The sequence below is a fragment of the Acidovorax sp. 35-64-16 genome, assembly GCF_002281195.1.
Lineage (GTDB): Bacteria > Pseudomonadota > Gammaproteobacteria > Burkholderiales > Burkholderiaceae_C > Acidovorax > Acidovorax defluvii.
The window spans coordinates 1-176,311 of sequence record NZ_NCFM01000005.1 but is presented as its reverse complement, the minus strand read 5'-3'; the positions used below and the strand labels follow the sequence as shown (position 1 = coordinate 176,311).

Annotated in this window: 165 protein-coding genes, 7 tRNA genes and 1 pseudogene; 66 read left to right on the top strand and 107 right to left on the bottom strand. The window is 62.4% G+C overall.

Annotated features, from left to right (window positions below; genetic code table 11):
* Positions 1–156: 156 nt before the first annotated feature.
* The 4 genes from B7Y64_RS06355 to tviB form a co-directional block, all read right to left on the bottom strand.
* Positions 157–690, bottom strand: a complete 534-nt coding sequence (locus B7Y64_RS06355; protein WP_291324604.1) for a Fic family protein — start codon at positions 688–690, stop codon at positions 157–159.
* Positions 687–2,180, bottom strand: coding sequence for a helix-turn-helix domain-containing protein (locus B7Y64_RS06350; protein WP_291328548.1), 1,494 nt, complete (start codon positions 2,178–2,180; stop codon positions 687–689). Before B7Y64_RS06350 ends, B7Y64_RS06355 begins: the two co-directional genes overlap by 4 nt.
* 109 nt (positions 2,181–2,289) lie before the next feature.
* A complete protein-coding gene (locus tag B7Y64_RS06345; RefSeq protein ID WP_291324602.1) occupies positions 2,290–3,333 on the bottom strand; it encodes an NAD-dependent epimerase/dehydratase family protein in 1,044 nt (347 codons plus the stop codon).
* 219 nt (positions 3,334–3,552) lie between these two features.
* Complete coding sequence (gene tviB, locus B7Y64_RS06340) at positions 3,553–4,830, bottom strand: Vi polysaccharide biosynthesis UDP-N-acetylglucosamine C-6 dehydrogenase TviB (RefSeq protein ID WP_291324601.1); 1,278 nt, start codon at positions 4,828–4,830, stop codon at positions 3,553–3,555.
* A gap of 475 nt (positions 4,831–5,305) precedes the next feature.
* Here tviB and B7Y64_RS06335 point away from each other — a divergent pair, with 475 nt between their 5' ends.
* The 5 genes from B7Y64_RS06335 (at position 5,306) to B7Y64_RS06315 (ending at position 11,979) form a co-directional block, all read left to right on the top strand.
* Complete coding sequence (locus tag B7Y64_RS06335) at positions 5,306–5,992, top strand: polysaccharide biosynthesis/export family protein (protein ID WP_291324600.1); 687 nt, start codon at positions 5,306–5,308, stop codon at positions 5,990–5,992.
* Positions 5,993–6,079: 87 nt separating this feature from the next.
* Complete coding sequence (locus B7Y64_RS06330) at positions 6,080–8,353, top strand: polysaccharide biosynthesis tyrosine autokinase (RefSeq protein ID WP_291328546.1); 2,274 nt, start codon at positions 6,080–6,082, stop codon at positions 8,351–8,353.
* A 113-nt stretch (positions 8,354–8,466) separates the two neighbouring features.
* On the top strand, positions 8,467–9,972 hold the full coding sequence (locus tag B7Y64_RS06325) for a DnaJ domain-containing protein (protein WP_291324598.1): 1,506 nt from the start codon (positions 8,467–8,469) through the stop codon (positions 9,970–9,972).
* Positions 9,969–11,177: a hypothetical protein gene (locus B7Y64_RS06320; protein ID WP_291324597.1), complete on the top strand. Its 1,209-nt coding sequence runs from the start codon at positions 9,969–9,971 to the stop codon at positions 11,175–11,177. Before B7Y64_RS06325 ends, B7Y64_RS06320 begins: the two co-directional genes overlap by 4 nt.
* A complete protein-coding gene (locus B7Y64_RS06315; RefSeq protein WP_291324596.1) occupies positions 11,170–11,979 on the top strand; it encodes a CpsB/CapC family capsule biosynthesis tyrosine phosphatase in 810 nt (269 codons plus the stop codon). Before B7Y64_RS06320 ends, B7Y64_RS06315 begins: the two co-directional genes overlap by 8 nt.
* A 166-nt stretch (positions 11,980–12,145) precedes the next feature.
* Here B7Y64_RS06315 and B7Y64_RS06310 read toward each other — a convergent pair whose 3' ends face one another.
* From B7Y64_RS06310 to B7Y64_RS06295, 4 genes are all read right to left on the bottom strand, one after another.
* Positions 12,146–13,438: a diguanylate cyclase gene (locus tag B7Y64_RS06310; protein ID WP_291324595.1), complete on the bottom strand. Its 1,293-nt coding sequence runs from the start codon at positions 13,436–13,438 to the stop codon at positions 12,146–12,148.
* Positions 13,439–13,629: 191 nt separating this feature from the next.
* A tRNA-Ser gene (locus B7Y64_RS06305) sits at positions 13,630–13,719 on the bottom strand.
* Positions 13,720–13,753: 34 nt separating this feature from the next.
* On the bottom strand, positions 13,754–15,070 hold the full coding sequence (gene serS / locus B7Y64_RS06300) for a serine--tRNA ligase (protein WP_291324594.1): 1,317 nt from the start codon (positions 15,068–15,070) through the stop codon (positions 13,754–13,756).
* Positions 15,071–15,201: 131 nt separating this feature from the next.
* A complete protein-coding gene (locus tag B7Y64_RS06295; protein ID WP_291328544.1) occupies positions 15,202–16,143 on the bottom strand; it encodes a threonine/serine dehydratase in 942 nt (313 codons plus the stop codon).
* A 212-nt stretch (positions 16,144–16,355) separates the two neighbouring features.
* Between B7Y64_RS06295 and B7Y64_RS06290 the strand changes: the two genes are divergently transcribed.
* Complete coding sequence (locus B7Y64_RS06290) at positions 16,356–17,051, top strand: CBS domain-containing protein (protein WP_024814273.1); 696 nt, start codon at positions 16,356–16,358, stop codon at positions 17,049–17,051.
* A gap of 95 nt (positions 17,052–17,146) precedes the next feature.
* On the opposite strand, the gene ispH is transcribed toward B7Y64_RS06290, so the two are convergent.
* Complete coding sequence (ispH, locus tag B7Y64_RS06285; RefSeq protein ID WP_024814272.1) at positions 17,147–18,142, bottom strand: 4-hydroxy-3-methylbut-2-enyl diphosphate reductase; 996 nt, start codon at positions 18,140–18,142, stop codon at positions 17,147–17,149.
* Positions 18,143–18,145: 3 nt separating this feature from the next.
* A complete protein-coding gene (locus B7Y64_RS06280) occupies positions 18,146–18,610 on the bottom strand; it encodes an FKBP-type peptidyl-prolyl cis-trans isomerase (protein ID WP_291328540.1) in 465 nt (154 codons plus the stop codon).
* An 89-nt stretch (positions 18,611–18,699) separates the two neighbouring features.
* On the opposite strand from B7Y64_RS06280, the gene radC reads away from it, so the two are divergent.
* Both radC and B7Y64_RS06270 read left to right on the top strand, forming a co-directional pair.
* The gene (gene radC / locus B7Y64_RS06275; RefSeq protein ID WP_114656395.1) at positions 18,700–19,410 is read left to right on the top strand and encodes a DNA repair protein RadC; all 711 of its coding nucleotides are present in this window, start codon (positions 18,700–18,702) and stop codon (positions 19,408–19,410) included.
* A gap of 248 nt (positions 19,411–19,658) precedes the next feature.
* Entirely contained in the window at positions 19,659–20,417 is a 759-nt protein-coding gene (locus B7Y64_RS06270) for a Smr/MutS family protein (protein ID WP_291328553.1), read from the top strand.
* Between the two features lie 54 nt (positions 20,418–20,471).
* Here the strand turns inward: B7Y64_RS06270 and B7Y64_RS06265 are convergent, their stop codons facing one another.
* The 4 genes from B7Y64_RS06265 to B7Y64_RS06250 all read right to left on the bottom strand — a co-directional run bounded on the left by B7Y64_RS06265 (position 20,472) and on the right by B7Y64_RS06250 (position 28,041).
* Positions 20,472–23,495, bottom strand: a complete 3,024-nt coding sequence (locus B7Y64_RS06265; RefSeq protein ID WP_291328536.1) for a DEAD/DEAH box helicase family protein — start codon at positions 23,493–23,495, stop codon at positions 20,472–20,474.
* Positions 23,492–23,893 (bottom strand): HI0074 family nucleotidyltransferase substrate-binding subunit, encoded by a 402-nt coding sequence (locus tag B7Y64_RS06260; RefSeq protein WP_291325447.1) that lies wholly within the window; start codon positions 23,891–23,893, stop codon positions 23,492–23,494. Before B7Y64_RS06260 ends, B7Y64_RS06265 begins: the two co-directional genes overlap by 4 nt.
* A 4-nt stretch (positions 23,894–23,897) precedes the next feature.
* The gene (locus tag B7Y64_RS06255) at positions 23,898–25,847 is read right to left on the bottom strand and encodes a DNA methyltransferase (RefSeq protein WP_291325446.1); all 1,950 of its coding nucleotides are present in this window, start codon (positions 25,845–25,847) and stop codon (positions 23,898–23,900) included.
* A gap of 136 nt (positions 25,848–25,983) precedes the next feature.
* Positions 25,984–28,041 carry a bifunctional 2',3'-cyclic-nucleotide 2'-phosphodiesterase/3'-nucleotidase gene (locus B7Y64_RS06250; protein ID WP_291328534.1) on the bottom strand — a complete coding sequence of 686 codons (2,058 nt, stop codon included), beginning with the start codon at positions 28,039–28,041 and terminating at the stop codon, positions 25,984–25,986.
* Positions 28,042–28,270: 229 nt separating this feature from the next.
* On the opposite strand from B7Y64_RS06250, the gene B7Y64_RS06245 reads away from it, so the two are divergent.
* The 4 genes from B7Y64_RS06245 (at position 28,271) to B7Y64_RS06230 (ending at position 32,660) form a co-directional block, all read left to right on the top strand.
* Positions 28,271–28,960, top strand: a complete 690-nt coding sequence (locus B7Y64_RS06245; RefSeq protein WP_291325411.1) for a DUF3334 family protein — start codon at positions 28,271–28,273, stop codon at positions 28,958–28,960.
* A gap of 102 nt (positions 28,961–29,062) precedes the next feature.
* A tRNA-Ser gene (locus tag B7Y64_RS06240) sits at positions 29,063–29,150 on the top strand.
* A gap of 280 nt (positions 29,151–29,430) precedes the next feature.
* On the top strand, positions 29,431–31,788 hold the full coding sequence (locus B7Y64_RS06235) for an EAL domain-containing protein (RefSeq protein ID WP_291325413.1): 2,358 nt from the start codon (positions 29,431–29,433) through the stop codon (positions 31,786–31,788).
* Positions 31,785–32,660, top strand: coding sequence for a phosphate/phosphite/phosphonate ABC transporter substrate-binding protein (locus B7Y64_RS06230; RefSeq protein ID WP_291328532.1), 876 nt, complete (start codon positions 31,785–31,787; stop codon positions 32,658–32,660). The genes B7Y64_RS06235 and B7Y64_RS06230 overlap by 4 nt, the downstream gene beginning before the upstream one ends.
* A 27-nt stretch (positions 32,661–32,687) precedes the next feature.
* Here the strand turns inward: B7Y64_RS06230 and arsB are convergent, their stop codons facing one another.
* From arsB to B7Y64_RS06200, 6 genes are all read right to left on the bottom strand, one after another.
* The gene (arsB, locus tag B7Y64_RS06225) at positions 32,688–33,713 is read right to left on the bottom strand and encodes an ACR3 family arsenite efflux transporter (protein ID WP_291328530.1); all 1,026 of its coding nucleotides are present in this window, start codon (positions 33,711–33,713) and stop codon (positions 32,688–32,690) included.
* Positions 33,714–33,783: 70 nt separating this feature from the next.
* A complete protein-coding gene (locus B7Y64_RS06220; protein ID WP_024814265.1) occupies positions 33,784–34,284 on the bottom strand; it encodes an arsenate reductase ArsC in 501 nt (166 codons plus the stop codon).
* A gap of 59 nt (positions 34,285–34,343) precedes the next feature.
* Entirely contained in the window at positions 34,344–35,588 is a 1,245-nt protein-coding gene (gene arsJ, locus B7Y64_RS06215; protein WP_291328550.1) for an organoarsenical effux MFS transporter ArsJ, read from the bottom strand.
* 1 nt (position 35,589) lies between these two features.
* On the bottom strand, positions 35,590–36,633 hold the full coding sequence (locus B7Y64_RS06210; protein ID WP_291326976.1) for an ArsJ-associated glyceraldehyde-3-phosphate dehydrogenase: 1,044 nt from the start codon (positions 36,631–36,633) through the stop codon (positions 35,590–35,592).
* Positions 36,634–36,767: 134 nt separating this feature from the next.
* Positions 36,768–37,253 carry an ArsI/CadI family heavy metal resistance metalloenzyme gene (locus B7Y64_RS06205; RefSeq protein ID WP_291326974.1) on the bottom strand — a complete coding sequence of 162 codons (486 nt, stop codon included), beginning with the start codon at positions 37,251–37,253 and terminating at the stop codon, positions 36,768–36,770.
* Positions 37,254–37,269: 16 nt separating this feature from the next.
* The gene (locus tag B7Y64_RS06200; protein ID WP_024814261.1) at positions 37,270–37,593 is read right to left on the bottom strand and encodes a metalloregulator ArsR/SmtB family transcription factor; all 324 of its coding nucleotides are present in this window, start codon (positions 37,591–37,593) and stop codon (positions 37,270–37,272) included.
* Between the two features lie 92 nt (positions 37,594–37,685).
* Between B7Y64_RS06200 and arsA the strand changes: the two genes are divergently transcribed.
* Positions 37,686–39,446: an arsenical pump-driving ATPase gene (gene arsA, locus B7Y64_RS06195; RefSeq protein ID WP_291326972.1), complete on the top strand. Its 1,761-nt coding sequence runs from the start codon at positions 37,686–37,688 to the stop codon at positions 39,444–39,446.
* A 56-nt stretch (positions 39,447–39,502) separates the two neighbouring features.
* Here arsA and B7Y64_RS06190 read toward each other — a convergent pair whose 3' ends face one another.
* Positions 39,503–39,985, bottom strand: a complete 483-nt coding sequence (locus B7Y64_RS06190; protein WP_291326970.1) for a hypothetical protein — start codon at positions 39,983–39,985, stop codon at positions 39,503–39,505.
* A 227-nt stretch (positions 39,986–40,212) separates the two neighbouring features.
* On the opposite strand from B7Y64_RS06190, the gene B7Y64_RS06185 reads away from it, so the two are divergent.
* On the top strand, positions 40,213–40,596 hold the full coding sequence (locus B7Y64_RS06185; protein WP_201740950.1) for an I78 family peptidase inhibitor: 384 nt from the start codon (positions 40,213–40,215) through the stop codon (positions 40,594–40,596).
* Between the two features lie 154 nt (positions 40,597–40,750).
* Here the strand turns inward: B7Y64_RS06185 and hemW are convergent, their stop codons facing one another.
* The 5 genes from hemW to B7Y64_RS06160 all read right to left on the bottom strand — a co-directional run bounded on the left by hemW (position 40,751) and on the right by B7Y64_RS06160 (position 45,579).
* The gene (gene hemW / locus B7Y64_RS06180) at positions 40,751–42,013 is read right to left on the bottom strand and encodes a radical SAM family heme chaperone HemW (RefSeq protein WP_291326968.1); all 1,263 of its coding nucleotides are present in this window, start codon (positions 42,011–42,013) and stop codon (positions 40,751–40,753) included.
* 7 nt (positions 42,014–42,020) lie between these two features.
* Complete coding sequence (gene rdgB, locus B7Y64_RS06175) at positions 42,021–42,620, bottom strand: RdgB/HAM1 family non-canonical purine NTP pyrophosphatase (RefSeq protein WP_114655164.1); 600 nt, start codon at positions 42,618–42,620, stop codon at positions 42,021–42,023.
* 45 nt (positions 42,621–42,665) lie between these two features.
* Complete coding sequence (rph, locus tag B7Y64_RS06170; RefSeq protein WP_291328528.1) at positions 42,666–43,394, bottom strand: ribonuclease PH; 729 nt, start codon at positions 43,392–43,394, stop codon at positions 42,666–42,668.
* 183 nt (positions 43,395–43,577) lie between these two features.
* Positions 43,578–44,480: a PP2C family serine/threonine-protein phosphatase gene (locus B7Y64_RS06165; protein ID WP_291326966.1), complete on the bottom strand. Its 903-nt coding sequence runs from the start codon at positions 44,478–44,480 to the stop codon at positions 43,578–43,580.
* 82 nt (positions 44,481–44,562) lie between these two features.
* The gene (locus B7Y64_RS06160) at positions 44,563–45,579 is read right to left on the bottom strand and encodes a serine/threonine-protein kinase (RefSeq protein ID WP_024814253.1); all 1,017 of its coding nucleotides are present in this window, start codon (positions 45,577–45,579) and stop codon (positions 44,563–44,565) included.
* A 76-nt stretch (positions 45,580–45,655) separates the two neighbouring features.
* Here B7Y64_RS06160 and B7Y64_RS06155 point away from each other — a divergent pair, with 76 nt between their 5' ends.
* The 4 genes from B7Y64_RS06155 to B7Y64_RS06140 all read left to right on the top strand — a co-directional run bounded on the left by B7Y64_RS06155 (position 45,656) and on the right by B7Y64_RS06140 (position 49,825).
* On the top strand, positions 45,656–46,573 hold the full coding sequence (locus B7Y64_RS06155) for a YicC/YloC family endoribonuclease (protein ID WP_202899879.1): 918 nt from the start codon (positions 45,656–45,658) through the stop codon (positions 46,571–46,573).
* A 36-nt stretch (positions 46,574–46,609) separates the two neighbouring features.
* Positions 46,610–47,230 (top strand): guanylate kinase, encoded by a 621-nt coding sequence (gmk, locus tag B7Y64_RS06150; RefSeq protein WP_024814251.1) that lies wholly within the window; start codon positions 46,610–46,612, stop codon positions 47,228–47,230.
* 16 nt (positions 47,231–47,246) lie between these two features.
* The gene (gene rpoZ, locus B7Y64_RS06145; RefSeq protein WP_005794722.1) at positions 47,247–47,450 is read left to right on the top strand and encodes a DNA-directed RNA polymerase subunit omega; all 204 of its coding nucleotides are present in this window, start codon (positions 47,247–47,249) and stop codon (positions 47,448–47,450) included.
* Positions 47,451–47,545: 95 nt separating this feature from the next.
* Positions 47,546–49,825 (top strand): bifunctional (p)ppGpp synthetase/guanosine-3',5'-bis(diphosphate) 3'-pyrophosphohydrolase, encoded by a 2,280-nt coding sequence (locus B7Y64_RS06140; protein ID WP_291326575.1) that lies wholly within the window; start codon positions 47,546–47,548, stop codon positions 49,823–49,825.
* A gap of 32 nt (positions 49,826–49,857) precedes the next feature.
* Here B7Y64_RS06140 and greB read toward each other — a convergent pair whose 3' ends face one another.
* The 4 genes from greB to hrcA form a co-directional block, all read right to left on the bottom strand.
* Complete coding sequence (greB, locus tag B7Y64_RS06135) at positions 49,858–50,427, bottom strand: transcription elongation factor GreB (protein ID WP_291326577.1); 570 nt, start codon at positions 50,425–50,427, stop codon at positions 49,858–49,860.
* A gap of 79 nt (positions 50,428–50,506) precedes the next feature.
* Positions 50,507–50,583, bottom strand: a tRNA-Arg gene (locus B7Y64_RS06130).
* A gap of 202 nt (positions 50,584–50,785) precedes the next feature.
* Positions 50,786–50,862, bottom strand: a tRNA-Ile gene (locus tag B7Y64_RS06125).
* Positions 50,863–50,910: 48 nt separating this feature from the next.
* Positions 50,911–51,915 (bottom strand): heat-inducible transcriptional repressor HrcA, encoded by a 1,005-nt coding sequence (gene hrcA / locus B7Y64_RS06120; protein WP_024814248.1) that lies wholly within the window; start codon positions 51,913–51,915, stop codon positions 50,911–50,913.
* A gap of 28 nt (positions 51,916–51,943) precedes the next feature.
* On the opposite strand from hrcA, the gene B7Y64_RS06115 reads away from it, so the two are divergent.
* From B7Y64_RS06115 to rapZ, 3 genes are read left to right on the top strand one after another with little or no spacing between them, the layout of a single operon-like run.
* Positions 51,944–52,840 carry an NAD kinase gene (locus B7Y64_RS06115; RefSeq protein WP_024814247.1) on the top strand — a complete coding sequence of 299 codons (897 nt, stop codon included), beginning with the start codon at positions 51,944–51,946 and terminating at the stop codon, positions 52,838–52,840.
* Between the two features lie 2 nt (positions 52,841–52,842).
* On the top strand, positions 52,843–54,507 hold the full coding sequence (gene recN, locus B7Y64_RS06110; RefSeq protein ID WP_291324142.1) for a DNA repair protein RecN: 1,665 nt from the start codon (positions 52,843–52,845) through the stop codon (positions 54,505–54,507).
* Positions 54,508–54,512: 5 nt separating this feature from the next.
* The gene (gene rapZ, locus B7Y64_RS06105; RefSeq protein WP_024814245.1) at positions 54,513–55,376 is read left to right on the top strand and encodes an RNase adapter RapZ; all 864 of its coding nucleotides are present in this window, start codon (positions 54,513–54,515) and stop codon (positions 55,374–55,376) included.
* A 29-nt stretch (positions 55,377–55,405) separates the two neighbouring features.
* Here rapZ and mutY read toward each other — a convergent pair whose 3' ends face one another.
* The 3 genes from mutY to mutM all read right to left on the bottom strand — a co-directional run bounded on the left by mutY (position 55,406) and on the right by mutM (position 59,337).
* Positions 55,406–56,458, bottom strand: a complete 1,053-nt coding sequence (gene mutY, locus B7Y64_RS06100; RefSeq protein WP_291324141.1) for an A/G-specific adenine glycosylase — start codon at positions 56,456–56,458, stop codon at positions 55,406–55,408.
* Complete coding sequence (locus B7Y64_RS06095; protein ID WP_024814243.1) at positions 56,455–58,416, bottom strand: dynamin family protein; 1,962 nt, start codon at positions 58,414–58,416, stop codon at positions 56,455–56,457. Before B7Y64_RS06095 ends, mutY begins: the two co-directional genes overlap by 4 nt.
* 105 nt (positions 58,417–58,521) lie before the next feature.
* Positions 58,522–59,337, bottom strand: coding sequence for a bifunctional DNA-formamidopyrimidine glycosylase/DNA-(apurinic or apyrimidinic site) lyase (mutM, locus tag B7Y64_RS06090; protein ID WP_024814242.1), 816 nt, complete (start codon positions 59,335–59,337; stop codon positions 58,522–58,524).
* Between the two features lie 29 nt (positions 59,338–59,366).
* Between mutM and B7Y64_RS06085 the strand changes: the two genes are divergently transcribed.
* The 7 genes from B7Y64_RS06085 (at position 59,367) to pth (ending at position 65,201) form a co-directional block, all read left to right on the top strand.
* Complete coding sequence (locus B7Y64_RS06085) at positions 59,367–61,151, top strand: tetratricopeptide repeat protein (RefSeq protein ID WP_291324140.1); 1,785 nt, start codon at positions 59,367–59,369, stop codon at positions 61,149–61,151.
* The gene (locus B7Y64_RS06080) at positions 61,151–61,687 is read left to right on the top strand and encodes a lipoprotein insertase outer membrane protein LolB (RefSeq protein ID WP_291324139.1); all 537 of its coding nucleotides are present in this window, start codon (positions 61,151–61,153) and stop codon (positions 61,685–61,687) included. Before B7Y64_RS06085 ends, B7Y64_RS06080 begins: the two co-directional genes overlap by 1 nt.
* A gap of 9 nt (positions 61,688–61,696) precedes the next feature.
* A complete protein-coding gene (gene ispE / locus B7Y64_RS06075; RefSeq protein ID WP_024814239.1) occupies positions 61,697–62,560 on the top strand; it encodes a 4-(cytidine 5'-diphospho)-2-C-methyl-D-erythritol kinase in 864 nt (287 codons plus the stop codon).
* A gap of 23 nt (positions 62,561–62,583) precedes the next feature.
* Positions 62,584–62,660: transfer RNA gene (locus B7Y64_RS06070), tRNA-Gln, on the top strand.
* A 47-nt stretch (positions 62,661–62,707) separates the two neighbouring features.
* Positions 62,708–63,682, top strand: coding sequence for a ribose-phosphate pyrophosphokinase (locus B7Y64_RS06065; RefSeq protein WP_291324138.1), 975 nt, complete (start codon positions 62,708–62,710; stop codon positions 63,680–63,682).
* A gap of 172 nt (positions 63,683–63,854) precedes the next feature.
* Positions 63,855–64,493, top strand: a complete 639-nt coding sequence (locus tag B7Y64_RS06060) for a 50S ribosomal protein L25/general stress protein Ctc (RefSeq protein WP_024814237.1) — start codon at positions 63,855–63,857, stop codon at positions 64,491–64,493.
* Positions 64,494–64,592: 99 nt separating this feature from the next.
* Positions 64,593–65,201, top strand: coding sequence for an aminoacyl-tRNA hydrolase (gene pth, locus B7Y64_RS06055; RefSeq protein ID WP_291324137.1), 609 nt, complete (start codon positions 64,593–64,595; stop codon positions 65,199–65,201).
* A 59-nt stretch (positions 65,202–65,260) separates the two neighbouring features.
* Here pth and B7Y64_RS06050 read toward each other — a convergent pair whose 3' ends face one another.
* Positions 65,261–65,518, bottom strand: a complete 258-nt coding sequence (locus tag B7Y64_RS06050; RefSeq protein ID WP_024814235.1) for a YfhL family 4Fe-4S dicluster ferredoxin — start codon at positions 65,516–65,518, stop codon at positions 65,261–65,263.
* 222 nt (positions 65,519–65,740) lie between these two features.
* Here B7Y64_RS06050 and B7Y64_RS06045 point away from each other — a divergent pair, with 222 nt between their 5' ends.
* The 7 genes from B7Y64_RS06045 (at position 65,741) to B7Y64_RS06015 (ending at position 73,402) form a co-directional block, all read left to right on the top strand.
* Positions 65,741–66,703 (top strand): ABC transporter permease, encoded by a 963-nt coding sequence (locus tag B7Y64_RS06045; protein ID WP_291328525.1) that lies wholly within the window; start codon positions 65,741–65,743, stop codon positions 66,701–66,703.
* 145 nt (positions 66,704–66,848) lie between these two features.
* A complete protein-coding gene (locus tag B7Y64_RS06040; protein WP_291328523.1) occupies positions 66,849–67,721 on the top strand; it encodes an ABC transporter permease in 873 nt (290 codons plus the stop codon).
* 17 nt (positions 67,722–67,738) lie between these two features.
* Positions 67,739–68,776, top strand: a complete 1,038-nt coding sequence (locus B7Y64_RS06035; protein WP_291328521.1) for an ABC transporter ATP-binding protein — start codon at positions 67,739–67,741, stop codon at positions 68,774–68,776.
* Positions 68,773–69,714 (top strand): ATP-binding cassette domain-containing protein, encoded by a 942-nt coding sequence (locus B7Y64_RS06030; protein WP_291328519.1) that lies wholly within the window; start codon positions 68,773–68,775, stop codon positions 69,712–69,714. Before B7Y64_RS06035 ends, B7Y64_RS06030 begins: the two co-directional genes overlap by 4 nt.
* A 76-nt stretch (positions 69,715–69,790) precedes the next feature.
* Complete coding sequence (locus B7Y64_RS06025) at positions 69,791–71,281, top strand: ABC transporter substrate-binding protein (RefSeq protein WP_291328517.1); 1,491 nt, start codon at positions 69,791–69,793, stop codon at positions 71,279–71,281.
* A gap of 77 nt (positions 71,282–71,358) precedes the next feature.
* Complete coding sequence (locus tag B7Y64_RS06020) at positions 71,359–72,768, top strand: amidase (protein WP_291328515.1); 1,410 nt, start codon at positions 71,359–71,361, stop codon at positions 72,766–72,768.
* Between the two features lie 7 nt (positions 72,769–72,775).
* Complete coding sequence (locus B7Y64_RS06015; protein ID WP_291328513.1) at positions 72,776–73,402, top strand: hypothetical protein; 627 nt, start codon at positions 72,776–72,778, stop codon at positions 73,400–73,402.
* On the opposite strand, the pseudogene B7Y64_RS06010 reads toward B7Y64_RS06015, so the two are convergent.
* The 22 genes and pseudogenes from B7Y64_RS06010 to serA form a co-directional block, all read right to left on the bottom strand.
* Positions 73,389–74,130 (bottom strand): annotated as a pseudogene (locus B7Y64_RS06010) (histidine phosphatase family protein). The gene B7Y64_RS06015 and the pseudogene B7Y64_RS06010 sit on opposite strands and share 14 nt — an antisense overlap.
* A 144-nt stretch (positions 74,131–74,274) precedes the next feature.
* Entirely contained in the window at positions 74,275–74,925 is a 651-nt protein-coding gene (locus B7Y64_RS06005) for a LysE family translocator (protein ID WP_291324169.1), read from the bottom strand.
* Between the two features lie 108 nt (positions 74,926–75,033).
* On the bottom strand, positions 75,034–75,270 hold the full coding sequence (locus B7Y64_RS06000) for a hypothetical protein (RefSeq protein ID WP_024814225.1): 237 nt from the start codon (positions 75,268–75,270) through the stop codon (positions 75,034–75,036).
* 148 nt (positions 75,271–75,418) lie between these two features.
* Positions 75,419–76,261, bottom strand: a complete 843-nt coding sequence (locus tag B7Y64_RS05995) for a DUF429 domain-containing protein (RefSeq protein ID WP_291324170.1) — start codon at positions 76,259–76,261, stop codon at positions 75,419–75,421.
* A gap of 214 nt (positions 76,262–76,475) precedes the next feature.
* A complete protein-coding gene (locus B7Y64_RS05990) occupies positions 76,476–76,898 on the bottom strand; it encodes a BLUF domain-containing protein (protein ID WP_024814223.1) in 423 nt (140 codons plus the stop codon).
* Positions 76,899–76,900: 2 nt separating this feature from the next.
* Positions 76,901–77,626 (bottom strand): GTP cyclohydrolase I, encoded by a 726-nt coding sequence (gene folE, locus B7Y64_RS05985; RefSeq protein ID WP_024814222.1) that lies wholly within the window; start codon positions 77,624–77,626, stop codon positions 76,901–76,903.
* A gap of 115 nt (positions 77,627–77,741) precedes the next feature.
* Positions 77,742–78,959, bottom strand: coding sequence for a cardiolipin synthase ClsB (gene clsB / locus B7Y64_RS05980; RefSeq protein WP_024814221.1), 1,218 nt, complete (start codon positions 78,957–78,959; stop codon positions 77,742–77,744).
* A 7-nt stretch (positions 78,960–78,966) separates the two neighbouring features.
* Positions 78,967–79,716 carry an endonuclease/exonuclease/phosphatase family protein gene (locus B7Y64_RS05975; RefSeq protein WP_024814220.1) on the bottom strand — a complete coding sequence of 250 codons (750 nt, stop codon included), beginning with the start codon at positions 79,714–79,716 and terminating at the stop codon, positions 78,967–78,969.
* Positions 79,713–80,210 carry a dihydroneopterin triphosphate diphosphatase gene (gene nudB, locus B7Y64_RS05970; RefSeq protein WP_291324172.1) on the bottom strand — a complete coding sequence of 166 codons (498 nt, stop codon included), beginning with the start codon at positions 80,208–80,210 and terminating at the stop codon, positions 79,713–79,715. The genes B7Y64_RS05975 and nudB overlap by 4 nt, the downstream gene beginning before the upstream one ends.
* Before the next feature lie 3 nt (positions 80,211–80,213).
* Positions 80,214–81,146, bottom strand: a complete 933-nt coding sequence (locus tag B7Y64_RS05965) for a restriction endonuclease (RefSeq protein WP_291324173.1) — start codon at positions 81,144–81,146, stop codon at positions 80,214–80,216.
* A gap of 65 nt (positions 81,147–81,211) precedes the next feature.
* Positions 81,212–83,026 (bottom strand): aspartate--tRNA ligase, encoded by a 1,815-nt coding sequence (aspS, locus tag B7Y64_RS05960; RefSeq protein ID WP_024814217.1) that lies wholly within the window; start codon positions 83,024–83,026, stop codon positions 81,212–81,214.
* A gap of 40 nt (positions 83,027–83,066) precedes the next feature.
* A complete protein-coding gene (locus B7Y64_RS05955; RefSeq protein ID WP_024814216.1) occupies positions 83,067–83,693 on the bottom strand; it encodes a DUF502 domain-containing protein in 627 nt (208 codons plus the stop codon).
* A gap of 9 nt (positions 83,694–83,702) precedes the next feature.
* The gene (locus B7Y64_RS05950; RefSeq protein ID WP_024814215.1) at positions 83,703–84,050 is read right to left on the bottom strand and encodes an FmdB family zinc ribbon protein; all 348 of its coding nucleotides are present in this window, start codon (positions 84,048–84,050) and stop codon (positions 83,703–83,705) included.
* 70 nt (positions 84,051–84,120) lie between these two features.
* Positions 84,121–85,566 (bottom strand): sodium:solute symporter family protein, encoded by a 1,446-nt coding sequence (locus B7Y64_RS05945; RefSeq protein ID WP_291324174.1) that lies wholly within the window; start codon positions 85,564–85,566, stop codon positions 84,121–84,123.
* Positions 85,567–85,624: 58 nt separating this feature from the next.
* Entirely contained in the window at positions 85,625–87,190 is a 1,566-nt protein-coding gene (gene ubiB / locus B7Y64_RS05940) for a ubiquinone biosynthesis regulatory protein kinase UbiB (RefSeq protein WP_024814213.1), read from the bottom strand.
* Positions 87,187–87,792, bottom strand: coding sequence for a hypothetical protein (locus B7Y64_RS05935; protein ID WP_114655188.1), 606 nt, complete (start codon positions 87,790–87,792; stop codon positions 87,187–87,189). Before B7Y64_RS05935 ends, ubiB begins: the two co-directional genes overlap by 4 nt.
* Positions 87,793–87,831: 39 nt before the next feature.
* Positions 87,832–88,827, bottom strand: coding sequence for a Tim44 domain-containing protein (locus B7Y64_RS05930; RefSeq protein ID WP_291328510.1), 996 nt, complete (start codon positions 88,825–88,827; stop codon positions 87,832–87,834).
* 39 nt (positions 88,828–88,866) lie between these two features.
* Positions 88,867–89,598, bottom strand: coding sequence for a bifunctional demethylmenaquinone methyltransferase/2-methoxy-6-polyprenyl-1,4-benzoquinol methylase UbiE (gene ubiE / locus B7Y64_RS05925; protein WP_114655189.1), 732 nt, complete (start codon positions 89,596–89,598; stop codon positions 88,867–88,869).
* A 213-nt stretch (positions 89,599–89,811) separates the two neighbouring features.
* On the bottom strand, positions 89,812–90,234 hold the full coding sequence (locus B7Y64_RS05920) for a DUF971 domain-containing protein (RefSeq protein WP_114655190.1): 423 nt from the start codon (positions 90,232–90,234) through the stop codon (positions 89,812–89,814).
* A gap of 100 nt (positions 90,235–90,334) precedes the next feature.
* Entirely contained in the window at positions 90,335–90,766 is a 432-nt protein-coding gene (locus B7Y64_RS05915) for an HIT family protein (RefSeq protein WP_024814208.1), read from the bottom strand.
* A complete protein-coding gene (locus B7Y64_RS05910; protein ID WP_291328508.1) occupies positions 90,763–94,680 on the bottom strand; it encodes an FAD/FMN-binding oxidoreductase in 3,918 nt (1,305 codons plus the stop codon). Before B7Y64_RS05910 ends, B7Y64_RS05915 begins: the two co-directional genes overlap by 4 nt.
* Positions 94,681–94,870: 190 nt before the next feature.
* Complete coding sequence (gene serA, locus B7Y64_RS05905) at positions 94,871–96,100, bottom strand: phosphoglycerate dehydrogenase (protein ID WP_291324522.1); 1,230 nt, start codon at positions 96,098–96,100, stop codon at positions 94,871–94,873.
* A gap of 316 nt (positions 96,101–96,416) precedes the next feature.
* Here serA and ugpB point away from each other — a divergent pair, with 316 nt between their 5' ends.
* From ugpB to ugpQ, 5 genes are all read left to right on the top strand, one after another.
* Entirely contained in the window at positions 96,417–97,730 is a 1,314-nt protein-coding gene (gene ugpB, locus B7Y64_RS05900; RefSeq protein ID WP_291324523.1) for a sn-glycerol-3-phosphate ABC transporter substrate-binding protein UgpB, read from the top strand.
* Positions 97,731–97,947: 217 nt separating this feature from the next.
* Complete coding sequence (gene ugpA / locus B7Y64_RS05895; protein ID WP_291324524.1) at positions 97,948–98,829, top strand: sn-glycerol-3-phosphate ABC transporter permease UgpA; 882 nt, start codon at positions 97,948–97,950, stop codon at positions 98,827–98,829.
* A 54-nt stretch (positions 98,830–98,883) separates the two neighbouring features.
* Positions 98,884–99,735, top strand: coding sequence for a sn-glycerol-3-phosphate ABC transporter permease UgpE (gene ugpE, locus B7Y64_RS05890; protein ID WP_024814203.1), 852 nt, complete (start codon positions 98,884–98,886; stop codon positions 99,733–99,735).
* Between the two features lie 45 nt (positions 99,736–99,780).
* Entirely contained in the window at positions 99,781–100,785 is a 1,005-nt protein-coding gene (ugpC, locus tag B7Y64_RS05885; protein ID WP_291324525.1) for a sn-glycerol-3-phosphate ABC transporter ATP-binding protein UgpC, read from the top strand.
* A 22-nt stretch (positions 100,786–100,807) separates the two neighbouring features.
* Positions 100,808–101,551 (top strand): glycerophosphodiester phosphodiesterase, encoded by a 744-nt coding sequence (gene ugpQ / locus B7Y64_RS05880; RefSeq protein ID WP_291324526.1) that lies wholly within the window; start codon positions 100,808–100,810, stop codon positions 101,549–101,551.
* Between the two features lie 50 nt (positions 101,552–101,601).
* Here the strand turns inward: ugpQ and B7Y64_RS05875 are convergent, their stop codons facing one another.
* Complete coding sequence (locus tag B7Y64_RS05875) at positions 101,602–101,880, bottom strand: hypothetical protein (protein WP_291324527.1); 279 nt, start codon at positions 101,878–101,880, stop codon at positions 101,602–101,604.
* A 71-nt stretch (positions 101,881–101,951) separates the two neighbouring features.
* Between B7Y64_RS05875 and hemA the strand changes: the two genes are divergently transcribed.
* From hemA to B7Y64_RS05845, 6 genes are all read left to right on the top strand, one after another.
* Positions 101,952–103,259: a glutamyl-tRNA reductase gene (gene hemA / locus B7Y64_RS05870; RefSeq protein ID WP_024814199.1), complete on the top strand. Its 1,308-nt coding sequence runs from the start codon at positions 101,952–101,954 to the stop codon at positions 103,257–103,259.
* Positions 103,260–103,364: 105 nt separating this feature from the next.
* Entirely contained in the window at positions 103,365–103,685 is a 321-nt protein-coding gene (locus tag B7Y64_RS05865; RefSeq protein ID WP_111864576.1) for a hypothetical protein, read from the top strand.
* A gap of 260 nt (positions 103,686–103,945) precedes the next feature.
* On the top strand, positions 103,946–105,046 hold the full coding sequence (prfA, locus tag B7Y64_RS05860) for a peptide chain release factor 1 (RefSeq protein ID WP_291324528.1): 1,101 nt from the start codon (positions 103,946–103,948) through the stop codon (positions 105,044–105,046).
* 61 nt (positions 105,047–105,107) lie between these two features.
* Positions 105,108–105,962 carry a peptide chain release factor N(5)-glutamine methyltransferase gene (gene prmC / locus B7Y64_RS05855; protein ID WP_291324529.1) on the top strand — a complete coding sequence of 285 codons (855 nt, stop codon included), beginning with the start codon at positions 105,108–105,110 and terminating at the stop codon, positions 105,960–105,962.
* A 50-nt stretch (positions 105,963–106,012) separates the two neighbouring features.
* Positions 106,013–106,336: a Grx4 family monothiol glutaredoxin gene (gene grxD / locus B7Y64_RS05850; protein WP_024814195.1), complete on the top strand. Its 324-nt coding sequence runs from the start codon at positions 106,013–106,015 to the stop codon at positions 106,334–106,336.
* A gap of 244 nt (positions 106,337–106,580) precedes the next feature.
* Complete coding sequence (locus B7Y64_RS05845; protein ID WP_024814194.1) at positions 106,581–107,921, top strand: hemolysin family protein; 1,341 nt, start codon at positions 106,581–106,583, stop codon at positions 107,919–107,921.
* A 40-nt stretch (positions 107,922–107,961) separates the two neighbouring features.
* On the opposite strand, the gene B7Y64_RS05840 is transcribed toward B7Y64_RS05845, so the two are convergent.
* Together B7Y64_RS05840 and B7Y64_RS05835 are read right to left on the bottom strand one after the other, a co-directional pair.
* Positions 107,962–108,648 carry a lytic transglycosylase domain-containing protein gene (locus B7Y64_RS05840; RefSeq protein WP_201741016.1) on the bottom strand — a complete coding sequence of 229 codons (687 nt, stop codon included), beginning with the start codon at positions 108,646–108,648 and terminating at the stop codon, positions 107,962–107,964.
* A complete protein-coding gene (locus B7Y64_RS05835) occupies positions 108,645–110,387 on the bottom strand; it encodes a proline--tRNA ligase (protein WP_291324530.1) in 1,743 nt (580 codons plus the stop codon). Before B7Y64_RS05835 ends, B7Y64_RS05840 begins: the two co-directional genes overlap by 4 nt.
* Before the next feature lie 92 nt (positions 110,388–110,479).
* On the opposite strand from B7Y64_RS05835, the gene B7Y64_RS05830 reads away from it, so the two are divergent.
* Positions 110,480–111,160 carry an RNA pyrophosphohydrolase gene (locus tag B7Y64_RS05830; protein WP_291324533.1) on the top strand — a complete coding sequence of 227 codons (681 nt, stop codon included), beginning with the start codon at positions 110,480–110,482 and terminating at the stop codon, positions 111,158–111,160.
* Between the two features lie 113 nt (positions 111,161–111,273).
* Here B7Y64_RS05830 and proB read toward each other — a convergent pair whose 3' ends face one another.
* The 4 genes from proB to rplU form a co-directional block, all read right to left on the bottom strand.
* Positions 111,274–112,413 carry a glutamate 5-kinase gene (proB, locus tag B7Y64_RS05825; RefSeq protein WP_291324531.1) on the bottom strand — a complete coding sequence of 380 codons (1,140 nt, stop codon included), beginning with the start codon at positions 112,411–112,413 and terminating at the stop codon, positions 111,274–111,276.
* Between the two features lie 93 nt (positions 112,414–112,506).
* A complete protein-coding gene (gene cgtA, locus B7Y64_RS05820) occupies positions 112,507–113,577 on the bottom strand; it encodes an Obg family GTPase CgtA (protein ID WP_291324532.1) in 1,071 nt (356 codons plus the stop codon).
* 167 nt (positions 113,578–113,744) lie between these two features.
* Complete coding sequence (rpmA, locus tag B7Y64_RS05815) at positions 113,745–114,002, bottom strand: 50S ribosomal protein L27 (RefSeq protein ID WP_087743920.1); 258 nt, start codon at positions 114,000–114,002, stop codon at positions 113,745–113,747.
* Positions 114,003–114,017: 15 nt separating this feature from the next.
* The gene (rplU, locus tag B7Y64_RS05810) at positions 114,018–114,329 is read right to left on the bottom strand and encodes a 50S ribosomal protein L21 (RefSeq protein WP_024814187.1); all 312 of its coding nucleotides are present in this window, start codon (positions 114,327–114,329) and stop codon (positions 114,018–114,020) included.
* Positions 114,330–114,560: 231 nt separating this feature from the next.
* Between rplU and B7Y64_RS05805 the strand changes: the two genes are divergently transcribed.
* The 8 genes from B7Y64_RS05805 to B7Y64_RS05770 all read left to right on the top strand — a co-directional run bounded on the left by B7Y64_RS05805 (position 114,561) and on the right by B7Y64_RS05770 (position 121,274).
* Positions 114,561–115,490 carry a polyprenyl synthetase family protein gene (locus tag B7Y64_RS05805; protein ID WP_024814186.1) on the top strand — a complete coding sequence of 310 codons (930 nt, stop codon included), beginning with the start codon at positions 114,561–114,563 and terminating at the stop codon, positions 115,488–115,490.
* 45 nt (positions 115,491–115,535) lie between these two features.
* A tRNA-Pro gene (locus B7Y64_RS05800) sits at positions 115,536–115,612 on the top strand.
* 126 nt (positions 115,613–115,738) lie between these two features.
* Positions 115,739–117,475, top strand: coding sequence for a type IV-A pilus assembly ATPase PilB (pilB, locus tag B7Y64_RS05795; RefSeq protein ID WP_114656514.1), 1,737 nt, complete (start codon positions 115,739–115,741; stop codon positions 117,473–117,475).
* A 20-nt stretch (positions 117,476–117,495) separates the two neighbouring features.
* Positions 117,496–118,716 carry a type II secretion system F family protein gene (locus B7Y64_RS05790; RefSeq protein ID WP_114656515.1) on the top strand — a complete coding sequence of 407 codons (1,221 nt, stop codon included), beginning with the start codon at positions 117,496–117,498 and terminating at the stop codon, positions 118,714–118,716.
* Positions 118,716–119,591 (top strand): A24 family peptidase, encoded by an 876-nt coding sequence (locus B7Y64_RS05785; protein WP_291324933.1) that lies wholly within the window; start codon positions 118,716–118,718, stop codon positions 119,589–119,591. Before B7Y64_RS05790 ends, B7Y64_RS05785 begins: the two co-directional genes overlap by 1 nt.
* 2 nt (positions 119,592–119,593) lie before the next feature.
* Entirely contained in the window at positions 119,594–120,202 is a 609-nt protein-coding gene (gene coaE, locus B7Y64_RS05780; RefSeq protein WP_291324934.1) for a dephospho-CoA kinase, read from the top strand.
* 84 nt (positions 120,203–120,286) lie between these two features.
* The gene (gene zapD, locus B7Y64_RS05775; protein ID WP_024814181.1) at positions 120,287–121,042 is read left to right on the top strand and encodes a cell division protein ZapD; all 756 of its coding nucleotides are present in this window, start codon (positions 120,287–120,289) and stop codon (positions 121,040–121,042) included.
* Between the two features lie 13 nt (positions 121,043–121,055).
* Positions 121,056–121,274, top strand: coding sequence for a DNA gyrase inhibitor YacG (locus B7Y64_RS05770; protein ID WP_024814180.1), 219 nt, complete (start codon positions 121,056–121,058; stop codon positions 121,272–121,274).
* 98 nt (positions 121,275–121,372) lie between these two features.
* Here B7Y64_RS05770 and B7Y64_RS05765 read toward each other — a convergent pair whose 3' ends face one another.
* From B7Y64_RS05765 to secA, 4 genes are all read right to left on the bottom strand, one after another.
* Entirely contained in the window at positions 121,373–121,825 is a 453-nt protein-coding gene (locus B7Y64_RS05765; protein WP_024814179.1) for an NUDIX domain-containing protein, read from the bottom strand.
* On the bottom strand, positions 121,818–122,690 hold the full coding sequence (locus B7Y64_RS05760) for an ATP-binding protein (RefSeq protein WP_024814178.1): 873 nt from the start codon (positions 122,688–122,690) through the stop codon (positions 121,818–121,820). The genes B7Y64_RS05765 and B7Y64_RS05760 overlap by 8 nt, the downstream gene beginning before the upstream one ends.
* Positions 122,691–122,746: 56 nt before the next feature.
* Positions 122,747–123,976: a bifunctional glutamate N-acetyltransferase/amino-acid acetyltransferase ArgJ gene (gene argJ, locus B7Y64_RS05755; RefSeq protein ID WP_291324935.1), complete on the bottom strand. Its 1,230-nt coding sequence runs from the start codon at positions 123,974–123,976 to the stop codon at positions 122,747–122,749.
* A 95-nt stretch (positions 123,977–124,071) separates the two neighbouring features.
* A complete protein-coding gene (gene secA / locus B7Y64_RS05750) occupies positions 124,072–126,825 on the bottom strand; it encodes a preprotein translocase subunit SecA (RefSeq protein WP_291324936.1) in 2,754 nt (917 codons plus the stop codon).
* A gap of 445 nt (positions 126,826–127,270) precedes the next feature.
* Here secA and B7Y64_RS05745 point away from each other — a divergent pair, with 445 nt between their 5' ends.
* A complete protein-coding gene (locus B7Y64_RS05745; protein ID WP_024814175.1) occupies positions 127,271–127,570 on the top strand; it encodes a hypothetical protein in 300 nt (99 codons plus the stop codon).
* A gap of 46 nt (positions 127,571–127,616) precedes the next feature.
* On the opposite strand, the gene B7Y64_RS05740 is transcribed toward B7Y64_RS05745, so the two are convergent.
* From B7Y64_RS05740 to petA, 6 genes are all read right to left on the bottom strand, one after another.
* A tRNA-Thr gene (locus B7Y64_RS05740) sits at positions 127,617–127,692 on the bottom strand.
* Positions 127,693–127,743: 51 nt separating this feature from the next.
* Positions 127,744–128,268, bottom strand: coding sequence for a ClpXP protease specificity-enhancing factor (locus tag B7Y64_RS05735; RefSeq protein ID WP_291328506.1), 525 nt, complete (start codon positions 128,266–128,268; stop codon positions 127,744–127,746).
* Between the two features lie 46 nt (positions 128,269–128,314).
* Positions 128,315–128,926, bottom strand: a complete 612-nt coding sequence (locus B7Y64_RS05730) for a glutathione S-transferase N-terminal domain-containing protein (protein ID WP_007854512.1) — start codon at positions 128,924–128,926, stop codon at positions 128,315–128,317.
* A gap of 100 nt (positions 128,927–129,026) precedes the next feature.
* Entirely contained in the window at positions 129,027–129,788 is a 762-nt protein-coding gene (locus tag B7Y64_RS05725; RefSeq protein ID WP_111864599.1) for a cytochrome c1, read from the bottom strand.
* An 18-nt stretch (positions 129,789–129,806) separates the two neighbouring features.
* Positions 129,807–131,222: a cytochrome bc complex cytochrome b subunit gene (locus tag B7Y64_RS05720; protein ID WP_024814172.1), complete on the bottom strand. Its 1,416-nt coding sequence runs from the start codon at positions 131,220–131,222 to the stop codon at positions 129,807–129,809.
* An 11-nt stretch (positions 131,223–131,233) separates the two neighbouring features.
* Positions 131,234–131,830, bottom strand: a complete 597-nt coding sequence (gene petA, locus B7Y64_RS05715) for a ubiquinol-cytochrome c reductase iron-sulfur subunit (RefSeq protein WP_024814171.1) — start codon at positions 131,828–131,830, stop codon at positions 131,234–131,236.
* 144 nt (positions 131,831–131,974) lie between these two features.
* Here petA and mscL point away from each other — a divergent pair, with 144 nt between their 5' ends.
* Entirely contained in the window at positions 131,975–132,403 is a 429-nt protein-coding gene (gene mscL, locus B7Y64_RS05710; RefSeq protein ID WP_024814170.1) for a large conductance mechanosensitive channel protein MscL, read from the top strand.
* Positions 132,404–132,477: 74 nt separating this feature from the next.
* Here mscL and pdxA read toward each other — a convergent pair whose 3' ends face one another.
* Both pdxA and B7Y64_RS05700 read right to left on the bottom strand, forming a co-directional pair.
* Positions 132,478–133,506 (bottom strand): 4-hydroxythreonine-4-phosphate dehydrogenase PdxA, encoded by a 1,029-nt coding sequence (gene pdxA, locus B7Y64_RS05705; RefSeq protein ID WP_291324939.1) that lies wholly within the window; start codon positions 133,504–133,506, stop codon positions 132,478–132,480.
* A 105-nt stretch (positions 133,507–133,611) separates the two neighbouring features.
* Positions 133,612–134,361 carry a Nif3-like dinuclear metal center hexameric protein gene (locus tag B7Y64_RS05700; protein ID WP_291324940.1) on the bottom strand — a complete coding sequence of 250 codons (750 nt, stop codon included), beginning with the start codon at positions 134,359–134,361 and terminating at the stop codon, positions 133,612–133,614.
* Between the two features lie 124 nt (positions 134,362–134,485).
* On the opposite strand from B7Y64_RS05700, the gene B7Y64_RS05695 reads away from it, so the two are divergent.
* Complete coding sequence (locus B7Y64_RS05695; RefSeq protein WP_024814167.1) at positions 134,486–135,631, top strand: trypsin-like peptidase domain-containing protein; 1,146 nt, start codon at positions 134,486–134,488, stop codon at positions 135,629–135,631.
* Positions 135,632–135,935: 304 nt separating this feature from the next.
* On the opposite strand, the gene tatC is transcribed toward B7Y64_RS05695, so the two are convergent.
* The 10 genes from tatC to galE all read right to left on the bottom strand — a co-directional run bounded on the left by tatC (position 135,936) and on the right by galE (position 142,321).
* Positions 135,936–136,733 carry a twin-arginine translocase subunit TatC gene (gene tatC, locus B7Y64_RS05690; RefSeq protein ID WP_024814166.1) on the bottom strand — a complete coding sequence of 266 codons (798 nt, stop codon included), beginning with the start codon at positions 136,731–136,733 and terminating at the stop codon, positions 135,936–135,938.
* 53 nt (positions 136,734–136,786) lie between these two features.
* Positions 136,787–137,248: a Sec-independent protein translocase protein TatB gene (gene tatB, locus B7Y64_RS05685; RefSeq protein WP_291324941.1), complete on the bottom strand. Its 462-nt coding sequence runs from the start codon at positions 137,246–137,248 to the stop codon at positions 136,787–136,789.
* Positions 137,249–137,268: 20 nt separating this feature from the next.
* Positions 137,269–137,511 carry a Sec-independent protein translocase subunit TatA gene (tatA, locus tag B7Y64_RS05680; RefSeq protein ID WP_291324942.1) on the bottom strand — a complete coding sequence of 81 codons (243 nt, stop codon included), beginning with the start codon at positions 137,509–137,511 and terminating at the stop codon, positions 137,269–137,271.
* 89 nt (positions 137,512–137,600) lie between these two features.
* The gene (locus B7Y64_RS05675) at positions 137,601–137,957 is read right to left on the bottom strand and encodes a histidine triad nucleotide-binding protein (protein ID WP_291324943.1); all 357 of its coding nucleotides are present in this window, start codon (positions 137,955–137,957) and stop codon (positions 137,601–137,603) included.
* Positions 137,958–138,002: 45 nt separating this feature from the next.
* Positions 138,003–139,034 carry a patatin-like phospholipase family protein gene (locus B7Y64_RS05670; protein WP_291324944.1) on the bottom strand — a complete coding sequence of 344 codons (1,032 nt, stop codon included), beginning with the start codon at positions 139,032–139,034 and terminating at the stop codon, positions 138,003–138,005.
* The gene (locus tag B7Y64_RS05665; RefSeq protein WP_024814161.1) at positions 139,027–139,413 is read right to left on the bottom strand and encodes a membrane protein; all 387 of its coding nucleotides are present in this window, start codon (positions 139,411–139,413) and stop codon (positions 139,027–139,029) included. Before B7Y64_RS05665 ends, B7Y64_RS05670 begins: the two co-directional genes overlap by 8 nt.
* Positions 139,410–139,808, bottom strand: coding sequence for a phosphoribosyl-ATP diphosphatase (locus B7Y64_RS05660; RefSeq protein ID WP_114654701.1), 399 nt, complete (start codon positions 139,806–139,808; stop codon positions 139,410–139,412). Before B7Y64_RS05660 ends, B7Y64_RS05665 begins: the two co-directional genes overlap by 4 nt.
* Positions 139,809–139,812: 4 nt before the next feature.
* The gene (hisI, locus tag B7Y64_RS05655) at positions 139,813–140,202 is read right to left on the bottom strand and encodes a phosphoribosyl-AMP cyclohydrolase (protein ID WP_291324946.1); all 390 of its coding nucleotides are present in this window, start codon (positions 140,200–140,202) and stop codon (positions 139,813–139,815) included.
* 122 nt (positions 140,203–140,324) lie between these two features.
* Positions 140,325–141,125, bottom strand: a complete 801-nt coding sequence (hisF, locus tag B7Y64_RS05650) for an imidazole glycerol phosphate synthase subunit HisF (RefSeq protein ID WP_291328504.1) — start codon at positions 141,123–141,125, stop codon at positions 140,325–140,327.
* A gap of 185 nt (positions 141,126–141,310) precedes the next feature.
* The gene (galE, locus tag B7Y64_RS05645; protein WP_291324056.1) at positions 141,311–142,321 is read right to left on the bottom strand and encodes a UDP-glucose 4-epimerase GalE; all 1,011 of its coding nucleotides are present in this window, start codon (positions 142,319–142,321) and stop codon (positions 141,311–141,313) included.
* A 268-nt stretch (positions 142,322–142,589) separates the two neighbouring features.
* On the opposite strand from galE, the gene B7Y64_RS05640 reads away from it, so the two are divergent.
* Genes B7Y64_RS05640 through B7Y64_RS05605 form a run of 8 tightly spaced genes read left to right on the top strand, consistent with a single transcriptional unit; the run spans position 142,590 to position 156,443 of the window.
* On the top strand, positions 142,590–145,430 hold the full coding sequence (locus B7Y64_RS05640; RefSeq protein WP_291324055.1) for a bifunctional glycoside hydrolase 114/ polysaccharide deacetylase family protein: 2,841 nt from the start codon (positions 142,590–142,592) through the stop codon (positions 145,428–145,430).
* On the top strand, positions 145,390–149,340 hold the full coding sequence (locus B7Y64_RS05635) for a tetratricopeptide repeat protein (RefSeq protein WP_291324054.1): 3,951 nt from the start codon (positions 145,390–145,392) through the stop codon (positions 149,338–149,340). Before B7Y64_RS05640 ends, B7Y64_RS05635 begins: the two co-directional genes overlap by 41 nt.
* Before the next feature lie 27 nt (positions 149,341–149,367).
* On the top strand, positions 149,368–149,919 hold the full coding sequence (locus B7Y64_RS05630; protein WP_114654705.1) for a penicillin-binding protein activator LpoB: 552 nt from the start codon (positions 149,368–149,370) through the stop codon (positions 149,917–149,919).
* Between the two features lie 17 nt (positions 149,920–149,936).
* On the top strand, positions 149,937–151,313 hold the full coding sequence (locus tag B7Y64_RS05625; protein ID WP_291324053.1) for a PelD GGDEF domain-containing protein: 1,377 nt from the start codon (positions 149,937–149,939) through the stop codon (positions 151,311–151,313).
* Entirely contained in the window at positions 151,306–152,322 is a 1,017-nt protein-coding gene (locus tag B7Y64_RS05620) for a hypothetical protein (protein WP_291324052.1), read from the top strand. The genes B7Y64_RS05625 and B7Y64_RS05620 overlap by 8 nt, the downstream gene beginning before the upstream one ends.
* Positions 152,319–153,866 (top strand): GT4 family glycosyltransferase PelF, encoded by a 1,548-nt coding sequence (gene pelF / locus B7Y64_RS05615; RefSeq protein ID WP_114654708.1) that lies wholly within the window; start codon positions 152,319–152,321, stop codon positions 153,864–153,866. The genes B7Y64_RS05620 and pelF overlap by 4 nt, the downstream gene beginning before the upstream one ends.
* The gene (gene pelG, locus B7Y64_RS05610; protein ID WP_291324051.1) at positions 153,866–155,239 is read left to right on the top strand and encodes an exopolysaccharide Pel transporter PelG; all 1,374 of its coding nucleotides are present in this window, start codon (positions 153,866–153,868) and stop codon (positions 155,237–155,239) included. Before pelF ends, pelG begins: the two co-directional genes overlap by 1 nt.
* Positions 155,240–155,273: 34 nt before the next feature.
* On the top strand, positions 155,274–156,443 hold the full coding sequence (locus B7Y64_RS05605) for a spherulation-specific family 4 protein (RefSeq protein WP_236636997.1): 1,170 nt from the start codon (positions 155,274–155,276) through the stop codon (positions 156,441–156,443).
* Between the two features lie 9 nt (positions 156,444–156,452).
* On the opposite strand, the gene B7Y64_RS05600 is transcribed toward B7Y64_RS05605, so the two are convergent.
* The 22 genes from B7Y64_RS05600 to B7Y64_RS05495 form a co-directional block, all read right to left on the bottom strand.
* Positions 156,453–157,316: a D-hexose-6-phosphate mutarotase gene (locus B7Y64_RS05600; protein ID WP_114654711.1), complete on the bottom strand. Its 864-nt coding sequence runs from the start codon at positions 157,314–157,316 to the stop codon at positions 156,453–156,455.
* The gene (gene hisA, locus B7Y64_RS05595; protein ID WP_094098614.1) at positions 157,306–158,052 is read right to left on the bottom strand and encodes a 1-(5-phosphoribosyl)-5-[(5-phosphoribosylamino)methylideneamino]imidazole-4-carboxamide isomerase; all 747 of its coding nucleotides are present in this window, start codon (positions 158,050–158,052) and stop codon (positions 157,306–157,308) included. Before hisA ends, B7Y64_RS05600 begins: the two co-directional genes overlap by 11 nt.
* 61 nt (positions 158,053–158,113) lie before the next feature.
* On the bottom strand, positions 158,114–158,803 hold the full coding sequence (gene hisH, locus B7Y64_RS05590) for an imidazole glycerol phosphate synthase subunit HisH (protein ID WP_024814150.1): 690 nt from the start codon (positions 158,801–158,803) through the stop codon (positions 158,114–158,116).
* 52 nt (positions 158,804–158,855) lie between these two features.
* On the bottom strand, positions 158,856–159,491 hold the full coding sequence (gene hisB, locus B7Y64_RS05585) for an imidazoleglycerol-phosphate dehydratase HisB (protein WP_291328501.1): 636 nt from the start codon (positions 159,489–159,491) through the stop codon (positions 158,856–158,858).
* The gene (gene hisC / locus B7Y64_RS05580) at positions 159,488–160,615 is read right to left on the bottom strand and encodes a histidinol-phosphate transaminase (protein ID WP_291324049.1); all 1,128 of its coding nucleotides are present in this window, start codon (positions 160,613–160,615) and stop codon (positions 159,488–159,490) included. Before hisC ends, hisB begins: the two co-directional genes overlap by 4 nt.
* Positions 160,616–160,702: 87 nt before the next feature.
* Positions 160,703–162,073, bottom strand: coding sequence for a histidinol dehydrogenase (gene hisD, locus B7Y64_RS05575; RefSeq protein WP_291324048.1), 1,371 nt, complete (start codon positions 162,071–162,073; stop codon positions 160,703–160,705).
* A gap of 20 nt (positions 162,074–162,093) precedes the next feature.
* Positions 162,094–162,747: an ATP phosphoribosyltransferase gene (gene hisG / locus B7Y64_RS05570; protein WP_291324047.1), complete on the bottom strand. Its 654-nt coding sequence runs from the start codon at positions 162,745–162,747 to the stop codon at positions 162,094–162,096.
* A 191-nt stretch (positions 162,748–162,938) separates the two neighbouring features.
* Positions 162,939–164,210, bottom strand: a complete 1,272-nt coding sequence (gene murA, locus B7Y64_RS05565) for a UDP-N-acetylglucosamine 1-carboxyvinyltransferase (protein ID WP_291328500.1) — start codon at positions 164,208–164,210, stop codon at positions 162,939–162,941.
* 90 nt (positions 164,211–164,300) lie between these two features.
* Entirely contained in the window at positions 164,301–164,543 is a 243-nt protein-coding gene (locus B7Y64_RS05560) for a BolA family protein (protein WP_024814144.1), read from the bottom strand.
* Position 164,544: 1 nt separating this feature from the next.
* The gene (locus B7Y64_RS05555; protein WP_087743864.1) at positions 164,545–165,300 is read right to left on the bottom strand and encodes an ABC transporter permease; all 756 of its coding nucleotides are present in this window, start codon (positions 165,298–165,300) and stop codon (positions 164,545–164,547) included.
* Complete coding sequence (locus tag B7Y64_RS05550) at positions 165,297–166,235, bottom strand: ABC transporter ATP-binding protein (protein ID WP_291326007.1); 939 nt, start codon at positions 166,233–166,235, stop codon at positions 165,297–165,299. The genes B7Y64_RS05555 and B7Y64_RS05550 overlap by 4 nt, the downstream gene beginning before the upstream one ends.
* A 93-nt stretch (positions 166,236–166,328) precedes the next feature.
* Entirely contained in the window at positions 166,329–166,601 is a 273-nt protein-coding gene (locus tag B7Y64_RS05545) for an STAS domain-containing protein (protein ID WP_024814141.1), read from the bottom strand.
* Positions 166,602–166,617: 16 nt separating this feature from the next.
* On the bottom strand, positions 166,618–167,256 hold the full coding sequence (locus B7Y64_RS05540; protein ID WP_024814140.1) for a phospholipid-binding protein MlaC: 639 nt from the start codon (positions 167,254–167,256) through the stop codon (positions 166,618–166,620).
* A gap of 125 nt (positions 167,257–167,381) precedes the next feature.
* Positions 167,382–168,185 carry a VacJ family lipoprotein gene (locus tag B7Y64_RS05535; RefSeq protein WP_291326005.1) on the bottom strand — a complete coding sequence of 268 codons (804 nt, stop codon included), beginning with the start codon at positions 168,183–168,185 and terminating at the stop codon, positions 167,382–167,384.
* Positions 168,182–168,670, bottom strand: coding sequence for an outer membrane lipid asymmetry maintenance protein MlaD (mlaD, locus tag B7Y64_RS05530; RefSeq protein ID WP_291326003.1), 489 nt, complete (start codon positions 168,668–168,670; stop codon positions 168,182–168,184). Before mlaD ends, B7Y64_RS05535 begins: the two co-directional genes overlap by 4 nt.
* Before the next feature lie 33 nt (positions 168,671–168,703).
* Positions 168,704–169,486, bottom strand: a complete 783-nt coding sequence (gene mlaE, locus B7Y64_RS05525; protein WP_291326001.1) for a lipid asymmetry maintenance ABC transporter permease subunit MlaE — start codon at positions 169,484–169,486, stop codon at positions 168,704–168,706.
* A complete protein-coding gene (locus B7Y64_RS05520) occupies positions 169,483–170,316 on the bottom strand; it encodes an ABC transporter ATP-binding protein (protein WP_291325999.1) in 834 nt (277 codons plus the stop codon). Before B7Y64_RS05520 ends, mlaE begins: the two co-directional genes overlap by 4 nt.
* Positions 170,317–170,640: 324 nt before the next feature.
* Complete coding sequence (locus tag B7Y64_RS05515) at positions 170,641–171,432, bottom strand: amino acid ABC transporter ATP-binding protein (RefSeq protein ID WP_291325997.1); 792 nt, start codon at positions 171,430–171,432, stop codon at positions 170,641–170,643.
* Positions 171,413–172,066: an amino acid ABC transporter permease gene (locus tag B7Y64_RS05510; protein WP_291325995.1), complete on the bottom strand. Its 654-nt coding sequence runs from the start codon at positions 172,064–172,066 to the stop codon at positions 171,413–171,415. Before B7Y64_RS05510 ends, B7Y64_RS05515 begins: the two co-directional genes overlap by 20 nt.
* A gap of 186 nt (positions 172,067–172,252) precedes the next feature.
* Positions 172,253–173,047, bottom strand: a complete 795-nt coding sequence (locus B7Y64_RS05505; RefSeq protein ID WP_024814133.1) for an amino acid ABC transporter substrate-binding protein — start codon at positions 173,045–173,047, stop codon at positions 172,253–172,255.
* A gap of 275 nt (positions 173,048–173,322) precedes the next feature.
* A complete protein-coding gene (locus B7Y64_RS05500; protein ID WP_291325993.1) occupies positions 173,323–174,801 on the bottom strand; it encodes a glutamate synthase subunit beta in 1,479 nt (492 codons plus the stop codon).
* A gap of 48 nt (positions 174,802–174,849) precedes the next feature.
* The coding region (locus tag B7Y64_RS05495; protein WP_291328498.1) for a glutamate synthase-related protein at positions 174,850–176,311 on the bottom strand (1,462 nt) is incomplete at its 5' end.

Genomic DNA, 176,311 nt, shown 5'->3' with positions numbered 1-176,311 from the left:
ACCGCGGACGCGGCTGGCCAGTGCAGTCATGGGTTTGGTTGTGTTTTTGCTATCTTTTAAATAGCTGATTGCGCTTGTATTTCAAGGGCTAAAGGCACACTTGGCATGTAATTTAACCTGGGTGACCAAAAGGGGCTTTAGGTGGCGGGCGCATGGTCACGCGGTGGGTTTGGTTGCAGTAGCTAGCATTTGCATGCCAACCTGAGTCAGGCGGTATTGCTGCAGGCGGCTGTGAGGTTTTTCTGGAAGGGTCATTTCTATGTGCCCACGGTTCAACAGGGCGCGCACCTGTGCGTTCAGTTGCCCCGTTACATTGCGAAGACCCAGTGCCTCTGCGATGTGGGATTTGCTCAAGGGGCCGCCGTTTTGCAGCGCGGTGAGCACACGGATATCCAATGACTCTGCCTTTGACTCTGTCTTTTCTACGTTGCCCGGATGTGGCGGGGGGCGTTGCACCACGGTTTTGAATTGGTTGGCGGCGGGGTTGTCTTGCAGCACGATGTTTTCCCAGGCTTGGGCGGCGCGTGGAATACCTGTTCCCAAGCCCTGATAAGGCAGGATGTGAAATGCGTACCCGGCCAACAGGGGGTTGCGCAGGCGCGATACGCCGTAGCGCAGTTGGGTGATGTCGCTGTGGTGGCGCGTGTATTCGCCATTGGCGATGCGGGTTTGCAGGGCCTGGGGTGTCATGGGGTTGGCCCCTTCTTTGCATCTTGCGCACTGCGCCCGGGTTGCAGCATGGCTTGCATTTGTCGCCCTGCCTCGGTCAGGCGGTATTTTTGCAAGCGGCTGCGTGGTGTGTCTGGCAGGGTCATTTCGATAGCGCCCAAGGTTATCGCGGCCTGCTGGTAGCGCTGGCGAAAATGCTTTTCGTCCCTGAGGCCGAGTTGTTGCATCAGTTCTTGCCGGGTCATCTCGCCTTGCAGCAGTGCGAGCATCCGTAGGACTTCGGGGGTGACTTCGGGGGTGACTTCGGGGGTGACTTCGGGGGTGACTGACTTGGCGATTTGCACAGCGGTCTGCCGACTTTCTTCGGTTCGTTTGAACATCATCCGAAATCCGCCCTGAAAATTCTCCAGCTCTGGCGGTGACAGGCCTGCGTTTTCGCAGGCGGCCAGGATGCGCTGGATGCCGCCGCCGTAGCGCTCGATCAGCCCCAGGTCAAAAAAGACTTGGGCAATCAATTTGTTGCGCGGGTGCGAGGCATGCACGGGGTTGAGCAAATCGGCCACGCTCACGCCAAACGGTAGCGTGCCGGGGCTCCAGATTTGCAGGCTGTTTTCAAATATCTTGATCTGTATGTCGGCTGTGTTGCCGTAGTCGCGGTGGCAGATGGCGTTGATCAGCGCCTCGCGCAGGGCCACGAGGGGGTAGTCCCATATTTCTTGCCGGGCGGGTGCGCCGGTAATTTCAAAGCGCACATGCAGGTTTTTCTGCATGAAGGCCATGGCCTCTTCCACCTGGTCAATCAGGGTGCCCGCGATGATGCGGTGGTCCATGATGTGCACTAACTGTTGCAGGCGGCCGGCATGCACCACGGCCTGCGTCAGCGGTGATTGCGGGGTGTTGCCAAACAGCAGGATGGCGGCGCGGGTGATGGCGGTGTCGGACTGCACCAGCTCCAGCTTTTGCAGCACCTGCCAAGGGTCGTCATGCTCGGCAAAATTGCGCCGCCCTTGTTGTGTGGCGTTGCGCATGTAGCGGCGCACGGCATCCAGATCTAGGTCAGCGCGGGTTTTGCGGGGTTCGATCAGTGCGTCCATGCTCTGGCCGGTGCTGGCGAAGTGCATGGCGGCTATTTCTGCGGTTTGCATCACCCGCGTGGTGCTGCCTGCGCGGCGGTAGCTGCGGCCCCGGGTGGCCACGGGTTTGAGCGGCACCTCGCTGATTTGCAGTGCCACCACCTCACCAGCGCCCAAGGTCACACGGTAGGCAGCGGGCACCACAGCGGGTTCTGTGGCCGTGGCGATGCGGTTGACGTAGTCGCGCAAGGCTTCTTTGCCCCAACGTTCGCCGGTGATGTGGGCGTCGTCGCGCACGCCCATCAGGATGGTGCCGCCATGCGTGTTGGCAAAAGCCACGGCGGTTTCAATCACGTCGGCGCCAAAGCGCTCCTTGAACTCCAGGGTTTCGCTTTCTCCGGCGCGCAGCAGGGCGCTGATGGCGTCGGCGGTCAGCATTGCGCCAGCCATTTCCCAACAGGCACACAGGGCACGACGTTGACATCCCGCTTGAACTGGTGGCGCGTGTCTTCGCCGTTGGCGATGCGGGTTTGCAGGGCCTGGGGTGTCATGGCTGCGCGATGTACCAGGGCATGGCCTGGGCGACGCCGGCGCGCAGGTCCCACAGGGGCGCGTAGCCCAGCAGGCGCTGGGCCTTGCCGATGTCGGCCTGGCTGTGGCGCACATCGCCGGCACGGAAATCCCGGTATACGGGGGCTTTGGCGTAGTGCACGCCCTGGGTGGCCAGGGCGGCCTGCAGTTCGGCAAACAGGCTGTTGAGGGTGGTGCGACCGGAAACGGCCACGTTGTAGACCTGGTTCACGGCGTCGGGGTTTTGCGCGGTGGCGGCGAGCAGGTTGGCCTGCACGGTGTTTTCAATAAAGCAGAAGTCGCGGCTGGTTTCGCCGTCGCCGTTGATGAATACGTCGTCGCCCCGGATCATGGCGGCCGTCCATTGGGGGATAACGGCGGCGTAGGCCCCATCGGGGTCTTGCCGGGGGCCAAACACGTTGAAGTAGCGCAGACCAATGGTATTGAAGCCATAGCAGCGGGCGAACACGTCGGCATACAGCTCGTTCACATATTTGGTGACGGCATAGGGGCTGAGGGGTTTGCCAATGGTGTCTTCGACCTTGGGCAGGCCGGGGTGGTCGCCATAGGTGCTGCTGCTGGCAGCGTAGGTAAAGCTTTGCACGCCCTGCCCTGCGTTGGCGTCGCGCGCGGCCACGAGCATGTTGACAAAACCGGTGATGTTGGCGGCGTTGGTGGTGATGGGGTCTGCCAAGCTGCGCGGCACGCTGCCCAGGGCGGCCTGGTGCAGGACGTAATCAATCCCGTCACAGGCGCGCTGGCAATCGGCCAACTCGCGAATGTCGCCCCGAATAAAGTTGAAGTTGGCCCACTGTGCGGGGGCGACAAGGGTTTGCACTTCATCAAGGTTGCGTTGGTGGCCGGTGGCAAAGTTGTCTAACCCGACCACGCGCTGGTCGAGTTTGAGCAAGGTTTCCAGCAGGTTGCTGCCAATGAAGCCGGCCACGCCGGTCACAAGCCAGGTGCGGGGGGTGGCGCGCAAGTGGGTTTGCAGGGTTTGGTAGGCGGTGGGTTCTTGCATCTTTATTAATTTTGATAGCTTCTAACGATTATTGGGTAAGCGCTAGAGGCCTTTTTTACTAATTTTTTATCTGCCCAAAACGGGTGTGGCGGCCTACCTGCAAGCGCAGCACCCAACATTCCGGCAATGGGGGTCAGAGCACGAGTTTCGCTGCACGAAATCGTGATCTGACCCCCAGTGCCTGCGCCGGTCGTGGGCGCTTGCCTGAGCTGTGCGGTTTTACAGCCGACCATCGGCCGCGCCCAGCGGCAGGATGCCTTTGACATCGAACAGCACGGCGCCGCTTTGGCCCAGGGCCTTGATGCCGGCCTCGCCCAACTCCACAAACTGGTGGTGCCCCACAGCCAGCACGATGGCGGCGTATTGGCCGGGCGCAGGCATATCGGACAGGCACTGGAGGCCGTATTCGTGCTGGGCCTCGGCCACGCTGATCCAGGGGTCGTACACATCGACCTGCGTGTTGTAGCTCTGCAGGGTGCGCACGATGTCCACCACTTTGGTGTTGCGCACGTCGGGGCAGTTTTCTTTGAAGGTGAGGCCCAGCACCAGCACGCGGCTGCCCAAAACGGGCAAGCCCTTGCGCAGCATGAGCTTGACGGTTTGGTCGGCCACATGGCTGGCCATGCCGTCGTTGATGCGGCGGCCGGCCAAAATCACCTCGGGGTGGTAGCCCACTTCTTGCGCTTTGTGGGTGAGGTAGTACGGGTCCACGCCAATACAGTGGCCGCCCACCAGGCCGGGGCGAAAGGGCAAAAAGTTCCACTTGGTGCCGGCGGCCTGCAGCACTTCGAGGGTGTCGATGCCGAGCTTGTGAAAGATCAGGCTCAGTTCGTTCATCAGTGCAATGTTCACGTCGCGCTGGGTGTTTTCAATGACCTTGGCGGCTTCGGCCACGCGAATGCTGCTGGCCTGGTAGGTGCCAGCGGTGATGATTTGGGCATAGAGCTGGTCAATGGCCTGGGCCGCCTGCGGGGTGCTGCCGCTGGTCACTTTTTTAATGCTGGGCAGACGGTGCTGTTTGTCACCGGGGTTGATGCGCTCGGGGCTGTAGCCGCAAAAAAAGTCGTGGTTGAACTTGAGGCCACTCAAGCGTTCGAGCACGGGCACGCACACTTCTTCGGTGGCGCCGGGGTACACAGTGGATTCGTAGATGACCACGTCCCCGACTTTGAGGGCCTTGCCCACGGTTTCGCTGGCTTTGATGAGCGGGGTCAAATCGGGGCGGTTGGCCTCGTCCACAGGTGTGGGCACGGTGACGATGAACACCTGGCATGCCTGCAGGTCGTCTGCCAGGCTGCTAAAGCGCAGGTGGGCGGCGGTTGCCAGCTCTTGGGGGCTGCATTCGAGGGTGTGATCTTTGCCGGTTTGCAGCTCGGCAATGCGGGCGGTGTTGACGTCAAAACCCAGCACCGGGCGTTGTTTGCCAAATTCGACCGCCAGCGGCAAGCCCACGTATCCAAGGCCAATGATGGCGATGGTTTTGTCGTTGAGGTTCATGCGTTTCAGAGATTCAAATTTTCGAAAGTTCACCCTGGGGTGTAAGGTGCCGAGCGTAAATATGCTCAGGTATCAACGTGCGATTTTTGCCATTCAAAGCATTAAATACCGCTCAAAATTCAAAAAATCGCAACTTTAAGGTGTCAATCGGCAGGCATCATACTGGCAGCACGTTGCAGGGCCATGCCACCCGTTGCCAACGGGTACGCCCGAGTCAAGGGGGGCGGTGACAGCGTTTGAGTCAGCGGGTGCAAGGTTTCAGCGCGGGCGGGCGTTTTTGGTGCATCGGTGATAATGCCCAGCCTTGCAGCAGCCCTTGGCTGCAATTGCCCAGTTGACAGGAACCTGAATGCGAACACACTTTTCTCACGCCATCTCAAAGCCTGGGCGATGGGCCGCTGCCCTGCTGTGCCTAGCCCTGAGTGGCGCGGCAGCTTGGGCGCAGGCCAGCACCCCCCCCACCAACTCCACCACCATGGCACCCGCCCAGGCCCTGCCCATCAAGCCGCTGGCGGCCGAGCAAATAGCCCCGATAGGCGCCACCCCCGGCATGGCAGATGCACAACCCTCTTCGATTGCGCCAGACTACAAGATCACCCCCAACGACCTGCTGGAGGTAGAGGTTTTTGGCGTAACCGAGCTCAAGCGCACGGTGCGGGTTAACTCTACGGGGCATGTTTCGTTGCCGTTGATTGGCATGGTGCAAGTGGCCGGGCTTACCCCGGCAGACGCCGAGGCACTGCTTGCGGTGCAATACGGCAGCAAGTATCTGCAAGACCCGCAAATTTCTATCTTCATCAAAGAGTTCACCACCCAGCGCATTACGCTGGATGGTGCGCTGGTCAAGCCTGGCATTTACCCGCTGACGGGTCAGATTACGCTGCTGCGGGCGCTGGCGTTGGCAGGCGGGGGCTCGCAATTGGCCGACATGGAGCAGGTGATGCTGTTTCGCATCACCCCGCAGGGCCAGAGCCTGCTTGAGAAACACGATGTGCTGAAAATTCGCAAGGGCGAAGCGCCCGACCCGCTGCTGCAAGGCGACGACGTGGTGGTGGTAAACCGCAATGGGGCGCGCGCAACGTTGCGCGATTCGCTGTTTCGCGACATTCTGGACACGCTCAACCCCTTCTCCAGCACCTATCGCAACGCCGTTACGAACTAAAGCCGGCCTTTGCTGAGCTGCTGCCTCCCGATACGAAATTTTTGCCCCTAAATGTCACAAGACCATCAGCCTACAAACCCAGAGCGCTTGCCCGCACACCACAACGGCCAACCCGCCCAGCAGGCCTTGGCCATGCGCGGCAACTATGGCTTGGGCATGCCCAACGAGGGCCGTGGCGCCGAGCCCGAAGCCGAAGACGACACCATTGACCTGCGCGACATTTGGCGCCTGATCGTCAAGCACAAGTGGCTGCTGGTGTCGATGGCCACGGTGGGCTTGCTGGCGGCGCTGCTGCTGAGCTTTATTCGCACACCCCTTTACCTGGCCTCGGCCACGGTGCAGGTGGACAAGCGTGCCGCACGCGTGGTGCAGTTTGGCCAAGAAGCCGACGCCAATGCCGACCTGGATGACCGCACCGGCATGGGCACGCAGCTAGAGCTGCTTCAAAGCCGGGTATTGGCCGAGCGGGTAATTGACGAGCTGCGGCTTGACCGCCAAGGCCTGCCGCAGGACCTGCCCGCCACCACCGCACCGGGAGCCGAAGAAGAGGCCGACCCCACCGAGGGGGAGCCCGCCAATACCGGCTGGATGGCGGCGGCCGGCAACATGCTGGGCAAAATCAAACAAAGCTGGGACAAGGTGCGCCAGCCGGCCACCGACAGTGCTGAGCGCCTTAACCGTGAACAGGTGATTGCCGCATTCGACAAGACGGTAACCATGGAATTGGTGCGCAATTCGCGCATGATCAAGGTGAATGCAGAAAACGCCAACCCACAATTGGCGGCACGCATTGCCAACTCGGTCACACAGACCTTTATTGCGCTCAACCTTGAGCGGCGGCTGGAGTCTTCGTCTTACGCCAAAACGTTTTTGGAAACCCAGTTGGGCCTGACCAAGGCGCGACTCGAAGAGTCTGAGCGCAAGCTCAACCAGTTTGCACGCGACCGCAACATTTTGACGCTGGATGAGAAAACCAACGTGGTGAACCAGACGTTTACCGATTTCTCGACGGCGCTGGCCAAGGTGGAGCAGGAGCGTTTCAAGGCCGAGTCGGAATACGAGACGATGCGCAAGACGCCCGACACGGCCCGCCAGGTGCTGGATAGCAAGACGATTCAGGACTACAAGTCTCAGCGCAGCAAGCTGGATGCCGAATACGAGCAAAGCGCCAAGATCTACAAAGACGACTTTCCCAAGATGCAGCAGTTGCGCGCCCAAATCAATGATCTGGACGGCAAGATCAAGACCGAGGTGAGCAGCATATTGGCATCGGTGAGCAACAATTTTGAGATGACCAAACGGCAGGAGGCCCTGCTGCGCTCGCGCCTGGATGAAACACGCCGCCAGATTGTGCAGGGGCAAGACCAGAGCGTTGATTACAACCTGCTCAAGCGCGAGGTGGACACCAACCGCGAGCTTTACAACGGCCTGCTGCAGCAGGTCAAGCAAGTGGGCGTGGCTGGCGGGGTGGAAAGCAACAATATCCAGGTGGTGGACAAGGCCGAGGTGCCGCTGTTCCCCCACAAGCCCAAGATTGCACTGAACACGGCCATTGGCCTGCTGGCAGGGCTGGTGTTGGGCCTGGGGCTGGTGTTTTTGATGGAGTCGATGGACGACTCGATCAAGTTTGCCGACGAGGTGGAAAAGATTCTCATGGTTCCGCTGCTGGGTGTGATTCCAAAAATCAAGCAAAAGGGCGACCAAGCCGCGAGCATGGCCTTGCAGGCGCAGCACGACCCGCGCGGCCATTTTGCCGAGGCCTACCGCTCGGTGCGCACGGCGCTGCAGTTCTCCACCTCTGAAGGGGCGCCACGGCGCCTGGTGGTGACCAGCACGGCCAAGAACGAGGGCAAATCCACCACGGCAATGGCACTGGCCATCAATTTTGCGCAGCTGGGCCTCAAAACGGTGCTGATCGACGCTGACATGCGCAACCCCACCATCCACAAATACCTGGACTTGGGCAACACCAACGGTCTGTCGAACTTTTTGTCGGGCCACAGCACGGCAGGGACTTTGCCCCAGGTCACGGAAGTCCCCAACCTGCACGTCATTACAGCGGGGCCCATTCCGCCCAGCCCGGTGGACTTGCTTACCGGCCCCAAGTTGGGCGAGCTGATGGACTTGCTGCAGGCCGATGGCGTGCAGTTCATCATTCTGGACGGCCCGCCCGTGCTAGGACTGGCGGATGCGGTGGTGCTGGGTAACCAGGTGCCTTCGGTGCTGTATGTGGCGCAAGCCAGCCTGACGCGCAAAAGCCATATCAAGGATGCCTTCAGACGCCTGCGCATGGCGGGCATTGTTCCGCGGGGTGTGGTGCTCACCAAGACCACCGCGCAAAACACCGCGTATTACACCTAAGACAATTACTATGGCTATGGTGCAGACCAGGCGCCCGGCGGCGACAAGGGCACTAAAACCGAGCCCGTGCTGCGCAGGGCCTGATTTTCACGCCGCCAAGCCACTGCAGCACCATGGAACATCTGGCCAAATTACTGCTGGACTTTGATAGCGCGCCTGGCAAATACCTTGTGCGCCTGCGCGAGCCGCGGGCGCTTTTTGACGAGTTCGACGTGATTGCCCAATGGGCGCTAGACCGCTTGCCCGAGTCTTTGCAGGACAGGGCCACCGATCTGAAGGCGGCGGCGGTGCTGTTTATTCAGCGTGCCTGTTTTGCGCCGGACAACACTTACTACCAGGTACTGGGTTTGCGGCACCAGGCTTACCCGTCGGATGAGTTGCGTGCACGCTACCGCACCATGATTCGACTGGCGCACCCCGACATGGGCGTGAAGGGCTTGCCTGCCAACGCGGCCAGCCTGGTCAACCGTGCCAACGCAGTGCTTTCTGATGCCGCACAGCGCCGTCTTTACGATGAACAGTTGGCGCGCCAGGCGGCCACCAAAGTAGCACCGTCCACACCCTTGCGGCCCAAGGCCCATTTAGTGGAGCGCCACCACGGCATGTCCGAGCGGTTTCGGATGTTCAAGGCCCAGCACCCCAATGTGCTGCAGCGGGGCTTGATGACGGCCGGCTTGGCAGCCCTGGTGGTGAGCGTGCTGATATGGGCAGCCCAAGATTCGAACGACAGCCGCATGCTGATAGTGGCGGCAGGGCGCCCCTCTGTAGCACCCGCGCCCTCTCAGGCAGAACGAGCGACAACCGCGCATCAGTCCACCGAGCTGGTCACGCGCGAGGCCATCAAGCTGGGGACCATAGCCACTCCGATCCAGCCGACCCAGCCTGCCGCCTGGGGACCTGCGCCAGTGCAGAGCGCCCTGGACACCGATGCGAGTTCAGGCCCTGCGATTCCCCAGACACGGGTTCATAACGCGGCACAGTCTGTTTCGTCTGTGCGTGAAGCCATGGGCGCGCCGCCCTTGGATGTTGCAAACACCACACCACCCGTCGTGCAGCCGGTGCGGGTGGATGCCCCATTGGCTGCACCCGCCCCGGCCCACAAGGCTGCTGCGGCCCCTGCGCCCGCGCCAGCTGCCGTTTCACCAGTGCCACCACCCGTGCCAACCAGCGTGATTGCCGCCGCTGCACCTGTGCCGACGGCTGCTGTTGTACCGCAGGTAGCGGCACCTCCGGCGGCGGCCCAGCAGCCCGCCCCTCCCGCATGGAACGTGGATGCGCCAGGCGCAATGATGTACCTGACCGAATTGGTGTCCAAGCTCGAAAACCCCTCAGAGGCCCGGCGCGTCAATGCGTACCTCAAGAGCATGAAGGTAAAGGGCTCATTGCTGGCACCCGCCTTGAGAACCCTCAGCGACCGGCCTGATTTGCAGGTTCGCCCGTCGCAGTGGATAGAAAGTACGAAGCCCGGAGTGCTGAGTGTTCAGGGCACGGTATTGGCACAGCCCCGGGCACCCGAAACAGCCGATGCCCGCACGCTGCGTTTTCGGGTGGTGGCGGAGTTTCATGGCACTGCGGAAGGCACCATGCTTGCGGTGTTGGATTTCAAGGAAGGCGATTGACTTTGCCCCTCCGGTTCAAACTCCCTTTTGGACTGTGGCTTGGGCTGTGGCTGTGCATGGCCGCCCTGGTGTGCTGGCAGGCCTGGCCTCAACAGATCGAGCGCGGCTGCTGGCTTGATGAGTGGCCTTTTGAAGCCGGCTGCGAGGCTTGGCCGGCCAACTCCGAAAGAGCCGAAGCACCCGAGGTGTTCCAGCGACAGTTGCAGGCCAATGTGGGTGATGCGCACGCGTATGCCCGGCTAACGCATGCTTGGTGGCTTCAAGAGGATGCACGGGCACAGTCGCTTTTGACGCAGGCCCGCAAGTTGGCCCCCTACGATCCACGTCTGCTTGCGGTTTTGGCCACCTTCAGCCTGGAGCAGAACGACTGGCCTGTTGCGGCGCAGACCCTGGTGCAGATGGTGGAGCGAGGCAACGCAGAGGCTCGAAAACCGCTGATGGCACTGATGCTGGATCCGGCAACGCAAGATGCGGTGCTGGCGCAGCTGAATGCAGATTCACGCTGGCTGGATGTAATGCTGGCCTCGATAGACCCCAAGGCCCCCCCTGCGATGCTGCAGCGGTTTGTGAGCGAAGGACATGCGCTGGGCATTGTGCGCACAGGCACGGTGCTCAACATGGTGGACAAGCTCAAGCGCAGTGGCGACTGGATGGATGCCTATACCCTGTGGGTGGCATTGCGGCAAAAAGTGGACAGCGACTTGAACAACCCCGGTTTCGATCAACGCTCGCTGCGGCGAGGTTTTGACTGGGAGTGGCCCCAGCAGCCGGCCTCCAGGCGGGGAATGCGGGTGAATCAGGTGCCCGCGTCGCCACGGGCGGGATCCATGCTGGAGGTAGAACTGACCGCGCGTGCGGCCCTGCCCCAAGCCATAGTGAGCCAGACCCTGGTGCTGTTGGGCGAGCGCTATCGATTCAAAGGCAAATACATGAGCGACCGCATGCGCACAAAGCAAGGGTTGGCCTGGGCGCTGCGCTGCGGCAACGGCGGCGAGCGTTGGGCACAGACCCCGGACTTGGTGGAAACACAGCGCCAATGGCAGAATTTTGAAATTGAGTTTAGAGTTCCTCAAGAATGCTACGGCGTTGTTCGTTTGCAACTGGAAACCGCAGCACCGTGGGAGGCCCGGGCCGGCATCTCTGGCCAGGTGTATTTTGATGATTTTGAACTGAAGCCCCTGAGCACTGCCACCGCGAATGATTGACCTGCACACCCACATCCTCCCCGGAATCGACGACGGCGCGAAAACGCTGGAGATTGCGCTTGAAATGGCACGCATCGCGGTCGAGGACGGCACCAGGGTAATGGCGTGCACGCCACACATCTACCCGGGCCTGTACATGAACGACAGTGCCGGCATTCACGCAGAGCGGGACAAGTTGCAGAAAGCCCTGGATGTTTTTCAAATTCCGCTGCAGCTTGTGGTGGGCGCCGATGCCCATTTGGTGCCTGAGCTGCTGGAGGGGCTGCAGTCGGGCCGGGTGCCGACACTCAATGGTTCGCGCTATTTTTTGCTGGAACCGTCGCACCATGTGGCCCCGCCGCAATTCGAGAATTCGGTTTTTCAGATTATGGCTGCAGGATTTGTACCTGTGATCACCCACCCTGAGCGGCTTGTCTGGATCGAGCACCACTACTCCACCTTTATCGACCTGGCGCAACGGGGCGCATGGCTGCAGCTCACGGCTGGCTCTGTTGTCGGCAAGTTTGGCAAGCGGGCCCGCTACTGGAGTGAGCGTCTTCTGAGTGACGGCATGGTCCACATGATTGCCAGCGACGCCCACACCACGGCCAAGAGAAGCCCCCAGATCTCGGACGCCCTTCCTGCCCTGGAATCGGCAGTGGGCAAGGAAGAAACGCAGCGCCTGGTGAACGGCAGACCGCAGGCCATTCTGGACGACGTGGACCCAGCGCAGGTCCACCCGGTGCCCGCAATGCTGGGCCCCACCGACCAGCGCACCAGCTTCAAGCTGCCATGGCACAAGCGGCTTTTGGGAATGCGCTGATTGCCGGTGCATTTTTCTACAGCATTGCCGCTGCGGAACGATTTTTGGCGGCGCCGCGCACCTTGCAGGAACAGTGAAATTCCAGACCACTCCCGCGTGAACTTTTATTCGCACAAGGGAGGATAAGAATGATGCGTGGTTTTGAAGCTTGCAGGGAGTGTGCCGCTTAACCGGCCTGGCTGGAAATGCTCTCCGGGCTATCGCCTTGAGGTTGCGAAATCGAAAGCCGGTTGCGCCCTCCATGCTTGGCTTCGTACAGGGTTTCGTCGGCGCGGGCGATGAGTTGCTCCATCGTTTCGTCGGGCTTGAGCGTAGCCAGGCCCAGCGACAGCGTGACCTTGCCAACATCTGCGTCGTGATGGGCTTCAACGCGGTGCCGAATGCGTTCGGCCAACAACACGCCTGGCGCCTGCTCGCAATGTTCGAGCAGCACCAGAAACTCTTCACCACCCCAGCGAATGACGCAATCTCGGCTGCGAACCGCCGAACGCAGGATGTGCGCTACATCGCGAAGCACGCGATCACCCGCCAGGTGGCCGAAGCGGTCGTTGACCTGCTTGAAGTGGTCAATGTCACAGACAAGCAGCGTGAGTGACCGGCCGTGCTTGTGTGCCGCGAGGATGGCCTTGCCAAGGGTCTGCTCACCATAGCGACGGTTGTGAAGGCCGGTGAGCTTGTCGTGACTTGCCTCGTGAAGAAGGCTCTGCTCTTTCTCCACGCGTTCGGAGATGTCCTTGCTGACGCTCACATAGTGGGTTACGCGCCCCTTGTCGTCGCACACTGGGGAAATGCTCTGCTCAGAGTGGTAAAGCGAGCCGTCGCGCCGCCGATTGATGAAGGTGGCCCGGAAGTCTTTTCCGGCATCAAGGGATGCTCTCAGGGCACGGTAGAAAGCCTCATCGTGCGCTCCGGACTGAAACATGGCCGGCGTTCTCCCCCGCACTTCATCGACGGTGTACCCAGTGACTTTCGCAAAGGCCGTGTTGACGAAGGTGATCCGTGCACGCGCATCGGTCAGCACCACAGGGTCGCTGGTGGCGTCGAGCGCACGCGCAAGCAGCAGGTTCTCTTGTGCAGCGCGCACGATATCGGAAATATCTTGCTGCACGGACACAAAATGCGTGAGCACACCTTCGTCGTCGCGCACCGGGGAGATATTCCAGTGCACCACGTAGCTCGCGCCATCCTTGCGGTAGTTGATCGTCGTGCCCTCGAAGTACCGAGCCTCCTTGAGGCAGGCGCGCAGGTCATCAATCACGGCCGGGTCGGTGTCAGGGCCTTGGAGAATCTGGAGCGTGCACCCGCGCAACTCGTCCAGCGCATAGCCTGTCATCGCACAAAAGGCTGGATTGGCGAACTGCACACGGTAACCCGCCAAACGATCGGCGTCGGTGATGACGATGGCATTCCAGGACTGCATGAAGGCAGCCTTGAACAAACTCAGCTCAGATGTGGTCATGCTTTGCAGTGGTTTGGGTACCAACTTGGGACTGTAGCCTCAGTGCCCGCGAGTCCACTGGCCAGGCCCCGAACATGGCGGTTTCACATGGTAACCACGCCAGTGTCGGACGCGGTGCGACCTGCCTGTACCGACGCCAAAAGCAAAAAAGGTTTGCTGCTAAATTAATAGCAACAAACCCTTGTGCATACTGGCGGAGAGGGTGGGATTCGAACCCACGGTAGTGTTGCCACTACGCCTGATTTCGAGTCAGGTACATTCGACCACTCTGCCACCTCTCCTGTGTGTCGAAGCCTGCGATTCTAGCAGGATTTTTCAGGGGGCCAATACGGCAACCCCGCCCATGTAGGGCCGCAGCGCTTCCGGAATCGTCACGCTGCCATCGGCCTGCTGGTAGTTTTCCAGCACGGCCACCAGCGTGCGGCCCACGGCCAGGCCCGAGCCGTTGAGGGTATGCACCAGTTCGTTCTTGCCCTGGGCGTTCTTGAAGCGCGCCTGCAGGCGGCGGGCCTGGAAGGCCTCGCAGTTGCTCACCGAGCTGATCTCGCGGTAGGTGTTCTGCGCGGGCAGCCACACTTCCAGGTCATAGGTCTTGGCGGCGCCAAAGCCCATGTCGCCGGTGCACAGGCTCATCACGCGGTAGGGCAGGCACAGCTTTTGGAGCACGGCTTCGGCGTGGCCGGTCATTTGCTCCAGCGCTTCGTAGCTCTTGTCTGGGTGCACGATCTGCACCATCTCGACCTTGTCGAACTGGTGCTGGCGGATCATGCCGCGCGTGTCGCGGCCATAGCTGCCCGCCTCGGAGCGAAAGCACGGCGTGTGGGCCGTGAGCTTGATGGGCAGCTCGGACTCGGCCACCACCACGTCGCGCACAAAGTTGGTCAGTGGCACTTCGCTGGTGGGGATGAGATACAGCGCGGCATTGTCGGGCACGGGCTCACCGTCCTGGCCACCCTTCTTGGCCGCGAACAGGTCGCCTTCAAACTTGGGCAGCTGGCCGGTGCCCTTGAGCGAATCGGCATTCACGGCGTAGGGTACATAGCACTCGGTGTAGCCGTGCTCCTGGGTCTGCACGTCCAGCATGAACTGGCTCAGGGCACGGTGCAGGCGGGCGATCTGGCCCTTCATCACGGTAAAACGCGAGCCCGAAAGCTTGACGCCCATGTCGAAGTCCAGGCCCAGCGGCGTGCCCACGTCCACATGGTCTTTCACCTCGAACGCAAAGGTGGCGGGGGCGCCCCAGCGGCGGACTTCCACGTTGCCCGCCTCGTCACTGCCCACGGGTACGGATTCGTGCGGCAGGTTGGGCACGGCAGCCAGCATGGCCTGCAACTCAGCCTGGATCTGCTCCAGCCGCGCGGCGGATTGTTCCAGCTCGACCTTGGACGCTGCCACCTGGGCCTTGGCGGCTTCGGCGCCGTCTTTGTCACCCTTGCCCATGAGCATGCCGATCTGCTTGGACAGCTGGTTGCGCTGGGCTTGCAGCTCTTCGGTGCGGGTCTGCAGCGTCTTGCGCTCGGATTCCAGCCCCTGAAACGCTTCCACGTTCAGGAAGGCCTGGGGTTTTTTGCGGGTTTCCAGGCGCGCGATGGCGGTGTCGAGGTCTTTGCGGAGAAGAAGAATGTCAAGCATTGCTGGATTTTAGTTCCCCCCTGAGTCGCTTCGCGCCTTCCCCCGAGGGGGACGCACCCGGTGGCCCGGCAAAGCCGGTTCCACGGGTGCACTGGCATGGACCGCGCCCGTTGCATGAGCTGCTTTCTGGCTCAGGTGAGGCTGGCTGGATCAAAATTGGCGCCACAGAGGATGAGGGCCACCGTTTCCTGCGGCTGGGGCTTGTAGGCGCCGGTTTGCAGCGCCGCCAGGCCCAGGGCGGCGGCGGGTTCCACGGCCAGTTTCAGCTCTTGCCATAGCCACAACTGGGCGGCGCGGATGGCGTCGTCGGACAGCAGCAGCGCATCGTGCACATGGCGCTGGCTCACCTCCCAGCCAATGGCGCCAATGCGGCGGGCGCCCAGCGAATCGGCGGCCAGGCCGCCCACCTCCACGTCCACCGGCTGGCCTGCGGCGCGCGCCGCGTGCAGGGTGGGCGCGCGTTCGGGCTCCAGCGCGACCACATGGGCGCGGCTCTCCACCCAGGCGGCCACACCGCCGATAAGGCCCCCGCCGCCCACGCTGACCAGCAACGTGTCGGGCAGGCGACCTCCCTGTTCTTCCAGCTCCAGCGCCAGGGTGCCCGCACCGGCCACCACCTCGGGCTGGTCATAGGCGTGGGCCTGCAGGGCGCCGGTGGCCTGCTGGCGGGCCACGCAGGCTTCAAACGCTTCGGAATAGGCTGCACCGGTCACCACCACCTCGGCGCCCAGGGCCCGCAGGCGGGCGCGTTTGGCTTCGGGCGAGACTTCGGGCACAAACACCTCGCAGCGCACGCCCAGCGCCCGGGCTGCAGCTGCCACCGCAATACCAGCGTTGCCCCCCGAGGCGATGATCACGCCGCTCTCGGGCACCGGGTTGGCCAGCAGGCGATAGAGCATGCCGCGCGCCTTGAAGCTGCCGGCCACCTGCAGGTGCTCCAGCTTGAGCCAGACTTCGCCGCAGTCCACACCCAGGGATCGGCCAGACACCCGCATCAGCGGCGTGGTGCGCAAAAAATCGGGCTGGGTGGCCAGCTGGCGGCGGGCGGCGGCGATGGCGGCGCGGTTGATCATGCAAGGGCTCCGGGCGAGTAAAGCGAAACAGTTTAGAGGGCCGTGCCGGGTGGCCCTGGGTAGCGTTGGCTTGCATTGGCTTGCATTGGCTAGCGTTGGGTAGCGCCGTGCAGTGCAAGCCCACACCCGGATACAGGTGGCGCTGTACTTTCTGGCTGGCCGTGCCGATAACATGGGTCATACGGGCGGCATGCTGCCCGCAGGAGGCAACCATGTTCTTTGTGTTCGGCCCGTCGGGCCAGATGTACCGGGGCGGGCCCGAAAACCTGGCGCACATCGCAGCAGTGCGGCGTGTGGCGCGCCCGCAGGCGCTGCGCACGCGTGGCCCGGATGTGGACGGCACACTCGCCCCCGGCCCCGCACCCACGCCAGAGCCAGCAGCCGCCCCTGTCAACCTGCGCATGCAGGACGCGGTCAGCGCCTATTCGCAGGCCGAGCAAGGCCCCCAGCTGGCACGCCAGCCCTTGACCGAGGTGCGCGATGTGATGACCACAACCGCCCTCAGCGTGGCCCCCGATATGCGCGTAAACGATGCGTGGCAGATCCTTGCCGAGCGCCAGGTGGGGCAGGCTCCGGTGGTCGATGCGCTGGGCCGCGTGATCGGATTGCTGCTGCGGGCCGACATGGCACCGCTGGACCTGCTGCCCGAGCCCGGCGCCGTGAAAAAGGCCATTGAGCTGGCGCGCCGCCCGGTGTCCGAAGTGATGGTGAGCCCCGTGCCCACCGTGGCCGCGGATACCGAACTGCGCCGCGTGGCCGCCGTGCTGCTCGACACGGGGCTGCCAGGCCTGCCGGTGACCGACGAAGCCGGCGTGCTGGCTGGCTTCATCGCGCGCACCGACATTTTGCGGGCCGTGGCGGCCGATCCGCCGCTGGATTTGTGGAGCGGCCCCGCGGTGTCACTGTAGTGTGTGCCGCGCAAAAATTTAAGTGAAATAAGCCTCTAGCGCACGCCCATCAAGCGCTGATAGCTATTATTTCAATAGCATTCACAACCTGCCGCTCAATGCCCCGCTGGCCCCGTCTCGGGCAGTCGCTCGGTGATTTCAAGACCCGTGCTGGGGTCGATCTTGAGCCCTTTGGGCAGGGGGAACTTGATGGTTTCCTCGATGCCCTGCATCTTGCGTACCGACACCGCGCCCAGCGCCTTGATGCGGTCGATCACCTGCTGCACCAGAATTTCGGGCGCCGATGCACCCGCCGTGAGGCCCACGCGGGAGATGCCGTCAAACCATTCGTGGCGCAGCTCGTCCACGCTGTCCACCATGTAGGCGGTGGTGCCCAGGCGGGCCGCCAGCTCGCGCAGGCGGTTGCTGTTGGAGCTGGTGGGGCTGCCCACCACAATGACCAGGTCCACTTGCGGGCTGAGCAGTTTGACGGCGTCCTGCCGGTTTTGCGTGGCGTAGCAAATGTCCTGCTGCTTGGGCTCGCGCACCAAAGGGAAGCGCGCCCGCACGGCGGCAGAGATCTGGGCGGCGTCGTCCACGCTCAGGGTGGTCTGCGTCACCACCGCCAGCTTTTCGGTCTGCGCGGGCTGCACGCGGGCCACGTCGGCCACGTCTTCCACGAGGTGGATGCCGTGGTCGAGCTGGCCCATGGTGCCTTCCACCTCGGGGTGGCCCTTGTGGCCGATCATGATGAATTCGTAGCCCTCTTTGGCAAGCTTGGCCACTTCGACATGCACCTTGGTCACCAGCGGGCAGGTGGCGTCGAAGATGTTGAACCCACGCGCCTGCGCCTCTTGCTGCACGGCGCGGCTGACACCGTGGGCACTGAACACCAGCGTGGCGCCGGGCGGCACATCCGAAAGCTCTTCAATGAAGATTGCGCCCTTGGCCTTGAGGTCGTTGACCACATAGGTGTTGTGCACGATTTCATGGCGCACGTAGATCGGGCGGCCAAACTTTTGCAGCGCGCGCTCGACGATCTCGATGGCGCGGTCCACACCTGCGCAAAAACCGCGCGGCTCGGCCAGCAGGATTTCCTGGGGTTTTTGCATGGCTCAGAGCACGCCGATGATCTGCACTTCAAACGTCACCGGCTGGCCCGCCAGCGGATGGCTGAAGTCAAACAGCACGGCGCCATCGTCGCGCACCTGCATCACGGCGCCCGCGTAGCTGCCCTGCCCGTCGGGCGTGGGGAACTGCACCACGTCGCCCACGTTGTATTTTTCGTCCGGATCGCCCAGCTCGTTGAGCAGCTTGCGCGCCACCCACTGCTGCATGTCGGCATTGCGCTCGCCAAAGGCTTCGCCGGCGGCCAGCTCGAACGTGGCGTGCGTGCCCTCGGGCAGGCCCAGCAGGTGCTGCTCCATGGCAGGCGAAAGCTCGCCCGTGCCCAGCGACAAGGTGGCCGGTTTGTCCTCAAAAGTGTTGATCACATCCCCCGCCGGACCGGCCAGGCGGTAGTGCAGCGTGAGGAAAGAACCCGACTGGACGGAGGGAAGGGAAGCAGCGGTAGAGGTCATGAAAGTCCCGATAAACTGGGTCATATTGTAGACAACCGGGCAAAGCCCTACGCCCGTCGGCCCCTGACTGGCGTCAAACAACCAGCGCCATGCCCCTCAAAGACCTGCCCACCGATGCCCAGCCCCGCGAAAAACTGCTGGCACGCGGCCCTGCGGCACTGGCCGATGCCGAGCTGCTGGCCATCCTGCTGCGCACCGGCATCGTGGGCAAGGGCGTGCTGCAGATGGCGCAAGAGCTGCTCGACCCGCCCGCGGTGGACGCCACAGGTCAGCTCGGTGGTGGCTTTGGCGGCATAGCCGGTCTGCTGCACACCAGCGCTGCCGACCTCGAACGCATCAAGGGCCTGGGTCCGGCCAAGCGTGCCGAGCTGGTGGCTGTGCTCGAACTCGCCCGCCGCGCCCTGGCCCAGCAACTGCGCGAGCGCGAGGTGTTCGACTCGCCCGAAGCCGTCAGGCACTACCTGCAGTTGCACCTGGCTGCCAAGGGGCACGAGGTTTTTGCCGTGCTGTTTCTCGACAGCCAGAACCGCCTGCTGGCCATGGAAGAACTCTTTCGGGGCACCCTCACGCAGACCAGCGTGTACCCGCGCGAGGTGGTGCTGCGCGCCCTGCACCACCAGGCCGCGGCCGTGGTGCTGGCGCACAACCACCCCAGCGGCAGCGTGCAGCCCAGCCGGGCCGATGAGGCCCTGACACAAACCCTGAAAACCACCCTGGCGCTGGTGGACGTGCGCGTGCTCGACCATTTCATCGTCGCGCCGGGCCAAGCCCTGTCGATGGCCGAGAAAGGGCTGGTGTGATGCCAACCCGGTCTGTGGTCACCGGCCCCGCGCCGCCAGACAGCCCGGGCGCGCTGGCCATGGCGCTGGCACGCGCTGCGGCAAAGGCAAAGCCCTCCGTTCCCGCAGCCCCATTGGTGGCTGAACCTGCCCCCGCGCAGCCAACAGCAACCGCGCCCCGCTCGGGCGAAGCGGGCGCCACACCTGCGGCTAGGGCCGTGCGCCGTGCCACCGCTGCTGCCGCAGCGGCACGCCAGGCCGCCAGACAAATGGCCCAAAAGGCCCGCCCATCCACCCCGGCGCCCGCTGCCGACGCCCCCCCGCACAACGCGCCAGCCAAAACCCGCCGCACTGCCCCGGCGCCGCGCCGCGCCAGCCTGCGCATTCACGACCTGCATGACCTGGCCAGCGTGGCCCGCCTCTTGCGCGAGGAGCACGAACGCGCCGAAGCACAGGCCAAGGCCCACCGCGAGGCCGCTGCCCGGCTGGAGGCCGAGCGCCATCTGTTCAGCCGCAGCGTGGGGCCGGTGACCTCGCTGCGCAATCCCAACCTGGCGCGCCTGCGGCATCGCCTGCCCCCACCGCTGCCCGTGCAACACTGGCTGGACGAAGAGCGCGTGCTGCTCGAATCCATCAGCGACGATTTCGATGTGAGCACCCTGCTCGACACCGACGACCAGCTCAGCTTTCGCCGCCCCGGCATTGGCGTGGAAGTGACGCGCCGCCTGCGCTCTGGCCACTGGAGCATCCAGCGCCAGCTCGACCTGCACGGCCTGCGCGTGGACGAGGCGCGCGAGGCCCTGGGCCAATTCATCCGCCACGCGCACAAGACGGGGCTGCGCTGCGTGCGCGTGGTGCACGGCAAGGGTCTGGGATCACCGGGCAAAAGCCCCGTGCTCAAAAGCCGGGTGCAGCGCTGGCTGGTACAAAAAAACGAGGTGCTGGCCTTTGTGCAGGCACGGCCCATGGATGGCGGCGCGGGGGCACTGGTGGTGCTGCTCAAGCCCGTGAATCAAAGAAATACATAGCAAAATAGCCGCTAGCCCTTATGCGATAAGCGCAAGCAGCTATTATTTTCGAATTTATTTCGCAAAATAATGGCTATCCATGGTGGCACGCCAAGCCTGGTCAAAGACCAGATCGCACTGCACCGCGCACTGGCCGCCCTCTTCCAGCGCCAGCTCCCCCACACTCTGAAAACGCTCGTCGCTAAAGGCCTGTGTCAAACGCTCCAGCAGCGCCTGCTTGTAGAGCGTGTCGGCATTGCCTTCGAGATGCATGCCTTTGGTTTCCAGCAGCACCACACGCGCCTGGTTGCCCTGCGGGTGGTAGCCAAACACAAAGTCGGGATACACCTTGTGCCGCCGCCAGCCCTGCAGGCCGTACTGCGTGCGCGCCACGTTGCGGTGCCACCAGCGCAGCGCAGGCTGCTCGTCGAGGTAACCGGCAAACAGCGCTTCAAATTCATTGATATCGGGCGTGTGCAGCGCGGGTGCCAGCAGGCTTTTCTCCATGTCGGCGTCGTCGCTGGCGCGGCGCAGCTTTTTGGGCTTACCCACCACATCCAGCACCATCTCGTGGGGTAGTTCGTAGTCCTGCCGATCCGCACGCAGGCAAAACTCGATGCGCCCCTGCTGCACCAGATGGTCAAAAACCTCCTGCGCCAGGCGGTCGCGCTCGCGCTCCAGGTCCTTGCGCAGTTGCTCCACCAGCGATGCACTGCTGGCCCCCACCGCACGCGCGTGCCACTGCATCTGCAGGCGCGAGAGCACCGCATCCACCCAGCCCCATACCAGCCACGGGTTGGGGGCAATGTCCAGCAGCGCACGCACCATGCCTGCAGGGTCCAGCGGCGCCGCGCCCTCTTCCAGCGCCTGGCGAGCGGGAGCAAAACCATCGTCCAGCACCCGCAAATCCACCACCACCCGGCCGCCACCCGCCCCCTCGGGCGTGGCGCCGGGTTTCCAGTCGCGCGCCAGCGCCTGCACGTTGACCCGCTCCCAGGGCAACAGGGCCAGCACATCGCTGTCGTATTCCAGCGGTCGGCGTGCACCGCCGGGTTCGGCCCAGGTCACGGTGGGAATGAAGATGCGCAGCTTCTCCAGCCCCGCGCGGCGCTGCAACGCCACCGGCTGAGGCGCGGCGGGGTCGTTGGCTCCCTCGCCGCGAACGCTGATCGCCAGGTCGCCCATGCCCTCGGTCTCCAGCGACTGCTTGATGGCCTTGACCACCTCGCCCGTGCCTGCGTTGTGGCAAAACACATAGCAGGCGTCCAGCAGCCCGTGCCCCGTCTTGCACACCTGTGGCAGGCGCAGGATGCGACCCACCAATTGCGTCATGGCGCGCTTGCCCTTGCTGGCGGCCAGGGCGCACAGCACGTAGGCAAAGGGGCAGTCCCAGCCTTCTTGCAGCGCCTGCTTGGTGATGATCACGCGCACCTGGCTGGTGGGCGAGAGCAGTTCCTCGTCGCCAATTTCGTCTTTCTCGCTGGTTTTTTCGCGGATGTTGGCATCCGAAAAACCCAGTTGCGCCAGAAACGCGCGCGCATCCTGCGCATGGATATAGCCCGCATCCACCTGGTCTTTGCCGGTGCGCTCCACCTGCACCAGCATGATGGGCCGGATGTAGCGCCCCGTCTCGCCCTCCAGCAGGCGCGCTTCACGCTCCAGCGCATCGAGCTGGCGTGCGCTTTCTGCCAGGCAGCTTTGCCAGTCTGCCCAGCGGCGCACATCCACATGAATCGGCAGCTTGATCATCTGCGCCGCGTCCAGGTCGGTGCCGCGCACATCCACCAGCATATTCGAACCACTGGACCCCGCCAGCTTGGGGTCGGGCACGCGCGGTGTGGCCGACAGCTCCAGCATGAAGCAGGGGTTGAAGCCGTCGATGGTCTGAAGCGCCGTTTCGGTGTAGCCGTGGTGGCCCTCGTCGATGATCACCATGGGCCGCACCAGGCGCATCACATTGCCCAGCGAGCTTTTGACGATGCTGCCCTTTTGCGCGCGCACCTCTTGCGCGCTGTCCCAGGGGCTGCCGTAGGCATCGAGGTTGGGCACCGCCTGCAGCAGTTGCCAGTGCGCCTCGATATCGTCCTCGCGCGGCACAAAGCCCAGCACGTTGCCCCGGTCGCGAAAGAAACGCAGCGTTTCCTTGCTCTGCCGAGATGCCGAGGCCAACATGAGCAGCATCACGCACAAATGGCTTTCCACGTCCAGGCGCGTGAGCGGGTCGTCTTTTTCCAGAATCTTGACCTTGCCCGCGCCCGCCACGCTGAGCATCTGATGGTAGGGATGGTCGCGGTTTTTCAGCGTTTTGAGCGTCTGGCGGTATATGGCCTCGTTGGGAACCACCCACAGCACCAGCCCTTTGTCGCGCTGCAAAAAGCCGTTGAACACCTTGCCCACGCTGGCGGCGGCCAGCAGCGTCTTGCCACCGCCCGTGGGCACCTTCAGGCAAATGTTGGGGATGGCGCGGCCCGCGCCGTCCCAGCGGCTCGAATGCGGCAAGGCAGCAAAGGCAGGCGGCAGCGCGCCCGCCTTGTGCAGCGCATCCCAGGCGTGGCGCGGGTAGTCGGCCGCAGCGCGCAGCGAATCCTGCATGCTCTCCATGGCCTTGAACTGCGTCGTAGCGGCCACGAGGTCATCGGACTCCTGTTTGCGCGCGCGCAACTCGGAGACAAAGGCATCGAGCTTTTGCAGCGACTCGTCCTGAAACTTCTTCAGGTCGGTGGCGCCCAGCGTGCGCGGCAGCGACACCGCGCCGCGCCGGGGCTCCCAGAGCAGCTTGCGGTCGCGCTCGATCTGCGCCACAAACTCTGGCGTGCTCACACCCTGCCAGTGCACCACGTCCAGCGGGTACACGATGGGCAAGTCTTTCATGCGCTCCTTTATGCGCAAGAAGTCCTTGGCACTCCAGCCAGGCGCATCCAGAGCCAGGTCGAGGTCGGAGCGGGCACGCCAGTCGTCGCGCGCGCGCGAGCCAAATACCCACACCCGCTGCAAGCCCTCGGTGGCATCAAAAAAACCCCGCAGGGCTTGCAGCGCAGCGGGCTCCAAGCCAAAGGCGCCCTCGCCGGGCGCAGGGGCCGACGTGACCGCGCTGCTCATGCCGAGCGCTCCCGCAGCGTGGCCAGCAGCGCCTCGAACAGGCGCACTGCATCCTGGCGCACAAACGCAGCCACCTGCATGGCCAATGCCTCGTCGTAGGTGTGCGATGTCTTGTTGCGAAAGCGGCGCATGTCCCCCCAGCCCTTTTCATCCGCAATCAGGCGGCGCGCAAAGGCTTCAGGAATCACGGCAGCGGCCTCTTCGTCCACGTCGTTGCCGCGTGCGCGCAGCCAGCGGTAGGCCGCCTTCCAGGCTGCCTCGAAGGTGAATTCGAACCGCTGGATCAGCGCATCGCGCACGATGGCGGTCTCGGCCGGCTCGGCCAGCACCTCGTGCAGCCGCGCCAGCGCCTTGTCGAAATGCTGCAGCGCCAGCAAAAAACGCTCTTGTTGTGCCATGGCCTCACCCCTGACGGAACAATGCAAACGGCAGCGCCGCAAACTCGATGCCCTGCGCGCGCAATTGCGCATTGCTCAAATACTTGGCAGGCGCAAACACCAGGTGGCGCTTGGGCGCGCCCTGCCCCTCCTGCCCCTCCTGCCGCGCATGTCCCCACTCGGCCATAGCCTGCGCGCGCGGCAGGGTCAGCGCCGCGTCGGCCGACTTCAAAAACGCCAGGTCGGGCCGGTACACCAGCCACACATGCGCGTCCTGCGCCTCGCTCAGGTAAAACGCGGGCGCATCGGGCGGTGGCGCCTGCAGCGTGCCGCCCGTGGCCGTGTGCAGAAGCCACGCGCCCAGCGCCTCGAAGCTGGGCAGGTCTTGCCCCGAGAGCAGCTTCTCAATGCTCAGCGGCTCGCCCAGCGTGCAGTAGGTGAACTCGCCGCCCAGGCCGTCGGCCATTTGCGAGATGCGCTTTTCGCCCTCCACGCGCAGCACGCCGTCTTTCAGCTCGACGTTGATCTTGTCAAAGCGCTTTTTGCGCGCGGGTGCGCTGGCGGGGGGCGGCGCGGCGGCCTCGCCCAACACCATTTGGGCGGCATCGTCCGCGCCAAAACCTTCGGCGGCCTTGATGGCCTCGACCTTGGCCAGCCACTGATCGGCCTTCTTGAACTGGGTGAAGTTGATTTTTTCTTCCAGCAAGGTCTCGTGCTGCGTGCCCTGCCAGGCGTAGCCGCGAATGGCACGGCGCACCCGCTCGGCGGTCAGGCGGTCGGCGTAGTCTTCACCTTCAATCAGGATGAAGCGGCGGTTGCCGTTGTCACGCGCATTGGCCTTGAGCACGGCATGGGCCGTGGTGCCGCTGCCGGCAAAGCTGTCCAGGACGATGGAATCTGGCGTGCTGGACAGCTCCAGAATGCGTTCAATCAAGGCCACGGGCTTGGGCGTGATGGTGCTTTCCTGGTCTTTGAGCAGGCCCATTTCAATCAGCGTTTTCTTGGCGTCCTGCGTGTGGCCGACTTCGTCGTAGAACCAGAGGGTTTGGGGGGTGCGGCCCTGTTTGACATCCTGTTGAAACCGCTTGAGGCGTGGCATGTTGTTACCGTCTTCACCCCACCAAATGCAGTTGTCTACGTCGAGTTGCAAGAACTTTTCTTTTGAGATGCCCCAATACCGCCCAGGTGGCGGCCCGTCGAACACGCGACCCGACGGCGCTGTCACGGGATACGTTCCTTCGCTGTAGTAGTTGCGTGCAGATAAGTCGCCAGAAGTCCATGGGCCACGCGGGTGGTTGTCCGGATTGCTATAGCGGGCATCCATCTCCGCCGTGCGCTCTAGCAAGTTCGGCCGCCACACGCGCTTGTCCTTGGCGTACACCAGCACATAGTCGTGGTCTTCGCTGAAAAACTGCGCCGTGTTCTTGGGTGAGAAGTTCTTCTGCCAAATACAGGTCGCCACAAAGTTATCCGCCCCAAAAATCTCATCCAGCACCATCCGCGCCCGGTGCACCTCGTTGTCGTCCAGCGTGATCCAGATGCTGCCCGTCTCGCTCATCAGCTCGCGCAGCAGCACCAGGCGCGGCCACATCATGCACAGCCATTTGTCGTGGCGCAGCATGTCGTCACCGTCCACGGGGTTGGTGCTGAGCCACTCCTTCATGATGGGCGAGTTCACGCCGTCGCTGTAGCACCAGCCCTCGTTGCCGGTGTTGTAGGGCGGGTCGATGAACACCAAATCCACGCGGCCCGCGTAGCGCGGCAACAGGGCCTTCAAGGCGTGCAGGTTGTCGCCGTGGATGACCAGGTTGCTGTTCAGGTCACCCGGGCCGATGCCTTTGGCAGTGTCCACCACCAACGGCCGGTAGGGCACGGTGAGGTGGTGGTTGTAGACGTACTCTTTGCCTTTGAAGACGATTTCGGGCATGGCGGGATGGGTGGCGATCAGGGTAAGGCTGCCATTATCGGCGGGCATCTGGATTGCAATAAAAAACAGCTGCCAGCACTTTCTGAATAAGCGCTGGCAGCTATTATAATTATAGCAATTGATAACTACCCATGGGAGGATGTCCCTTTCGCCACATCCTCCCGCTTTCAAGCTTGGCGCTGGGCTATTTGGACAGGTCAATGCCGTACTTGGAGGTGCCCTTGCCCAAGCCATCATCGGCCGCCAGCAGCGATACGTTGGTCAGGCCTGCCGCCTGCGCCACGCTGAGCGCATTGGCACCCGAGCTGAACACCACCGGGCCGGCCGTTGTCGCCTTGGCAAAGCGCCAGCTCTTGGCCGCGCCGTTGTTGGCGCGGGTCACGGTGGGGTTCTTGCGGATGTAGTCGATCACCACGTCGCGGTTGGCATCGGGCGAGGCCCAGATGGTGCCCGAGCCGTCGAGCTTGTCGATGAAGCTTTTGCCGCTGGTGGCGCGGTAGTTGTTGGTGGCGATCACGAACTCCTGCGCCACGTCGATGGGCTTGCCCAGGTAGGTCAGGTTCTTGATGCGGCTGCCCACCGGCTGGGTCACGTCAATCTCGTACTGCAGGTCGGGCGTGGTGAACATGTCGAAGTTGTAGCCCGGGAAGGTGCTGATGAGCGACTGCTCGGTGGTCTTGGCCGGGTCGATCTGGTTGAAGCGCTTGGCAGCGGCTTCTAGCCAGTTCTTGATGTCTGCGCCGTTCACCTTCACCGCATACACCGTGTTGGGGTACAGGTACAGATCCGCCGCGTTGTTGATGGCCAGCGGGCCCACGGCCACGTCGGTGTAGTCAGCCCCGCCCTGAAAACCGCTCTTGAACGGCGCACTGACCGACAGCACCGGCAGCGCCGCATATTGCGGCAGGCTGGCCTTGATGTAGGCGGCCACATAGGCCTGCTGCGCCTGGTTGACGATCTGGATGGCGCCGGGGTCGCCCACGTCAGCAAACAGCGTGCTCATGCGGAAGTCGGTGCTGCCAATGGGTGTCTTCACATATTGGATAGCGGCCTGGTGCTGCGTTTCGATCAGCTGCGCCACGGCGGCATCGGGCTCCACGTAAACGGTGGCGCCGGCAGCGTTTTTGCTTTGGGTGTTGCGCAGCTCGCTCTTGCTGGCGGTTTTGTTGACCACCCATTTGCTGCCATCCCATTGCAAGGCGAGCTGGATCACGCCCAGCGACTTGCCCCACGAACTGGCCATGACGGCGGGAACGCCATTGATGGTGCCAGCCTTGTTGTCCACGCCGGCCTGCCGGTATGAGGGCGTGGCCGCCGTGTCGGGGAACACGCTGTGCTGGTGCCCCATCACCATGGCGTCAATGCCCGCCACTTTGGACAGGTGCAGGCCCGGGTTCTCCATGGTGGGCGAGTAGGCGGCACTGTCGAGCCCGCCGTGCAGCAGTGCCACCACGACGTCGGCGCCCTTGGCGCGCAGCTCGGGCACATATTTGGTGGCGGCCTCTACGGCGCCTTCGGTGTAAACCTTGCCTTCGAGGTAGCGCTTGTCCCAGTTCATGATGCCGGGGGTGGTGAAACCGATCACGCCCACCTTGATGGGCAGCTTCACTTCCTTGCCGTCGGCGCCCTTGGCGGTCAAGGTGCGCTCCAGAATGGTGTAGGGCTGCACCAGCGGCTTTTTGGTCTTGCTGCTGTACACGTTGGCCAGCGCCATGGGATAGCCAGCGCCCGCGCATTTCTTGGTGGCATCAACCCCTTCCACATCCAGCCCGCCGCCCAGTACCTGGTTCAAAAAGGGCAGGCCGTAGTTGAACTCGTGGTTGCCCAGCGTGCCGGCGTCAAAGCCCAGCGCGCCCATGGCCTTGTACATCGACAGCTGCTGCGTGCAGGGGATGGGACTGATGGTGGCCTCGTAGTCGGCCAGCGCGGTGCCCTGGATGGTGTCACCGTTGTCCACCAGCAACGTGTTGGCGAATTCTTTGCGCGCGGCGCGCACCAGCGTGGCGGTGCGCTCGAAACCGTAGGATTTGTCTTCGGCGAGCTTGAAGTAATCGTAGCTGCGCACGTTGAAATGCAGGTCGGTCGTCTCCAGCACGGCCAGCGTGGCTGTGGCGCCCGCATTGGCGGAGCCATCGTCGTCACTGCCGCCACAGGCTGCAAGGCTGACCGCCAGGGCCAGCACGCCAAAGCGGGCCACGCTGCGTGAAATACGGGTCAGTTGGCAAAAAGAGGGTTCCAGCATGAACAGGCCCAAAGGTTGAAGAAGGGGCTGAGTGTGTGGAGGGCGTTTGACAGGCATGTGACGCCCACCAGCCCGCCCGGTGCGGGCCGCCACCACCCGCCAAGGCACCCGCCCACCCGGCCCCGGGTGATACTGCGCATGCAACCCGGCAAATCTCTGGCGCCCCAACCCATTCGTCGCCTATGCTGTGCACACAAGCCACCTTCCTCAGCCCCATCCATTTCGCACCATGAGCACCCCAGAAAAATCCGTCGTCTACGGGACCGAAGACCTGCTGATCAGCCTGTGCAATTCAGTCACCCGCGTTCTGAACGTGGCCACACACGGCCATATTCACTATTCAGGCATGGTGCAGCGCATCAGCAAAACCTGCCTCAAACCCGACATTGGCTGCTTTGTGCTGTTTGATGGCGGCTTCTCGGGGCTGGTAATCATCAACTTTTCGGCCCCTGCCGCCATGGAGCTTTACCAGAGCTACCTGCTGAACATGGGCATGTCGAAAGACGACCTGGTCACGTCGTACACCTCGGACGAAGTGAGCAACGTGATGGGCGAACTCATGAACCAGGTCGTGGGCGACTTCACCGGCAAGGTGCGGCGCGAGCTGCAGACCCACATCACGCAAAACCAGCCCAAGATGCTGGTGCTGAACAAGCAGGTGATGCTGAGCGTGGACGCCAACCTGGACAAGCCTGAGGCCCGCCGCGTCACCTTCTACACCGGCAACAACAACATCTTCTATCTGGAGCTGGCCATCGACCGCACCGAATTCATCAAGCTGTATGACTTCGAGCCGCAGGAAACCCCCGATCCCGACGCGCTGATGGCGCAAACCCGCGCCGACGCAGACGCCGAAGTGCCCCTGCCCCCCGTGCCCGCCAGCGACACCGACGAACTGCTCAGGTCACTGGGCATGTGAAGCCGCGTAGCTTTGGCACGCGCATAGCGGCCATGTTGAAAGCCAACCGCGTGCAGCACGCGGCGGCGCTGGCGGGCGGCTAGAATATGCGGCTTCCAACCCGGAGACTTGGGTGAGTGGTTTAAACCAGCAGTCTTGAAAACTGCCGACGGGCAACCGTCCGTGAGTTCGAATCTCACAGTCTCCGCCAGATCTTGGGTATTCATGCGATCTCATGGCCCTCCGCCAGCCTGCGCATGGAAACCGCCAAAGCCCACACAGTTCGAGACCAACGTCACAAAGCAGAGCCCCAGCGATGGGGCTTTGTTGTTTCTCTCGGTTGGGGCATGGCATCCGGATGCCAGACCAGCCCACTTTGCGGCCATCGAACGCATGTGCGCAAAACGATGAATGACAAGCTACAACATTGACACGCTTACGTCACAGATTTGTCGCACGATCGGTAGCTCTCTTCTCAGATCTCCCATCCTTTGATCACCTACAACCCACGATCAATCACGGCAATACTGCCAGCCAGACCCAGTGGTAATTTTCGGCGACTGCAGTGGATCAGCATTGCGGCCTTGGTGATCGTGCTGGCCTTGATCTGGCTATTGACTTGGCAGCGTTTGCAAGCTGAAGAGGCCTTGCTGGAGAAAAACGCCGAGCTTCAGCAGCGTAGTCTGGCGGCCATCATTGCTGAAAATCTGGCCCAGGTGGTGGATCGCGGTCGATTGATGGCGGTTACCGCAAACTATGGCGCAGACGGCGATAACTCACGCGCATCCGCTCGATTGACGTCGATGCTGGCGTCAGATCGAACTTTTCTCAGGCTTGCTTTATATGACAGCGCGCTGAGTCGATTGAGTTCGTCGTCCCCGTTTGTGGACAGCCCTGAAATCAAGGCATTTCTTCAGTTGGCCGATAGCCCTACAGACGCCCTTCTTGCGACAGACTCCGATGTCCAGGTAGGTCCACTGCTCAAAGAAAATGCATGGCAAGTCCCATTGTTGATTTCCTCGCACCATGGCTATACCCCTCGTTCGGGCTACCTGCTTGCCATGCTGGATCTTGGTTATTTTCTGCAGCTTTATCGCAATATCGACATTGGGGCCACGGGATCCATCTATATCCTGGGGCTGGATGGCACTGAAATCGCGGAGGCGCGCCCCGAAGGGCTGTCCCTGAGCCAGGAGCCCCGCCACCTGCCTCAGTTTGCCCCGCTCCAATCCCCAAAAGGCCTGTGGCAGGGCACCATCCCCGGTTCAGAGGGGAGGCAATTGGCCAGTTTTCAGCGCGTGCAGAAGGCACCATTCATCGTGGTGGTCAGTCGCGGCATGCAGGAAATTCGTGCAAGCCATGGCGGCAACAGCCTGCGCACCTGGGGAACCCTTGGCTCGCTCAGCATCATCCTGATGGGCGCCATGTGGGGGTTGGTGCGCAGCACCCGCCACCAGCAGACGCTCCTGGAAGCGTTGCGCACATCCGATGAAGAAAAGCATGGACTGATCCTGCGCCTGGAGAGCGAAAAGGCTCGGGCGATGACGCTGGCGTCACTCGACCATTTGACGGGCTTGCACAACCGCCGGATGTTCAATGAGCTCGCCGCAAGCCATCTGGAAGGGGCGCAGCGCAGCCGCAAGCACTACATGCTGATGTACCTGGATCTCGACCGATTCAAGCTCATCAATGACTCGCTGGGGCACCATGTCGGCGACAAACTGCTGCATGCCGTCAGTGAGCGCCTCCGGTCCAGCGTGCGCAGTGCCGATGTTGTGGGTCGCATGGGTGGAGATGAGTTTGCGGTGCTAGTCACAGGCGTTAAGCACGCGCAAGACATGGACGTCCTTGCGTCAAAACTGGTGGCGCAGCTCAGCCTCCCCTATCCGGATATCGATGGCCACGAGATTCAGGTCAGCCCCAGTGTCGGCATAGCATGCTTTCCGCGGGATGGCCACGACGTTACGACGCTGTGCCGGCATGCGGATGCCGCAATGTACGAGTCCAAACGCATGGGGCGCGGGCGATTTACCTATTACGACGCCAGCCTCAATCCTTCACATGACCGGGTTCTGCAGCTAGAGCGTCAACTCCCCAAAGCCATTGAAAACAACGAACTGGTGCTCCACTTCCAGCCCAAGGTGGATTTGGTGAATTATCAAATCTCAGGCATGGAAGCGCTGGTGCGATGGCAGCATCCCGAACATGGGCTGGTGTATCCCAACGACTTCATCGCAATGGCTGAAAAATCCGGTCTGATCGTTCAGCTGGGAGACTGGGTCATGCAGGCATGCTGTGCTCAGCAAGCCCGGTGGAAAGCCCAAGGCATACCGCTGGTGCCATTAGCGTTCAACGTTTCACCCATGCAATTGCGTGACGGCAGCCTGGCGGCAAAGATTACGCAGTTGCTGCAGGACCATGGCTTGAGCCCCTGCGATCTGGAGATAGAGATTACCGAAAGCTGCCTGGTGGAACCAATAAACCAGGCTGTCAAGGTTCTGGAGGATCTTCGGCAACTGGGCATCCGGATCGGTCTGGATGACTTTGGCAGCGGGTTTTCGAGCCTGAGCCAGATACGGGACCTGCCCATCAGCACCATCAAGATTGATCGGTCGTTCATTGACGGCATTCGCAGCAACACAGACGTGGGCGTGATCGTCACATCGATCATTACGCTCGCGCACGGATTGCAGATGCGGGTTGTCGCTGAAGGCGTCGAATTGATGGATCAATTGGTGCAGCTCAAGATGGCGGGATGCGACGAGGTGCAGGGCTACTTCCTGAGCAGGCCGGTGCCCAGCGCCGAGGCCGAGAAACTTCTGCTCCAAACCACCATTATTCCGACATGAATGCATTGCTCATTGCCATGGTGTGTTTGGTTGGGCTTCTTGTGCCCTCACTCGTGGCTGCGTCAGATGCCGCTTGTGATGATCCGCGCGTTCTGCGCTTTGCCTTGATACCCAAAACCAATGCACAAAAGCAGCAGCAAGAATTCAGGCCACTGCAGGTCGAGCTGGAAAAAGCACTGCAGCGTCGCGTAGACATCACAACAGCGCCCTCCTACGGCGCAGTCATCGAGGGGTTGCTGAACGACAGTATCGATCTTGCCGAGCTGGGCCCGGCGTCCTACGCAATGCTGCTGGATCGCAAGGCCTCTGTGAGCCCGTTTGCTGCACTGTCCAGCACGGGACCAACCGGTGCCAACGTGCTCGGAACTTACCGGTCCATCCTGATTGTGCGGTCTGGCCGGGGGTTGGCTGGAGTCAGCGACCTGCGCAACAAATCGCTCAGCCTGACAGACCCTGCCAGCACCTCTGGCAATCTGGTTCCAAGACGTTTCATCCAACAGCAGATGGGCCAGAGTATCGGGAGCTACTTTGGTCGCATCACATTTGCTGGATCACATGACCGATCCATTGAAGCGGTCCGCAAGGGCATGGTGGCTGCGGGGTTTGTCTCCAGAACACGCTACGACGAGGCCCTGACGGCCGGGCGCGTTGGCCCCGACGATCTGGCCGTGCTCTGGCAATCAGAGCCACTGCCGCCAGACCCTTTCGTCTTGCGCAATCGTCTTTGCAAAACCGTGGTGGAGAAGATTCACCGCGTCTTTTTCAACACCGAACCTTTGCGCGCCATGCTGCGGGCCAGAGGCGCCGAACGATTCATACCGGTTACCAACGCAGACTACCAGGTGATCCGGGAGATGTTTTCGGAGCGATGAGCCGCCATGAAGCCATCCGCCATGTGTTCATGCGCGAGAGGAGTGACCACTCGGCCGCCAGGCATTGACGATCGCCACCAGTGACAGCATCACAGGTACCTCGACCAGTACACCGACCACCGTGGCGAGGGCGGCGCCAGAGTTGAGACCAAAGAGCGAAATGGCTACGGCCACTGCCAGTTCAAAGAAGTTGGATGTGCCGATAAGGCAGGCAGGGCCAGCCACATCGTGGGGCAGCTTGAGCAGCTTTGCGCCCCACCAGGCGATGAAGAAAATGCCGTAGGTTTGTAAAACCAGCGGGATGGCAATCAGGCCGATCACAGCCGGTTTCTCGACAATGGTGCCCGCCTGAAAACCGAACAACAGCACCACCGTTGCAATGAGGCCCACGATGGACCAGGGCTTGAGCCGCGCCACCAACGCGCCCACCGCCAAAGGTGACTGCCTGGCCAGCAAATGGCGCGTGGCCATTCCAGCCGCCAGGGGCAGCACCACATACAACACGGTGGACAGAACCAGGGTCTCCCAGGGCACGGTGACGTTGGTCACGCCGAGCAAAAATGCGGCAATGGGAGCGAAGGCCACCACCATCACCAGATCGTTCACCGAGACCTGCACCAGCGTGTAGTTCGCGTCGCCTTTGACGAGCTGGCTCCACACAAACACCATGGCGGTGCAAGGCGCGACGCCCAGCAAAATCATTCCGGCGATGTATTCACTGGCCGATTGAGGGTCTACCCAGGGCGCGAAAAGGTATTGAAAGAACAAGACACCCAACGCGGCCATGGTGAACGGCTTGATGAGCCAATTGACCGCCAGGGTCAGCAGCAGCCCTTGCGGCTTCTTGCCCACGTCCTTGATGGCGGCCCAGTCGATCTGGATCATCATCGGATAAATCATCACCCAGATGAACACTGCAACCACCAGGTTGACCTGCGCGATCTCCAGGCCTGCGACGGCCTGGAAGAATCCTGGAAGAACCAGCCCCAGTCCCACGCCTGCAGCAATGCCCAGCGCAACCCAGATCGTCAAATACCGTTCAAACAGTCCCATGGTGGACTACCTCTTTCAAAGGAAAAGGCCTGGACCGTTGAAAGTCCAGGCCCGTCAAAATGTGGATGTCTCAGTCTGTGGTTTGTCCAATGTGGACAAGCTCTTTTTGCAGCGACAGTTTGTCGAGCTTGTCGATGGGCAGGCTCAGGAAGAGCGAGATGCGGCGACTCATGAGGATAAACGCGTCTTTGAACGCTTTGTTCACTGCGTCTTCATCGCCTTGCACCGCCGCCGGGTCTTCGACGCCCCAGTGCGCCGACATCGGCTGGCCTGGCCAGATGGGGCACACCTCACCGGCGGCCTTGTCGCAAACCGTCAGCACGTAATCCATGACCGGCGCATTGGGGGCCGCAAACTCGTCCCAGTTTTTGCTGCGCAAGCCCTCCGTCGAAAACCGGTTTCTTTGCAATAGATCCAGCGCATGCGGGTTGACCTGGCCAGCCGGGTGGCTGCCAGCGCTGAATGCACGGAATTTCCCCTCACCCTTCTGGTTCAGGATGGCCTCGGCGAGGATGCTGCGCGCGGAGTTATGCGTGCAGATGAAGAGTACGTTGTAGACGCGGTTTGACATGTGAATAGCCACTTTCAGCAGCAACAGTGGAGGGGTAGAGGGAATGAGGTGGGCAGCTTTCAAGCCGTAGCCGGTGTTTTATGCGCGGTGGTCACCGGCAAAGCCAGCGTGACCAGCCAGCAAATGGCCAGCATCACGGCAGACCCGATGAGGGCGTAAAGAAGCCCGCCCCACTGGTACAGCAGGCCAGACATCAGCGTGCCCATGAAACGCCCGAGGGCGTTGGCAGCGTAGTAAAAGCCCACGTCCTCGGCGGCCTTTTCAGAGCCCGCGTAGGCCAGGATGAGGTACGAGTGAACCGACGAGTTGACGGCGAATGCAAAGCCAAACACACCCAGGCCGCCCACTACCACCCACTCCAGATAGGGCGCCTGCATGGCCACCGCTAAGGCAATGGCCACAGGAACCACCGCCAAAATAGCCGACCACAGCCGTGCGGCGGGCACTTCGGTGCTCAGGCCGTCCTGGCTGCGTTTGACCAGTTGCGGCGCCATGGCCTGCACCAGACCATAGCCAATGGTCCAGGCTGCCAGAAAGCCGCCCACCATGGTGAACGTCCAGCCCTGCGAATACAGAAACACCGGCACACCCACCACAAACCACACATCGCGCGCACCAAACAGCACCACGCGGGCGGCGGCCAGCGCATTGATGCCGGCGTTTTTGGCGAACAGCTCCTTGGCCGATTTGGAGGCCTTGCTCTTGCCCATCATCCGGGGCAGTGATGTGATCACGCCCACCAGCACCATCGCCAGCAGCGCGGCCATGGCCCACAGTGCCTGCTGAAAGCCCAGTGCCTCCAGCAACAAACCGCCCAGAAAGAAACCCACGCCCTTCATGGCGTTCTTGCTGCCCGTAAACCAGGCGACCCACTTGAACAGCTGGCCAGCACCCTGCTCTTGGGCCTGCGCCGAGGTGACCTTGATGGCCGATTTGCTGGCGGTTTTGGTCAAATCTTTGGCTACGCCGCAAATGCCCTGCGCCAGCACCACCCAGGCCACCGACATGGCTACCGACCACTCGGGGTTGAGTTGCGCCAGCAAGCTAAAACCGATGATTTGCGTCACCAGCCCCACCGTCAGCATGCGCGTGATGCCATAGCGCGTGGCCAGCCAGCCGCCAATCAGGTTGGCCAGCACGCCAGCCGCTTCATAGAGCAAAAACAGAAAAGCCAGTGCAAACGGCGAATACCCCAGGCGGTAAAAATGCAGCAGCACCAGCATGCGCAGTGCGCCATCGGTGAGGGTGAAGCCCCAATAGGCTGCAGTGACGATGGCGTAGTTGCGGGTGGCGTGGCTTTGCATTTCAGACACCCACATCGCGCATGTGGCAGGCCAGATCGACCATGCGGCAGGCATAGCCCATTTCATTGTCGTACCAGGCGTACACCTTCAAGAGCGTGCCGTCGGTGACCATGGTGGACAACGCATCGACGATGGAGCTGCGCGTATCGCGGGCGTAGTCGGCGCTCACCAGGGGCAGCGTTTCGTAACCCAGAATGCCCGACAGGTAAGACGATGCAGCGTGCTGGAACAGCGCATTCACCTCCTCGGCCGTTGTCTCACGCTGCAGTTCAAACACGCAATCGGTGAGTGACGCATTGAGCACCGGGGCGCGCACCGCGTGGCCGTTGAGCTTGCCCTTGAGCTCTGGGTAAATCAGCGCAATGGCGGTGGCGCTGCCGGTGGACGTGGGTGCCAGGCTTTCCATGGCACTGCGGGCACGGCGCAGGTCTTTGTGTGGCGCGTCCACCACCACGTTGGTGTTGGTCGGGTTGTGGATGGTGGTGATTTGTCCGTGACGGATGCCCAGCTGCTCGTGCACCACTTTCACCACCGGTGCCAGGCAGTTGGTGGTGCACGACGCCGCCGTGACGATGCGGTTTTTGGCAGGATCGTAAAGCTGGTGGTTCACGCCGACCACGATGTTGAGCACGTCGCCCACCTTCACCGGCGCGGCCACAATGACGCGCTTGGCGCCGCGGTCCAGGTGGCCCTGAATGGTTTCGGGCGTCAAGAATTTGCCTGTGCACTCCAGCACCACGTCTACGCCCAGATCGCCCCAGGGGATGTCTGCCGCCGTGGGGTGCGCGCTGAACGAGAGCCGCTGGGCGCCGATGGTGATGGCGTTGTCGCCCTCGGCGCCAATTCGCTCGCGCCACTTGCCCTGCACCGTGTCAAACGCCAGCAGGTGGGCGGTGGCTGCAGCGCCGCCTTTGATTTCGTTCAGGTGCACCACTTCCAGGCGGTTGCCGCCGCGCGGGTCGTCCAGCGGGCGCTCGGCGGCGCCCATGGCCGCGCGCAGCGCCAGACGGCCAATGCGGCCCATTCCGTTGATACCGACTTTCATGACACGCTTTCTTTCATTAATTCTATATTCATTGAAATATTGCATTATTCAATGACAGATGGATGACAAATCGTTGGAGTGACTGCGCAACTGCGCAAGCCAATCCCCCACCGGCAACCTCGTTCAGAGACGCTTCAGCACTGGCCCGGAGCGCAGCACGCCGCTGCGGCCTTGTCGCGGCCCAGCGCGGACGCGCGTGCGGCGGCGGGCGCACAGCATGCACCGGCTTCGGGGGTTTTGCCCGCCTCGTTAAACACCGGGATATTGCCCAGCGTGTGGAAATGCTCCCAGGCAATGCCTTGGGGATCGGTGATCCAGTGCTTTTCGCTGCGGGCATAGCAGCAGCTGGTGGCACCTTCATCCAGCAGCGCCATGTCGGCCGATTCGGCGCGGGATTTCAGTTGCGCCAGCTCGGCGGCGTCGTCCACCTGAAAACCCAGGTGATCCAGCCCCGGCTTGTCGCCCCGGGTAGAGATCGCAAAGTTCACGCGCGGGTCGTCCAGCATCCACTTGGCGTAGTCCGCTTCAACGCGTGCTGGCTCGGCGGCAAACAGCCGCGAATAAAACGCAATGCTCTGGGCAAGATCATCGACATGGATGTGGACGTGGAATCGCTTCATGGTGGTCTCCTTGTATTCAGCAATCGCACGACGTTGCCTGGGGCGCCAGGCAGTCAGCGCCCTGGCAACAGTTTTCGGTCAGAAAGCCCAGCAACTCGTTCATGGTGGTGATGGATGCACGGTAAATCAGGTTGCGGCCCTGGCGCTCCTGGCTCACCAGATTTGAATGGGTGAGTTCTTTGAGATGAAACGACAGGGTGTTGGGTGCCACATCCAGCAGCTCTGCCAGTGCACCGGGCGTAAGCCCCTCGGTACCGGCCACGACCAGCGCACGAAACACCCTCAGGCGCACCTCCTGGGCCAGGGCGGCGAGCGAACGGACAGCGTCAATTTCAGTCATGCAGCAACTATACAATGATTGTTGAATTATTGTAAAGTATCGCCATTGGCGCCTTGCACCTTCACCGCCTGCGCGCACTTTTCAGGAATCCCATGCCCACACCCATCGCCCTTCTCGACCAGCCCACCAAGTACCTTTTCTTTACGGGCAAGGGCGGCGTGGGTAAAACCTCGGTTTCCACTGCCGTGTCGATCGGGCTGGCAGACGCGGGCAAAAAGGTGTTGTTGGTCAGCACGGATGCCGCCTCCAACCTCGATGAAATGCTGGGCATCGAGTTGAGCAACCAGCCGGTGGCGGTGCCCGGCGTGCCCGGCCTGCAGGTGCTCAACATCGACCCCGATGCCGCGGCCGTGGATTACCGTGCGCGCGTGGTGTGGCAGATGGGCCCGCAGGCCAGCGACCAGGACATTGCCACGGTGCGCGAGCAGTTGTCTGGCGCGTGCACAACCGAAATCGCCACGTTTGACGAATTTTCCAGCCTCCTGTCGCAAGGCGGTGCCGCCTATGACCACGTCGTGTTCGACACGGCCCCCACCGGGCACACGCTCAGGCTGCTGAGCCTGCCCAAGGCCTGGAGCGGTTTTCTGGAAGGCAACGACCGGGGTGCATCCTGCCTGGGGCCGCACTCGGGCCTGAAAATGCAAGAGCAGCTTTTCAACGCAGCCCTGGCCGCACTCAACGACGCCACACAAACCACCGTGGTGCTGGTAGCCCGGCCCGATAAAGGCGCGCTGGATGAGGCGGCCCGCACCTCGGATGAGCTGCGCGCGCTGGGCCTGACGAACCAGCGGCTGGTGGTGAATGCCGTGTTCCATCGCACCCATGCAGACGACCCGATTGCCACGGCCATCGAGGCACTGGGGCGCAAAGCGCTCGACGAGATGCCCGCTGCGTTGCGCTGCCTGGTGGCCGACCACATTCCACTGCGGGCAGTGGACTCGGTGGGTTTGCCTGCACTGCGCGGACTGCTGGCCTCAAAACCCACAGCGGCAACGGGCGCAGCCACCCCCGCAGCGCCCGCCATGGACCACCACAAGCTGTCCGAGCTGGTGGCCGAGCTGGCGCAGGGTGAGCGCGGCCTGATCATGGTCATGGGCAAAGGCGGGGTGGGCAAAACCACCATTGCCGCCGCCATTGCACTGGGGCTGGTTCACCAGGGAAAGTCCGTGCACCTGACGACGACCGACCCTGCTGCGCACCTGGCCGTCACACTGAACGGAGAGGTGCCAGGGCTTAGCGTAGGCCGCATCGACCCGCAGGCCGAAACGCAGAAATACGTGGACAAGATTGTGGCCGCCCGCTCGGCCACCCTGACCGAGGACGAGAAAGCGCTGCTCATCGAAGACCTGCGCTCGCCCTGCACCGAAGAAGTGGCGGTGTTCCACGCCTTCTCGCATGTGGTGTCGCAGGCCCGAAGCGCGTTTGTGGTGATGGACACCGCGCCCACGGGCCACTCTTTGCTGCTGATGGATGCCACCGGCGCCTACCACCGCCAGATGGTGCGCGAATTCGAGGGCAAAGCCGCCGGGCGCATCGTGACGCCGCTGATGCGGCTGCAAGATGCGGACTACACCAAGATCATCCTGGTAACGCTGCCGGAAGCCACCCCGGTGTCGCAGGCTGTTGCGCTACAGGACGACTTGCGCCGGGCCCAGATTGAGCCCTATGCCTGGGTCGTCAACAAATCACTGCTGGCAACCGGCACGGCGGACCCCTTGCTGCAAGCGCGCCTCCATAGCGAGCGCCAGCAGATGGAACGGGTGGCCGCGCACACGCGCCACGACGTGCTGGTGGTGCCATGGACGGCGGAGCCCCCCATTGGCGTCAGCGCGCTCGAAAAGCTGCTGGGCTGATGCGGCGGCACCAACCCTGAGCATCCTCCACGTTCTGCGCCGCGGCCTACCCCGCTTTATTTCGCCGGATCGTTGCCACCCACCAGCAGCGCACCCACCGCAAGCCCCGCGGCAAACGACCCATAGACCGCCGCAAGAGACCGATGCGACAGACGGTGTTCGAAGCCGGGCGTGAGCCGCTCCGGGGTTAGTTGAAAATCTACGAAACAGGCTGCCGCACTGGTGGCCATGCTGCCAGCCAGCACGGCGCCCGGGTTGCGGGCTGCCGGTCGCCCATGCAGCGCCCCGGCAAACAGCGCCCCCCAAAATACGGACGCCCCATGGTGGGTGAGGTAGCCCAGCACCGTGTGTTTGATATCGGTCTGCCGGAAATACAGGGCTTCTTCGCGCCAATACCAGTGGCTCACGGCATTGATGGGCGCCGCCGAGCTTCCGGTTTCCCGCCGGCCGCACACCATGAGTGCAGCGGCCGAAAAAAGGCTCGCCACGGTCCCCGCCGTCAAAGCCCGCGTGATGGTGGATCGGAGTGCCGGTGTCATGGCCACAGTTTCACTGAATCCGCCGACGGGTCTGTAGGACGCAAGCGAAGGAACCCGCCCCTGTTGCAAAGCCGCTTTGCGGCACCTCCGCTCCCGCTGTGTTCCACCAGTGGAACGGACAATCCAGCCAGCACCCGTTACCTGTGGTGACAGCCACGGCACCCTGCGCACGCTAAGGTAGCCCCTCCAACGGCGTGCCACGCCACCGATTTCTCCAGGAGACAACAATGCAGATGCCCCGAGCCCTCACCCTGTCCACCAGCCTGACCGCTGGCCTGTGCGCCGCTTTGCTGGCGGGCTGCGCGGGCATGCAAAGTGGCGCGGGTACAGCGGGAGCAGGTGGGATGGGCGGGACTGCGGGAGCCACGGGCGCGGCGCCTGCATCGGTGGGCCCCGGGCCGCGCGGCGGCGTGTGCAATGCGGCGCCCGCGCAGGGGGTGATTGGCAAGCAGGGCACCCCGTCGGTGATTGAAAAGGCCCGGGTGGCCTCGGGTGCGGCCATGGCCCGCCTACTGCATCCCCGCCAGGTGGTGACGCTGGAGTTCAACGCCGAGCGCCTGAACCTGGTGGTGGACGGCAAAGGGCGGATTACGGCGGTGCGCTGCGGCTGAACAGGCGCCGCGGCCACCTGCACGATGGCGGCTGTCTTCACCTTTTTGCTCATATTTTAATAGCTGTTTGCGCTTTACCAATAAGCGCTAGAGCCATATTTGACGCATATTCTTTGACCAGCAGTGACGGCATTGCACCCTGGTCTTGCGCCGGTCAGTCGGCCAAAAAGAGCGCCTGCAGATCGTTCAAGAAATCAAACCCGCGCTCGGTGGGGCGCACACGGGCCATGTCGCGGGTGATCAGGCCCTTGCGCTCGGCCTCGTCCAGCGCCTTGGCAATGGCGGTGACGGGCAGCCCGGTGCGCTCTACAAAATCCTGCAAGGCAAAACCCTCGCGCAGGCGCAGCGCATTGAGCATGTACTCAAACGGCAAGTCGGCCCGGCGCACGTCCTCGTCCTGCGCCAGGGCACGGCCTGCCAGCGCGTTGTCCATGTACAGGCGCGGATCGCGAAAACGCGTCTGGCGCACCACGCGGTGGGCAAAGCTGAGCTTGCTGTGCGCGCCCGCGCCCAGCCCCAGGTAGTCGCCAAATTGCCAGTAGTTGGTGTTGTGAAAACACGCATGGCCTGGCCGGGCGTAGGCCGATATCTCATAGCGCGCCAGCCCCGCCTGGCCCGTCATCTCGGTGATGCGGTCGAGCATGGCGTAGGCATCATCGTCCGGCGGAATGGCGGGCGGAAACTTGGCGAAATAGGTGTTGGGCTCGATGGTCAGGTGGTAGATCGAGATGTGCGGCGGCGCCAGCGCCAGCGCGGTGGCCATGTCCTGCTCCAGCTCTGGCAGCGTCTGGCCAGGCAGCGCATACATGATGTCCAGGTTGAAGGTGTCGAAGGCACTGGCCGCCTCCTGAACGGCGGCCAGCGCCTGCGCGCGGTCGTGCACTCGGCCCAGGGCCTTCAGGTGCCGGTCGTTAAAACTTTGCACGCCCACCGACAGGCGCGTGACGCCGGCCGCGCGAAAGGCGTGAAACCGGTCTTTTTCAAAGGTGCCGGGGTTGGCCTCAAGGGTGATTTCGCAATCGGCCGCCAGCGGCAGGCGCGCGCGGATGTTGCCGATCAAGCGGTCGATGGACTGCGGCGAAAACAGGCTGGGCGTGCCGCCGCCGATGAAGATGCTGTGCACGCTGCGGCCCCACACCAGGGGCAGCGCCGCCTCCAGATCAGCCATCAGGGCATCAAGGTAGCGGGCCTCGGGCAACGCAGTACCCGCATTGCCCGCCCCGTCCACTTCGCGCCACTCGTGCGAGTTGAAATCGCAATACGGGCATTTCTTCAGGCACCAGGGCAGGTGCACATACAGGGCCAGCGGCGGCAGGCTGGTGAGCTGCAGCAACCCCGGGCGCATGTAGTGCTGGATGTCGCGCACCTGCGCGGGCGCGGCCTCAGCAGCGGGAACGATGGGGATGGAAACTGCCATGGTGAATTCAGAACCAGCGCTCGCGCATCAGCGCCAGCATCTGCTGCGCCGCACGGCCCCGGTGGCTGTGGGCATTTTTGACCTCGGTGGGCAGCTCGGCAAAGGTCTGGCCGAATTCGGGGATGTACATCACGGGGTCGAACCCGAAGCCGTTGCTGCCGCGCGGCGCACGCGTGATCTCGCCCACCACGCGGCCCACGGCGATCAGGGGCTCGGGGTCTTGCGGGCTGCGCACGGCGACCAGGGTGCTGACCATGGCGGCACGGCGGTTGTCCTGGCCCTGCATCTGCTCCAGCAGGGCACGCACGTTGGTGTCGTCGCCTTTTTCGTAGCCAAACTGCGTGGCGTAGTAGGCGGTGTCCACCCCGGGCAGACCACCAAAGGCATCCACGCACAGGCCTGCGTCGTCGGCCAGCGCAGGCAGGCCGGTGTGCGCGCTGGCAAAGCGCGCCTTGGCCAGGGCGTTTTCAACAAAGGTACGGTGCGGCTCTTCGGCCTCGCCCACGCCCAGGTCGGCCTGGCGCACCAGCTCGATGCCCAGGGGCACCAGCATGGCCTGCAGCTCGGCAAGTTTGCCGCGGTTGTTGGATGCGAGAACCAGTTTCATAGTCAAAATGGCTTGTAGCGCTTATGGATAAAGCGCAAGCAGCTATTATTTTAAGAGCGATTGTTGTTGCAGACCCACCAGCTCGGCGATGCCCTTGTCGGCCAGCGCCAGCAGCTGGTCCATCTCGGCGCGGGTGAAGGCCACGCCCTCGGCCGTGCCCTGCACTTCCACAAAATGGCCAGCGCCCGTCATCACCACATTCATGTCGGTGTCGCAGCCCACGTCTTCCACATATTCCAGATCCAGCAGCGGCGTGCCCTGCACGATGCCCACCGAAATGGCGGCCACGGGCCCCAGGATGGGTGTCGCCGTGATTTTGCCGTCGGCCAGCAGCTGGTTGACCGCGTCCTGCGCCGCCACCCACGCGCCGGTGATGGCAGCAGTGCGCGTGCCCCCATCGGCCTGGATCACATCGCAGTCGAGCTGGATGGTGCGCTCACCCAGCAGCTTCAGATCAAACACCGCCCGCAGCGAGCGGCCGATCAGGCGCTGGATCTCCTGCGTGCGGCCGCTTTGCTTGCCCTTGGCCGCCTCGCGGTCGCTGCGCTTGTGCGTAGCGCGGGGCAGCATGCCGTATTCGGCCGTGACCCAGCCTTCGCCGGTGCCGCGCTGGTGCGGCGGCACTTTTTCTTCCACTGAAGCCGTACACAGCACCTTGGTGTTGCCAAACTCGATCAGCACCGAGCCCTCGGCATGCATGGTGTAGTGGCGGGTGATGCGCACGGGGCGCAGTTGGTCAGCGGCGCGGCCGCCGGTGCGAGTAAAGGTGGTCATGTAAATCAGAAGTTAGAAGGCAGTGGACCCTGGGGGCTGCGGCTGGTTCCAAAAGCCTGGAAGGGGGCGGCACAGCGATCTCGCTGAGTAATCGCGGCTGCAATTTTCATCGCGCCGCCCAACTCGGCAGCCGCAAGCAAGGCCAGGGGCGGTAACGCCGCGCAATGCCATGCGGTCAGCCTCTCAAGCCTTGCGTGCAGCCGAACGCCGGATGGCTTCGTTGATCTCGGCAATCGAGCGCTCGATGGCGGCGTCATCCAGGTCATCGACCAGTCCATCCAGGGGCCCGGCCTGAATGGTCGAGGCGAAGACATCGTCACTGATGCTGTCGGTCGAAACACCTTGCGTGGAATCGAAGGTATCGGGGGTTTCCCACTCGAGCGCCACCACGGTCACGTTGTCGCTGCTCTCGCCTGCCTTGCGCAGGGCGGCCTCGACCAAGTCGGGCACCGCGTTCGACACGGTCTGCTGGCTCAGCTGGGTGGCAATGTCTTCGTCACTGAGCGTGCCCCACAGGCCGTCCGAGCACAGCAAAATGCGGTCGCCCTGCTCCAGGTGCACGGGCCCGGTACTATCGTAAATGGGCTTGGTGGGCGAACCCAGGCAGGTGAACAGCACATTGCGGTTGATGCGGTCCAGGCCCGGCGGCGGCGCATTGCGCAGCTCCAGATAGGAATGGTCGCGCGTGCGGGTCAGCAGCTCGCCACCGCGCACCATGTACAGGCGCGAGTCACCGCAGTGAATCCACGAAGCCGCGCCCGCTTGCACCACGGCTGCCACCAGCGTGGTGCGCGGTGTGTCGAGCATGCCTTTTTCGGTGGCATAGCGCAGGATCTGGTGGTGCGCCGCCAGCAGGGCGGACGACAGGAACTCCTGCACGTTCTCCAGCTGCGGCTTGGCCTGGCGCTGGAACAGCGCCGAGATGGTTTGCAGCGCAATCTGCGCGGCCACTTCGCCCTCAGGGTGCCCGCCCATGCCGTCCGCCAGCACAAACAGGCCCGATTCGCGCGTGTAGCAGTAGCCCATGCGGTCTTCGTTCTTCTCGCGCCCGCCGCGGCGGCTGATCTGGAATATCGAAAACTTCATAGTGACTCGCGCAAACAAGGATGCGCAAAGGCATCGTAAATGACCATGCAGCTTGCCCGAACCCGCTTTGCGTGGGTCGTGCTCATTTGGGCTTGGCTCCGATGCCGGTGGCATCACCCACCTTTTGCACATTCTTCTTGGTGTCGGACACCAGGGTGTCGAGCTGCAGCCGCATCTTTTCGGCCACCGAAAGCTTGGTGTAGCGGCGCTCGCCCTCGCGGCTGAGCTCTTTTTGCAGCGCAAAAACAGACTGCGGTCGCGAGAGCGGATCGAGCGCCATGCACCACTCCACCACCTCGATGAGGTTGTCCGAATACACGCCGCGCAACTTGGTCAGCGCCAGCGACAGGCGATCTTTCTCGATGCGCTGGGGCGCCTCGTTGGGCGGAAAGCCCTGCATGCAGGCGTAAATGCAGGCGCCAACGGCATAAATATCGGTCCACGGGCCCATGGACGAGTCGCGCCGGTACATCTCGGGTGCAGCAAAGCCGGGGGTGTACATGGGACGAATGAAGTTGCCCTCTTTGGACAGCACTTCGCGCGCCGCGCCAAAGTCGATCATCACGGCCTTGTTGTCGTCGGTGATGAAAATGTTGGCAGGCTTGATATCAAGGTGCAGCATCTTGTGCTGGTGCACGATACGCAGGCCGCGCAACACCTCGTCAAACAGTGAACGGATGGTGGATTCGCGAAACACCTTTTGCGTCTTCAGATCGCGCGCGGTAATGATGAAATCCTGCAGGGTGGCGCCCTCCAGGTAGTTCATCACCATGTAGACGGTTTCGTTCTCGCGGAAGAAATTGAGCACGCTCACCACCGAGGCGTGCGAGATCTGCGCCAGCGAACGGCCTTCTTCAAAAAAGCTTTTAAGGCCCAGGCGGTACAGCGAGAGCTTTTCGGGGGGCACCTTGGGCAGCAGCTCCCCAGGCGCCCGCGTGGCCAGGGAAGAAGGCAGGTATTCCTTGATAGCGATCTGCTGGCCTTCGGCGTCGAGCGCCAGATAGACCACACCAAAGCCGCCGGAAGACAATCGGCGTACCACACGGTAGCCTCCAATGACGGTATCGGGCGGCAATGGCGCCGGCTTGATTTTTGACATATTTTGCGAAGATGACCCGGGTATAGAGCGGAACCCGGATAATCACCGGATCGCAAGCAACCATCAAAAAAGTCCAATGCCAGTTTACAGCATGACCGGATACGCCAGCGCACAGCATGGCGCCTCTGCCACTGGCGCTGAAACCGACGCCCGCGCCCCCCAGGCCCGCCGGCTGGGGCTCGAAATCCGCTCGGTGAACAGCCGTTTTCTGGACCTGTCGTTCCGTCTTCCCGACGAACTGCGCGCCCTGGAACCCGTGTTGCGCGGCATGCTGACCGCGCAGCTCAAGCGCGGCAAGGTGGAAGTGCGTGCCGCGCTCGAAAACGACGATGGCAACAGCCTCCAGGACCCGGCACCCCGCCTGCTGCAACGCATCAACTCATTGCAGGACGCCGTGAAGGCCTGGCTCCCCCAAGCCGCCCCCCTCACCGTTGCGGACGCGCTGCGCCTGTGCGCCAACGCCAGCAGCGGCCCCGAGGACTGGAGCGAAGCCGTGCCGCCCCTGGCGGAGCAGGCACTCGCACAATTGCTGGCGGCACGCGCCCGAGAAGGCGAGCGCCTGGCGGCCATGCTGCACGACCGGCTCGGTCAGTTGCGCACCCTGGCGCAACAGGCTGGCCCCATGGTGCCCCTGCTGGTCGAACAGCAACGCCAGCGCTTCATGGAGCGCTGGAAAGAGGCCATGGCCCTGACCGACGGCTCCACCCTTCCAGAAGCCGCACGCGACCGCGCACTCACCGAGGCAACAGCCTTTGCCATCCGCATCGACGTGGCCGAAGAAATCACCCGCCTGAACTCGCATCTGGACGAGATCGAGCGCTTGCTCCAAAAAGGTGGCGAAGTGGGCAAACGCCTGGATTTCCTCATCCAGGAGTTGCACCGCGAGGCCAACACCCTGGGCTCCAAATCGGCGGCCCTGGACCTCACGCGCATCAGCGTCGACATGAAAGTGTTGATCGAGCAGATGCGCGAGCAAGTGCAAAATATCGAATAACGCTCTTTTTTTGATAGCACCCAGCGGATATCACCCATGGATTACCCAGGAAATCTCTTTGTAGTGGCAGCCCCCAGCGGCGCCGGCAAATCCAGTCTGGTCAAGGCCCTTCTCGAACTCGACTCCCACGTTCACCCGTCCATCTCGCACACCACACGCCCTCCCCGCGGGCAGGAAAAACATGGCCGCGAGTATTTTTTCGCATCCGAGCCTGAGTTCGACGCCATGGTGCAAGGCAACGCTTTCGTGGAATGGGCCATGGTGCATGGCAACCGCTACGGTACCTCCAAAAAAGCCATCGAAGAGCGCATCGCACAGGGTTCGGACGTGATCCTGGAAATCGACTTCCAGGGCGCACTCCAGATCAAGAAGGCCTTTGCCAACGCCATCCTCGTGTTCATCCTGCCGCCCAGCTGGGAAGAGCTGCGCTCACGCCTGGAGCGCCGGGGCGAAGACTCGGCAGATGTCATCGAAGTGCGCCTCAAGAACGCAGCCATTGAGATGGCCCAAGTGAGCAAATTCGACTTCGTTATAATCAATGAGTTGTTTGAGCGCGCGCTTTTCGACCTGAAAGCCGTAGTTCACGCCCAGCGACTCAAGTACGCCGCCCAGCGCCGCGCCCGTGCTGACACCTTCCAGTCGCTCAATATCACCTGATTCCCGGAGAATACCGATGGCACGCATCACCGTAGAAGACTGTCTGGAAAAGATTCCTAATCGTTTCCAGCTCGTGCTGGCCGCCACATACCGCGCCCGCATGCTGAGCCAGGGTCACGCCCCGCGCATCGAAAGCCGCAACAAGCCCGCCGTAACGGCGCTGCGCGAAATCGCCGAAGGCAAAGTTGGCCTGGAAATGCTGAAGAAGGTTCCCGGTTGATCTTTTCGACTGGCAACTTGAACAAAAGGCACCGCACAGCGGTGCTTTTTTTTGCGCCTCGGGTATCTCATGCGCCACCGCGCTACATTTAAGGGATGAACGCGGTGCTCAATTCATATTCTGCAACGCAGATTCGGCCCGGCGAAGCCCCCGCTTCGGGCACGGTCAGTGCGTCAGCGGCCGCTGCCAATGCAGCGGCGGCCAGCTTTGCCTCACTGACAGACAATCTTGACTACCTCGACCCAGCCAGCATCGAGCTGGTGCGGCAAGCCTATCGCTTTGCCGACGAGGCGCACCTGGGTCAGCTGCGCAACAGCGGTGAGCCCTATATCACCCACCCCATTGCGGTGGCGGCACTTTGCGCCACCTGGAAGCTCGACGCCCAGGCATTGATGGCGGCGCTGCTGCACGATGCCATGGAAGATTGCGGCGTAACCAAGGCCGACCTGATCGATCGTTTCGGTGCCCCGGTCGCCGAACTCGTGGATGGACTCACCAAGCTCGACAAGCTTCAGTTCAATACACGCGAGGAAAACCAGGCCGAGTCCTTCCGCAAGATGCTGCTGGCGATGGCGCGCGATGTTCGCGTGATTTTGATCAAGCTGGCAGATCGCACACACAATATGCGCACGCTGGCAGACATGCCGCGCAGCAAATGGGGTCGAATTTCTTCTGAGACGCTGGAGATTTATGCACCGATTGCCCACCGGCTGGGCTTGAATCAGACGTATCGCGAATTGCAGGATCTTTCGTTCCGGTATTTGCATCCGTGGCGTTATCAAACCCTGTCGAAGGCCATCAACAAGTCGCGCAACCGGCGGCGGGATCTGGTGCAAAAGGTGCAAGCGGAAGTGGATGCTGCGTTCTCCCGCATTGGCATGCCGGTTCGTCTTGCCGGACGTGAAAAGACCCTATACGCCATCTACCAGAAGATGGACCTCAAGCACCTGAGCTTTGCCCAGGTCACTGATATGTATGGCTTTCGGGTGATTGTTCCCAGCATCACCGACTGCTACACCGCTTTGGGCATCCTGCACCAGATGTTCAAGCCAGTGCCCGGAAAGTTCAAAGACCACATTGCCATTCCTAAGCTCAATGGGTATCAGTCGCTGCACACCACGCTGGTAGGTCCCTCGGGCGTGAACATCGAGTTCCAGATGCGCACCGATGAAATGCACGTTATCGCCGAGGCAGGCGTTGCGGCCCACTGGCTCTACAAGGCTCAGGACAGCGAAGGCAACGCGGCCGAGAGGCTGGGGACCAAATGGCTGCAGTCGCTGCTGGACATCCAGAACGAAACCCGTGATGCCGCTGAATTCTGGGACCACGTCAAGGTCGACCTGTTCCCTGATGCGGTGTATGTCTTCACGCCCAAGAGCCAGATCATGGCCTTGCCGCGCGGCGCCACCGTGGTGGATTTTGCTTATGCCATCCATAGCAATGTGGGTGACCGCACCACGGCAGGCAAGATCAACAATGAACTGGTACCACTGCGCACCGAACTGAAAAATGGCGACGTGGTGGAGATCATCACCGCCCCTATCTCCACGCCCAATCCGGCATGGCTGGGGTTTGTGCGCACGGGCCGTGCACGGTCCAAGATTCGGCACTACCTCAAGACTCTGGCACAAACCGAATCGGAAGGTCTGGGCGAAAAGTTGCTGACGCAAGCCCTGCGTGCAGAAGGGCTGGTCAGCCTCCCGCCCATGGATACGGAAACCCAGCCCATGTGGGACAAACTGCTTCGCTTCACGGGGAACCGTACGCGCAGCGAATTGATGACAGATCTGGGGCTGGGCAAGCGCATAGCTAGCATAGTCGCTAAGCGACTCATGGTTCTGATGTCCGAGCACGGCCACCGGCCCGATGCGCTGCTGATGACCCGAGAGCGCTACACATCCCACGAAAAACTGTCCCAAGGCGCTGTGACTCTGGATGGAAGCGAAAACGCTTCGGTCCAGTACGCACACTGCTGCCGCCCCGTCCCCGGCGACAGCATCGTGGGTTACCTGGGCCGTGGAGAAGGTTTGGTGGTCCACAATGCGCATTGCAGCGTCGCCAAGCGGCTGCAACACAAGGACAGCGAGCGCTTCATCGCGGTGGACTGGTCGGATGAACCCTCTCGCATGTTCGAGACCGGGGTGGTTGTTACCGTGACCAACGGCAAAGGGGTACTGGCACGCGTGGCGTCAGAACTGGCCAACTCGGAAGCCGATATAACCCATGTGGACATGGACGACGAGGTAGCACTTGACACCACGGACCTGCGCTTCGTGGTGGCAGTGCGGGATCAGGCCCATCTCGAATCAGCATTGCGCGGATTGCGACGCACACAGGCTGTGATCAGAGCGTCTCGAATCATTCCCCAAGCCTGAACTGTGGGCCCGGCAAGGTGAAGGTGACCGGTTCAGACCCCGCTTTGCCAAGGCTTATCAGGATACTGAACATCCATCACCTCCAGCCGATGTATACCTCCAGGGGCAGCCAGTGAAATTTCGTCACCCACCCTGGATTTCAGGAGTGCACGCGCAACCGGTGACATCCAGCTCACTTGGCCGTGGCCGCTTTCAGCCTCATCTATCCCCAGTATGGTGATTGTCCGCTCCACGCTGTCGTCTTCCAGGTAAGTAACGGTTGCACCAAAAAATACCTGATCGCTTCCATGGTGGATGGCTGGCTCGACGATCTCTGCAATCTCTAGTCGCTTGGTCAGAAATCTGATGCGCCGGTCAATTTCGCGCAACCTTTTTTTGCCGTAGAGGTAGTCCCCATTCTCGGAGCGATCCCCATTGCTGGCCGCCCAATGGACGATCTCCACGATCTTCGGACGCTCCGTGTCAATCAACTCCAACAGCTCCGAGCGCAACCGAGCATAACCTTGGGGGGTGATGTAGTTCTTCCCACCAACTGGGAGCGGCTGCGACACAAGATCGTCGTCGGTATCGGCGTCGGTTTCCTTGGTAAAAGCTTTGTTCATGGCGAAGTGTTACCCGCAAAACGAAAAGCAATCCACAAATGAAAAAGCCTGCAACTTTTCAGTTGCAGGCTTTAAACATTGGTGCGGCTGGCAGGAATCGAACCCACGACCCCTTGGTTCGTAGCCAAGTACTCTATCCAGCTGAGCTACAGCCGCTAAGCTTTGAATTATAGCACGAAAATCAGAGCGATCCAAAATTCTCACTATTTTTTGATTGATGCTTGCATCGTCTGCGTTAGCACCCATCCATTCAAATCACGGGTGCAATTGTAATGCACCCGTAACGGCCCCTGATCCAAATTCATCAATTTCTAACGAAAGAAAATTCAAAGCAAATGATGATCGTGCCAACGATCACTGGTAGGGCGTGTTGGACTTGAACCAACGACCAAAGGATTATGAGTCCTCTGCTCTAACCAACTGAGCTAACGCCCCTTGCGCCTACGATGAATCAAACGGGGCACCGCAAGTATTGTAGGGCGTTTACTTGCGGTAACTCAGCGCGTTGGACACCAACTTGGAGGTGATGTCCACGATCTGGATCATCTTGTCGTAGGGCATGCGGGTGGGGCCGATCACCCCCAATGTCCCAACCACTCGGCCATCTACCTCGTACGGTGCGCTGACGATCGAAAGTTCTTCGAACGGCACCACTTGGCTTTCGCCGCCGATGTAAATACGAACTCCCTCGGCCTGGCTGGATATGTCCAGAAGACGCAGTATCTGGGTCTTCTGTTCAAACAGATCAAAGGCTCTGCGAAGGTTGCCCATATCGCTGGAGAAGTCGCTCACGGCCAACAGGTTTCTCTCGCCAGAAATGACAACCTCATCCTGGGATTCAGAAAGCGCCTCCGAGCTGACATTGACTGCAGCCTGCATCAGTGAAGCGACTTCCCCGCGCAGCATGTCGACCTCCGACTTGAGCTTTTCGCGCACCTGCTCTATGGCCAAGCCGGCATAGTGGGCATTCAGAAAATTGGCGGCCTCGATCAGCTGCGACTGGGAGTAGTCCACGTCAGTGAAGATGACGCGGTTTTGCACGTCTCCTTCGGGCGAAACGATGATCACCAGGAATCGGCGCTCTGAAAGCCGAAGGAATTCGATGTGGCGAAACACGGAGGTGCGCCGCGGCGCCATCACGACACCCACAAACTGAGAGAGGTTAGACAAAAGATGTGCCGCATTGGCAATCACTTTTTGCGGCTGCTCTGGTACCAGTTGCGGTGTTGTCAGGGGATCCCGCTGCACCGTCAGCATGGTGTCTACAAACAGGCGGTAGCCACGCGCCGTGGGGATCCTTCCAGCGGAGGTATGTGGGCTGGCAATCAGCCCCAACTCCTCGAGGTCCGCCATGACGTTTCGTATCGTCGCAGGAGATAGTTCCAGACCGGACGCACGCGAAAGGGTGCGCGAACCCACAGGTTGCCCATCGGCGATGTAGCGCTCGACCAGCGCTTTAAGCAACAACTTGGCACGGTCATCGAGCATGGGGGGATTTTAGTGATGTAATTTCGCGATGACGTCCAATTTCCGCCATGTTGCGCTTATCGGCAAGTATCAGGCAACTGCTGCAGGCGCCATGACCGACAGTTCTCGCCGCGCCCTCGAAGAAATAGCGCAGTTTCTTGTCCGCCAGGGGTGCCAGGTGGTGCTTGAACAAGAAACAGCAATCAACACCAACCTGACCGCCTATCCCTCAATGGACGTAGACACCATTGGCACTCATTGCGACCTGGGCTTGGTAGTTGGAGGAGACGGCACCATGCTGGGCATCGGACGTCGGTTGGCGCGCTATGGCACCCCACTGATCGGGATCAACCAAGGGCGCCTGGGTTTCATTACTGACATCCCCTTCGACAGCTACCAGGCGGCGCTCACTCCCATGCTTTGCGGAGAGTATGAAGAGGACTTGCGCCCCTTGATGCGAGCCCGCGTGGTTCGTGAGCAGACCACGGTTTTCGAGGCCCTGGCCATGAACGATGTCGTGGTGAATCGCGGAGCCACATCCGGCATGGTGGAGCTGCGCGTGGAAGTGGGGGGGCGATTCGTGGCCAACCAGAGGGCTGACGGGCTCATCATCGCCTCACCCACCGGGTCTACGGCCTACGCCCTTTCTGCCGGCGGCCCCATGCTCCATCCTTCTATCCCGGGGTGGGTGCTGGTTCCTATTGCACCCCATACCCTGTCAAACCGTCCGATCGTTTTGTCCGATGCCACCGAGGTGGCCGTCGAGATCGTGAGCGGCAGGGATGTGAGCGCGAATTTCGATATGCAGTCGCTGGCATCACTGCTGCATGGCGATCGAATACTCGTTCAGCGCTCCGAGCATAGCGTTCGGTTTTTGCACCCGCTCGGCTGGAACTACTTTGCCACCCTGCGCAAAAAGCTGCGCTGGAACGAGGGGGGCTCCTGACCATGGCGCTCAAGCGGATCACACTGCGAGACTTCGTGATCGTTCAAGAGCTGACGCTCGATCTGCAAACTGGCTTCACCGTGCTGACAGGGGAGACGGGAGCCGGCAAATCGATTCTGGTCGATGCACTGCAGCTGGCTCTGGGCTCCCGCGCGGATGCTGGATACGTGCGCGAAGGAGCTTCCCACGCAGATGTATGCGCAGAATTCGACTACCCCTGCCAACTGCAACCATGGTTTGACGATGCAGGAATTGAAGCCGACGAAACCCTGCTTCTTCGCCGAACCCTCGACACCCAAGGGAAAAGCCGTGGGTGGATCAATGGAACCCCTGCCACCGCGACACAACTGCGTTTCCTCGGAGATCAGCTATTGGATATTCATGGTCAGCATGCCTGGCAAAGTCTGACCCGCCCCGACTCCGTGCGGGGGTTGCTCGACGCCTATGCAGGTATCTCGGTTCAAGAACTTGCCGCGTTGTGGACTAAATGGCGTGCCGACCAGAAGATTCTGGAGGAAGCACGTGCGGCACAGTCATCACTCCAGCAGGAGCGCGAGAGGCTTCAGTGGCAAATTGCGGAAGTCAGCAAGCTAGCACCCGCAGAGGATGAATGGGCACACCTTGAGGCACAGCACAAGCGCCTTTCGCACGCCCAAACGTTGCTGGAGGTCGCCCAAGGCGCGCTTGCAACCCTCGAGGAAGAGGCATCCGGCGCTCAGTCCAGTCTGGCGCGAGCGACCTCGCTTTTGCAGAGCCAGGAACTGCTTGAGCCCGCATTCAGTGAAATGGCCGATATCCTCTCGTCCAGCCTGGCGCAGACCAACGACGTCATTCGCTCGTTGCAAGCCTATCTACGACACACCGACCTGGACCCCGACCGCCTCGCAGATCTCGATTTGCGACTTTCACAGTGGATGACTCTGGCGAGGCGTTACAAACGGCAACCAACTGAACTGCCCGCCTTGCTGCAAGCGTGGAAAAGAGAGCTGCAACAACTGGACGCCGCAGCCGACCTCGTCGGCCTGGAAACCGCGCAAGCGAGCAGTGCCAAAGCCTACCAAACGGTTGCACGAGCCATTTCTCTCAGGCGGACAAGGACAGCGCCCAAACTGTCAGCGGCCATCACACAGGCCATGCAGGGACTGGGCATGACAGGGGGAGTGTTTGAGGTGTCAGTGACAAAAACCGCTGAGCCTGCTCTTCATGGATTGGACGAGATTGCGTTTCTCGTGGCAGGTCACCCCGGCATGACCCCCCGCCCCATCGGCAAGGTCGCCTCTGGTGGAGAATTGTCACGAATTTCCCTGGCCATTTCCGTGACTACCAGCCAACTCGGCACGGCGCCCACCTTGGTTTTTGACGAAGTAGATTCGGGCGTCGGCGGGGCCGTGGCAGAAACAGTGGGTCGATTGATGCGGCAACTCGGGCGCGACCGCCAAGTGCTGGCAGTCACCCATTTGCCGCAGGTGGCTGCTTACGCCGATCACCACCTCATGGTGTCCAAGCGCCGAAATACAAAGGGAACCACCAGCACAGTGACGCCCGTTCTGGGCGACCTCCGGGTTACAGAGGTGGCCCGCATGCTGGGCGGCGAACGCCCAACTGGCACCAGCCTTGCCCATGCCAGCGAAATGCTGAGCTTGGCCAACACCCCGCAGAAAGGCTGACATCCATGCCCCTGGAAATTGTGCTGATCACCGGGATGTCTGGTTCCGGAAAATCCGTGGCACTGCACGCCATGGAAGATGCAGGCTATTACTGCGTAGACAACCTCCCCCCCGAACTGCTCCCGGCCTTTGTTGCACTCGAACACAAACACCACGGAAACCGCGTGGCAATCGCCATGGATGTGCGCAGCGCCACGTCACTGCCGCAAGTGCCGCAGGAACTGGAACGCCTGCGCAACCAGGGCGTGATCATTCAGTCCATTTTTCTGGATGCCACTACGGAAACATTGGTCCGACGTTTTTCCGAAACACGTCGACGCCACCCCTTGTCGCATGACGACATTACAGACGGACGGTGGGCACTCACGCAGGTGATTGAGCTGGAGCGCGAGTTACTGGCCGACCTGCGTGAGCAAGCGCATGTCATAGACACCAGCACGATAAGGGCGTCCCAGCTTCAAAGCTATGTCAAGGACCTGATGCCAGCAGCGCCGGGGCAGCTCACGCTGGTTTTCCAGTCGTTCGCCTTCAAGCGCGGAATTCCAGTGGACGCCGACTATGTGTTTGACGTCCGAATGCTGCCCAACCCGCATTACGAGCCGGCTCTGCGCGACCTGACGGGCCTGGACGCTCCCGTTGCCGACTTTCTACGCCAGCAGCCAGAAGTGGCACTGATGGGCCAGCACATTGAGCAGTTTCTCTCCCATTGGCTGGATATGCTGGACCGAAACCACCGAAGTTATGTGACGGTTGCCATCGGGTGCACAGGCGGGCAGCACCGATCGGTTTATCTTGTAGAGCAAATGGCCCAAGTATTCAGCGCCCGCTGGACCGTGCTACGACGCCACCGAGAGATGGATGGCCGCTAGATGCCCGCATCAAGATGGCTTTGCAATAGCTATAGCCCTGCCAACAACTTGCGAACGGGCGCAGGAAGACCCAGCGCCGCGATCTGTTCAGCAGTAAACCAGCCTCCCCCATCATCCGGCTTTAACTCAACAGCTTGCCCAACGACCACGGGGTGCAAATGAAGATCCCGGTGGGTCAGCACATGCAGGAAAGGGGTGCACTCCTCCATGGACTGCACACAAGCAGGTCCTAGCTCATGCAGTAACGCCAACAAATCCGGGCGCGACGAAAAAACCGGTACGCAATACAGCCCGGCCCAGATCCCAGCCGCAGGACGTCGAGACAACCAAAACCGCCCCACGGAATCTTTCAGCACCAAGAGCCACCACGATTCCGCACGGCGTTTGAGTTTGCGAGTTCTGACGGGATAGTGCTCAGGGGCTCCCTCGCGGTGCGCAACGCACAAGGTCTGCAAAGGGCATTGGGAGCAGGCTGGATTGCGCGGCGTGCACAAGCTTGCCCCCAGATCCATCAGCCCCTGGGTGTAGCGCGGCATGGCAAAGTCGATGTCTACCGAGGGCAACAAAGCTTGCGCGTGCGTCCACAACATCCGCTCGTTGCGGGCCACTGCCAAGTCCGCATCAAACCCCAGAACCCGTGTCAGCACCCTGCGCACGTTGGCGTCCAGAATGGGCGTGCGTTCTGCAAAACAGAACGCTGCAATCGCTCCAGCTGTCGAGCGCCCGATACCGGGCAGGGTAGCCAATGTCTGCGCTGTGCGGGGAAAACTTCCGCCATGGTCGCTCACGACGGCTTGGGCACAGCGATGAAGGTTGCGTGCACGGCTGTAGTAGCCAAGCCCGCTCCATAACGCCATCACGTCATCTGAAGGCGCATGGGCCAAAGCGATCACATCGGGAAACCGCTCTAGAAATCGCGCGTAATAACCCAGCACCGTGCTGACCTGTGTCTGTTGCAGCATGATTTCAGACAACCAGACCCGATACGGATCCCGCGTCTGCTGCCAAGGCAGGTGATGGCGGCCATGGATTTCTTGCCAGCGAACCACGCGCGTGGCGACATCCACTTCCGAAAGAATCATGCAGGCGTAAGCCCGGTTTTTTCTGCAGCTTCCGCCAGAACAGGCAATGCTATCAACTGGGCAGTCAGTTCCGCCAATCGTCGTTCCAGTTGAACAAGCTCTTCTTCACCCGCCTCGATCTCGGAGATTCGCTCCACCAAGCCAGTGGCAGCATGTTGAATGCGGTCGACGGCTTCAATCCGCCGGGCAAAACTGCGGCGGCGTTCCCGCAACTGAGCATCCAGTTGCGCCGTTGCAGACTTGCTCCACAGCTCCAGGTCATTCGCCGCCGACTCGTACACAGTGCGCAAGCGCATGGCCAGCGCACGAACCAGCCGCTCGGCGAACTCCGGTTGCACCAGCTTCAGGGCATTGCCGACACCCAGGTACTGCAGATGGCTTTGTTCAATTTGTGACAGCTCTTGGGCGAAGTGTTCAAGTTGCGGCGGGGGCGGCACCTGAAGGGAGAAACCAAACTCCGAATTCAGCTGACGAAAGGTGCCACCCAGCATCGCCTGGATTTCAATACCAGAGGCCTGCGCCTTGTCCAGTGTGCCCCTTAGCTTGTCGAAGGTCTTAGCATAGGTTTTGCGCACGCCCAGCTTCAAGCCCCTTTGCTGGAGCATCTGCGCCAACTCGGTCAACTCCATCTTGAGCGACTTCGCACCCAGCTGATGAAAAACGTCTCGCAGCAACTTGAGATGCACCGCGCGAACCGCCTGAATCTTGGCAGTGCTCAAATCGAACTCACGCTGCTCCTGTTCCACGCGGTGCCGCATTGACTCGATCACCGAAGCGTTTTTGCCGCGAAGACTCCGCAACTCCGCCATCTGGTCGTCAAGATCTCTTCGTCGAATATTGATGACACGCGAAGTTTCTGCACGCAGACTCCCCACCCCCGTTGCCACGGCAGCCCGCAAGATAGCCTGGCGACGGCCCATGATTCCCTTGGCCAGCGCCTCTTCCAACACGGGCAGGCCACTGGATTCGAGCAACAGGTCATCACAGGTGATTTTTGCAACCAGGCCCTTTTGCGCAGATACAGGCACCACCTGCTGCAGCGGCACACCCAGCATGTCCGCGGAGGTCATGCATTGCCGATTCATCTGCGCGAGTATTTCGTCCGGAGAATTGAGGGTGTCCCACAGGGTGTCGATCTTGTTGAGCACAACCAGACGGGCATCAAGGCTGTCCACAGAGGTTGCCAGGTGTTCTCGCCAAATGGACAAATCCGAACGGGTAACTCCCGTGTCCGCACTCAGAATGAAAACCACCGCATGCGCCTGCGGAATGAGATTGACCGTCAACTCGGGCTCGGCGCCCACAGCATTCAATCCAGGGGTGTCCAGAATCACCAAGCCCTGCTTGAGCAAGGGATGGGGAATATTAATGATGGCGTGGCGCCACATGGGTACTTCGACCAAGCCCTCGGAATCAGGAACCGGATTTTCGTCCGCCAACTCATCGTGCCAGAACCCCAGCGCCCGGGCGTTGTCCAGCGTGACCTTCCGAACCTCCGCAACCTTCTCAAGTGCTTTGGCGATTTGATCGGCGTTGTTGACATCCAGGGGGATTTCGATCCAGCGCTCGGGCTTCACGCGCCATTCAGCAAGACCTTGCAGTTGCAACCGGGTTTCGATCGGAAGCAGCCGAAGACTGGGCGCCAGCGAGGCGTCGTAGCCCAACTCCGTTGGGCACATCGTTGTGCGGCCAGCACTGGCAGGCATGATGCGACGGCCATAGTCAGCAAAGAAAATGGCATTGATCAGTTCTGACTTCCCCCGCGAAAACTCCGCGACGAAAGCCACCATCACCTTGTCACTGCGGACCTGGGCTTCGAGGCGATTCAGCCGCTCCTGAACTGCAGCGTCCATGAGTTCGTGGTCAGACATCCACTCGGACAGACGGTGAATCTGGTGGGCGAACTCACGCCGCCACACGCCGTGCTGGTCGAACTGCTCGTTGAATGATGGTCCCACTTTGCTCCCGGAATGCGATGAACGGTCTACATGTAGACATGCTCAAAATATAGCATTGACCGCCCCTTGGGAGCGATATCCATGCCGATGGCCATCCGCGCCACGTCATGCGCGTTGGCATCGGGGACAAAAATAGCTGCTGCGTTGACCCTGACGAACCAATTTGATGGCCGTGCCGCAGTGATGGCACGGGGCACCGACACGCCCGTAGACATTGGCCTCATGCTGGAAATGCCCATCCTTTCCGTCGGCGCTGGAAAAGTCCTTCAATGTGCTGCCGCCCAATTCCACTGCACGCTCAAGCACCGTCGTGATCGCTGAATAAAGTCTGCGCACTCTCAAGGGACCGATGCGATGCGCAGCAACGGTGGGTCGAATGCCTGCAAGAAACAGCACCTCACAAGCGTAGATATTGCCTACCCCCACGACCAGACGCCCCGCCAGCAGCACCTGCTTGATGGGCGCGCGACTCGCCTTGAGCCCCGCTTCGAAGGCAGGATAGGTAAAGTCCTCGGACAGCGGCTCTACTCCCAGCCCGCCCAGCAGCTTTTGCGCCACGGCATCCTGCTCGCTTGCCGCATAGACCACGGCGCCGAAACGCCTGGGATCATGCAGACGCAATGTTCCTTCTGACGTGAGGATGTCGAAATGATCATGCCCACCCGGTGGGGGCAGATCACGACTGAAACGCAGGCTGCCCGACATTCCAAGATGCAGCAACAGAAGGCCCGAGTCCAGATCGAGCAGCAAATACTTGCCCCGGCGGCGCAGCGCGACCACCTTTTTGCCAACCAGCGATTGTGGGTCACACCCCAAAGGCCACCGCAATGGTTTGCCCACACATACCGACTCGATCCTGGCCCCAGCAATAGCCTGCGCAAAGCTGCGACGGGTGACTTCCACTTCGGGCAACTCAGGCATGCAATAGCCTTTGAAACAGGTTTGGGAGCATGGATTATTATGGCCCGATGGTGCAATCTCATCGCTTTCGAACAGCCCTTCTCACTGCCGCTCTGGCGGCAACAGCAACTACGGGATGGACACAGTCCGGCGATGAGAAACGCCCCGACACCTCAGAAGCCACAACGCTACCAACGCCCAGCGCGCAGTTGGATGCAGAACTTTTCTATGAGATATTTTTGGGCGAGCTGACCACACAGTCAGGAGACCCAGGCGCAGGCTATGCACTGATGTTGGAAGCGGCGCGGCGCAGTGGAGAAAGCGCGTTGTACCGACGTGCCGCAGACATTGCCTTGCAGGCCCGATCAGGTGACTACGCCCTGGCAGCAGCACGTGCGTGGAAAGAGGCGCAACCCCAATCGCGGGAAGCCAACCGCTACACATTGCAGATACTGATTGCACTCAATCGAATAGGCGAGACCGCGGACCTGCTGCGCCAGGAGTTGACTCAGATGCCGACTGCAGCCAAAGCTGCGGCCCTGTCGGCCCTTCCTCAGGTGTATGGCCGTGCCAGCAACAAGCAATTGGCCGCCAATGTGGTAGAGCAAGCGCTAATCGATGAACTGCGCCATCCCGCCACAGGCCCCGCTGCGTGGACCGCATTGGGGCGCATGCGCCTGGCGGCTGGGGATAAGGCTGGAGCGCTTGAGGCGGCTCGTCGGGCCTTGGCACTGGACGGCTCGAGCGAAGTGGCCTTGCCATTGGCCCTTGAACTGATGCAGGAGGACGTTACGGAAGCGGAATCGCTGGTGACAACCCGCCTTGCCAATCAGCCCGATCCCGAATTGCGCACGGCATATGCCCGCGTCCTGCTGAGCCAGCAGCGTTACCCCGCTGCGCGCCAGCAGCTGGAGATCGTGACACGCGACAAGCCGGATCTGAGGGAAGCGTGGCTTGCTCTTGCGACACTGCAATTCCAGGATAACCGCCTGCCCGATGCTGAAAAATCACTGCAGCGCTACATCGAACTGACAAATGCGATCACGGCAGATCCCGACATACAGCAGCGCGGTCTGACTCAGGCCTATCTTCTTTATGCGCAGCTTGCTGAAAAGAAAAAAGACTATGCAGCAGCCGAATCCTGGCTCGGACGCATAGACAAGTCGGAAGAATTGCTCAGCGCACAGCGGCGTCGTGCTTCCATACTCGCCCAACAGGGAAAGATATCGCAAGCACGTGCCCTGCTTCGCGGTCTGCCCGGCAATACCTCAGAGCAGATCCGCTTGAAACTGCAGGCTGAGGTGCAGTTGTTGCAGGAGATGCGTTTATACAAAGACGCCCTGGCCGTTCAGACCGAACTGGTGGACCTGGACCCGCAAGACAACGAACTGATTTACGACCAGGCCATGCTGGCCGAAAAGTCGGGTGATCTGGGCATGATGGAGCAGCTGCTGCGGCAGCTGATAGCACGGCAGCCCGACTACCACCACGCCTACAACGCCTTGGGATACTCGCTGGCTGAACGTGGCCTGCGCCTGGAGGAGGCCAAAGGGTTGATCGCCAAGGCGCTGGAATATGCTCCTGGCGACCCCTTCATTACGGACAGCCTTGGTTGGGTCGAATTCCGCCTCGGCAACAACGCGCAGGCATTGCAACTCCTATCAGCCGCCTTCGAGAAGCGGCCCGACGCGGAAATTGCCGCACACCTCGGTGAAGTCCTCTGGAGCACCGGAGACCGCACACGCGCCTTGAGCATCTGGCGCGAGGGGCTGCGCCTGAATCCAGACAACGAAACGCTCAAAGGCACACTGAAAAGGCTGGGGGCCAGGCCCTGATGTTGCGCGCCATTTTTCCGGGCCAGCAACCCCAAGGCCCCTCCCGGACGCTGCCCTACGGGGTAGCTTGCCTGCTGGCGTTTTTTGTTCTGTTGCTGGCCGGCTGTGCGCAGCCTCAACTGCGGCCTGCACATTCACACGACACGCTATGGGCAGGTCGCCTTGCGTTGCAGGTGGAAGATCAGGCGTCACAGTCCTTTTCAGCGTCGTTCGAACTCTCAGGGTCGGCACAACAAGGCCAATTCGTCTTGCTCAATCCTCTGGGCAACACCATCGCACGAATCCAGTGGAATGCCGGCCACGCAGAGATTACTACGGGCCAGGACACCCGGAAGTCTGAGTCACTGGAGGCCTTGCTGCAGGATGTCCTGGGAACCGGTATTCCCGTCGCAGCACTGTTCAGCTGGCTAGAAGGCACCCAGGTTGAAACCGTTGGCTGGCATGTCGATTTATCGGCCATTGCATCTGGGCGACTGGTCGCACAGCGCCATACACCTGCGCCGCAAGCCACCCTGCGAATTGTTCTGACCCGCTGACACCGTTTCATGCAAAACCTGTACGACGTGCCGGCACCGGCCAAGCTCAATCTTTTCTTGCACATCACTGGCCGCCGACCCGATGGCTACCACCTGATGCAGTCTGTCTTCATGCTGATCGACTGGTGCGATTCGCTGCATTTCGAACTGCGCCACGATGGCCGCATCACCCGCGAAGACCTGGGACCCACACTGCCCGCTCTCGACCTCACGCTGCGCGCGGCGCAGGCCCTGCAAAAGGCCACCGGCTGCGGACTGGGAGCTCACATTGGCGTGCTGAAAAAGATTCCTGCCCAGGCAGGCATGGGTGGCGGCTCGTCCGACGCGGCCACAACGCTGCTGGCGCTCAATCGCCTCTGGAAGCTGAACCTGCCCCGCCCCGCGCTGGAAGCCATCGGGCTGACACTGGGCGCCGACGTGCCGTTTTTTTTGCGCGGCCACAACGCCTGGGTGGAGGGAATTGGTGAGATAATCACGCCGCTTGAGAATGCACATCAGCTACCGCGAGCGAGCTTTGCAGTAGTGAAACCCGAGGCGGGTCTGGATACGAAATCAATATTTTCTGCTCCAGATCTGAAACGTGATTCAGATCGTGCTACAATCTTAGGCTTTGCTGCAGCACACTACAATTTCGGTTGTAATGACTTGCAACCAGTCGCCCAGGCCTTGTGCCCCGAAGTGACGCAGGCCCTTCAGTGGCTTGAATCGCACGGTTTGCAGGGTCGAATGACCGGTTCGGGTAGTGCAGTGTTTGCGCAAATTTCGCATGCCGTTGATCTTCAAAACGCCCCTGGCGATTGGCAGGTCAAAACATGTGAGAATCTGATGATTCATCCTCTGGCAGGATGGGCAGCAGACAAGAATTTCGGTTGATTGTTTTTGCAATCAACCCGTGTAGGGGAGTCGCCAAGCTGGTTAAGGCACCGGATTTTGATTCCGGCATGCAAAGGTTCGAATCCTTTCTCCCCTGCCAAATTTCTTTTCGCGTACGGGCTTTTTTTTCAGACTGCTGGGACGCTCATGCAAGCCAACCAACCCGACTTCATGGTTTTCACCGGCAATGCCAACCCTGGCATGGCAGCTGAAATTGCCCAACACCTCGGCACCACCTTGGGTGCTGCCGATGTGGGCCGCTTCTCCGACGGGGAAGTCACCGTCGAAATCAAACAAAACGTGCGAGCCCGTGACGTTTTCGTGGTGCAGTCTACCTGCGCACCCACCAACGAAAACCTCATGGAACTGCTGATCATGGTGGACGCGCTCAAGCGTGCTTCAGCCGAACGCATCAGCGCCGTGATTCCCTATTTTGGCTACGCCCGCCAGGATCGCCGCCCCCGCTCCAGCCGGGTACCGATCTCCGCCAAGGTGGTGGCGAACATGTTGCAAGCGGTGGGCGTGGCCCGTGTGCTGACCATGGATCTGCATGCCGATCAGATCCAGGGCTTCTTCGACATCCCGGTGGACAACATCTACGCTTCGCCGGTGCTATTGCGCGATCTGCGCCAGAAGAACTACGACGACCTGATCGTCGTCTCGCCCGATGTGGGTGGTGTGGTTCGTGCCCGGGCTCTGGCCAAGCAGCTTGGCTGCGATCTGGCCATCATCGACAAGCGCCGGCCCAAGGCCAACGTCTCCGAAGTGATGCATGTGATCGGCGAAATCGACGGCCGCAACTGCGTGATCATGGATGACATGATCGACACCGCCGGCACGCTGGTGAAGGCAGCCGAAGTGCTCAAGGAGCGCGGTGCCAAGAAGGTGTACGCCTACTGCACCCACCCCATTTTTTCCGGCCCCGCCATTGAACGCATCGCCCAGGGCTCGGCCCTCGATGAAGTGGTGGTGACCAACACCATCCCCTTGAGCGACAACGCCAAGGGTTGCGCAAAAATCCGCCAGCTCTCCGTGGCTCCGCTGATCGCCGAAACGATCCAGCGCATTGCCAAGGGAGAGTCGGTGATGAGTTTGTTCTCGGACCAAGAGAATCTTTTCTGAGCGCCGGTCGCGCCTGTGAGGCGTGGCTTTGCTGAGTCAGATGCTTGCAGGCCTCCTTCGGGAGGCTTGCCTGTTCGGGAGCATTGTTGTGGGCTTGCCGCCATCTGGGCGCAACAAGCCTTTTTTTAACAGGGAATGACTGGTCGCGGTCGTCCCTTTTCAGGAGCTAATTATGAACATCGTCGCTTTTGAGCGCGCCAAGCAGGGTACGGGTGCGAGCCGCCGTCTGCGCAATTCGGGCAAGACGCCTGGCATCGTGTATGGCGGTTCTGCCGAACCCCAGCTTATCGAGGTCGACCACAACGCACTGTGGCACGCCCTGAAGAAGGAAGCTTTCCACTCCAGCGTGCTGGACATGGAAGTGGCCGGCACAACCGCCAAGGTTCTGCTGCGCGACGTGCAATACCACCCCTATAAGCAACTGGTGCTGCACATTGACTTCCAGCGCGTGGACGAAAAGACCAAGCTGCACATGAAGGTGCCACTGCACTTCAGCGGCGCGGATGAGTCCGACGCTGTCAAGGTGGACAAGTGCCTGGTGAACCCCGTCGTGAACGAACTCGACGTGACCTGCATGCCTTCCGACCTGCCTGAGTTCATTGCCGTGGACCTGAGCACGCTGAAGAAGGGTGTTTCCCTGCACCTCAAGGACATCAAACTGCCCAAGGGTGTGAGCGCTGTGATCCGTGGCGGTCAGAACAACAACCCCGTGTTGGTTTCCGTGACTAACCCCGTGGTGGAAGTGGTGGCGCCTGTCGCCGATGCAGCTCCTGCCGCCGATGCCAAGGGCAAGGGCAAGGGCAAGAAATAAGACCGGCGCACCGGTCTTCGCGGCCTGCTCCGGCAGAGCTGCATCCAACGGCCCACCTGTGTGGGCCGTTTTCATTGGTAGCTACCGATAATTGCGCACATGATCAAACTGTTTGTGGGCCTGGGCAACCCAGGGCCCGACTACGAGGCCACCCGCCACAACGCGGGCTTCTGGTGGATAGACGCGCTGGCGCGCGAACTCAAGGCCACGCTGGTGCCCGAGCGCAGCTACCACGGGCTGGTGGCCCGCACCAGCGTACATGGCCAGAGTGTGTGGCTGCTGCAGCCCCAGACCTTCATGAACCTGTCGGGAAAATCGGTGGCGTCACTGGCGCGGTTCTTCAAGATCCAGCCCGAGGAAATCCTGGTGGCGCACGATGAACTGGACATCGCCCCCGGCCAGGTGAAACTCAAGCGCGGGGGCAGCCATGCCGGGCACAACGGCCTGCGGGATATCCATGCCCAGCTCGGTTCGCCCGATTACTGGCGCCTGCGCATTGGCATCGGGCATCCGGGCGTCAAGGCCGAAGTGGCCAACTGGGTGCTGAAAAAACCTTCACCCGACCAGCGCACCCTGATCGAGGACAGCATCCAGCATTCACTCAAGGCGCATCCGGCCTTGCTGGCGGGGGACATGGAGAAAGCCACGTTGCTGATCCACACCACCAAGCCACCGCGTCCCAAGCCACCAAGACCTGAAGACAACTAGAAGCTATTGTTTTTATAGCTATTAGCGCTTGATGGATAAGCTCTAGAGGCAAAAAACACTTATATTTTGGTGACAGCCTGCAGCCGGTGAAACTTCTGCCACAGCGTTTCCCGGCTCTCCACATGCTGGGGGTCTACCGGGATGCAGGCCACCGGGCACAGCTGCACGCACTGGGGCTCGTCAAAATGGCCCACGCATTCGGTGCATTTGTCGGGGTCGATCTCGTAGATTTCCTGTCCCAGGGTGATGGCCTGGTTCGGGCACTCGGGCTCACACACATCGCAGTTGATGCACTCGTCGGTGATTCTCAGTGCCATGCGGTCCTCCCTGTGGATGGCGGGAGCGCCAGGCGCGAATGCAGCGGGTTCAGGGAGACGGTCTTCATGCCGCGTATTATCCCGCGCCCCTGCTCTGCCCTGCTTCGACACCAGGCACAACACACCACCGCCGCCATGGATGCTTTGTCGGTATGCTGCTCGGGCACCTTACCTTTTTCAATCGACTAAAGCACCCACCCACGCTCCGCCAGCATCCGATCCATGGGTTTCTTTCTTCTCAAGCGATTTTTCACCCTTGTTGCCACGCTGCTTGGTGCATCGGTGGTCGTGTTTGTGGTGCTGGACATTCTGCCGGGCAACGCCGCCCAGGTGCTGATGGGGCCAGACGCCTCACCCGACGCCGTGGCCGAGCTTGCCGCCCAACTGGGGCTGGACCAGCCCGCGGGACAGCGCTATTGGCAATGGATGCGTGGCCTGCTGGTGGGCGACCTGGGCGACAGCTACACCTATGGCAGCCCGGTGCTGGAACTGGTGCTGGAACGCCTGGCGCTCACGGTGCCGCTGGCGCTGATGGCCATGGTGCTCAGCACGGTGCTGGCCCTCGCGGCGGGCCTTTTTGCCGCTGCGCGCCACAACCGGTGGGGCGACCTGGGCGTGATGGGCCTGGCCCAGCTGGGCATTGCCATTCCCAACTTCTGGTTCGCCATCCTGCTGATCTTGCTGTTTTCGGTCAAGCTGCAGTGGTTTTCGGCCGGGGGCTTCCCGGGCTGGACCGAAGACAGCGGCGGCGGCCCGCTGCAAGCGCTGAAAGCACTGCTGCTGCCCGCGCTGGCGCTGGCGGTGGTGCAGGCGGCCATTCTGGCGCGCATCACGCGCTCGGCCGTGCTGGATGTGCTGCGCGAAGATTTTGTGCGCACCGCGCGCGCCAAGGGCCTGTCGCGGCGGGCTGCGCTGTGGGGCCATGTGCTGCGCAACGCCATGATCCCGGTCGTCACGGTGATGGGCCTGCAGTTTGCCAACCTGCTGGCGGGCACCATCGTGGTGGAAAACGTGTTTTATCTGCCGGGCCTGGGCCGGCTGATCTTCCAGTCGATTGCCAACCGCGACCTGGTCGTGGTGCGCAACTGCGTGATGTTGCTGGCGGCCATGGTGGTGGTCGTCAACTTCTTCGTGGACCTGCTGTACGCGGTGATCGACCCCCGCGTGAAGGCCAGCGATATATGAGGTGCCCCCCCCCTGAGTCGCTTCGCACCATCCCCCCAGGGGGACACCACCCGTGGCCTGGCAGAGCCAGTTCCACGGTGGCGCTGGCTTTGGGGCGCGCCGGTTTCAAGCGCCGGGGGCTTCACAAAAAGCGGTCAACAAACCCATGAGCGCAACGACTTCCTCATCCGTTCGGTCGTCACGCCCCCACTGGCTGCGCCGTGCCCTGGGGCACCGCAGCTTTGTTGCGGGCGCCCTGCTGGTGGCGTTGCTGCTGGCCGCAGCGGCGCTGTCGCTGGTCTGGACGCCCTGGTCGCCCTACGAAATGGACCTGCCCGCCAAGCTGCAGCCGCCCAGCGCCCAGCACTGGCTGGGCACCGACGCCTTTGGCCGCGACGTGGCGTCGCTGCTGCTGGTGGGCGCACGCAACTCGCTGCTGGTGGGCGTGATTGCGGTGGGCATTGGCATGGGCCTGGGCGTGGCGCTGGGGCTGCTGGCCGCCGCGCGGCGCGGATGGGTGGAAGAAACCATCATGCGGCTGGCCGACTTCACGTTTGCCTTTCCAGCCATTTTGTCGGCCATCATGATGACGGCGGTGTTTGGCGCGGGCATCGTCAATTCGATCATCGCCATTGGCATCTTCAATATTCCCACCTTTGCGCGGGTGACGCGCGCCTCGGCCAATGCCGTGTGGTCGCGCGATTTCATTCTGGCGGCGCGTGCGTGCGGCAAGGGCAGCGTGCGCATCACGCTCGAGCATGTGCTGCCCAACATCGCCTCGGTGCTGATCGTGCAGGCCACGGTGCAGTTTGCCATTGCCATCCTGGCCGAGGCGGCGCTGTCGTATTTGGGCCTGGGCACACAACCGCCGCAGCCCTCGTGGGGCCGCATGCTCAGCGACGCCCAGACCCTCATGTTCCAGGCCCCGCTGCTGGCCGTGTGGCCCGGCATGGCGATTGCACTGGCCGTGCTGGGCCTGAACCTGCTGGGCGATGGCCTGCGCGATCTGCTCGACCCGCGCTTGGCCCGCAAGCGCTGACCTGCCTCGCCGCTCCGATGAACACCCAATCCCCACCCACCCCCCTGCTGCAAGTCACCGACCTGCGCGTGCACCTGCACACGCACCAGGGTGCTGTCGACGCGGTGCGTGGCATCGATTTCACGCTTCACCGCGGCGAAACGCTGGGCCTGGTGGGCGAATCGGGCTGTGGCAAATCACTCACCGCCCTGGCGCTCATGGGCCTGCTGCCCGACGCCGCGCAGGCCAGTGGCAGCATTCTTCTGGATGGGCAGGAGCTGGTGGGGCTGGACGACCGCGCGCTGTGCCGCCTGCGCGGCAACCGCATCGGCATGGTGTTCCAGGAGCCCATGACGGCACTGAACCCCGTGCACCGCATTGGGGACCAGGTGGCCGAGCCCCTGCGGCTGCACCGCGGCCTGGGCCGTGCAGCGGCTCGCCGCGAGGCTCTGGCCCTGCTGGAGCGCGTGGGTATTGCCGATGCCGCGCGGCGCCTGGATGCCTATCCGCACCAGTTCTCGGGCGGGCAGCGCCAGCGCATCACCATCGCCATGGCGCTGGCCTGCGGGCCCGACCTGCTGATTGCCGACGAGCCCACCACGGCGCTGGATGTGACCGTGCAGCAGCAGATTCTGGACCTCATCAGCGACCTGGTGGCCGAGCGCGGCATGGCGCTCATCCTGATTTCGCACGACCTGGGCGTGATCTCGCAAAACGCCGACCGCATGCTGGTGATGTATGGCGGCTCCGTGGTGGAAAGCGGCCCCACAGAGGCTGTCTTCGCGACCATGGCCCACCCCTACACGCGCGGCCTTTTTGCGGCGCGCCCGCAACTGGTGCCGCACCGCCGCGGCGAGCGCCCGCGCCTGGCAACCATTGCGGGCACCGTGCCCGAGCTGGCCCATCTGCCCGCCGGTTGCCCCTTTGCGGGGCGCTGCGGCTTCACCATGGACGCCTGCCACACCACCCCGCCGCCACCGGTGCCATTGGGTGCTTTGGGCGCTTTGGGTGCGGGGCATATGGCGCGCTGCATCCGGCTCGATGCCATGCCCGCCGCACCGGAGGTTGGCGCATGAATACCGCAACCATTCCTGATTTGATAGCTGGTAACGCTTACCCCATAAGCGCTACATGCAAATTTGACTCAAAAACACCTGCCGATGCGCACCCCCCCCTGCTGCAGGTGACGCAACTGGTGCGCCACTACCCGCTGCCGCGCACGCGCCTTTTTCAGCCGCCGCAGCAGGTGCAGGCGCTGCAGGGCGTGGATTTCACCGTGGCGGCGGGCCGCAGCCTGGGCATCGTGGGTGAATCGGGCTCGGGCAAATCCACGCTGGCCCGGCTGGTGATGGCGCTCGACACGCCCACCAGCGGCGCGGTGCACCTGCTGGGCCGCGACCTGCACCGCTTGCCCGCCGCCGAGCTGCGCCACGCGCGGCGCGACTTTCAGATGGTGTTCCAGGACCCCTATGGCTCGCTGGACCCACACCACACCGTGCAGCGCATCGTCACCGAACCCCTGCAGGCCCAGCGTGCTACCAGCCGCGCCGAGCAGCGCGAGCAGGCCGCGCAGGTGCTGGCGCAGGTGGGCCTGCGCAGCACCGACCTGGACAAATACCCGCACGAGTTTTCGGGCGGCCAGCGCCAGCGCATTGCGATTGCGCGCGCACTCATCACCCGCCCCCGCCTCATCGTGGCCGACGAGCCCGTGAGCGCGCTTGATGTGTCGGTGCAGGCGCAGGTGCTCAACCTGATGCTGGATTTGCAGCAGGAATTCGGCATCACCTACCTGCTCATCAGCCACGACCTGGCCGTGGTGAACCACCTGTGCGACGAGGTGGTGGTGCTGTACCAGGGGCGCATTGTGGAGCGCGGCACGCCGCAGGAGCTGTTTCACAACGCGCAGCACCCCTACACGCGCGCCCTGCTCAACGCCGTGCCGCGCATCGAGCCCGGGCGTGCCCGTGCCCGCCGTGCGCCGCTGGCCGGCGGCGCCGCGCGCACGATGGTGTAAAAAGCCCTCAGCCCCGTCGGCCACGCATCTGCCGGCCCGCGCCCCTTCCACAGGTTTCCGTCTGGAGAACTCAAACATGCTGAACCGCCGCTCAATCCTTGCCACTGGCGCCATCGCCGCGGTGCCCCTTGCCGCGCCCTGGGGCGCGCTGGCCAAAACCAGCAAGGACACCGTGGTGCTGGCCATGACGCTGGAACCGCCGGGGCTGGACCCGACCGCCGGTGCCGCCTCGGCCATTGCCGAGATCGTTCACTACAACATCTTCGAGACGCTCACCAAGATCAATGCCGACGGCAGTGTGTCGCCGCTGCTGGCCGAGAGCTGGGAGGTGTCGCCCGACCTCAAGACCTACACCCTGCGCCTGCGCCGGGGGGTGAAGTTCAGCAACGGCGTGCCCTTCACGGCCGATGCGGTCAAATTCTCGTTCGACCGCGCGGGCAGCGACAAGAGCACCAACAAGGACAAGCGCACCTTTGCCAGCCTCACCACCCAGGTGGTGGATGACCACACCGTGGTGCTGATCCACAAGGACATCGACCCGGATTTCCTGTTTGTGCTGGGCCAGGCCACGGCCATCATCGTCGAGCCCAAAAGTGCCGCCACCAATGCCACGCGGCCCGTGGGCACCGGCCCCTACGTTCTCGGCGCATGGAACAAGGGTGCGTCCATCACGCTGAACGCCTGGCCGGGCTTTCGCGCGCCCGCCAGCATCAAGATGCGTCGGGCCACGTTCCGCTTCATCTCCGACCCTGCCGCGCAGGTGGCGGCGCTGCTGGCCGGTGATGTGGACGCGTTTGCCCGCGTCACGCCACGCAGCGTGGCCCAGTTCAAGGCCAACCCGCGCTTTCAGGTGGTGGTGAGCGGATCCCGAGCCAAGACCATTCTGGCCATCAACAACGACCGCAAGCCCCTGAACGACCTGCGTGTGCGCCGAGCCATCGCCGCCGCCATCGACCGCAAGGCCATCATCGAAGGCGCCGGCGACGGCTTTGGCGTGCCCATTGGCAGCCACTATGTGCCGGGCGCATTCGGCTACGTGGACACCACGGGCATCAACCCGTTCGACATCGACAAGGCCAAAAAACTGCTGACCGAAGCGGGTGTCAAGACCCCGCTCACGCTCACCCTCACGCTGCCCCCGCCGCCCTACGCGCGCCAGGGCGGCGAGGTGATTGCAGCGCAGCTGGCCAAGATCGGCATCGTGGCCAAGATCCAGAATGTGGAATGGGCCCAGTGGCTCAGCGGCACCTATGGCAACAAGAACTACGACCTCACCCTGATCTCCCACGTCGAGCCCTTTGACCTGGGCAACTTTGCCAAGCCCGACTATTACTGGGGCTACAACTCGCCCCAGTTCAGCACGCTGTTTGAAAAAATCAAGAACGCCCCGCGCCCCGCCGACCGCGCCCGCCTGCTGGGCGATGCGCAGCGCCTGCTGGCCGAAGAGGCCGTGCATGGTTTTCTCTACCAGCCGCAATGGGTGACCGTGGCCAACAAAAACCTCAAGGGGCTGTGGAAAGACATGCCTATCTTTGTGAACGATCTGTCGGCCCTTTCCTGGTCCTGAAAACCGCAGCAGCGGCGCCCCGGGCCCTGACAGCCCGGCGCGCGGCCTGGCCCGTCCATCCCTGAAAAAACCGCACCATGAGCGCCCTGCACGACCTGCCCGCCCACGCCCTGCTCTCGGCCTACCGCCAGCGCACCTTGTCCCCGGTCGAGGTGGTCACCGACGTGCTGGCCCATATGGAGCGCTGGGAGCCCCATATCCGGGCCACCTACCTGCTGCGCCCCCAAGCCGCCCTGGCGCAGGCAGCGGCGTCGGAGGCCCGCTGGTTGCGTGGCGAGCCGCTGGGGGCGCTCGATGGCGTGCCCGCCACCATCAAGGAGAACATCGCCACGCGCGGCGACCCCATGCCGCTGGGCACTGCGGCCACCGCGCTGGTGCCCACCGCCGCCGACGCCCCGCCTGCGGCACGCCTGCGCGAAGCGGGCGCGGTCATCGTGGCCAAGACCACCATGCCCGACTACGGCATGCTGTCATCGGGCCTGTCGAGCTTTCACGCGCTGGCGCGCAACCCCTGGGACCTGTCCAAAGGCCCCGGTGGCTCCAGCGCCGGTGCTGGCGCTGCGGCCGCCGCCGGCTACGGCCCGCTGCACATCGGCACCGACATCGGCGGCTCGCTGCGCCTGCCGGCCAGCTGGTGCGGCATCTTCAGCCTCAAACCCAGCCTGGGCCGCATCCCCATCGACCCACCCTACACCGGCCGTGCCGCCGGCCCCATGACACGCACCGTGGCAGACGCCGCATTGATGATGCAGGTGCTGAGCCAGGGCGACGCACGCGACAGCATGGCCTTGCCCGCGCAGGACATTGCCTGGGGCCAGTTTGACCAGGGGGTGGGGCACCTGCGCGGCCTGCGCATAGGCCTGCTGCTGGATGCCGGCTGCGGCCTGCCGGTACAGCCCGAGGTGCGCGCCGCCGTCGAGCAGGCCGCCCGCTGGCTGGAACAGGCCGGCGCCCACATCGTGCCCATGCAGCCTTTCATGACGCAGGCCATGCTCGACGGCATGGACCATTTCTGGCGCATGCGCTCGCACATCGACCTGCAGGCCCTGCCAGCCGGGCAGCGCGACAAGGTGCTGCCCTACATCCGTGCCTGGGCCGACAGCGCTGCGGGCCTGAGCGGCACCGAGGTGTTCCATGCCAGCCAGCAGTTCCACCTGACCCGCGTGGCCACCGTGCGCGCCTGCAGCGCGTTCGACTACGTGATCTCGCCCGTGGCACCCATGGCGGCGTTTGCGGCCGAGCTGCCCTCGCCCACCAACGACCCGCTGCGGCCGCTGGAACACATCGGCTTCACCGTGCCCTACAACATGTCAGAGCAACCCGCCGCTTCGGTGAACTGCGGCTACACCAGCGGCCTGCATCCCTTGCCCATTGGCCTGCAGATCGCCGGGCCGCGCTTTGACGACCTGGGCGTGCTGCAGGTGGCCCGCGCATTCGAGCAAATTCGCCCCCCACAGAAAGCCTGGCCTCAGCCGCCAAGGATATAAACAGGCCATGGACATTCTCACCCTCGCCCTCCTGATCGCCATCGGCAGCTACATCGTCAACCACCAGCAGCAGCGTAAACGCATTGCCCTCCTGGCCAGCCACCTAGGCCACTACCAGATCGAAAAACTCATGGAGGCCCTCACCGAGGGCTATCTGCGGGCGCTGGGCGAAAGCACGCCCGAGCGGCGGGACCAGATCTGGAGCCTGCTGACCACCACCGAATCACAGCTGAGCGAGCAGTTCAACCGTTTCGCCGCCGAGTTCGCCCAGGTGAACGAAGCCGATGCCCGCGTCAGCCGCTTTGCCATGGCGATACCCTTTGCCAGCCAGCTGTTTCCCGGCACCACCTTCGACATGCGCAAGGCCCTGGCCATCCACGCCCGGGGCATCGAAAACATGGCCCGCAACGCGGCCCAGCTGGCCCCGCGCGACAAGGCCTTCACGATGTCGGCCGAGCTGTTCCTGATGCAGCACACCTGCCACTGGTTCTGCAAATCGAAAACCATCGCCACGGCGCGCATGCTGGCGCGGCACAAGACGCCGCACGAGCAGCTGGTCGATTCGGTGTCGCCGCAAACCCGCAGCGCTTATCTGGCGTTGGTCAAGGGCGGCAAGGACGTCAAGGGCGCGTAACCCCCTTTGCGCTCTGAGCGCCCGTATCGCCCATAACGCCTGTAACGCCCTCGACAGCCAGCAGCCGGGTCTGGTCATACACCGGCTGCGCTGGCAGATCAGCCAGATGCTGCGTGTCGGCCCAGTGCACGATGTCGATGGCATCGCCCTGCAGGCGCACGCGGTTGAGGCCCGCGTTGGGGATGTCGCTCTGGCGCGGGCCGCCCAGCCCCAGGCCGCGCGCCGTGCGCCGTGCGCCACACCATGTCGAGCACCCCGCCGTGCGTGACCACGACGATGGTTTGCCCCGCGTGCTGCTGGGCCAGGCCGCGCAGTGCCTCCATGACCCGCGCGTGAAACTGCCGTGCCGTCTCGCCGCCGGGCATGCCACCATCGGCATCAAAGCGCAGCCACTGCGCCCATGCTTGCGCGTGCCGGGCCTTGATGTCGTCCACGCGCATGCCATCGACCACACCAAAATGCTGCTCGCGCAGGCGCGGGTCGGTCAGGGCATCGAGCGACAGTTGCGGCAGCAACGCGGCCAGCGCGGGCTGCGCCGTCTGCCGCGTGCGGATGAGGTCGCTGCACACCAGGTGATCGACCGCCAGGCGCTCCGCCACCAGCCGCTGCGCCAGGCGGCGGGCCTGCTCGTGCCCGGTGGCGTTGAGGGGCACATCCACCTGGCCCTGGAAGCGCAGCTCGCGGTTCCAGTCGGTTTCGCCATGGCGGATGAGGATGAGTTCGGTCATGCGCCCATTATCAAATGCCGGCACAAAAATACAAGTGTTTTCATGCTCTAGCGCTTATACAGCAAGCGCAACTAGCTATTATTTTAATAGTGGCTTGTTTGCCTTGCCGGCCCTCTGGGTGGGTGGGCAGCGGGCACCCCAAGTTCAGCGCTCGGCCGTGGCCAGCCGCACCGCAAGCCCCAGAAACACCAGGCCCGCCACCCGGTTGAGCACCGTCTGCGCGCGTGCCGAGCGTTGCAGCAGCGCCCCAAAGCCCCCCGAAAAGCAGGCGATGGCACCAAACACCAGCAGCGTGGCCAGCATGAACACCACCCCCAGCACCATGAGTTGCAGCGCCACGCTTCCGCGCGCCGGGTCGGCGAACTGCGGCAAAAAAGCCAGGAAGAACACCAGCACCTTGGGGTTGGTGAGGTTCATGACCATGCCGCGCCCCACCATGCGCCCCAGGCTGGGGCCGCCTTGTTTGCCTTGGCTTCCTGGGGCAGAGGCGGGCTCCTGGGCCGTGGCGGCGGGCGCGCGCAGGGCCTGCCATGCCAGGTAAGCCAGATAGGCCGCGCCGCAATATTTCAGCACGGTGAACGCCATGGCCGATGCGGCAAACACGGCCGCCAGCCCCAGGGCCACCGCCGCCGTGTGCACCACCAGGCCCGCGCACAGGCCCAGCACCACCGCCATGCCGGCACGCCAGCCGCGCTGGGCAGATTGCAGCAGCACAAACAGGTTGTCGGGGCCGGGCGTGAGCCCCAGCAGGACCGATACGCCAAAGAACGTGAGCAGGGTTTCGAAAGCAGGCATGGCTTGGAAAATTTGCGAGGACGGGACCGTCCATTGTGCCAACGTCAACGACAGCGCCGTCCGCACAGGCGGGCGGGCAAGTGACCCCAGACCGCCGACGCGACCGCTTCAGCGCATGGGCACCACGATCACGCGGCGGCGCGGCTGGCAGCCGGGGCCTTCAAATGCATCGCTGTCACGCGTCCAGCCCACGCCGGGCGAGGTCTGCGCACAGATGCGTTGGCCATCCACCTGGCTGCGCCAGTAATACCAGGGCGCGGGCGCTGCCAGAGCTGCGGCGCAGAGCAGCCCTGCCGCCACGGCGATCCACACAGGGGGACGCGAGATTCGGTGAATGGTGGGCATCAAGGCGTGAACAAGACGTGGGGCGTGGGTGAATGATGCCATGGTAGGACAGCACGATGGGGCGCATGTCCGGGGCGCATGTCCGGGGGGCACAACTGGGGACACATCACCGGGGCGCATGTCCCGGGGCATCGATCCGGATCGTGTCTCAGGCCGTGACAATCCAGCCTTCCAGACCATCCAATCCGGGCGGCAGCCCATACAGCGCATCGCCCTCCTCGTGGCGCCGCTGCGCCCAGGCGGCCTGCAGCAGGCACAGCACGGCGTCCAGCCGGTCGCCGCTGGCGTCGTCCACCAGGGCATCGCGCTGGGCGTGGCTGAGCTTGAGGCGCAAGCCCAGGCGGCTCTGGCCCATCTCCAGCGCGTGCACCAGGTCTTTGCGGGCAATCAGGCGGTCGGGCGTTTGCTTGGCGCGGTCGTCGCTTTTGTAGCTGCGCCGCTGCAGCACCTCGCGCGCGAGCAGGCCGGGGTAGGCCTCCAGCGCCACGCGCTGCAGGTCGCCGGGGTGCAGGCCGGGCAGGTGCACCCCGGCGTCCAGCAGCAGCGGCACGCCAGCGTGCAGCATGTAGGCCACGGGCGGGTTGACCCATTTCATGGAGGGGCTGGAGCCCGCTGGGCCATCGGTGGCCCGGTGGGCAAACTTGCCGCCCACGGGCCGCGCGGCGCAAAAGGCGGCAAACGCATCGCGAATCTGCTCCCGCGAGAGCGCGCGGTAGTGCTGCATGCACGCATGCCACTGCAGCGGCCAGCCCAGCGCCTGCACCAGCTCGCGCGGCAGGCCAAAGGGCAAATCGAACCCACCCACCCAGGCACGCGGCGCAGCCAGCCAGCGCGCCAGACCATCCAGCGTGTCAAAGGTTTCCAGGCCCAGCAACTGCACCCGCGCCGCCACGCGCTGGCCCTGCGCCAGCACAATGGGTTTGCGCCGGCTGGGGCTGCTGGAGAAGTCGCAGCCCAGCAGCAATGAGGGTATGGCCGAATCGGTCGTCATGGGCTGTTGTCACAAATCAGCGAAGCTGGAAAGCAAAAAGCCGCAGCGCCGACAACGTCGGCCTGCGACCCAGAAAAAACTCACCCAAACAGAAAGGTGGGGCGATTTGCGTAGCGAGCGGCCTCAGCTTGCGTCGAGGAACGCAGCCGCACTCCCGTGCGGCGAGTACCACAGGCGCAAGATCAGGCCGCGCAGTAGCAAAGCGCTCCGCCTTTCAGGCGCGGCCGATGATGGAGGCGGTCGCCATGAGTTCTTCGAGCAGCGCAAATGACACCTTGCCCGACACCGCATACGGATCGAGCTCAGGCTTTTCGGAGTATTTGAGCAGGATGGAGTGGTTGATCTTGGACAGGTTGACCTGCCCCATGGTCCAGCCGCCAAAGCGCCGCTCGGCAATCTCTTCGTAGTGCAGCAGCTCGACGCTCTTGTGGCGCGGGTCGCGCTGGATGTGGCCATACAGCTCGTTGACTGCGGAGCGGCCGCCCTCGATGGCCTGCAGGAAAACCCCGCCGCCGTAGCAAAGAATGCCCGTGATGCCGCTGCCCGGGTTGTGCTGGCGCGACTGGGTGAGGATGGCTTCGATGGCGGCGGGCGATGTGTCCACCGCGCGGCTGGCGTAAAGCAGGCGTACCAACATGGTCAGTTCCTTCCTGGAATGAGCGAGAGGAATTCGCGGCGCAGCGCACTGTCTTTCAGGAACACGCCGCGCATCACGGAGTTGATCATCTTGCTGTCCATCTCGCGCACGCCGCGCCAGGACATGCAAAAGTGGCTGGCCTCCATGACCACGGCCAGGCCGTCGGGCTGGGTCTTTTCCATGATGAGGTCGGCCAGTTGCACCACGGCTTCTTCCTGGATCTGGGGGCGGCCCATGATCCAGTCGACCAAGCGGGCGTACTTGGACAAACCGATCACGTTGGTGTGCTCGTTGGGCATGATGCCGATCCAGATCTTCCCGATGACGGGGCAAAAATGGTGGCTGCAGGCGCTGCGCACCGTGAGCGGCCCCACGATCATGAGCTCATTGAGGTGCTCGGCATTGGGAAACTCGGTGATCGGTGGCTGCTCGACATAACGGCCCTTGAACACCTCGTTGAGGTACATCTTGGCCACGCGGCGCGCGGTGGCCTGGGTGTTGTGGTCGCCCTCGGTGTGGATGACGAGGCTGTCGAGCACGCCCTGCATCTTCACCTCGACCTCGTCAAGCAGCTTTTCCAGCTCGCCCGGCTGGATGAACTCGGCAATGTTGTCGTTGGCGTTGAAACGTTTGCGCGCCGCAGTGATGCGCTCGCGGATTTTCACGGAAACAGGCGTGCCTTCATCCGGCGGAAAGTGCGTCATATCGGCGTCTGGTTGACTGGACATGGCTGCATCCTACCAGTGAATGCCCGCCCCATCATTTCAAGGGTTTTAGGGCGCTAGCGCTTATGCAGCAAGCGTCAGCAGCTATATATTCAATAGCAAACGACCCAATCCGTGCTCAGTATCGGTTGCCGGTGACCCACAAGGCCAGGCGCATCAGGCCAAAGGCCACGCGATCGAGCACGCGCTGGCGCAGCGGGCGGCCAGCGTAACGGGCAGGGTCCATGCGCCGCCCGGCGTGCTGCATGGCGTGCACCAGGCGCTGGCGCAGGTCGATGGCAAAGGCGGCATCCTGGACCACCACATTGGCCTCGCGCGCCAGCAGCAGGCTTAAAGGGTCGAGGTTGGACGAACCTACGGTGGCCCAGGGCTTGTCGCCATGGGCATCGATCACCGCCACCTTGGCGTGCAAAAAACTGGGTTCGTATTCGTGGATCTCCACACCGGCGGCCAGCAGTGCGCCATATACCGGCCGCGCCGCGTGGTACTGCATGAAGTATTCATAGCGCCCCTGCAGCAACAGCTGCACGCGCACGCCGCGCTTGGCCGCCAGAATCAGCGCGCGGCGCAGCTTGCCGCCGGGCATGAAATACGCGTTGGCAATGATGATGTCGTGGCGCGCTGCGCCAATGGCGCGCCGGTAGGCCTTTTCGATGCGGCTGCGGTTGCGCACGTTGTCGCGCAGCACCAGCGCAGCCCGCATGCCGCGCGCCTCCGGGTCCTGCTGGCTGGCGTGGCGGGTGGCGCTGGCGGCGCGCAGGTCGCGCACGGCTTGCGGCAAGCGGTTCAGGCGCACATCGCGCACCGCCTGCATGCGCCACCACAGGAGTTCCATGGTCCGGCTCGCCTGCGCCGCCAGGGAGCCGGTCGCCTGCACGGCAAAATCGAAGCGCGGTGCATCCAGATCGCCGTAGTTGGGGTCGTAAAGATCGTCCAGCACATTGATGCCGCCACAAAACACCACCAGCCCATCGACCACGCACAGCTTGCGGTGCAGGCGGCGCCAGCGGTGGGGCAGCAGCAGCCCCAGCGGCCCCAGCGGTGAATACACCCGTACCTGCACCCCAGCCGACTTCATGCGCTGCTGCCACGCCTTTGGCAACGGCCCGGTGCCCACGCCATCCACCACCAAATGCGTGCGCACACCGCGCTGCGCCGCGCGAATCAGCGCCTCGGCCACCTGCGCCCCCGCGCCGGTGAAGTCAAAGATGTAGGTCTCGAACTGGATGTCGGACAGCGCCGCATCCATCGCCTCGATCAAGGCGGGAAACAGCTCCTGCGCGCCCTGCAACAGGTGCACCCGGTGGTCTTTGGCGAAATCGGCCACCCGAGTCATCGGCGGGTCAAAGTTTGAACTCGGCAATCAGCGGCAGGTGGTCGGACATGCGCCACCAGATCCGCCCCCGCGGCACATGCAGCCCCAGCGGCTCGAGCCCGCGCACGTAGACATGGTCCAGCTGCACCAGCGGCAGTCGCGCGGGGTAGGTGAAGGCGCGCGGCGCATCAAACTCATACAGACCAAAGCCCGACAGCATGCGTTTGATCTGTGCCCCCCAGTCGTTGAAATCACCGGCCACCACCACCGGCGAGCCCGGGGGCACCTCGCGCTCGATGAACTGCTGCAGGCGATCGACCTGCCGCACCCGGCTGCCGGGAATCAGCCCCAGGTGCACCACGATCACATGCACACGGCGGCCATGCGCATCCACTTCCACATGCAGCAGGCCGCGCTGCTCGAACCGGTGGTCAGAAATATCCTCATGCTGGTGCCCGATCACCGGCCAGCGCGACAGCAGCGCATTGCCATGCTCGCCATGTTTGGTGAAGGCGTTGGTGCGGTACACCGCCTCGTAGCCCTCGGGCGCCAGGTACTCGGCCTGCGGCACATCGGGCCAGCGCTGAAAATACGCGGCCTCGCGGCGGTGCAGCTTGCGTACCTCCTGCAGGCAGACGATGTCGGCATCGAGCTGCTCTACGGCCAGCCCCAGGTTGTGGATCTCCAGCCGGCGCGCCGGGCCAAGGCCCTGAACACCCTTGTGGATGTTGTAGGTGGCAATGCGCAGAATGTCGGATGCGGTGTGGGATGGGGTCATGAGTAGGCAAATTGTGGCAGCAACAGGATGGCCTCGGCGTTCGATGGTGAGAAGCAGCGATCGGCCGCCTCGCGCCACGGCCACCAGGCCCAGGCGGTGTGCTCGCGCGGGCTCAGCACCACCGGCACGGCGGCGGGCACCTGCAGGCTGAACACACGCTCGGTATTGCGCCGCACCCCGGGTGCGTAGCGGTGCAGCCACTCTGGGTAAATGTCGTACACATTTTCCAGGCCCCAGTCACGCAGCGTGCAGCCCGGCGCATCTGCGCACAGGCCGGTTTCCTCAAGCGCCTCACGCGCGGCGGTTTCGCGCCAGTCTTCCTGCAGGCTGTCCTTGCTGCCGGTCACCGATTGCCAGAACGCCTGGCCATCGGGGGCATCGATGGCGCGGCGGATCAGCAGCACATCGAGTGCGGGCGTGTGGATCACCACCAGCACGGATTCTGGAATCTTGAACGCACGGGGAGTCGTCGCCCCGTCCTGCTCCAGCGCCATGGATCACTCTTCGCTGAAAAAATCGGAGTCGATGCGTTTGAGTTCGTAGGACTTCCACGTCGACACTCCCACGCCGTGCTCGATCATGAGCTGAGCCAACAACTCGCCATCAATCAAGATCACCCGGACATGCAATGGCTTTACGTAGTCGCGAGCATCTGCGCTGAATCTTGAAGTCGTGATGAACACACCGCGGTTGGCTTGTCGTCCGGCTAGCGCCCCCACAAACTGCTGAATCTCTGGCCGCCCCACTGTCTGATCGGCCCACCGCTTGGCCTGCACATACACAATATCCAAACCCAACTTGTCCTGATTGATAAACCCGTCTACACCGCCATCACCGCCACGCTGCAATGCCAGCCCCATGCCTCCTGTTCCTCCATATCCCATGGCAAGCAGCAGTTGAACGACAAGTCGTTCGAAGAACTGCCAAGAGTTGGTTTTAACAACTTCCAGAATTTCCGCCGCCAGTACCGAGTTGACCTCCTTGCGCAAGCGCTCGAACTGATCCTCCGGTGGTTCCTGCGTTACGGAAGCGTCATCCGCGTCACTCCCCTGCGGCAGTGCAATGTCCGGCGAATTCAATTGTTGCCGCTTCCAGGCACGGTAGCACTCACGGGCAGCCAAAAAATAGCCCAGTTCCCCCAGCGAGAGCGCTTGCACACCCGAAGAAGTAATCTGCCAGATGCCCTTTGTCTTGAGCAGGTATCCCGCCTTTACCGCATCCACCGAAAAGAAATGCACATAGGATCGCCAGCGGGCCAAACCATTGCTTTCAATGACCTCCTGCGCCCAGTCGTCCAACGTCAATTTCTGCGGAATGGCATCGAAAATTTCAGCCGCTTTCATCTGGCCGCCACCATCTCGCAAAATGGTCATCGCAGCAAAAATCACTTTGCTCGCCAGCACGTTGGACTTCGACAGAGGCTTATTCACAAACGTCTCTCCAATAAAAAAGGGCGCCCAGGGGCGCCCTTGATTCTGCCCGAAGGGCTGTGCGGTCAGCCCGCTTTCACGGCATCCAGATTGCGCAGACGGATGTGCAATTCGCGCAGCTGTTTTTCATCCACAACGGAAGGCGCCTGGGTTAGCAGGCACTGGGCGCGCTGGGTCTTGGGGAAGGCGATCACGTCGCGGATGGACTCGGCGCCCGTCATCAGCGTAACGATGCGGTCCAGGCCGAAGGCCAGGCCACCGTGAGGGGGCGCACCGTATTGCAGGGCGTCGAGCAGGAAGCCGAACTTCTGCTGCGCTTCTTCGGGCGTGATCTTGAGGGCATCGAACACTTTTTGCTGCACGTCGGCGCGGTGAATACGCACCGAGCCACCGCCCATCTCCCAGCCGTTCAACACCATGTCGTAGCCCTTGGAGATGCACTTCTCGGGCGCGGTGACCATGTAGTCCTCGTGGCCGTCCTTGGGTGCGGTGAAGGGGTGGTGCACGGCGACCCAGCGGTCGTTCTCTTCGTCGTGCTCGAACATCGGGAAGTCGACCACCCACAGCGGGGCCCAGCGGTCTTCAAACAGGCCGTTCTTCTTGCCGAATTCGCTGTGGCCGATCTTCAGGCGCAGTGCACCGATGGCGTCGTTGACGATCTTTTCCTTGTCGGCGCCGAAGAAGATCAGGTCGCCGTCTTGTGCGCCAGTGCGCTTCAATACTTCTGCCAGGGCCACGTCGTGGATGTTTTTCACGATGGGCGATTGCAGGCCATCGCGGCCCTTGGCCAGCTCGTTGACGCGGATGTAGGCCAGGCCCTTGGCGCCGTAGATCTTGACGAACTCGGTGTAGGCATCGATCTCGCCGCGGCTGATGCCGCCGCCTTCCACAGAGCCACCAGGCACGCGCAGGGCCACCACGCGGCCGCCCTTCATGTTGGCGGCGCCCGAAAACACCTTGAAATCCACGTCCTTCATGACGTCGGTAAGTTCGGTGAATTCGAGCTTGACGCGCAGGTCGGGCTTGTCAGAGCCGAAGCGGTGGGCAGCGTCCTGGTATGTCATGACCGGGAATTCGCCCAGGTCCACGTTCAGCGTGTTCTGGAACACCGTCTTGATCATGCCCTGGAACATGTCGCGGATTTCCTGCTCGTCCATGAACGAGGTTTCGATATCGATCTGCGTGAACTCGGGCTGGCGGTCGGCACGCAGGTCTTCGTCGCGGAAGCACTTGGTGATCTGGTAATAGCGGTCAAAGCCCGCCACCATCAAGAGCTGCTTGAACAGCTGAGGCGATTGCGGCAGCGCAAAAAAGTGGCCGTCGTGCACGCGGCTGGGCACGAGGTAGTCGCGCGCGCCTTCGGGCGTGCTCTTGGTGAGCATGGGGGTTTCGATGTCGATGAAACCGTTGGCATCGAGGAACTTGCGCACTTCCATGGACACGCGGTAACGCAGCATCAGGTTGTTTTGCATGTAGGGGCGGCGCAAATCCAGCACGCGGTGCGTGAGGCGCGTGGTCTCGGAGAGGTTTTCCTCATCGATCTGGAACGGAGGCGTGACCGACGGGTTGAGCACGTTCAGCTCATGGCACAGCACCTCGATCTTGCCGCTGCTCAGGCTGTCATTGGTGGTGCCTGCGGGGCGTGCGCGCACCAGGCCCTTGACCTGCACGCAGAACTCGTTGCGCACGTCTTCGGCCGTCTTGAACATCTCGGCCCGGTCCGGGTCGCAGACCACCTGCACCGAGCCTTCGCGGTCGCGCAGGTCGATGAAGATCACGCCGCCATGGTCGCGGCGGCGATTCACCCAGCCCGACAGGGTGACGGTTTGGCCCAGAAGGGCTTCGGTCACAAGACCGCAATAGTGGGAACGCATGGCCATGGCAAAACTTCCGGCGCCGCTGTGGCGCATTAAAGGGGATTCACTTGGGGGAGACAGGGGCAAGGGCGGGGTCGGAAGGAGCGACCACACCCATCGAAATAATGTATTTGAGCGCTGCATCCACGCTCATGTCGAGCTCGACACAGTCGCTCTTGCGCACCATCACAAAATACCCACCCGTGGGATTGGGGGTGGTGGGCACATACACGCTGACAAATTCATCGCGCAGATACGCTGCCACCTCACCGTTGGGCGTGCCCGTGATGAAGGCGACGGTCCAGACCCCTTCACGGGGCCATTGCACCAGCACGGCGGTGCGAAAGGCATTGCCGCTTTCGGAAAACAGCGTATCCGAGACCTGCTTGACGCTTGAATAGATGGAGCGCACCACCGGGATGCGGCTGACCAGCCGGTCGCCCCACTGCACCAGCTTGCGCCCGGCAAAATTGCTGGCCGTTGCGCCCACCACCAGCAGGATCAGCAGGGTCAGCAGCACGCCAAAGCCGGGGATATGGAATCCGAGCACCTTGTCGGGGTGCCAGGCCAGCGGCAGGATCTGCAGGGTCTGGTCGAGCGTACCCACGATCCAGTTGAGCACCGCAATGGTGATCACCCCCGGAACAATCACCAGCAGGCCGGTGAACAACCATTTGCGCAAAGCAGACATGGGGGGTGCTCAGTCTGAAGACGATGCACTGGCACCAGCAGCGGCCGGTGCGGCACTGGGCGCCGCCTTGGGGGCAACACTGGCAGCATCTGCAGCGGGCGCAGAAGCCTGGGTGCCGGCTGCACCCTGGCCGTCGCTCTTGGCTTCAGTGGCGGGGGCGGAACTGGCAGCGTTGCCGCCACGAAAATCCGTCACATACCAGCCAGAGCCCTTGAGCTGAAACCCTGCGGCAGTCACCTGCTTGGTGAAGGCTTCGGCGCCGCACGCGGGGCACACCGAGAGCTGAGGATCGGAGATTTTTTGCAGCACATCCTTGGCATGGCCGCAGGAGCCGCATTTGTAGGCATAAATAGGCATGACGAGAGTGTTGGGGGAAAGTGCAAAACCTTAAATTATAGGCGGCCGCCCCGTCTTCAACACCCTGGGCTCATTCCACTCCCAACATGCGATGGTGCCCTGCATGGCTGTTGCCAATCGCCTGGGGGCCGAGCGAGCCCGCCAGCATGCCCACCAGCGCCGCCAGCAAACCGGCCAGTTGCGCCGGAAACACCTCGCCCGCTGGCGTTGCCAGAAACAGGAGCCAGGTCAGCAAACCCAGCACGATGGCAAAAATCGCGCCCTGGGTGGTGGCTCGCTTCCAGTACAGGCCAAACACCAGCGGCACGAAGGCACCGACCAATGGCACCTGGTACGCGCCAGACACCAGCTCATAGATGGAGGTGCCTTCCATGCGGATCGCGTAGGCCAGCACCAGGCCGCTGAACACCAGCGTGGTGATGCGCATGGTGCGCAGTTGCTGCTGGTCCGAGGCGTGCGGGCGGAACTGGCGCCAGATGTTCTCTGTGAATGTCACACTGGGGGCCAGCAGCGTGGCCGACGCTGTGGACTTGAGCGCCGACAGCAGTGCGCCAAAAAAGAGCACCTGCATGACAAAAGGCATTTTTTCCAGCACCAGCGTGGGCAGTACCTTTTGCGGATCGTCCTTGAGCAGCTCTGCCGTTTCGGCCGGCATGATGATGAGCGCGCTGGCCACCAGAAACATCGGCACAAAGGCAAACAGGATGTAGAAGATGCCGCCAATCACCGGGCCCCGCGTGGCGGCCTGGATGTTGTTGGCCGACATCACCCGCTGAAAAACGTCCTGCTGGGGAATCGAGCCAAACATCATCGTGATGGCGGCGGCAATGAAGAACGCGATATCGTGGAAACTGGGCTCTGGCAAAAAGCGGAACAACTCACGGCTGGAGGCCAGCTCGATGACCTTGTCCGCACCGCCGGCCATGTTGCCCGCGAACACGGCGATCAGCGTGAGCCCCACCACGAGAATGATCATCTGGATAAAGTCCGTGACAGCCACCGACCACATTACGCCAAACAGCGTGTATGCCAGGATCGACACCACCCCGATCGTCATGCCGATGGGGATGCTGATGGCCCCGCCAGACAGCAGGTTGAACACCAGCCCCAAGGCAGTGACCTGGGCCGAAACCCAGCCCAGGTAGCTCAGCATGATGATCAGCGAGCACACGACCTCGACCACGCGGCCATAGCGCTCGCGGTAGTAGTCGCTGATGGTCAGCAGCGTCATGCGGTAGAGCTTGCCCGCAAAGAACAGGCCCACCAGAATCAGGCAGAAACCCGCACCGAAAGGGTCTTCCACCACATTGCCCAGCCCGCCCTCAATGAACTTGGCGGGAATCCCCAGCACCGTCTCCGAACCAAACCAGGTGGCAAACGTAGTGGTGACGATCATGTACAGCGGCAAATGGCGCCCGGCAATCGCAAAATCGGCGGAATTCTTTACCCGCTTGGCGGCAACCAGGCCAATGGCGATGGTGATCAACAGATAGACGATAACCAGGGTCAACAGCACGGCATGCTCCTCGATGTCGCGAACAGTGGGAAAAAAAAGAACCTTGAACGAGCCAGCGTCAGAAGAGCCTGACCCTGACCATCAGCTGCATCACCAGCAGACCCAGCACAAAGCCCAGGCCGCCGTAAATGATGCTTTGCAGCAACCGATTGGTGCGCTTTTGCGCCTCCAGCAGGTCGCGCATGGCGCTTTGCGACTCGGCCGGCCGCCGGCTCAGAAAGTCATACAGCAGGCGCGGCAGCTCGGGCACGAGCTTGGCATAGTGCGGCGCCTCGGCCCGCAGCTCGCGCCACAGGCGTTGCGGGCCCATCTGCTCAAGCATCCATTTTTCAAGAAAAGGCTTGGCAGTGCTCCAGAGGTCGAGCTCCGGGTCGAGCTGGCGACCCAGCCCTTCGATGTTGAGCAGGGTTTTTTGCAGCAGCACCAATTGCGGCTGAATCTCGACCTGGAAACGACGTGATGTCTGGAACAGGCGCATCAGCACCATGCCCAGCGAGATTTCTTTGAGCGGACGGTCGAAATAAGGCTCGCACACGGCGCGGATCGCCGATTCGAGGTCGTTGACGCGGGTCTCCGGCGGCACCCAGCCACTTTCGATGTGCAGCTCGGCGACACGCTTGTAGTCGCGGCGGAAAAAGGCCACGAAGTTCTGCGCCAGATACTCTTTGTCCACTTCAGTGAGCGTGCCAACAATGCCGAAGTCCAGCGAAATGTAGCGCCCGAACGTGGCCGGCTCCAGGCTCACCTGGATGTTGCCCGGGTGCATGTCGGCATGAAAGAAGCCGTCGCGGAACACCTGGGTGAAGAAGATGGTGACGCCATCGCGCGCCAATTTGGGGATGTCCACCCCGGCTTCGCGCAAGCGCTCGACCTGGCTGATGGGCACACCGTTCATGCGCTGCATCACCATGACCTCGGGGTGGCAGAAATCCCAGTAGATTTCCGGAATCAGCACCAGGTCCAACCCCTGCATGTTGCGGCGCAGTTGCGCGGCGTTGGCAGCTTCGCGCACCAGGTCCAGCTCGTCATGCAGGTAGTTGTCGAATTCGGCCACCACCTCGCGGGGCTTGAGGCGCTTGCCATCGGCCGAGAGGCTCTCCACCCAGCCCGCCATCAGGCGCATGAGGCTCAGGTCTTTTTCAATGACTGGCAGCATGCCCGGGCGCAGCACCTTGACGGCGACCTCGCGCTCCACGCCCCCCCGGTCGCGCAAGGTGGCGAAGTGCACTTGCGCAATCGACGCACTGGCCACCGGCACGCGGTCAAAGGCAACAAACACCTCGTCCACCGGGCGGCGATACGCCCGCTCGATGGTGGCAATGGCGATGGCCGAATCGAAGGGCGGCACACGGTCTTGCAGGCGCGCGAGCTCGTCGGCCATGTCGGCCGGCAGCAGGTCGCGCCGGGTCGAGAGCACCTGGCCAAACTTGACGAAGATGGGGCCGAGCCGCTCCAGCGCCTCGCGCAGGCGCTGGCCGCGCGGTGCCTCCAGATTGCGCCCTATCGAAAGGACGCGCGCCAGCAGGCGCAGCCAGGGCTTCTGGAAACTGTCGAGCACCAGGCCATCGAGCCCATACCGGAACACCACCCAGACGATGGTGGCGCCCCGCAAAAAACGCTTCATGGAGCAGTCCGGTCAGCGTTGCCGGGCGGTGCCGCGGGCGCAGCGGGTGCCGCACCCGGGGCCGGGGCGACTGCGGCAGACGCCATGCGCGTGCCCACGAACTGGCGCAACGCCTGCGCCGCCTTGCGAGCCACTTTGCCCAGCGTGTGTGCGGGCGCGTCACCAATCAGGCGGGCAACGTCTTCTTCGAGATCCCAGCGGACATGGTCCACCAGCCAGTTGATTTCGGCCGCCAGTTGCACATCGCCCTCGATGCGGATGGCCGGCTTGTCGCCCCGCAGCGCAACGCTGGCCAGCGCCAGAGGAGAGGCTTCCGTGACGTGCAACTGCAGATCGGGCGCCGCGCCCTCAGGCGCCAGGTTGAACAGGCCCGCCGGCGTCACCAGCAAGGCCATGGAATAGGAGCGCCACTGCACGCGCGCCACGCGGCCACGCTGGCGCATCAGGCGGTCCATGGCTTCCTTTTCCTGCATCAACACATGGTTGAGAAAAAGGACCATGCGCTGCTGCACCTCGTGCACCAGCCACTGCGGCGGCTGCGGGCCGGCAGCCAAGCGGTCAATGAGACCATCCAGAAATGAAAAAGGGGACTGTGTTGCCATAGTCCCCGATTATTCCCTGAACCGGGAAGCCTTGCCGTATTACTGCAGTGCTTGCACACCCGCTACCAGCCAGCCGCTGTTGCCCGTCTTGGCCTTGGTCATGTTCCAGACCTCACGGAAGGGGCTGGGGCCTGCGGACAATTCTTCGCGGATCATGCCCGAGAACTCCACGCTGGCCATGTAACCGTCGTCCAGTTCTTCGATGCCCAGCAGCTGCGCCTCGATCATGACCACGTCGGTCTGGTTGGGCTGATCGCCCCGGTGCGTTTCGCGCTCGGTCAGTTGCGTGCGAATTTCATCGAGCATGCTGTCGGTCATCATCGAGCGCAGCGTGGCGATGTCGGAACGGTCCCATGCGGACTGCAGCGTAAAGAAATTGCGCTTGGCTGCCGTGAGAAAGCCCTCGGCGTCAAACCCTTCGGGAATGCCCCAGTTTTGCGAACCCGAGAGGCCCGAGCCAATCAGCGAGCCCGTGCCCTGCAGCTGCCGCGACGCATCAAACGCCATGCCATTGCGCTCCCAGGGGCGGGCCGACGCATCGTTGCCCACCTTGTCGGGGCTGTACTGGCGCGGCACCTGGGCGGAAGCTGGCGAAGCACCCCCGGCGCCCTGGAACGCGAAGGGTGAATTTTGGGCAGCAGCACCACCATTGCGTGCGCGCATCACCATCTTGAAGATGGCAAACGCGGCCACCGCCAGCAGCGCGATCATGAGGATATTGGCGAAGCCTGCACCCAAGCCCAGCGAACTGGCAAGCCAGGCAAGACCCAGACCGGCGGCCAGGCCACCCAGCATGGCGCCCCAGGGCTTTTTGGCCGCTGCGGCAGGCGCAGCTGCTGCAGGCTTGGCAGCGGCGGCGTTGGTTGCCGTCTGCGCCGGGGCGCCCGGCGTTGCAGGCGGCGTTGCCGCGTCGCGCTGGGTGACGTTGCTGGACTGCTTGCCCACCGACTTGCCACCACCCATGCGCCGGGCATCCGCATCAGGATGCGCAAACGCAAGCATCGCCACCAACACCACAGACCACAGTTTCATCATGATTTCTCCGTCTCCGTTAATCCACTCAAAGCAAACTGCTTAGCACTTGATTCCAACATGCAAGGCCACAATGCCACCCGTCATGTTGTGATAGTCCACATGCCCAAAGCCATTTTTCTGCATGAGGCTTTTGAGCTCTTCCTGTCCCGGGTGCATCCGGATGGACTCGGCCAGATACCGGTAGCTGGCGTCGTCACCCGCCACCAGCTTGCCCAGCTGGGGCAGTACCTTGAACGAATACCAGTCGTACACCTTTTCCAGTGGCTTGGCCACCTTCGAAAATTCCAGCACCAGCAACTTGCCACCGGGCTTGAGCACACGGCACATTTCGGCAATCGCCTGGTCCTTGTGGGTCATGTTGCGCAGGCCGAAGGCCACGCTGACCACATCAAAGTGCGCCTCGGGGAACGGCAGTTTCTCTGCATCGCAAACCAGCGTGGGCAACACCACACCTGCATCGATAAGCCGGTCGCGGCCCACGCGCAGCATGGCTTCGTTGATGTCGGTGTGCACCACGCGGCCCGATGCCCCCACTTTTTTGGAGAACGCCAGCGCCAGATCGCCCGTGCCGCCCGCAATGTCGAGCACCTGGCTACCCTCGCTGAGGTTGGCCACCATCACGGTATAGGCCTTCCAGGCGCGGTGCAGGCCTGCCGACATGAGGTCGTTCATCACGTCGTACTTGGAGGCGACGGAGTCGAACACGCCGCGCACGCGGCGTGCTTTTTCCTGCTCGTCAACCGACTGAAAACCGAAATGCGTGGTGCTCATAAAAATCATGCTAGGCGTGTCAGCGCCTGAGGTACAGCGACAACCCCGCACTCAATTGGGGCATCTGTCGCGATTAAAACAACGCCAGTAAAACAAATTGGCAATCAGCGCCCGTAGCTATTGCGCAGACAGCTATTATTTTAATAGCACAATGAATCACAGGGGTATCAAACGGATGGCGCGCACCGCCTGAGACATTCCCCGCCTGCAGCCTCAGTGGCTGCCGCAGCCATGGCCGCCTGCGGCGCCCTTGGGCGCCATGGGCGTATCGCGGTCAGTGCCGGCAGCGGCCAGGCGCGCGGTGTACTGCGCCCACAGCGCATCCTGCTGCTGGCCCAGTTCGTAAAGGTAATCCCAGGTGAAGATGCCACTTTCGTGGCCGTCCGAGAACAGCGGCTTGACGGCGTAGTTGCCCACGGGCTCCAGGCCGACCAGCACCACATCGCGCTTGCCCGTCTGCAACACCTCCTGGCCGGGGCCATGGCCCTGCACTTCGGCTGACGGCGAATACACACGCATCAACTCAAACGGAATTCGGAACGTGGCGCCGTCAGAGAACCCCACTTCAAGCACCCGTGATGCCTCATGCACCGTCAGTGCCTGCGGCGTGGGCGCGCCCGCTTTCAAACCTGCCATGGATTCACCTGTGAGAAAACTGTTGGTTAAGACCTCGGCCATTGTCCCACCCGCAGGCGGGCACTTGCTGATCAGGGATACCGGATGGATTAGCGGACCCTCAGGCCAGCTGGCCCAGCTTGGACTGCAGCGCTGCCTCCAGCACGGGCAACCGGGCCGACACGCCCGCTTGCTGCGCTGCAGGGCTGTGTCGCAGGGCAGACGCCCACACGGGCGCCGGGAAATGGCTGTCCCAGTCAAAGCGCGCAATCACATGCCAGTGCAGGTGCGGCACCATGTTGCCCAGCGCTGCAATGTTGACCTTGGTGGGCTGCAGATACTGGCGCAGGGCCTGTTCAACCTGTGCCACCACATCCATGCAATGCGCTCGCTCCGGGGCGTTCAGGTCGGAAAACTCGGCCACATGGGCGTTCCAGACCACGCGGTAAAAGGCGGGAAAACCCGCCTCGTCGGCACGGATGACGCGCAACCGCGCACCGCGCCAGATGAGCGCCCCGCCATCTTCACGGCACAGCGGGCAATCGTGTGTCATACGAGCACACGCTCGATGCCACCATTGTTGGCACGCTGCACATACTCGGGCAGCCAGTTCTCGCCCAGGATCTGTTTGGCCATCTCGATCACGATGTAGTCGGCTTCGAGCAGGCCGGTCTGCAGGTCGTCGCCGTAGCGGGTGATGCCCTGCAGGCAGCTCGGGCAGCTCGTGAGGATCTTGATGTTGTCCTGCGCGCCTACGGCACCGCTGGCGCGCAGCTGGGCCTCGCCCTTGCGAATTTCCTCTTCCTTGCGAAAGCGCACCTGGGTGGAGATGTCGGGCCGGGTGACGCCCAGCGTGCCCGATTCGCCGCAGCAGCGCTCGCTCTTGAGCACCTTGTCGCCCACCAGGGCGCGCACGGTCTTCATCGAGTCGCCCTGCTTCATGGGGTTGTGGCAGGGCTCGTGGTACAGGTAGCCGCCCTGGCCTGCGGGCAGCGTGATGCCTTTTTCGAGCAGGTATTCGTGAATATCGATGATGCGGCTGCCCGGGAAGATCTTGTCAAACTCGTAGCCCTGCAGCTGGTCGTAGCAGGTGCCGCAGCTCACCACCACGGTCTTGATGTCGAGGTAGTTGAGCGTGTTGGCAACACGGTGAAAGAGCACCCGGTTGTCGGTGATCATCTTCTCGGCCTTGTCGAACTGGCCGCTGCCGCGCTGCGGGTAGCCACAGCACAGGTAGCCCGGCGGCAGCACGGTTTGCACGCCCGCATACCACAGCATGGCCTGCGTGGCCAGGCCCACCTGGCTGAACAGCCGCTCCGAGCCGCAGCCCGGGAAGTAGAACACCGCCTCGGTATCAAACGTGGTGGCCTGGGGGTTGCGGATGATCGGGACGTAATCCTTGTCCTCAATGTCGAGCAGCGCGCGCGCGGTGCGCTTGGGCAGGCCACCGGGCAGCTTCTTGTTGATGAAGTGGATCACCTGCTCCTTGATGGGTGCGGTGCCCACCGTGGCGGGTGGCCGGGTGGTCTGCTTGCGGCTGACCTTGCGCAAGATCTGAACCGCCATGCGCTGGGCCTTGAAGCCCACGCCCACCATGGCCGAACGCAGCAGCTTGATGGTGTCGGGGTTGGTGGCGTTGAGCATGGCCATGGCCAGTGCGTTGCCGGGGCGGAAGCTCTTCTTGCCCATCTTGCGCAGCAGGTTGCGCATGTTCATGGTCACGTCGCCAAAGTCGATCTTCACCGGGCAGGGGCTCTCGCAGCGGTGGCACACGGTGCAGTGGTCGGCCACGTCTTCAAACTCTTGCCAATGCTTGATGCTCACGCCCCGGCGCGTCTGCTCCTCGTAGAGGAAAGCCTCGACCAGCAGCGAGGTCGCCAGGATCTTGTTGCGCGGGCTGTACAGCAAATTGGCGCGCGGCACATGCGTGGAGCACACGGGTTTGCACTTGCCGCAGCGCAGGCAGTCCTTCACCGAATCGGCAATGGCACCGATGTCGCTCTGCTGCATGATGAGCGACTCGTGTCCCATCAGGCCAAAGCTGGGGGTGTAGGCGTTGGTCAGATCGGCGTGCAACGGCATTTTTGAAGCCAAATTGGCCTCTAGCCCTTTCCCATCAAGCGCAATAAGCTCCTGATTTCGTAGCAATTTACCCTTGTTGAAGCGGCCTTCCGGGTCTACCTTCTGCTTGTATTGCGCAAACGGGCGCAGTTCTTCGTCGGTCAGAAACTCCAGCTTGGTGATGCCGATCCCATGCTCGCCCGAGATCACGCCATCGAGGCTGCGCGCCAGCACCATGATGCGTTCAACCGCCTGGTGCGCGGTCTGCAGCATTTCGTAGTCGTCGCTATTGACCGGCAGGTTGGTGTGCACGTTGCCGTCGCCCGCGTGCATGTGCAGCGCCACCCACACGCGGCCCTTGAGCACGCGCTGGTGGATGGCGGTGGCCTCGTCCAGGATGGGCTTGAACGCAGCGCCCGCAAAAATGCCTTGCAATGGGGCCCGCAGCTGGGTCTTCCAGCTGGCGCGCAGGGTGTGGTCCTGCAGTTGCGGGAACAGGGTGGCCACGTCCTGCAGCCAGCCCGACCACAACGCACGCACCTCGGCCACCAGCGCACCAGCCTGGGCCACGCGGTCTTCCAGCAGTTCGGCCGATGGAATCTCGTTGGCGTCGTCGTGCTTGCCCAGGGGCAGGTTGCCACGCTCAAGAAAATCGGTGAGCGCGTCGCACAGCTTGATCTTGTTGCGCAGACTCAATTCGATGTTGATGCGCTCGATGCCGTCGGTGTACTCGGCCATGCGCGGCAGCGGAATCACCACGTCTTCGTTGATCTTGAAGGCGTTGGTGTGGCGGCTGATGGCCGCCGTGCGCTTGCGATCCAGCCAGAACTTCTTGCGCGCCTCGGGGCTGATGGCGATGAAGCCTTCGCCGCTGCGCGAGTTGGCAATGCGCACCACCTCGCTGGTCACGCGCGCCACGTCGTCGGCGTTGTCGCCCGCAATGTCGCCAAACAGCACCATCTTCGGCAAACCACCACCGTGCTTTTTGCTCTTGGTGGCGTAACCGACGGCCTTGAGATAGCGGTCATCCAGATGTTCCAGACCGGCCAGCAGAACGCCGCTGCGCTTTTGCTCGGCGAACATGAAGTCCTTGATTTCCACGATGGAAGGCACCGCATTCTTGGCATTGCCAAAGAACTCCAGGCACACGGTGCGCGTGTGCTCGGGCATGCGGTGCACCACCCAGCGCGCGCTGGTGATGAGGCCATCGCAGCCCTCTTTCTGGATACCCGGCAGGCCCGACAGGAACTTGTCCGTCACGTCCTTGCCCAGGCCTTCCTTGCGGAAGGTCTTGCCCGGAATGTCCAGGCGCTCGGTGCGGATGGGCGTTTTGCCATCGGCCTCGAAATACTGCAGCTCGAAGGTGGCCATCTCGGCATCATGGATCTTGCCCATGTTGTGGTCCAGGCGCGTCACCTCCAGCCACTGCGCCTCGGGCGTCACCATGCGCCAGCTGGCCAGGTTGTCCAGCGCCGTGCCCCACAGCACGGCTTTCTTGCCGCCCGCGTTCATGGCGATGTTGCCCCCAATGCACGAGGCCTCGGCACTGGTCGGGTCCACGGCAAACACATAGCCTGCGCGCTCGGCGGCATCCGCCACGCGCTGGGTGACCACACCGGCTTCGGTCCACACGGTGCCGACTTCGCTGTCCATGCCCGGCAGACGGAGCATCTCCACCTCGGTCATGGCTTCGAGCTTTTCGGTGTTGATGACCACGCTCTTCCAGGTCAGCGGAATGGCGCCGCCGGTGTAACCCGTGCCGCCCCCACGCGGAATGATGGTCAGGCCCAGCTCGATGCAGCCCTTGACCAGGCCAGCCATCTCGGACTCGGTGTCGGGCGTCAGCACCACAAAGGGGTATTCGACGCGCCAGTCGGTCGCATCGGTCACATGGCTCACGCGCGAAAGGCCGTCAAACTTGATGTTGTCCTTGGCCGTAAGGCGCCCCAGCGTGCGCTGGATCTGGCGGCGCAGCGTGGCGGCTTGCTCGAACGTGGCATCGAATTCGGCCACGGCGCGGCGCGCGGCCTGTGCCAGTTCGCCCACCAGGCGGTCGCGCTCGGCATCGTCGGCCGGGGTGCGGCGCTTGTCGATTTCGCCCAGGCGGTGCTGCAGGGCATCGACCAGCAACTTGCGACGCGCCGGGTTGTCCAGCAGGTCGTCTTGCAGGTAGGGGTTGCGCTGCACCACCCAGATGTCACCCAGCACCTCGTACAGCATGCGGGCAGAGCGGCCGGTGCGGCGCTCATTGCGCAGCTGGTCGAGCACCTCCCAGGCGGACGCGCCCAGCAGGCGAATCACGATCTCCCGGTCGGAGAACGAGGTGTAGTTATAGGGAATTTCGCGCAGACGAACAGGCTCGGCAGCCTGCGTCTGCAGGGCGGCCAACGCAATCGGAACATTCATGGGATCAACCTGGGTGGACGCGGCGCGCCCTTGTGCCTTGGGGTCGGAATTTTATGCCACCGCCTCCGGCTGCGCCGCCCGGCCCTGAGCGCCGGGGCGGCCCCCAAGGCGATGAATGTGGGTTCTAAAACAAAATCAGCCCGCAGCGCTTTACCAGCAAGCGCCACCAGCTATATTTACAGGAGCAAGCTCAGAACAGCACGCGGCTGCGCAGCGTTGCGGGCACATGGGCCAGTTTGTCAAGCGCCAGGTCCGACGACGCGGCGTCGATGTCGATCACCACATAGCCAATCTTCTCGTTGGTCTGCAGGTACTGGGCCGAGATATTGATCTGGTTGTCCGACAAGATGCGGTTGATCTCGGACAGCACACCCGGCACATTGCGGTGAATGTGCAGCAGGCGATGCTTGCCGGGGTGCGCGGGCAACGCCACCTCGGGGAAGTTGACCGACGACGTGCTGGTGCCGTTGTCGCTGTACTTCACCAGCTTTTCCGCCACTTCCAGCCCGATATTGGCCTGCGCCTCCATGGTGGAGCCGCCAATGTGCGGGGTCAGAATCACGTTGTCCAGTCCCCGCAGGGGCGACTGAAACTCGTCCTTGTTGGTGCGAGGCTCCACCGGAAACACGTCGATGGCGGCGCCCAGCAGCTTCTTGGCCTTGAGGGCGTCGGCCAGCGACTCAATCTCCACCACGGTGCCCCGCGCTGCATTGATCAGAATGCCGCCGGGCTTCATGGCCGCAATTTCGGCCGCACCGATCATCCCCGCGGTGGATGGCAACTCGGGCACATGCAGGCTCACGATATCGCTCTGCCCCAGCAACGTGTGCAGATCGGGCACCTGCCGGGCATTGCCCAGGGGCAGTTTGCTGACCACGTCATAAAACGCCACATGCATGCCCAGCGCCTCGGCCAGCACCGACAGCTGCGTGCCGATGGAGCCGTAGCCCACGATGCCCAGGGTCTTGCCCCGGATCTCATAGGCGTTGTCGGCCGACTTGAGCCAGCCACCGCGGTGCGCCACGGCGTTCTTCTCGGGGATGCCGCGCAGCAGCAAGATGGCCTCGGCCAGCACCAGCTCGGCTACCGACCGGGTGTTGGAGTACGGCGCGTTGAACACGGCAATGCCGCGCTCGCGTGCCGCATTCAGGTCCACCTGGTTGGTACCGATGCAAAAGCAACCCACCGCCACCAGCTTGTGGGCGTGGGCAAACACCTCTTCGGTCAGCTGCGTGCGCGAGCGGATGCCCACGAAATGGGCGTCTGCAATCTTGCGCTTGAGCTCGTCATCGGGCAGCGCCCCTGCAACGGTCTCGATCTGCGAATACCCGGCTGCGCGGATGACATCCAGCGCTGAGGGGTGAATACCCTCCAGCAACAGGAACTTGATCTTGCTTTTATCCAGAGAGGTGGTGGCCATGGCAAACGAAAGGTTGGAAAAAGACCGGGCTTGCAAATGCACACGGCATGGCGAGCCCTCAAGGGGGCAAGCATGATGCATTGCAACAAAAATCGCCACCCGCCCCGCAATGGCCTTGACGCTGTCCATGAATTGACACCATTTGTTTCATGAATGTCACAATTCGGCCGCCGTCGCAATGGCCTTTGCAACAACCATCGCAAAGCGGGTTTCCCCGATTGCTGGCGTATCAGCCCTGTGGGACAACGTCACATCATCGACACAAACGCCACCTAGCACCGCGCCTTTGTGTCTTCGTCATTCTGGAGGAGTATTCATGCAATTCAAGCAGCTGGCCCTGACCGCCGCCCTAGCCACCACCGTGTGCGTATCTGCACAAGCCCAAACCGAAATCCAGTGGTGGCATTCGATGACGGCCGTGAACAACGAGTGGGTCAATGACTTGGCCAAACAGTTCAACGAGAGCCAGAAGGAATACAAGGTGGTGCCCACCTACAAGGGCTCGTATGACGAAAACATGACAGCCGCCATTGCGGCCTTCCGCTCGGGCAATGCGCCGCACATCTTGCAGGTGTTTGAAGTGGGCACCGCCACCATGATGGCCAGCAAGGGTGCTACCGTGCCCGTTGGCAAGTTGATGGGCGATGCCGGTCTGGCCTTCGACCCCAAGGCCTACATCCCCGCCGTGGCCGGCTACTACACGGCCCCCAACGGCCAGATGCTGAGCTTCCCGTTCAACAGTTCGACCACTATCTTCTATTACAACAAGGACGCCTTCAAGAAGGCGGGCCTGAACGCCGACAAGGCTCCCGCCACCTGGCCTGAAGTGTTTGCCGCCGCCAAGAAGCTGAAAGCAAGCGGCCACAGCTGCCCCATGACGCTGGCCTGGATGGGCTGGACGCAGCTCGAAAGCTTCTCCACCTGGCACAACGTCGAGTTCGCCACCAAGCAAAACGGCCTGGCTGGAATGGATGCGCGCCTGAAGATGAATTCTCCGCTGCATGTGCGCCACATCGACAACCTCGCCAAGGCCGCGGCTGCGGGCGAGTTTGTCTACAAGGGCCGCGGCTCCACCGCCCAGGCCTCTTTCACCGCCGGTGAGTGCGCCATGATCCAGACGTCCTCGGGTTTCTATGGCGACGTGGCCAAGAACGCCAAGTTCGCCTACGGCCTGGCCCCCCTGCCCTACTACGCCGACGTGAAGGGCGCGCCACAAAACACCGTGATCGGTGGCGCCTCGCTGTGGGTTATGGCGGGCAAGAAGCCCGCCGAATACAAGGGCGTGGCCACGTTCTTCGACTTCCTGTCGCAGACCAAGGTGCAAGCAGCCAGCCACCAGCGCACGGGCTACCTGCCCATCACCCTGGCGGCCTATGACCTGACCGACAAGTCGGGCTTCTACCAGAAGAACCCCGGCACCGATGTGGCCGTGCAGCAGATGGTGCGCAAGGTGACCAACAACTCGCGCGGCATCCGCCTGGGCAACTATGTGCAGATCCGCACCATCGAGGACGAAGAACTCGAACAGGTGTGGTCGGGCAAGCAATCGGCCCAGACCGCACTGGACTCGATCGTGAAGCGCGGCGACGAATTGCTGGCCCGCTTTGAGCGCGCCAACAAGGGCAAGTAGGCCACTGGCAGCCCCGCATGGCGCGGGGCGCGGTGGCGGCCTGGTCCCGCAGCCTGGTCCCGCAGTGCCGGGGACGCAAGGTACAGGGCAAAATAGCGCCACCCGATGCGGCCCCGGCCCCATTTTTATTTGTTTCTGAGGCCGCGCTTGTGCGCAAGCCCAGCCCCATCCGCCGCGCCCCGCAAGGGCCCCGGCGGATGTTTTATTGTGAAATCCCATGGAAAAACGCGTACTTTTCCGCTCCCGATGGCTCCCCTGGGTGCTGCTCATGCCCCAGCTCGTCATCATTGGCGTCTTCTTCTTCTGGCCCGCCAGCCAGGCGGTGCTGCAGTCGCTGCAGGTGCAGGACGCTTTTGGCATGTCAACCGAATGGGTGGGGCTGGAAAACTTCCGCAACCTGCTGGACGACCCGACCTACCTGAACTCGTTCCAGCGCACCGCTTTCTTTTCCGTGCTGGTGGCTGCAGTGGGCATTGTGGTGTCGCTGGTTCTGGCAATTTTTGCCGACCGCATCGTGCTCGGCGCCATGGTTTACAAAACCCTGCTGATCGTTCCCTACGCGGTTGCGCCGGTGATCGCCGGGGTGTTGTGGATCTTCATGTTTTCGCCTTCGATCGGCGTGGTGTCGTACTTTCTGGGCAAGCTGGGCTACAACTGGAACCACCTGATGAGCGAAAACCAGGCCATGGGCCTGATCGTTGCGGCCTCGGTGTGGAAGCAGATTTCCTACAACTTCCTGTTCTTTCTGGCTGGCCTGCAATCCATCCCCAAATCGCTCATTGAAGCCGCATCCATTGACGGCGCCGGCCCCTGGCGCAGGTTCTGGAACATCCAGCTGCCTTTGCTGTCGCCCACCACGTTCTTCCTGCTGGTGATCAACATTGTTTATGCGTTCTTCGACACCTTCGGGATCATCGATGCGATGACCAGCGGCGGCCCCGGCCAGTCCACCACCATCCTGGTCTACAAGGTGTTCCTGGACGGCTTCAAGGCGCTCGATCTGGGCGGATCGGCGGCGCAGTCCGTCGTTCTGATGATCATCGTGGTGGCCTTGACCGTGGTGCAGTTCCGCTATGTCGAAAAGAAGGTGCAGTACTGATGCCTGCCGCTCTGATCACTTCACCCTGCTCTTTTGACGCTCTGGAGGCCTTCCATGGTTGACCGCAGTCCCTGGCTTACCGTGCTGTCGCACGCCGTGATGATTCTCGGCGTGATGGTGGTGGCCTTCCCCCTTTACCTGGCCTTGGTGGCCTCTACGCACACGGCCGCAGATATCGTGCAGGCCCCCATGCCACTGCTGCCCGGCGGTGAAATGTGGGCCAATTACAAAGCCGCGTTGTTTGGCTCGGGCAAGCTTGGCTCCAACACCAATGTGGTCCACATGATGTGGGTGAGCTTCGTGACCGCCATCATCATCACCGTGGGCAAGATCGCCATCTCGCTGCTGTCGGCCTTTGCCATCGTGTATTTCCGCTTTCCGTTCAAGATGCTGTGCTTCTGGGCCATCTTCCTGACGTTGATGCTGCCCGTGGAAGTGCGCATCCTGCCCACCTACAAGGTCGTGGCCGATCTGGGCCTGCTCAACACCTACGGCGGGCTGACCCTGCCGCTCATCGCATCGGCCACCGCCACGTTCCTGTTTCGGCAGTTCTTTCTGACGGTGCCGGACGAGCTGGTGGAAGCCGCCCGCATGGACGGTGCCGGCCCCATGCGCTTTTTCAAGGATGTGCTGGTGCCCCTGTCCAAGACCTCGATCGCCGCGTTGTTCGTGATCCAGTTCATCTATGGCTGGAACCAGTATTTGTGGCCGCTGCTGATGACCACCACCGAAGACATGTACCCCGTGGTAATCGGCATCAAGCGCATGGTCGGCGGTGGCGGCGAAGCCTCCATCGACTGGAACATCGCCATGGCCACGGCCATCCTGGCCATGCTGCCACCAGCTGCCGTGGTGATCCTGATGCAAAAGTGGTTCGTGAAGGGCCTGGTGGACACCGAAAAGTAAGACCCGCCCCACACCGCTTTTTGAAATACTGAACCCCATCCGTTTATGGCATCCATCTCTCTCAAAAACGTCGTCAAACGTTATGGCCACGGCAAAACTGCCGTGCCCGTGCTCCATGGCATCAATGCAGAAATCAGCGACCGCGAATTCATCGTGATCGTGGGCCCCTCGGGCTGCGGCAAGTCCACGCTGCTGCGCATGGTCGCCGGCCTGGAAGAAATCTCGGGCGGTGACATTGCCATTGGCGGGCGCGTGGTCAACAACCTGGAACCCGCCGAGCGCGACATCGCCATGGTGTTCCAGAACTACGCGCTGTACCCGCACATGACCGTGTTCGACAACATGGCCTACGGTCTCAAGATCAAGAAGGTGCCCATCGCCGAGATCAAGGTGCGCGTGGACAAGGCCGCCAAGATCCTGGAACTGGGCCACCTGCTCGAGCGCAAGCCGCGCGAGCTCTCGGGCGGCCAGCGCCAGCGCGTGGCCATGGGCCGGGCCATCGTGCGCCAGCCGCAGGTGTTTTTGTTTGACGAGCCGCTGTCAAACCTCGACGCCAAGCTGCGCGCGCAAACCCGCATCGAAATCCAGAAACTGCACCGTGAGCTGGGCATCACTAGCCTGTTCGTCACGCACGACCAGGTCGAAGCCATGACGCTGGCGCAGCGCATGATCGTCATGAACGCTGGCGTGATGGAGCAGTTCGGCACGCCCGAAGAGGTCTATCACACCCCAGCATCGATTTTTGTCGCCAGCTTCATCGGCTCGCCCCCCATGAACCTGCTGCGCCATGCGCCCAACAGCAAGCCCGGCACCATTTTGGGCATTCGCCCCGAACACCTGGACATCACCTCGGCAGGCTGGGAGGTGCGCGTGGACACGGTCGAGCTGCTGGGCGCCGAGCGCCTGGTGTACGCCACCATGGGGGGTGACAGCCTGATCGTGCGCATTGAAGAAGGGAGCGCCGCGCCCAAGCCGGGCGACACCATCCATGTCACGCCCCGTGAAAACCGCCTGCACTGGTTTCATGCCGAGACCGGCAAACGCCTCTGACCCGGCCAGACGGATACCCCGCATGACCACCCCCTGGCCTTATCCCCGCTGGATCGCCCACCGCGGCGCCGGCAAACTGGCGCCCGAAAACACCATGTCGGCCTTCCGCCTGGGGGCCCAGCACGGTTACCGCATGTTCGAATGCGACGCCAAGCTCAGCGCCGATGGCGTGCTGTTTCTGCTGCACGATGCCACGCTGCAGCGCACCACCAATGGCCAAGGCACGGGCAGTGATCTGCCTTGGTCTGCGCTGTCGCAACTCGATGCCGGAAGCTGGCATTCCCGCGCCTGCGCTGGCGAGAGCCTGCCCACACTGGAGGCGCTGGCGCGCTGGTGCCTGGCCAACCATTACTGCCTGAATGTGGAAATCAAACCCACCCCTGGCGCCGAAGCCGCCACCGGCCGCGCCGTGGGCGAGTTGCTGGCACGCATCTGGCCCGCCACGGCCGTGCCGCCCTTGCTGACCTCGTTCAAGCCAGACGCACTGGCAGCGGCCCAGGCCGCTGCTCCGCAGCTGCCACGCGGCCTGCTGGTCGATGCCCTGCAAGACGGCTGCCTGGCCCTGGCGCAGCAATTAGGCTGCCAGGCGCTGGTGTGCAACCACGCGCTGTGGAATGTCGCCCTGGTACAACAGGTTCACGCACTCGGTATGCGCGCCCTGAGCTACACGGTCAACGACGAATGGGCTGCCCAACGCCTGATCGACCTGGGAACCGACGGCATCATCACCGACCGCGTCGATCTGTTCAGCCCGGCCGATCAGTGAATCGTCAGGTGCCGCGCCGCAGCGGCCCGGCACCCGCACCGAATCGACGCTCAGCCCCGCCAGCCCCGCACCAGCACCCACTGGCAGGTGGCGCAGCCCAACACCAGCGCCGCATAAGTCAGCATCTTGCCGTCGCGGCCCAGCACGACCAATCCAGCCACCAGCACGGCGCAGCCAACCACAAAATTAATAGCTGCTTGCGCACGCCAGGAAAGCGCCAACGCCCCTTTTGATCGAATCAAGCGCCCGCCCAGCGCCAGCAAAACGGCCAGCGCCGCAGCGGGCGCCATGAAATTCACGGCGTGATAAAAAGCGTCCAGCGGACCCATAAACGTGACCCAGATCAAGGCTTAGGCAAACACGGTACCCGATGCCGAGAACAATTTTATAATCGGCGTCTATGGCAGTCTGGGCCCTCGGCATCAACCACACCACCGCGCCGCTCGATCTGCGCGGTAAATTCGCGTTTGCGCTTGACCAGATCACGCCCACTCTGCAGGGGTTGCGCCAGTCGCTGGGCCAAAGCAGCCGCCACAACGGCGTCGAAACCGCCATCATTTCCACCTGCAATCGCACCGAAATCTATTGCGCTGGCGAGCAGGCCGCCATGGACCACACGCTCGGGTGGCTGGCGCAAAGCGGTGGCGTAAGCCCCGCGCTGCTGCGCTCGCACTCCTACACGCTGGAAGACAGCCTGGTGGCGCGCCACGCTTTTCGCGTGGCCAGCGGGCTTGACTCGATGGTGCTGGGCGAGGCCCAGATTCTTGGGCAGATGAAAAACGCCGTGCGTGCCGCCGAAACGGCGGGCGCCCTGGGCACCACGCTCAACCAGCTGTTCCAGCGCAGCTTTGCCGTGGCCAAAGAGGTGCGCACCAGCACCGAAATCGGCGCGCACAGCATCAGCATGGCCGCCGCCGCTGTGCGCCTGGCGGGCCAGTTGTTTGAAGACCTCTCCGAGATCCGCGTGCTGTTTGTCGGCGCGGGCGAAATGATCGAACTGGCGGCCACGCATTTCGCCGCCAGGAACCCCCAGTCCATTGCCATCGCCAACCGCACGCTGGAGCGCGGCGAGAAGCTGGCCACCCGTTTTGGTGGCGAGGTGATGCGCCTGTCGGACCTGCCCGAGCGCCTGCACGAGTTCGACGCCATCATCAGCTGCACCGCCAGCACCCTGCCCATCATCGGCCTGGGTGCCGTGGAGCGTGCCCTCAAAAAACGCCGCCACCGCCCCATGTTCATGGTGGACCTGGCCGTTCCGCGCGACATCGAGCCCGAGGTCAAGGCCCTGGGCGACGTGTACCTGTACACCGTGGACGACCTGGCCAGCGTGGTGCAGACCGCCCAGGCCAACCGCCAGGCGGCCGTGGCGCAGGCCGAAGCCATCATCGATGCCGGGGTGCAGAGCTTCATGCACTGGATGGAGCTGCGCAGCCCCGCAGGTGCCGCAGGCGGCGTGGTGCCCCTGATCCAGCAGATCAACGCCCAGGCCGACGAGTGGCGCGCCCTGGAGATCGCGCGCGCCAAAAAGCTGCTGGCCAAAGGCGAAGATGTCGATGCCGTGCTGGAGGCCCTTTCGCGTGGTCTTGCCCAGAAGATGCTGCACGGCACCATGGCCGAGTTGCGGGCAGGCGACGCCGACCTGCGCGCCCAGACTGCGCAGACCGTCTCGCGCCTGTTCCTGCGCTCGCAAAGCAAGACCGGCCTGTAGCGCCGCTCATACTGCCTTGGCCTGCCCGTCCATGGGGGGTTCGGGGCAACACTGGCTCGGCAGCGCCTGCTGCCCGTTGTTTCCCTTTGCTTGAAAGTCCGGCCCATGGCCCACGCACACAAAATCGTCCTTCCCTTCCTCCTGGGTTTCGCCCTGGCGGCCTGCCCACTGGCACAGGCCGGCTCCACATTGGCGGTGGAGATGGGCTGCTACAGCTGCCACAGCAACGCCTACCACCCCAACGCGCCCAGCTTTGCGCAGCTGGCCAGCCACACCGCCAAGCACCGCGGCGAAGCCGGCGCCGAAGACCACCTGATCACCGAGTTGCGCAAGCCGCGCCTGGTGGGCCGCATTGGCGCCCACGAACACCTGAGCGAAGAAAGCGCCCGGGGCCTGGCGCGCTGGATCCTGGACGGAGCCCACTGAGCCTTCGCCCCCGGTTGTCACGGCCCATTGCCTGATTGGCAACCTGTCTTCGATGGGCAGCCGTTCGCACGGGGTCTGACCGGCCTTGGGCATGCCGAAGGACTGAAGGGCTGTACCCGCTGAGCGCCAAGGCTTCGACGATCCAGAACAGATGGTGCGAAGTATCTGTGACCCGTGAATATTTAGGCGAAATAGACCATTTTCCCATACCAGATAAGCGCGACCAGCTACGTTTTTAGTAGCGACAATAACGATTAAAAATGAAACCTTTTCTCCGAAGCCAGCTGGAACGCTATGCGCAGCGTCTGGGCGAACTGGATTTTTTGCTCTCGCGCGAAGACATCATGGCCGACATGGCGCAATACCGCGTGCTGTCGCGCGAACATGCGGAGGTCACCCAGGTCGCCGGCCGCTATGCCCGTTTTGTGCAGTGCGAAGCCGACCTGGCCGGAGCGCGCGAGATGCTTGCCGACCCTGAGATGGCGGAAATGGCGCAGGAAGAAATCACCGCTGCCTCCGCCGAACTGCTGCAGCTAGAAGACGAATTGCAGCGCCTGCTGCTGCCCAAAGACCCCGACGACGCACGCAACGCGTTTGTCGAAATCCGGGCGGGCACGGGTGGTGATGAATCGGCGCTGTTTGCGGGCGACCTCACGCGCATGTACATGCGCTACGCCGACCGCGTGGGCTGGAAGGTCGAGGTCATCAGCGAAAACGCGGCCGAGCTGGGGGGTTACAAGGAAATCGTGCTGCGCATCGAAGGTGACCACGTTTACGGCGCACTGAAGTTCGAATCGGGCGGCCACCGCGTGCAGCGCGTGCCCGCCACCGAAACCCAGGGCCGCATCCACACCAGCGCCTGCACCGTGGCCGTGATGCCCGAACCCGACGAGACCGAGGCCATCAAGCTCAACCCGGCCGATCTGCGCATCGACACCTTTCGCGCCAGCGGCGCGGGCGGCCAGCACATCAACAAGACCGACTCGGCCGTGCGCGTGGTGCACTTGCCCACCGGCATCGTGGCCGAGTGCCAGGACGGCCGCAGCCAGCACAGCAACAAGGCCAAGGCCCTGCAGGTGCTGCAGGCGCGCATCCAGGAGAAAGAGCGCAGCGAGCGCGCCGCCAAAGAGGCCGCGCTGCGCAAGGGCCTGATCGGCAGCGGCGACCGCAGCGACCGCATCCGCACCTACAACTTCCCGCAGGGGCGGCTGACCGACCACCGCATCAACCTCACGCTGTACAAGCTGCTGGCCGTGATGGAAGGCGACCTGACCGAGGTGCTGCAAGCACTGGCGCATGCACGCGAAGCCGAGCAGCTCGAAGAGCTGGAGATGGGCGCCTCCATCCAAGGCGGACAATGATTTTTAATGAAATCGGGCTGTAGCCCTTTTTGCATAAGCGCAAGCAGCTATCAAAAATAGAGTGAACACATCAACCCCCACCCTGGCGCAGGTTCTGACGCAGGCCCGCACCCTGGGCCTGGAACGCATCGATGCACAGATGCTGCTACTGCACGCCATGGGCCGCCCCGACGCAGGCCGCGCCTGGCTGCTGGCGCATGACACCGATGCGCTGGAGCCCGCAGTGCACGAAGCATTCATGGCCCTGTGCCAACGCCGCGCAGCCGGAGAGCCCGTGGCCTACCTGACCGGGCGCAAAGAGTTTTATGGCCTGCCGCTGGTCATTGACGCCCGCGTGCTCGACCCGCGCCCCGACACCGAGACGCTGGTGGACTGGGCCCTGGAAGTGATCGCACACCTGACCGACCCGCTGCACCCGCCACGCATCGTGGACCTGGGCACCGGCAGCGGCGCGATTGCGCTGGCCTTGCAGCACCAGCGCCCCACAGCCCAGGTGCTGGCCGTGGATGCCAGCTCCGATGCCCTGGCCGTGGCGCAAGCCAATGCACAGCGCCTGGCGTTGCCCGTGCGGTTTGCACGGGGCCACTGGCTGGACGGTGTCGAAGGCCGGTTTGACGCCATCGTCTCCAACCCGCCCTACATTCCGGCGGCCGACCCGCACCTGGCCGCGCTGACCCACGAACCCCTGCAGGCCCTGGCCAGCGGTGCCGACGGACTCGACGACATCCGCACCATTGTGACCCAAGCCCCCGCGCATCTGGTGCCGGGCGGCTGGTTGCTGCTGGAACATGGCCACGACCAGGCCGACGCCGTCAGCACGCTGCTGCGAGAACAGGGCTTTGCGCAGGTGCAAAGCCGCAAAGACCTCGCCGGCATCGCGCGTTGCACCGGCGGGCAGTGGCCGACAGTGAAATAATCCCCCCATTGCGGGCCTTTTGCCCGTCAGCCCCCTACAAGGAGAACCCCATGAGCGACACCCAACAACGCATCGACGCCCTCGTGAAATCCAGCGACATCCTGCTGTTCATGAAAGGCAATGCCAGCTTTCCGATGTGCGGCTTTTCGGGCCGTGCCATCCAGATCCTCAAGGCCTGCGGCGTGGACACCAAAGCCCTGACCACAGTCAACGTGCTGGAAGACGAGGAAATCCGCCAGGGCATCAAGGAATACAGCAACTGGCCCACCATTCCGCAGCTGTATGTGAAAGGTGAGTTCATTGGCGGTTCGGACATCATGATGGAGATGTACGAATCGGGCGAGCTCAAGCAGCTGCTCGGCAGCGAGGGCTGAGCCACGCCGCAGGGCACACGTCCGCACCTCTAGTGTTGCAAGGCCGCCTGTGGGCGGCTTTGCCCGTTTTGACGTCGATTGGTCAGCGCTCGGGATCATCCTTTCCGTGCATTGGCGCTCACCCTGGCGGGCGCAATTGCGCAGCTCTGGGTGCTGCAAGCCGTACTGCAGTGCACGCGTGCGTCGCTACACTCACAAGGCCCGGCGAGTCTGCCGCCAGGCCCCGCCCGGCTTCTCCATCACCATGACCCTGACCCAAAGCCTGCTCATCATTGGCCTGCTCATCGCAGCCAGTGCATTCTTTTCGGTGGCCGAAATTTCGCTGGCTGCCGCACGCCGCCTGCGCCTGCGCCAGATGGCGGACGAGGGTGATGCACGCGCCGACCGGGTGCTGCGCCTGCAGGAGCAGCCAGGGGACTACTTCACCGTGGTGCAGGTCGGACAAAACGCAGTGGCCATTTTGGGGGGCATCGTTGGCGAAGGCGCGCTGAGCCCGCATTTCACGGCGCTGTCAGGGCTGTGGCTACCGGACGCCAGCGCCCAGACCGTCGGCTTTCTGGCGTCTTTCGTAGTCATCACGTCGCTGTTCATCCTGTTTTCCGACCTGTTCCCCAAGCGCCTGGGCATGGCCGAGCCAGAGAACATGGTGGTGCGGCTGGCCCAGCCCATGGTGTTCCTGATGACCGTGATGCGTCCGCTTGTGTGGTTTTACAGCAAGGGGGCGGACGCCCTGTTCCGCCTGCTGGGCATGTCGTCCCTGCGGGACGACCGCATCACCTCTGACGACATCCTGGCCATGATGGAAGCCGGTGCGCGGGCGGGCGTGCTGGCCGCGCGCGAGCAGCAGGTCATCACCAATGTGTTTGAGCTCGATACGCGCATGGTGTCTAGTGCCATGTCACCACGCGATCGCATTGCCTTTTTTCTGCGCGACGAGCCGGACGCCGTGATTCGCCTGCGCATCGCGGCCGAGCCCTTCTCGACCTACCCTGTGTGTGAAGGCGATATCGACCATGTGGTGGGCTATGTGGACGCCAAAGACCTGTTTCAGCGTGTGCTGAACAACCAGCCCATTTCGCTGGCCGACGACAGCCTGGTGCGCAAGGTGCTGATCGTGCCCGACCGCCTCACCTTGTCCGAGGTGCTGGAACAGTTCCGCCAGGTGCACGAGGATTTCGCCGTCATCGTGAACGAATACAGCCTGGTGGTGGGCGTGGTGACGCTGAACGACGTGATGAGCACCGTCATGGGCGATCTGGTGGGATCGGCCGACGAAGAGCAGATCGTGCGGCGCGACGAGAACTCGTGGCTCATCGATGGCGTCACCCCGGTGGAAGACGTGTTGCATGCGCTGGGCCTGGACGAACTGCCGCACAGCGACGACTACGAAACCCTGGCCGGCTTCCTGATGGTGATGCTGCGCCGCGTTCCCCGACGCACCGACAGTGTGAGCTGGGGCGGCTACAAGTTCGAGGTGGTGGACGTGGACAGCTTTCGCGTTGATCAGGTGATGGTGTCGCGCCTGAAACCAGTACCCCTGGAAAACAGCGGCCCTGTAGACCCTGCCGCAACGGCCGCACCCTGATCCACCTTGTGCCCGCGCCCGCCCCCGTCACCCTGATGAATCAGGCCGCTGCGGGTTTCTCGTTGAAATGCCAGTTGCGCTGGGCACCAAACACGGCATCGGGATAGGGCGAGCGGCCCCGGCTGCCGTTGTAGCGGCCCAGCGCCAGGAACAGGTCGCCGCGCTCGCGGTCGATGTAGTGGCGCAGGATCACACAGCCAAAACGCAGGTTGGTCTGCATGTGAAACAGTTTGCCCGGGTCGCCATCACCAATCACGCGCGTCCAGAAGGGCATGACCTGCATGTAGCCACGGGCCCCCACGCTGGACACGGCGAACTTTCGAAAGGCGCTCTCGACCTGGATGAGCCCCATGACCAGCGACACATCGAGCCCCGCGCGCTTGGACTCGTACCACACCGTCTGCAGGAAGTCGCGGCGCACTTCCCATTCAGGCTTGCGACGGCGCAAACGGTCGCTCATGGTGCCCAGCCAGCGCAAATAGTGCAGACGCGCTTCGGTGCTGAAGAACTGCGGCTCGGGCGGGCCAAAGTTGCCCACCGCCGATGTCAGCGCCGTACGCACCGAATCCATCAACGGCTCTTCCAACTGACTGCCTGCGTGGGCCTGCGCAGGCGCCCCCAGCCATGCGGCAGGTGCCGCAAGCGACACCAGGCACGCACGCCGGGACACACCGGTCAGCCCGGCCATGGCCGAGGCGCTTGCAGACAGATCGCGCTCCCTTGTCATACGGCCATGCGCCCCTTCACATGGGCCAGGATATCGGCCACGGCCACTTTGGAGGCTTCGGCATCGCGGCGGTGCTGGTACTCGACCACGCCTTCCTTGAGGCTCTTGTCGCCAACGGTCACGCGGTGTGGCACGCCAATCAGCTCCCAGTCGGCAAACATCGCGCCGGGGCGCTCGCCGCGGTCGTCCAGGATCACGTCGATGCCAGCGGCTAGCAAATCGGCATACAGCGACTCGGCCGTGGTCTTGACCGCTTCGCTGCGTTCCATGCCCACGGGGCAGATGACCACGGTGAAGGGTGCAATCGCATCGGGCCAGATGATGCCGCGCTCGTCATGGTTCTGCTCGATCGCTGCAGCAGGCAGGCGGGTAATGCCGATGCCGTAGCAACCCATCTCCAGCAGCTGGGGTTTGCCGTTTGCGTCCAGAAAGGTGGCGTTCATCGCGCGGCTGTACTTGGTGCCGAGATAGAAGACATGGCCCACTTCGATGCCGCGCTCAATGGCAAGTTCCCCCTGGCCATCCGGCGAGGGGTCGCCCGCCACCACATTGCGCAGATCGGCCACGGCGTCTGGCTCGGGCAGGTCACGGCCCCAGTTCACTCCGGTGGTGTGGAAATCCGCTTCATTGGCGCCGCAGATCCAGTCGGCCATCAGCGTGACTTCACGATCTGCCACGATTTTGAGCGGCTTCTTCAAGCCGATGGGCCCCAGATAACCGGGCTTGCAGCCAAAGTGCTCGTCAATCTCGCCCAGGGTTGCGAAGCGGAAGCCCTCCAGCCCCGGCACCTTGGCCACCTTGATCTCGTTCATGTCGTGGTCACCACGCAGCAGCAGCAACCAGACCTGGGTTTTGACAATCTCGCCCGCCGCGGTGGTCTCGTCGGTGGCCAGCACCAGCGATTTGACGGTGGTCTTGAGCGGCACGCCCAGCAACTCCGCCACGTCGGCGCAGGTGCTCTTGCCGGGCGTTGCGACCTTGGCCATCCCCTGTGTCGCCGCGCCACGCGCTCCCGAAGGGGCCAGCGCCTCGGCCTTTTCCATGTTGGCGGCATAGTCGCTCTGGGGGCAGTAAACGATGGCGTCTTCACCCGTGGCGGCAATCACCTGGAATTCCTCGCTCAGGTCTCCACCAATGGCGCCGCTGTCGGCCGCCACGGCACGGTAGGTGAGGCCGAAACGGTCAAAGATGCGCCGGTAGGCTTGGGCCATGACCTGGTAGCTGGCCTTGGCCGAGACCTGGTCGCGGTCGAAGCTATAGGCGTCCTTCATGGTGAACTCGCGCCCACGCATCAGGCCAAAGCGGGGCCGGCGCTCATCACGGAACTTGGTCTGGATCTGGTAGAAGTTCTTGGGCAACTGCTTATAGCTGCGTAGCTCCTGGCGTGCGATGTCAGTGATCACTTCTTCGCTGGTCGGCTGCACCACGAAATCACGGCCATGGCGATCCTGGATGCGCAGCAACTCAGGGCCCATCTTCTCAAACCGCCCCGTTTCTTGCCACAGCTCTGCCGGCTGAACCACGGGCATGACCAGCTCCACCGCACCGGCACGGTTCATTTCCTCGCGCACGATGGCCTCGACCTTGCGGATCACCCGAACGCCCATGGGCATGTAGCTGTAGATGCCAGCGCCCAGCTTCTTGATCAGCCCCGCCCGCATCATGAGTTTGTGGCTGACCACTTCGGCATCGGCCGGAGCTTCCTTGAGGGTGGAGATAAAGAATTGGGAGGCTTTCATCGGAATCGATTTCAGGCAGAACAGACCAGCCCACTTGCCGCGCACTAGGCGCCGTGCATAATGGACACAGTTTAAAAATTTGGGGTTTGATTATGCTTGACCGGGACGGCTTTCGGCCGAACGTCGGCATCATCCTGCTCAACCAGAAGAACCAGGTGTTCTGGGGCAAACGCATTCGCACCCACAGCTGGCAGTTTCCGCAAGGTGGCATTGACCGGGGCGAAACCCCCGAGCAAGCCATGTTTCGTGAGCTGCATGAGGAGGTGGGACTGCATCCCAACCATGTGCGCTTGGTCGCCCGTACGCGGGACTGGTTGCGCTATGAGGTGCCTGACCGGTACATCCGCCGCGATGCGCGCGGTCATTACAAAGGCCAGAAACAAATCTGGTATCTGCTTCAACTGGTGGGCCACGATTGGGATCTGAACCTTCGGGCCACCGACCATCCCGAGTTCGATGCCTGGAGATGGCACGACTATTGGGTGCCGCTGGATGTGGTGGTCGAGTTCAAACGCGGCGTCTATGAGATGGCCTTGACCGAACTCGCCCGGTACCTTCCGCGTCATGAGCAACGCAATCGCTACCTGCGTAGCGGTATGAGAGCGCGCGACATGGATCCACAAGGCGGCCCAATGCACCGGGCGGGATCTCTGTTGTTGAACCCCGGAATGGAACTGCCGCCCGGCGCAAGTTTTGACCCGGATCCGCAAAACAGTGTGCCGGCAGAGCTGGAAGCCTTGCCTTGCCCCGGCATCGCGCCACGCTCGATTTAAATCTTTTGTGCGCAGGGCAAGCCCGCCTGCGGTGCCCGTGCGACACCTGGCTTGCGAATGCGGCCTTCCCTCTGAACGGCCTATCCAGGTTACCTAGGCACCGACAAGGCGCGTCAAGCCGCTGTAAGCACCAGGTTGTCGCGGTGCACCATCTCCGACTCGGCGACATAACCGAGCAGCTTTTCAAACTCAGAAGACGGTTTGCGGCACAAGAGCCGCGCTTCCGCGCTGGCGTAGTTGGCCAGTCCGCGAGCGATCTCCCGGCCCGACGGATCGCGCACCGCAATCACTTCGCCACGCGAAAAATCGCCCTCCACTGCCGTCATTCCGATGGGCAGCAGGCTTTTGCCCTCATCGCGCAGCTTGGCGGCTGCACCGGCGTCCACCACCACAGCGCCCCGCATTTGCAGATGGTCAGCCATCCACTGTTTGCGGGCCTGTGTTTTGGCCGTCTGGGCCACCAGCAGCGTACCGAGCGCTTCGCCCTGCACCAGCCGCACCAAGACATTCTCTTCACGACCCCAGGCAATGACGGTGGAAGCCCCCGACCCCGCCGCCCGCTTGGCAGCCAGAATCTTGGTGATCATTCCACCCTTGCCAATGCTGGAGCCCGCCCCGCCGGCCATGGCTTCCAGAGCCAGATCGCCCGCCTGGGCTTCATGCACAAACTGGGCCGATGGGTCTTTGCGCGGATCTGCCGTGTAGAGCCCCTTTTGGTCCGTGAGGATGACCAGCGCATCCGCCTCGACCAGGTTGGCCACCAGCGCACCGAGGGTATCGTTGTCACCGAATTTGATTTCGTCCGTGACCACGGTATCGTTTTCATTGATCACGGGAACCACGCCAAGGCGCAGCAGCGTCAGCAAGGTCGAGCGCGCATTGAGGTAGCGCTCACGATCAGCCAGATCGGCGTGGGTGAGCAGCACCTGTGCGCTGCCCATGCCCTGCTCGCGCAGCTTGGTCTCGTACATCTGCGCCAGTCCCATCTGCCCCACCGCCGCGGCGGCCTGCAGTTCGTGGATTTCGTGGGGGCGCGCAGTCCAGCCCAGGCGCTTCATGCCTTCCGCAATCGCACCGCTGGACACCATCACCACTTCGCGTGGAACACCGCCCTCGCCGCGCACCAGCGCAGCCAGCTGGCGACTCCATTCGCCGATGGCGGTTTCATCGAGGCCGCGCCCCTCGTTGGTCACTAGACTGGAGCCCACTTTCACCACAATGCGACGGGCATCGCGCAATACGCTGGAAACCATTTTTTAAGTCATTTTGACCGCTAGCGCTTATGGATAAAGCGCTAACAGCTATTATTTATATAGCAAAATAAGCAACCTCAACAGCCAACGGTATCAAACGGCGGCATCTCCAGCAAACCGTGGATCCACTTCCACCGGCTCGTTTTCGATCCGTTGTTCGGACTGCACATGGCGGAAGATCGCATGGATCAGCGGCTCACAACCCTCGCGCGTCAGCGCAGAGATTTCGAACACCGGCCCTTTCCATTTGAAGCGCTTGACAAAATCCTTCACGCGCGCCTCCCGCTCCTCCTTTGGCACCATGTCCAGCTTGTTCAGCACCAGCCAGCGTGGCTTGCTGTAGAGCTTCTGGTCGTATTTTTTCAGCTCGTTCACGATGGCCTTGGCCTGGGCCACCGGGTCCACCGCATCATCGAAAGGCGCCAGATCCACAATGTGCAGCAGCAGCCGGGTGCGTTGCAGGTGGCGCAAGAATTGGTGGCCCAGTCCGGCCCCCTCCGAGGCACCCTCAATCAGACCAGGAATATCGGCCACCACAAAGCTCTGCTCAGGCCCCACGCGCACCACCCCGAGATTAGGGTGCAGCGTGGTGAAGGGATAGTCGGCAATCTTGGGGCGCGCGTTAGAAACCGCGGTGATGAAAGTGGATTTGCCCGCGTTGGGCATACCCAGCAGCCCGACATCGGCGAGCACCTTCAATTCCAGCTTGAGGTTTTTCTTCTCACCTGGCCAGCCCGGGGTCTTTTGACGCGGAGCGCGGTTGATTGCGCTTTTGAAGCGCATGTTGCCAAAACCGCCGTCCCCGCCCTTGGCAATGGTGATCACCTCCCCGGGCGTCAGCAACTCGTACAGCACCTCGCCCGTTTCGGCGTCGGTAATGATGGTGCCCACCGGCATCTTCAGGGTGATGTCGGTGCCAGCGGCACCAAACATGTCGGAGCCCATGCCATGTTCGCCCCGCTTCGCTTCATGGCGGCGCGAATAGCGAAAATCCACCAGCGTATTGAGATTCGGGTCGGCGATGGCAAACACATGCCCACCGCGCCCACCGTCACCGCCATTGGGGCCGCCGAATTCCTTGTATTTTTCGTGCCGGAATGACACGCAGCCATTGCCACCATCACCTGCGGCAATGTCAATAAAGGCTTCATCGACGAACTTCATGGGATATCCAGTTTACAAAAGAGCGCAACCCAGGCGGACAAACCCTCCTGAAAGCACAAAGCCCCGTCCATGCGGGGCACGCGGGCCAGCACCTTAGCACCAGCGCACGCCTTAAACAACAAAGCCCCGACAGGGCGGGGCTTCGATTGCTGCCAGAGGAACCAACCTCAGGCGGGAGTCACGTTGACCGTGGACTTGGACAACGCACCCTTGGTGCCAAACGACACGTGGCCGTCCACCAAGGCGAACAAGGTGTGATCCTTGCCGACGCCGACATTGCTGCCGGGGTGGAAACGCGTGCCGCGCTGGCGCACGATGATCGAACCAGCACTGATCAGTTCACCACCGAACGCCTTGACACCCAGCATCTTCGGCTTGGAGTCGCGCCCGTTTCGCGTAGAGCCGCCGCCTTTTTTCTGTGCCATGACATCAGCTCCTTCTTAAGCAGCGATCACGCCGATTTGCAGTTCGGTGAACTGCTGACGGTGACCTTGACGTTTCTGATAGTGCTTGCGACGGCGCATCTTGAAGATGTGCACTTTGTCGTGCTTGCCGTGCGCCACAACGGTGGCTTTCACGGTTGCGCCGGACACCAGGGGAGTACCCACCTTCAGTTCAGCGCCGTTGCCGACAGCCAGAACCTGGTCGATCACAATTTCCTGGCCTACGTCCGCAGCAATCTGTTCTACTTTAATTTTTTCGCCGGAAGCAACGCGATACTGCTTGCCGCCGGTTTTTATGACCGCGTACATGTTGACCTCTTGATATGAGTTCTGCAGACGAATTTCCACAGAGCCAAAAATTATAACACCCTGGGAAATTTCAGCCAACCCCCGGCGTGCACTTGTGCCTCCAGCACATCAGCCACCGCCAGCGTGCACGCGGGCCTTCCTATAATCCGCAGCACTTTCTGCGTGCACCCTATCTTGACATCCCCCCTCATCTCCGCCGCCACATCGCCGCTGACGATCATCACCGACGACATGCGCGAAGTGGACCAGGTCATTGCCCAACGCCTGACGTCCAGCGTGCCCTTGGTGGCACAAATATCCCAGTACATCATCGCGGCCGGCGGCAAGCGTCTGCGCCCGGCCTTGCTGCTGCTGGTGTGCGGCGCCCTGGGCTATCGAGAGCACCATCGATTCAGCCTGGCGGCAGTCGTTGAGCTGATTCACACCGCCACCTTGCTGCACGACGACGTTGTAGATGCGTCCACCCTTCGCAGGGGACGCGCCACGGCCAACCAGACTTTCGGCAATCCCGCGAGTGTTCTGGTGGGGGACTTTCTGCACACGCGCTCATTTCAAATGATGGTGGAAGCAGGAAGCATGCGCATCATGGAGGTGCTGTCCGAGGCCACCAATGTCATTGCTGAAGGCGAAGTATTGCAGCTGATGAACATGCACGACGCATCCCTCGATGAGGAGGGGTACCTGCAAGTTATTCGTTCGAAGACGGCCAAGCTCTTTGAAGCCAGCGCGCGGCTGGGCGCCATTCTTGCCAACAGCCCTCCAGAAATCGAAGAGGCTTGCGCCACCTATGGTCAAGCGCTCGGCACAGCGTTTCAGATCATTGACGACGTGCTGGACTATGACGGAAATGCCTCGGAAATGGGGAAAAACCTGGGCGACGACCTGCGCGAAGGCAAATCAACCCTCCCCCTCATTGTGGCCATGCAAAGAGGCAGCGCCGAGCAGGCAGCCATTGTGAGACACGCCATCGAGGAGGGATCCACAGACCGCCTGGACGATGTGGTGACCATCGTGAGAATGACCGGAGCGCTCGAAGCAGCGCGCATTGCAGCCTTCTCGGAAGCCCGCCGAGCAATGGCCGCCGCAGAGCAATTGCCACCGGGCGCCCACTCAACGAGCTTGCTACAATTGGCAGCACAACTGCTGGAACGCCGCGCCTGAAATCCGCCAAATGCAGCCGGATCTGTGATCAGCGGCCCCAGTACACGGGGTGTAGCTTAGCCTGGTAGAGCGCTACGTTCGGGACGTAGAGGCCGGAGGTTCGAATCCTCTCACCCCGACCACTTTTCGAATAAATCAAGCACCCACCAGGGCAGTGTGGCGATACTGCCAATATGGTAGCGCTGTGTAGCGCGTGAGTGTTCGGGGGTGATAGGATGGTTTTTTTAACCACTACTTGCCCGGGTTACATGGCCGCTGTCGATACTGCCCAGAAAGAAACCTCCTCGGTAGCCCTGCCAGGATTGGGTCGCGCGCTGATGTCCGCGGGAAAGTTGACACAAAAATCCGCCGAAGATATTTACAAAAAGTCACAAGCGGGGCGTACCAGTTTTATCGCCGAGTTGACCGGCTCCGGCGCTGTGTCCGCTTCCGATTTGGCACACACGGTGTCGGCCGTTTTTGGCGCCCCCTTGCTCGATCTGGATGCAATCGACCCCCTGCGACTTCCCAAAGATCTGCTGGACGCGAAGATTTGCAGTGCCTACCGGGTGGTGGTTCTCAGCAAACGAAACAACCGGCTCATCGTGGCCACGGCAGACCCAACGGATCAAGAGGCTGCCGAGAAGATCAAATTCACTACCCAAATGGGAGTGGACTGGATTATTGCGGAATACGACAAACTCAGCCGCCTGGTAGAAAGTAGCACCAAGTCCACCAGCGAATCCATGGATACGCTGATCAGCGGGGGAGGTGATTTTGAGTTCGATGACGTCGCTGTTGAAGAAGCCACAGAGAGCGCAGACACCGGAACCGAGGTAGAAGACGCTCCCATCGTCAAGTTCCTGCACAAAATGCTGCTGGATGCCTTCAATATGCGGGCATCTGATTTGCATTTCGAACCTTATGAGCACCAGTATCGGGTGCGGTTTCGTATCGATGGTGAACTGCGTGAAATTGCATCGCCGCCCATCGCCATCAAAGACAAGCTGGCATCCCGCATCAAGGTGATCTCGCGACTCGACATTTCCGAGAAACGGGTACCTCAAGACGGGCGAATGAAACTGAAGGTGGGGCCAGACCGGGTTATTGATTTTCGCGTCAGCACATTACCTACCCTGTTCGGCGAAAAGATCGTGATCCGTATCCTGGATCCCAGTAGCGCAAAACTCGGCATTGACGCCCTAGGTTATGAGGCCGTGGAGAAGGAGCGCCTCTTGGCAGCGATCGGGCGCCCGTATGGAATGGTCCTAGTTACCGGCCCCACCGGGTCGGGTAAAACGGTTTCGCTTTACACCTGCTTGAATCTACTCAACAAGCCTGGCGTCAATATCGCCACGGCGGAAGACCCCTCTGAAATTAACCTGCCGGGGGTCAACCAGGTCAACGTCAACGAAAAGGCGGGGCTTACCTTTGCAGTAGCCCTCAAGTCGTTTCTGCGCCAGGACCCGGACATCATCATGGTGGGTGAAATTCGGGATCTGGAGACTGCCGATATTTCCATCAAGGCAGCACAGACGGGGCACTTGGTTCTATCCACTTTGCATACCAATGATGCTCCCACCACGTTGACTCGCATGCGCAACATGGGCATCGCCCCCTTCAACATTGCATCGAGCGTGATCTTGATCACGGCGCAGCGCCTGGCCCGCCGACTTTGCCCCATTTGCAAGACACCCGCTGATATTCCTCATGAAGCTTTGGTGGACGCCGGCTTCCCTGAGGATGAGATCGATGGTTCGTGGGTGACCTACCGCCCGGTGGGCTGCTCTGCCTGCAACAACGGGTACAAAGGTCGACTGGGGATTTATCAGGTCATGCCGATCACAGAAGAGATTCAGCGCATCATCCTGCGCGACGGTAGCGCGCTCGAAATTGCGGAGCAGGCAAAGCTGGAGGGCGTACGCTCTCTGCGCGATGCAGGGCTTCATAAAGCGAAATTAGGTCTTACTTCTCTCGAAGAAGTGCTGGCAGTGACCAACGAATAAGTCAAAAACGAGGGAGCACCATGGCGACAGCAGCATCCAAACGCGATATCAAGGACTTCGTCTTTGAGTGGGAAGGCAAAGACCGCAACGGAAAGATTGTCCGGGGTGAGACTCGTGCCGTTGGCGAAAATCAGGTGCAGGCCATGCTGCGGCGCCAAGGGGTTTTCCCCACCAAAATCAAAAAACGCCGCATGCGCTCGGGCAAAAAGATCAAGCCCAAAGATATTGCTTTGTTCACCCGCCAGCTGGCCACCATGATGAAGGCCGGGGTGCCACTGCTGCAGGCATTCGATATTGTGGGACGCGGCAACACAAATGCCAGCGTGACCAAATTGCTCAATGATGTGCGGTCGGATGTTGAAACCGGCACATCCTTGAACGGCGCGTTTCGCAAGTACCCCATGTATTTTGACAGCCTGTATTGCAACCTGGTTGAGGCGGGCGAGGCAGCCGGTATTCTGGAAGCGCTTCTCGACCGTCTTGCCCTTTACATGGAAAAGACTGAGGCCATCAAGTCCAAAATCAAATCGGCGCTCATGTATCCGATTTCGGTGGTGATCGTGGCTTTTGTGGTGGTTACCGTGATCATGATTTTTGTGATTCCGGCCTTCAAGGAAGTATTCACATCGTTCGGTGCAGATTTGCCCGCACCAACGCTGTTCGTCATGGCCATCAGCGAAATATTCGTGAAGTGGTGGTGGTTGATTTTTGGTGTGCTGGGCGGCGGCTTCTATTTCTTCATGCAGGCCTGGCAGCGCAATGAAAAGGTCCAGATGTTCATGGACCGTCTGATGCTGCGCATGCCCATTTTCGGGGCGCTGGTTGAAAAATCCTGCGTTGCCCGCTGGACCCGCACGCTCTCGACCATGTTTGCGGCCGGCGTTCCGCTGGTGGAGGCCTTGGACTCGGTGGGCGGCGCCGCAGGAAATTCGGTGTATTCCATGGCCACCGACAAGATTCAGCAAGAGGTTTCTACCGGCACCAGCCTGACTGCCGCCATGGGCAATGCAAACATTTTTCCTTCCATGGTGCTGCAGATGTGCGCCATTGGGGAGGAGTCCGGTTCCATTGATCACATGCTGGGCAAGGCTGCCGATTTTTATGAAGCAGAGGTGGATGACATGGTGGCCGGGCTGTCTAGCCTGATGGAACCCATCATCATCGTATTTTTGGGCACCCTCATCGGCGGCATCGTGGTGTCGATGTATCTGCCCATCTTCAAGCTCGGTCAGGTCGTTTGATGGGCGTGGATCTCTGGGCAGAGCCCGCCATTGCGGGTGTTCTGGGCCTGCTGCTCGGCAGCTTTCTGAATGTCGTCATCCACCGATTGCCCAAAATGATGGAGCACCAGTGGGCACAGGAGCATGCGGCGTTCGCTGCTGGCACCGATACACCACCGGCGCCAGCGCCAGGCGCTGAAGCAGCCTTCAATTTGTGGACACCCCGCTCACGCTGCCCGTCGTGCGGACATGTGGTGCAGTGGTATGAAAACATACCGGTGCTGAGCTATCTGTTTTTGCGCGGCCGCTGCTCGGCGTGCCATGTTCGCATCAGTGCACGCTATCCACTGGTGGAGATTCTCACTGCGGCGTTTTTTGCGTTCTGCGCCTATCGGTGGGGTTTGACGCCTACGGGCTTGGCCTGGTGCGGCTTTTCGGCAGCGATGGTGGCCCTGGCGTTTATCGACTGGGACACCACCTTGCTGCCCGACGACATTACGTTACCACTGCTCTGGGCGGGGCTGCTGGCGTCGGCGGGGCACTGGATTGACGTTCCCCTGTTGGCCTCTGTGACGGGTGCCGCAGCGGGGTACCTGTCCCTGTGGCTGGTTTACTGGGCCTTCAAGCTGGTGACTGGCAAGGAGGGCATGGGTTACGGTGACTTCAAGCTGTTTGCCGCCCTCGGCGCCTGGTTCGGATGGCAGGCGCTGGTTCCGATCATCTTGATGTCTTCTGTCATTGGCGCACTGGTAGGAATTGGTCTGAAGGTCTTCAACAACCTGCGCGAAGGCGGCTATGTTCCGTTCGGGCCGTTCCTCGTGGGCGCTGGCCTCACGGCCATGGTGTTCGGGCCCAATGCCATTTTGCAAACGGTGCTGAATCTGTTCGGTCTGTAATGATGCAACGGCCAATGCATGTGGGCCTGACCGGGGGCATTGGCAGCGGCAAGAGCACGCTGGGGCAGATGCTGCAGTCCTGTGGCGCAGCGCTGATCGATGCAGACGCGATTGCCCGCAGTGTCACCTTTGCTGGGGGCGCTGCCATAGCCGACATTCGGGCTGCCTTCGGACAGGACGCCATTGATGCCACGGGCGCCATGGACCGCGCCCGCATGCGCACCCTGGCTTTTACCAACCCCCTTGCGCGCGCGCAACTTGAAGCCATCGTTCACCCCTGGGTGACACGCTTGGGCGATCAGCAAGCACGAGATGCCGCAACCGCAGGGCATCGCGCCATCGTCTTCGATATTCCCCTGCTGGTGGAGTCGGGGCGCTGGGTGCGCAAGCTCGATGCCGTGGTGGTGGTGGATTGCAGCACCGAAACACAAATCCACCGCGTCATGGCGCGCAACGGCCTTCAGCGTGCAGCCGTACAAGCCATCCTGGACACACAGGCATCCCGCCCAGCCCGGCGCGCCGCCGCCGACGCCGTGGTTGTGAACGATGGCATCGCGTTGAACACCCTGCATGGCCATGCAGTGCAGCTTGCCCGCCTGTTCGGGCTATGATGCACCCGAGTTTTTTGCACCACCTTTCCCTGCCGTGCGCCACCGGCGTCAGAACATCCACTGAGCCCCCAGGAACCCGCCAGCGTGATCCTTTACGAATACCCCTTTAACGAACGCCTCAGAACCTATCTGCGGCTAGAGCAGTTGTTTCGCCGGCTGGGCGAGCTGATTCCGCGCCAGCATCCGCTGGACCACCACTTTGCCCTGGTCACCATTTTTGAGATCATGGACGTGGCCGCGCGTGCCGACCTCAAATCCGATGTTCTCAAGGACATCGAAAAACACAAGCACCAGCTCGACAGCTACCGGGGCAATCCCTCCATTTCAGAGGCAGCACTGGATGCCGTGGTGGCACAGCTGGACCACTGCTTCACCGCACTCAACCAGCAGACGGGAAAGTCGGGCCATGCCCTTACCGAGAACGACTGGCTGATGAGCATTCGCAGCCGGATGGGCATTCCCGGAGGCACCTGCGGCTTTGATCTGCCAGCCTACTACGCCTGGCAGCACAAGGACGTTTCAGTGCGCCAACACGCTCTGGAGCAATGGGCATCTACCCTCGCGCCCCTGGCAGAGTCGATTTACGTGCTGCTCAAGCTGTTGCGCGACACGGGAGTGCCCCAGAAGGTGGCAGCCGAGCGCGGCCAGTTTCAGCAAAACCTGCCCCAGGGCCGCACATTCCAGTTGCTGCGCCTGCGCATTGACCCGGCACTCGATCTGATTCCCGAGATCAGCGGCAATCGCCTGATTGTGTCGGTGCGCCTGATGCGGCAGGAACCCGATGGACGCCTGAATTCGTCCACCGATGATGCCGCGTTCGAGCTCACGCTCTGCGCCTGAAGGAGGCCAGCAGATGGCAACCACAATCCCACCGGGCGAAGCCGTGCGCCGTGTCACCTGCCCGCAGTGCGGCGGCGACAGCATCTACAGCGTCCAGAATCCTTATCGGCCTTTTTGCAGCGAGCGCTGCAAGCAGATGGACCTTGGCGCATGGGCCAGCGAAGAATTCCGCATGCCCGCGGAAGCACCGCCCGATGATGCCCAGCACGGTGATCCGCGCCATCAGCATTGATGGCCTCCGGCAACGGCCATCCGCGTGAATAAAGATGAAATACAGCTCTAGCGCTTATGAGATAAGCGCTAATAGCTATTATTTTAATAGCATTTGAGTTATTCCAGCAAACCCTGCTGGCCGCGCTCCTCGGCCAGCCACTGCAACACTGGATAGGCACCAGGCAATACAGGGTCCACCGTCAGCGGCATCTGCTGCCAGGCCATGGTCTGGCCTTCGCGCATCTCGAACTCTCCCGACCACTCCCACACCTTGCACCAGTGCAGGCGCACCAGGGCGTGCGGGTAGTCGTGCTCGGTCACTTTCCAGACGCTGGCGGGGCCAATGGTCACGCCCAGTTCTTCGATCAACTCGCGGCGCAGGGCCTGCTCTACCGTTTCGCCCGCTTCCAGCTTGCCGCCCGGAAACTCCCAATAACCGGCATAAGGTTTGCCAGGCGGGCGGGTGGACAAGAGCATGGCTCCATCGGCGCGCAGCAAAATACCCACCGCCACCTCGGTGTGCTTGCGATCAACGGCGCCAGCAGGGGTGGGAGTCACCGCCTCAGTCACTGTGCCGCCCCGCGTAGTCGCGCGCAAACTGGTAGGCCACACGACCGCTGCGCGAGCCACGCTCCAGTGCCCACACCAGGGCTTCTGGGCGGGCTGCAGAAATGGCAGCCGCCGAGACACCGAGCGATGAGAGCCACTGGGCCACAATGGTCAGGTACTCGTCTTGGCTGAACGGATAAAAGCTGACCCACAGCCCAAAACGTTCTGACAAGGAAATTTTTTCCTCGACCGCTTCTCCGGGATGCACTTCACCATCATCGGTGTGCGTATACGTCTGGTTTTCCGCCATGTACTCGGGCACCAGATGGCGCCGGTTGCTGGTGGCGTAGATCAGCACATTGGGCGTGGCCGCGGCCACCGAACCGTCGAGAATGGACTTGAGGGCCTTGTAGCCGGGCTCGCCGTCTTCAAAGCTCAGGTCATCGCAGAAAACGATGAATTTCTCGGGCCGGGTGGACACCACGTCGACAATGTCGGGCAGATCCGTCAGGTCGGCCTTGTCCACCTCGATCAGGCGCAGTCCCTGCGCCGCATGGGCATTCAGGCAAGCCTTGATGAGCGAAGACTTGCCCGTGCCGCGCGCACCGGTCAGCAGCACGTTGTTGGCGGGCTTGCCTTGCACAAACTGCTGGGTATTGCGCTCGATCTTCTCCTTTTGCCCATCGATCTCCTTGAGGTCGGCCAGCTGCATGGCGGCCACATGGCGCACCGGCTCCAGCGTGCCATGCCCGCTGCTGCGCTTGCGGTAACGCCAGGCTATGGAAGCCGACCAATCGGGCGCGCCCAAGGGCTGGGGCAGCACGGATTCGATGCGCGCAATGAGTTGCTCGGCGCGCTCGATCAGGTGTTCAAATTTTTCGTTCATTTTGGCCTGTAGCGCTTATTGGTAAAGCGCTAGCAGCTATCATTTTTAGATCGAATTTACGAACGGTAGTCCGCATTGATGGTGACGTATTCATGGCTGAAATCACAGGTCCACACCGTGTCCACAGCGTCGCCCCGGCCCAGCAGCACACGCACGGTGATTTCGCTTTGCTTCATGACACGCTGGCCGTCTTCCTCGCGGTAGGCGGGGTTGCGCCCGCCCTTCACGGCCACATGCACGTCGTCCAGGTAGAGGTCGATCCCTGTCTGGTCGAGGTCGGCGATACCCGCATAGCCCACCGCCGCCAGGATGCGGCCCAGGTTGGGGTCGCTGGCATAAAACGCCGTCTTGACCAGGGGCGAGTGGGCGATGGCATAGGCGACCTGGCGGCATTCGTCGCCGGTCTTGCCGCCCTCCACCCGCACCGTGATGAACTTGGTGGCGCCTTCGCCGTCGCGCACGATGGCCTGGGCCAGCTTTTGCGCCACGCCCAGCATGGCGGCCTTGAGAGCCTGGCCTTCGGCGCTGGCAAGCGCCGTGATGGAGGCGTGCGCCGCCTTGTTGGTGGCGACCACCACGAACGAGTCGTTGGTGGAGGTATCGCCGTCGATGGTGACACGGTTGAACGAGCCATCGGCCAGCTCGCGCGCCAGTTGCTGCATCACCGAGGGATGCACGCAGGCGTCCGTGGCCATGAAGCCCAGCATGGTGGCCATGTTGGGACGGATCATGCCGGCACCCTTGCTGATGCCGGTGATGGACACCGTGGCCCCGCCAATCTGCACCTGGGCCGAGAAGGCCTTGGGCAGCGTATCGGTGGTCATGATGCCTTCTGCCGCACGCGCCCAGTGGCCCGGCTGAGCGTCGGCAATGGCAGCGGGCAACCCGGCTTCAATGCGGTCATGGGGCAGCGGCTCCATGATCACACCGGTCGAAAAGGGCAGGATCTGCTCGGGCGCCACGTTGAGCTGGCGCGCCAGCGCAATGCAGGTGGCGCGCGCACGCACCAAACCGTCGGCACCCGTGCCTGCGTTGGCGTTGCCCGTGTTGATGACCATGGCGCGGATGGCCTGGCCACTGGCCAGATGTTCGCGGCTGATCTGCACCGGCGCAGCGCAAAAGCGGTTTTGCGTGAACACACCTGCCACGCTGGCACCTTCGTCGAGCAGAAACACGGTGAGGTCCTTGCGGTTGGCCTTGCGGACACCGGCCTCGGCAATACCGATACGAACGCCGGCGATCGCATGCAGATCGGCGGCAACGGGGGCGAGAAGATTGACGGGCATGGGGGTCTTTCTAAAAACTGCGGCCGATTATCCGGAAAACCGAGGCGTGCAAATGAAAACACGGGCCGGGGCCCGTGTCGTTTGGTGCTATTGCATCAGGCCAGTTTGCCGTGGCACTGCTTGTACTTTTTGCCGCTTCCGCAGGGGCATGGGTCGTTGCGCCCCACGCGCACGCCCTCAGGAATGGCATGGCCCACTGTCTGCGCGTCCACCGTGGTCTCCACTTCACCCGTTTCTGTGGGCGCCGTGTAAGTCACGTTGGCGATGCTCTCGGCGCGCTGCTCCATGTCCTGCGCGGCCTGGTCCAGCTGCGCCGGCGACTGCACCTGCACGGTCATGAGAATCTTCGTGACTTCGTTCTTGACCTGGTCGAGGAGCTGGCGGAACAACTCGAACGCTTCGCGCTTGTACTCTTGCTTGGGCTGCTTTTGGGCATAGCCGCGCAGGTGGATGCCCTGGCGCAGATAGTCCAGCGAGCTCAGGTGGTCGCGCCAGTTGGAGTCAAAGCTCTGCAAAAGCACCACACGTTCGAACTGCGTGAAGTTGTCACGTCCCACCTGCTCGATCTTGGAATCAAACGCAGCATGGGCCGCCTTCAATACTCTGTCCAGAATTTCGTCGTCGGTGATGCTGTGCGCGCCCTCCACTTCCTGCTGCAGCGCAATCGGCACCTGCCATTCGTCGGCCAGCACTTTTTCGAGGGCAGGCAGATTCCATTGCTCCTCGACCGATTCTGCGGGAACGTACAGGCGCACCAGATCGGTGATGCAGTCCTCGCGCATGGCTGCAATCACATCAGACAGCTCGGCGGCATCCAGGATGTCGTTGCGCTGCTGGTAGATGACCTTGCGCTGGTCATTGGCCACATCGTCGTATTCCAGCAATTGCTTGCGGATGTCGAAATTGCGGGCCTCCACCTTGCGCTGGGCCGACTCGATGCTGCGGGTGACGATGCCCGCTTCGATGGCCTCGCCGTCGGGCATCTTCAGGCGGTCCATGATGGCCTTGACGCGATCACCCGCAAAAATGCGCATCAGTGAATCATCGAGGCTCAGGTAAAAGCGCGAGGAGCCCGGGTCGCCCTGGCGACCCGAACGTCCACGCAACTGGTTGTCGATGCGACGCGACTCATGGCGCTCGGTGGCAATGATGCGCAGCCCACCCAACTCCTTGATCTTTTCATGGTCACGCGCCCATTCGGCGCGCACTTCGGCGATGCGGGCCTGCTTGGTGGCCTCGTCCAGAGACTCGTCTGTCTCCACGGCTGCCACCAGCTTTTCAATATTGCCACCCAGCACAATGTCGGTGCCACGACCGGCCATATTGGTGGCAATGGTGATCATGCCAGCGCGACCGGCCTGCGCCACGATGTCCGCCTCGCGGGCGTGCTGCTTGGCATTGAGCACCTGGTGCGGCAAGCCTTCCTTGTTCAGGAGCTGGTCGATGATTTCCGAATTTTCAATCGACGTGGTTCCCACCAGCACGGGTTGCCCGCGCTCGTAGCACTCACGGATGTCCTTGATCGCCGCTTCGTACTTTTCGCGCGTGGTCTTGTACACGCGATCGAGCTGGTCGTCGCGCCGGCTAGGACGATTGGGAGGAATGACGGTGGTTTCCAGGCCATAGATTTCCTGGAACTCATAAGCCTCGGTATCGGCCGTGCCGGTCATTCCGGCGAGCTTGTTGTACAGGCGGAAATAGTTCTGGAACGTGATGGAGGCCAGCGTCTGGTTCTCAGCCTGGATGTTCACGCCTTCCTTGGCTTCCACGGCCTGGTGCAGGCCTTCGCTCCAGCGGCGGCCCGACATCAGGCGACCGGTGAACTCGTCCACGATCACGATCTCGCCGTCTTGCACCACATAGTGCTGGTCGCGGTGATACAGGTGGTTGGCACGCAGCGCTGCATACAGGTGGTGCATGAGCGTGATGTTGGAGGGGTCGTACACCGACGCACCTTCGGCAATCAGGCCCTGGCTGGCCAGAATGCGCTCTGCACTCTCATGGCCTTGTTCGGTCAGGAATACCTGGTGGGTTTTTTCGTCCAGCGTGAAATCACCGGGCTTGGTCACGCCTTCACCGGTGCGCGGATCGGCTTCGCCCTCCTGGCGCACCAGCAGCGGCACCACCTTGTTCATGGCGATGTACATCGCCGTGTGGTCTTCAGCCTGGCCACTGATGATGAGTGGCGTGCGCGCCTCGTCAATCAGGATGGAGTCGACTTCGTCAACGATGGCGAAATTGAGGCCGTGCTGAACGCGGTCCCGCGCTTCATAGACCATGTTGTCGCGCAGGTAGTCGAAGCCGTATTCGTTGTTGGTGCCGTAGGTAATGTCTGCGGCATAGGCTGCCTGCTTTTCCTCGCGTGGCATGTTGGGCAGGTTGATGCCCACCGTCAGCCCCAGGAAGTTGTATAGGCGCCCCATCCACATGGCGTCCCGGTTGGCCAGGTAGTCGTTGACCGTGACCACGTGAACACCCTTGCCAGAAAGTGCATTCAGGTAAACGGGCAGCGTTGCCGTCAGGGTCTTGCCCTCGCCGGTCCGCATTTCTGCAATTTTCCCGTAATGCAAAGCCATGCCACCGAGCAACTGCACATCGAAATGGCGCATCTTCATGATGCGTTTGGAGCCTTCACGCACCACGGCAAACGCCTCGGGCAACAGGTCGTCCAGCGACTCGCCCTTGGTCGCGCGCTCCTTGAACTCCAGCGTCTTGCCACGCAGCTCGTCATCGGTCAGCTTTTCATAGTCGGACTCCATCGCATTGATGCGTGCAACCGTCTTGCGATATTGCTTGAGGAGCCGATCGTTGCGGCTGCCGAATAGTTTGGTAAGGAAGTTGGTTGCCATGCGAACAGGACCGCCTCACATGCGCCGAAGAGCATGTCAGGCGACCGAAACCCCTAAGAAGAATTGATTTCAGGTGGGTCCACCGCCCGTGATTGCAAGCACTGCAACACCAAGCAACAGAATCCGGACCGGCGATTTTACCTGCCTGCGGCCCAAGCCCCCAGCAAAGCCGGTGATAGGTCCGCCCACCTTGTTGCTGTGCTGGCACCCGGCCGTGCTTCACCACGCCAAGAGACCTGCCGAACCGCGGAAAGCCCGCCATTCCTTGCTGCACCCAAGACGGTGCTCCCCACTGCCCACTGATGTGCACGCCGCCATCAACCGGCCAAGAGCCGAATGCTTGCCCGCCAAGCGGCAATGGCATTGGCAGGCAGCGCACGACCGTCAGGCGTCCGCGATAATCCACCGCTCACCGACCTGTCCATCCGCCTTGGGCGCAACATCCATGAACCGCCGCCATTACGCGATTTCCCTGCAGCAGGCCAGCGAGGACTCTCCAACGCTGGCCAAGCTGGCGGCTCTTACGCGGGAGTCCAGTGAACGGCTTCAAGCCATTGAATTGTTGATACCAGCGGCCCTGCGCGGCACGGTGCAAGCAGGCCCGATCGACGGGACAAGCTGGTGTCTTCTGGTGAAAAGCAATGCTGCTGCGGCAAAGATACGGCAACTGCTGCCTGCGTTACAGGCGCATTTGCGAAGCCGGGGGTGGGAGGTTCACTCCATTCGCCTCAAAATCCAGTCCTGACTCAGCCCCCAAAAAGAGAGAGATCACGGTGGCATGGAGGGAAAAATGGTGCCGATTGTCGGAATCGAACTGACGACCTACCGCTTACAAGGCGGTTGCTCTACCAACTGAGCTAAATCGGCGAAGGCTGAATTTTATCCTGCAAATTCAGCGTATTCGAAACGCGCAGGATGCTATTTGATGCGTTTGAGGGAAGGACGGGCATTGCCCGAGGCTGGCGGTGGACGGGGAGCGTCACCGCCGCCCTCATCAAGCATGGAGTCACTGGGCACCAATTGCACGACACGATCCTCGGGGGCTCCTGGCGGCTCTTCCGTGGTCGATGCGACTGCAGCCAGTCCACCTTCCCCCATGTCACCCATCGCAGTCACTATGTCTACGGGAGGAGGAAAGGCCATGCCCTGCCCGTTCTCACGGGCATAGATGGCAATGACCCGCGCCACGGGCACCATGATTTCGCGCAGCTTGCCGCCGAAGCGTGCCTTGAACTCAATAAAGTCATTGCCCAATTGCAGTGAACTGGTGGCATCGCAACTGATGTTGAGAACAATTTCACCATCCTTCACATACTCGCGCGGCACCTGGACGGAACCGTCCACCCGCACCGCCACATAGGGAGTGAACCCGTTGTCGGTGCACCACTCGTGAAGCGCCCTGATCAGATAAGGGCGCGTGGAAGGAAAATCCTGGGCGTTCATGGTGTGTGGCGGGGGTGCGAGGGTCGGCACATTCAGCTGGGCTGGCTTACTTGCGCATCACTTTTTCTGACGGCGTGAGTGCTTCAATGTACGCGGGGCGCGAAAAAATCCGCTCTGCATATTTGAGCAATGGAGCGGCGTTCTTGCTCAGATCAATGCCGTAGTAATCCAGACGCCACAGCAGGGGGGCAATGGCCACGTCCAGCATGGAGAAGTTGTCGCCCAACATGTATTTGTTCTTGAGGAACACGGGTGCCAGCTGCGTCAGGCGGTCGCGAATGTGGGCGCGGGCCTTTTCCAGGGCCTTTTCATTGCCCTTGGTCGCGCGAGACTCCAGGATGTTCACATGCACGAACAGTTCCTTCTCGAAATTGAGAAGGAACAGGCGTACGCGTGCGCGGTCTACCGGGTCGCCCGGCATCAGCTGGGGATGGGGGAAGCGCTCGTCGATGTACTCGTTGATGATGTTCGACTCGTACAGAATCAGATCACGCTCCACCAGGATCGGCACCTGGCCGTATGGGTTCATCACGCTGATGTCTTCGGGCTTGTTGTACAGGTCCACATCGCGGATTTCAAAGTCCATGCCCTTTTCAAACAGGACAAAGCGGCAGCGGTGGGAGAAGGGACAGGTCGTACCCGAGTAAAGCACCATCATGGTGGGAGGCTCCTAAAAATCAAAAGAGTGGGACGCTAAAAAGCGCCCACTCTGTAAAGTTCCGCCGTGCCAAAAAGCACGCGGTCAGCGGATCAAGGTTTTACTTCACATCTTTCCAGAAGGCCGCATTCAACCTCCAGGCAATGACGGTGAAGATGCCCAGGAAAATCAGCACCCACACACCCACCCGAACACGGGTGTTCTGTGCTGGCTCGCCCATCCACTGCATGTAGTTCACCAGGTCGCCAATGGTCTGATCGAACTCCAGTGGAGTCATGACACCAGGAGTAACCTGCTCCCAGCCCTTGAACACCTGGGTCGTCTGGCCGTGGCTTTCCTGCGCTTCGAAAATTGGGCGACGATCACCCTGCAATTCCCACAGCACGTGGGGCATGCCTACGTTCGGGAAAACCAGATTGTTCCAGCCGGTGGCCTTGGTTTCGTCGCGGTAGAAAGTGCGCAGGAACGTGTAGAGGTAGTCGGCGCCCGTACCACCGTGACCCGAACGCGAGCGAGCGATCACCGTCAGATCGGGCGGGTTGGCACCAAACCAGTCCTTGGCGTGCTTGGGATCAATGGCCGCCTTCATGGTTTCACCGACTTTCTCAGTGGTGAACAGAAGATTGTCCTTGATCTGCTGCTCGGTCAGACCGATGTCGCGAAGGCGGTTGAAACGCATGAATGCAGCCGAATGGCAGCTCAGGCAGTAGTTTACGAAAACCTTGGCACCGTTTTGCAGCGAGGCCAGATCGTTGGTCTTGTTGGGAGCCTTGTCCCAGGCAATGGTTTCGCCACCGGCTGCGTGCGCAGCACCTGCCGCGAGGCTCAGCGCAGCAACCAGCGTGAGGATGAGTTTCTTCATTGTTGTTATCTCCAGGGCTCAATGCGCAGTGAAGTTGACACGGTCAGGCACTGGCTTGGTTGCACCCAAACTGCTCCACCATGGCATCAGAAGGAAGAAACCGAAGTAGAACAACGTGCCAACCTGCGAAACACGCTCACCCACTGGAGATGGCGGTTGCACACCCAGATATCCAAGGATCAGGAAGTTGATCACAAAGACGGCGTACAGGTACTTGTGCCAGGTTGGGCGATAGCGGATGGACTTCACAGCGCAGGTATCAAGCCATGGCAGGAAGAACAAGATGATCACCGCACCACCCATCACCACCACGCCCCAGAACTTGGCGTCGATCGAGAGCATCAGCACAACTGCCACCAATGCAGCGACAACAACGCCAGCCTTGAGAAAGCCGGGCAATTTGCCCTTGACCACACCGATCAGGGCACCTGCCACCACACACGCAATCAATGCGTACATCATTTCGCTGGTAATGGCACGCAGCATGGAATAAAACGGCGTGAAGTACCAGACAGGTGCAATGTGCAACGGCGTCACCATCGGATCTGCCGGAATGAAGTTGTTGTACTCCAGGAAATAGCCACCGAACTCGGGCGCAAAAAACACGACCGCAGTGAAAGCCATGAGGAACATGCTCAACGCAAAGATGTCATGCACCGTGTAGTAAGGGTGGAAGGGCACGCCATCAAGCGGCTTGCCCTTGGCATCCTTGGGCGCATTGGGAGCCTTGATTTCCACACCGTCCGGGTTGTTGGACCCCACGTCGTGCAAAGCCAGCAAGTGGGCTACCACCAACCCCAGCAGCACCAGCGGCACGGCGATCACGTGGAAGCTGAAGAAGCGGTTCAGCGTGGCATCGCCCACCACAAAGTCACCACGAATCAGCAACGCCAGGTCAGGACCGACGAACGGAATGGCGGCAAACAGGTTCACGATCACCTGGGCGCCCCAATACGACATCTGACCCCAAGGCAGCAGATAGCCCATGAAGGCTTCAGCCATGAGCGCCAGGAAAATCGCACAGCCAAAGATCCAGACCAGCTCGCGCGGCTTGCGATAGCTGCCATAAATCAGACCGCGGAACATATGCAGGTAGACGACGATGAAAAACGCCGAAGCCCCTGTGGAGTGCATGTAACGAATGAGCCAACCCCAAGGCACGTCGCGCATGATGTACTCGACTGACGCAAACGCCAGTGCCGCATCCGGCTTATAGTGCATCACCAGGAAGATCCCGGTAACGATCTGGATCACCAGCACCACCAGTGCCAGCGAGCCAAAGACGTACCAGAAGTTGAAATTTTTCGGAGCGTAGTACTCCGACATGTGCACGCGGTAGGCATCGAACGCCGTTGGAAAACGGTTTTCGAACCAGTTGGTGACCTTGGCTCCCGCCGAGGCGTTGGGAGAGATTTCTTTGAATTCGTGGGCCATTTAGTGCTCCTTCAGGCCTTCTTGTCTTCGCCGATGATCAGACGTGTATCGGAGAGATACATGTGCGGAGGCACTTCGAGGTTGTCAGGCGCGGGCTTGTTCTTGAAGACCCGACCGGCCACGTCAAAAGTGGAACCGTGGCAGGCGCAGAGGAAACCACCATGCCAGTCGTCGGGCAGGGATGGCTGCGGGCCAGCCTGCAACCTGTCTCCGGGCGAGCAGCCCAGGTGGGTACAGATACCCACGCCGACAAACACTTCAGGCTTGATCGAGCGGTGCTGATTCTTGGCGTAATCAGGGGTGGGATAAGCTTTTCGATCCGACTTGGGATCAGCCAGCTGGGACTCGGTCTGTGCAAGGGATTCCAGCTGCTCGGGGGTGCGCTTGAAGATCCATACAGGCTTGCCGCGCCACTCCACAGTGATTTTTTCTCCGGGCTTTAGGGCGGAGATATCTACTTCGACGGCGGCACCTGCGGCCTTGGCTCGCTCGGAGGGCTGAAAAGAACTCACGAAAGGTACGGCAGCTGCCACGCCGCCCACCGCACCAGCACAGGCAGACGTGATGATCCACGTGCGCTTGCTGGAGTCGATTGGAGTGTCACTCATGGGGATCCTCGATGAACATCGCTAGATTGGGGTCAACCCCGAATTGTAGCGGAGTGAAAATGGATAATTCAATGTGCACGCACCTGTTGACAGGTTCCCGGTATCGGTAAACTTGCGCATTCGCAACCAATCGAGAAATAACCTATGAGCATGATGCAAGAATTCCGCGAATTTGCGATCAAGGGCAACGTGATCGACTTAGCCGTCGGTGTCATCATTGGTGGCGCCTTTGGAAAAATTGTCGACTCGGTAGTTTCCGACCTTATTTTGCCCGTGGTGGGCCTGGTGTTTGGCAAACTGGATTTTTCCAACATGTTTGTCGCGCTGGGCGAGGTGCCGGCGGGTACGGCGCTCACACTGGATGCGCTGAAAAAGGCTGGCGTTCCCGTATTTGCCTATGGAAACTTCATCACCGTGGCGGTGAACTTCCTGATCCTTGCGTTCATCATTTTCATGATGGTCAAGCAGATCAACCGCCTCAAGCGCGAAGCGCCTGCAGCACCGGCTGCCCCTGCAGCCCCAGCTGAAGACATCGTGCTGCTGCGCGAAATCCGAGACAGCCTCAAACGCTAACCAGCGCGATCCGGCGCGCAGCACTGTCGCGTCACCAGCACCAGCGTCCGCGCCCTCTGCTACAGAGGGCGTTTTTACTGAGCCATCTGGCGTGCAATGCGCACAGCCTCCACCAGGCTCGCGGCATCGGCCACACCTTGGCCGGCAATGTCAAATGCGGTGCCGTGATCGGGGCTGGTGCGCACCAGCGGCAGGCCCAGCGTCACGTTGACCCCTTTGTCAACGCCCAGGTATTTCACCGGAATCAACCCCTGGTCGTGGTACATGGCCAGCACCACATCAAACTCCCCGGCACGCTGCGACGTATGGCGAGCGCGCATGAACACCGTGTCGGGCGCATAGGGGCCGTGCACATCCATTCCCAGCGCGCGGGCGTCGGCCACAGCGGGCGCAATGCTTTCGATCTCTTCGCGCCCGAACAAGCCTCCCTCGCCAGCATGCGGATTGAGGCCTGCCACTGCGATGCGAGGCACGCGGCCGAGGGTTCGCAGCAGCGCTGCATGGGTGATCTGCAGGGTCTGCACGATGTTCTCCCGGGTCACTGCGGCTATGGCGTCACGCAGCGACATATGAATGCTGACCAGCACCGTGCGCAACTCGTCACTGGCCAGCATCATGCGCACCGGCATGGCTGCCAGCGGCACGCCTTGGTGGGTTGCCGCCTCGGCCTGCAGCAATTCGGTGTGCCCCGGGAAGGCCACACCGGCGGCAGACAGCGCCTCCTTGTGCAGTGGTGCTGTTACGAGAGCGGCGATGTGGCCCTGCAGGGCGGCACGCGCCGCCCACACCACGCAATCGGCCGCCGCACGGCCTGCTGCAGCGCTGACGCGGCCCCACGGAACAGGGCCGGGCAAGCCCGGCAGTTGCAGCACCGGCATGCAGCGTGGCGGCACGTGCCATGCATCATCGGGCGACACGATCTGCGCCACCGGCAACTCCGGCACGCCGGGTCGCACGATGCACTGCGCGGCACGACGCAAGGTCGCCAGATCCCCCACCGCAAAGCAGCCGCGCAGATCATCGGGAGCATCGCGAAAGGCCCTGGCCACGATTTCGGGGCCGATACCCGCCGGGTCACCTTGTGTGATGGCAATGGTTTGCATAATGAATATTTGGTTAAATCAGCCTGAAATGCTTATATATAAAGCGCAAATAGCTACTAATTAAATAGCACTTTATACGGTGCACCACACACCGGCGGGCGCCGTTCAGGCCGGATTGTCGATCTCGACGAAATGGTGCTCTATCCCCAGTTGCTGCGCCACCAGCCCCGCGGCTGCAGGCGCGCCATAGCGCTCGGTGGCATGGTGGCCGGCAGCGATAAAAGCCACGCCCATTTCCCGCGCCAGGTGCGCCTGGGGCTCGGAGATTTCGCCGGTAATGAAGGCGTCGGCCCCGGCTGCAATGGCAGATTCAAAATAGCCCTGCGCCCCGCCCGTGCACCAGGCCACGCGCTGGATGCGCCGCGCCGCTGGCTGCACCAGCGTCACCGCGCGGCCAAGCGCCTGTGCAACATGGTCGGCCAGGGCCTGCGCACCATCAAACGCGGCCGGCCCGGCAAAGCCCAGCTCCTGCTCGCCAAAGCGCTGGTCGGCGGCCCAGCCCAGCACCCGGCCCAGCTGCGCGTTGTTACCCACTTCGAGGTGCGCATCCAGCGGCAAATGGTAGGCAAACAGGTTGATGTCATACGCCAGCAACAGCCGCAGACGCTCGCGCATCCAGCCAGTGATGCGGCCGTCCTGGCCACGCCAGAAAAGGCCGTGGTGCACAAAAATGGCGTCGGCCCGGCGAGCGATGGCCGCTTCGATCAGCGCCCTGCTGGCCGTCACGCCACTCACCAGGCAGGCAATATCGGGCTTGCCCTCGACCTGCAGACCGTTGGGGCCGTAGTCCTTGAAACGTTCGGGTTGTAGCAGTGCATCAAAAGCCTGCTGCAGTTGTTGGCGGGAAACACTCATGCGCCTATTGTCGCGCGCGGCCACGCCCCCATCTCTGACAGGCTTGGAGGACAATCGCACCAGCGTGCCGCCCCGCCATGCAAAGCGCGGCGTACTGCCCTTTCTTAGCCAACCTTCCAATTCCATGAAACGCTTCTGGCTGCTTTTTTCCCAGACCGTCACCGTGTTCGTTGCGGCCTATTTCGTTGTTGCCACACTGCAGCCCGACTGGCTCCAGCGCGGCGCCATGCGCTCGGGCGCAGGCATTGCGCTGATCGAGGCCCCCGCCACCACGCTGACCCAACCGGCACCGGGCAGCCTCAGCAGCGCTGCCCGCAAGGCGGCGCCTGCCGTGGTCAGCATCAACACCAGCAAGGAAGTGCGGCACCCGCGCAGCAACGATCCGTGGTTCCAGTTCTTCTTTGGCGACCAAGGCAGCCAGGCCCAGGCCGGGCTGGGCAGCGGCGTGATCATCAGCCCCGATGGCTACATCCTCACCAACAACCATGTGGTCGAAGGCGCCGACGAAATTGAGGTCACGCTCACCGACAGCCGGCGTGCCCGCGCCACCGTGATCGGCACCGACCCGGACACCGACCTTGCGATCCTCAAGGTCGAACTCGACAAACTGCCCGTGATCGTGCTGGGCAACTCTGACCAGCTTGCGGTGGGCGATCAGGTGCTGGCCATTGGCAACCCGTTTGGCGTGGGCCAGACCGTAACCAGCGGCATCGTCAGCGCACTGGGGCGCAGCCAGCTGGGCATCAACACCTTCGAGAATTTCATCCAGACCGACGCAGCCATCAACCCCGGCAACTCGGGAGGCGCACTGGTGGATGTCCATGGCAACCTGCTGGGCATCAACACAGCCATCTACTCGCGCTCGGGCGGCAACATGGGCATTGGCTTTGCCATCCCTGTCTCCACCGCCCGGCTGGTGCTCGACGGTATCGTGAAAGACGGCCAGGTGACGCGCGGCTGGATTGGCGTGGAGCCCAGCGAACTCTCGCCCGAGTTGGCCGAAACCTTTGGCGTGAAAGCCACTGCGGGCGTGATCATCACCGGCGTGCTGCAGGATGGCCCGGCCGCCCAGGCGGGGATGCGGCCCGGTGACGTGATCGTGCGCGTCGATGGCAAAGCCATTACCAACGTCTCCGAACTGCTTACGGCCGTGGCGGCCCTCAAACCGGGCACCGCCACACCCTTTGCCCTGCAACGCGGCGACGCCATGGTGGACATCCAGCTCACCCCAGGCGTTCGTCCCAAGCCGCAGCGTGCCGTGAGGCGTTGACAAGGGAGCGCCCGGTCGGCTCGGGTTTTCGGAAAATCATGCGTGCGCTGCTGCGGCTGCGGGCACGCAAACGCTCCTAAACCAATAGCTGTTAGCGCTTGATGGGCAAGCGCTGGAAGCATTTTTGGTGAAATACCCGCCTCTGACAGCCCCAGCTGCCCTGAAACCAAGGGGCCGCTCGCAGAGTAGGCATTGGTTTCAACGGCATCCGCCCGAACGGGCGGTGATGCATGGCATCAGAGACTTGTTGCCAACCAGGTGTTTGTGTTTCAGACCCGTGCCAGAAATACGCCGGGAATGGCCATCAGGACGACGAAGACGCCGCTTCTTCCGTGTCCTCGGGTGCCTTGGTGTGCTTGATGAAAATCTGTGCTGCCCAGATACCCACTTCGTACAGCAGGCACATCGGAATGGCCAAAGCCAGCTGGGACACCACATCCGGGGGTGTGACCACCGCCGCGATGACGAAGGCGATCACGATGAAATAACCCCGAAAATTCTTGAGCTTTTCCACACTCACAATGTTCATGCGGGCCAGCACGACCACCGCAATCGGCACCTCAAACGACAGACCAAATGCCATGAACATGGTCAGCACGAAGCTGAGGTAAGCCTCGATGTCTGGTGCCGCCGTGATGCTTTTGGGTGCAAAGCCCTGAATGAAGCTGAACACCTGCCCAAACACGAAAAAGTAGCAAAAAGCCACCCCGAAGAAGAAGAGCACGGTGCTCGACACCACCAGAGGCAACACCAGCTTTTTCTCGTGCGAATAAAGACCGGGTGCAATAAAAGCCCACAGTTGCCACAGCACAAACGGCAATGCCAGCAAAAACGCCGACATGAGCAGTATTTTCAGCGGCACCATGAACGGCGATATCACCGACGTCGCGATCAGGGTGGCCCCTTTGGGCAGATGCGCCACCAGCGGTGCCGCCAGAAAGTCGTAGAGCTCGCCCGGGCCGGGAAAGAAAAATAGCAGCGCAGCCGCCACACCGATGGCGATCATGGCCTTGACCAGGCGGTCGCGCAGCTCCATGAGGTGCTGCACAAACGGCTGCTCTGTGCCGGCCAGTTCGTCGTCTTTGGGGGTGGTTTCGGACATGTTGGAGTTTCGCGGGCGTCAGCAACGCCCCCGCTGCGCCGCAAGGCGCAGCATCAATGGAATTTCTGCGGCCGGTAGCGCGCAACGCGCGCCGCGCCCGACAGGGCCTTGGTACGCACGCCGCTGCGCGCCTTGTACCACTGGGGCATAGCGCCCTTTTTCAGGCGCCAGTTCTTACCCGGATGCCTGTAGGCCGGCACCACGGCGAACGGATCCTGCAACTCGCCAGTGGTCGTGCCGGCAGCCTGCGCCAAGTCCTTTTCGAATTCGCTGGCGCTGGTCTGGATGGATTGCTCCACATCCCGGGCCGCGTTCTCGACCGTGTCCTTCATCTTCTTGAGCTCATCGAGCTCCATGGACCGGTTCACCTCGGATTTCACGTCCGCCACATAACGCTGCGCCTTGCCCAGCAAGGCGCCCACCGTGCGGGCAACGCGGGGCAGCTTCTCGGGCCCGATGACAATGAGTGCCACCACGCCGATCAGCGCCATCTTGGACAGGCCAATATCAATCATGGAAGCGCCAGAGCCCGGGCTCAGCTCTTTTGCTTGGCTTCAACATCGATGGTGGTCTTGTCGGTGGCGGCCTGGTTGGCCACCTGACCGGCAGGAGGCGTAGCGGCGCTGGTGTCGGGCGACGAGCCGTCCTTCATGCCGTCCTTGAAGCCCTTCACGGCACCTCCCAGGTCAGAACCCATGTTCTTGAGTTTCTTGGTGCCGAACACCATGACGACGATCAGCAGCACGATCAGCCAGTGCCAGATAGAAAAAGAGCCCATGGAATATCTCCTAACGAATTGGAATCATTTTAGACGGGGGCTGTGACAGGAGTTCAAAGCCCTTGCACAACCCCCTGACTCAAGGGCGTTCAGCCTTTGAGCCACGGACGGGGACCACCCATCACATGCAGGTGCAGATGGTGGATTTCCTGCCCGCCTTCAAGCCCCGTGTTCACCACAACGCGAAAACCGCCCTCTGGGTAGGGCTTGCAGCCCTGCTCCAGCGCCAGGCGCGGCGCCAGCGCCAGCATGCGGCCGAGCAGGCCTGCGTGCTCGGGTGCAATCTGTGCCATGGAGGGAATATGCAGCTTGGGCACCATCAAAAAATGCACGGGCGCCCAAGGGTGGATGTCATGGAAGGCGAAAATTTCCTCGTCTTCATAGACTTTTTTCGAGGGAATCTGGCCTGCGATGATTTTGCAGAAAAGGCAGTTCGGATCGTGCATGGTTGAAAAAGAAGGCTGGCTCAGTGCGCGGCAGCACACCAGCAGTTACACATTGTCGGCGATGTTGAGCGAGGGGCGCACGCCCACGTCCTGGTGGTGTGCTTTCAGCCAGTTCTGGCCCTCTGTGCGCCCCAGCTCGAACAGCTTGCGCACAAAAGACATGTCCGCGCGCGACTTGCTGTCCGCACCAAAGGGGGCCAGCGCCGCGCCGCCGTCAATGCGGTGCATGCGCACGTTCTTGTAGCGGCGCGCGTCCAGCTTGCCCTCGGCCAGCAGGCGCCGCACAAACTCGATGGCGCGCAATTCGGCCAGCAGGCTGGCATTGAAGGTGACCTCATTCATGCGCTCGATGATTTCAGGCGCCGTGTCGGGCAGCGCATGGTGCTCGGTGGGGTTGATCTGCACCAACAGGATGTCGGAGGTTTCGGTCTGGTAGAGCAGCGGATGCAGCGCAGGATTGCCGGAATAGCCGCCATCCCAATACCGCTCTCCCTCGATTTCCACGGCCTTGAACAGCAGCGGCAGGCAGGCCGACGCCATCACCGCATCGGCACTGAGCCGTGCGCCCGAGAATATTTCGCCGCGCCCGGTGCGCACATTGGTGGCGCACACAAAGACCTTGGGGCCCGAGGCGCCTTTGGCGGCGCACAGCAGGTCGAAATCCACCTCGCGCTCCAGCAGCCGACGCAGCGGATTGATGTCCAGTGGATTGGTCTGGTAGGGCGAGAACCACCGGTTCATCATGCCCAGCAGCGGATGGGCGGCCGCCAGCGGCGTGCCCCACATCAGGCTGCCCAGCGTTCCCACGCCTTCCCACAGCCGCGTCAGCCCGGCGCGGGCCAGCTCGCAGCCTGCAGCGTGGGCTTCTTTCGGATCTTTGTGCTGCTGCGCTGCCTGCGCAAAACCGTGCGCCACCACCACGGCGTTCATGGCCCCGGCGCTGGTGCCGCTGATGCCGTCAATCAACAGGCGCCCGTCTTCCAGCAGCGCATCCAGCACGCCCCAGGTCAGCGCGCCATGCGATCCGCCGCCCTGCAGCGCCAGGTTGATGGGGGCCAGCGTGTCACCCTCAGGCATCGATGGCCTGGCTCTTGTTCATGGTGACCATGCCGCGCACGATGCGGTACAGGAACCAGATGGAGATCAGCCCCCAGGCCACCCAGCCGGGGAAGAAGAACAGCAGCCACAGCGGCGCCGTAATGATGTACAGCACGCCTGCCCAGATCACGGTGCGGATGCGCCACGAAAAGTGGCTGGCCTGCCAGGTGCCCGCGCCTTCGCCCTGCTTCACCAGGTCGATGATCAGCGCGATGATGAGCAGCGCAGCGCCTGGCTGCGCGCCCGGAATGACCGCGCCCACCGCCACGATGAGGTGCAGCACATAGCTGACCCAGCCCCAGGCTTTCAGGCCCTCGGCCTTTTCGTCGTTGGTCTGCACATCGATGATGTCGTTCATGGGGATTCTTCCTGGGCAGCACGCGCAACGGCCTTGCGCAAGGCTTTTTCCTCGATGCCGCTGGTGCCTTCACGGCGTTCGAGTTCGGCCAGCACCTGGGCGGGCGTGAGGCCATAGTGGGCCAGCGCGATCATGGTGTGAAACCACAGGTCGGCCACCTCGTACACAATTTTGGCCTTGTCGGCGCCGTGGTCCACATCCTTGGCGGCCATGACCACCTCGGTGGCCTCTTCGCCGATCTTCTTCAAGAACGCGTCGGGCCCCTTGTGCAGCAGGCGCGCCACATAGCTCTTGTCGGGGTCACCTCCGTGCGCGGGCTTGCGGCTTTCAATGACGGCGGCAAGGCGCGCCAATGCATCCTGCGAGGATGGTGCCTGGGAATCGTTGGAACTCATGGTCTTATTTGTAGATGGATTCGGGGTCTTTCAAGACCGGTTCGACCGCCTGCCAGGCGCCGTCCTTGAGCACGCTGAAAAAACAGCTGTGCCGGCCCGTGTGGCAGGCAATGCCGGGCTCGTGGCCCAGCTGCGTGACCTTGAGGAGCACCACGTCGTTGTCGCAATCGAGGCGAATCTCGTGCACCGTCTGCACATGGCCCGATTCCTCGCCCTTGAACCACAGCTTTTTGCGTGAGCGGCTGAAATACACGGCGCGGCCCAGGTCTGCCGTTTTTTGCAGCGCCTCGCGGTTCATCCACGCAAACATCAGCACGTCGCCCGTGCCCTGCTCTTGCGCAATCACGGGCACCAGGCCCTGCGCATCCCATTTCACTTCGTTAAGCCAGTTCATGGAGGGATTCTCGGTGATTTGGGTGGCGGCGCAGGGCCCCGCCCTGGACATTTGAAGCCTTTTACCGCTCCAGCGCTTACGCATAAAGCGCCAATAGCTATCGAATAATGAGCAATTGACGGTTACAACCGCACCGGAATTCCGCGCTCGGCCATGTGCTGCTTGGCCTGCCCCACCGTGAACTCGCCGTAGTGAAAGATGCTGGCGGCCAGCACGGCATCGGCGCCGCCGATCTGGATGCCGTCGGCCAGATGGTCGAGGTTGCCCACGCCGCCCGAGGCGATCACGGGCACGCTCACGGCGTCACTCACGGCGCGCGTGAGGGCCAGATCAAAGCCCGCCTTGGTGCCGTCGCGGTCCATGCTGGTCAGCAGGATTTCGCCGGCGCCACGGCGCGCCATCTCGGTGGCCCAGGCCACGGCATCGAGGCCGGTGTTTTTGCGCCCGCCGTGGCTATAAACATCCCAGCCAGGGCCCACGGCCCGGCCATCGACCCCAGTGCGCCGCGCATCGTCTTCAGAGCGGCGCTTGGCATCAATGGCCACCACGATGCACTGGGCGCCGTATTTGGCGGATGCAGCGCTGATCACATCGGGGTTGGCAATGGCTGCCGAGTTGAAGCTGGTCTTGTCGGCCCCCGCATTGAGCAGGCGGCGCACGTCTTCCACAGTGCGCACACCGCCACCCACGGTGAGCGGAATGAACACCTGGCTGGCCACGGCCTCGATGATGTGCAGGATCAGGTCGCGCCCGTCACTGGTGGCAGTGATGTCCAGAAACGTGAGCTCGTCGGCGCCCTGCGCGTTGTAGCGCGCGGCAATTTCGACCGGGTCGCCCGCATCGCGCAGTTCAACAAAATTGACGCCTTTGACGACCCGACCGCCGGTGACGTCAAGGCAGGGGATGATGCGTTTGGCAAGCATGCGCAGGGAGTGTGGCTGTTGAGAACAAGGCCCGCAAGATACCATGCGGGCACCCCTTTGGCAGGTGAATACTCTCTTTTGCTATGTAAATATGAGCTTATAGCGCTTACCATCAAAGGTTTTCAGCAATATTTACAACTGAAAACCATATTACACAAGCGCAATAAGCTATCAATAAAATAGCATCATCCCAGCTTGCGCGCCACGCCATCCTGCCAGCGCCATGCGTCCTGGCACATGCGGTCCACACCATGCTGCGCGCGCCAGCCCAGCAACTGTTGCGCCAGGGCGGGATCGGCCCAGCACTGGGCCACGTCGCCCGGACGGCGGGCCACCAGCTGGTAGCGCACAGCACGGCCACTGGCCTGCTCGAAGGCCCGTACCATCTCCAGCACCGAAACCGGCCGCCCCGTGCCCAGGTTCACCGTCAGCAGACCCGGGTGCTTGTTGAGATAACGCAACGCGGCCACATGGCCCTCGGCCAAGTCGCAGACATGGATGTAGTCGCGCACGCCGGTACCGTCGGGCGTGGGGTAGTCGTTGCCATAAACGCTCAAGGACGCGCGCTGCCCTGCGGCCACCTGCGCCACATAGGGAAGCAGGTTGCCCGGCTCGCCCTGCGGGTCTTCGCCGATGAGCCCGCTTTCGTGCGCACCCACGGGGTTGAAATAGCGCAACCGCGCAATGCGCCATTGCCCGGGCTCAGCCGCATCCACATCGGCCAGCACCTGCTCCATCATGAGCTTGGTCCAGCCGTAGGGGTTGGTGGCAGACAGCGGGAAGTCCTCGCGAATCGGCACGGTGGCAGGCTCGCCATACACCGTGGCCGACGAAGAAAACACCAGCGTGCGCACACCCGCCACCTGCATCGCACGCAGCAATGCCACCGTACCCGCCACATTGTTGTCGTAATAACGCAACGGCTCGCGCACCGACTCGCCCACGGCCTTGAGCGCGGCAAAGTGGATCACGCCGTCAATGGGGTGCTGCGCGAACACCCGCGCCAGCAAATCGGCATCGCGCACGTCACCCTCGACAATAAGAGGCTGCACGCCTGTGATGCGCCCCAGCCGCTCCAGCACCGAGCGGCGGCTGTTGCCAAAGTTGTCCAGAATCAGATGGGGAATACCGGCCTGGGCCAGCGCCACGCAGGTGTGCGAACCGATGAAGCCGGCTCCGCCTGTGACAAGAATCAAGTTATTACTCCTTCACGCCGGGGACGGAAAACTCCAGCCCTCAGTTACAGATCTCTCTTGCAAAAAATATTATTATCTATGACCAAGCGTATTTCGATATATTGATCCAATTCTTTCACTCTTAGAATTTGCGCTCACGTTCGGATACCTTTTCGCGTTGCGAAGGATGCGCCTGGTGGCCGCTGCCGGCAAGAGATTCCATTCAAGACTGCGGCCACAGGCCACAACCCATTCAGTTCCGCAGCCCAGGCACACCCGTTCTACCGCCATGCTCTCTCTTCCAATGGTTTTCGCGTCGAGCCGGTTGCACTGGCTTGTTTACGGCCTGCTGGCCTGCCTGCTGATGATGCCGCAGGCGGCGCAGGCGGCGGCGCCCGCCGTGGCGTTGTATTACGGTCGCACCATCCCACTGGAAGAATTCAGAACCTTCGATATTGTCGTGGTCGAGCCTGACCACGGCCATGATCCCGTGCGATACCAGGCCAGCGGCAGCACACTTTATGCCTACGTATCGGTCGCAGAGGCCCACCCCTCGCGGGCCTACTACGCAAACATCCCGCCATCATGGAAGATGGCCCGCAATGGCCAATGGAACTCGGATGTTCTTGACCAGACGCCCGAGGCTTGGCCCGATTTTTTTGCAACCCGCGTGGTAGGGCCTTTGTGGGAACGGGGCTACAAAGGTTTTTTCCTGGACACCCTCGACTCCTACCGCCTGGCGGAAAAGTTTGACGAAACAGCCCAGCAAGAAGGCCTGGTACGGGTTATTGAAACCCTGCACCGCAGATTTCCCGGTATCCGCCTGATCCTCAACCGGGGTTTTGAGATCGTCCCGCGTGTGCGGGACAAAATTGAAATGGTGGCGGCCGAATCGCTGTACCGGGGCTGGAACGCTGGCACCCAACGTTACGAGGAAGTCAAGACCGAGGACAGTGCATGGATCCTGAACCAGTTGCGCACCATTCAGGAGCGCGACCGACTGCCCGTTCTGGCCATTGACTATGCACCGCCGCACGACCGCGCCACAGCACGCGAGACGGCGCAGCGCATCGCAGCCCACGGGTTCATCCCCTGGGTCACCGACAGCCAGCTGCACACGTTGGGCGTGGGCAGCATCGAGGTGGTGCCCAGGCGCATTCTGGTGGTCTACAACGGTGCCGAGGCGGTTACCCTGAACTACACCAACGCGCACAGGTTCCTGCAGATGCCGCTGAACCACATGGGATATGCCGTGGACTATGTCGACACGCGCGAACCGCTGCCCGAAGGTGTGTACCGAGACCGCTACGCAGGCATTGCCACCTGGTTTTCAGGCTACGTTCCCTCGCAAAAAAGCAAGGCGCTGAGCCGCTGGCTGTTGGCGCGGGTTGCCGAGGGCATGCCCCTGACCGTCATGGAAGACTTTGGTTATCAGCCCGACCGCGACTGGACCGCACAAATGGGCATTCAGGCAGCGAACGTGGAATCGCTAGGTGCACTACGCACCGTGCGTGAGCACCCCATGATGGGTTTCGAAACCCCCACGCCAGCACCCAGCCGCGACTACTCCCCCGTGCAACTGACGGGACACATGGGCGCAGGGGCCACACCCCTGGTGGAGTTGCAGGACGCGCGCGGCCAAGTTTTTGTCGGTGGCGCACTCATGCCCTGGGGAGGCTTTGCACTCAACCCTTTTCTCGTGGCCGAACTGCCCGGTACGGAGCAGCAACGCTGGGTAATAGATCCCTTTGCTTTTCTGACCCAGTCATTGCGCCTGGAGCCCCTACCCGTGCCAGACGTCACGACCGAAACTGGCCGACGCCTGCTGATGGTGCATGTGGATGGCGACGGCTTTCCCTCACGGGCCGAAATGGCTGGCAGCCCGTTTGCCGCCGAGGTTTTACTCAAGGAAGTGTTCGAGAAATACCGCATTCCCCAGACCATGTCGGTCATTGAGGCCGAAGTGGCACCGCATGGTCTTTTTCCAGAGAAAAGCGCGCAACTCGAAGAGATCGCCCAGCGCATGTTTCGGCTGCCGCACATCGAAATCGCCACCCACAGTTTCTCTCACCCGTTCCTGTGGGATCAGAGCAACAAGCATGGCATCTTTCTGGAAGAAACCCAGAAAGACTACCACCTCGATCTGCCCGGCTACACCTTCAACCTGGAGCGTGAAATCGTGGGCTCGTCGGATTACATTCGCCAGCGCCTCGCGCCAGCGGGCAAGCCGGTGCGCATCATGCTGTGGACGGGCGACACGGCCCCCAGCGCCGAAGCACTGGCTGTTGCCGAGCGCGCCGGGCTACTGAATATGAACGGCGGCGACACCTTCATTTCTCGCAGCCACCCCTCTCTCACAGCGGTGCGCAGCCCTGGCATTCACAAGGGCGGATACCTGCAGGTCTTTGCCCCCATCACCAACGAGAACATCTACACCAACCTCTGGCAGGGGCCTTTTTACGGTTTTGAGCGCGCCATTGAAACCTTTGAGATGACAGACAAGCCCCGGCGCATCAAGGCTGTCGATATTTACTACCACACCTACTCCGCCAGCAAGCGGGCGGGTCTGAATGCGCTGCACAAGGTCTATCGCTGGGCTCTGTCGCAGCCGCTTCACCCGGTGTTCACCTCGGAATACATCCGCAAGGTGCAGGATTTTTACGGCTACACGATCGCGCGCGACGGGAAAGGCTGGCGCGTGCGCGGCACGGGCGAGCTGCGCACCCTGCGGCTGCCCCCCCAATGGGGTGCCCCTGCTCTGGCGGAAAGCCAGAACGTGGCTGGCTACCACGCGGGCGTGGAGGGCACCTACCTGCACCTGGCCGGCGGCCAAGCCTGGTTCAAGACGCAAGACGCAGCCACCGCCCTGCCCCAGACCTACCTGCACGAAGCCAATGCTCGTGTTCAGGACTGGCGCAGCAGCACCGACGGCACACGCACCGAGTTCACACTCAAGGGGCATGTGCCGTTGCAATTCGGCGTGGCCATGGCATCCAGCAGATGCCAGGTCCGAGCCAACGGACGGACGCTTTCGCCCGCTCGCACGACCGCTCCCGCACGAGTCGATATCCAGACCTTCCAGCTGACCCATGCTTCCGCGCATATCCAGATCCTCTGCCCCGGCCGTTGAACGCCCCGTTCTCGCACCGCACTGGGTGACGATCCTGCTGGCCGGTATGGTTTGTGCCGCGCTGTGGCTGCTGTATCCGCGCCAAGACCTGGAGCGGCGCCTGGCCAGTGCCCAGGATGACTCTGCCTTGTCCACCACCTACCTGAACAACCTGCTGCGAAGTGATCCGGACAATCCGCAGTTGCGGCTGCTGCTGGCCCAGCGCCAGGCGGCGCAAGGCGAAGTGGAGCAGGTACGCAAAACATTGCAACCCGCCACCGCCTCCGACAATCAACGGCTTCACCGCGAGGCCGTATTGACCCTCTGGGAAGCCACGTTCAACAGGTACCAGAAAACGCCCCCTCAGGACAAGGCCGCACGTGGCGCCTTGCACAAGGATCTGACACAACAACTCACCGCGCTGCTGCAGGAAGAATGGCCCCTGGCACAGCATCAGCAACTGATACGACAAGCCTTCTTGCTGGGAGCGCGCGCCGAAGGCATCACACTGCTGAGAGCGCTGGCTTTGCGCGAAAAGCAGCCAGGCAAGGCGGCAGCAATTTACGAAAGCGCCGCACGCGAAGCCCTCGCAACCTCGAACTATCAGCTCTGCGCCGAGCTTTACATACTGGCCCGTCGGTCGGCGCCCGATGCCCAAAGTGCCAAAAACTATTACCTGTCGGCGGTGGCAGCGATGCAATCCAGCGGGAGGGCCGAGGCAGCCCTGGAGCTGGCGGAGCGCGAGCTGGGCGACCTCCATGACGACCCCGAAACCCTGCGCGTTGTGGTGCAGCTGGCGCGTGCGGCCGGACGGCCGGACATCGCCGAGCGTTACATCAAACAACTCCTGCGCCTGGCGCTCATGCTGCAATGGCAGCAACAGAATGTGGCCGAGGCCGTGCAATCCATGCCGCTCGCAATGCAACCCACTATGGCTCGGAACGCCAACCCGGCACCTTCGCCGCGCTACGAAGACCGCGCCTATCTCCTGGACCCGGCGCTACTGCGCACTCCTTCAAGTCCATATGTCGAGGGCAGCGCGCACTTCGTTCGCACCAACCAGAAACAGATGGCCGACACGAAGGCCGGCCCCGGCCTGCCGTTTGACGACAAAACCTACACCCTGGGATACAGCGTATTTCTGGAAAACAGGAATCTGGAGGACGCGTGGCTGGTAGCGCGGGCAGCCGTGCAGCAGGCCCCCCACAACATGGTCTGGCGTGAACGCATGGCCCAGGTCTCGGAATGGACTCTGCGCCTCGAAGTGGCGCTGGAACACTGGCTCGTGCTGGCGCGGCGCACCCAGAAAGATGCGGCCTGGCAGGCTGTTTTGCGCTTGGCACCAGGCCAGTTTGACGATGCCGCACTCCTTGAGGCCCTGCACTTTGAACTCAGGCGCAAGCCTGGAAAAGAAACCTTGATGATGGAGCTCGTAGCCGCATACGAGCGCGTTGGCACACCCCAGCCCGCCATTGATTACCTGCGCCAGCAGGCGCCAACGCCCCGCACACTCGAAATGCTGGCAGGCCTGGCCCAGCGGGCCGGCGACCTTGAAACCGCCCTCGAAAGCTGGCAACGGCTTTTCCAAGATCCCGCCCGTATCACCCCGGAACTGGCCATGCGTGCGGCCGTCCTGGCGCTGCTGCGTGGACAGGGCCAGCAAGGTCTTGCGTGGCTCGATGCCGCCCAGAGCAAGGTCACCCCCCAAACCGAAAATGCACCAGCCTTCTGGCGCCTCACCGCTCAGCTCGCGGACACACAGCAAAAGGACACCCTGGCAACGCTGGCCTACCGGAAGCTGCTGGACACGGAGGATGCGGACATCGGAGATTTTGACGCCCTGATCCGCATCCTTCAGACTGAACATCCGCTGGAAGCCGCTGCCATCGCCACCCTGGCATGGGATCGCTACGACGAGCCACGCCACCTGGTGCTGGCCCTCACGCTGTATGTCAATCGCAACCAATGGGCCGACGCCAGGCGCCTGGTGGGCCAACTCGACCCATCACCGCAGGCCAGCCGCCGCGCGCTGACGCGCCTGCGCAAGGAGCCCGAGTTCCTGAGACTGGTCGGCACCTATTACCAGAACACAGGTCAGCACCAACAGGCTCGCCAGTACTATGAGGCGGGGCTGAGGGCGGCGCCCCAATCGTCCGCCATGCGCCAGGCACTGTTGTGGCTGTTCATCGACAGCAACGACACCGTCGCCTTGCGCGATCTGCTGGCCCGGCACGAGCCTGAATGGAGCCAGGACGAGGAGGTACACGACGCCCTTGCTTCTGCCCACCAGGCCCTCTCGCGGCCCACAGTGGCGCTGCAACGATACCTTCAGCCAAGGCTTGCATCGCACCAGACCGACCTGCTGTGGCTCATGAACTACGCCGATATCCTGGAGCAGAACCAGCATCCCGATCGCGCCTGGCGACTGCGCAGGCACTTGCTGTCCGCCGAGTGGCAAAAGGCCCGCCAGAGTGAACCCGGCCACCAGCTTGACCACGCACAGGCCCGCGCGCGCTGGCTCACCGAAGAAGGACTGGATGAAGTGCGGCGCCTGGCCCGCGCGCGCCTGCAACTCATGCAGCGCCCGGGCGATGCGGGACTGCAAACGCTGCGCGAACTGCTGCGACTGGATCGCGATGCACGCGGCGGGCTTTCCAATGCAGCCGCTGAAACGGCCATCGGCTGGCTGCAGGATGCGGGCGAATACACAGCGGAGCGCGGCTTCCTGTGGCATCAATATGCGCGCAGCCACAGCCTGCGCGCCAACCGTCCCTTGTGGGCCGATATCACCTTGGCGCTGGCCGAAAAGGACAAGGCCGCAACAGGGCAGTTGCTGGAAACCTTTGACGAGCGCCTGCCCCGCTATGACCGCATCAATGCAGCGACAACCGTGGGCGACGTCCGGCGGGCGCAGACCGCTGCCTTCGAAACCCAGGGCGACCAGCCCGACGACTCGTCCATCCACCTGCAGCTGACAGAGAACCTGCTGGCGTTCAGCGACCATGCCGGCGCCGAGGCGGCCTCACGGCAACTCGACGGTGTCAACGAACGCGAAACCAGTGCGCAATGGCATCTGGCACTCAATCCCCGGCTTTTCCTGGACCTCAAGCTCCAGAATATTGACCGGCGCGCCCCTGCCCCCCAAACCGTCTACAACCCCTCGCCAGAGAATGCGCTGCAGGCAGAGTTGCGCTGGCTGCACAACAACGGAAGCACCCTGGTGCGCCTCGCCCGACGAGAAAGCCTGACCGGCTACACCCCCTTGCAGCTCGAACAGGAACTGCGCCTGGATGACCGGCTGGCGTTGCGACTGGACCTGGGTACACAGTTGCCGACCCAGGAAAGCCTCGTTTTGCGCATGGGTGGCATGAAAAACCGCCTGGGTGCCAGCCTGCGCTACCAGCCCACAAGGCTCGACCAGTTCGTTATCGAGCACTGGCGCGACAAGTACCAGCTGCAGACTGGCGGCCACCTCGGCAGCGGCCGTAACACCTCCCTCAGCTACACCCATACCTACCGGCTGGATGCCCCCACGGTGGGCGTTGGCGCGTTCTGGTCAAGCCATGCCTACCGCCGCAACGATCCGGCGGGGCTGGCCGGCGCAGACCTTGCGTACATTCGCTACCTGCCGCCACAGGCCCTGCCGGCGGGGGCAGGCTACTTCCTGCCCGACAATTTCAACTTTTATGGCGTACAGCTGACCACCAACATGCGCTTTGAACGTGATTACACGCGGGCGATGCGCCCCTTTGCGGCTATTGCACGCACATGGCATAGCCAGCAAGGCCCTGGCTACAGCGTGCGTCTGGGGTTGGCTGGCAGCGTGCTGGGCACCGACCACCTGAGCCTGCTCTGGAGCGTGGGCAAGTCCGGAGCGCAGTCACCCGGCCTGACCCGCGAAATTCAGCTGATCTACCGCAACCATTACTGACCCCCCCCCCCTTCAAGGTACATCACCATGCGCCACACATCCCGCCCCTTGCCCCGACTAAAAACCCTGGCCTGCACCGCATTGCTGGCCCTGCTGGCGGCTTGCTCTACGGTTGATCGCGGCAAGCCACCCGCGCTGGAGAGCGCCGCCACCTGGGCGGTGCTCCCCTTTGCCAACCACACCGAGACACCCTTGGCGGGCAACCGCGCCGAGGCCATTGCCGAGGCCCTGCTGCACGCCCAGGGCGTGGGCCGGGTCAAGCGCTACCAGGGCAACACGCAGCAAGAAGCTCTGTTCGACGCGGGTTCGCCGCGACGGCTGGAGGAAGCACTGGCCTGGGCCCGCGAACAGAAGGTGCGTTACGCCGTCGTCGGTGCTGTGGATGAATGGCGCTACAAAGTGGGCGTGGATGGGGAGCCGGCTGCTGGCATCACCCTGCAAATCATTGACGTAGGTACGGGCGACACGCTCTGGAGCGGTGCGGGCGGCAAGAGCGGCTGGAGCCGGGAAGCCCTGTCCGCCGTGGGGCAGAAGCTCATTCGTGAGTTGCTTCAATCCGGACTTGCCGGCGCGCGCTGAAGAATCGCTCCCTTGCCATGCCCACTGCGACCACCAGGGATCAACCCAATGCCCCGGAACCCCAGCACCTGCCCAGAACGCCCAACAACGTAGGCTACACGGGGTCCCCACTGGGCAAGCTGACGGCTACCGGCGTTGCTCCATGGGTTGTGCTGCTCGAAATCTTGCTGATTCCGCTGGTCGCCCTGGCCATTGGCTTGCTTGTCAACCCGCAAGACCCTTTGTGGATTCATTCGGAATTCCATTGGACATGGCTTGCACCGGTACTTGTGGCGCTGCGTTATGGTCCATTGGCCGGGCTGAGCGCGGCGGCGGTGCTGCTGGCGAGCTGGCTGGCCTTGAACCGTGGGCATTTCGACCAGTTTCCCCAAGTTTTTTTTCTGGGCGGCCTGATCATCGTGATGCTGGTGGGCGAGTTCTCCAGCCTGTGGAGGGCCCGAACCCGGCGCGCTGAGACAGTGCAGCATTACTTGAACCAGCGCATGGAGCACCTGATTCGCCAGTATTACGTGCTGCGACTGTCCCATGACCGGCTGGAACAGGAGCTGATAGGGCGCCCCATGTCGATGCGCGACGCACTCAAAACCCTGCGCGGGCTGGGCAGCGTGCAAGCCGACGCACAAACCCTGCTACGCCTTCTGGCGCAATATTGCCAAATCAGTGCTGCGGCGCTGTATCACTTGGAAAACCAGCAACTTGCAGCCGAACCCCTGGCCCGCATCGGATCTCCCATCGCCCTGCACGGTGAAGACCCGCTGGTACGCCAGGCCCTGGAGACGGGAAAACTCTGCCACGTTGCCCAAGTGACTGCGGAGCAACAAACCAGCCGCTATCTTGTAGCAGCCCCCTTGCTGGACCTGGGCGGCGATATCTACGGCATATTGCTGATCGATGAGATGCCATTTTTCTCGGTGCAAGAAGAGAACCTGCAGACCATCAACCTGCTGCTGGGTTACTACACCGACGGACTGTCCACCCAGGCACTGGCCCAGCCACTGCAGCAGGCTCTCCCCGCATGCCCATCAGAGTTTGCATTTGAGACGCATCGCCTGTGGCGCATGCACCAAAAAGCTGGCGTGCCCAGCATCATCGTGGCACTGGAGTTCACCCCCTCTGCCGTTGAGCGCGACATGCCGCAACAACTGTTGCGCCAGCGGCGGCTGATGGATGAAACCTGGCTGATTCAAGGCCCCGGCCGCCAGGTGCTGGCCGTGCTGATGCCACTGGGCGATGCGTCCACTGCAGAGGGCTTTCTGGCCCGGCTGGAGCGCTGGATCCACCAGAAGGAGGGCATTTCACTCGCCGACGCCGGCGTTTTCCCGCACCAGCTGCCACTGGGCACTACTCCGCCTCTGGCCACGTTGCAGCGCCTGCACGGAATCGCGCATGCTTAGCACCAAACTCGGCCTGTCGGCCGTGTTGATGGAACTGGCCGCCTGGAGCGGCCCCGTGCTGTTTAACAGCCATTCTGACGCTGCCCTGATCAGCTATCTGATTGCCCATGCCATTGCCAGCACATTGCTGGCCCTGTTGATTCTGCCGCTCCTGCGCGGAGAGCAGGCGCGCCCACGAACGCCCATCCTCGCGTTTTTAGCGCTGTGCAGCTACACCGTGCCGATTGCGGGTTTCCTGGGCGTCTTTGCGGGATTACTGGTACTGCGTTACTACCGTTCCCCCGCCACGCACAGCCATTTTGACTCGCTGCAACTGCCTGAATTCGATCAACATCAGCGCGTCAAAGGGGGGTTCCGCCAGACAGGGCTACGGTCATTTCTGGGCAACACGGAGGTCCCCATGGACTCCCGCATGCGTGCCATGGTGTCCTTGCAGCACGTTTCGGGCCGGGTGGCATCTCCCTTGTTGCGCAATATTTTGAACGACACCAGCGAAGACCTGCGTCTGCTGGCCTACGGCATGCTGGACACACTGGAGCAACGCATCAGCCGATCGGTAGACCATGAACTCCAGGCTTGGCGGGTTGCACTGGCCACCGAGGGACAGGAACACCCGGGGCCGCTGACCCTGAAAGCCGCACAAAACCTGTCCGACCTCTACTGGGAATTCATCTACCAAGGCCTGGCCCAGGGGGACCTGCGTGAATACGTCAGCCAGGAATCTCTGCGCTATTGCGAAATTGCATTGGCGCTCCAGCCCGACAACGCCCAACTTTGTCTGCGCCGAGGCCTGCTTTTGCACGCTCTCGGACGCCTGGAAGAAGCCGCAGAAGCCTACGAAAAGGCGCATTCGCTGGGACTGCCCGCTACGCGCGTATTACCCTACCAGGCCGAGCTGAGTTTTGAGCAGCGGGACTTCGCCCGCACACGTGAAATCATGCAGCGGCTGGACCAGTGGAGCGCACTGCCACGGCTGCGCCCTGTCATCGACTACTGGAGCGCGCGATGACGTCCGGCACCCCACACCCCAAGGCCCGGGAGGCAGACATTGCACTGCTCCTGGAGGGAACCTTCCCCTATGTCAGCGGCGGCGTTTCCAGCTGGATCAATCAGATTGTCCGAGCCTACCCCGAGTACCGCTACGCCATCGTTTTTCTTGGAAGCCGCCGCTCTGACTACAACGGCTTCAAATACGAACTGCCTGCCAATGTGGTGCACTTCGAGGAGCACTTCCTCTACGACGATCTTTCTGCGCGAGGACTGCCCGTCGCGCGGCGCGGAAACGAGTTCGCGTTTGCCATGGCGACTTCCCTGGTGGAATGCCTGCGCCACGGCGAGGCCGACACTGCCCAGACCTTGAAAACGCTGCGCAGCCTCACCCGCGAAATGATGCCGGGCGGGAAGCTGCAAATCGACGATTTCCTTTACAGCGAGCGTTCATGGGAACTGATGTGCGACACCTACCGGCGCTATTGCACCGATCCATCGTTCGTAGACTATTTCTGGACCGTGCGCATCATGTTTCAGCCCCTGTGGATGCTGGCAAAAGTGGCGCAGCAGCTGCTGCCGGTCCGCGTTTTGCACAGCGCCTCGACAGGTTATGCAGGCTTTCTGGGCGCGCTGCTGCACGAGGCCCGCGGACTGCCCATGGCACTGTCGGAGCATGGCATCTACACCAAAGAGCGCCAGATCGATCTGCTCAAAAGTGAATGGATCCGGGACAACCGCAACGTATTCCAGCGCGACCCGACAGAGTTGTCCTACTTCCGGCAGATGTGGATACGCTTCTTTGAGTGGATGGGGCGCTACTGCTATGACGCCGCCGACCCCATCATTGCGCTCTACGAAACCAACCGCCTGCGCCAGATCCATGATGGTGCCGAGGCTTCGCGCACCTTCAACATCCCCAACGGAATCAACCTTGCCCGCTTTGCACCGCTGCGCCAATTGCGCCCCGCGACGCCCCCGCCCGTGCTGTGCCTGATCGGCCGCGTGGTGCCCATCAAGGACATCAAGACCTTTATTCGCGCCATGCGCCGCGTGGTCAACCAGATGCCCGCCGCCGAGGGCTGGATCGCAGGCCCCGCCGAAGAAGACCCGCAGTATGCACAGGAATGTCAGAACCTGGTCCAAAGCCTGGGCCTGCAGGAGCATGTGAAATTTCTGGGATTTCAGCGCGTGGAAAACCTCATGCCCCAAATCGGCCTGGTGGTGCTTTCATCCATCAGCGAAGCATTGCCCCTGGTGATTCTGGAGGGCTACGCAGCCGGTGTGCCAACGGTCTCCACCGACGTGGGTTCCTGCCGCCAACTGATCGAAGGGCTGGGCGATGACGACCGTGCACTCGGCAACAGTGGTGCCGTGGTCCCTATCGCAGATCCGCAGGCCCTGGCCGACGCCTCCATCGCGCTGCTGTCGGACACCACCGCCTGGAACAGCGCCAGCGCCGCCGCCATGGCCCGCGTGGAACGTTACTACACCGACACCATGATGTTCGACCGTTATCGCAGCGTGTACGACAAAGCCCTCCAGGGCCAGAAAGAGCCCGTCTGATGGCAGGCATTGGTTTCGAACTGCGCCGCCTACTGCGCAAAAACACGCTGGTGGGGCTCATCGAGGCTTACGCCTATGCGGGCGTGATCGGCTCCGGGCCGTGGGTTTTCTCCATCGTCGGCATCCTGCTGGTGGGCATTTTCAGCGCCAGCGTGGTGGTGCCGTCCTATCTGGTTACGCAGTTCCAGACCTCGGTGACCTACCTCGTGGCCGGCAGCCTGATCCTCACGGGGTTCGTGCAACTGGCGTTTACACGTTTCGTCTCTGACCGACTGTTTGAAAAACGCAAGGACCTCATCCTGCCCAACCTGCACGGACTGCTGCTGGTGGTGGTGGCTGTCGCAAGCGTGCTCGGCACGCTTGCGCTTTTTTTGCTGCTGCCAGGACAAGCGCTGGTGTACCGCCTGTTGATGCTGGCGGGATTCACGGTGATGTGCGGCGTCTGGATACTGACCATCTTGTTGTCCGGCATGAAGCGCTACAAAGCCATCACGGTGCTATTCGGCAGCGCCTACGTCATCATCGTGGCTGCCTCCCTGCTCATGCGCCCCTGGGGTCTGGCCGGACTGCTCGGCGGCTTCGTGCTGGGCAACCTGGTGCTGCTCATGGGCATGTGGCTGCTCATCGTGCGCGAATTCAATCCCCAAGGCCGCCTGATCGCTTTTGACTTCGCGCAGCGCAGCATGCTCTATCCATCCCTCATCGCCGTAGGCTTTCTCTACAACTTCGGCATCTGGGTGGACAAGTTCATGTTCTGGTACTTTGCACCCACCTCGGAGGCCATCATCGGTGTACTGCGCGCCTCGCTGATCTACGACCTGCCGGTCTTTCTTTCCTACCTGTCCATCATTCCCGGCATGGCCGTTTTTCTGGTCCGCATCGAGACCGATTTCGTCGAGTTCTATGACAAGTTCTACGACGCTGTGCGCAGCGGCGGATCGCTGGAATACATCGAGTCCATGCGCGACGAAATGGTGTATTCAACCCAGCAAGGCCTGGGCGAGATCGCCAAGATACAGACCCTTGCGGTACTTGTGACGCTCGTCGCTGGCCCGTCGCTGCTCAACGCGCTGGGCATCTCCCAGCTGTATCTGCCCCTGCTCCAGGTGCAGGTCGTCGGCGCCGGCCTGCAGGTGGGTCTGATGGCCATCCTGAACGTCTTCTTCTATCTGGATCAGCGCCGCATTGTGCTGATCCTTTGCGTGCAGGCGGTGTTGCTGAACATTGTCCTGACCGCATTCACACAGTATTTCGGGGCTGCGCTCTACGGCTATGGCTTCGCGCTGGCCATGCTGATCACGCTGTGCACCGGCCTGGCATTGCTCACACGCCAGTTCAACCGGCTCGAATACGAAACCTTCATGCTTCAATAGGCTGCCCTCACCAACCTGCACGGAGCCTGCCGCCATGCCTTACCAAATTTCTCCCCGCGTTCAGGCCGGCATGCTCTGCCTGGTAACATTTTTATCTGCCTGCGGCGGCGGCTCGGAAACCCCCACCCCTGCGCTCAGCGTGAGCATTGCTGCCCCAGCCGCTGCCAATCAGGTTTTCAGCCTCAACACCCCCATTGCCGTGAGCGCTCGCGTCACCGTGAATGGCGCATCGGCACCCGATGGCACGACCGTGAATTTCTTCGCCTCGGCAGGCAGCTTTGCCACCGCCAGTACCTTGACACATGGCGGCACGGCCAGCACGACACTGACCGCTTCGACGCCAGGCAAGCAGACGTTCACGGCCACTGCCACGTTCTCGGGCGCCACCGGCACTTCATCGCAAACCGTTTACGTGCGCCAGCCGCCAGCCCCGCTGGAGATTCTGGTTCCGGCGTATTTTTACCCCTCGACAGGGGGCTCCGACTGGGACCGAATGACCGCCAGCGCACTCGCCCATCCCGGGCTGAAGGTCACCGCCATCCTCAACCCCGCCAACGGCATTTTCAACAGCACTGAACCCCGATACCTGCTAGCCGCACAAGATTTTGTCGGAGCAGGCGGACGTTTACTGGGCTATGTCTACACCCGCTATGGCACGGGGGCGCGCTCCGTCTCCGACATCAAGGCCAACATCGACCGCTACCTGGACCTTTATGGGCGCAGCCTGATCAGCGGCATTTTTCTGGACGAAATGGCCGCCGATCCCGCCAGGATCGGTTTCTACCGGGAGATTTACGACCACATCCAGTCCCGGGATCCGGGCCTGCGCATACTGGGCAACCCCGGCACGGTTCCCGCCGAAGGGTACGCTGGCGTTGTTGATGCAGTCGTCACCTTTGAGGGCACAGGAGCGGGCTACGCCAGCTACGACCCACGGCAGACCGCAGATTGGCTGTATTCGCGGCCCAACAGCACCCAGGCCATGCTGGCCCACAACGTGATGACATGCCAAGCCATGCAAGGCATTGTGGCCACCGCCGCCACGCCACTGGCGAATGCGGGCATGGTCTATGCCACCGACCGCGTTTTCGACTACGCCACAGGCACAGGCAATCCGTGGGCCACCCTGCCCAGCTACTGGACGCGTTTGCTGGAGACCGTGGAAGCCATCAACCAGGGGCAAGCGCTCCCTGGTTGCCCATAGGTTCTGTTCTCAAAGCACCCTGAGCTCTTGCCAGCCCTGCCACCGCTCTGCTGGCGCCAAGGGCACGAGTTCATCGATCTGTGCTGCCTCCACGCAGAGCATGGATCGGTAGCCGTCGGCGGGCAGATCTGGCAAACGCGAACTCAGGCTGGCACCGGGGTTCCACACCACGGTGCTGCCCAGGCTCTGGCTCTGGCTGATCTGCAGGCTGTGCGGGCCGTCGTGCAGCCGCATGGGCTGCACTGGCGCACGGAAAACACGGTCGTACTCACCGGCAATGGTCACCGCACCAGACTGGAGGCCATGCTGGTCCCGCACCGCATCCCATCGTGCGCACCCCTCCAGCCCCTCCAGACGGGTGCTTTCGACCGCATCGACCGCCAGATAGGTGTGCAATGCCGCGGTGAACTCCCACAGAGTTTTGCTGGTGTTGCACACATCCAGCTGAACACGCAGCAACCCCTCGCCCAGTGTCAGCGCAAGCTGGGCCTTGAAGTCGTGTGGCCAGATGGCCCGGGTGGTTGGACTGCTGTGCAGTCGAAGGCGCAGCACAGTGGCGTCTTGTTCGGTGTCCGACAAGGGCGCCTGCGCCGCCCACGCCAGATTGCGCGCAAAGCCATGCTTGGGCAGCGGCCCGCGCTGGTTGAACTGGGGAAAGCACAGCGGAATGCCGCCGCGAATGGCCGACTGGCCGTCGAATATGGCCTGCGGGCTCAGGTAAAGGCGCTCTCGCCCACCGGCCACCCACGACAGCACCTGGGCGCCATGCAGGGCCACCAGTGCGGTGTCGCCCTGGGCGGTGCTCAGGCGGATGGAGGGCTGGCCCTGCAATGTCTCCAGGGAGTTTTTGGCAACCGCAGGGTCAGGCCGCATGGCCCAGCACGTCGGCACGCGCCTGGGCAGCGGCGAAGTCGAGGTCGCCGCTGTAGATGGCCCGGCCGCAGATCACGCCTTCGACGCCTTCGTGCTCCACGGCGCACAGCTGCTCGATGTCGGCCATGTTCGACAGGCCACCCGAGGCGATCACCGGAATGGAAAGCGCCTGCGCCAGTTTCACCGTGGCGTCGATGTTGATGCCCGAGAGCATGCCGTCGCGGCCGATGTCGGTGTAGATGATGGATTCGACGCCCCAGTCCTCGAACTTCTTGGCCAGGTCCACCACCTCGTGGCCGGTGAGCTTGCTCCAGCCGTCGGTGGCCACCTTGCCGTCCTTGGCGTCCAGGCCCACGATGATGTGGCCGCCAAAGGCGCTGCAGGCATCTTTGAGGAAGCCGGGGTTCTTGACCGCTGCCGTGCCAATGATCACGTAGCGCAGGCCGCCGTCGATGTATTTCTCGATGGTGTCCAGGTCACGGATGCCGCCGCCCAGCTGCACCGGGATCTCGTCGCCCACCTCTTTGAGGATGGATTTGATGGCAGCGTAGTTCTTGGGCACGCCTGCAAAGGCGCCGTTCAGGTCCACCAGATGCAGGCGACGCGCGCCCTGCCCCACCCATTTGCGGGCCATGGCGGCGGGGTCTTCGCCAAAGGTGGTGGATTGGTCCATGTCGCCTTGCTTGAGGCGAACGCAGTGGCCGTCCTTGAGATCGATGGCGGGGATGAGCAGCATGGTGGTGAGGTTCGGGAGAAAAAGGGCGAGTCACGACTCGGCCCGAACGGGGTGAAAAATATCAGGGATTCCAGTGCAGAAAATTGCGGTACAGGGCCAATCCGTGCTCCGCGCTTTTTTCGGGGTGAAACTGCGTGGCAAAAATATTATCGCGCGCAATGGCGGCTGCGAACCAGCCGCCGTAGTCAGCTTGCCCTGCACAGTGGGCCGCATCTCGCGGCACGGCATAAAAACTGTGCACGAAATAAAAGTAGCTGTTGTCGGGCACGCCCGCCCAAACCGGGTGCACGGCACCACCTGCATGGTGGGCGTGCGGCACCTGGCGCACCTGGTTCCAGCCCATCTGGGGCACCTTGAAACGGCTGCCGTCGGGCTGGGTTTTGCCCGCCAGGTCGAACTTGAGCACATCGCCCGGGATGAGGCCCAAGCCCGGCACACCCTCGGCAGGGCCCTCGGCGCTGTGGTCCAGCAGCATCTGCATGCCCACGCACACGCCAAACAACGGTTTGGTGGCGGCAGCTTCGAGCACCGATTCCTGCAGGCCCGACTCGCGCAATTCGCGCATGCAGTCGGGCATGGCGCCCTGGCCCGGCAGCACAATGCGCTGCGCAGCGCGCACGTCTTCCGGACGAGAAGTGACCACCACGGTCCAGCCCGTGTCGTGGGCGGCGGCCTGCACAGCCTGCGACACCGAGCGCAGGTTGCCCATGCCGTAATCAACCACCGCAACGGTTTTTGCTTCTATATTCATAGCTGCTAGCGCTTATCCATTAAGGGCTAGAGCCCGATTTGACCCAAAAAACTCACAAAGAACCCTTGGTGGAGGGGATGACACCCGCCGAGCGGGGATCGCGCTCCAGCGCCGCGCGCAGCGTGCGCCCGAACGCCTTGAAGATCGTTTCGCACTGGTGGTGTGCGTTGATGCCCTTGAGGTTGTCGATGTGCAGCGTGACGCCCGCGTGGTTCACAAAGCCCTGGAAGAACTCGTATACCAGCTGCGTGTCGAGCTGGCCGATGCTGCCCGCCGTGAATTTCACGTCGATGTGCAGGCCCGGGCGGCCCGAAAAATCGACCACCACGCGCGACAGCGCTTCATCGAGCGGCACGTAGGCGTGGCCATAGCGGCGGATGCCCTTCTTGTCGCCCACGGCGCGCGCAAAAGCCTGTCCCAGCGTGATGCCCACGTCTTCGACCGTGTGGTGGCCGTCGATGTGCAGGTCGCCAGCGCAGTCGATGTCCAGGTCGATAAGGCCGTGGCGTGCGATCTGGTCGAGCATGTGGTCAAAAAACCCGATGCCTGTGTGCAGCTTGGCCTGGCCGGTGCCGTCGAGGTTGACGCGCACGCTGATGCGGGTTTCCGCGGTGTTGCGGCTGACCTCGGCAATGCGGTCGGCCAGGGAATCAGGGGCGGTAGAGGTGACGAGTGCGGAGGAAGTCATAAGGAAGCCTGGAGTGCAGCCAGCATCTGTGCGTTGTCTTCGGCCGTGCCCACCGTGAGGCGCAGGCAGTTGGCCAGCAATGGGTGCATTGTAGAAACGTTCTTGACCAGCACCTTGCGCGCCTTCATGCCCTCATACGCCCGTGCGGAATCGGCCACGCGCACCAGCACCATGTTGGCCTCGCTGTCCCAGCATTTTTCAATGCCGGGCATCTGGCGCAGCGCGTTCACCAGCACCGTGCGCTGGGCCACCAGTTCGGCGGCCTGCGCGGCAAACACGTCGGCATGCTCGAGCGCAAACAGCGCCGCCTCGCAATTGAGCACGCTCACGTTGTAGGGCGGGCGCACCTTGTCGATCTCGGCCACCAGCGCAGCCGGGCCGATGAGGTATCCCAGGCGGACACCCGCCAGGCCAAACTTGCTGAGCGTGCGCATGAGCAGCACATGGGCATTGCGTGCGGGCTCGGCGCGCATGCGGTCGATAAAGGTGCGGCTGGCAAAGGGCTGGTAGGCCTCGTCCATCACCACGATGCCGCCCTGCGCACCAGCGGCATCGATGATGCGCTGCACCGCGCCCTCGTCCCACAGCGTGGCCGTGGGGTTGTTGGGGTAAGCAATGTAGGTAATGGCAGGCTGATGCCTGGCGATGGCGGCCAGCATGGCGGGCTCATCCAGCTCGAAGTCGGAAGTGAGCGGCACGCCCACGAAGTCCAGGCCCTGCAGTTGTGCAGACAGCGGATACATCACAAAGCCAGGCATGGGCGCGAGCATGGTGGCGCGCTGGCCCGTGCCAGGTTGCGCGCAGGCCAGGGCCAGCAAGGTGATGAGTTCGTCCGAACCGTTGCCCAGCACGATGCCATAGCCCTCGGGCATGTCGGCGTACTTTGCCAGCGCAGCCTTCAGGACCAGCACGCGGTCGCCCGGATAGCGGTTGAGCGCCAGCGCGCCCAGCCGCTGGCCGAGCGCCGCCTGCAGATGCGCGGGCAGGCGAAACGGGTTTTCCATCGCGTCCATCTTGAGCATGCCGGTGGAGGGCTGCACACCATACGCGTGCATGGCGCGCACGTCGGGGCGGATGCGGGCCAGCGCGTTGAGGGGTGTCGATGGAGCGGCGGGGGAGTTCATTCGGCAGTGTCCAGTGCGTTGGGGGCCACAAGAAAGGGGCTGGTCATGGGCACGGCATCCATCCGGACATCGTGCATAAAGGCCTCGTCAGCCTTGCGCTTGCTTTGGCGACGGCTTGAGCCGCATCTCCGCCGCCCGCGCGTGGGCTTGCAGGCCTTCGCCATGGGCCAGCACGCTGGCGATCTGGCCCAGCGTCTGCGCACCGGCTTCGCTCACCTCGATCAGGCTGCTGCGCTTTTGAAAGTCATACACGCCCAGTGGCGAACTGAACCGCGCCGTGCCGCTGGTGGGCAGCACATGGTTGGGGCCTGCGCAGTAGTCGCCCAGGCTCTCGGACGTGTAGGCACCCAGAAAAATGGCGCCTGCGTGGCGCAGCAGTGGTTCCCAGCGGTGCGGGTCGTTGCTGCTCACTTCCAGGTGCTCGGGCGCGATGCGGTTGCTGATGGCGCAGGCCTCTTCCATGTCCTTCGTGAGGATCAGTGCGCCACGGCCCGTGAGGCTTTTGGCAATGATCTCGGCGCGCGGCATGGTGGGCAGCAGGCGGTCGATGGCCTCTTGTACGGCATCGATATAGGCGGCATCGGGGCACAGCAGAATGCTTTGCGCCAGCTCGTCGTGTTCGGCCTGGCTGAACAGGTCCATGGCCACCCAGTCGGGCGGGGTGGTACCGTCGGCCAGCACCAAAATTTCGCTCGGGCCCGCAATCATGTCGATGCCCACGGTGCCGAACACGCGCTTTTTGGCGCTGGCCACATAGGCGTTGCCGGGGCCGGTGATCTTGTCCACCTTGGGCACGGTGGCCGTGCCGTAAGCCAGCGCGGCCACAGCTTGGGCGCCGCCGATGGTAAAGGCGCGGGTGACGCCCGCCACGTAGGCGGCGGCCAGCACCAGGGCGTTTTTCTCGCCCTTGGGGGATGGCCAAGGGCCGTCCCTGCGGGCCGGCGTGGGCACTACCATGATGATCTCGCCCACACCCGCCACATGGGCAGGGATGGCGTTCATGAGCACGCTGCTCGGATAAGCGGCCTTCCCACCGGGCACATAGATGCCCACGCGGTCCAGCGGCGTGACCTTCTGACCCAGCAACGTGCCGTCTTCGTCGCGGTAGCTCCAGCTCTCGCCCGAGGCCTTTTTTTGTGCCTCGTGGTAGCGGCGCACGCGGGCAGCGGCGGCCTGCAGCGCGTCGCGCTGCACGGCGGGAATGGCGTCGAAAGCGGTCTTGAGCTCTGCCTGCGTCAGCTCCAGCGCCGCCATGGAGTCGGCCTGCAGGCCATCAAAGCGCTGGGTGTATTCCAGTACCGCTGCATCGCCGCGCTGCTGCACGTCGGCCAGGATGTCGGCCACGCGCTGCTCGATGGCCGCGTCGGTGTCGGCAGACCAATGCAGGCGGGCTGCAAAATCAGCCTCAAAAGTGGCTGCAGCGGTGGACAGACGAGCGGGAGCAGCTACCAATTTCATAGTGCGTTGCAGTTCAGGTTTCAGTTTTGCTCTGCCGGAATGGCCGAGGCAAAGGCATTGATGATGCGGCGCAGCGGTTCGCGCTTGAGCTTGAGCGCCGCCTGGTTGACCACCAGGAACGAGCTGATGTCCATGATGCGCTCCACCTCCACCAAATGGTTGGCCTTGAGGGTGTTGCCGGTGGAGACCAGATCGACGATGGCGTCGGCCAGGCCGGTGAGCGGGGCCAGCTCCATGCTGCCGTAGAGCTTGACCATGTCCACGTGCACGCCCTTGGTCGCAAAGAATTCGCGGGCGATGGAGGTGTACTTGGTGGCCACCTTCAGGCGGGAACCCTGCTTGACGGCGCGCTGGTAGTCAAAGTCCTGGCGCACGGCCACGCTCACGCGGCATTTGGCAATGCGCAGATCCAGCGGCTGGTACAGGCCCTGGCTGCCATGCTCGATCAGGGTGTCCTTGCCCGTCACGCCCAAATCCGCGCCGCCGTATTCCACATAGGTGGGCACATCGGACGCTCGCACCAGCACCACGCGCACGTCAGGCTGGTTGGTGGGCAGGATGAGCTTGCGCGACTTTTCGGGGTCTTCCAGCACCTCGATGCCCGCAGCAGCCAGCAGCGGCAGGGTTTCTTCAAAGATGCGGCCCTTGGAAAGCGCCAGGGTGATCATCGTCATGTTTTTAATTACTCCACTGTTTCTTGCCTGCTACTGCACTGCGATTTGTGCGCGCCCTATGCCGGGGACGCCGTGCAAGGGCCGCCAAGCCGCGTAAGCGGCGCTTCGCTCGCGTGCACGGGCGTCGTCCCCCTTCCCACGCGCAGCGTGAGAGAAGGGGGAAGCGGCGAAGCCGCTCAGGGGGATGTCCTTCATGCCACTCGCTCAATGTCGGCACCGATGCCGCGCAGTTTGGCTTCCATGCAGTCGTAGCCACGGTCGAGGTGGTAGATGCGGTCCACCATGGTTTCGCCATCAGCCACCAAGCCCGCGATGACCAGGCTGGCCGAGGCGCGCAGGTCGGTCGCCATCACCGTGGCGCCGGACAGGCGAGGCACCCCCTCGATGACCGCCACCTTGCCGTCCACCTGGATTTTGGCGCCCAGGCGAACCAGCTCGTTGACGTGCATGAAGCGGTTTTCAAAAATCGTTTCGGTCACCGTGGCCGTGCCCTGGGCGATGCAGTTGAGCGCCATGAACTGGGCCTGCATGTCGGTGGGGAAACCGGGGTATTCGGTGGTGCGAAAGCCCTGGGCCTTGAGCGTGGCGCCGCCAGTGCTTTGCACGCGGACGCCGCCGTCCACCGCCTGCACCTTGGCGCCCGCTTCGCGCAGCTTTTCGATGACGGCATCGAGGTGGTCGGCGCGGCCATGGCGCAGCACCACATCACCGCCCGTGGCGGCCACGGCGCACAGGAAGGTGCCCGCTTCAATGCGGTCAGCCACCACGCGGTGGGTGCAGCCGTGCAGCTTCTCGACGCCCTGGATGCGGATGCGGCTGGTGCCGTGGCCTTCGATCTTCGCGCCCATGGCGATCAGCATCTCGGCCAGGTCCGAAATTTCGGGCTCTTGCGCGGCGTTTTCCAGCACCGTCTCGCCCTCGGCCAGCGCAGCGGCCATCATGAAATTTTCGGTGCCCGTCACAGTGACCATGTCAGTGGTAATGCGGGCGCCCTTCAGCCGCGTCCAGCCTGCGGGCAGCTTGGCGATCATGTAGCCGTGCTCGACCACGATCTCGGCGCCCATGGCGGCCATGCCCTTGATGTGCTGGTCCACCGGGCGCGAACCAATCGCGCAGCCGCCGGGCAGCGACACCGTGGCCTCGCCAAAGCGCGCCAGCAGCGGGCCCAGCGCCAGCACCGAGGCGCGCATGGTCTTGACCAGCTCGTAAGGGGCCTCGGGCCAGTTCAAAGCGCTGGCGTCAATGCGCACCGTGCCGTCGTCAGCCCGCTCGGCCGTCACGCCCATGTTGCGGATGAGCTTGAGCATGGTGCTCACATCCTGCAACTGGGGAACATTCAGCAGCGTCACCGGCTCGGCTGTGAGGAGTGCGGCGCACAACTCCGGCAAGGCGGCGTTCTTGGCGCCAGAGACCAGCACCTCGCCATGGAGGGTGCGTCCGCCGCGGATCAGGAGTTTGTCCATCGCAAAAGTCAGAAATATGTATGAAAAGTGCTTCCAGCGCTTATGAATAAAGCGCTAACAGCTATTAATTTAAGAGCGCCAATCCACTATTCACTGTGCCTGCGTCGCCCACTCTGCGGGCGTGAAGGTTTTCATCGACAGGGCATGCACTTCGTCATTGGCCAGCTTGGCGCCCAACGTGGCATATACGCGCTGGTGACGCTGAATGGCCCGCTTGCCCTCGAACTCGGCCGAGACGATGGTGGCATACCAGTGGCGGCCGTCGCCCTCCAGCGTGATGTGTTCGCAGGCCAGGCCTGCGGCGATGATGTCTTTAAGTTGGTCTGCAGTCATGTCAGTTCCGAATTTTGTAGCCGATGCGCAGCAGGTGCACGGCAAAAAGGCTCACGGCCAGCCAAGCAATGCCCACGATGCCCAGGCTGAGCCAGGGAGAAGTGTCGCTCTGGCCGAAAAAGCCATAGCGAAAGCCGTCAATCATGTAGAAAAAAGGATTCAGGTGGCTCACGGTCTGCCAGAAAGGCGGCAGCGACTGGATTGAATAAAAAACGCCCGACAGAAACGTCATGGGCACGATGACAAAGTTCTGGAACGCCGCCATCTGGTCGAACTTGTCGGCCCACAGCCCGGCAATCAGCCCCAGCGTGGCCAGCAGGGCCGCGCCCAGAAATGCAAAAACCACAATCCACAGCGGCGCAGCAAACTCAGGCCGCGCAAACGCCAGGGTCACAATGAATACCCCCAGCCCCACGACCAGCCCGCGCACCACGGACGAGCCCACATACGCCACAAACCAGGCCCAGTGCGACAGTGGCGTGAGCAGCAAAAACACCAGGCTGCCCATGATCTTGCTCTGAACCAGGCTCGATGAGCTGTTGGCGAAGGCGTTTTGCAGCACGCTCATCATCACCAGCCCCGGCACCAGAAAAGCGGTGTAGCTGATGCGGTCATACACCTTTACATGGTCTTCGAGCACATGGCCAAAGATCAGCAGGTAGAGCACGGCGGTGAGCACGGGCGCCGCCACGGTCTGGAAGCTCACCTTCCAAAAGCGCAGCACTTCCTTGTAGAACAGGGTTTGCCAGCCGGTCATAGCGCAACCCCTTCCATACGGATGTTTGAAGCCGACGTGCCCGACATGACTTGCAGGAATACGTCTTCCAGGTCCGGCCGGCGGATCTCCATGTCCTGCACTTCCACGCCCGCCACGCGCAGGGCGGCCAGATGGCTTTCAATCTCGGCCGCGTCGTGCGCAGGCAGCTGCACAATGCGGCCGGTGACACGCGCCACAGCCGCCAGAGATGGTGGCAGCAACGCATCGGTCTTGAACTGCAGCACGCTGCCCGAGGCCGCCTTGAGCAGCTCCGACGTGCGGTCGAGCGCCACCACCCGCCCGGCCTTGAGCATGGCGATGCGGCCGCACAGGGCCTCGGCTTCTTCAAGGTAATGGGTGGTGAGCAGCACGGTGTGGCCTTCCTTGTTCAGGCGGGCGATGAAATGCCACAGGGTCTGGCGCAGTTCCACGTCCACGCCGGCCGTGGGCTCGTCGAGCACGATGATGGGCGGCTTGTGCACCAGCGCCTGCGCCACCAGCACGCGGCGCTTCATGCCGCCCGACAGCTGGCGCATGTTGGCGTTGGCCTTGTCCGACAGGCCCAGGTTGGCCAGCAGTTCGTCAATCCAGGCGTCGTTGTTCTTCACGCCAAAATAGCCCGACTGAAAGCGCAGCGCCTCGCGCACGTTGAAAAACGGATCGAACACCAGCTCTTGCGGCACCACCCCCAGCTTGCGCCGGGCCTCGGCAAAGTGCGTCTGCACATCACTGCCCTGCACCAGCACACGCCCGCTGGTGGCGCGTGCCAGGCCGGCCAAAATGCTGATGAGTGTGGTTTTACCGGCACCGTTGGGGCCGAGAAGCCCGAAGAATTCGCCCTCCTCGATGTCCAGGTTGACCTGGTTCAGTGCTTGGAAGGGGCCTTTGGGTGTGACAAAGGTCTTGGAGACGGCTTGGAATGAGACTGCGGGCATGAAGCCTTTGATTTTAAGGCCTTGGCCCGTGCCCCGCCGCCCGGCGCCCAACAGCACGCGGGCGTCCGAGGGCATTGTGGGCGCACCGCAAAGTCAGCTGGCCGCCTGCAGCAAGGCATCCACGCCATACAGGCCGGCCATGCCCACCAGGGCCGGGGGCAGGCCCTTGACCACAAACGCCTTGCCGTCCGCCAGCACCTCGCGCCGGCATTCCAGCAGCACGGCCAGCGCAGACGTGTCAAACACGGCCAGTGCGCTGGCATCCACCACCACCTGCGGGCCCTTGAGAACCTTCAGCCCCTGCACCAGCATGCGCAGGCAGGCACTGGCCTGTTCGTGGGTGAGTTCGGAGGGTAGTACCAGCATGCGCGACGTCTCGCTGTCAGCCCTTGGCGGCATTGCTCTTGTTGCGGGACTCGAGCGCCTGGATGAGGCCATCCACGCCGCGCGCATTGATCTCCGAGGCAAACTGGCCGCGGTAGGTTTCGACCAGCCACACGCCCAGCACGTTGAGGTTGTAGATTTTCCAGCCAGCGCCCTCACCCGGGGTTTTTTCGAGCCGGTAGTCCAGCTGGATCGGGTCGCCACGGCCCGTGATCTCGGTGCGCACCAGCACATCCTTGTCGTCGGCGGCAGCCCGCATGGGCTTCATGGTGATGGTCTGGTCACTCACCTGGGCCAGAGCCCCTGCGTAGGTGCGCACCAGCAGGATCTTGAACTCATCCTGCAGGCGCTTTTGCTGCTCGGGGCTGGCCTTGCGCCAGCCCGGGCCCACGGCAGCCGCCGTCATGCGCCGGAAATTCACGTTGGGCATGATCACCTTGTCGACCAGCGTGATCACCTTGTTGATGTCGCCCGCCTGAATGGCCTTGTCGTCGCGCACCATGCTGATCACCTCGGTGGACAGGCGCTTGATCAGCGCGTCGGGCGCTTCGTCGGCAGCCATGGCACTCCACGGCACCATGGAGCAGGCCACGGCCAGCGTCGCGGCCATGCGGCCCAGATTGCGTCGATTCATCATGTGAGGTCTTTCCATCGGGCGACTGTGTCGCCTGTCATTTGATTGTGTTGGGCCACCGTGTAGGCCATGCGTCGCTGCGTTGTGCGGATGCAAGCAATTGCAACCGCGCGCATCGCTGGCAGCGCTCAACGATCGGCTTCCGGTTCGGGCGGCAGCATGCCGTCGTTGTCATCGCCACCGTCGCCATCACGGGCACCGGGACGTTCTGCGCTCTGGGCGCGCAACTGCAGGAACACATCCCGTGTGAAGCTGTACTTGTCCAGTGCCGCGCTTTCCAGCACAGCCCCGGCCCCCAGCAGGCCGGCGCGGGTGTCCACCAGCCGCAGGGCATACAGCGAATTGCGTGCAGACACTGAGTCAAACTGGCCTACCAGGTTTCCCTGCCTGTCCACGGGCATTGCCAGCGTGTCGCGTACGGTGGATGGGCCCAGCAGGGGCAGCACCAGATAGGGTCCCGTGGGCACGCCCCAGTGCCCCAGCGTGAGACCAAAATCCTGCCGATTGCGCTCAACCCCCATCTCCGATGCAATATCGAGCACCCCGCCCAGACCAAACACTGTGTTGACGTTGAAACGCACCAGGCTGGAGAGCGCTTCTTCGGGGCGCAGTTGCAAAACGTTGTTCACAAACGACCAGACGTCTCCCAGGTTGCCAAAGAAGTTGTTCACCCCCGTGCGCACCGGCGAGGGCACAGCGTCCTTGTAGGCCGTGGCCACGGGCTTGAGGACCGCCTCGTCCACGCCATCATTGAACCGGGCCATGCTGCGGTTGTAGGGCTCCAGGGGGTCATCGGGATGGGCTCCGGGGCCGCTGGCGCAACCCGACAGCAGCGCCGCTCCCAGCACCAGGGAGCACCAGCGCAGGCCTGCGCGGGCAAACCGGGGCGCTCCATCATGGCGGGCAAAGCCCGCAGTCTTCCAGGTCATCATTTTTTCCTGCCTGCGTCCGAAGGCGTGCCGCCCTCCTCCGCCTTGCTGTAAAGAAACTGCCCGATCAGGTTTTCCAGAACCACGGCAGACTGTGTGGCCGTAAGGTTGTCACCCGCCGCCAGATTGTTTTCGTCAGCCCCCGCTTCGATGCCAATGTATTGCTCGCCCAGCAGACCGCTGGTGAGAATCTTCAGGGAGCTGTCCTTGGGAAAGGCGTACTGCTTGTCCAACTCCAGCGTCACGCGTGCCTGAAACGTCTTGTCGTCGAACGTGATCGACTCCACGCGCCCGACCACCACCCCGGCACTGCGCACTGCCGCCTTGGGCTTGATGCCGCCGATGTTGTCGAAACGCGCGGTGACGCGATAGCCGGTCTGAAAGTTCAGCTGCAGCAGGTTGGCCGACTGCAGCGCCAGAAACACCAGCGCGGCGGCCCCGAGCATGACAAACAGGCCTACCCAGAGATCGTTTTTGGATTGTTGCATCGTGCTTTCCTTGTCACGCCGGCTGCGCCAGCGTCAGATACTGAACATCATGGCCGTGAGGACGAAGTCCAGCGCCAGCACCGCCAGCGAGGCCATCACCACGGTGCGCGTGGTGGCGCGCGAAACCCCTTCCGGCGTTGGCTTGGCCGTGTAGCCCTGCAGCAGCGCCACGAAGGTCACGGTGAAACCAAACACCAGGCTCTTGATGACGCTGTTGCCCAGGTCACTGAAAATATCCACGCCGCCCTGCATCTGGCTCCAGAAGGCCCCACCGTCCAGGCCAATCATGGGCACGGCCACCACCCAGCCGCCAATCACACCCACGGCGTTGAACACCAGCGACAGCACCGGCATGGCAATGACACCGGCCCAGAAACGGGGCACAAGAATGCGGCGCACGGGGTCCACGGCCATCATCTCCATGGCGCTCAGCTGCTCGCCGGCACGCATCAAACCGATTTCGGCCGTGAGCGAGGTGCCCGCGCGCCCCGCAAACAGCAAAGCGGTGATGACCGGCCCCAGCTCGCGCAGCAGGCTCAGCGCCACCAGTTGGCCCAGCGCCTCGGTGGACCCAAAATCCTGCAGCGTGTAGTAGCCCTGCAGCGCCATCACAAAGCCCACGAACAGGCCCGATACAGCAATGATGGCCAGCGAATAATTGCCCAGGAAGTGCACCTGGTCGCGCACCAGGCCGGGCCGCTGCACGGCCGCCGGGAACAGCCGGATCAAGCGCCAGAAAAGGCGCGCGGCCAAACCCGCATCGGCCAGCTGGCCGCGCACGGCCAGGCCCACATCCGAAGGACGCCACCAGCTCATGCAGACCTCCCGTCCAGCGGACCAAAATCACTGGCCACCGTGGGCCCCGGGTAATGAAAAGGCACCGGCCCTGTGGGCAGCGCATTGACAAACTGGTGCACCAGCGGATCGGTGCTGGCGCGCACTTCGGCGGGGGTTCCCTGCGCCGCCACCACGCCAGCGCCGAGGATGATCACATGGTCGGCCAGCGCAAAGGTGGCTTCCAGGTCGTGCGAGACCAGGATGGTAGTGAGCCCCATGGCGTCATTGAGCTGGCGAATAAGTTGCGCAGCCGTGCCCAGCGAAATGGGATCGAGCCCGGCAAAAGGCTCGTCATACATGACGAGTTCAGGGTCCAGCACAATCGCACGCGCCAACGCCACGCGCCGCGCCATGCCGCCCGAAATCTGGCTGGGCATGAGGTCGCGCGCACCGCGCAGGCCCACGGCATGGAGCTTCATGAGCACGATGTCGCGCACCAGCGCGTCCGACAGATCGGTGTGCTCGCGCAGCGGAAACGCCACGTTTTCAAACACATTCAGATCGGTGAACAGCGCGCCAAACTGGAACAGCATGCCCATGCGCCGGCGCGCCGCATACAGGCCGGCCGCATCCATGCGCCCCACGTCCTTGTGGTCGAACAGGACTTCGCCCTGCTGCGCCCGGTATTGACCGCCAATCAGGCGCAGCACCGTGGTCTTGCCCCCACCCGAGGCCCCCATGAGCGCCGTCACTTTGCCGCGCGGGATCTTCAGCGACATGTCGCGCAGGATCACGCGCTCGCCGTACCCGAAGGTGACGTTGCGCAACTCTGCCAGCGCGCTGGCAGGCGATGAATCGTTGGATGGCATGGTGCAAGACAAAAAACGCCGCCAAGGACAGAGACCCCGACGGCAGGCCCAGCATCATAGGGGAAACCCCTCCGTTTTGCCGAGCCAACCGTTAAAACCCGTGGTTGGCATGCGACGTTTAGCTATGCCCAACGGTTATTAAAAATTGCTCGCACAGACACGCGTTGCCGACAGGGCGCGGTCAGGCTTGCATGGACCGGGGTCTTGGCTGGGTGTGCCTGGCAAAGCATCGCTTCAACCCAGGCACCCAGGCCCATAACGCTATTAAATAAATAGCTATTAGCGCTTATCCCACGTGCGCAAGGCACCGATTTCATTCAAAAATCAAAGCATGTGCTGCAAAAACGCCCGCGCCCGCTCATGCCCCGGATCGGCAAAAAACTCGGCCGCCGGCCGCGCTGCCACCAGCTCGCCCTGGTCCATGAAAGCCACGGTGTGGGCCACCTCGCGCGCAAAGCCCATCTCGTGGGTCACGACCAGCATGGTCATGTGCTCCTCGGCCAGTTCGCGCATGGTGCGCAGCACTTCTCCGGTGAGCTCGGGGTCGAGCGCCGAGGTGGGCTCGTCGAACAGCATGATGTCCGGCTCCATGCACAGCGCGCGCGCGATGGCCACGCGCTGCTTTTGACCGCCCGACAGGCGCTCGGGATAGTTGTCGCGCTTGGCCGACAAGCCCACCTTGGCCAGCAGCGCCTCGGCGCGGGCCACGGCCGCGCCGCGCGCCACGCCCTGCACCACCATGGGCGCCTCGATCAGGTTCTCCAGCACCGTGAGGTGCGGGAACAAATTGAAATGCTGGAACACCATGCCGGTCTTGCGGCAGATGCGGCGCAACTCGGCATCGGGGGCGTAGCTGCAGCGGCCCTGCGCGTCGGTGCTGGCCAGCGTTTCGCCTTCGATGGCGATGTGGCCGCCGTCGATGGTTTCCAGGTGGTTCAGGCAGCGCAGAAAGGTGCTCTTGCCGGAGCCGGACGGCCCGATCACCGCCACCACCTCGCCCCGGCGCACGCGCAGCGACACGCCCCGCAGCACCGGGTTATCGCCGAAAGCCTTGCGCAGCTCGCGCGCCTCGATCATGGGGACGTCACGGGTCGTGTCATTGATCGAATTTGGCATAGCGTTTTTCCAGGCGCTGGAAGCCCCAGGTGAGCAACAGGGTCATGAGCAGATAGAAGGCCGCCGCCACGATGAACGGCGTGGTGGTGAAGTCGCGCTGCACGATGCCGCGCGCGGCGCGCAGCAGGTCGTTCAGGGCCAGCACGTAAATCAGCGAGGTGTCCTTGACCAGGGTGATGGTCTCGTTGCTCATGGGCGGCAATATGCTGCGCACCGTCTGCGGCAGCACGATGCGGCGCATGGTCTGGCCGTAGCCCATGCCCAGCACCTTGGCGGCCTCGTACTGCCCCCGGTCCACCGACTGGATGCCGGAGCGAAAGATCTCGGCAAAGTAGGCCGCGTAGTTCAGCGCAAAGGCCGCCACCGCCGCCGGAAAGTCGGGCAGTCGCACGCCAATCACCGGCACGAACGGAAGTGCAAAGTAGATAAACAGCATCTGCAGCATGAGCGGCGTGCCGCGCATGAGCCAGATGTAGCCGTTGACGGCCGCCGACAGCGGCGCAAAGCGCGACACGCGCGCCAGCGCCAGCACCAGCCCGAGCGGCACCGCCAATGCCAGCGTGATGGCAAACAGCTTGAGGGTGACGGCAGCGCCCTGCGCCAGCGGTCCCAGAAGGGAGAGAACGTAGTCCATGCTGTCGCGACAGTTCCGTGTGTGTTTCTATCCTTGGCCGTCGCAACTGGCACGGCCCATGCCAGCGACCGCCGCGCAAGGGCCGCCACGACAACGTGTTGGCGCTGGCGGTGTCCCCCTGCCCGCAGCGCACAGCGCTGCGAGAGCGGGGGGAAGGCGCGCAGCGCCTCAGGGGGGTGGTCCGAATTATTTGAGAATATTCTTGCCGAACCATTGCTCGGCAATCTTCGCGGCGACGCCATCGGCCTTCATGTCGGCCAGTGCCTTGTCCAGCTTGCCGTGCAGATCGGTGTCGTCCTTGCGCAGGCCCACACCATAGTCTTCGGTGCCAAAGTGGTCGTCGAGCACGGCATAGACGTCGGGCTTCTTGGCCACGTAGTAGCGGCCCACCACCTCATCGACCACCACGGCATCCAGGCGGCCGGTGGTCAGGTCCATCAGGGCGGTCACGTTGTCGCCAAAGGTCTTGATGTCCTTGAACGACTTGAAGACGGCCTCGTCCTTCTTGATGGCGTCCACGGCACTGCTGCCTTCCTGGGCGCCGACCACCTTGCCGGCCAGATCAGCCTTGGTCTTGATGGCGGAGTTGGCGGCCACCACGATGATCTGGTGGTTTTCCATGTAGGGCGCGGTGAACAGGATGTTCTGCTTGCGCTCTTCGGTGATGGTCAGGCCGTTCCACAGTGCGTCCACGCGCTTGCCCGAGAGCTCGGCTTCCTTGGCGCTCCAGTCGATGGGCTTGAATTCCACTTCCAGGCCCAGGCGCTTGGCGGCTTCCTTGGCCATGTCGATGTCAAAGCCGATCAGCTCGTTCTTCTCGTTGCGAAAACCCATGGGCGGGAAGTTGTCGTCCAGGCCGACGACGATTTTGGTGACAGCCGCTGGCGCGGGTGTGGCGGCGGGTGCGGCGGGCTCCTGCTTGGAGCAACCAGCCAGCACGGCGCCCAGGGTCAGCAAGGCAACAGCGGCAATTTTTTTCATGGTGTAGCGATTTTCAAAAAGAACAGACAGGGGGGCAAAGCCGGACGGGGCATGCACCACCCACTGGTGCAGTGTTCGAAGCCCCGGGAAAACCCTGCATTGTCCCATTGATGTGGATTGCCGGCATCTGGGTCGCCATGCGCCGCCCCGGGAATAAGCAGCAAAATACGGCTTCAGCGCACACTGGATAAGCGCATATAGCTATTTAATCAATAGCAACACAAACGCCAACGGCGCCCGCGGGCGCCGTTGGAGAGGTCGGTGCGGTTGCCGGCTCAGCGCGGCAGGTCGGAGTAGCCCATCAGGAACTCGTCCACCGCACGCGCGGCCTGGCGGCCTTCGCGGATGGCCCAGACCACGAGGCTCTGCCCACGGCGGATATCACCGGCCGCAAAAACCTTGGGCACATTGGTGGCGTAGCCGCCGTCGAACTCGGTGGTGGCGCGGGCGTTGCCGCGCGCGTCCTTGTCCACGCCAAAAGCATCGAGCACGGGTGCCACGGGGCTCACAAAACCCATGGCCAGCAGCACCAGGTCGGCCTGGTAGTGCTTTTCGGTGCCGGGCACTTCCACCAGCTTGCCGTCCTTGAACTCGACCTGCACCGTGGTCAGGCCCTTGACCTTGCCCTTTTCACCCGTGAACTCCTTGGTGGAGATCGCGAACTCGCGCACGCAGCCTTCCTCATGGCTGGAGCTGGTGCGCAGCTTCAGCGGCCAGTAAGGCCAGGTGAGGGGCCGGTTCTCCACTTCAGGAGGCTGGGGCATGACCTCGAACTGCGTCACGCTGGCCGCGCCGTGGCGGTTGCTGGTGCCCACGCAGTCGCTTCCGGTGTCGCCGCCACCGATCACGATGACATGCTTGCCCGTGGCCATGATCTGGCCCTTGAGCTTATCGCCCGCGTTGACCTTGTTCTGCTGGGGCAGGAACTCCATGGCGAAGTGAATGCCGTCCAGCTCACGGCCGGGCACAGGCAGATCGCGCGATTGCTCGGCGCCACCGGTCAGCAGCACGGCGTCGAACTCTTTGTTCAACTGCTCAGGCGTGACGGTTTCCTTGGCCCAGTTGGTGACCTTGGAGTCCTTGCCCAGACCATCCTTGGCAGCGCCCACGAAAACGCTGGTGCGGATGACCACGCCTTCGGCTTCGAGCTGCTTGACGCGGCGGTCGATGTGCGACTTCTCCATCTTGAAGTCGGGGATGCCGTAGCGCAGCAGGCCGCCCACGCGGTCGTTCTTTTCAAACAGCGTGACGCTGTGACCAGCCCGCGCCAGCTGCTGGGCAGCCGCCATGCCGGCGGGGCCTGATCCCACCACGGCGACTTTCTTGCCGGTCTGGTGCTTGGCCACGCGCGGCTGCACCCAGCCCTCGGCCCAGGCGCGGTCGATGATGGCGTGTTCGATGGACTTGATGCCCACCGGGTCGTCGTTCACGTTGAGCACGCAGGCCGCCTCGCAAGGCGCGGGGCAGATGCGGCCGGTGAACTCGGGGAAGTTGTTGGTGCTGTGCAGCACCTCGATCGCGCTCTTCCAGTCGGCGTGGTAGACCAGATCGTTGAAGTCCGGAATGATGTTGTTGACCGGGCAGCCGTTGTTGCAAAACGGCGTGCCGCAGTCCATGCAGCGCGCGCCCTGCACCTTGGCTTGCGCCTCATCGAGGCCAATGACGAATTCCTTGTAGTGCTTCAGGCGCTCTGGCACGGGCTTGTAGCCCTCTTCGATGCGCTCGTATTCCATGAAGCCGGTGGTTTTTCCCATGACGATGTCCTTGTCTGTGAATGCTGTGCGGATGTCTGCGGCGTCGCCTTACTTGGCGGGCGTCACTTCCTTTTTGATAGCTGCTACCGCAGGCGTAGCGGGCTCTTCAAGCACTTTTCGTTCATTAATTTCAGACAATGCACGCTTGTACTCGGTCGGGAACACCTTGACAAACTTGCTGCGCGAAGTGGCCCAGTTGTCCAGCAACTCGCGGGCGCGCTTGCTGCCCGTCCAGCGGTTGTGGTCTTCGAGCAGCTTCTTGAGCTGGGCTTCGTCGGTCTGGCCACCATGCCAGATGGCACGCGGCACGGTCACCTCCTGTTCGGCCGAGGGGAGGATGCGCTCCAGTGTCACCATGGCCATGTTGCAGCGGGTGTCGAACTGGCCATCCTCGTCGTACACATAGGCCACACCGCCGCTCATGCCCGCAGCGAAATTGCGCCCGGTCTTGCCCAGCACGACCACGGTGCCGCCGGTCATGTATTCGCAACCATGGTCGCCCGTGCCTTCGACCACTGCCGTGGCGCCCGACAGGCGCACGGCAAAGCGTTCGCCCGCCACGCCGCCAAAAAATGCCTCGCCCGTGGTGGCGCCGTACATCACGGTGTTGCCCACGATGGTGTTGCGTACTGCGTCACCGCGGAAGTCGATGCTGGGGCGCACGATCACACGCCCGCCCGAGAGGCCCTTGCCGGTGTAGTCGTTGGCATCGCCAATCAAATACAGCGTGATACCGCGGGTGAGGAACGCACCGAACGACTGGCCGCCCGTGCCTTCGAGCTGGATACGGATGGTGTCGTCCGGCAGCCCCTCTGGGTGTACGCGGGTGACCGCGCCCGAGAGCATGGCGCCGACCGAGCGGTTGACGTTGCGCGCCACTTCGATGAACTGCACGCGCTCGCCGTTTTCGATGGCGGGGCGCGAGCGCTCGATGAGCTTGCGGTCCAGCGTGTGCTCGATGTTGTGGTCCTGCACATCCACATGGAAGCGCGGCACGTCGGCAGGCACGTTGGGCTGGGCGAACAAGCGGCTGAAGTCCAGGCCACGGGCCTTCCAGTGTTCCAGGCCTTGGCGCATGTCGAGCAGGTCGGTACGGCCAATCAGGTCGTCGAACTTGCGGATGCCCAGCTGGGCCATGATCTGGCGCACTTCTTCGGCAATGAAGAAGAAGTAGTTCACCACATGCTCGGGCTTGCCCGAGAACTTCTTGCGCAGCTCGGGGTCTTGCGTGGCCACGCCCACGGGGCAGGTGTTCAGGTGGCACTTGCGCATCATGATGCAGCCTTCCACCACCAGCGGTGCGGTGGCGAAGCCGAATTCATCCGCGCCCAGCAGCGCGCCGATGGCGACGTCACGGCCGGTCTTCATCTGGCCGTCGGCCTGCACGCGGATGCGGCCGCGCAGGCGGTTCAGCACCAGGGTCTGCTGGGTTTCGGCCAGGCCGATTTCCCAGGGGCCGCCGCAATGCTTGATGGACGACCAGGGCGATGCGCCCGTGCCGCCGTCATGG

What these genes read in the sequence shown, in the direction of transcription:
- B7Y64_RS06355 (WP_291324604.1), bottom strand. Translation starts at nt 690, where the DNA reads ATGACACCCCAGGCCCTGCAAACCCGCATCGCCAATGGCGAATACACG.
- B7Y64_RS06350 (WP_291328548.1), bottom strand. Translation starts at nt 2,180, where the DNA reads ATGCTGACCGCCGACGCCATCAGCGCCCTGCTGCGCGCCGGAGAAAGC.
- B7Y64_RS06345 (WP_291324602.1), bottom strand. Translation starts at nt 3,333, where the DNA reads ATGCAAGAACCCACCGCCTACCAAACCCTGCAAACCCACTTGCGCGCC.
- tviB (WP_291324601.1), bottom strand. Translation starts at nt 4,830, where the DNA reads ATGAACCTCAACGACAAAACCATCGCCATCATTGGCCTTGGATACGTG.
- B7Y64_RS06335 (WP_291324600.1), top strand. Translation starts at nt 5,306, where the DNA reads ATGGCACCCGCCCAGGCCCTGCCCATCAAGCCGCTGGCGGCCGAGCAA.
- B7Y64_RS06325 (WP_291324598.1), top strand. Translation starts at nt 8,467, where the DNA reads ATGGAACATCTGGCCAAATTACTGCTGGACTTTGATAGCGCGCCTGGC.
- B7Y64_RS06315 (WP_291324596.1), top strand. Translation starts at nt 11,170, where the DNA reads ATGATTGACCTGCACACCCACATCCTCCCCGGAATCGACGACGGCGCG.
- B7Y64_RS06310 (WP_291324595.1), bottom strand. Translation starts at nt 13,438, where the DNA reads ATGACCACATCTGAGCTGAGTTTGTTCAAGGCTGCCTTCATGCAGTCC.
- serS (WP_291324594.1), bottom strand. Translation starts at nt 15,070, where the DNA reads ATGCTTGACATTCTTCTTCTCCGCAAAGACCTCGACACCGCCATCGCG.
- B7Y64_RS06295 (WP_291328544.1), bottom strand. Translation starts at nt 16,143, where the DNA reads ATGATCAACCGCGCCGCCATCGCCGCCGCCCGCCGCCAGCTGGCCACC.
- B7Y64_RS06290 (WP_024814273.1), top strand. Translation starts at nt 16,356, where the DNA reads ATGTTCTTTGTGTTCGGCCCGTCGGGCCAGATGTACCGGGGCGGGCCC.
- ispH (WP_024814272.1), bottom strand. Translation starts at nt 18,142, where the DNA reads ATGCAAAAACCCCAGGAAATCCTGCTGGCCGAGCCGCGCGGTTTTTGC.
- B7Y64_RS06280 (WP_291328540.1), bottom strand. Translation starts at nt 18,610, where the DNA reads ATGACCTCTACCGCTGCTTCCCTTCCCTCCGTCCAGTCGGGTTCTTTC.
- radC (WP_114656395.1), top strand. Translation starts at nt 18,700, where the DNA reads ATGCCCCTCAAAGACCTGCCCACCGATGCCCAGCCCCGCGAAAAACTG.
- B7Y64_RS06270 (WP_291328553.1), top strand. Translation starts at nt 19,659, where the DNA reads ATGGCCCAAAAGGCCCGCCCATCCACCCCGGCGCCCGCTGCCGACGCC.
- B7Y64_RS06265 (WP_291328536.1), bottom strand. Translation starts at nt 23,495, where the DNA reads ATGAGCAGCGCGGTCACGTCGGCCCCTGCGCCCGGCGAGGGCGCCTTT.
- B7Y64_RS06260 (WP_291325447.1), bottom strand. Translation starts at nt 23,893, where the DNA reads ATGGCACAACAAGAGCGTTTTTTGCTGGCGCTGCAGCATTTCGACAAG.
- B7Y64_RS06255 (WP_291325446.1), bottom strand. Translation starts at nt 25,847, where the DNA reads ATGCCCGCCGATAATGGCAGCCTTACCCTGATCGCCACCCATCCCGCC.
- B7Y64_RS06250 (WP_291328534.1), bottom strand. Translation starts at nt 28,041, where the DNA reads ATGCTGGAACCCTCTTTTTGCCAACTGACCCGTATTTCACGCAGCGTG.
- B7Y64_RS06245 (WP_291325411.1), top strand. Translation starts at nt 28,271, where the DNA reads ATGAGCACCCCAGAAAAATCCGTCGTCTACGGGACCGAAGACCTGCTG.
- B7Y64_RS06230 (WP_291328532.1), top strand. Translation starts at nt 31,785, where the DNA reads ATGAATGCATTGCTCATTGCCATGGTGTGTTTGGTTGGGCTTCTTGTG.
- arsB (WP_291328530.1), bottom strand. Translation starts at nt 33,713, where the DNA reads ATGGGACTGTTTGAACGGTATTTGACGATCTGGGTTGCGCTGGGCATT.
- B7Y64_RS06220 (WP_024814265.1), bottom strand. Translation starts at nt 34,284, where the DNA reads ATGTCAAACCGCGTCTACAACGTACTCTTCATCTGCACGCATAACTCC.
- arsJ (WP_291328550.1), bottom strand. Translation starts at nt 35,588, where the DNA reads ATGCAAAGCCACGCCACCCGCAACTACGCCATCGTCACTGCAGCCTAT.
- B7Y64_RS06210 (WP_291326976.1), bottom strand. Translation starts at nt 36,633, where the DNA reads ATGAAAGTCGGTATCAACGGAATGGGCCGCATTGGCCGTCTGGCGCTG.
- B7Y64_RS06205 (WP_291326974.1), bottom strand. Translation starts at nt 37,253, where the DNA reads ATGAAGCGATTCCACGTCCACATCCATGTCGATGATCTTGCCCAGAGC.
- B7Y64_RS06200 (WP_024814261.1), bottom strand. Translation starts at nt 37,593, where the DNA reads ATGACTGAAATTGACGCTGTCCGTTCGCTCGCCGCCCTGGCCCAGGAG.
- arsA (WP_291326972.1), top strand. Translation starts at nt 37,686, where the DNA reads ATGCCCACACCCATCGCCCTTCTCGACCAGCCCACCAAGTACCTTTTC.
- B7Y64_RS06190 (WP_291326970.1), bottom strand. Translation starts at nt 39,985, where the DNA reads ATGACACCGGCACTCCGATCCACCATCACGCGGGCTTTGACGGCGGGG.
- B7Y64_RS06185 (WP_201740950.1), top strand. Translation starts at nt 40,213, where the DNA reads ATGCAGATGCCCCGAGCCCTCACCCTGTCCACCAGCCTGACCGCTGGC.
- hemW (WP_291326968.1), bottom strand. Translation starts at nt 42,013, where the DNA reads ATGGCAGTTTCCATCCCCATCGTTCCCGCTGCTGAGGCCGCGCCCGCG.
- rdgB (WP_114655164.1), bottom strand. Translation starts at nt 42,620, where the DNA reads ATGAAACTGGTTCTCGCATCCAACAACCGCGGCAAACTTGCCGAGCTG.
- rph (WP_291328528.1), bottom strand. Translation starts at nt 43,394, where the DNA reads ATGACCACCTTTACTCGCACCGGCGGCCGCGCCGCTGACCAACTGCGC.
- B7Y64_RS06165 (WP_291326966.1), bottom strand. Translation starts at nt 44,480, where the DNA reads ATGAAGTTTTCGATATTCCAGATCAGCCGCCGCGGCGGGCGCGAGAAG.
- B7Y64_RS06160 (WP_024814253.1), bottom strand. Translation starts at nt 45,579, where the DNA reads ATGTCAAAAATCAAGCCGGCGCCATTGCCGCCCGATACCGTCATTGGA.
- B7Y64_RS06155 (WP_202899879.1), top strand. Translation starts at nt 45,656, where the DNA reads ATGCCAGTTTACAGCATGACCGGATACGCCAGCGCACAGCATGGCGCC.
- gmk (WP_024814251.1), top strand. Translation starts at nt 46,610, where the DNA reads ATGGATTACCCAGGAAATCTCTTTGTAGTGGCAGCCCCCAGCGGCGCC.
- rpoZ (WP_005794722.1), top strand. Translation starts at nt 47,247, where the DNA reads ATGGCACGCATCACCGTAGAAGACTGTCTGGAAAAGATTCCTAATCGT.
- B7Y64_RS06140 (WP_291326575.1), top strand. Translation starts at nt 47,546, where the DNA reads ATGAACGCGGTGCTCAATTCATATTCTGCAACGCAGATTCGGCCCGGC.
- greB (WP_291326577.1), bottom strand. Translation starts at nt 50,427, where the DNA reads ATGAACAAAGCTTTTACCAAGGAAACCGACGCCGATACCGACGACGAT.
- hrcA (WP_024814248.1), bottom strand. Translation starts at nt 51,915, where the DNA reads ATGCTCGATGACCGTGCCAAGTTGTTGCTTAAAGCGCTGGTCGAGCGC.
- B7Y64_RS06115 (WP_024814247.1), top strand. Translation starts at nt 51,944, where the DNA reads ATGACGTCCAATTTCCGCCATGTTGCGCTTATCGGCAAGTATCAGGCA.
- recN (WP_291324142.1), top strand. Translation starts at nt 52,843, where the DNA reads ATGGCGCTCAAGCGGATCACACTGCGAGACTTCGTGATCGTTCAAGAG.
- rapZ (WP_024814245.1), top strand. Translation starts at nt 54,513, where the DNA reads ATGCCCCTGGAAATTGTGCTGATCACCGGGATGTCTGGTTCCGGAAAA.
- mutY (WP_291324141.1), bottom strand. Translation starts at nt 56,458, where the DNA reads ATGATTCTTTCGGAAGTGGATGTCGCCACGCGCGTGGTTCGCTGGCAA.
- mutM (WP_024814242.1), bottom strand. Translation starts at nt 59,337, where the DNA reads ATGCCTGAGTTGCCCGAAGTGGAAGTCACCCGTCGCAGCTTTGCGCAG.
- B7Y64_RS06085 (WP_291324140.1), top strand. Translation starts at nt 59,367, where the DNA reads ATGGATTATTATGGCCCGATGGTGCAATCTCATCGCTTTCGAACAGCC.
- B7Y64_RS06080 (WP_291324139.1), top strand. Translation starts at nt 61,151, where the DNA reads ATGTTGCGCGCCATTTTTCCGGGCCAGCAACCCCAAGGCCCCTCCCGG.
- ispE (WP_024814239.1), top strand. Translation starts at nt 61,697, where the DNA reads ATGCAAAACCTGTACGACGTGCCGGCACCGGCCAAGCTCAATCTTTTC.
- B7Y64_RS06065 (WP_291324138.1), top strand. Translation starts at nt 62,708, where the DNA reads ATGCAAGCCAACCAACCCGACTTCATGGTTTTCACCGGCAATGCCAAC.
- B7Y64_RS06060 (WP_024814237.1), top strand. Translation starts at nt 63,855, where the DNA reads ATGAACATCGTCGCTTTTGAGCGCGCCAAGCAGGGTACGGGTGCGAGC.
- pth (WP_291324137.1), top strand. Translation starts at nt 64,593, where the DNA reads ATGATCAAACTGTTTGTGGGCCTGGGCAACCCAGGGCCCGACTACGAG.
- B7Y64_RS06050 (WP_024814235.1), bottom strand. Translation starts at nt 65,518, where the DNA reads ATGGCACTGAGAATCACCGACGAGTGCATCAACTGCGATGTGTGTGAG.
- B7Y64_RS06045 (WP_291328525.1), top strand. Translation starts at nt 65,741, where the DNA reads ATGGGTTTCTTTCTTCTCAAGCGATTTTTCACCCTTGTTGCCACGCTG.
- B7Y64_RS06040 (WP_291328523.1), top strand. Translation starts at nt 66,849, where the DNA reads ATGAGCGCAACGACTTCCTCATCCGTTCGGTCGTCACGCCCCCACTGG.
- B7Y64_RS06035 (WP_291328521.1), top strand. Translation starts at nt 67,739, where the DNA reads ATGAACACCCAATCCCCACCCACCCCCCTGCTGCAAGTCACCGACCTG.
- B7Y64_RS06030 (WP_291328519.1), top strand. Translation starts at nt 68,773, where the DNA reads ATGAATACCGCAACCATTCCTGATTTGATAGCTGGTAACGCTTACCCC.
- B7Y64_RS06025 (WP_291328517.1), top strand. Translation starts at nt 69,791, where the DNA reads ATGCTGAACCGCCGCTCAATCCTTGCCACTGGCGCCATCGCCGCGGTG.
- B7Y64_RS06020 (WP_291328515.1), top strand. Translation starts at nt 71,359, where the DNA reads ATGAGCGCCCTGCACGACCTGCCCGCCCACGCCCTGCTCTCGGCCTAC.
- B7Y64_RS06015 (WP_291328513.1), top strand. Translation starts at nt 72,776, where the DNA reads ATGGACATTCTCACCCTCGCCCTCCTGATCGCCATCGGCAGCTACATC.
- B7Y64_RS06005 (WP_291324169.1), bottom strand. Translation starts at nt 74,925, where the DNA reads ATGCCTGCTTTCGAAACCCTGCTCACGTTCTTTGGCGTATCGGTCCTG.
- B7Y64_RS06000 (WP_024814225.1), bottom strand. Translation starts at nt 75,270, where the DNA reads ATGCCCACCATTCACCGAATCTCGCGTCCCCCTGTGTGGATCGCCGTG.
- B7Y64_RS05995 (WP_291324170.1), bottom strand. Translation starts at nt 76,261, where the DNA reads ATGACGACCGATTCGGCCATACCCTCATTGCTGCTGGGCTGCGACTTC.
- B7Y64_RS05990 (WP_024814223.1), bottom strand. Translation starts at nt 76,898, where the DNA reads ATGTTGGTACGCCTGCTTTACGCCAGCCGCGCGGTGGACACATCGCCC.
- folE (WP_024814222.1), bottom strand. Translation starts at nt 77,626, where the DNA reads ATGTCCAGTCAACCAGACGCCGATATGACGCACTTTCCGCCGGATGAA.
- clsB (WP_024814221.1), bottom strand. Translation starts at nt 78,959, where the DNA reads ATGACTCGGGTGGCCGATTTCGCCAAAGACCACCGGGTGCACCTGTTG.
- B7Y64_RS05975 (WP_024814220.1), bottom strand. Translation starts at nt 79,716, where the DNA reads ATGACCCCATCCCACACCGCATCCGACATTCTGCGCATTGCCACCTAC.
- nudB (WP_291324172.1), bottom strand. Translation starts at nt 80,210, where the DNA reads ATGGCGCTGGAGCAGGACGGGGCGACGACTCCCCGTGCGTTCAAGATT.
- aspS (WP_024814217.1), bottom strand. Translation starts at nt 83,026, where the DNA reads ATGGCCATGCGTTCCCACTATTGCGGTCTTGTGACCGAAGCCCTTCTG.
- B7Y64_RS05955 (WP_024814216.1), bottom strand. Translation starts at nt 83,693, where the DNA reads ATGTCTGCTTTGCGCAAATGGTTGTTCACCGGCCTGCTGGTGATTGTT.
- B7Y64_RS05950 (WP_024814215.1), bottom strand. Translation starts at nt 84,050, where the DNA reads ATGCCTATTTATGCCTACAAATGCGGCTCCTGCGGCCATGCCAAGGAT.
- ubiB (WP_024814213.1), bottom strand. Translation starts at nt 87,190, where the DNA reads ATGAAGCGTTTTTTGCGGGGCGCCACCATCGTCTGGGTGGTGTTCCGG.
- B7Y64_RS05935 (WP_114655188.1), bottom strand. Translation starts at nt 87,792, where the DNA reads ATGGCAACACAGTCCCCTTTTTCATTTCTGGATGGTCTCATTGACCGC.
- B7Y64_RS05930 (WP_291328510.1), bottom strand. Translation starts at nt 88,827, where the DNA reads ATGATGAAACTGTGGTCTGTGGTGTTGGTGGCGATGCTTGCGTTTGCG.
- ubiE (WP_114655189.1), bottom strand. Translation starts at nt 89,598, where the DNA reads ATGAGCACCACGCATTTCGGTTTTCAGTCGGTTGACGAGCAGGAAAAA.
- B7Y64_RS05920 (WP_114655190.1), bottom strand. Translation starts at nt 90,234, where the DNA reads ATGGCAGGTTTGAAAGCGGGCGCGCCCACGCCGCAGGCACTGACGGTG.
- B7Y64_RS05915 (WP_024814208.1), bottom strand. Translation starts at nt 90,766, where the DNA reads ATGACACACGATTGCCCGCTGTGCCGTGAAGATGGCGGGGCGCTCATC.
- B7Y64_RS05910 (WP_291328508.1), bottom strand. Translation starts at nt 94,680, where the DNA reads ATGAATGTTCCGATTGCGTTGGCCGCCCTGCAGACGCAGGCTGCCGAG.
- serA (WP_291324522.1), bottom strand. Translation starts at nt 96,100, where the DNA reads ATGGCCACCACCTCTCTGGATAAAAGCAAGATCAAGTTCCTGTTGCTG.
- ugpB (WP_291324523.1), top strand. Translation starts at nt 96,417, where the DNA reads ATGCAATTCAAGCAGCTGGCCCTGACCGCCGCCCTAGCCACCACCGTG.
- ugpA (WP_291324524.1), top strand. Translation starts at nt 97,948, where the DNA reads ATGGAAAAACGCGTACTTTTCCGCTCCCGATGGCTCCCCTGGGTGCTG.
- ugpE (WP_024814203.1), top strand. Translation starts at nt 98,884, where the DNA reads ATGGTTGACCGCAGTCCCTGGCTTACCGTGCTGTCGCACGCCGTGATG.
- ugpC (WP_291324525.1), top strand. Translation starts at nt 99,781, where the DNA reads ATGGCATCCATCTCTCTCAAAAACGTCGTCAAACGTTATGGCCACGGC.
- ugpQ (WP_291324526.1), top strand. Translation starts at nt 100,808, where the DNA reads ATGACCACCCCCTGGCCTTATCCCCGCTGGATCGCCCACCGCGGCGCC.
- B7Y64_RS05875 (WP_291324527.1), bottom strand. Translation starts at nt 101,880, where the DNA reads ATGGGTCCGCTGGACGCTTTTTATCACGCCGTGAATTTCATGGCGCCC.
- hemA (WP_024814199.1), top strand. Translation starts at nt 101,952, where the DNA reads ATGGCAGTCTGGGCCCTCGGCATCAACCACACCACCGCGCCGCTCGAT.
- B7Y64_RS05865 (WP_111864576.1), top strand. Translation starts at nt 103,365, where the DNA reads ATGGCCCACGCACACAAAATCGTCCTTCCCTTCCTCCTGGGTTTCGCC.
- prfA (WP_291324528.1), top strand. Translation starts at nt 103,946, where the DNA reads ATGAAACCTTTTCTCCGAAGCCAGCTGGAACGCTATGCGCAGCGTCTG.
- grxD (WP_024814195.1), top strand. Translation starts at nt 106,013, where the DNA reads ATGAGCGACACCCAACAACGCATCGACGCCCTCGTGAAATCCAGCGAC.
- B7Y64_RS05845 (WP_024814194.1), top strand. Translation starts at nt 106,581, where the DNA reads ATGACCCTGACCCAAAGCCTGCTCATCATTGGCCTGCTCATCGCAGCC.
- B7Y64_RS05840 (WP_201741016.1), bottom strand. Translation starts at nt 108,648, where the DNA reads ATGACAAGGGAGCGCGATCTGTCTGCAAGCGCCTCGGCCATGGCCGGG.
- B7Y64_RS05835 (WP_291324530.1), bottom strand. Translation starts at nt 110,387, where the DNA reads ATGAAAGCCTCCCAATTCTTTATCTCCACCCTCAAGGAAGCTCCGGCC.
- B7Y64_RS05830 (WP_291324533.1), top strand. Translation starts at nt 110,480, where the DNA reads ATGCTTGACCGGGACGGCTTTCGGCCGAACGTCGGCATCATCCTGCTC.
- proB (WP_291324531.1), bottom strand. Translation starts at nt 112,413, where the DNA reads ATGGTTTCCAGCGTATTGCGCGATGCCCGTCGCATTGTGGTGAAAGTG.
- cgtA (WP_291324532.1), bottom strand. Translation starts at nt 113,577, where the DNA reads ATGAAGTTCGTCGATGAAGCCTTTATTGACATTGCCGCAGGTGATGGT.
- rpmA (WP_087743920.1), bottom strand. Translation starts at nt 114,002, where the DNA reads ATGGCACAGAAAAAAGGCGGCGGCTCTACGCGAAACGGGCGCGACTCC.
- rplU (WP_024814187.1), bottom strand. Translation starts at nt 114,329, where the DNA reads ATGTACGCGGTCATAAAAACCGGCGGCAAGCAGTATCGCGTTGCTTCC.
- B7Y64_RS05805 (WP_024814186.1), top strand. Translation starts at nt 114,561, where the DNA reads ATGCGCGAAGTGGACCAGGTCATTGCCCAACGCCTGACGTCCAGCGTG.
- pilB (WP_114656514.1), top strand. Translation starts at nt 115,739, where the DNA reads ATGGCCGCTGTCGATACTGCCCAGAAAGAAACCTCCTCGGTAGCCCTG.
- B7Y64_RS05790 (WP_114656515.1), top strand. Translation starts at nt 117,496, where the DNA reads ATGGCGACAGCAGCATCCAAACGCGATATCAAGGACTTCGTCTTTGAG.
- B7Y64_RS05785 (WP_291324933.1), top strand. Translation starts at nt 118,716, where the DNA reads ATGGGCGTGGATCTCTGGGCAGAGCCCGCCATTGCGGGTGTTCTGGGC.
- coaE (WP_291324934.1), top strand. Translation starts at nt 119,594, where the DNA reads ATGCAACGGCCAATGCATGTGGGCCTGACCGGGGGCATTGGCAGCGGC.
- B7Y64_RS05770 (WP_024814180.1), top strand. Translation starts at nt 121,056, where the DNA reads ATGGCAACCACAATCCCACCGGGCGAAGCCGTGCGCCGTGTCACCTGC.
- B7Y64_RS05760 (WP_024814178.1), bottom strand. Translation starts at nt 122,690, where the DNA reads ATGAACGAAAAATTTGAACACCTGATCGAGCGCGCCGAGCAACTCATT.
- argJ (WP_291324935.1), bottom strand. Translation starts at nt 123,976, where the DNA reads ATGCCCGTCAATCTTCTCGCCCCCGTTGCCGCCGATCTGCATGCGATC.
- secA (WP_291324936.1), bottom strand. Translation starts at nt 126,825, where the DNA reads ATGGCAACCAACTTCCTTACCAAACTATTCGGCAGCCGCAACGATCGG.
- B7Y64_RS05745 (WP_024814175.1), top strand. Translation starts at nt 127,271, where the DNA reads ATGAACCGCCGCCATTACGCGATTTCCCTGCAGCAGGCCAGCGAGGAC.
- B7Y64_RS05735 (WP_291328506.1), bottom strand. Translation starts at nt 128,268, where the DNA reads ATGAACGCCCAGGATTTTCCTTCCACGCGCCCTTATCTGATCAGGGCG.
- B7Y64_RS05730 (WP_007854512.1), bottom strand. Translation starts at nt 128,926, where the DNA reads ATGATGGTGCTTTACTCGGGTACGACCTGTCCCTTCTCCCACCGCTGC.
- B7Y64_RS05725 (WP_111864599.1), bottom strand. Translation starts at nt 129,788, where the DNA reads ATGAAGAAACTCATCCTCACGCTGGTTGCTGCGCTGAGCCTCGCGGCA.
- B7Y64_RS05720 (WP_024814172.1), bottom strand. Translation starts at nt 131,222, where the DNA reads ATGGCCCACGAATTCAAAGAAATCTCTCCCAACGCCTCGGCGGGAGCC.
- petA (WP_024814171.1), bottom strand. Translation starts at nt 131,830, where the DNA reads ATGAGTGACACTCCAATCGACTCCAGCAAGCGCACGTGGATCATCACG.
- mscL (WP_024814170.1), top strand. Translation starts at nt 131,975, where the DNA reads ATGAGCATGATGCAAGAATTCCGCGAATTTGCGATCAAGGGCAACGTG.
- pdxA (WP_291324939.1), bottom strand. Translation starts at nt 133,506, where the DNA reads ATGCAAACCATTGCCATCACACAAGGTGACCCGGCGGGTATCGGCCCC.
- B7Y64_RS05700 (WP_291324940.1), bottom strand. Translation starts at nt 134,361, where the DNA reads ATGAGTGTTTCCCGCCAACAACTGCAGCAGGCTTTTGATGCACTGCTA.
- B7Y64_RS05695 (WP_024814167.1), top strand. Translation starts at nt 134,486, where the DNA reads ATGAAACGCTTCTGGCTGCTTTTTTCCCAGACCGTCACCGTGTTCGTT.
- tatC (WP_024814166.1), bottom strand. Translation starts at nt 136,733, where the DNA reads ATGTCCGAAACCACCCCCAAAGACGACGAACTGGCCGGCACAGAGCAG.
- tatB (WP_291324941.1), bottom strand. Translation starts at nt 137,248, where the DNA reads ATGATTGATATTGGCCTGTCCAAGATGGCGCTGATCGGCGTGGTGGCA.
- tatA (WP_291324942.1), bottom strand. Translation starts at nt 137,511, where the DNA reads ATGGGCTCTTTTTCTATCTGGCACTGGCTGATCGTGCTGCTGATCGTC.
- B7Y64_RS05675 (WP_291324943.1), bottom strand. Translation starts at nt 137,957, where the DNA reads ATGCACGATCCGAACTGCCTTTTCTGCAAAATCATCGCAGGCCAGATT.
- B7Y64_RS05670 (WP_291324944.1), bottom strand. Translation starts at nt 139,034, where the DNA reads ATGCCTGAGGGTGACACGCTGGCCCCCATCAACCTGGCGCTGCAGGGC.
- B7Y64_RS05665 (WP_024814161.1), bottom strand. Translation starts at nt 139,413, where the DNA reads ATGAACGACATCATCGATGTGCAGACCAACGACGAAAAGGCCGAGGGC.
- B7Y64_RS05660 (WP_114654701.1), bottom strand. Translation starts at nt 139,808, where the DNA reads ATGAGTTCCAACGATTCCCAGGCACCATCCTCGCAGGATGCATTGGCG.
- hisI (WP_291324946.1), bottom strand. Translation starts at nt 140,202, where the DNA reads ATGAACTGGCTTAACGAAGTGAAATGGGATGCGCAGGGCCTGGTGCCC.
- hisF (WP_291328504.1), bottom strand. Translation starts at nt 141,125, where the DNA reads ATGCTTGCCAAACGCATCATCCCCTGCCTTGACGTCACCGGCGGTCGG.
- B7Y64_RS05640 (WP_291324055.1), top strand. Translation starts at nt 142,590, where the DNA reads ATGCTCTCTCTTCCAATGGTTTTCGCGTCGAGCCGGTTGCACTGGCTT.
- B7Y64_RS05635 (WP_291324054.1), top strand. Translation starts at nt 145,390, where the DNA reads ATGCTTCCGCGCATATCCAGATCCTCTGCCCCGGCCGTTGAACGCCCC.
- B7Y64_RS05630 (WP_114654705.1), top strand. Translation starts at nt 149,368, where the DNA reads ATGCGCCACACATCCCGCCCCTTGCCCCGACTAAAAACCCTGGCCTGC.
- B7Y64_RS05625 (WP_291324053.1), top strand. Translation starts at nt 149,937, where the DNA reads ATGCCCACTGCGACCACCAGGGATCAACCCAATGCCCCGGAACCCCAG.
- B7Y64_RS05620 (WP_291324052.1), top strand. Translation starts at nt 151,306, where the DNA reads ATGCTTAGCACCAAACTCGGCCTGTCGGCCGTGTTGATGGAACTGGCC.
- pelF (WP_114654708.1), top strand. Translation starts at nt 152,319, where the DNA reads ATGACGTCCGGCACCCCACACCCCAAGGCCCGGGAGGCAGACATTGCA.
- pelG (WP_291324051.1), top strand. Translation starts at nt 153,866, where the DNA reads ATGGCAGGCATTGGTTTCGAACTGCGCCGCCTACTGCGCAAAAACACG.
- B7Y64_RS05605 (WP_236636997.1), top strand. Translation starts at nt 155,274, where the DNA reads ATGCCTTACCAAATTTCTCCCCGCGTTCAGGCCGGCATGCTCTGCCTG.
- B7Y64_RS05600 (WP_114654711.1), bottom strand. Translation starts at nt 157,316, where the DNA reads ATGCGGCCTGACCCTGCGGTTGCCAAAAACTCCCTGGAGACATTGCAG.
- hisA (WP_094098614.1), bottom strand. Translation starts at nt 158,052, where the DNA reads ATGCTGCTCATCCCCGCCATCGATCTCAAGGACGGCCACTGCGTTCGC.
- hisH (WP_024814150.1), bottom strand. Translation starts at nt 158,803, where the DNA reads ATGAATATAGAAGCAAAAACCGTTGCGGTGGTTGATTACGGCATGGGC.
- hisB (WP_291328501.1), bottom strand. Translation starts at nt 159,491, where the DNA reads ATGACTTCCTCCGCACTCGTCACCTCTACCGCCCCTGATTCCCTGGCC.
- hisC (WP_291324049.1), bottom strand. Translation starts at nt 160,615, where the DNA reads ATGAACTCCCCCGCCGCTCCATCGACACCCCTCAACGCGCTGGCCCGC.
- hisD (WP_291324048.1), bottom strand. Translation starts at nt 162,073, where the DNA reads ATGAAATTGGTAGCTGCTCCCGCTCGTCTGTCCACCGCTGCAGCCACT.
- hisG (WP_291324047.1), bottom strand. Translation starts at nt 162,747, where the DNA reads ATGACGATGATCACCCTGGCGCTTTCCAAGGGCCGCATCTTTGAAGAA.
- murA (WP_291328500.1), bottom strand. Translation starts at nt 164,210, where the DNA reads ATGGACAAACTCCTGATCCGCGGCGGACGCACCCTCCATGGCGAGGTG.
- B7Y64_RS05560 (WP_024814144.1), bottom strand. Translation starts at nt 164,543, where the DNA reads ATGACTGCAGACCAACTTAAAGACATCATCGCCGCAGGCCTGGCCTGC.
- B7Y64_RS05555 (WP_087743864.1), bottom strand. Translation starts at nt 165,300, where the DNA reads ATGACCGGCTGGCAAACCCTGTTCTACAAGGAAGTGCTGCGCTTTTGG.
- B7Y64_RS05550 (WP_291326007.1), bottom strand. Translation starts at nt 166,235, where the DNA reads ATGCCCGCAGTCTCATTCCAAGCCGTCTCCAAGACCTTTGTCACACCC.
- B7Y64_RS05545 (WP_024814141.1), bottom strand. Translation starts at nt 166,601, where the DNA reads ATGCTGGTACTACCCTCCGAACTCACCCACGAACAGGCCAGTGCCTGC.
- B7Y64_RS05540 (WP_024814140.1), bottom strand. Translation starts at nt 167,256, where the DNA reads ATGATGAATCGACGCAATCTGGGCCGCATGGCCGCGACGCTGGCCGTG.
- B7Y64_RS05535 (WP_291326005.1), bottom strand. Translation starts at nt 168,185, where the DNA reads ATGATGACCTGGAAGACTGCGGGCTTTGCCCGCCATGATGGAGCGCCC.
- mlaD (WP_291326003.1), bottom strand. Translation starts at nt 168,670, where the DNA reads ATGCAACAATCCAAAAACGATCTCTGGGTAGGCCTGTTTGTCATGCTC.
- mlaE (WP_291326001.1), bottom strand. Translation starts at nt 169,486, where the DNA reads ATGAGCTGGTGGCGTCCTTCGGATGTGGGCCTGGCCGTGCGCGGCCAG.
- B7Y64_RS05520 (WP_291325999.1), bottom strand. Translation starts at nt 170,316, where the DNA reads ATGCCATCCAACGATTCATCGCCTGCCAGCGCGCTGGCAGAGTTGCGC.
- B7Y64_RS05515 (WP_291325997.1), bottom strand. Translation starts at nt 171,432, where the DNA reads ATGCCAAATTCGATCAATGACACGACCCGTGACGTCCCCATGATCGAG.
- B7Y64_RS05510 (WP_291325995.1), bottom strand. Translation starts at nt 172,066, where the DNA reads ATGGACTACGTTCTCTCCCTTCTGGGACCGCTGGCGCAGGGCGCTGCC.
- B7Y64_RS05505 (WP_024814133.1), bottom strand. Translation starts at nt 173,047, where the DNA reads ATGAAAAAAATTGCCGCTGTTGCCTTGCTGACCCTGGGCGCCGTGCTG.
- B7Y64_RS05500 (WP_291325993.1), bottom strand. Translation starts at nt 174,801, where the DNA reads ATGGGAAAAACCACCGGCTTCATGGAATACGAGCGCATCGAAGAGGGC.